Here is a 228,740-nt window from a genome sequence, read left to right as displayed (position 1 = left end):
TCAGCGCCGTGGTCGAGAACCGCTCGTACTCCCGGTACAGCGGCGTGACTGCATGGCTGAGCGAGACGTAGAGACCGGGCGCCTCCTCCTCGACGATGTCGCGGATGCGCCGTTCGTGGGCCGGGTTCAGGAACGACATCAGGCAGCACACCGCGATGGCGTCCACCCCGTCGTGCGCCAGCTGCCGGGCGGCCTCGCGCACTTCGTCCTCGGCGAGCGGCGTGGCCACCTCGCCGTCCGGTGCGGTGATGCGCTCGCTGACCGGCAGACGATGACGGCGGCGGACCAGCGGCGAGCTCTGCCGCGGCACCTCCTGGCCGTGGGAGAAGTTGTACGGCCGGTCCTTGCGACCGATGTGCAGCACGTCGCGGAAGCCGCGGGTGGTGATCATGCCCACCCGGGCGCCGTTCTTCTCCAGCAGGATGTTGGTGGCCACGGTGGTGCCATGGACCAGGAAATCGAGATCCTCGGGACGGCGGCCGGCGCGGCGCAGCAGTTCTGCCAGGCCCTCGAGGCCCGCGCGGGCGGGATCATCCGGCGTGGACGGCAGCTTGTGCACCACCACGTCGGCCGACTCGTCATCCCAGAAGACGAGGTCGGTGAATGTGCCGCCGATGTCGAGCCCCGCCCGCTGCATGGTGCTCTCCGGATCCCGCTACAGCGCAATTGGTATACCAAATTGGCGCTTCAGGCAAGAAAACCGTGTCGAGAGCCCTAAAATGACGGTCGTTGTATACCAGTCGGGCAGTCAGTCGCCGGCGAGATTGGACAGCATGACGGTGCGCCCGGACAGGATGTGGTAGCGCATGGCCGACTCCGCCCACTCCCCGTCCCGTTCCCGGATGGCATCGACCAGCGCGCGATGCTGGTCGAAACTCTGGCGCAGGTGCTCCGGCGTGTAGCGATTGAAGGCCTGCACCAGCACCGGCACGCCCACCACTTGCTGCAGCGCGGCCGACAGGCGCCGACTGTCGGCCATGGCGACGATGCGGCTGTGCAGTTCGCCATCGAGCTTCATGTACTCGGCCCGGCAGCTGTCGTCCCCGCGCTCGAGCACCGCGGCCATGGCGGCGATGACGTCGTCCAGCGCCGCGACTCCCTCGGCCGTGGCCTTCTGCGCGGCCATCTTCGCCGCGAAACTCTCGATCACGGCGCCCAGCGCGAAGATCTCCTCGGCCTCCTCCGCATCGATGTGGCTCACGATGCCGCCCCGCCGCGGCTCGATCTGCACGAGGCCCTCGGACTCGAGGCGCCGCAGGGCTTCGCGCACGGGCGTGCGGCTCACCTCCAGGTCCGCGCAGAGCTGGCGCTCCTTCAGTCGCGCGCCGGGCGCATAGTCGCCGCTGAAGATGCGGTCTCGCAGCATGCGGTAGGCTTTCTCGGACGCGACGCTCAAATCGGCTCCCTCCCTTGCGCCGGGCCTCCCGGCCGGTTCGACGAGGCCGGGTTCCGCGCGCTGATCTGACGGTCCGGGCGGCGACGTCCGTCTTGCATGCCCGGTAAATCTGGTATACCAAACCGGCCGTCAGGCGGCAATCGATCACGATTGCCAGTGGCGCCCGGCACAGCAAGCGGAGAACGAAACATGGGGACCGTCGTCGACTCGATCATCGATTTCCTGCAGGGCGAGGCGCTGCAGGAGCCCCCGGCGGCCGCGCTGGCGACCGCGGCGAACGGCTTCACCGACTGCGTGGCCGTCATGCTCGCCGGTGCGCGCGAACCCGTGACCGTGAACCTGCTGCGCCACATCCGGACCACCGGCGGCCGGCCGCAGAGCCGGCTGCTGCTGGGCGAGGAGCGCGCCACCGTCGCACAGGCCGCGCTGGTCGGCACGGGTGCCGCCCACGCGCTGGATTTCGACGATTACGCCTACTCCAATCACGTCTCGGCGCTCATGGTGCCGGCGATACTCGCCGAGGCCGAGCGCGCCGGCGCCGATGGCCCGGCCATGCTGCGCGCCTATCTCGCGGGCTTCGAGGCCTGGGGCGCCGTGATGAAACGCGAGCCGGATCACCTGCACTCGAAGGGCTGGCACCCGACCGGCGTATTTGGCCCCATCGGCGTGGCCGCGGCCCTCAGCCATCTGCGCGGCCTCGACGCCGGGCAGACACGCAACGCGCTCGGTCTCGCCGCGGCGGCCGGCGGCGGGGTGATGGACAACTTCGGCACCCAGGCCAAGCCGTTCCAGGGCGCCCGTGCCGCGGAGGCCGGCGTGGTGGCCGTCGAACTGGCGCTGGCCGGCCTGGACGCCGGGCCCCATGCCATCGACGGCGACGGGGGCCTGCTGGCGGCGCTCTCCCCGGCGGGCAACGTCGACCTGGAGACGCCGCCGGACTGGCTCGGACGGAAATGGCTGGCGGCGAAGGACGGCATCAATATCAAGCTGCACCCGACCGTGGGTGCCTCCCAGCGCGCCATCGACGCCGCCATCCAGGTGCATCGCGACCACGGGCCGGCGCCGGAGGCCATCGCCCGCGTGATCGCGCGGGTGAGCGAGAAACACGCGGCGGTGATGCGCTTCCACCGGCCGACCACTGCGCTGGAGGCCAAGTTCAGCCTGGAGTTCGGCGTGGCCGCCGGGCTGATCGCCGGCAAGGTGGGCCTGGCCGAAGTCAGCGACGACTTCGTCCGACGGGACGACGTCCGCACGCTGATGGAGCGGGTCACGATCGAGGTGGGGCCGGACGACGACCCGGACTATCCGGTGGGCGCGAAATCCGATTCCGTGGCGCTCGAGCTGACCGACGGCAGCCGCATCGAGAGCGAACCGGTGCACCGCTTCCGCGGCCACGGCCACAACCCGGTCACCCGCGAGGAGCTGAAGGCGAAGTTCGACGACTGTGTGGCGCCGGCCGCCGGCCGGCGGATGGCGGACCGCCTGTTCGACGCGCTGCAGGACCTCGCCTCGCTCGCCGGCGTCGACGCCCTGCCTGTCGTCAAGTTGCCGATGGGCCAATAGCCAATGGTCGAATAGCCAAGGGACGACTAACCAAGGGACGACTAGCCAACGGACGAATTGCAGATCGTCGCGTCTAAGCGCGACCGGATTCCGCCGCTCAACCCCGGGGCCGCCGGGCCAGCATCTCCTCCACCCGGGCGGCCGTCGCCAGCAGGCGGGCGTCGCGGAAACGCCCGGCCACCAGCTGGATGCCCACCGGCAGGCCGCGCGCGCCGCTGAACCCGGGCAGCGTGACCGCCGGTGCGTGCAGACCCGTCCACAGCCGATTGAAGACGGCGTCGCCGGTAGAGGCGAGGCCGGCGGGCGCTTCCCCAGGTACCGCCGGCACCAGCCAGGCGTCGTAATCGGCCATGGCCTCGTCGAAGCGCGGCCGCAGGCTGCCGAGGTAGTCCGCCGCCCAGGCCAGCGCGGCGCCGTCGATGCCGCGGCTGTTCTCCACCTCCGCCACGAACTCCGGGTGCAGCTCGCGGGGCCAGCGCAGATACTCCGACAGGAATGCCGTGCGGCCCTCCCCGTGCATGATGATGTCCTGGGCCTCGTTCAGGCGCTCGACGCCGGCGGGGCCGTCGACCTCGTGCACCTCGATGCCCGCGCCGCGCAGCGCGGCCGACGTCTCTTCGAGCGCGCGGCGGGTATCGGGTCCGGCAGCGTCCCAGTAAGGGGTGCGCCAGAAGCCGATGCGCCCGGCGGGCTGCGTATCCCGCCCTTCGCCGTCTCTGTGGATGCGGAACACGCGGGCGAGCAGCGCCAGATCTGCCACACTGCGGGCCATCCAGCCGATCGTATCGAGGCTTGGCGCGTACGGCTTCATGCCCTCCACCGGCACCGTGCCGAAGGTGGGCTTCATGCCGGCCACGCCGCAGAAAGCGGCCGGCCGGATGGTCGAGCCGCCGGTCTGCGTGCCCAGAGCGAGCGGCACCATGCCGGCGGCCACCGCGGCGCCGGAGCCGGAGGAAGAGCCGCCCGGCGTATGGCCGTGGTGGTGGGGATTCACGGTCTCCGCGGTGCGGCCCAGGGAGGCGAACTCCACGGTCTGGGCCTTGCCCAGGATCACGGCGCCTTCGGCGCGCAGTATCGCGACGCAGGCCGCATCCCGGGACGGCCGATGACCGGCATAGAGCGGCGAGCCGTATTCCGTCGGCAGGTCGGCCGTGTCGATGACGTCCTTGACGGCCACCGGGACGCCGCGCAGCAGCCCGCCGGCCGGGGCCGCGTCGATCTCCCGCGCACGCTCCCGCGCCGGCTCCGCCCCGACGTGGGCGAACGCATGGATCCGGTCCTCGCTGCCGTCGATAGCCGCCAGACAGGCCTCCACCGCTTCGGCCGCCGTGAGCTCACCGGCGGCGATGGCGCGGACGATGTCGGTGGCGGTCGGCAGATCGGTCATGGGCAGCGGCAGGTCGGACCTTCGGCAAGGCCGCGAGTATACGCCGGCCGGGCGGCGGACAAAAAAAGGCCGGCACCGGGGGTCTCCCGGCGCCGGCCGTGGTACCGCGGCTGACGGTACGCAGGGGAAGGGTTACTCCGGCACGACGTTCACCTGATAGAGCGCGAGCGTGCCGCTCACCTCGTTGCCGATGGCAAGCAGGTCGATCACCGAGATGGAGCCCTCCGGGTCCACCGAATAGTCGTCCAGAGGCTCGCCCTCGTTCGCCACCACGGCCACCGAGGCGTCCGCGCTGAGCGCGATGGAGTCCGGCAGGAAACCGACTTCGTAGGCAGCGAGGAAACTCTGGTCGGAGGCCTGGAAGAAGGGGGCCACGCCGCGCTCGTCGCCGGCATCGGCAGCGATGGCCGCGCCGATCACGCCGTTGGCGACCGCGACGCTGTTCACCGAGCCGAGCACCGTCGTGATCGAGGTATTGGCAGTGACGGCGGCGCCGACGTCGATGGCGTCGACCAGCTGCGGCGCGCTCGGGGCCGCGATGTCGATCACGTCCACCTGACCCGAGACCGCATTCACCTGGAAGATCCGGCTCGTGGCGGGATCGTAGGCGACGATCTCGGAGGCGCCCTCGTCGAACAGTCCGCTCTCGTAGCGGCCGAGGAACTGGAGGGTGATGGAAGTGATGCCGTCCTGGCCATCCGCGCCATCCTGGCCTTCCTGGCCGTCCGCGCCTGCGGGCCCGGCCGGACCGGCGGGGCCTTCGGGACCGGCAGGACCCGTGGCGCCGTCGTCTCCCTCACAGCCGGCCAGGGCAAAAACGGCCGCGAGCAGCGCCGTCACGAGCAGATTGCGATGTACCATGTCAGACCTCTTGTTGCTTGTTGTGAGCCGAAGGTCTGGCAACATAAGAGGCGGCCGCTACAGCCGGATTACGGCTGGGTTGCCGTAAGGTTAAGAATGAGAACGATTACGGCGCGGAGTCCCGCCGGGATCGAATGGGGGAACCGATGAAGAACTCACTGTCCGGGTGCCTCGCCGTGCCCGTCGCCATGATCCTGCTCGCCGCGGGCTGCAGCGCCGACCGGGAGATTCCTTACAGCGAGGATGCGGACGCGGCCGGCGCGACCGCGCCGACGGCGGCCACCGTCGAGTCGAACCGGCGCGTCCTCGATGCGCGCCCGTTCGATAACGAGCGGGACTTCGAGCGGGCCCGCCGCGGCCTGATCGCCAGCGTGCCCGAGCTGCGCGTCGGCCCGGCGGAACGCCCGGTCTGGGACATGACCGCGTATGAATTTCTGGAAGAGGCGGAATTCGATTCCATCAACCCCAGCCTCCGGCGCCAGGCACGGCTGAATAACATCCACGGCCTGTTCGAGGTCACCGATGGCGTCTACCAGCTGCGCGGCTTCGACCTGTCCAACATGACGCTCATCGAGGGCGAGACCGGCTGGATCGTCGTGGACCCGCTGACGGCCACCGAGACCGCCGCGGCCGCCATGGCGTTCGCCAATGCCGAACTCGGCGAGCGGCCCGTCCGCGCCATCATCTTCACCCACAGCCACGCGGATCACTTCGGCGGCGTGCTCGGCATCACCAGCGCGGAGGAAGTCAGGGACCAGGGCATCCGGGTCATCGCGCCGGAGGGCTTCCTGGAGGAAGCCACCAGCGAAAACGTGATCGCCGGCGTCGCCATGGGCCGGCGCGCCGGCTACATGTACGGCCGACGCCTGCCCCGCAGCCCGCGGGGGCACGTGGGCTCGGGGCTGGGCAAGAGCCCGGCCTTCGGCACCATCGCCATCCTGGAACCCACCGAGATAGTGGACAGAACGCCCCAGGAGATGACCATCGACGGCGTGCCGTTCGTGTTCCAGAACGCGCCCCACTCCGAGGCGCCGGCGGAGCTGACCTTCTATCTGCCGGAGCAGAAGGCCTGGTGCGGGGCGGAGATCGTCTCGCGCAACATGCACAACATCTACACGCTGCGCGGCGCGAAGGTACGCGACGCGCTGCTCTGGAGCGGCTACATCGACGAGGCGCTGCAGCTGTTCGGTGACGCCGAGGTGTACTTCGGCAGCCACCACTGGCCGGTGTGGGGCAACGGCGAGGTGGTGGAGTTCCTGAAACAGCAGCGCGACCTGTACAAGTACATCCACGACCAGACGCTGCGCATGGCCAATGAAGGCATGACGCCGAAGGAGATCGCCGAGGAGATCGCGCTGCCCGACTCGCTGCAGCAGTCGTTCGCGAACATGGGCTACTACGGCACGCTGAAGCACAACGCCAAGGCGGTCTACCAGGGCTATTTCGGCTGGTACGACGGCAACCCCGCCAACCTCGACCCGCTGCCGCCGGTGGACGCCGGCGAGCGTTACGTGGACTACATGGGGGGCGCCGAAGAGGTGCTGCGCAAGGCGAATGCCTCGTTCGACGAGGGCGACTACCGCTGGGTGGCGGAGGTGCTGAACCATCTGGTGATGGCCGAGCCGGAGAACGCCGACGCCCGCGCCCTGCTCGCCCGCACCTACGATCAGCTCGGCTATCAGGCGGAATCCGGCCCCTGGCGGGACGTGTATCTGTCGGCCGCCTACGAACTCCGGCACGGGCCGCCCGAGCAGGGCATCTCGCTGGCCAACGCCATCGACCTGCTGCGCCACACGCCTACGGAACGCTTCCTGGACGCCATGGCGGTGCGCCTGAACGGGCCGAAGGCGGCGGACGAGGAACTCACCGTCAACCTGGTGTTCACCGACCTCGGCGAGACCTACGTGCTGGTGGTCGAGAACGGCGTGCTGCACCACTACCGTCGGGATGCGGACCCGGAGGCGAATGCCACGCTGAGCCTGACCCGGGACGCCTACCTGGGCCTCGCGGCAGGCGCCATCGGCCTGACCGACCTGCTGACTTCCGACGACATCACGCTGGAAGGCAGCAAGCTCGACCTGGTGCGGTTCTTCAGCCTGCTGGAGCGACCGGAGGGGACGTTCGACATTGTGACGCCGTAGTCGGGGCAGCTAGTCGGGGTACCAGCTGCCGTCGGGCCGCGGCTTGATCCAGAGGTAGCTGTACCAGTAGTACACCCCGGCCTCGTCACGGGCCGGCACCGTGCAATTGAACTTGCTGCGTCCGGGCGAGAGCGGCGCGCTCGCGCGGATCGTCGCCTCGTCGTCGCGCCAGCTGATGCGAGCAGTCTCCTGCCCGGTGACGAAACAGTTCAGGCGCGCGCGGTCGTAGGGGCCCTCGGGTACCCGGACCCGCAGTTCGGGCGGGCCGGCATCCGCCGCCTGCACGCGGCTGTCCGGCGCCAGCACCCTCACCGGCAGCGGCCGGCTGTCGAGCTTGTCCACCAGCGACTCCAGGTCCGCATAGGCGGTGGCCACGGGAAAGCGGGGCAGGTGCCGCCGGTCCGACGCGGGGCCGACCGGTCCGGACTGCTGGCCGAAGGCGACGAGGCCGAGATCCGCCACGACGGCTTCCAGGTCCCGGTCGAATTCCCCGTACGGATAGGCGAAATAGGTGAGCGGCGCCTCCAGTTCGTCGGCGAGCCGCGACCCGGCGTGGCGGATGTCGGCGGCCACGCGTTCGCGCCACTCGCCTGCGGACTCGGCCGGCTGGCGGCGGATCATATGCCGGTGTGCACGGCTGTGGTTGCCCACCGAGCCGCCGCGCCGCTCGATCTCGCGCAGCTGATCCCAGCTCAGATAGCCGCCGTAGTCGTCGTCGATGTAGTCCGTGCTGGCGAACACCGTGAAGGGCCAGCCCCGCCGCTCCAGCCGCGGCAGCGCCTCCGTGTACACCGACTCGTAGGCGTCGTCGAAGGTGATGGCCACCGCATCCGGCGGCAGCGCCTCCCCGCTTTCGATCGCGCTGACAATCGCCTCCAGCGGGACCACGTTGTAGTCGGCCAGATACTTCAGATGCTCCTCGAAGGTGGCCGGCGTCACGCTGGTGGACGGAGGCGTATCCTCGCTCACGTGATGGTAGAGCAGGATCACCGCGTGATCCTGTGGCCCGGCGGCCGCCGATGACCGCGGCGGTTCGTCCGCCCGGCACGCGGCCGCCGCGACTGCCAGCGCGAGCACGGCGACGAATCGCAACGTACGATGCTCCGTCTCACGCACCGGACTGCTCCAGCTTGTTGTAACGGATGAGCCCCTTTATCTCCTCCACGTAGGCCTGACCGCGCTCGGAGTAGCGCTGCAGCTGTTCGGCCAGCACCAGACCGGACAGCGGGCGGTCCTGGGCGCGCAACCGGGCGCGCGCCTCGCGCAACTCCCGGTAGCTTCGGTTCGTGTTGATGTTGCGGATGTAATTGGCGACGGACTCGCGCGGGCTGTCGAAGGCCCGCACTTCGTGACTGCGGCCTGCCGCTCGCGCCTGCGGCACCAGGCCGCACCCCGCCTCGTAACACCATTCGCCGAAGAAGTTGTAACCCTTGCGAGCGAAACGCGATGTGCCCCAGCCGGACTCTTTCGCCGCCTGGGCGAGCGCCAGAGACATCGGCACGGCGTCCACCCTGCGCAACAGGGCGTCGATCAGCGACTCCTCGTCGAACTCCTCCGGGTCCAGCCGGTACTCCTCGGCCAGGCCGTGCAGCCAGCGGCGATCCAGCCAGCCTGGCTCGCCCTTGGCAGCCAGGTCCCGGAGACGGCGACGGTCTTCGAGCACCCGCGCGTTCTCTTCACGGATGAGCGGGCGCATGAATTCGAAGAAGTGCGCCTTGCGCTCGGCCCCGGCCTCGTATTCCCGGAAGTCCGGGACGCGATCTGCAGTCAGCCACAGTATCAGGGCCCCGATCAGGAGCAGCGCCACGACAGCCACGCCGGCCGTGACGGTAGTCTCGTGCCCCCGCAGAGCAGCACGCAGTTTGTTCAAGCGATCCGTTTTTGGCATGGCCCGCATACTAACATCCGGGTTTCCGGCCCTCTGCACGGCCGCCTGTCAACGTTTAAGGTGTGTTCGGAAACCGCAACTGGAGCGACCGATGGAACAACAGCGAAAACCGCCGGCGCGCTATGACGACCTGCACGCACTCTTCGTCAACTGCACGCTGAAGCGCTCACCCGAGCCCTCGCACACCGACCGGCTCATGGAGGCCTCCCGCCACATCATGCGCGAACAGGGTGTCGCCGTGGAGACCGTACGGGCCGTGGACCACCAGATCGCGCCCGGCGTGCAGCCGGACATGACCGAGCACGGCCACGAGCGCGACGACTGGCCGGCGCTCTACGAGAAAGTCCATGCCGCCCACATCCTGGTGATCGGCACGCCTATCTGGCTCGGCGAGAAATCCTCCGTGTGCTCGCGGGTGATCGAGCGGCTGTATTCGCAATCCGGCGAGACCAACGAGAAAGGCCAGTACGTCTACTACGGCCGCGTCGGCGGCTGCATCGTCACCGGCAACGAGGACGGCGTGAAGCACGTGGGCATGGGCGTGATGTACGCGCTGCAGCACCTGGGCTACGTCATCCCGCCCCAGTGCGATGCCGGCTGGATCGGCGAGGCGGGGCCCGGCCCGAGCTACGGCGATCGGCCGAGCGAGGGGTCCGACGAAGGGCCGGTCGGCTTCGACAACGAATTCACCCAGCGCAACGTCACCTTCATGAGCTGGAACCTCATGCACCTGGCTCGGATGCTGAAGGACGCCGGCGGCATCCCGGCTTACGGCAACCAGCGCAGCGCCTGGGAGGCCGGCGAGCGTTTCGGTTTCGAGAATCCCGAGTACCGCTAGTCGCGCCGGTGCGGGTCGGCGCGGCCGTCCAGCGCCGCGGCCGTTTCGCGGATGACCTTAACGGCCAGATCCACCTCGCGCCGGTGGCTGCGCACGTTCAGGATGGCCAGCCGCAGCACGTTATGCCCGCCGAGGCGTGTCGTGGAAAGATAGATGCGGCCGTCCGCCTGGATGCGTTCCGCCAGCCGGCGGTTGAACGCGTCGGCGTCGCCCTCCTCGGGCACGTAGCGGAATACGACGATGGACAGATCCGGCTCCGGTCCCACCTCGAAGCCGGGCAGCTCCGTCATGCGCGCGTGGAAGTAGCGGGCGAGCAGCAGCTTCTCCTCGAGCGCGGCGCGGAAGGCGTCCACGCCGGCGAGTTTCAGCGGCAGCCACAGACGCAGCGCGCGGAAGTGGCGGCTCAGCTCCGGCGAGGCGGCCGCGGGCGAGAGCTCCATGGCCTCGCCGAAACCGCCGGTATCCTGCATGTAGCTGGCGGTGAAAGTGTAGGCGTCGCGCAGCTTCCGGCCATCGCGCACCAGCACCAGGCCGGTGCCGAAGGGCAGGAACAGTCCCTTGTGGGGGTCCAGAACGAGGGAGTCGGCGCGCTCCATGCCGGCCAGCCGGGCTTTGCCATCGGCGGTCAGTGCGAACGCAGCGCCGTAGGCTCCGTCGACATGCAGCCAGAGACCCTCGCGCTCCGCCACGTCCGCAATGGCCGGCAGGGGATCCACCGCGCCGGTGTCGGTGGTGCCGGCGGAGGCGACGACCAGCCAGGGCCGCAGCCCGTCGGCGTGATCCTGCGCGATCTGCGCCTCCAGCGCCGCGACATCCATGCGGTAGCGCGCGTCCAGCGGTATGCGCCGCTGCACGCACTCGCCGACGCCTGCGATGGCCAGCGCCTTGTCGACGCAATGGTGGGTCTGCGCCGTCAGATAGACGACCGTGCGTTCCACGTCCCGGGCGCGTACGCCACAGGCCTCCCGCGCCGTCACGATCGCAGAGAGAATCGCGATACTGCCGCCGGAGGTGAGGTCTCCTGCGGCGGATTCCGGATAGCCGATGAAATCAGCGACCCAGCGCAGCAGGCGGCGCTCCAGCCTGACGGCGCCCGGGCTGGCATAGGTCACGCCGGCGTAGGGGTTCGTCACCGCGGCCAGGTAGTCGCCGAGCGCGGCCGCGTACAGCCCGCTGCCGGGGATGAAGCCGAAGAAGCGGCCCACGGTCTCGTTCACGCCGGGCCGCTCGACGCCGCGGGCATAGGCAGCGAGTACCCGGTCGATCGGCGCCGGCTCATCACCAAAAGGCTCATCGAGCACGCCGAGGTCAGCGGGATCGGGCGGCGTGTAGGCGGGCATGGTGTCCAGCCGTTCGAGAAATGCCTCGGCCCGTTCGTTGACGGATGCGAGGAGATCGCCGCGTTGTTCGGCGGAAGGATGCAGGGTACGCGAGGCGCTTTCCAGCTCCCGCAGTCTCTGTTCGTCTATCGTCATGGGCGAATGCTAACGCGGCTGGTCGCATCGTGCTGCACAGGCATTCGCCGCGCAGACCAACCCCTCTCGCACCGCCTTCACCAGTCCAGTCTTTCCGCGACTCCGGGACACAGGCTCTGCTCGAAGGCGGCGGGGTCGAAATCGGAGACCGGGATATCCAGCGCAGGCAGGCCGGCCTTTTGCCGATCTGCGAGGAAACCGCGCACGATCCGGTCGCGCACCGGCTGCGTTTTATCGGATTTCGCCATCAGTAGCTCGTAGGCGACGCCGCTAATACCGGTGGCGAGCGCCGGTGCGACATCGTAGACGACCTCGGAATAGACGTTACCCGGATACCAGTACAACCGCTCCTTGTACGGCATTTCTTCCCAGTCGGCAGCGGTCACCCATCCCAGGCGAACGGGAGAATCGACCATACCCTCCCGCCACGACAGCGCATCTCCGTATCGTTGCAAGGCATAGACGCGGCCGTGCAGCGCCGCACGATTGAACCAGTCGCCAGCCTCGCCGAGCAGCGTCCGATCGATCGCTTCAGTATCGATCGAGCTTCCTCGTTCTGTCACTGCCTGCCCGGTCAGTAAGTCCACCGCCAGGTCGGGATCGCGTCCAAGCGCCGTCAGGAAATGGCGCTGCCCCAGGACCATCATGGCAGCGGTATCTCCGGTGCCGGCCATGGACTGCAGGGCAGATTCATCGACGTGGCGATAAGCGTCCATATCATCCACCACCAGACCCACTTCGCGCAGGCGTTCGATTTCGCGCTGCAGTCCGGGGTCGCGTCTTGCTTCCGCGTAACTGAGACAGTCATCGTCATCGGCGGCGGCGGCCGGATCGTCCGCAGAAGCGATCGAGATGACGGGCGCCGTGCCATCGCCGTCCGGTCGCGGCGTAGCGGCGGGCGGCGCCCCCTCCTCCGCCGGCTGGCTCTTCTCGCGCTCCCTCACAGCCTCCTCCAGCGCCCGCTGCAGCCCGATCAGCGCCAGCAGCGCGAGCGCGGCGAGGACGACCACCGTCAACAGCAATCTGGAATTCATGCTTCGAGTTTACCGTTTGCGCGGACTGCCGACTGCCCTAGAATCGACGGACTGACCGTAAACCCGCGAGACGGAACGAGGAATACCATGAAGAATTACCTTCTGTTGCCCGCCGCCCTGCTGCTTGCCGCCTGCGGCCAGCCCGAAGAGGCCGCGGCGCCCGCCACCGAGCCGGCCGGCGCGCCGGAAGCGGCAGCGGAGACGGCGTCACCCGAGCCCGCCGCCGAGCCGGCGCCCGCGAGCCTGGAGGAGATTCTGGCCGCGCAGCCCGAGGACGTGCAGGCCCGCTACGAGCACCGCCATCCGCAGGAGACGCTGGAGTTTTTCGGCATCGAACCGGGCATGACGGTGGTCGAGGCGCTGCCTGGCGGCGGCTGGTACACTAAGATCCTGCTGCCCTATCTGGGCGCGGACGGCCGGGTGATCGGCGCCGACTACGCGCTGGAGATGTTCCCGCTGTTCGGCTTCTTCAGCGACGAGCAGATCAAGAAGAAGGAGACCTGGGTGGAGGACTGGACCGCCCAGGCGGAAGGCTGGGCCGGCGATGACGGCGCCGCGGTCTCGGCCTTCGTGCTCGGTTCGCTGCCCGAGGAGATGAAGGGAACGGCGGATGCGATGCTGTTTATCCGCGCCCTGCACAACCTCGCCCGCTTCGAGGACGAAGGCGGTTACCTGACGGCCGCGCTCGCCGATGCGTACGCCGTGCTGAAGCCGGGCGGCGTCGTGGGCGTCGTCCAGCACGAGGCAAGGCCGGACATGCCCGACGAGTGGGCGGACGGCAGCGCCGGCTATCTGAAGCAGGCGTTCGTCATCAACGCTTTCGAGGAGGCGGGCTTCGAACTCGCCGCCGAGAGCGACATCAACGCGAATCCGGCCGACCAGCCGACCGCCGAAGACGTGGTGTGGCGGCTGCCGCCGACGCTGGCCACGAGCCGGGAAGACCCGGAACTGCGCGAACAGCTGCAGGCCGTCGGCGAATCGAACCGCATGACGCTGCTGTTCCGCAAGCCGGCGGAATAGTCCACGTAGGAGGGACTGGTAGGAGGGGCTTCAGCCCCGATTCCCAATAACAATCGGGCCTGAAGGCCCTCCTACATTATAATTCGGGGATGAGGCGAACTCTCCGGCCGCAGATCTTCGTCGCCCTGGCAGCCACGCTGCTGCTGCGGGCCATGATCCCGGCCGGGTTCATGCCGGCGGCCATCGGTGCCGGCTTCCCGTTGCAGGTGTGCCCGAGCGGGCTGCCGGACGGGGCGCTGGCGCGCCTCGCCGGCGAGCACGCCGCACACCATCATCACGCCGGTCACGGCCACCACGGTCATCACGACGCCGGGGACAATGGCGACGGCGGCCATGCCTATTCCGCCGAGCAGTGCCCCATCGCACACCTGATCGCGGCGGCCGCCCTGCCCGTCTCCGCCGGACCGACCGTGCCGGCCTTGCCGGCGCCCGCGATTGTCGTTCCCGCGCCGCGGCAGCCGGCCACGGCGCGTGTCCATCAATACCGCTCCCGCGGCCCGCCGGTTCCCGCAGCGACCTGAATGCACCTTTCCTGAGCGAGCGCCGGTTACCGGCCGATGCTCGTCGCTGCACGACACGGAGCCAGACAATGAAACCGATTTCTTGCGGGCGGACGGCGCTGGCCGTCTGCCTGGCCGCGTCATGGGCCGCCACCATCGCCCATGCGGTCGAACCCTCGCCCGGATCAGAGACGGATGACGAACGCGGCATCGAGGAGATTCTCGTGACCGCGCATCGCATCGGGCTGGACGAGACCGTCGTCTCCGCCGGCCCGGTTATGGCCGTCGACACGGCGCAACTGCTGCGCGCCGCACCCGGCGCCGACGTCAACACCAACGGCAGGCTGAGCGGCATCGCCCAGTTCCGGGGCCTGTATGGAGACCGGGTGGCCGTGAGTCTCGACGGCATCTGCCCCATCGGCGGCGGACCCAACGCCATGGATGCCCCGCTCTCCTACGCCTCGCCGATGATCACGGAATCGCTGCACGTGGATCGCGGCATCCCGGGTGTCGCTGCCGTGGCCGAAGGCCCGGGCGGGCACATCGACGCGCGCATCGACCGTGGTGCGTTCGCGGAGTCGGCCGCGTTCGCCCCCGACGGCTGGATCGGCAGCCGCTACGAGGACAACGGCAATACCCGCACCTCGGCGGCCCGGCTGACCGTCGCGAACGCGCATCACCGGCTGTCCGCGGTCTCCGAGATCGACCGTGCCGACGATATCGACACGCCCGCCGGCACCATCCGCCCCTCCGCGCTGAACCGGGACCGCCACGATGTGAGCTACGCCTGGCGCGGCGAAGCTACCGAGGCCATGGCCTTCGCGGGAAGGCTGGACACGAGCGAGACCGGCACGCCGTCGCTGCCCATGGACATCCGCTACATCGACACGGATCTCTACGGCGTCTCCGCCAGCCATCGCATCGGCACGCTGACGCTGGAGGCCGAGGCGGGCTACAACGACGTGGACCACCTCATGGACAACTACAGCCTCCGCGCGGCACCGCCGCCGGCCGCGCAGCGGCGCAACCACACCAGCGGCCGCGGCACCAGCTTCGCTCTCGGGGCCCGCCTGCCGGTCGCCGGCACCGAACTGGCCTTCGGCATCGACGGCCGGTTCGCCACCCACAACGCCGTGATTACCAACCCGAACAACGCGGCTTTCCGTATCGACAACTTCGCGGACGTCGAGCGTGACCTCGTCGGCGCGTATGCCGAGTGGCAGGGAACCGCGGGGGCCGGCGAATGGGAACTGGGCGTCCGTTACAACACCGTCTCCGCGAATGCCGGCGATGTCTCCGCGAACGGCCTGATGGGCATGATGGCGCCGGCCGTCGGCGAACTCGCGGACCGCTTCAACGCGGCCGAGCGGAGCCTCGACTTCGGCAATGTCGACCTCGTCGCCGGCTACCGCCGCGATCTGACCGCCGGTCTCGCGGCGGTGGTGGAGGTCGGTTCCCGCACCCGGGCGCCGTCCTACCAGGAGCTGTATCTGTGGCTGCCGCTGCAGGCCACCGGCGGCCTCGCCGACGGACGCACCTACATCGGCAACCTGCGGCTGGATGCGGAGCGCTCCAACGAGATCAACGCCGGTCTGGACTGGAACGCCGGCCGCCTGAGCGTCTCGCCCCGCTTCTACTATCGCCGCGTGGACGACTACATCCAGGGCGTCCCGGCGACGGACATGACCGCCAACATGATCGCCACGATGATGTCCGACGCGCCGGCCCTGCAGTTCGGCAACGTGGACGCCGAACTGTACGGCTTCGACGTGGCCTGGCGCTACGGCATCACGGCGAACCTCGCCATCGACGGCGCCGCAAGCGTGGTCCGCGGCGAGCGCCGGGACCTGGAAGACGACCTCTACCGCCTGGCACCGGACAACGTCGCGGTGGCCCTCGACTACCGGCGGCAGCGCTATACGCTGCGCGGCGAACTGGTGGCCTACCGGCGCCAGGATCGGGTGGCGGCCTACAACGGCGAGACGGAGACGGCGGGCTATGCGCTGGTGAACCTGGCCTTCGGCTGGGCGCCCCTGCCGTCGCTGACGCTGGAGGCGGCCGTGGAGAACCTGCTGGACCGGGAATACCGCGACCATCTCACCGGCCTGAACCGGGCCGGCGGCTCCGACATCCCGGTGGGAGAGCGGCTGCCGGGCGCGGGCCGCAGTTTCGCGGCAGGGCTGACCTATCGCTTCTGACGTGCCCGGGCAGGAGGACGGGTAGGAGGGGCTTCAGCCCCGATCCAGGCAAGCCGGATCGGGGCTATCGGGGCTGAAGCCCCTCCTACATGCCCATTCGGGGTCGGGCCTGAAGGCCCTCCTACGTATTTGCGCGGCCGAGCCAGATCCCGCCTCGGCTGAACGCACGCCAGGCCCAGGGCAGCCAGCGGATGAGAGCGAACGCCAGCCACAGCGCCCACAGCAATATGGCGACCTTGTAGATCCACAGCGGCAGAGAAAAAATACCCGCTGCCGGCAGCGCGCCCTCGCTGCGGTCCTGAAACCAGTTCATCTGGTAGCCGAATGAACCGTTGCCCATGATGTGCATGTCGGGCGTGCCCAGCAGGCCCACCGGGATGCTCAGCACGAGCGCCGCGAGTGCGGCCACCGACAGGACGCCCACGGCCGCCTGCTTGGCCCGGAATTCGTTGTCGGCGAGATCCTCGGCCCAGCGCTCCCGCCAGCCCATGGCCAGCAGCCAGCCCGCGACCAGCGCATAGGTGGGCCAGGCAAACGTGCTGAATCCCAGACCGAGCAGGAACCAGTGATGGGTCCTCAGCGGCGTCAGGCGGGTGCGGCCCAGCGCGGCCGCGACGAGGACCAGCGCCGCCAGCGCCGGCCAGTAGAGCACGGCAGGTCCCACGATCGGACCGCTGGTGCCCAGCAGCCAGCGGTTGCGCGGCATCTCGGCGCTGACGGAGATATTCGAGACCGGCGCCGCGAGATCGACCGCGGGAATCTCCGCGCGACGGTCCATCGTAACGTCCTGCCGCCACGACATCTGCACGGCATGGCTGCCGGGGAGAGTCGGGATGCGCACGGCGTCGTCCGGCCCGGGTACCGGCAACTCGCTGCCATCCTGCTGCAGGCGCGTCACCTCCGCCCCGTCCGGCAGCGTGATGACGTGGGGGCCGCCCAGCGACGAGCGATAGTCGAACTCCAGCGTCGTCTCCGCGGAACGGGCTCCGTAGCGGGTGTGCATCGACACGCGGTCCACCGCCAGCAGTGCGCCGTCGACGGCGTCCGGCCGGCTGATCTCCACCGTCAGCGCCTCGCCGGGCAGCGGCAGGAACACGGGTTGCCAGACCTGATCGCCGATCTCGTAGACGGGCACGCCGTCCAGGGTCGCGTGCCACGGACTGCCCACCTGAAACTGCCAGCGTTCGCTCCAGGGCGCATCCGCGGGCGCGCGCAGGGTCAGTGATTCCGAACGGTCCAGCGAGGAACGCCAGACGAGACCGTCCTGACCGCTGCCGAGCGCCACCTGCACGCGCCCGCCTTCCACCGCGATCCCGTCCGTGACCACGGACTCGCCCGGCAGCAGCGGAATCTGCGCGTTGATGGCCCCTTCCGCGGGTGCCACTCGGGTGACGCGGGTGGTGACCGACCAGTCGAGACCCAGCGTGACGGTGCGCGCAACGCGCAGATAGTCGGGGAACCGCCCGCCTTCGAGGGCCGGCTCCGCGGCCTCCTCCGCCGGCCGGTCGCGGCGCAGCTCGAGGGCATCCGCCACCAGCCGTTCGCCGCGCAGTCCGGCTACCGTCCATCCGCTGGCCTGCACGCTGAGACGTTTCGGCACCAGCGGGAATGCGATCTCCACCCGCTCGGCATCCGGCAACCGGCCGCCGAGCGCGATACGATGCGCACCCGCTTCCACGGCCAGCCACAGCGTGCCGTCCGGATGCCGCAGCACCCGCCCGGGCGACTGCCCGTCGACGGTGACGCTCCCGGGCAGCCAGCCCTGCTCGGAGCCCGGCACCGGCACGGCGACGGCCTCCAGCGCGTTGATGACCAGCAGGATCTCGAGCCGATCTCCGGTCGCCACCACGCCGGCCGTGTCGATCACGGCACAGTCGGGCACGCACTCCGGCGCTGCCAGCAACCGCTGACGCAGCTCCTCCAGCAACACCGGTGATGGCGTTTCCGCGCGCAGGTCGCCCGGCATCGATGCGGCCAGCATCACGCTCAACATCGCCAGCGGCAAGGCCGCGCCCGCGTTTCCGCCGACCGGCAGACGCAGCTTTCGCAGGGCCTCGATCGTGTCGCGCCCGACCCACCACAGCACGGCCAGTCCGAGTCCCAGCATGAGCACGCGCCACAGCGCGACGGCCCAGCGGGGCAGGATCACCAGGCGCATCGTCTGTCCCGGCTCCACCGGCCCGCTCCAGCGCAGCGGGTAGGTATTCCAGCGCCAGTCCGGGATGCCCGGACCGGTCTGGACCCGCGCGCCCGGCGCGTAGCGCTGATCGACGGCCGGTCGCGTCGGCGCAGCGACCGGCGGCGTCCCGGCAGCGACCTGGTCGACGGACTGGCCGGTTACCTCGAGCCGCGCATCGGCGCCAACCCGCGACTCCGCCGCTTTTTTCATTTCCATGACCGCCCGGGCGGGCGCGGCCGTCGGCAGCCGCGCCGGCGCATAGGCCGCGGACGCCTCGAGCTGGGGATACAGGGTGTAGCGGATCTGGTTCACGGCGAACGGCACGAACAGGAGCGCCAGCGCCGCCATGCTGCCGTGGCGGTACCAGCGCGCGAGCTGGCGCAGCCGTCCCTCCGGCGCCGCACGGGCCAGGGCAACCGCGGCGAGCAGGTTCAGGAGCAACCAGGAGAAGACGGGCAGGTCCTGATGGATGAGCACGAGCGTGACCAGGGCCACGGCGCCGGCCGCACGGCCGTAGAGCTTGCTCGCGGCGGCGGCCGACAGCAGCACGACGAACAGGTCGAGGAGCCGCCAGCGGCTCAGCCAGGCGCCGGGCGCGCTGTCGGCGCCGACGGCGGCACCCAGCCGGTAGCCCGGCGGCAGGTGGACCGTCGCATTCAGACTGGCCAGCCTCTGCGACCAGCCAGTGACCGGAATGCCGGCCGCGTCCGGGAGTCGGCTGAGCGCCTGCAGGGAAACGTCACGCTCCCGCCACTCGACCCCGCGCGCATCGCCGTCCGGAGTGTGGGTGACCAGCAGGGCGTCACCGCGGCCGTCGCGGGCGCCGAGGAGCTCCCACGGGGGAGTCAGATTCAGACGCCAGTCCCGCTGCAACGTGCCGCGCACCTGATCCAGCGCGGTGAATCCCTCGCCGTCGAAGTCGAGCCACAGCTGGCGTTCGACACTGAGCGCGTTGTCGCCGGGCAGCCCGCCCCGGCGGCGCTGCTCCAGCATGAACGCATCGCCTACGGCGACAGCGAACGCCGGCAGCGCGCCCCAGGGGGCGGGCACACCGGCCTGTGCCGGATCCACGGTGGTCATACCGACCGGTACCGCGACGCGCAGGCGTTCGTCGGCCCGGTAACTCCAGATCTCGGTGCCGGGCCAGGCACTGCCGGCGGACGGCCGTGGAATCTCTTCCACCAGGGTGTCCGCCCGGCCGACCAGCTCCACCGTCCAGCGGCCGGGGCGGATCTGCAGCGTGAGCGTGCCTTCCGGATCCAGGCGTGCGGGCATCGGCGCGGCCAGCGACTGGGGCACGAAGCCGGCCGGCAGCATCGGCCCCAGGGTCACTTCCCGTACCCGGCCGGCAGCTTCCAGCTGCAGACGGGTGGTGAGCCGCGTCGGCACGGCATCCTCCACGAGCCGATACACCTGGATGCCGAGCGCATCCTCCCGCGGCGACGCACCCTCATCCCGTGCCAGGAACAGGGTGCCGTCGTCACGCCGCGGCTGCAGGACGGGCTCGCCGTCGACGGTCAGGGCCAGCAGGCCGGTCTCGGTCGGTATGGCGAGCGTGCGCGGCCGGCCCTGCCAGTCGAAGCGCCCGCCGACCCGGTAGCGGCCCGGGGCGAGCCGTAGCGCCGGGCGGGCACCGTGCTCGAATACGGTGGCAGATCGGCCGTCGACCTCGACGACGGCGGGCCAGTGCTCGGCGTCTCCCGGCAACGGCACCCACTGCTCGGCGGCGAAGACCTCCCAGGATTGCTCGAACCGGGCACCGCGGCCGTCCACCTCGAGACGCAGCGTGCCGGGCCAGGCACAGCGGAAGTCCGACTCGGACTGCGCGCGTGTGCCGAGCAGGAACGGACATTCGCGGTATTCGCTGCCCCGCGTCACCCAGGGCACCCAGTCCCTCAGGTCCTGCGGCACCCAGGCCGGGGCGGCAGTCGCCGCGGCCGCGGGAAGGACAGCGGCCGAGGCCGCCACAAACAGCAAACACACCCGCAGCCCGATCCTCATGCCCTTCCTCCCGTGCTCTGGCGTAGTGCCAACGGCGCGGCCGCCGCTCCGGGGTCACATTCTACGCCCAATCGTAGGAGGGCCTTCAGGCCCAATCCCGCTGTGGGAGGGCCTTCAGGCCCGATTCCCTTCTTTCGTGGCCGCCCTGCGGGGGTATCCATCTTGGTCCCGACAAAAGGTCGCGGCGATGGATACCCCCGCATGACGGCCGCCTCGCGGTGGCGTGACGGAGCTGCCCGTCAGGAGCGCCTGCTGATTGGTGCCAAGCCTGTCGCCTACGGGCCCGTCAGCGGGTGGGTGAGGGTTGCGGGGTCGTCCTGGATGCAGGACGGCTTCGATGGGCATGTAGGAGGGGCTTCAGCCCCGATTAGCGCGCGGCCAACTCAGACGAAAATCGGGGCTGAAGCCCCTCCCACATGAGCGTCCCCGCAACCCCGTGTCCACCCGATGGCGTGCCAAAGTCAGGAGAAGGTGGTGCGAGCCAAAAAGGGCGGATCGGGCCTGAAGGCCCTCCTACGCGGGGTCAGTAGCGGAGGGAGGCGCAGACCAGCCGCTCGCCGGGCAGGGCTTCCGCCGGCAGCACCCGCACGCGGCCGCCGTGCAGCCAGGTCTCCACCGCGGCGCGGTCGAGGAGATCCTCTCTCGGCAGTTCGTCCCGGTGGCGTACCTCGTGGGCGCCTTCGTCGACGTAGCCCCAGTCTTCCCGGTCGCCGGCGACCACGATCTCGCTGACGCGTCCTTCCAGCGTGGCGAGCAGGGCTTTGTCGATGCTGTCGGTCGCGCTGCCGCTGCCCACTGCATCGGCCAGGGCCGCCGCGGCGTTCCGATCGTCCCGCAACTGGTGGCGCTCCATCAGCTCGCGGGCGCGTTCGTGCAGCTCCGCCGCAGAGAGGTGTTCCACGTTGCCGTGCAAATCGTCTTCCAGTATTGCCGGCAGGTCGCTCACCTGCCGGTAGAGCGCGAGCAGCGACTCCACGCCGGCCAGCACCAGCGGTGCTTCACGGTGCGGCAGGAAATCCTGCACTGCGCTGTCGACCTCGCGCAGGAAACGCTTCAGCTCCGGCGTCACGTCGTCCTTGCCGCCGCCGTGGGTGTGATAGATGGCTTCCGAACTGCCGCGATGCCCCGCGTGGTGCTGCAGGTTGGGCTCGGTCAGATCGCGTCCCGCGGACTCCTCCAGCGAGCGGGGAGCCCGGCCGGCGAGGTCCAGCTGCCGCAGGCCGCGGCGATCGCTATGGTGATCAAGATGGCCATCGTAATCGCCCTCGAACAGCCGCACGTCGTTCTGGCTGATGGCGAGCAACGCGAACGGACCGGTGAGGCTCTTCGCCTGCAGTACCGGTTTCAGATGGAAACGCCAGCCGACCACGGTCAGCTCCCGCGGCCGCTGCGGCAGCGTGATGCGGGTCAGGCCGCTGCCCGTGGTGTAGGCCGCCAGGCCGCCGTCCAGCGGCTCCTCGGGCCAGAACGTGCCGCCGTCTCTCGCCTCGATGAGCGGGCCCAGCACGGCGCCGCGGCGCCGGTCGTCCAGGCCGAGCGTCTGTAGCTGGGCATCCGCCTCGGCGATGGCATTCTTCAGGCGTATCTCGTTCTCCTGCCGCTCGGAGGGCAGCGCCGTCGACGGGACGACGACGGTGACATGAGGCGTCTCGCCGCGGTCCGCGGCGATCTCGCGCAGTGTGCCGTCGTCCGTCCCGGTGATGCGTTTGTCAGTCACAGGATCCGTCCGGCTATTTGTCGTCCACGAGGAAGCTGACCTTCATGGCCACGCGGTACTCGGCGACCTTGTCGTTCGCCACGACGACCTTCTGCTCCTTGATCCAGGCCGACTGGATGTTGTGGACGGTCTTGCTCGCCCGGGCGATGCCGTCGTTGATGGCGTCTTCGAAGCTCTCCTTCGAATCGCACATGATCTCGGTCACTTTCACTACTGACATGCTTCCTTCTCCTTTCGGTGGTCGAATTTCGTCCTCACCGGGAAAGGAGCAAGTTCCATGCCGTTGTGCCCGCAGCGCGGCAGGCGCCCCGGGAGCGGGTCCGCGGCCGGGTGCCAGCGGTCCGGCCGGCTGCGGCATGCAGAATCTGCACCCCCGGCATGCAGAATCTGACTCCCGCCGATGCGGCTGTGGCTGGGTCCGGAAACTCTCTATACTGGTGTCGATGCGATGGGAAGGAACCCGACGAGACGTGATCCAGCGGAAGGGGGCGGGAAAGATGCGGCGAGCAGCCCGGACGGCGGACGCGGATGCGTAAGGCGACACTGTCTCTGTACGATTCCCTGGTCCTGGGCCGACCCGTAATCACGCTGCTGATCACGGTGCTTGCCGTGGGCCTGCTCGCCAGCCGTGCGCCCGACTTCGCGCTGGACACCTCCAGCGATTCGCTGCTGCTGGAGAGCGATACCGGCGTCCGCTATTACCGGGCCATCCGCGCGCGCTACGGCTCCGACGACTTTCTCATCCTCACGTTTACGCCGTCCGGCGATCTCTTCTCCGATGCCGTCCTCGACGACCTCGGCAAGCTGCGGGACGAACTCGCGGGCGCGCCGGGCGTGGTCTCCGTGGTCTCCATCCTCGACGTGCCGCTGCTGCAGAGCCCGCCGCTCGGCCCGCGGGAACTCGCCGACGGCGCGCCGACCCTGCTCTCCGCACAGGTCGACCGCGAACTCGCGCGCGAGGAGCTGACCACCAGCCCACTCTACCGCAACCGCCTGATGAGTCCGGACGGCGGCACCACCGCGCTGCAGGTGAACCTGCAGCAGGACGAGGCCTACACGAAGCTGCTGAACCGACGCGCCGATCTGCGCGAGATCCGCCTCGAGCGCGATCTCACCGCCGAGGAGTCAGCGGCGCTGGCCGAGGTGGAGCAGCGCATCCGCGAACGCCGCGAGTCCCAGCAGATCCAACTGCATCGCACCATCGCGACGGTGCGGGGCATCGTCGACAACTACCGGGACGGCACCGAGCTGCACCTGGGGGGGCTGCCGATGATCGCGGCCGACCTCGTGGACTTCATCCGCCGCGACCTGATCGTATTCGGCATCGGCCTCGCCGTGGCACTGATCGCCCTTCTCGCCGTCATCTTCCGCCGGCTGCGCTGGGTCGTGCTGCCGCTGACGACCTGCGCCGCAGCCGTGCTCGGCATGATCGGTTTCCTGGGCCTCGTGCAGTGGCCGGTCACGGTGGTGTCGTCCAACTTCGTCTCGCTGATGCTGATCCTGACACTGTCGCTGAACGTGCATCTGGTGGTGCGTCACCGGGAGCTGCACCGCGAGCGTCCGGACGCCGGCCAGCGGGAGCTGGTACGCGAGACGGTGCGGAACAAGTTCTATCCGGCGCTCTATACGGCGCTCACGACCATGGTGGCGTTCGGCTCCCTGGTGGTGAGCGACATCCGTCCGGTCATCGACTTCGGCTGGATGATGGTGATCGGCATGGCCATGGCCTTCGTGCTCACCTTCCTGATCCTGCCCGCCTCGCTGGTGCTGCTCTCGCCGGGCGAGCCGCCCGGGAGCGGCGACTTCACCAACCGCATCACCGGGCTCTTCTCGCGCCTGATCGGCTCGGCGCCCCGGGCGACGCTGGCCGGATACGCGCTGATCGCCGTCGCGAGTACGGCCGCCGTGCTCCAGCTCAGCGTGGACAACCGCTTCATCGATTACTTCAAACAGACCACCGCCATCTACCAGGGCATGAAGGTGATCGACGAGCGCCTCGGCGGCACCACGCCCCTGGACGTCATCCTGGACGCGGATCCCGCGTTCGTCTCCAGCCAAGAGGACGAGCAGGAGCAGGCGGACCAGCTGGAGCTGCCCGGCGAGCCCGGCATGGCAGCGCGCAGCTACTGGTACAACGCCGCGCGCAGCGACCTCCTGCGCCAGGCCCACGATCATCTCGAGGCCCGGCCGGACATCGGCAAGGTGCTCTCTCTCGCCACCACGCTGGAGGTCATCCGCCAGGTCGTGGGCGAAGAGGAGCTGGACAACTTCCAGCTCTCGATCATCTACAAGCGCCTGCCGGAGGATGTGAAAGAGGTGCTGTTCGAGCCCTACCTCGCCGTCGAAGGCCACCAGACGCGCATCTCCGCGCGCATCTACGAGACCAGCGATACACTGGAGCGCAACGAACTGCTCGAGTCGATCCGCCACCATTTCGCCGAGGACCTGGGCCTGGGCGAGGAGCGCGTGCATCTCACCGGGCTGATGGTGCTCTACAACAACGTGCTGCAGAGCCTGCTCGGCTCCCAGATCAAGTCGGCCGGCGCGGTGACGCTCGTCGTCGTGCTTATGTTCTGGCTGTCGTTCCGTTCGCTGGCCGTCGCGGTGGTGGCCCTCGTGCCCAACCTGATCGCCGCCAGCGCCGTCCTGGCAATCATGAGCGCGATGGGCGTGCCGCTGGACATCATGACCATCACCATCGCGGCCATCGCCATCGGCATCGGCGTGGACGACACCATCCACTACGTGTACCGCTTCCAGGAGGAGTTCGCGAAGGACGGCGACTACGACGCCACCATCGACCGCTGCCACCGCAGCATCGGCCACGCGATGTACTACACCTCCATCACCATCATGCTGGGTTTCTCCATCCTCGCCCTGTCGAATTTCGTGCCCACTATCTACTTCGGGCTGCTCACCGGCCTCGCGATGGCCGTCGCGCTCGTGGCCAACCTCTCGCTGCTGCCGCTCCTGTTCTCGCGCCTGCGCGTCCTCGGCAGGCCGGACTGAGGCGCATCCCCCAGGGCCGCCACTGACGGCCGGGCGGATACAGCGGGCAGGCCCGCCGGGCCTTTCCACAATGGAAAACCCGCCGCTTCCTGTCTAGCATGAGGGTGAACAGGGAGCGCCAACCGCCCCGGAGGAGTGCAGACCATGGCCAGCAAGACAGCAATCGTATTCCCCACCGATTTCTCCGAGACGTCAATCACCGCCCTGCACTGGGCGCGCAAGATGACGGAACAGCTCGGCGGCGAGCTGCATTGCGTCTCCGTGGTGGAGCCGCCCATCGTCTACACGGCCATGGAGGTACCGACGGCGGTGCCGACCGTGGAAGAACTGGTGGCCCAGGCCCAGGCGCAACTGGACGAATTCACCCGGGACAAGCTCACCGGCTTCTCCAATCCGCCGGTGGGTAAAGTGCTGGAAGGCCGTCCCGTGGACGAGATCACCGCCTACGCGAAGGAAACCGGCGCGGCGATGATCGTGATGTCCACCCACGGGCGCAGCGGCCTGAGGCACCTGCTCATCGGCAGCACGGCCGAGGGCGTGGTCCGTCACGCCGAATGCCCCGTGCTGACCGTGCGCGGCGCCGACCAGGGCTGAACCGCCGTGACCGACGAACGGACCGAGGCGCTCCGCGAGCGTCTCGCGAAGACCCTCGATCCCAATCGGCCCAGCATGGTCGAGAAGCGCCATGCGAAGGGCTACCGCACCGCGCGCGAGAATCTCGACGACCTTGTCGACGCCGGCTCGTTTACCGAATACGGCCAGCTCGCCGTCGCCGCCCAGCGCAGCCGTCGCGACATCGCCGACCTGGAGGAGAACACACCCGCGGATGCCGTCATCACCGGCACGGCGACCGTCAATGCGGAGCTATTCGGCCGCGACAACGCCCGGGCGGCGGTGGTGGTCTACGACTACAGCGTGCTGGCGGGCACCCAGGGCTATTTCCACCACCGCAAGCTCGACCGGATCTTCGAGCTGGCCGAGCAGTGGCAACTGCCCGTGGTGATGTACACCGAGGGCGGCGGCGGGCGGCCCGGCGATACCGACGTCACGACCCAGATCGCCGGACTGAATTTGTCGTCCTTCCGCACGTGGGGACGACTGTCCGGCCTGGTGCCGCGTATCGCCATCAATAACGGCTACTGCTTCGCCGGTAACGCGGCGCTGTTCGGCTCCGCCGACGTCACCATCGCCACGAAGAGTTCGTGGATCGGCATGGCCGGGCCCGCCATGATCGAGGGCGGCGGCCTGGGCAAGCACGCGCCCACCGAGATCGGGCCGATGGAGGTGCAGGAGGGCAACGGCGTCGTCGATATCGTCGCCGACGACGAGGCCCACGCCACGGACGTCGCGCGCCGTCTGCTGGCGCTCTACCAGGGCCGCACCGGCGACTGGGAATGTGCCGACCAGTCGGCGATGCGCGATCTCATCCCCGCCGACCGGCGCTGGGTGTACCCCGTGCGCGACGTCATCGAGACCCTCGCCGACACGGGCAGCTTCATCGAGCTGCGCCGGCGCTACGGCGCCCCGGTCATCACCGGCTTCCTGCGCATCGAGGGACGGCCGGTGGGCCTGATCGCAAACGACTGCCGCCAGCTCGGCGGCGCCATCACCGCGCCAGCCGCGGAGAAGGCAGCCCGTTTCCTTCAGCTCTGCGACGGCTGGGGCCTGCCGGTGCTCTCCCTCATCGACACGCCCGGTTTCATGGTAGGACCGGACAGCGAGCAGGAGGCGGCGGTGCGCCGCATGTCACGGCTGTTCGTGGTGGGCGCGAACGTCACGGTGCCGATCCTCGCCGTTGTTCTGCGCAAGGGCTACGGGCTGGGCGCCATGGCGATGGCCGGAGGCAGTCTCGCGGCCCCGGTCTGGACCGCGTCCTGGCCCACCGGAGAGTTCGGCGGCATGGGCCTCGAGGGCGCCGTCCGGCTGGGTTACCGGAAAGAACTCGAGGCCGTGGAAGACCGCGCCGAACGCGAGGCGCTGTTCGAGAAGCTGGTGAAAAAGATGTACGAGGCCGGCAAGGCCACCGAGGCGGCCGCACACCTGGAGATCGACGCGGTCATCGACCCGGCCGACACACGGCGGGAGCTGGCCGGGATGCTGGCGCGCCTGCCGCAGCGCGGGGAAAGCAGCGCAAGGCGCTTCGTCGACACCTGGTAGGCTGGTAGGTGCCGGACCGAACTTTTGCAACTTTTGAAAGTTATTCGCGAGACGAGGAGATGACCGCCTGGCACGGGTCGTAACCCGGCAATCGCTTCAACCGCTCGACCTCCTCGCGCAGATATTCGAGCGACGCCAGTTCACCGTGGGCGTCGAACTCGTCCAGATACTGGCGCAGGACGCGCTCGTCACCCATCAGCACGATCTGACCGTCCGTGGTGAGATGTTCATCCCGCCAGTTGAGGTATTCCCGTTCTCGCTCCCGCACGACCGACAACGCCGCTTCATTTCCCGATTCCTCGGCAATCATCGCCTGCAAGCCGATCCCGATTCCCCGATTCAGAACGGTCTGACTGCGTTCCTCGAGGTGCCGCGCGAAGTCCAGGCAAGCGTCGTGCCAGAGCGGGTCCGCCGCGACCCGATCGCGACACTCGGCGTAGGCGGTGAGCCAGGGCGACGTGGAAGCAGTCGCCCAGCCGATGCCCTCAATAACCCTATCGACATAGGACAGATCTCCGGCGGTGGCTGCCAGCCCCAGTTCGATGACCCGGACCACATCGGCGAAATACTCCCGATGAGAGCCGGCACTGGCGCCCCGGCGCAGCGCCTGAAGAGCGCCATCGGTGTCGCCGCGGCTGGCTCGGTACCCGGCGATGGCACCCCACATCTCACCGTTATCGCCGTCGGCTTCAGCGGCGCGCTCGACAATGCCCCGTTCTTCGCAGACACGCGACGCGGGCCGGTTGATGCAGGCATCGAGCAGACGCTCCAGGATGACGGGGTTGTCGGGATCTGACGCAAGCGCCGAGAGCAGACGCTGCAGATGCTCGGGGCTGCGTTTGTCGGTGATCAACGCGGCTGCGAGCCGTAGTTCCACGTCCTCCGATCCTTCCAACGCCCTGGCCCGGCGTTCGGATTCACGCTGGTGGCGCTCCAGACGAGCGGCCGTGTCTTCCGCCGATGGCAGGTCGTCCGGATACGGATCGCAGGCGAAATGACGGTCGGTGGCAGTGGCTACCTGGCGGCGTTGTGGTTCGTCATCGGCAGGCACTGACGGGGCTGCGCGCGGCTCGGACGGGATTGGACGCCCGGCGGCCGAACGAAGAACGCCGACCTCTCCGTCCCCGCTATCGCTGCCCCCATCGTCGATCCCCGACAGAGCGAAGATGGCCGCGAGCGCGACCACGCACAGAACGGCTGCCGACCAGATTCTTGTCCGCGAAGCTGCCACACACGAAGTGTAGCCTTCCGTCCCGTGCTTTCGATACGCCTAGACTTTTTCGCCGAACATGCCGCCCGTGCGCGTCTGCAGGTATGGCGTCACCGGGATGTCCTCCTGCTTCAGGAAACCCTGCTGAGGCAGTTTGCCGTCCCGGACCATCTCGATGACGGCGGTGACGGACGCCGACGTCGTCCAGGCGATCGCAGTGAAGCGTTCGTCGCGGACCTTCTGCGGATAGTAGGAGCGAACGAACTCGCGGCGGGACAGCTCGTCGCCCTTCCAGCCCTCTGCCGAGATGTGGACGTGGACCACGTCCTCGTCGACGGGCGGTTTGGCGTTGGTCAGGATTTCGCCGGCGAGGTCGCGGCGCTCGCGCATCAGCAGCTCGTGGAAGAAGAAGTTCATGAGATCCACGTGGCCCGGATAGCGCATGGTCTTGTAGTCGAGGTTTTCGACGTGGTCCTTGAAGGTCTCGCACATGGTGCCGAGGCCGCCCGAGGTGGTGAAGGCCTCGAGCTTGTGACCGTTGACATAGACGGTCTCGACCCACTCCATCGGGGAGACCCACTTGTGGACACCTTCCTCGATGACCTCGCAATCGTTCAGGTACTCGTTGACCACGCCCTCGGGTGACCAGTTGAAGTTGTAGCCGAGCAGGCCCGTCGGGTTCTGGGGCAGCGCGCCGACGCGCATCTTGATGGAGCGGACGCGGTCGAACTGGCGGGCGAGATGGGAGGCGACGATGCCGACGAAGCCGGGTGCGAGACCGCACTGGGGCGCCATGATGCCCTTCGAGGTCTCGCTGAGTTCACGGATGGCAGCGGTGGTGGGCACGTCTTCGGTGAGGTCGAAGTAGTGGATGCCGAGGCCGTGGGCGGCGCGGGCGACCTCCGTGTTGAGCGCGTACGGAAGGCAGGACAGCACGGCCTCGTAGGGCCTGAGGACCTCGGTGAGGCCCGCGGTATCGCCCATATCCGCCTGGACGATGGGGAACGAGGTGCCGAGGTCGAGCTTGCGGCTGTCGATACCAGTCACGTCGAAACCGGACTCCTCCAGCAGCAGCGCCGCCAGCTTGCCCACCTTGCCAATACCCAGTACCGCGACCTTCTTGAACGACATTTCGCCTCCTCGACTTTTTGAGGTGCCGGACCGAACTTTTTGGACTTTTGCAACTTATGCACGATCGAAGTGGTGCCGGCTTGCAGGCAAGCCCGCACGGCACATTAAGTTCGAAAAGTCACAAAAGTTCGGTCCGGCACCTGACTCATTAGTTACAGCCGGAACCTTTTGGACCACGACTGTATCAGGTCCCCAGTCCCTTTCCGACCCCCGCCAGACCGTACAGGCAGCAAAGTTCAACTCCGTGCGCCCGCCCAAAAGTTCAATAAGTCACAAAAGTTCGGTCCGGCACCTGCTCCCGTACCACCCGTACACCTTCCGCGATCTTCCGCTACGCTGGGAGCATGATCGACGTCAACGTCTGGACCGTTGCCGCCGCGGCAGCCATCACCGCCGCAGCCACCGGGTTGGGTGCCCTGCCGTTCCTGTTCGTGAGCGGCATCAGCCGGTGGTGGCTCGGCGTGTCCAGCGCCGCGGCCGCCGGCCTCATGCTGGCCGCCAGCCACAGCCTCATCGCCGAGGGCTTCGGCGCGTCGCCCGGCCGTACCATCGCCGGCATCCTGCTCGGCCTGCTGCTCGTGGTCGTCGCCGACCGCCTGCTGGCCGGTCGGGGCGGCGGCGTCGACGTCGCCGAACTGAAAGGCGCGGACGCGCGCAAGGCGCTGCTCATCCTCGGCATCATGACGACTCACTCCTTCGCGGAAGGGGTGGGCGTCGGCGTCTCGTTCGGCGGCAGCGAGGCACTCGGCGTGTTCATCGCATCGGCGATCGCCGTGCACAACATCCCCGAGGGACTCGCCATCAGTCTCGTGCTGATCCCGCGAGGGACGCCGGTATGGAAGGCCGGGGCCTGGAGCATCTTCACCAGTCTGCCCCAGCCGCTCATGGCGGTGCCCGCCTTTCTCTTCGTGCTCGCTTTCGAGCCCTGGCTGCCGGTCGGACTCGGCCTCGCCGCCGGCGCCATGATCTGGATGGTCTTCTCGGAGCTCATACCGGATGCCCTGGATCGCGTCTCCGGTTCTACGGCGGGCGTTGCGGTAGTGCTGTCCTTCGCCGCCCTGCTGGCCTTCCAGTACTACGTGCTGGGCTGACCCCGGCGCACCATCCTACCGGTCGGGTTCGAGCCCGGTCGGCGGCGCCATGAACTCGGGGCCCACGGCATGGTCGATGTGCTCGTTCAGGATGCCGTCCACCGACGAAAGCAGCGCCAGGTCCATGGACCAGCCGAACACCTCGCCGATGGGCTCCATCTGCGCGGGTTTGCGTCCGCCCCAGATCGCGATCGGCACACCCTGCTCCAGCACCCAGCGCAGACTGAACGCGAGGAGTGACTTGCCGGTCATCCGCCGGACGAGCTTTTCCAGATCCGCCGCCGCCAGGTAGCGCTCGAAACGGGGTTCCGCGAACTTGGGATCGGCCTTGCGCAGGTCGTCGCCCTCGAACTCCCGGTCGCGGGACATCTTGCCGGTCAGCAGGCCGCGGCAGAGCGCGCCGTAGGTCATCAACGGCAGGCCGCGGCGCTCGCAGTACGGCTTGACGTTCGCCTCGATGCCGCGCTCGAGGATGTTGTAGGGCGGCTGGCAGACGTGCACGGGGCACTCCTCCCGGAACGCGGCGATCTGGTCCGGCGTGAAGTTGCTGACGCCGACCGCCCGGATGAGCCCTTCGTCGAGCAGCTCGCGCATCGCCCCCGCGGTTTCGGCGACGGGCCGGGTGCAGTCCGGCCAGTGCACGAAGTAGATGTCGATGACGTCCCGATTCAGGCGCTTCAGGGATGCGTTGATCTCGTAGCGAACCCGGTCGCGGCTGCCGTTGCGGAAGATCCGCTCGTCGTCGGTCCAGTCCAGCCCCACCTTCGTGGAGACGTGAACCGGCCCGTCGCCGTCGTATTCCCGCAGCGCCTCGCCGACGATCTGCTCGGACGTGCCAAATCCGTAGACCGGCGCCGTGTCGACGAGATTGACGCCCCTGTCCAGCGCGGCGTGCACGGTCTCGATGGATCGGCGTTTCTCGGTGCCGCCCCACATGAAACAGCCGATGGCCCAGGTGCCGAGCGCGATGCGGGACACCTCCAGGTCGGTATCGGGGATGCGGTAGTACTCCATGCAGGCCTCTCTGCTGTCACCTCCGTAAGACGCCCGGGAAACCGGCAGGCACCCGAGCCTGGACCACGGTAAGCCACCCGCCGCATAAGTACATTGAACTTCCGCAATTCAGCGGCACCCGGTGGGGCTGGACAAACCAAGGCCAGGCAATCATAATTGAATTCAATTCAATATTGGTGGGGAGCAAACATGGCGGCACGGACGGCCCGTTCGGAACGCAGCCGCGAGATGATCGTCGCCGCGGCGGCAGACGCCCTGGTCGACGGTGACGGTGACTTCGAGTTACAGGAAGTCGCTCGTCGTGCGGGCGTGTCCGTGGGTCTGCCGTATCACCGTTTCGGCTCAAAATCGGGGCTAATCGCCGCCGTAGTCGACAACTTCTACGACGAACTGGACCAGGCGATAGACCTGTCCGACCTGCCGCCGGACGACTGGACGGTGCGCGAACGCGAACGCATCTCCAGCCTGATCGACTTCCTCTACGACCATCCGCTCGCCGCCATCATCATCTCGCGCCTGGCCCGCGACCCCGGCGTGGCCGCCGTCGAGGGCGAGCGCTGGCGCCGGGTCATCGCGCTGGCCGCCCGGAACATCGCCAAGGGCCAGCAGCGCGGACAGATCCCCACGCAGTACGACCCGGACATCCTCGCCGCCATGATCTGCGGCGGTGTGCGGCACGCGGCGGGACAGGCCCTCGCCGCCGACCCGCGTCCGACCCGGGAGGCACTCACCCGCGAGCTCTGGGACTTCATCCTCGGCGGGCTCCGCTTGCCGGCGCCCGCCTGACCCCTCGGCGCGATAATCAGACAGGAATCGACATGAACGAAAGAGAACACGTGGTCATCATCGGCGCCGGCGTCGGCGGCATGTGCGCAGGCGCCCTCCTCGCCCGGCAGGGTTACCGGGTGACCGTCTGCGAGAAGCTGAACACCGTCGGCGGCCGCACCCGTACGCAGGACATCGAAGGCTATCGACTGCCGCGGGGCGCGGTGTCGTACCAGCTCCGGGGCATCCTGCCGAGCATCTGCGAGGAGGTCGGCGCCGAGTTCGAGGTGCGGCCGGTCAGCGAGATGTGGTTCTGGATCCGCGGTGGCGACGAGTTCGTGCCACTGCCGGCGAAGAGCGGCACGGGCAAGATGCTCGAGATGTTCATGAAGGTCCACGGCGGCGGCTCGAAGAAGGCGATGGCGCGGGTGGGCCTGGAGCTGTCCATCACGAAGATCGGCAAGGCCTTCCGCGACCGCCAGGCAACGGACGTGGGAGAAGACGGCCCCACCTTCCGCGAATGGCTGGAGCAGTACACGGACAACGAGGATCTTCTGGCGCTGTTCCACGCCATCACCTCGGCCGTCTCCGCGGTCAACGACTTCGAGTACCCGGCCCGGCACTGGTTCGCGCACTTCGCGGCCACCGAGGCGAGGATGGACAAGTACGCGTTGCTGCCCGGCGGTTTCGTGTCGGTCAGCGAAGCACTGGCGCGGGTCATCGAGGCCAACGGCGGCCGGGTGCTGCTGGAGACGCCGACGCTCGCCATCGAGACCGCCGACGGCCGCGCCACCGGCGTGCGCATCGAGAACGGCGGACAGGAGGAAACGCTGCCGGCCGACATCGTCATCAGCAATACCGGCCCGTCCGTCACCGTCGAACTGGCGGGCGAGCAGGCGCTCGGCGGGGACTACACGCAACGGCTCGCGCAGCGGATCCGGCCGACCCCCATCGTCGCCACCTACGTGGTCTCCGACGAACCGCTGTTCGAACCGCGCTCCGCGTTCCTCGCGGCGGGCCTGGAACGCATCGTGACCGGCGTGCCGCTCACCAACATCTGTCCCGAGTGGTCCCACGACGGCCGCCACCTCACGTCCTTCTACGGCACGCCCAGGAGCTGCCTCGAGCCCATGGACCGTGAAGACGAGCGGCGCGCGAACATGGCCGACGTCAGGACGCTGTTCCCGGACTTCGATGCGAAGGGCGGGCGCTTCCTCGACGTGCAGCTGCGCGACATCGACGATCCGGACGTCGTGGCGCGATCATGGCCCGGCTACAACATACCGGTGGAGACGCCGCTGCCAAATCTTTTCAACGTGGGCGACGGCTGCGGCCCGCAGGGCTACGTGGCGACGCCGGCGGCGGCCAAGAGCGCGCGGATGGCCGTGGACCGGATACTTGAACAACGGATGCACAACCAGCAGAGGGGAGAAAGACATGGGTAAGGCCTACGATGCGGTGCAACGCTACATCGACTCGATGAAGGCGAAGGACCTGGACGCGGTCCTCGACTGTTTCCACGACGACGTCGTCTACCACTACCACGTCGGCACCCGGCCCTTCGAGGGCAAGGATTTCCTGAAGAAAGGCATCACGATGCTGTGGCCCCACCAGGCGGCCAGTCGCTGGCGCATCGTCAATTACCTGGAAGACGACGAGAAGATCATCTTCGAGGGCATCGACGAGTACGACCAGCCCGACGGCGTCACCGTCCGCATGCCATACATGGGGATCTACCAGATCAGGGACGGACGCATCTGGCGGGCGCGCGACTATTTCGACATGCCAGGCTACATGAACATGACCAAGGGCGACTCCAATCCCTGGTTGCTGAAGGTCGCGGATTCGATGGCCGGCTGACCCGGGAGAAAGATCGATGATCCTCGACGACGACGCCACGCTGGAACGCTATCGTGCCAGCGGCTGGTGGGGAGACGTCACGGTCGACGATCTGTTCCGCGATTGCGTCGCGGCCGCGCCGGAGCAACTCGCCCTCGTCGACGCGCCCGACCGGCCGGCGTTCTGCTACGGCGAGCCGCGGCGGCTGAGTTTCCGCCAGACGGACGCGGCCGTCGACGCACTCGCCGCCGCCCTGCTTCGCGCCGGCGTGCGCAAGGACTCGGTGGTCGTCGTACAGCTGCCGAACATCGTGGAGATCGTCGTCGCGTTCCTGGCCTGCGCACGGCTCGGCGCCATCGCCTCGCCGGTGATGCTGGCCTACGGAGCGCGGGACATGCGGCGCATCCTCCGGCACGTGCGGCCCGCCTGCGTACTGACCCTGTCCCGATTCAAGGATCAGCGGCCGGCGGAGACGGTGCGCGCCATCCTCGCCGAGCCCGGTGCGCCGAAGACGACGGTACTCGCGTTCGGCGACGGCGACGGAGACCTGGTCGACGTGAGGTCACTGCCGCATGACGACGAAGCGCTGGAGACCTACCTGAACGGGTTGAGCGTCGGCGCGGACGAGATCGTTACCATGCACTGGACGTCCGGCACCACCGGCGACCCGAAGTGCGTGCCGCGCAGCCACAACCAGTGGCACGCCACGGGGGGCTGCTGCCGGGACGCGGGCGGGCTGCATCACGGCGATCGGCTGCTCGCGCCCATGCAGATGGTGCATACCGCGGGCTACAACGGCCTGTTCATGCCGTGGCTGGAGGTCCAGGGCACGCTGGCCCTGCACAACCCGTTCGACATGGCCATATTCCTCGATCAGCTCGAGGAGCTCGGCATCAACCATACGGTGGCCGCGCCGGCCATGCTGAACGCGCTCCTGCGGGAGAACATCCTCGACGACCGCGATGTCTCCACCATCCGCAGCATCCTGTGCGGATCGGCGCCCCTGGATGCCTGGATGATCGAGGGTTTCCGGCAACGATACGGCATCGAGGTGGTGAACGCCTTCGGCTCCACGGAGGGCATCACGCTGCTGTCCGGCCCGGGGATGACCGACGATCCCCATCGGCGCGCCCGCTACTTCCCGCGCTTCCGCGGCTCTGCGCTGCGGGAGTCGGACGGCGCCGCCTGGGGCGTGCGCATCGCCCGGGGTGTCGAGACGAAGCTGGTCGACATCGAGACCGGCACGGAGATCACCGACGCCGGACGGCCGGGCGAGTTCGTCTTCCGCAGTCCCGCGTTGTTCCCCGGCTACTGGACGGCCGACGGCAACGTGGATCGCGGGGACTTCGACGGAGAGGGATACTTCCGCTCCGGCGAGCTCTTCGAGATCGCGGGCGACGGCGAGGACGCCGACTACTATCACTACATCGACCGCCTGAAGGACGTGATCAACCGTGGCGGCCTCAAGATACCGGCCGGGGAGCTGGAGGCGGCCGTCCAGGCGCTGCCGTCGGTGCAGGAGGCGGCCGCAATCGGCTTTCCCGACGAGCGGCTCGGCGAGCGCATCTGCGCCGTGGTCGTGCCGATGCCCGGTGCGACGCTGTCGCTCGAGGAGCTGATCGCTCAACTGTCGGAGGCGGGTGTTGCACGGTTCATGTGGCCTGAGCGGCTCGAGATCGTCGAGTCGCTGCCCCGCAATCCGACGGGGAAAATACTCAAGCGCGAGCTGGTCCGCAGGCTACTCGCAGGGAATTCCGAGGGTTCAAGGGTTGCAGAACGGCCGGAAGTCTGAAAAGTTGCGAAACTTGCAAAAGTTCGGTCCGGCACCTCATGGCGACTCGACGGCAGTTTTTGAAGTACGGCGGCGCTGCGGCGTTCGCTGCCACGGCACCGCTGCCGACGCTCGTGGCAGAGCACAAGCAGCTGCCGGTCCGGCCGATCCCGCGCACGGGCGATTCGCTGCCTGTTATCGGCATGGGCAACTCGAATGCCTTCCGCGCGGGCGACCGGGACGCCTCCTGGGACGTCATCAGGATGTTCCAGCGCTACGGCTCGCGCTACATCGACTGCTCCGGCGACAGCCGCTTCGTCGTGGCCGACGTCGTGGGCGAACGTGAGATCGGCGACCGGGTCTTCCTCGGCACCTACTTCGACGTCGACGACGAACCGGCGGCCCGCGCCGAGGCGGCGCGGCTGCTGGCGACCACCGGCAAGCCGACGCTGGACCTCATGCACGCCTACCCGGAGACGGCGGTGCCGAACTGGCGGACGTTCCGGCGCTGGAAGGAAGCGGGTCTGACCCGGCATATCGGCGTCGCCCGGCACCGCAGGGAGTACTACCCGGCCATGATGGACCTCATGGCCACCGGCACCCTGGACGTCCTGCAGGTGAACTACTCGCTCATGGAACCGGAAGCCGAGGAGCGGGTCCTGCCGATGGCGCTGGAGCGCGGCGTCGCCGTGATCGTCAATCGCCCGTTCATCAACGGCGAGTGGTTCCGCCTGGTGCGCGACCGGAAACTGCCGTCGTGGGCGGCCGAGTTCGACTGCGACAGCTGGGCACAGTTCTCGCTCAAGTTCATCCTCTCGCACCCGGCGGTGACCTGCGTGCTGACCGAAACGGCCAACCCGCGGCATGCGGTGGACAACATCGGCGCCGGATTCGGCGCCCTGCCGGACGGGAAGACGAGGCAACGCATGCGCGACCTCGTCCGCAACTTCGCCTAGTCGGGCACGGCTATCCGCCGCGCATCGGATTCGGGCCAGGGGTACTCCATGTAGCGCGCGGTCGCCCGCGCTGTCTCCTCTCCGTGGATTGCGGCGACGATTCGCAGAGACAGGTCTATACCGGCCGAGATGCCGGCCGCGGTCCAGACGCTGCCGTCCCGGACGAAATGCCGGTCGCGCACCACTTCCACCGCCGGCAGCAGCTCTGCCATCCAGTCCAGCGAGCGCCAATGGGTGGTCGCGCGGCGGCCCTCCAGCAGGCCGGCCGCGCCGAGCAACAGGGACCCGGTGCACACCGAGCAGAGACGCTCCACTTCGCGGCTGCGTTCGCGCAGCCAGTCGAGCAGCAACGGATTCTCGAGCTGGCGGCGGACGCCCCAGCCGCCCGGGACCAGCAGCAGATCGAGGGCCGGGCAATCGCCGAAGGCCCAGCGCGGCGTCACCGTCATGCCCCCCGTGGTCGTGACCGGGGCGGCTGTCTCCCCGACCAGGCCTGCGTCGAACGGGGACGGTTCCTCCCGCCGCGCCTCCTCGTCCAGCCGGACCACGGAGAACACCTCGAAGGGGCCGCAGAAGTCGAGCACCTCCACGTCGTCGAACACGACGATGCCGACCGTCGCGCGCCGCGCCATCGTCTTCATTCCGGCGGATACCTCTGCAGCCAGGCGAGGATGTGATCCACCTTCGCGATGAGCTGGCTCGGCCGGCGCGCGATGTTGTGGGCGGCGCCCGGCATCTCCACCAGCGCGGTGTCGATGCCGCGGATCTTCAGCGCGCCGTAGAGCTGTTTCGCCTCGGACGGCGGCGTGCGCAGGTCGGCGGTGCCCACCATCACCAGCGTCGGCGTTTCGATCTCGCCCAGCAGCGAGACGGGTGAGTACCGCATGTATTCCTCGATGCTCTCCCAGGGCTGGCCCGGATAGCGATAGTCCGCGTATTTGTAGTAGTTGTCGGCGGTCAGCGTCTTGCTGACCCAGTTCATCACCGGCTTGATGACCGCGGCGGCCCGGAAGCGGTCGGTGTTGCCGACGATCCAGGCCGTCATGGTCCCGCCCGCGCTGCCGCCGGTAACGTAGAGGCTGCCTTCGGCGGCGATGCCGGCTTCGACGAGGGCATCGACGCCGTCCATGATGTCCTGGTAATCGCCTCCGGGGTAGTCGTGGTACAGCAGGTTGCCGAACTCCTCCCCGTAACTCGTGCTGCCCCGCGGATTGGGGTAGAACACCACGTAGCCCGCCGCCGCGTAGATCTGGATCTCGGGGGAGAAGACCGGGCCGTAGTGGGAGATGGGTCCGCCGTGGATCTCGACCAGCAGCGGATAGTCCCGCTCGGGGTCGTAGCCCGGCGGCTTCACCAGCCAGCCCTGGATCTCCCGCTTGTCCAGCGTGGACGGGTAGCGGAATTCCTCCACCCGGCCCAGCGATCGGCCGCCCAGGGCATCGGCATTCAGGTCGGTGACGGCAGCGGGCGCGCCGCCCAGCCAGGAGACCGTGGCGACGTCGGCCGGGCGCTCGGCGCTGGCGCGCGTGTAGGCGATCCGGCCGTCGTCGGAGACCGAGAACGAGCCGCGCACGTAGGGGCGGCCGATGACCGTGCCGCCGACGTTCTCCGCCATCACCCGGAACTTGCCGCCGAGAGTGGTGAACCCGATGCGGGTCACGCCCTGATCGGCGTACTGGAAATACAGGCCGTCGCCCTCCCGGTTCCACGCCAGCCCCGAGACGCTGCGATCGAGGTCCGGCAACAGCTCGCGTCTGCCGCCGCCGTCGGCTTCCATGACGTACAGCCTGTCGACCTGATAGGTCTGTACCTTGTCGTCATAGCCCCGCCAGGCGATCAGGCTGCCGTCGGGCGAGATCACGGGCTCGGTATCCGGGCCGTCACGGTCCGTGAGCCGGGTGATCTCGCCGCTCCCCACATCCACCCGGTAGATGTCGGACTCCACAAAATCCAGCTCCCAGTCCGGATTGCGGTTGGTAGAGAACACCAGCGCCTCACCGTCGGGTGTCCACTGCGGCGTGCCCTGGTGATGGAAGGCGCCGGAGGTCACCTGCCGGGGCGTGCCGCCGTCGGCGGGCAGCACGAAGTAATGATGGAAACCCGGCTCCAGGTAACCGCTGCCGTCGCTCTCGTAGGTCACCCGGGTCGTCACCCGCGGCCTCTCCGCCCACTCGGCGCCTTCCGGCTTCGACGGCGGCTCCACCAGCGACGGCGGCTCGGCCGGCACCCGCATGGAGAAGGCGAGCCGTGCCCCGTCCGGCGACCAGCTCAGCCCGGAGGGACTCGTCTCCAGCTGCGTCAGGCTCGTGCGCTTGCCCGATTCCAGCCAGTAGACGAAGATCTCGGCACCGTCGTCACCGGCCTCGGCGACGTAGGCGATGCGCGTGCCGTCCGGCGACCAGACCGCGCCCGACTCGTTGCGGTCGTCGCCGGTCAGCGGCTCGTGCCGCCCGCCATCGGACGCCGCGAGCCAGAGCCGGCCGACGGGTTCGTCGGTCATGATGTCCATGCCATTGCGGACGTAGACGATATGCTCGCCGTCGGGTGAGATCTGCGGATCCGACGCCCACTCCAGCTCGAATACGTCCATGCGCCCGAACGGGCGCTCCGGCGCGGCCACGGCGACCGCCGCGAGCAGCAGGGTGGCAACAGTGAGGATGGCACTGGCGGGTCTCGTCATCGGCTCTCGTCTCCTCAGGTTCTCAGCGGCGAATTGGCGGAAACGGGGCACATGATAACCGCTGTATCGCCGGGCCGAAGCGCAGGGCGCTACACTGGCGCGGCAGACGTGCGTACGGAGATGCGCTGCAGACTCGCGAAAGACGATAAAGGGGACGGATCATGGCGGAACGCACACTGAGCAGAGTCATCCCGGGCGTAGAGACCTCCGACGGCGCCGGCGTCAGGCTGCGCCGCAGCCTGGGCGCCAGCGAGGCCGGCCGGCTGGACCCGTTCCTGATGCTGGACGAGTTCGGCACCGACAACCCGGACGACTACATCGCCGGATTCCCGCCCCATCCGCACCGCGGTTTCGAGACCGTCACGTACATGCTGAACGGCCACATGCGCCACGAGGACCATATGGGCAACGTGGGCGAGCTGACGGAGGGCGGCGTGCAGTGGATGACGGCCGGGCGCGGCGTGATCCACTCCGAGATGCCACAGCAGCGGGAGGGCCGCATGCGGGGCTTCCAGCTCTGGATCAACCTGCCCGCCGCCGAGAAGATGAAGCCGGCCGCCTACCGCGACATCCCCGCGGATGACATCCCGGCGGCCGATATCCCCGGCGGGCGGGTGAAGGTCATCGCCGGCGCAGTACCGGTGGGCGGGACAACGGTGACCGGCCCCATCCACGGCCTCAGCACGGAACCCCTGTTCATCGACGTGGAGCTGGCGGCGGACCACCTGTTCGAGTGCCCCGTGCCGGCCGGGCACAACGCTTTCCTCTACGTCTACGAGGGGAGCATCACCGTCGGCCGGGGCGCCGACAGCCGGGAACTGCCGCCGCGCTCGGCGGGCATACTCGGCGAGGGGGACAGCGCGACCGTGGAATCCGTCGGCGACACGGCCCGGTTCATCCTGCTGGCGGGCAAGCCCATCGGCGAGCCCGTCGCCCAGTACGGCCCGTTCGTCATGAACACCCGCGAGGAGATCGAGCGCGCCATCGCCGACTACCGCAGCGGCGCCCTCGTGGATGACTGAGGGGGCCGACTCAGTCCGGGACCGGCTTGTCCGTCCCGGCGATGTCCACTTCGCTGCGGATCTCGCCGGTGCGGCACGACCGGGCGCATAACCTCACCGTGCCTACGCCCTTCACCACCAGCGAGCGCCGGGCCCGTCCGCTGCTGCCCCGCCCGTACGGGTAGTACAGCGCCCCGGTGCCCTCGCCCGCGCCGCGCCCCCAGCCGTCCAGGTGGCCGAGCGTGCGGCGCGTACCGCCCTCGGCCAGCTCGCAGCCGTCGCACTCGACGTCGAGATACAGCTCCTCGTTCCAGCTGAGCTTCTTCGCCGAACTCAACACGTAGCTCGGCAGATAGCCGACGTTCTCCACCGTGACGTCCAGGCGAGTGAGTCCGCCACCTAGGGCGGTCGTCTCCACCGCCCCGAAGCGCAGCCGGGGCGCCATGGCCGCCACACGCAGGAAGGCGGCCGCATGCTGGTTGCAGATGCCGGGCAGAAGCTCGTAGGGCGGGTTCCACATGCCCACCCGCGGGTCGATGCCGCCGAGCTCCACCGCGCCGAGCTGCGGATGCTCGAAGCCGCGCCACGGGAGCACGGCCCGCCCGGCGTTCTGCTCCCGGTCCCAGCGCGCGATCGCCACCATGTCGTCGCGATCGAGATCGGTGTAGGCCTTCACGAACGGTTTCTTCCGCTCCAGGCCGACCTGCGCGAACAGGTCCCACAGTTCCACCACGTAGCCGATGCAGCCCCGCTGATGGTATGCGTAGTCGGTGAGGTCGCCGTGCAGCGGCTTGTCCGGCTCGTAGAGGAACTCCTCGTAACCGCTGACCATGGGATAACCGGTGTGGGTCTCCAGCCATTCGCCCACCTGGCGGAAGATGGCGAGATCCTTCTGGTCCATCTTCGCGTCCGGCTGGTGGCCCAGCGGACGGATGCCGACGCCGCCGAAGGTGTGCAAATTCAGCCAGGCGAAGATGTTCGGATGCGCCGTGGTGAACTCGATGACGGCGCGCGACTCCGCCTCGCTGCCGGGGTACTCGCCGGCCCCCGGTTGGTCGTGGTCGGGCGCCCAGGACCAGGGGAAATTCCGGTTCAGGTCGATGGGGCTGTCGGAGAGGAAGGACGGCGCAGGGATGCTGGCACCATCGAAGTTCTCGATGACGCCCTCGGGGTAGAGCTTGTAGAAGGGTCCCTCGTCGTCGACGGTGCGCAGCACCATCAGGTCCGGGACTTCCGCCGATGCCACGAACTCGCCGGTGGGGTCTTCCACGCGCATGGCGAGCGCGACGCCGTCGCCGTCCAGGTCCGTGGGCCGCCAGTACGAGCGGCTGCCGTCCGGACGCCGGTCCCGGGTATTGGAACGCACGTAGCGGCACTCGTGCAGCATCCGTTCGGCGCCGTCCGGCGAGATGCGTGGCATCACGTAGAACAGCACGTCGCGGAGCGCCTCGCACACCGCCGCGGAGAGGTTGTGCGGCACCGTGCCCTCGGCATGGAAACGCAGCATGTCCTCGGCGATACCCAGCGCCACGCTGGAGCCGCAGAGCTCGGCGGCGTGCATGTTGCCGTCCACCCAGACGGCGGGACGGATATCGTCGGGCCGCGGTCCGATGGTGAGCAGCCAGAGTTCGCGGCCCTCGTCCGTGCGGCCCAGGGATTCCAGCCGGACGAGGTCCGGCCAGGTCCCCGCCCAGTGCTCGAGCGTCGCGGTGAGTTCCTCGTAGGAGAGGTAGCGGTTGCGGAAGTCGGCGGTCATGCCGCGATGCTACGGTCAGCCCGGACGAACCACAACAAAATAATCGGGCCCCGCGACCGGTCTCTCCGATCGCGGGGCCCACCCCCTCGGACCGCCGTCGGAGCGTGGATCCCGACGGCGCGTCACCCCTCAGGCCGCTGCAACCAGGGAAGGTCGGAGGCTACTCGGCGGCAGCGACGCTCCGTTCCCAGGAGAACAGGGTTCGCGTCGACTGGTCCGCGTCGAGGCCGAGCCGGCTCAGACGGCCGTCGCACTCGGCCGCGCAGTCGTCGCTGATGGTGTAGCGCTCCACCTGCGCGCGCGTGCCGAGCAGCCCGCGGTCGAAGGAGGCCTCCAGCGTGATCGTGCCGACGTAGCTCGCGCGGTAGCCCGCGGGCACCGTGAACGTGAAACCGGTGGGCGGCTGGATCTTCTGGCCCTGATAACGGAAGCCGATGCTCGTCACCCGATAGGTACCCGGTTCCAGCGCCCAGGCGAACTCGCCGTCCCGGCCGATCCTGCCCACGATGGGCTGCGCACTGCCCGCCTCGGCGAGATTCAGGGTAGCCGAACTGGCGAAAATCCCGTCGCCGAAGGCCACCTCGTGACCGTTGCGCAGCAGTTCGAAGCGGCCGAACACCACGGTGGCGGCCGGTTCGCCGGCCTCGCGCGCGAGTTCGGCCGCCGAATCGATATTGCCGGCCGTCGTCGCGCAGCCGGATAGTCCCGCGAGCAGGCAACCGCCGGCGGCCACGGAGATAAGGCGTCGTATCTTGTCCATGAGAACTCCCCCGTTTTGCATACCAATGTATATACATTGTACATCAGCTAACACCTTTGTGTATATACCTGAGCTATCTCACGGGAAATAGTGGTTTTCCACCGGTCTGCTCCTTAGTCCGGCCAATCACTTGCCAAGCGAACGTATATACATTGAAATACTCTCCCGCGAAGGCGCTCCGGCGACACACGCGAGGAGCGCAACGATGACCGCAGCGACCAACGTGGCCAAGAAAGAGAAAGACAAGAAGAAGAAAAAGGACGCACAGCTCGTACTCCGCCTGGACAGCGAACTGCGCGACCGTTTCCTGGACGCCTGTCAGGACCTCGATACCTCGGCCGCCCGGGAAGTGCGGCGTTTCATCAAGCGCTTCCTGAAGCGCTACGACGCGGGCGAACTGGACGACTGACGGCGCCGTAATCGCCGCGGCCGGCGAAACCGCAAGGCCGGGTCGTGCGAATATCGTGGTTTGGGACCGAAGAGTCTGCATGCCATGAGCAATACGACGAGCGACGCCACGAGCAACGTCATCACACTGGACGAAACCATCGAAGCGGCGCGCCCGCTGCACGAGGCGTTCGCCTACGTGTCGGACTTCGCCCGCATCGAGGAATGGGATCCGGCGGTGGCGAGCGCCACGCGGCTCACCGAGGGCGGGCCCGGCGTCGGCGCCGAATACCGCATCGACATGAAGGCGGGATTCTCGCTGCACTACCGTGTGGTCGAGTTCGAGCCGGACCGCCGCATGCTGATGACGGTGCAATCGCGCCTGTTCACGGCCCGCGAGGAGATTCTGTTCGAGGCAGCCGGCGACGGGACCCGTGTGCGCTATATCGCCAGCTTCGACTTCCCCGCTCCGCTCGCCGCCCTGAACAGGCTGTTCCCGGCCGCCATGGACCGGGTCGGCAAGAGCGCGGTGGGCGGCCTGAAGAAGGCACTGGAGGACGACTACGAGCCGCCCCGTGCCTCCGTCCTGACCGCCGCGGCCGACCGCCTCGTGCTGCCGGGCCTGTGGCGCTTCACACGTCTCGGCTACTGTGCCGCGCGCCGCCACTGGAAACCCGTCTCCGCCTATCTGGGCGACCACCACATGCTGATCACCGGCGCCACCTCGGGCATCGGGCTCGCCGCCGCACGCGAGCTGACGACGCTCGGCGCGGGGCTGACCCTGGTGGCGCGCGATGCGGACAAGGCCCGGGCACTCGTCGCCGACTTGCGCGAGCAGACCGGCAACAACGACATCGGCTACGAGATCGCCGACCTCTCCGTCATGGCGGACGTGCATGCGCTGTGCGACCGGCTGCTCGCCGCAGGCCGCCCCGTCGACGCGCTGATCAACAACGCCGGCGCGCTGTTCAACCCGCGACAGGAGACGACGGAGGGGCTGGAGAAGAGCTTCGCGCTGCTCCTGCTCGGCCCGTATATCCTCACCGAGCGCCTGCAGCCGCTGCTGGCGAAGGCCGGATCGGCGCGGGTGGTGAACGTGCTCTCCGGCGGCATGTACACCCAGAAGATCCGCGTGGACGACCTGCAGAGCGAACGCGGCCTCTATTCCGGATCGGTGGCTTACGCGCGCGCCAAGCGCGGCCTCATGATCCTCACGGAGGAGTGGGCCGACCGCTGGGCGGACGACGGCATCGCGGTGAATGCCATGCATCCCGGCTGGGCGGACACTCCCGGCGTGGAGGAATCCCTGCCCGGCTTCTACCGCCTCACACGATACGTCCTGCGCACCCCCGAAGAAGGGGCGGACACCGCCGTCTGGCTGGCCGCCGCCACCGAGGCGGGGGAGGTCTCGGGCCGGTTCTGGCTGGACCGGGAACAGCACCCGAGCCACCTGTCTTCCCGCACCGTCGAGAGCGCGGCGGAGCGCGCGCGGCTGCTCGAGCAGCTCGGCGAGCTGATGGAGCGCACCCGGCCGGGCCTCGGTGGCGCCGCGGCCAGCGCGGGCCGCCGGGCGGCAGTATGATGGGCAGGACGCCTGCCGACCCGAAGACCGGAGCCCCGATGCAGCCAGTCAAGCCAGCGAAGCCAGTGAGAAGACGCCGCTTCGCTATTAGCGCACCCATCTTCGCACCCGTCATCGGCGCCGCGCTGCTCGGCGCCGGTTGCGCCGGTGCCCCCTCGCCCGGCAGCTCGCAGGTGCGGGCCGACGTCAGCGTGGTCATCCAGGACCCGCAGGGCAGCCCGGTCTCCTACGTCATCCGCTGCGACGACGGCGAGGCGAGCGTGCGCGGCGGCGCGCAGATCGACGCCGCGGACGCCTGCAGGGCCCTCGCCCGGCCGGCCGTGCAGAACCGGCTCGTGCGCGGTCCGTCGCCGGAGCAGGTGTGCACCCAGGTCTACGGCGGCCCGCAGACCGCGATGCTGAGCGGCACCCTCGACGGCCAGTCGGTGAGCACGGTGGTGACCCGCGACGACGGCTGCGGTATCGGCGACTGGGACAACCTGCTGAAGGACATACTGCTGCCCGTCTCACGCGGCCCCCGGTGAGGAGGAACCCGGCCCTCGGTCTCTGGACGCTGGTCGCACTCGTGATCGGCAACATGATCGGCGCCGGCGTCTTCACCACGTCCGGCTTCGCCCTCGCCGACCTCGGCTCGCCGTGGCTCGTGCTCGCGGCCTGGCTGATCGGCGGCCTGCTCGCGCTGTGCGGCGCGCTGAGCTACGCCGGCCTGGCGCGGCTGGTGCCGGGTTCCGCCGGCGAGTACCTGTATCTCTCCCGCATCGTGCACCCGGCCGTCGGCTTCATCGCGGGCTGGGTCTCCCTGCTGGCCGGCTTCACGGCCGCGATCGCCTACTCCGCGCTCACCTTCGCCGCCTACGCACTCGGCCCGGATGCCGGGGCCGCGAAGGCTGTCGCCACCGCGGTGATCGTCGTCGCCGTGCTGCTGCACGCGCTGCGCGTGCGCCAGGGTGCATGGGTGCAGAATGCGGCCGTGGCGCTGAAGCTCGTGCTGCTGGCCGCTTTCTGCGGCCTCGCCGTCTTCGGCGGCGGCCCCTGGAGCGGCCTCGCCGCGCCGGATCCGCCGCCATTCTCGCTGGCCGCCTTCGCACTCACCCTGCTGTGGATATCGTTCAGCTACTCGGGCTTCAACGCGGCGGTCTACGTCGCGGGCGAAGTGCCGTCGGCGGAAACCGTCGTGCCCCGGGCCTTGCTGCTCGGCACGCTGCTCACCCTGTTGCTCTATCTCGCGCTGAACGCCGTCTTCGTACTCGCGCCCCCGTTCGAGGCGGCCGCCGGCCAGGAGGACGTGGCAGCGATTGCCGCGCGCGCACTGGGCGGCGAACCGCTGGCAGCCGCCATCCGTCTCCTGATCGCGCTGGCGCTGTTCACCTCGGTCTCGGCGATGGTGATGGCGGGTCCCCGGGTCTACGCGAAGATGGCCGAGGACGGCCTGTTCCCCCGGGTCTTCCGTTCCCGCGACGGCGCGCCCACGGCGGCCGTGGCGCTGCAGGGCGCGCTGGCCGTCGGCGTCGTCTGGCTGACCGGCCTGCGGGAACTGCTGTCGTATCTCGGCTTCACGCTCGGCCTCAGCGCCGCCGGCACCGCCGCCGCGCTGTTTGTCGCCGTGCGGCGCCAGCCCGGGCGCCGACGCGAACTGCCAGGCTATCCCTGGGCGCATCCCTGGGCATATCCCTGGGCGTATCCCCTCGCACCGGCCGTGTTCGTCGTCTTCACGCTGGTCTTCGCGGGGCTCGCCGCCACCGTGAACCCCCGCGAGATGCTGGCGGCGGTCGCCACCATCGCTTCCGGCGGCCTGCTCTATCGCCTCACCCGTGGTCGCCGGCCGGTTTGACCGCCGGCACGTTGCGGGATTACCGTCGGACTGGAAGGAGACCGGGACCATGGACAGGGCGAAATACACGCATCGCCTGCTGCGATCACTATCGCGATCACTATCGCGATCACTATCGCGATCGCTATCGCGGTCACTATCGCGGTCACTACCGCTGCTACCGCTGGCCGCCGTGCTCGGCCTGGGCGTCCCGCTGGCCGCCTGCGGGGAGTCCTCCCGGGAGGCGCAGCGTCTGGCGCTCGCCCGGGCGGTGGAGCAGCAGGTGCGGGAAACCGCCGATTACACCGGCAAAGACCGTCTGGACCCGACGGTCCTGGACGCCATCCGCAACGTACCCCGCCACGAATTCGTCCCGCCGGCCTACCGGGATTTCGCCTACGACGACCGACCCCTGCCGATCGGCGAGGGCCAGACCATTTCCCAGCCCTATATCGTCGCGCTGATGACGGATCTGGCCGGGGCCGGTCCCGACTCCACGGTGCTCGAGGTGGGGACGGGCTCGGGCTATCAGGCCGCCGTCCTGGCCGAAATCGCGGAGCACGTCTACACGATAGAGATCGTCGCGCCGCTCGGCGAGCAGGCGGCCGAGACACTGGAGCGGCTCGGCTACGGGAACGTGAGTGTCAGGATCGGCGACGGCTACCGGGGCTGGCCAGAGGCGGCGCCGTTCGATGCAATCGTGGTGACGGCCGCCCCCGAGACGGTGCCGCCGCCGCTGATCGAACAGCTGAAGGTGGGCGGCCGCCTCGTCATCCCGGTGGGCCCCGAGGGCGGCGCCCAGTCCCTGGAGGTGTTCGAGAAGCGCCCCGACGGCTCGGTGACGTCCCGGCACGTGCTGCCGGTCCGTTTCGTCCCGTTCACCAGGGATGTCGAACATTAGCGGTATGGCAGCCGCGGCGGTCATTGGGTACATTGATCCGAGCCAATCCACGTACCGCGCATCCAGGGGAGTTGCATGATTCATTGGCGAACCGTCCATCCGCATCCGGTCCGTCGGCTATGGCCGCAGTTCACGGCTTCGGCCGCTGCGTTTCTGCTCGCTGCCTGCGCCCAGGCGGAGGGTGACAAGCCCTTCGCCGTCGAGCCGGTCACCTCGTTCGACGAACCCTGGGCCATGGCCTTCCTGCCGGACGGACGCCTGCTGGTCACCGAGAAGAAGGGCAACCTCCTCGTGGTGACCCGGGACGGCGAGAAGTCCCGCCCCGTGCGCGGCGTGCCGGACGTGGATTACGGCGGCCAGGGCGGACTGGGCGACGTCGCGCTCCACCCGGATTTCGCCGGGAACGGCGTCATCTACCTGAGCTATGTCGAGGCCGGCGTCGCCGACACCCGCGGCGCCGCCGTGCTGCGCGCGACGCTGGAGCTGACCGAGCGCGGCGGCAGGCTCTCGGACGCCGAAGTGATCTGGCGCCAGTACCCGAAGGTGGTCGGCTACGGCCATTACGGCCACCGCCTGGCCTTCGACGACGAAGGCTACCTGTGGATCACCTCCGGCGACCGCCAGAAGTTCACGCCGGCCCAGGACATGCAGAGCAACATGGGCAAGGTGCTGCGCCTGAACGAGGACGGCTCCGAGCCCGCCGACAACCCCTGGGTGAATTACATCGAGCAGAACCCGCTGGTCGACGATATCGGCGTGTACGGCGAGTTCTGGTCGCTGGGCCACCGCAACCCGCTCGGCATCGACTTCGGCCTCGACGGCCGGCTCTGGGTCATCGAGATGGGCCCCGCCCACGGCGACGAGCTGAACCACATCGTCCGCGCCGAGAACTACGGCTATCCGGCGGTCTCCGAGGGCGACCACTACGACGGCCGCGAGATCCCGGACCACGACACCCGGCCGGAGTTCAAGACGCCGGCCGTCGCCTGGGTGCCGGCCATCTCGCCGGGCGATCTCATGATCTACAAGGGCGAACTGTTCGGTGACTGGCGCGGCGACGCCTTCGCCGCCGGGCTATCGTCCCGGGCCATCGTGCGCATCGAACTGGACGGCACCAGTGCCCGCGAGGCCGAGCGCTACGACATGGGTGCGCGCATCCGGGCGCTTGCCGAAGGGCCGGACGGCGCCATCTGGGTGCTGGAAGACGAGCGCGGCGACAGCCGGGGACGGCTGCTGAAGCTGACGCCGCAGTAATCCCGATCGCACTCCGGCGCCCGCACTGCGCGAAACGGCCTGGAACCCGATTCCGCGCGTGTAGGCCCGGAAGCCGCGCCGCGGCCCGGCATCTAGCGTATTCCGTCGATCGGCTGATCGACCCGGGATCCATGCCTTGAGCCAGTACGACTCCATCGTCATCGGCGCCGGCCACAACGGACTCGTCTGTGCCGCCTATCTCGCGCGAAGCGGCCAGCGCGTGCTCGTGCTCGAGGCGGGCCCCGCGCCCGGCGGCCTTGCATCCAGCTACGAATTCCATCCGGGCTTCCACGCCTCGCCGGCCCACTCGCTGAGCCATTTCTCCGAGCCGGTCATCCAGGAACTGGGACTGCGCGGGCACGGCTTCGATCCCGGGTCCTCGCCGCTGCGGACCGTGGCGCTCGGCGATGATGGAAAACACGTCACGATCGGCGGCGGCAGGATCACGGGCGCCGGCGAGGCCGACGAGGAGGCCTACGCGGAGTATCTGCGCCGGCTGCGGCGTTATGCGAAGGCGCTGTCTCCGTTCTGGCACAAGACCATGCCCCGGATCGGGGCGGCCGGACTGGCCAACGCCATGACCTTCGCCCACATCGGCCTGAACATCCGCCGCATGGGCAGGCAGGACATGCAGGAGTTCCTCCGTATCGCCTCCCTGCCGACGCGCGACCTGATGGACGAACTCTTCGCCAGCGACCTCCTGAAAGCCGCCCTGAGCTGGGACGGGCTCATCGGCGGCAAGATGGCGCCCCGATCCCCCAACGGCGCGGTGCTCGCCATGCTCTATCGGATGGCCGGCGGCTCGGACGGCGAGCATGCGGTGCCGGCGAACGGGATACAGGGCCTGGTCGCCGCACTGGAGGCGGCAGCGCAGCAGGCGGGCGCCGAGATCCGCTACGGGGCACGGGTCGAGCGGATACGGATCGACGGCAACGAGGACGGCCTGCGTGCGAGCGGCGTCAGGCTGGCGGACGGCACCGAGGTCGGAGCCACGCACGTCGTCTCGGCCGCCGACCCGCAGCGGACATTCCTGGAGCTCGTGGGAGTCGACCACCTGGAGATCGACTTCACGAATCGGATCCGGCGGCTGCGCTGCGACGGCTACGTCGCCAAGCTGCACCTGGCGCTGAACGCACTGCCGCAGTTCCGCGGGCTGGACCGGCCGGACGGGCGGATGATCATCGCGCCCACCATGGACGCCATCGAATTCGCTTTCGACGATGCGAAATACGGCGACTGCCCCGCCCATCCCGTGATGGAGATCGTGATACCGAGCCTGCACGATCCCTCCGCCGCACCCGACGGCCGGCACGTGCTCTCCGCTCACGTCATGTACGTGCCCCGGCGCCTGCGCGGGGGATGGAGCGACGAGGCACGCGAACGCATGCGGGAACGCGCCATCGACACCATTGCGCGTTACGCGCCGGATATCCGTGAACACATTCTGCACGCGGAATTCCTGACGCCGGCGGACATCGAGGCCCGGTTCAACGTCACCGGCGGCCACTGGCACCATACCGAGTTCGCGATGGACCAGCTGCTGATGATGCGCCCGACCTACGGCGCCGCCCAGTACGCGACCCCGGTGCCGGGGCTCTTTCTCTGCGGCGCGGGCTCCCATCCGGGCGGCGACCTGACCGGCGCACCGGGCCGCAATGCCGCCCGGGAGATACTGGGATGACGGAGGCCCGGGGATGAAGCGCTACGACGCGATCGTCATCGGCGCCGGCCACAACGGGCTGGCGAACGCCGCCTACCTGGCCAAGGCGGGCCTCGACGTGGTGGTGCTGGAGAAGAACGACTACATCGGCGGCGCCGCCGTCTCGCGGGAACTGCACGAGGGCTGGACCTACTCCAATTGCTCCTACGTCTGCAGCATGATGCGCCAGGCGATCCACCGCGATCTCGACCTCGGACGCCACGGCCTGCTGCTCGTGCCCTACCTCGGCACCGTCAATTTCGGCGACGGCGACGAGCGGCTGTTCTCCTATCACGACGAGGAAGCCGCGCACCTGGAGCTGAAACGCCACTCACCCCACGACGCGGACGCGATGCACCGCTTCCAGACGGACCTGATGCGCTACTCGCAGCTGATCCGCAAGACGCTGATGCGCACGCCCCCGGACCCGGCCTCGTTCCGGCCGCGGGACATCATGGAGATCCTCTACCTCGCGAAGCAGTTCTGGTCGCTCGGCGAGAAGGAGTTCTATGAGTACGTGCGCTTCTTCACCATGAGCGCCGCCGATTTTCTCGAGGACTACTTCGAGAACGAACTGATCAAGGGCGCGATGGCGAGCCCGGGCATCATCGGCACGGCGCTCGGCGTCTATTCGCCCGGCTCCGCCTACATCCTGCTGCATCACGTGATGGGTGACGTGGACGGCAACATCGGCGCCTGGGGCCTCGCCCGCGGCGGCATGGGCGCCATCTCCCACGCCATCGCCTCGGCACTGCAGGAACACGGCGGCGAGATCCGCACCGAGGCCGGCGTGCAGCAGATCCTGGTGGAGAACGGCAGGGCGGTCGGCGTCGCGCTGGAGAACGGCGACGAGATACGGGCCCGCATCGTGGTCTCCAACCTGGACGCGAAGCGCACCTTCACGCAGATCATGGACCGCTCGGACCTGCCGGACGGTATTTACGAGAAGGCGAAGAACTTCAAGATCCGCGGCTCCTCCGGCAAGGTCAATATCGCACTGTCCGCCATGCCGAAATTCACCGGCGTCCCGGACAATCCGTATCTGAATCGCGGCGGTCAGGCCTTCACCGGCACTCTCGAGACCATGGAACGGGCCTACGACTGCTGGAAACGGGGCCGCTGGTCCGACGACCCGTTCATCGAGTCGGTCATACCCTCCGCCTGGGACCCGACGGTGGCGCCGCCCGGGCAGCACTGGATGTCGAACTTCATCCAGTACTGCCCGCCGACGCTGGCGGACGGCCCGTGGACGCCGCAGAAGCGCGACGAGTTCGGGCAGACCGTCATCGACAAGATCGAGCGCTACAGTCCCGGGTTCCGGGACCTGATCGTGCACATGGAGGTACGCACGCCCCACGAGATCGAAGCCGAGATCGGCCTCACGGAGGGCAACATCTTCCAGGGCGAGCTCACCATCGACCAGCTGTTCTTCAATCGCCCCTTCCCGGGCTACGGGCAGTACCGCATGCCGGTGAAGAACCTCTATATGAGCGGCTCCTCCACTCATCCGGGCGGCGGCGTATCGGCGGCCTGCGGAGCGAACTCCGCCCGCGAGATCCTGCGCGATCTCAGGCGCCCGAACACCGTGCCGGTAGACGACTTCAGCGACGAGTGACCATGAGTACCGAGAGCACCCGCATCAACGATCGATACGCCGGCGAGCGCCTGAAGCTCTCCCCCTTCTACCCGAGGCAGGAGGAGCTGAACATCCGTGAGGCCTGGTCGGCATGGAACGGATACAAATTCGCCGAGTACTACTACGACACCGAGTACGAGTACTTCTGCGTGCGCAATCTGTGCGGCACCTACGACATCTGCCCGATGCAGAAATACGAGATCCGCGGCGCCGACGCCGCCTCAATGCTGAACCGGATGGTCACCCGTGACATCGGCCGGATCCGCCTCGACCGCGTCGCCTATTCCGTCTGGTGCACGGACGAGGGCCGCATGATCGACGACGGCACCATCTTCCGGCTGGCCGAGGACCGCTTCATGCTGACCTGCGGCAGCCCGTGCACGGCCTGGCTGGCCCGGAGTGCATTCGGCTACGACGACGTCACGGTCACGGACATCACCGACGACCTCGCGGCGCTGTCGCTGCAGGGCCCCACCTCCTGCGCCGTGCTGAAGAAGATGGGGCTCGAGGGCATCGAGCAGGCGAAGCCCTTCGACATCCGGCACTTCCCCTACCGCGGCGATTCCCTGATGGTCTCGCGGACCGGCTTCACCGGCGATCTCGGCTACGAGCTCTGGATACCGCGGCACCTCGGGCTGCAACTGTGGGATGACCTGTATGCCGCCGGCGCCGACTACGGGATACAGCCCTACGGCGAGGCGGCAACCAACATGGCCCGTCTCGAGGCGGGCTTCATCATGCCGGCCATGGAGTTCAACGAGGCATTGCGTACCGTGCACTTCGAGCACGACCAGACCCCCTTCGAGCTCAACCTCGGCTGGCTGGTCGACTTCCGCAAGCCCCATTTCAACGGCCGCAGCGCATTGCTGGAGGAGAAACGTCGCGGGCCGAAGTACACGCTGACGAAACTCGACGTCGAGGGGAACCGGCCGGCGGACGGATCGTACATTTACGCGAACCGGCGTTGTACCCGGGAGGTCGGCTACGTCACGTCCGCGATGTGGTCGCCGGCGGTCAAGGCGAATATCGCGCTGGCGATGATCCGGACCGAGTACCTGGACGGCCCCCTGTGGGCGGAGATCTACTACGAGAAGGAACTGCGCCAGTACAGCCGCGTCGCGCGCTGTCTTCGCCGCGACAAGCCCTTCTGGACGCCGGCCCGCGCCCGCGCCACGCCGCCCCCGGACTACTGACCCGCAGGGCTGTGGTAGCTTCTGTACTCCGGCGGCAGGGGATGAAGATGCGTGCAACCGAGTTCGTGAGAAGTTATTTCGACGCCTGGAACCACCGCGACCCGGTCGCCGTGGCCGACCACCTGGCCCGCGACGGCCTGTACTGGGACGTCCCGGAGAACCGGCGCAGCTCCCACGACGAGCTGGTCGTGGCCCTGCGGGAGTTCTTCTCCGCCTATCGGCACCGCTACGAGCTGATCGGCGAGATCGTCGAGGGGCCGGATACCATCGCCTTCCAGTACCGCATGTGCCCGCTCGGCTGCGGCGAGGGCCGCGGCGGCACCGCCCGGCCGATACAGGGCGCGGAGTTCATCACCCTGCACGGCGATGCCGCCGTGACGATCCACGACTATTACCAGCTTCCGGCCGCGGCTCGCACGCCCGGCGCGGGGCGGCCGGCGTCGGCTGCGCCCGGCACGCCGAAATATGCGAAGTCGGGACTGACCGAGGCCCAGCTGTCCGCGTACCGGCAACGACTCGAGATGGTCATGGTCTCCCGCCAGGCCTGGCTCCGGTCCGATCTGACGCTGCCGGAACTCGCAAGCCTCGTGGATTGCTCCGTGAATCATCTGTCCCAGGTCATCAATGCCGGATTCGGGATGAGCTTCTTCGACTACGTGAACCGCTACCGGGTGGAGCATGCGAAGCGGATGCTCGCGGAGACGAGCGGCGACGATAGCGCCATCCTGAATGTCGCTTTCGCGGCCGGGTTCAACTCTAACTCCGCTTTCTACGCCGCATTCCGGAAGTTCGTCGGCCAGACGCCGGCCCGCTACCGCCGCTCGCGGACGGAACATTGACGCGCCGCCGCCCGACCGTATGAACACCCGCCCGGACCGCGGCCACATCAGCGCACGGAGAATGCCATGACCGGGCTGCAGGACCACACCGGCTCCTATTACGCGGCGACCGTCAACGACGTCACCGACTTCGCGCCGCTGCGAGGCGCGCAGCGCGCGGACGTGTGCGTCGTGGGCGCAGGGTTCACCGGTATCTCCACGGCACTGCACCTGGCAGAACGCGGCTACGACGTCCACGTGGTCGAGGCCAACCGGGTCGGCTGGGGCGCCTCCGGTCGCAACGGCGGCCAGATGATCGGCGGCATCTCCGGCGAGGACGTCGTCGCCCGGCACTGGGGCCGGGACACGGAGGAGCTGTTCGGCGAGCTGCGCTGGGCCGGCCACGAGATCATCCGCGACCGGGTCGAGCGCTACGGCATCCGCTGCGATCTGAAGTCGGGCTATGTCGACGTCGCCATCCGGGAACGGCACCTGCGCGCGCTCGAAGCCGACTACGAGCGGCTGGAGAAGGCGCGCTTTCCGCACGAATTCCGGCTGCTTTCCCGCGAGGAGACCGCGCAGACCATCGGCACCGAGGCCTATATCGGCGCGCTGCTGAACATGGCCAACGGCCACCTGCACCCGCTGAATCTGTGCATCGGCGAGGCCCGCGCCGCCGTTTCCCGCGGCGCGACGATCTACGAGAACTCACCCGTGCTGCGGATCGACCAGGGCGGCAGGCCGAGGGTGGTCACCGCCGATGGCGCGGTGACGGCCGATGCCATCGTGATCGCCGGCAACGCCTACCACGACACGGAACCGAAGCTCAGGGGCGCTCTCTTCCCCGTCCGCAGCTACATCATCGCCACCGAGCCGCTGCCCGCCCCGGTGGTCGCGCGGATCAATCCGCACGATCTCGCCGTGTGCGACCCCAACTACCTGGTCGAGTACTACCGCCTGAGCGCGGACAAGCGTCTGCTGTTCGGCGGGCGCAGCGGCTACTCCGGCGAAGACCCGGAGCGCATCAGGCGCAGCCACCGGGCGAAGATGGCGAGAATCTACCCGGAGCTCGCCGACGTGCGCATCGACTACGCGTGGGGCGGGACCATCGGCGTGCCGCTGAACCGCGTGCCCCAGCTGGGCCGTGTCTCGCCTAATGTCTACTACTGCCAGGGTTATTCCGGTCACGGCGTGAACGTGACCCACCTGGCCGGCCAGATCATGGCGGATGCCATCGCCGGCGTCATGGAGCGGTTCGACCTGTTCGCCGCGGTGAAGCCGCGGATCGTGCCCGGCGCATATCTCCTGCGCAAGCCGCTGGTCGCGCTGGGGGTACTCTACCATCAGGTGAAAGACCGCCTGTGAGGGAGTCGATCGCCGGAGCCGACCTCCACAGGATCCAACAGACCGTCAAGTGGATCGTCTACGCGCTGCTCATCGCGAACTTCGGCGTCTACATCTACGAGGACGTGGACCGGGCCCTGCATACCCTGACCGGGGCGTCCACGCTGCTGGACTGGACCGGCGAATTCGCGACCACCCTGGATACCACCGCCTGGCTGGTCCTGCTGGCCATGTTCGAGATCGAGACCTACACACTCGAGGACCGTCAATGGCGAGGGTGGATAGAGAAGACCGTCCACGGCGTCCGGATCCTGTGTTACCTGATGATCGCGCACACCGTGTTCGCCTACGCCGTTACGGCCCTCGACTACGCCGCGACCAGGCCGGTCGCCGACGCCGCCTCTCTCTGCGACCTCGCGGATGACGACCTGACCTTCGTCTACAACCTCGAATACACCGCCGTGACGGACGAGAACTGCGCGGCGCTGTCCGACGCGTCGGCGTTCTACTATCTCGGCGACAACCCGCTGGTCAGTACGGAAGCCGGCCTGGCGCTCGAACGGCGCCTGGCCTGGGGCGACGTGATCGAGGCGATCACCTGGCTGGTCATCATATTCGCCATCGAATTCGTCGTGCGCCAACAGGGCCGCGGGGTCACCGGCGGCGCACTCATGACGAGCGCAAAGGCCCTGAAGCTGTTCGGCTACGCCATCCTGTTCGTGCTCGCGGGCTGGTGGGCGTATCTCGGCCACTGGATCTATACCTGGGATACGTTCGTCTGGATAGCCGGTTTCGCCGCCATCGAGATGAATGTCCACGAGTGGCGCGACGAATTGCTCGATGAACGGGAGCAGGCAGCCTAGGCAGCCTAGGCTGCCTAGCGCATCGCGCCCCGCCGTCCGAGCCAGCGCCGGCTGATGCGGCTGCCGGCGATGACGCCGATCACCGTCGGCAGTATCCACGGGATTACCTGCCATTGCCCCGGCAGCACTTCGCCGAGGAAACTCCTGCCGCCGAAGGCGAAGAACGCCGTATAGGCACCGATGCCGCTGCCGATCATCCCGTTCAGATGCACGACCACCAGTTCGCGGTGGCTCATCCCGGGCTTCCGTGTCTCGCGGAACATGCCGATGGCGGCGAGCACGCCGACACCGCCGAAGATGATCAGCAACAGATGCCGGAACTGAAGGCCCAGCCCAAGGGAGATCAGGCCCAGCACGGCGAGCGCGACCAGCATCCCGCGGTGCTGCGGCCGCGCGAGCGTGCCGGGCCGGGTCCGCTCGCGCAGGGCGGCCATCCCGTGCCGGACGCTGGCGAATACGAGCACCGAGAGCATCAGCAGGAACAGGCTGCCGGCCCGGTTGCCGGCGGCAACGCGCGCGGCATCCGCACCGGCAGGAAGGCCGCCCGGATAGCGAATGCCCAGCGGGTCGGCGATCACCATCAGCGAGACGACGAACGCGCTGACCGTCACGATATACATGCAGACGGCATAGACACGTCCGGCACCGACGTGGAGCGGACTCCCCTTGCGGGCGAATGCGGGCACCCAGAACAGGAGCAGTGCGATGCTGCCGATGGCGACGTGGGCGTCGACGAACAGGCCGTGTAATGTGGTCATGGGACTCTCCTCCTTGCTGGTCTGCAACGGTAGCCACCGCAGCCTCGCGCGCTAAGTGCCATTGGTCAGGAATACACACCGTGACTTTCGGCCTATGGCGGATGCCGCCCGCTCGCGCCACAATCGGTGCATGAGCCACGACCGGGGAGATACGCTGCCGGCCATAGCCGCCTGGATCACCTGGGCGGCGGTCACGGGATTCGCGCTGTTCGTCATCGCGGGCAGGGCCGGCGAGCCGTCGCACCTGTTCTGGGGCGCTGGCATCCTGGCGCTCCTTATTCTCGGCGGCGTCCTGCTTGCGGGACACGATTCCGCACCGCGGTTGCTCCGGCTCGCCGCCCTGTGGACGCAGCCCGTCAGCGCACTCGCCATCGGCGCGCTCACGAGTATCAGCTTCGTACCGATCTACACGATCATCTGGATCGCAATGGCCGCGGACTTCTATTCTCCGCGCACGCTCTGGTGGCTGCTGGCCGGTCTCTTGCTCGCGTGGTTCGCGGTGTACGTCCCGGCGGACGGCTACGTGAATGCGGCCATCCAGACGACCTTGTTCGGCACCTTCCATCTCTTCGCGCTCCTCAGCGCGCGCAGCGCGGTGGAGGCCGATGCCGCCCGTCTCGAGGTGGAGTCGCTGAACCGGGAACTGCTGGCCACGCAGCGCCTGCTCGCGCAGGCTTCCCGCCAGGGAGAACGCACCCGCATTGCCCGCGAATTGCACGACCTGCTGGGGCATCACCTCACCGCGCTGTCGATCAACCTGCAGATCGCCGAGCGCACCTCGGACGGCGAGACCCGCGAGAAGATCGGCGAGTGCCGGGCCCTGGCACGGCTGCTGCTGAGTGACGTCCGGGAAGCTGTCAGCGCACTGCGAGACGACCAGGGCCTCGACCTCGAAGCCGCGATCCGGCTGATCGTGGGCAGCACACCGCGCCTCGACATGCGCGTCGACATCGAGGACGCCCTGGAGATCGACGACGTCGGCATCGCGCAGACCCTGCTGCGCTGCGTGCAGGAGGGCGTCACCAATACGCTGCGCCACGCCGACGCCAGCGAGTGCCGCATCCGCATCTGGCAGGAGGACCGCGCCATCCACCTGGAGGTGAGCGACGACGGCCGCGTACAGGGCGAGATCACCGAGGGCAACGGGCTGGCCGGCATGCGCGAGCGGCTGCAGGCCCTGCGGGGCACGTTGCAGCTGGACCGCGCCGGACAGGCGCTGCGGCTGCACGCCACCGTGCCGCTGCCCGGCTGACCACCGTGCCGATCCGCCTCCTCCTCATCGACGATCAGACCCTGGTACGCCAGGGCATCCGCGGGCTGCTCGAACTGTCCGACCGGGTCGCCGTGGTGGCCGAGGGCAGCGATGGCGACCAGGCGGTCGAACTCGCCCGCGCCCACGGACCGGACGTCGTCCTCATGGACATGCGCATGCCGCGCATGGACGGCGCGGAGGCGACGCGAGCGCTCGCCGATGCCGGCCTGGATATCCCCGTCATCATCCTCACGACCTTCGACGATCACAACCAGGTGCTGGCCGGCATCCAGGCCGGGGCCAAGGGCTACCTGCTGAAGGACGTCTCGCTCGAGAGTCTGATCGAGGCCATCGAGTCCGTCGCTGCCGGCAGGACCATGATCCAGCCCGGCGTCACCGAGTCGCTGCTGCGCGGGCTCACCGGCAGTGCCGGAACCGATGCACCGGCGCCGCCGGAGCGCCTGACGCCGCGGGAGACGGAAATACTCCGTCTGATGGCCGGCGGCTACAGCAACCGCGAGATCGCCACGGCGCTCAGCAGATCCGAGGGCACCATCAAGAATCAGGTATCCAGCATCCTCGGCAAGCTCGGCGTCCGCGATCGTACCCGCGCGGTCCTGAAGGCCATCGAGATGGGATTGCTTGCCGGCCCTGGCCGCGATCAGGGCCCGGGAGCGAGATGAAGATCCCGCGGTCTCCCCACCCGTGGAACCTCACGCCGAAGCAGGCGGTCACCGTGCAGCGGCGCCTGCGGGATCGCGTCCGACTGCGACCTGCGCCGCTGCCCCGTCGCATCGTCGGGCTGGACTGCGCATTCCTGGGCGACTCCGTCATCGCGGTCGGCGTCGTCTGGGACACCGCCGGAAAGACGATGGTCGAGACTCGCGCCGCGCGGGCGCCGCTGCGCTTCCCTTATGTACCCGGCCTGCTCTCGTTCCGCGAGGTACCGGTATTGCTACAGGTGCTGCGCCGGGTGCAGACCCCGGTGGGCGGCATCCTCTGTGACGGCCAGGGCATCGCGCACCCGCGGCGGATGGGGCTCGCCACGCATCTGGGGCTCATCGTCGGTCTGCCCACCGTCGGCTGTGCCAAATCCCGGCTGTGCGGCACCCATCGGGAGCCGGGGCAGCGGCGCGGATCGGTCGCCCCGTTGATGGACGAGGACGAGCGCATCGGCGCCGTGCTGCGTACCCGCGACGGCGTGAAGCCGCTCTACGTCAGCCCGGGACATCTCGTCGATCACGAATCCAGCATCGACTGGGTGCTGGCCTGCGGCGCAGGTTTTCGGCTGCCGGAGCCCACCCGGCTGGCCGACCGTCTGGTGGCGCGGTACAAGAAGGCGGGGCGCTACCGCGGCGGTCTCGGCACCCCCGGATAGCCGACCGCGGCGACTGCACGCACCGAACGAGGTAGCCACCATGCGCGTACTGTTGCTCGGAGCAACCGGATTCATCGGCAGCGCGATTCTGCGCGAGTTCCTGGCCGCCGGCCACGGCGTGGTGGCGCTGGCGCGCACGGCGAGCGCGGCCGAGCGGCCAGGCCGTGCCGGTGCGGAGGTGGTACGCGGCGATTTGCGTGAACCCGAACGCTGGGCGGCAATCGTCCGTGACGTCGATGCGGTCATCCATGCCGCGGCGACATTTACCGCAGACATGGGAGAGGTAGACCGGGCCGCCGTCCGCTCACTCATCGAGAACGCCATGGGCGCCGACCGCCGTATACGCTTCATCTATACGGGCGGAGTCTGGCTGTACGGCGAAACGGGCGACAGTATCGCCACGGAGGAAACGCCATTCGCTCCCATTGCCGCCTTCGACTGGATGGTGCGCAACTCCGCCGAGGTGCTGTCTGCACCCTGCTTCGAGGCGAACGTCGTGCATCCGGGCATATGCTATGTGCGCGACGGCGGCGCGTTTTCACGACTCCTGCCCGAGCGCGGGCGAATCGTGGTCTGGGGTTCGCTGCAGACGCGGTGGCCGCTGGTGCACAGGGACGACCTCGCGCGGGCCTACCGGCTGGTGCTCGAGCATGGCGCGGCGGGCGCATCCTATAACGTCTGCGCCGAGGAGGGCGTGCAGGTGGGCGACGTCGTCGCTGCGATCGCCAAGCGGCACGCAATCCGGACACCGCCATTGGAACGCCCGCTCGAGCAAGTCGTGAAGGAGCACGGTGCATGGGCCGTCGGCCCCACCCTGGATCAGCGGATGAGCAGCCGCAGAATCCGCGAGACACTGGGCTGGATGCCTGCGCACACCGATGCCGTAGCGGAGATGTCCTGAGGGGCAAGGCGCTGCCCCCGGAGAGCATTTCGGCGGCTCCCCAGGGTCCACCAAAGAAAACGGCGGCACATCATGCGCCGCCGTTCCCGTTGTGGGCGGTCGCCGGGCCGCACGCGGCGGCCCGGGACCTGTCATGGCACGAAGCTGCCGCTCAGCGGCTGGCCACCATGCCGGCAGACGGGACTTCCTCGATGTCGAAGCGGTCCAGCGTCATCACCTTGGCCCACGCATCGACGAAGTCACGCACGAACTTCTCGCGCGCATCGTCCGCCGCGTACGCCTCGGCAACGGCCCGCAGCTCCGAGTTGGAACCGAAGATCAGGTCCACCGGGGTGGCGGTCCACTTCACTTCGCCGGTCGCGCGGTCGCGACCCTCGTAGATGCCCTCGGTCGAGGCCTTCTGCCACTTCGTGGACATGTCGAGCAGATTGACGAAGAAGTCGTTGCTCAGCGTCCCCGGACGATCGGTGAACACGCCGTGGTCGGCGCCGCCGATGTTGGCGTCCAGGGCCCGCATGCCGCCCACCAGCACCGTCATCTCCGGCACCGTCAGCGTCAGCAGGTCGGCCTTCTCCACCATCATCTCCGCCGGCGAGCTGTAGTTGTTCTCGCCGTAGTAGTTGCGGAAGGCGTCGGCGGTCGGCTTCAGCACCGCGAAGGACTCCACGTCGGTCTGCTCCTGGCTCGCGTCCATGCGACCGGGCACGAAGGGCACCTGCACGTCGTAGCCGGCCTTCTTCGCGGCCTGCTCGATGGCGGCGGCGCCGCCGAGCACGATCACGTCGGCCAGCGAGACCTGCTTGTCACCCGACAGGGACTTGTTGAAGTCCTTCTGGATGCTCGTGAGCTTCTTCAGCACCCGGTCGAGTTCCTCCGGGTTGTTCACCGGCCAGTCGCGCTGCGGCGCCAGGCGAATACGCGCCCCGTTGGCCCCACCGCGCATGTCGGTGCCGCGGAAGGTGGAGGCAGACGCCCATGCCGTGCGCACGAGCTCGGAGGTGGTCAGACCGGAATCCAGAATCTCCGCCTTCAGCTCGGCGATGTCGCCGGCGTCGATCAGCTCGTGGTCGACGGCGGGGATGGGATCCTGCCAGAGCAGCGCTTCGGCGGGCACCTCGGCACCGACGTAGCGGGCCCGCGGGCCCATGTCACGGTGCGTCAGCTTGAACCAGGCCCGCGCAAAAGCGTCCTCGAACTCGGTCGGGTTCTCCAGAAAGCGCTTGGCAATCTTGCGATACGCCGGGTCTTCCCTCAGTGCCAGGTCCGTGGTCAGCATGATGACCGACTGGGTCTTGCCCTTCACGTGGGCATCCGGAGCCATGGCGGCGGCCGGATTACCCTTGGGCACCCACTGGATGGCGCCGGCCGGACTGCGGGTCTGCTCCCATTCGAAGTTGAACAGGTTCTGCAGGTACATCATCGACCACTGCGTGGGCGCTGCGGTCCAGGGGCCTTCCAGTCCGCTGGTGATGGTGTCCTCGGCGTTGCCCTTGCCGCACTTGTTCTGCCAGCCGAGACCCTGCTCCTCGATGTCCGCCGCGGCAGGCTCGGCTCCGACGCAACCGTCGGGCTTGGCAGCGCCGTGCACCTTGCCGAAGGTGTGGCCGCCGGCGATCAGCGCGACGGTCTCCTCGTCATTCATGGCCATGCGGCCGAAGCTGTGGCGGATCTGCTTCGCGGAAGCCAACGGATCCGGGTTACCGCCCGGGCCTTCCGGGTTCACGTAGATGAGGCCCATCTGGGTCGCGGCGAGCGGACCCTGGAGGTCGCCCTTCTCGTCGAACCGGTCGCGTCCCAGCATCTCCATCTCGGGACCCCAGTTCACGATCTCCGGCTCCCAGTCGTCCTCGCGACCGCCGGCGAAACCGAAGGTCTTGAAGCCCATCGACTCCAGCGAGACGTTGCCGGCCAGGATCATCAGATCGGCCCAGGAGAGGCTGCGGCCGTACTTCTGCTTGATCGGCCACAGCAGCCGGCGAGCCTTGTCCAGATTGGCGTTGTCCGGCCAGCTGTTCAGCGGGTCGAAACGCTGCTGACCGCCGCCGGCGCCGCCGCGGCCGTCGTGCACGCGGTAGGTGCCCGCGCTGTGCCAGGCCATGCGGATCATCAGCGGACCGTAATGACCCCAGTCGGCGGGCCACCAGTCCTGGGAATCGGTCAGCACGGTCTCGATATCCGCTTTGACCTGCTTCAGATCGAGGGCGGCGAACGCCTCGGCATAGTCGAAGTCCTCGCCGTACGGGTTGGACTCCTCGTCGTGCTGGCGCAGCGGCGTGAGGTCCAACTGCTCCGGCCACCAGAAGCTGTTCGGCTTGGCCTCGCTCTGGCCGAAAGCCTTCTCGGATGCCACCACAGGCGACATCTCGGAGCCGACCGCGGGCGATATCGTTACCGCCATGGCAGCCAGTAGTAGTATCGGTTGTTTACGCATTTCACTTTTCCCCTTTCAGTAACACACGAAGCGTCACGGTCATTAATTAAACCGGATAAAGGACCGTCGTGCGATTCAATTTTTGGGACACTGTACCCCGGGAAAACGATTGCAGACCGGCCATGCGTAACCGATTAATCGGGCGGGAAAAAGCGGCGGCGGGCGCGGCGCGGCCTACTGCCGCAGGCCCACGAGAAACAGCAGGACGGCGGCGGCGGCCGCGACGGTGCGCAACGTGTTCAGGCGGGTCCAGCGTTCGAGGTAGTGCTCCCATAGCGGCACCGCCCCCGGGTCCGCCGCGCAGGCCGCCGCGAGCCGGTCGTTGAGCGGCACGTTACCGAGTCCCGTCACCAGGAACGTGCCGCCAATGTAGGCCAGCGCCCCCGCCAGAAACCAGGGCGCCTCCGGATTCCCCCAGCGGGCGACGGCCAGACCGGCGACCACCAGCGACACGGCTGCGGTGCCGACGAAGGCGCCGAGAAACGAGCGGTTCAGGACGACCACATTGATCGACTGCATCGCTGCGATCCCCTCCGCCGCGGGCAGGCGCGCCAGGCCCCCCATGACAAAGCTGGAGAAGGCGAAGAAAACCCCGGCGACGATTGCCGAGCCGAGCAGCGCCGCCATTGCGGCAATTGCCATGACTTCCGTAACCGCGCTCATGCCGCCGCCTCCGCGGTGCCCGTATTCCAGGTGCCACTGGCCGCAACCCGGTGCACGAATTCGGTGAAATCCCCGGGTTCGCGGCCGAGTGCTCGCTGCACGCCGTCGCAGACGTCCGTATTACGGCCATCGAGCACGGTGCCGAAGAGGTAATCGAGCAACCAGGCCACATCGGCCGGAACGCCCGCATCCGCCAGCGCGGCGGTGAACGCCTCCTGCGGGATACGGACGAACGAGACCTCGCGACCGGCCGCCGCCGATATCTCCGCGGCCAGTTCCGCAAAGGTCAGCGCCCGCGGACCGGTGACCTCGTACACCTCCCCGGCGTGGCCGTCCTCACTGAGTGCCGCCGCGGCCACGTCCGCGATGTCGTTCACGTCGATGAAGGGCTCGGGAATGTCCCTCGCCGGCAGCGTGATGGCGCCGTCCATGACCATCGGCAGGAACTCGCCCTCCGAGAAGTTCTGCATGAACCAGCCGGCGCGAACGATCGTCCAGTCCACTCCGGACTCCTGCACGATCCGCTCGCAGGCCTGGGCCTCTTCCTCGCCCCGGCCGGACAGCAGCACCAGACGCCGGACGCCTGCAGTGACCGCCCGAGCCACGAAGGCGCGGATGGTGTCTGCCGCACCGGTCACCGCGAGGTCGGGGGCGTAGGCGATGTACGCCGCCGTCACACCGGCCAGTGCCGCGTCCCAAGTGCCGGCGTCCTCCCAGTCGAAGGCGGGCGTTCCGGAACGGGAGCCGATGCGGATCTCCATGCCCCGGGCCGCCATAGCGCGGGCCACCCGGCGGCCCACCTTGCCGTTGCCGCCGGTCAGCAGGGTCACCTCGGCCGCAGTCTCGATCCGATTGTCGTCTTTCATGGTTTATTCCTTCGGTGATTCAGTTTCGGTTGTTCAGGCTCAGGGCGCGCGGCGGAAGTGCAGCAGGGTCAGCAGGCAGATCACGCCGATGACGATCTCGATGCCGGCGGCGCTCACGATGCCGCTGTGAGGCATACCGTCCACGGCGATGCTCAGCACGCGGGACAGGCCGCACGACAGGTAGACCGCCGTGGCCGTGGCCAGCGAGACCACGGCGAGGCTCGTCCGGAGCACACCGGCGAACATCAGCAGGCCCGCGATCAGCAACGTGCCCGCCGGCGCCTTCAACTCGTTGACCAGGGTCGCGTTGCCGACGACTTCGATCCCGTAGCTGCCGTAAAAGGCCTGCGGAGCGGCGAGGATGGCGGCGGCGATCGCGACGGCCACCAGTCCGCTGAAAGCGAGGACCAGCCGCGCGCCCGTCATGCCGTCGAAAATGGCTTTTCTTCTTGAATTCATGACCGTTTCCTCCTTTGACTTGACACTGTGTCAATTGACATGGCGTCAACCTTAGGGAATGCTTTACACCATGTCAAGTGCAAATTCCGAAACGCGCACCCGAATCCTCGAAGCCACCATCGCGATGCTCGAACACAAGGGCGGCCACGGGGTGCGGATGGGGGACATCGCAAAGGCGGCGGGAATCTCTCGCCAGGCGGTGTACCTTCATTTCGCGTCCCGCACGGAGCTGCTGATTGCGGCGACGCTCTACCGTGGCGAACTGCTCGACGTAGAGGAGCGGCTGGGGCCCTCGCGGGCCGCGGAAACGGGCGTCGAACGTCTGCGCCTCTATATCGAGTTCTGGGGCAACTTCATCCCCGAGATCTATGGCGTCGGCAAGGCACTCATGGTGGCGCAGGACGCCGACGAGGCGGCGGCTGCCGCGTGGCGCGATCGCATGATCGCGATGAAGGACGGCTGCCGCGCAGCGATCGACGCGCTGCACGCCGATGGGACGCTGGCACAAGGCTGGACGGGGCCGAAGGCCACCGAGGCGCTGTGGACGATGCTCCTCGTACCGAACTGGGAGCATCTCACGCTCGAGTGCGGCTGGTCGACGAAGGAGTACATTCGCTGGATGCAGTTCCTCGCGCATCGGGCGTTCGTCGAGGAGTGATACCAGGCCGGGGCGCTCCCGCCGGCGCGCCGAGAACCGTGCTATCTTCCCTCCCGTCCGAACAAGAACAAGGAAACAACCATGACCCGGTTCCTCCAGTCTGCTGCGGCTGCAGCGCTCCTTTTCCTCGGCTTTGCGGCCCCACAGACGGTCGCGGCAGAGACCGAACAATGGGTGCTGGTGACGGGCGCGAGCACCGGCATCGGCCGCAACCTGGCAGAGACCCTCGCGGAGAGCGGCTATCACGTCTACGCCGGAGCGCGGTCGGACGAAGACCTCGAGGCGCTCGATGCCATCGACAACATCACCGCGGTCCGCCTCGACGTCACGAAGCAGGACCAGGTCGACGCCGTCGTCGACCTCATCACCAGGAGAGGCACGGGTCTCTACGGTCTGGTGAATAACGCGGGCGTGGGCGGCGGCGGCAAGGTGCTTGAGACGCCGGTCGCCGGGCAGACCTTCGTCTACCAGGTCAACGTCGAGGGCATCTACCGGACGACCAAGGCCTTCGCGCCACTGGTCGCCGAGCAGAACGGCCGCATCGTCACCACCGGTTCCATCGCCGGCACCATGTCCTGGGCGGGCGGCAACGCCTACAGCGGCAGCAAGCACTGGGTCGAGGCGTTCACCGATGCGCTCGCCGCCGAGATGGAGCCGCTGGGGGTCCACGTCAGCGTCGTGGAACCGGGTAACTTCCAGTCGCACATCCGCCGCAGCGCCGTCGCACGCGCCTTCGCGCAGGTCGAGGCCACCGGCGGCGAGATCACCGATGAGATGCGACAGTTCCAGAAGGGGACCGTCGAGCGGGAGCTCTCCTACAAGGAACCCGACGAGGTTTCCGAGGCATTCATGCACGCGCTGTTCGCTGAAGAGCCGCTGCGCCGCTACGTGGTGACTCCGAACGAAGAGGAGCACGTGGCAACGATCCGGACGAAACTGACCGAACTCGTGCAGCTGAATCAGTGGGGGCCGTACAGCCATAGCCGCGACGAACTCGTCGCAATGCTGGACGAGATCCTGTCGGGAGGCACGGCTGAGACTGTCGAGTAGAACGCGCCTCTTTCTCGTCGACGGGCACAACCTGCTCTTCGCGCTGCGCGCTCGCTTCGCGGAGCATCTGGCGGACGGTCATCCCGGCACCGCCGCCCGTGAGGCACTGGTCGAAGCAACGGTCGGCGTATTTACCGGTCCGATACAGGTTGTGCGCATCTACTTCGACGGCAGCACGCCACACCGGGAACAGCGTTCAACGCAGGTCGAGGTCGTCTATCCCGGGGGTAAAGCGGATCAGTGCGCAGACCGGGCGATTCTGCGGGAGCTCGCCGCACGGGATGATGACGCCAGGACGGGCCCGGTCGTCACGGTCGTGACCCGCGATATCAAGCTGGCCAAGCGAGCTCGAAAACGTGGCGCGGCGGTGGTGGATCCGGAGGCGTTCTTCGAGGCGTGGATGCAAGAAAGCGGCTAGCGCCCAGGCACTAGCCGTTAGCTCTGATTGCGGATGTGGCGCGCCCGGAGAGATTGATTCGCTGGCTTCGCCAGCTCACCCGCTCGAACTCCCGACCGCCTGGCTCGGAGTTAGAAAGCGAAGTTCAAAGTCGTCAATTTAGCAAGCAATCTGTGGGACGCTCCGTTGCCGAATCTGCAGTACTTTGCAGCACTAATCAGGACCGAGACACGCAAATTTCCCGCAACGGCAAACAACCTGGAGTTCACAAATATGTTCGAGCCCGAACCGGCTCAGGCTGCCGAGACCGTTAGCTTCACACCCAGGCTGTGGAGCACTTTCAGCACGGTGTCGTAGCGGGGTTTTGCTCCCGGCGTCATCGCCTTGTAGAGGCTCTCGCGACCCAGACCCGTGCTCTCCGCGATCGCCGTCATCCCGCGCACCTTCGCCACGTTCACCACCGCTGCGAGGAAGACGTCCGGATTCTCGTCCTCGAGGGCCGCCGTCAGGTACTCCGCGATCACCTCCTCCTCTAGTGTTAGAGTCTAGGTGTTGCAACCACCGATTGAACCCGCACAACGAGACCGGTCATTCTGTAGCGGTACCGGGAGAAAGTTGCCAGGTTCTGGACTCGAGCCGAACCGGACACTTGATGATGCTCTGAGCTAGACTGATCGCAACCCTAAGCGGACTTTATCAGCACGCGGACGACTGGCATGCAAAGGTCGTAGTGGACGGCCAGCCGATCACCAGTTGGAACCCGCTTCGTCGGAAGCAGCCGCCGATGCCCTACTGGAGAAACCCGCTTAATCTTCCTTTCGGCGCATGCCGCGCCGGCTGACACAGCGGCCACTGCCCGTCCGCTAGGCGCGCCGTGCGGCCATGAAGTCGCGGACGATCAGGGCGAATAGTGTCGCGCTCAAAGCCAGCATGCCGATGTTGACCGTCAGGGCAAGCGGGCTCATGGCGGCTGCGCGGATGGCGAGCGCCGCCGCCGGGGCCAGAGCGCCGAGCAGGGCGACGAGCCCGGCCACCGGAAGCAGGTATTTGCGAAGACCAGCGAGTACCATCGCCAGGACCCCGACGATCACCAATGCGCCGCCTACGTAGGCAGGCAGCAGGGCGGTACGGCTGGAAGACATCAGGAAAGCGCCGACGCCAAGCGCGATCAACAGCACGGCGAACACGACGATTGTCTTGGGCATCGGGGTCTCCGGAAGATTGCCAAACGAGCGACAGGGACATATTAGTCGAGGTAGTAAACCAACGCGAGAATGTGCCTGTCCTATTCACGGGATTCCACATCCCGCGTGGTGGCGGTTGCGCTCCCCTGCTCGACCGCTCCACGTTCCACAGCCGCTTGTCTTACGATCCGTTTTTCGGGAACCTTTGGACCTTGGAACTCACTAACCGACCGAGCACCGGCCGATGAGCAACGACATGAGCCAGACCGTGCCCCCGAACGCAGCGCCGAACGGCGAGAACCCCCGCCGCGGCGCGCTCGTCTTCGTCGTCGTCGCCTTCGCCTTGATCGCGATGCTGGCGGCCCTGCCGTTTCTCGCGAGCCGCCCGCGGCCGGCACCCGATTTCGCGATGACGACGCTCGCGGGCGAAGCGAAGACCCTCGAGACCCTGGCCGGTCGTCCGGTCCTGGTCAGTTTCTGGTCGCCCACCTGCGGTCCCTGCATGAGCGAGATGCCGTCGCTGATCGCCGTACATCGCCGGTATGCGCGCGAGGGCCTCGTCACGCTCGCGGTTGCGATGCCCTACGACCGGCGGGACGAGATAGTGCGGGTGGTACGCAGCCAGGGCATGCCCTTCGACATCGTCCACGATGCCGACGGCAGTCTCGCCCGGATGTTCGACGACACCCAGAACACGCCGACGAAATTCCTGATCGACCCGAGCAGTCAGATCATCAAGATCTACGTGGGCTCGACCCACTTTCCCGACCTGATCGAGCGGCTCGAGGGCATGCTCTCGACCTGATCGACGTGGCACCCGGCGCCGGCTGCCAGGCGTGCCCTCAAGTTCGTTCCTGCCCGTTGACGAAGGTCAATGCCGTACCCCCGGGCCGGCCCGAGACTGAGCGCTCGCCGGAGCGCCCTGGGGTGCTGAAAAGGAAAGCGACTAGCGCCTGAGCACTAACCGCTAGCTCTGATTGCGAATGTGGCGCGCCCGGAGACATTGATTCGCTGGCTTCGCCAGCTCACCCGTTGGGCAGCATCGCTGTGCTCCGCTGTCTGTCGCACGGCCGCGCCGTGCTCGGCTCGAACTCCCGACCGCCCGGTTCGTGGCTACCTAAACTATTGTAAGTACTTGACAAATCACGCCTGAAAGACGGCGCCCGTTGACCAGATTTCAGTACTTTGCACGACTCTGCACAGCTGATGTCGGAAACTTGTCGGAAACGCCCAGGTGGTCAGTCCAACAGCTCTTGTCTCCTTCAAAGCCAATCATCGATATCTTGCTGGTCCAGAATCCTCATGATCTCGACTGTACTGCCAACGATGCGGTAATAAATGCTGTCGACGCCGCAGACACTACGTCGGTAACCGCTGCGCATTTCATCAACGGCCTGGTACTGGTATGGCTATTGATTTGTACAGAAGCCTGACCCGCGATTTGCATTGAGTCTTCACCCGGATCATCTGTTCCAAGCGACTGAGGCAGAACGTCTAGTTGGCGAGCCATCCAGGTCCATCGACGATGCAATATTCGGTGAGTTCGGCTCAATATTCGGCGCAATTCAACCGGCTGATCAGTGACGAGGTATCACCACGGGCACTGGTCTATGCCAGGTCGAACAGATCGGCATAGATGGCCTGGATGCGCTGCGCTTCATCCTCGGTGAGCTTGGCAAACTCCTTGGTGCGCGCTCGCTTCGAGAGGGTGCCGTTGTTCTGGTGCAGGAAGTTGAAGAGAAGCTCGACGGTCCGGTCAGGCATGTCGACGATATCGAGGATCTGCCGCCGAAAGGCGTCATGGCATTGCAGAAATTGGGCTTCTTCGGGGATGTCCTGCTCGATGGTCTGTTGGACACACTGATAGAGGAAGTGTGCATGCGGGGTGGCATCAAAGAACCGGTAGAGATCCGCGGTGTCATTGAGCACTTCGACATTGTTCTTTCGTGTCGGTCGCCACTCAATGCATGGCAGCGCGCGGGTTGAGTAGCTTTCCAGGGTCTCCCGGTAGGTGGAGAGGTTATCCAGGATTGCGGAGGAAATGGGAAAAGGCATATCCGGCGGGTTGAAGCCGCGTTGGGCAAGGACATGGTGGATAAGGTAGCGATGAATTCGCCCGTTTCCGTCCTGGAAGGGGTGGATATAAACGAAGGCGAAAGCCAGAACAGCAGCGGCAATAACAGGATCCAGGTCAGGGGCAATGTGCTGATCGAAGTGCACGAGCCCTTCCATCAGTTCTTCCAGATCCTCCGGTTTGGCGCTGATGTGGTCAGGTATAGGGGCTTGCGTCGTGCGGTCATGTTCTCCGACAAAGCCGTCCTCTGTGCGAAGCCCGATATAGACGAACCGGGCATCGCCAATGACGATGTGTTGCAGCCGGATGAGCTCATCAACGGTGATGGGTTGGCGGCCGGCTTCGCCAATAATTTTTGCCCAACGCTGGATGCGTGTTTGGGGCGGCGCCTCCCCTTCTATGGCATAGCTTGATTTCGAGTCCTTCAGGAGGAGGAAGGCCGCAGTTCGAGTGATCAGGTCTTTCGGCAGCTCGGCGATACTTTGTCGGGCTTTGGCTTTTAAGTCAGAGGCAACAAACTCGTTGAGCGCTTCCGTGCGAAAGACCAAGGGACAAAACGCCGGTGTGCCTGGAAGGTTGTTCTTGACGCGGTGCCGCGGCGAGTTGTGGCCGGGTATAGCCCATTGAAGAGCTGGGTCAACGATGGGGGTATAGCGCCCCTGGGCGGCATCCGGCAGGTCAAGACGGGTCTCGAGGAGCCATTCATAGAGGAACCACAAGCGGCGAGCGTAGCTTCCGGAGGGCGTTTCGCGAACGATATCTTCGACGGGCTGCGCGCCGATTTCGAGGAACAGGGCTTTAAGGAGCCCGAGATCGAGTCCCTCGTATTTGAGGGCGAAGATCAGATGACCGGCTAAAGATTCGTCGGGCTCATGGCGTGGCGTGTAGAGCGTCCATTGCTCGTGTGTCAGGATTTTGTGCTTTTTTCCGATCGCCGCAAGTTTGAGCGGCGTTGGAACCTGAAGATCATAGGCATTGATAAGCGCGCTGTAGCCAGCCAGCACGACGCCTTCCGGCAAGTAGCTATCGCGAAAGGCGCGAACCGTTTGTGCCGGAATCTGGTGAGACGCTGACGCCATGAATTTTGTTCTTTTCCTGTGAAAAGCGGTTTCTATTGTTCTCCTATCGTGAAAAACGAGCCTATCACATGAAAATTGATTCCAATAGCGCTTTTTTTGTGAAAAATGTTCCTTAGCCGAGTATCTCAAACCTCAACGAGATCGTGCACGAAGCCATTCCACACCTTCTTGGATCCCCAAGATCATTGATTTGTACAGAAAACTGACCCGCGATTTGCATTGAGTCTTCGCCCGGATCATCTGCTCCAAGCGACTGAGGCAGAACGTCTAGTTGGCGAGCCATCCGGGTCAATCCACGATGCAAATATTCGGTGAGTTCGGCTCAGTATTCGGCGCAATTCAACACCCAATCGTCACCAAAGTCATACAGGTAGACCATTCTGTCGCCGGCACTCTGAAAATGCTCCACGACAGGCACCTGCCAGCTTGCGAACATCTCTCGACCGGTCGACAGATCATCGTCGATTGGTATTCCTATCTCCCAATCGCCGTTACCGCTCTCGCAGTCAGTCGAAAGAAACGCGTGCAGATGGTAATCGAGCCATCCCATGGCATCCTGAATGGCGACGTGCAGATCCCAGAAGGAGTAGTCGCCGGGCACTTCTATTTCACGCCAGATAGGAGGTGCGATGTCGCGCAGCTCGACTCGAAACCGAAAAACAGACCTTTCCACAGGGTTTTCAACCTCTCATCATGAGCCATTATTCATTGATAATCACAATATTATGCGATCAAGACCCGAATCGGCAGGGGGATTGACCTTTGGGGTTCATTGAACTACATTGTGATTCATTGGGTCATAGCTGATGCAGACCCTCGTCCCGATCGGCACTTTCGAGGAAAAGGCCCGGAAACTGCTTGGCAAAGCCGGCTTTGACGACCTGCTGGAATTCCTGGCCAGGCGCCCTAAAGCCGGGAGAATCATCCAGGGTACCGGAGGATTGCGAAAGCTACGCTTTGCGCGGCCCGGTAAAGGCAAGAGCGGTGGTGCCCGTGTGATCTACTACTATCACGATGACACCAAGCCGATTCTCTTGCTGCTGATTTATGCGAAAGCCGATCAGGATAACTTGACCAATGCGCAAAAAGCGCAACTCAAGAAACACGTCAACATCGTCATTGACGAGTTTTCTTAGGAGCCGAACGATGGACGACAAGCTTTTCAAAGAGCTCAACGCTAACCTGAAAGAGGCGGTAGAGATAGTCAGGGGCACGAAGGCGCCGAAGGTGGTCTATGTCGTTTTAAAGCCTGCTGAAATCAAGGCAATTCGGGCCAGCGTCGGCATGTCTCAGTCTGAATTTGCAAGCACCTTTCGCCTGAGCCTTGATACGCTCAAAGGTTGGGAGCAAGGCAAACGAAAACCCGACGCAGCGGCAGCCAATTTTTTACGCATGATCAAGGCGGATCCCCAGTTCGTCCAGCGGACGCTGGCCGCCTGATCGTGTCTGACGTTTGTTCGACTATGCCGCTTGCCGCAGGTACTCATGGTGCAAGCCGCCAAAATGCGGGCGCGAACGAATAGCCCCCTCACCTGGGAGCTGAACCAGCCGCCCCTGCGGTGAGTCCTTCTCCAGTGACAGGTGCGTACGCACCCCGTTGTAATAGGCGGCATACCGTTTGACGGTTCTTCGCAAATGCTGCTCGCCCAGAATGATCATATGGTCCAAGCACTCGCGCCGAATCGTGCCGATGACCCGCTCGGCGTACGCGTTCTGCCAGGGCGACGCTGGCGCTGTCAGAACTTCCGTCAAACCAGCGGATGCGACTTGCCGGCTGAATTTCTCGCCGAATTTGCCGTCCTGATCGCGGACCAGGTACTTGGCTGCCTCGTCGAGACCAATGGCTTCGATCACTTGGCGTGCGGTCCACTCGGCTGTCGGTGATTCCGTCACATTGGTATGCAGAATCTCTCGTCGATTGTGGCTGAGAACCACCAGTACAAACAGTACGCGAAACGTCGCAGTCGGCACCGTGAAGAAATCGGTGGCGATGATGTCGCTGAAATGATTTTCGAGGAACACTCGCCAGCTTTGCGACGGCGGCTTTCTGTTCCTGGTCATGTACTTGGCAACAGTTGTCTGGGATATCTCGATGCCGAGCTTCAACAGTTCACCGTGGATTCTCGGGGCACCCCACAGTGGATTGACCCGGCTAATTCGTCTGATCAGCGCCCTGATCGCGGGATCGAGTACCGGCCTGCCCTTGCGCCGGCATTTCCGGGCCCAGTAGCGCCGAAAGCCTTCCCGGTGCCAACGAATCACAGTTTCCGGTTTGACGATGTAGAGCGCACCTCGCCACCCGCGACACAACTTCGAGACCAGCATCCAGAACGACCGATCGGCCGCCGATAGCCGAGGCCGAGCGCTCTTCTCTTTCAAGACCGCCAGTTGCTGCCGCAACAGCAGGTTCTCTAATGCCAGGTCACGACGGGACCGAAACAATGAAACGAAGGAATTCAGGAATACGGAGAGCCATTTAGTCATCAGCGAAAGCTAAACAGCGGGCTGGAAAAAATCCAGCAAATTCAGTGCGGACGATTAAATGGTAGGCACAGGTTGGGCAGGGGTCACGCAAGGCTCCCGCACTGCTCGTTCTGAAAAAAAAAGCGGCTAGCGCCTGAGCACTAACCGCTTGATCTAATTGCGAAAAGTTGGCGCGCCCGGAGAGATTCGAACTCCCGACCGCCTGGTTCGTAGCTACCTAAGCTATTGTAAGTACTTGAAAAATCACGCCTGAAAGACGGCGCCCGTTGACCAGATTTCAGTACCTTGCACGACCCTGCACAGCTGATGTCGGAATTTTGTCGGAAACGCCCAGGTGGTCATTCCAACAGCTCTTGTCTCCTTCAAAGCCAGTCATCGATATCTTGCTGGCCCAGAATCCTCATGATCTCGACTGTACTGCCAACGATGCGGTAATAGATGCTGTCGACGCCGCAGACACTACGTCGGTAACCGCTGCGAATTTCGTCAACGGCCTGGTACTGGTATGGCTGCACCGCAAGCTCGTCGAAGCGCTCGAAAAACGCATCAAAATATCGATCAGCCTGCTCCTCGCCAAACTCAAGGACGCCGCGTCGGTAGATTCGCTGCAAATCTGCTTTCGCGTCTTCATTAATCCTATAGTTCGCCATTGCGCCGCAACTCTTCCCTTATTTCGGCGCGTATCTCGTCGCGGGTCATTTCCGTGAAGCCGCTTTGCTCAGCCTGGATCAGTCGGGCACGAATCCCTTCGATCTCCCGAGCTTTGCGGATGAGATCATTCACGGCTTCGCTGTTGCTCTTGTATTCCTGCTCGATGTTCACCTTTCTATCGAGCCACTCGGAGTTCGGGTTGGTAAATGAAATACTCTGTCTCGACATCGCTGTCCCTCAGTCCTTCCAATTTGGTGCAATATTACACCATAATTGCACCAACTAATAGATCAAAACCTCGCTGTTTAATGATTTGTACAGAAGCCTGACGCGCGATTTGCATTGAGTCTGCACCCGGATCATCTGTTCCAAGCGACTGAGGCAGAACGTCTAGTTGGCGAGCCATCCAGGTCCATCGACGATGCAAATATTCGGTGAATTCGGCTCAGTATTCTGTGCAATCCAACAGTTAGGGGTATCGAAGAAGGAACTGGGCCGGGCAATCTCCTGACCCGAAATCCGGGTTACCAGCACGTTACATCTCTTCCGTTCGTCGCACGATTTCGTTCGCTATCTGCCGGAGTTCATTCTCATCGAAAACGAACTCCGACAATATTCGATCGCGCGGCAGGTGATTGGCGCGCTCGACCAGAAATTCGGGGTAGTGCCGATAGTAGAACGCGTAGAAAGTCCAGTACTCCTCTGCCATCTCGGCGTTCTTCTCAACATCCAAAAGCCCGAACCAATGGGCCGCAAACAGAATAAAATTGGCGAGTCTGTCTCCCCTTTCGGCGGCGAACCGCAACCAGCGAAGGCCACACTCTTTGGAGGATGTGGTACCGAGCCCATTGAGATTCGCCAGCCCCAAGATCAACCCTGCCGTGCCATAGTCCTCCGCGACAGCCGCCTTGAGTAAAGTCAGTGCCTCGTCGAACCGGGCCGACTCTTGCTTCTCCAACAAGATCAGGGCCGCCAGACTTGTTTGCGCAGCTGGGAGGCCGGTAGACGCACTTTTTTCCAGCCAGCGCTCTGCAATGTCGACGTCCCTTGTACGGCCGGTTCCCTTCAGGTAGCACATCGCTAGCTCAAGTTGGGCCTGTGCGTCGCCTGCTTTCGCTCTCTCTTCCGCAGCATCACAGAGTTCCGCAAAGGTAGGCGCCGCCGCTACAGTGCTGCATACGCCAGCCAGGACGATAAACAAGATAAATGCTTTCATTTCTTGATGTTCACGGAATCTTCAGCGGCGGGCTCAATGTCCGTCAGCCACTGACTGCATCGGTTCGACCAAATCTTCGACAATACTTCGGCCGGCTTAGCCGTCCGGCGTCGCGAGTCGAAAGGTCCGGAATTAGGGTGGAAGCAGACCGACTCCGCTCGCGGATATCTACCCTCAAACAGTCGGGAATCGGCCACTACCGGAATCTATGGTTCGCTTGATCAGAGAAAAGCAGATACTGCGCTCGTTTGGGAGTCAGGCCGAAATCGCCTTTCTGGTAGCGTTCCCATCCGCGGTCAGTGAGCCCGACTTGCGGCCATAGCCACTCATGCTTGTTGAAAATCCGTTCAATGGCTTTACCGCCTTCTATATCATCGAATTTTCGTACCTCGTCCCCTTCCACTTCTTCGAAGATAAAAATGTCTTTACTGCCAAGCAGTTCTCGAAGGATGGCAAGCACGTCGACCTCGTCGAAATTCCAGACGGAAAGGCTTGAGACTATCTCACCGAACCCACTCTCTTCACGTGCGTAGGTCATGATGAGGTAGGTCAGGTCCCGTCGACTCAATCTCGGGTCTGTGTGGCCTCGGCGGCTTGGGAAGTCCATCGGAGAAGTCGGATCGAGCTACTCGTGCGAATCGCGATCGTCGCCTTCGGGTCGACTCCGGAAATCATACCTCAGATGCGCGAAATGGTCGCTTTCCTGCGGAAAGGAGACATTGCGCTCGATTTTTTTGACACGACTGGGCGATCGGATCTAGCGTTCCTGGTGGATCACCTTCAATGAGATAACGTGCCATGCGCCTGGCGTCCGTTTGCACAGCCCTTCTGTTCGCTTTCTCTCAAACGCCAACTCAGGCCAGTCCCGCGAAATGGGGCCCTACCCCGGAGGAAGAACTCCAAGTTGAGGGTATCGCGATCGACGATGGTTCTTTGGCGTCTTTGGCGATCACCGCATCGCTCGATGCAAATACGAGACGCCTGGTCATTCTCGCCCTGGCACGGAAAGGCGATCCCGCTCAGGTTGGGCTGCTCACCTCTCTTTTAACAGACTCTGACGCGTCTATCCGCGGGGCAGTGGCCCAGGGCCTCGGCCATCTCCGCGCGACGTCTGCCGTCCCTGATCTGCAAGCCACGGCGAAAGCTGATCCTGACGACGAGGTAAGACAGCTCGCTGTTGGCGCAATAGGGACGATCGGTGGCGCAAGTGCCGCTGATGCTTTACTGGCTATCGCGTCAGATGCCGCACTCGACCAGCAATTGCGAATCGACGCACTCGGATTCTTGGCAGGCGGCGCACCTCTCTTGAGCCTCCAGAACGACGAGCGATTAGTCGAGCTTATCCGAGATGGGAACCGGTCCATTAGGACGCTGGCGGCCGTGGCGTTGAGCAAGACCCAGGATCCTTCCGCTGTACCTGTGCTCGTTGAGTCTGCGCTCCATCCGGCTACGGAGGAATGGATGCGGGACCACGCAATTCGTAGCCTGGAGGACATGATCGAGAGCCTTGATACCGGCTACATCGGAGAATTCGGGCAAGCCGCCAGAGGCGAAGCCCGGTCGGAAGCGTTGGCCAATTTGGCGCACTGGTGGGAGAAGAACAGAGCGACCTACGTGACGGATGGGAATTGAGTGGGAGTTCGCCACTTACAACGGCAATGCGTCAATCAATGGGCCTTTCGGCAGGCGTAGCAGCCGTCCGTGTAGTAGCGCACCTCGTAGTCGGTGGTGCTGGCGTTCACAGAGAAGCGGTGCACCACCCGCTCGAGATCTTTTCGGCCGGTGGCAGCGCTTGAGTAGTAGTAGTGTTTTTGCAGGCTGCGGCCGTTGAGCCCTGGACCGCTGTCCTCGTAATCGAGGAGGCCCAGGCCCTTGTCGCCGGCGGGATTGTCGTAGTGCCAGGCGCCGACCACCGTCGAGCCGACCCGGCGCTCGATCCTCCGTCCCAGGGCGTCGTCGGCGAGGTAACGGGTACATTGCGGACAAAAGGAGTAGTCGCAAGGAGATTTCGGATATTGCGATTATTGCGAATATTTCGTATATTTCCCTCTCTCGAGGAGGGAACGCTATGACCATGTCATCGAGCTATGCCGAGCAAATCAGCGATCGCCTGCCGTCTGAGAGCGAAAGGGTCGCCGCGAACCAGCTTCGGCGAATTCTTGCGGCGGACAGGGAAGCTGGTGATGGCCAGCGGCTCAAGATCGTCGATGAATCCGGCAAATCCCACGAGATCATCCTCGCCCCGGCGCTCTCGAATCTGCTGATGTCGCTACTCGAGCACATCGAGTCGGGCGATGCGGTCACCCTTGTGCCGGTCGAGCAGCGGCTCACCACCCAGCAGGCCGCTGACCTCCTCAACGTCTCGCGTCCTTACCTGGTCGGGATGCTCGAGAAAGGCAAGATTCCGTTCGAGCGGGTTGGCCGGCATCGCCGGATCAGGGCCGAGGATCTGTTCGCCTACAAGAAATCCCGGGATGCCAAGAGGGAAGCGGCCCTGCAGGAGCTCACGGATCTCGACTCCGAGCTCATCTGATCGGTGTTCGCGAACCGCTTTACCGCGTTCGTGGACACCTGTGTTATTGATTTGTACAGAAAACTGACCCGCGATTTGCATTGAGTCTTCACCCGGATCATCTGTTCCAAGTGACTGAGGCAGAACGTCTAGTTGGCGAACCATCCCGGTCCATCGACGATGCAAATATTCGGTGAATTCGGCTCAGTATTCGGCGCAATTCAACACTCATGCCCCCAGCAAATCCTCGAGCTCCCTGACGATCTCCGACCGAGTATCGCGTCCGGCGCGCTCAAGGTTAATCTGTCGCCAGCGGACGGCCGGCAGATCCGCAACGCCCTCCTCGCCTATCAAAGCCCAGTCGGGCTCGCCGCGGAAGAAAGAGACAAGGAACTGCCGGTGGACGGGCGGCATACCTTCAAGCAGCTGGGTGACAAGCGCCTCATGCGCCGCAATAAGCCGGTCCAGCGGAGGATCTTCGGCGGTCATCCCCGTGAAGTTGTTGTTGTAGTCATGCTGAATATCACGGCACGGCAATCGGAGAAGCCGTTGCGGGGTCCTGTCGTGGCTGATCATGTAGACAATGACGGCCGTCCGGAGCGCATCCGTGATTCCCTCGTTATCGAGCAGCTGATGAACGTCAAACAGGTCTCGGGGATGCTGCCGGTCCAGAGCCGCCAGAATCTTGCCGGCAAAGAGATCCGGAAACGGGAGCACGCTCATCTCCGCGAAGCCGAAGGCGTCTTCCGTCTTTGGCGACACAGACATTAGCTTCGGCTCGTACAGAGATCCGCGTAGCACCGGAGAGACTTCAATCTTGATCTGCACACGATCCCGGGTGCGTATAACAAGCTTGTTGATTGTGTCCTGAGTAGCCGGCGCGGACTTCGTGATGGTCACGCGATCCTCAGCCGCCTCTATATGACGTGCGATGCGCTTTAAAGCCGCATCGATATCGGCGAGCGCCTCCTTGCGATCCGCAAGCGGCAAGTAGGTAAGGTCGATATCGACGGAAAGTCGCGGCAGGTCGCGATAAAAGAGGTTGATCGCCGTGCCGCCTTTGAGAGCGAAGCAATCCTCTTCGGCAACGTGCGGGAGTGTCCGCACAAGAAGCTCAACCTGGCGGCGATAAACATCACTGAAGGCCATGGAGGGCCTCCGGGACCGTGATGTTGTAGACAGGATCGAGCTTGCCACCCTTGACGAGCATACGTTTGCCTTTGCCGAGATCGATCGCACTCTTATCCAGATGGCTAAGCCAGCGGTGCCGATGGCGATCGGCGAAGAAAAAGAAGAGGCGCTTGACCTTGATGCTGCTTGCCTCCTCGAGCAGCTTCTGTAGCCGACGGGGGCTCAGCGAAGAAAGCCCTTCCATGAGCGCATCAGCGTGATCAAAGGTCTCGTTTTTGGGAAGCTCGTCCAGAAGCTCAAGGAAGGCGCGCTCGGGTGTGGACATCACGAGCGGCCACTTCCATGTGCCCCATGGCGTTAGTCGCAAGGCGCCAGGCAATGTCTTCTCGACCGCGTCAGATCGATCCGGTGAGAGACCGAGCTGGTCGGTATAGTCCGGTATCGGCGGCAAGAAACGCGTCCGGTTGTGAGATGTGAATTTCTGCTCGACCGGAAGCTTGCCGAGCCATCCGGGCAGTTTTTGATCGGCATAGAGATGGATTGTCTGTTGCCGGTGCGAGAGATAGTGGGCGTAGCCCTGCGTCTCCAGCGCCGTGCGACCGCCGACAGAGACTGGAAACTGCATCAGCGTCTGAAGCGATATGACGACCTGCTCCCAGCTCAGGGAACCGCGCCGCCGCCGGTAGACGCCGCGCGCCGGCTGCTCAAGCCAGCCGGCATTGAGGTACCGGCTACGGAGTGAGCCGTAATAGCCGTTTCGCTCCATCCAGGCAGCATCAACCAGCAGACCCTCCGGCAGGTCCTTCTCAAGCTGGTTTATCTTTTTGTACTTTTGCTCACTCATAGTGAACAAATTAGCAAATTCCCAAACCGACGGCTAGTTTAGAAATCCTCTCAAGAGTTCACTCACAGTGAAAAAATGCGAGGAAACGTAAACTCTGGCAATTTGAATTCTTGCCACAGACTCGCCACACAGTTGTAGATGCGATGCATCAGGAGGCTCGCATTGTTAACCTCGATGGTGGTCTTGAGCCCCTGGTAGGTGTAGCTCGTCGCCAGCACCGTCCCGTTCGCCTGGTCCTGCTCCTTCGCGGTCCGGCGTCCCGGTGCGTCGTAGCCAAGATAACGGGTACCCAGAAGCCCGGTCTCCCCCGCTCCCGGATCGGAGCCGCTGACGCCGCTCGCCAAGCCAGAGTTCCACTTCGGCTACGAGTTCACCTCAGGCGGCCATCAGCACTGGCGCACAATCCAGGACTGGGAAGTGCAGGCCGCGTATCTCCCCTACCAGCGCCGCTACCGCACGAAGCAGAAGGCGCTCGAGATGATGACCCGGGAGTACGGTCAGAAGATCCCGACCCGCAACCTCCATTTCATCATGGGCACCATGGCCAAGCGTCGCTGGCAGTTCATCCTCATCGGTCTGCTGCGATCAGGGCTCGATCCCGAGGAGCTCCGGAAGCAGGGGGATTTATTTTAAAGGTGTCGAGGGTCAACTACTTCTGATCGAGAGACTTCAAGAAATCTGGATCGATCCACGCGCTCTTTACTTGACCCGGCTTGAGCTCAACACTGCTCGGATCGAAAGGCGCAGGCAGCTCGATGAAGTGCGAGAAGCTGTCCGCTAATTTCGCATCCTTGTCTGGCTCTTCGTGGTCCCAGAAGAAGACGCCGCCTTTCTTTGAGATATCCAGGCAAACATAGTTGCCACCCTCAGCCCAAGCGATTGGTATGCGATCGTCGCTCAGGTTCTCGATGAAAGCGCATTCCTTCCGAACGCGGCGCAAAGGAATGAACTCGTTGACGCGAGATTCATTCGCATCAGCAATCGAGAAGATGTTCAAAGGCGGCCTCACGCCATCGTGATTTGCGACAAATTCTCGGTAGTCGTCAGGAAGGGAGACCCCGAGGTCCTGCTCAACCTCGCGGACCTCTTCCTGTGACAAACGACGTCCGCCCGAAATCTCTATCATTGACCGCCTCCATGCCGTATCACCGCAGCACCACCTGTATGGCGCGCAGCATTGTGAATATCCTGCGGGATTAGCTGCATCGTTCTGCCGTCTTCCACATGATGCCAAACGTATCCCGACGGAGTGCGATCCAACCCCACCGCTTTATTCGCCGCCAAAGTATCCTTCGCATAGTTCCCAGTCAAGCCATCAAGTTCGACCTGGGCTCTGGCATGCGGTGAAAAGCCCCGGAATCCCCTCTCGTTGAATTTTACTCCGGAGGGATGAGTCTGACCGGCGTACTGACTGTTGATCGGCTTCCCTCCGCCGACAGTTGCCACTCCACTGTTTGGGACGAAAACGGAATGGCTCTCTATCGGTGAAAACTGACACGTGGAAGTCGATTAAAAGCAGGGAGCGCGCGCCTAGCTCCATTGACCAACGATATTGGAGTATTCGACGTAGTTTCTCGCGCGCCCAGCCTCGGCACTGACCTGTCGCGATGAGAAGATGCCTTCGGTTGTCTCGCACAGCTCATCGAGCTTTGCTGCCTGCTTCTTCCAGCCCTCAGCCGTCTCGAAGAACTTGAACAAATGGCACTTGCCTAGCCGTTCGGACGATAGCGCGTTGGCCGACAGCTTGGTAATGTCTACACCGTGCTCTTGCAACAAAGACTCAGACGCCATCGTGTACCAGTAGAGACCCGGCAGATACTTCCTGATGTCGCGCCCCACCCAACTCTCGACATCGTTCTCACCGATCCTCTGGTACAAGCGATTTCGATGCTCATACTCGCTCTCGTCAGCCGCAAGAGCGAAGGGCACCTCCACAGATGCCATCAATTCGAAGAACCGCTTTAGGATTGCATCCGATGGCGGCACCGAGCAGTAGACCGTAAAACGAGCCGGCCGCTCTCCCGCAGTGAATATCTGATACGACCATTCGTCGGCGAACAGGAAAAATCCGCCTGGGTGGCTTCGAACAAACTCTGAAAACAGTTCCGCGTCGTCTACGCTGTTAGCCCGGCTACCAGGCTTCTCCTCGTCGCCGAAGTACTGAGGCTTAATCGGAGCAGGTAGGCTTGCGAGAGCATTCAACAACTCCGCGAGACGCTCCTTATCGAAAGACACCCTAACTTCCACCATGTCGACTCTTCTCGTCATTGCGGCCCAAGATCACTACGACGAATAATCGTGTCGAACGCATCCTCGGCTTGTCGGGTAACGTGAGTGTTCTGTCCTGTCACAAGAACCGACTGCCGTCCTGAAACCGCAGCTGCATCAGTCTGTATTCGCACCTGCCTTGTACACGATACGGTGATGCAATCCTTGATCTCAACCGACAGATCATTCGTCAACGCATCCGGAACCGAATTGCCCTCGGCCGTGCTTACTCGACGACTGTTCTTATTAAGACCAAGGTCGTCAAGAACACGGGCTTCAGAAGCTCGACCCCTCGCTGTTGCGTTTGGGACTACAGCGCAGCGTTAGAAAAACTCAAGATCGCCGACGATCACATCTCCCCGACACACGAGGAGCTTGGGTCGTTCTGATACCACATGCTCTTCGAATTGATCAGACATTATCCGCAATTCGACCTCTCGGTCCTCTCCGCGATGCCACGGCAGGTCACCAGTGATCTTGAGCTCAGCCATCCACGCTGACGATCCTTCTTCGCTAGTCCTTAATTCGACCCGCAGCTTCGGCTGCGTAAGCCCCGCCTTGGGTACAACCTCCGCATCTTCCCGAAGACGGACACGAGCTGATAATGCGTTACCTGTCATGAGCCACTTAACCTCTCAGCATCCGACAGTGCACAGAGATCTTATCGCGGAAAGATCACTTGAGGGTATCGTGATTGCTGACCCGTTCGGTATGTCGGAAAACGGAGTTCTGCTTGCATTGTCGATTACCGATCGCGGAGCACTACCCCTGATGATCGTCTGATTACCACCGAAAAACTCTGAGAATCGTTGTCGCAATAGCTTGGCATCGTCTAGGTTGTCTAGGAACTGTTTGCCTTCAAATTGCCCGGGTACGGTTCTAAACTGACCCGTCGTAGCGATGTCGGCAAGCTCCGCATCATCGACGACTCGAAATACGTAGACTGCATCATCTGGGACATCCCTATGCTTTCCTAAGAGTCGCTTCGCCCAGCTTACTGCTCCACTGGCTGCATCGCCAACCACTCGCTCCACAAACAGTCGACAAGCACGATAGACAGTACAAGCGAGCGATGCCGTGGCGACTGCGGCGCCTCCATACCGTCCTTCTTGTACCGCCGTTCTGAGGGCATCCGCGTCGCGAATCGGCGCAAGAATGAGTTCATCAACACTATTGTAAACGAGATCTTCGAAGAATCGCCTGAGATTCTCCCGCTGCATCTCGTCCGCGGTGGGCCAATAGACCTGCCCCTGAGTACTGTTGAGTATCCACGGCGGCTGATCTTCCCAACCCGACGCCACCAAGGAGTTGAATCCTGGCGTCCGCGGCACGCCCGCCTGCCCATAGCACCCTGTCGGCGCTACAAAACAGCCCTTCGGTGGGGGCTTTCTCTTACCACTACCGAATATGAAATTTCGAATGGTCCGTATTACCCCCACACAGACAATTCCGTCGGGGCCGAAACACGGAAAAAACCCACTCGGATCCGTAAAGCTCATTGGCCGGTTATAGACGTAGCTGTAGCGATTGAACGCCTGCGTGAGGCCGGGATCCGGGATGAAGGGATCGGCCGACAGGAACCGACCGGTCTTGGCATCGGCGATACGCCCATTCATGTGGATCAGGCTACCCTGCTCCAGATTCGTGTGACCGGTATAGCCGCGTTGGGTCACACCGGCGATCTTGTTCAGATCCAGAGATGAGGGCGGCCCGCTCCAGTCGTTGGGATCACGCCGCTCACCGAAGGCCGAGAAACTCTCTCCGACCAGCAGCGCACCGCTGGCCGTGGTCACCGCATCGATGCTGCCGAGATGATCGGTGAGAAAGTATTCGGTGGTGATGCTGCCGCTGGTCGGCCGGGTATAGAGCGCCACCGGGCGGCCTCCCACTTGGATGTGGTGGCGGTACTCGGTTACCGAGCCAAGTGTGCGTTTCTCCAGGAGCCCACCGATCAGAACCGTCGTCTCGGTGGTCCCTCCGTTCTTGTAGACCTGTTGGTAGCGCTGGCGGTCGGGGCCGTAGGAGAACTCGTGGTAGACGCCGGATGAGTGATTCACCCGTTTCGGGTAGTTGTAGCTGGTCCAGGTGACGCTCTGGCCGTTTCGGCTGGTCTGGTTGCCGTTGGCGTCGTAGCCGTACACATTGCCGGCGGCATTGGTGACGGCATGCTTCTTCGAGGCGTGATAGGACCACGTACCGCCTCCCATATCGCTCTTGTAGGTGATGTTGCCGAGGAGATCGTAGGAGAGATCGAGATTCTGGGTGCCGTTTCTGAGCGAACGGTCGAGACGGTGCAGATTGTCGTACTCGAAGTCCTCGGTCAGCGTCCGGTTCACATCCTTGCGCTGCGTGAGATTACCGACCCGATCCCACTGATACTCGAGATTCTGGCGCAGCGTGCCACCACCCGGCCCGGTCTCGATGTGGTCGAGCCAGCCGGTGACCGGATCATAGCCCCGGATCGTCCGCAGACCGTTGCCGAGGGTCTCGTCGACCACATTGCCACGGGCATCGGTCGCCGCGGCCTCCCAGAACACCGTGCTCGAGGCGTTGAAGTCGGAGATCTTCTTCAGATAGCCGTTCTGGTAGTCATACCGGAGCTTCAGCCGATAGCCGCCGGTGCTTGCTGGATAGGTCAGCGACTCGAGAAGGCCCGTAGTCGACGAGTACCCGTAGTCGGTGAGGTAATTGCTTCCGACGGTGGTCGTTCGCCGAGAGAGACGTCCCACCGAATCGTAGGTATAGGACTCCGAGTAGCCCGGTGATGAGACGGAGGCGAGCTGCCCGATGTTCTTCGCCGCCGCCGAGGTACCCCACGTCCATGTCGTCGCGCCCTCAGGCTCGGTGCGTGATACTGGCCTGGACAACTTGTCATAGGACATGCTGAAGGACTGCGACTTCGCATCACTGTACCCGACCATTTCGCCAAGGGCATTGGGCGTGTAGGACCAGGCACCCATATTCATATCGGTGGAGGTGCGCCGGAAGGCATCGAGGCCGTAGTCGTAGCTCAGCGAGAGGTGCTGATTGCCAAGACTGTCCTGCACTCTCGCAAGACTGCCAAACGCATCATAGTCGAATCGTTGATAATAGCCGGCGTGGTCGATCGAGCGCACCAGATTGCCGACCACATTTTCGACCCGGCGGGAGATCTTGCCCTCCGCGTCGATGATGCGCGTTGAAAGGCCTTCATAGAAGATCTGCGTCGTCTGCTGCGTCGAATTGCTGGCACTGATCGGTCGAGAGAGGTTGGTAACCCGACCGAGTACGTCATACTGCATTGTCCGCAAATAGCTACTACCGGTACTCGGCGTTGTCTGAATGGTGACTCGACCCTGGGCGTCGTAGAAGCTCCGGGTCATCGACGCGGCACCCGACATGAGCTCAACCTCTGTCTGGACCGGCCGATCAAAGCGGTCGAGGAAAACGTCGGTGAACTGAATGTCGGAGCCGCCAGTGGACTTCTTGACACGGCGGAGTTTCGTGACGACGCGGTTAAAACTGCTCCCGCAGTAGTTGTCGCCGCTACTGCACGACTCAATGATGCTCTCGGTGTAAGTCTGATCCGGGCGTGTTTCCCGGATGGGCCTCGCGAAATCATCGTAATCCCACGTTGTCGTGAGCCCATTGGGATCTGTCTCGGACGTCTGGACGCCCCTGGCATAGTCCCAGGCGAGTGTCGTGGTCTGCCCGAGGGCGTTGGTAATGCTGACCGGCAACGTCCCTTTGGCACCCCACCCCGTCGTGGTCGTGCGACTCGGCATACCAATACCGGTCACGGTCTCAGCAATGACATTGCCGTAACCGTCATAGCTGATTGCGCGGGTGACCTTGTAGCTCGCGCTGGAGGGCTCCACCACTTCCTGTGTCAGGCGACAGTAATTCGCCTGATCCCAGACATGAGAAATCGTCCGGGTGATCTGATTTCCGTAGCTTTGATTGTGCGAATTGATGAGCTGCGTCTGCGACGGCTTGCCGATACACCAGTTCGTGAAGTTATGGCTGATGCCTCTGAGAACGACGCGTTCGGTGTAGCTTGCGCCCGACTGGACGCCGTTGGCGGTCGAGGGCTCCGTCGTCGTGACGGTCGTGTCGTAGACGGTACCAAGCGAATCGACGAGGTGACTGGTGGTCGTCATTCGCTTCTGATCACCCTTGTAGGTGCCGGCGACCTCGTAATCACGGATCGTCGATTGATAGAGGTAGGGGAGCTTATAGGTCTGAAAACCACTCCCAGCGGATTTCAATGCCCACGTATAGTCCTCGCGTCGTATCAGGGTCGAGTCTGATAGCCGAACCTGGCGATCATACAAGCGCCCGTAGTAGGGGAAGTTGCGCTTATAAAGCTCCGTCGTCGTCACGCCGTAGCGGCTGTCGGTAACAGCGCGCTTGCGAAACCCGACGAGTTCACGGCCTTCTACGTTGAAGTGTGCGCCGTCGTAGCTATAAGTTTCGGTATAGGTTGAGCCAATGCCGTCGTTTCGGGTCACGGTATCGACGACATAGACGGGACCGATGTAGTCCTTATACGGCAGCGCCGCATCGGTACGTTTCGTATAGGCACCCTGGGTGATGGGCGTGTAATCGAAGGTCACCACATTCGCGTGACCGTCCGTGATGGTCTTCAGCAAATCCGCCTTGACGCCGGCCCTCGCACGGTGCGCAAAGACGTTGTTAGAGCGGACATAGCCGATATCCACCAGGCCGTCGCCGTTGACATCGATCGGGTAGGTAGACTGTGCGCCAGCCGTAGAGAGGCCGGTATTGACGGGGGTGGCGAATGACTCCCCTTGGGAACGAAAATAATACCATGTCCCCGTCGAGGTATTCGGCAATACCAGATCTTCGAAGCCGTCTCCGTCCCAATCCGTTACGATCGCGTTAGACAATTCCAGGGAGCCCAGCGATTGCACAGTTTGAATCGGCTGAAAGTTCTTGCCAGTGCTAATCGCGTAAGCGAGTGTTCCGCCCGATAAACCGGTCTCGAAGACCAGGTCAGAATATCCATCGCCATTTATATCGATGGACCGGGCGTTTTCGAAATAGGCTCCGATATTGATGTTGCCGGCACCGCCACCCGACAACACAAAGCTGAAATAGTAGTAGCCACCGTAGTAGGGAGAGCGGCCTAAGATGGGAACGTCAGCATTGCCGTCGCCATTAGCGTCGAATCGGTTAACTCGACTCCTCGTAACCGTGTCTTCAAAGAGTGTGGGCCCCGGTAATTGAATCGAACCGGAGCCAGAATAGAGCGTGGTTACAGAAGGGGAGAATCCGGTTGTGCTCAGCCTGTACCGTACCTGAATCTTGGGCCCCGAAGACGACGTGCCGATATTTTCGCCCCAGACAAGATCCTCTCGCCCATCTCCATCCATGTCGAGGGCGATCGCGTTACCTGCCGTACTGGAGACCGGTGCGCCGGTGTCGATGGGTGATTGCAATCCGCTTGCCGACCCACGGATCGCCCACCAGGTCCCGCCGCTATAAGGAACGAGAATGTCCTCGTTTCCATCCGTGTCGTAGTCGATCACGATGGCGCGGTCGTGACCGACGCTCGAGATGCCACTGTTGACCGCCCCGGCATAGCCGCTGCCGCCATTGGAAAGGCGATATCGCCAAGTCCCACCGCTCGCCGTGGAGGGATAGGCGAGATCCGTGAATCCGTCTCCGTCGAGATCCAGCAATAACGGCTTTGTGCCGCTCGGTATGACGGTCCCGGTGTACACCTCGGAGGCCAGGCCCAAGGTGCCGTTCTGGTAGGAGAAGTTGAGCGGGTCGAAGCAGACCAGAGGCGCTCCCGCGCACTCCGTGACCGAGGCGAGCCGGCTTCTCCCCGCATTCGATAAGCTGCCTTCGTAGGTCAGATCGTAGCGTCTGACCAGCTCATCAGGGGAGGCATCCAGGTAGAGCACATCGATACGATTCAGCCGTTTGACATCGACCACTTTTCCGCCGCTGACGTACCCTGTATCGACGTCACCGCTCGGCTGAGTTTCATAGACGAAATTGATCGAATAGCCGGCGGCGAGCCCCTGTCCGGGATTACTCCGGTAGCGGATAGTCGAGATTCTAAAGCCGCCGAGCGGCGCGCCGTCTTCCTGATAATCGAACAGGATCTCGTTACCCGCACGGTCGCGGATCTTGTTGATAGCCCAGGTATGTGCGGTCGTCGTGTAGCCGCTCGCCAGCGACTCAATACGGGAATTCGTGGAATTGCCGTATTCGTAGATCAGACCGTTCTTCTGCTCGACGGTGAAGGAAGCCGGCCCGTTGCCCGCAGTGCCGACTGCCTTGACCCGGGCGACGGTGTCGAGTTCGGTACGATAGGTGGATCCGGAGACGCCGTAGCTACCGGAAACGAGGCGCAATTGGTTGCCGTCCAGGCAGAAACGGTCCGAAAGCTTGAGTTCAACGCCATTCGACACGCCGTCCTGGGCCACCGTCTTGGCACAGCGCTGAATCGCAGAAAGGCCCGAGATCGACCAGCCGACACTCGCCAGACCCTCCGCCTGGCGATGGCCGTAGACGAGGGCGACTTCCGGCGTCAGATCATTGACCCCGGGTGGCGTGAATACGGGAATGGAATAGTTGGCCTCTCCCGTAATCGACACACTGGACTGGCCGAGAGTCCGCCCGATGGGCGCACCGGGCGTGCCGGAAGAGCTTCCTCCACCACCACCGCCCCCGCCGCCACCTCCGCCGGAAGCCTGGACGACCACAACCACCGGCTCGGTGTAGAGATAGTTGCAGCTGCCCATGAAGCACAGCTGAAAACGCACGCGGTAGCTATAGCTGCCATCCGGCTTGTTGCTGAAGGACTTCGAAGAGCCGGTTCCCGAATAGACGACCGCGTAGGCCCCAGAATTGAACTTCTCCTGCAAGTCATAGAGGAGCGCGTTCGGATTGTTCCAGGAGACGGTATAGCTGCCGGTGCTTGTCGCCGGAGCAGTCAGCCCGAGATCCATATGGGTCGTGCCGCCGTGATCGGCGAACGCGGTACTAGCGGCGAGGAGTAGACCCGATAACCGTACGAATCTGCTCAGATAACCCCAAAGACGACTATGACCGTACGGCATCGTGTCGACCTCCATGTCTAGGTGGGTGGGGGTCGCTGACGTGACCGCGACGGCGAGTATTTCGATGGGCTCCTCAGGAGCCGGAAAGTTGCCCCGAACGCAAGGCGAGGCGGGAAACGCAGGGAGACTAAGGGGCGCAGAACAGATCCGGACGAAAATGCGTAACGGAATGGCACCTCGATTAGCGGCGGACAGGAGTCCGCTACGGTGCAGCTCGTTGAGATCATGCTGGAATGTCGCGGCATGAGCTCCCCCCCAAAAAGCTTCTCATTCGCGCGAGGTCGTATTAGAGTTAATCGACCCTGGATTGTCAAATATGGTCGACCGATAGCAGATATGGGCCATTTTCGCCCTGAACTCGAACAATAGAACATGGAGGATTGGCATGAAAAAGACCGCGTTATTCGGTTTGGCGGCGACCGTTGCCGCCGTTGCGACCATCCCATTTCAGAACTTCGCGCATGCCAGTGAGGGGGAGCTGAACCGGGCGCTCGCCGCCTTGGAGGACTGCGTCAACATACAGGTGGCCGAGGAGATAAAGGCAGAGGAGGCGTCGGTGAACGCGGTGGTCGGCCGATGTTCGCAGGAAGCGAAAGCGGTTGAGGACTTGCTGCCGGGCAATTCAGCGCAAGAACTTCAACACCTGATGAAGCACGAAATTGAAGCGATGCTCCGTTCGGCCACCTCGTAGACCGCCTATCCAATTTCTTGCGACGGCCCAGCGTGCCGAGTGTAAGTTGCCGCTGTCCGTGTAGAACGCGTTGATTGACGGTCGGGCTGGCACTCTCCGAATCCACACTGCCGGCGTGCTGCTATCTCGATTCAGGGTGACGAGGGCGCAGGCATTCGCCTCCAAGATGACGCAATCACCGCACCGCAGCAACGCTGTCGCGGGACCACGATCGGACATCACTGAAGACAGCGATATTGGTCCTCTGGAACGTCCGAGCTCTGACAAGGGAAAACCCCTGCACGCCTTGTCGGGATTGCTTCTAGTCAGCCGGGGAAAAGCCGGGTACTCATAGGTTCACGTTTCCCGGAACCTGTGAGGACAGCCCATGCACGACGACGTTATTCCCCGGCAGGATGACACCCTTGCCATACAGCTCACCGAGCGCTTCGGCCCGCTCCTGACTCAGACCCAGCTCGCCGAGCTGCTGGACCGATCGGCCGGCGGGCTGCGCTACAGCCTCTGCTGCCCCAGCGACGCCCCCACGAGGGCGCTGAAGGCCTGTGGCCGGAAGATCGGCCGCCGGGTCTACTACCCGGCCTCCGAAGTCGCCCGCATCATCACGGGTGACCAGGCGCGGTGACACGCCGCATCTTCCGGGTCCGCGATCGCCAGGGATATCTGATTGTCGAACGGGCCGCGGTCGAGGACGAGCGCCTGTCCTGGGCAGCACGCGGTTTACTGGTCTATCTCCTCGCCAAGCCGGATACCTGGCAGGTCATCGTCAACGACCTGGTGAAGCGTGGCGATCTCGGCCGGGACGGGGTCTACGGGCTCCTGCAGGAACTCAAGAGCGCAGGCTACGTGCGCTATGAGAAACACCGCGATCCGGACGGGCGCCTTCGCGGCGGAGACTACCGGATCTTCGAACGCCCACCCGGAAGCGAGCCTCCACCGCTTCCGGAATCACCGGATACGGTCCAGCCGGAACCGGTCCCACCGGATCCGGTCAGGCCCGAAGCTTTAGGTAATAGCTACCTCTATAAAGAACCCATTTTCACAAAACTACCCACTCCTACCTTTATAAAGAGTGACCAGAAGACGGATCCTGCGACGGCATCCTACGTCTTCCCGCCGGCCGTCTCCCCCCAGGAGCGGGCGTCGGCGAGCTGCATCGTCGCATCACTCGATGCCGAGGCCCGCCAGCCGGCCCTCGACGAGTGGGGCGAGGCCATCGCCAGAGGCGCCATCCGCTCGAGCCCGCTCGGTTATCTGGACGCGATCGTGAAGCGCAAACTGGGCGAGAGAAATAATTCCGACAGGGCCTGCCAGGCGTCACCGAAAGAGGTCTTGATCGCCGGGCCGATCAGACCCTCTGCCCCGTATCTGGCGACCGCGAGTGGCTGGCGTGCCGCGTCACTACCAGTGCGAAGCGCTGTTGTGACGCGGCGCCGAACCCACCGTTTTGCGCAGACTGCAGCCGGAATCCGCGAATGACGGGCGAGTGACGCAGAAATTTTCGTCACGAAGAATGAGGCGAAAATAAAAGGCGATTTTCCGTCTCTCACGAGCTTCCGGGGATGCGAGTGGGAGGCTGCAACACCACTGGCGACTGCGCATTCCGATCCCTTTCCGAACCGATAAAGACCCGTCTCAACAAATTGCTCGGTCGAGTAGTAGTAGGAGTCAGCAGACAGGATGGGACGGCACCAGACAATAATGGTCGGAAACCCTGTCGGGGGTGGCAATTGAAGCCGAGACGCGTGCTTTACAACCCAAGAATTCGAGTCTAGTTTTCCAACCATGATCCGCAGCCGCTGCGGTAAAGCGGCACCTGGCAGGGGTTAGCCTGCCTGGGGTCAGGGAGTCCCTTCGGGACTGCTTGATCCAAGCCGGGATCAGATAGCCCGGCCTTTTCAAATTCGCGGAACGCCCCTGGTTCCGCATGTTCAAGAAAATCGCTGGCGTCCCCGCCAGCTTTTCCAAATCGTCAGGACCTCTGCGTCCGGCAATTTTTGTAGCCCTGTGCCCCTGGCACAGATCTGTTTCCTATCCATTAGCCAAAAGGAGGTGAATCACCGTTCGTATCGGCCCCTCGGGGCCACTGGTAGCCGCCGGCCGAGCACTCAACAGAGCGCCACCGGCGAACCTGATCGAGGCTTCAGGCCGTAGGGACTTTATGTCCCTCTGGGACTGGTGTCCCTGGACCGACTCCGAGCACATCTCGGACCTCGTATGCTCACCGGGCTACGAGCTGGTCAGAAAAACTAACCGAACGAGATTGAGCACCATGAAGGACCTGAACTACCAGCTGAAAGCCCTCTGCCGGAACAACCGGGACGGGAGCCATGCGACACGGGAGATTCGAGAACGCCTATTGAGCCAGATGGCCAATCAGCTGCTGGAGCTCGGCTATCGTCGTCTCCAGCCACGCTCGCTCAAACCGAAACACGTCGAGGCCCTGGTCTCTCTCTGGAAAGACCAGGGCCTCAGTATCGGAACACTCAAGAACCGGCTCGCAGTCCTCCGTTGGTGGGCCGCCAAGGTGAACAGAGCCAATGTCGTAGCCCGGGACAACGGGGCCTACGGCATCGGGGAGCGCCACTACGTGGCAGAAACCTCCAAGGCCCAGGATCTGGACCCGAAGAAGCTGGCCAAGATCAAAGATCCCTATCTCAGGCTGAGCCTCCGGCTCCAGGCCGAGTTCGGCCTCCGGCGCGAGGAAGCCATCAAGTTCACCCCCGGCTATGCCATCCGCCAGGACCAGATCCGGCTGAAGGCCAGCTGGACCAAGGGCGGGAGAGAGCGCTCAGTGCCGATCACTCGGGAGTCTCAAAGACAGCTGCTCGAGGAGATCCACCAGTTCGTGGGCGGCGGCGCCCTGATCCCGCCCCACCGGAACTATGTCCAGCAGCTCCGCTGTTATGAAAGCCAAACCAAGGCGGCAGAGCTGAAAAAACTCCACGGACTCCGCCATGCCTACGCCCAGCGCCGTTATCGGGAACTCACCGGCTGGCCGGCGCCGGTGGCGGGCGGGCCAACCCGGAAGGGGCTGAGCCCTGAGCAGCGTGAAATCGACGACGAGGCCAGGGCCACCGTGACCGCCGAGCTGGGCCACAGCCGCCTTGCCATCACCAACAGCTACCTGGGCCGATGACGAGGCCGGCCACGATATCCGCCCTCCTGCCCCGCCTGGTCCGGTTCCGGGACGCCCCGGCCTACCTCGGCATGGACCGAAACCGCTTCAACACCGAAGTCCGCCCCGGCCTCACCGAGATCCCCATCGGCCGCCAGGGCATCGCCTTCGACCGCCTTGAACTGGATGCCTGGGTGGACGACTATAAGTCCCGCAACGGGCGTCGTCCGAAGGCCTCGATACCGGAGGACGACACATGTCGAAACGCAACCGCATGCCGGGGCTCCGCCAGAAGGGCGGCACCTGGCACATCGAAAAGCGCTGCCGATACGCCCCTGGAGGGTGGCTCCGCGAAAGCACGGGCACTACTTCACGCGTTGAGGCAGAGCAGGTTCTGATCCGCCGACTGGCGGAACTGGAGGAGAAAGCCAACCGACACGAGGCCGCGGTCTACACCTTCGAGGAATGTGCACTGCACTATCTCGAGGAGATTGCCCACAAGCCTTCTGCCGATACCTTCGCCATGCACCTGGACCAGTTGTTCCCCTACATCGGCGATCTCCCGGTCGCTCAGGTCCACGACGGGACGCTCCGTCCCTTCGTCGACCGGCAGCGCGAGCGGGGTCTGTCGCCGAAGTCGATCAACAACGCCCTGGGGGTGGTCTCGACCGTGCTGAACCGTGCCGCCCGCGTGTGGCGCGGCCCGGACGGCGAGCCCTGGCTGCAGCAGGCGCCGGCGCTGATCAGCCGGCTGTCCGTGAAGGGTCAGCAGGCGAGACCGTATCCGCTGTCCTGGGCCGAACAGGATCGTCTGATGAAGATCCTGCCGAGGCATATCGCCGATGCGGCGCTGTTCGCCATCAACACGGGCTGCCGGGAGCAGGAGGTCTGCGGGCTGCGCTGGGACTGGGAGGTCGACTGGCCGGACACGGAGCGATCGGTCTTCGTGCTGCCGGGATCGGCGACCAAGACCAGCACGGAGCGGGTGGTCGTCCTGAACAGCATCGCGAAACGGGTGATCGACGGCCGGCGGGGACTGCACAAGGAATACGTGTTCACGTTCCGCGGCAAGCCCTTCGGCAAGATCAACAACACCGCCTGGAAGCGGTGCTGGCGCCAGGCGGGCCTCCCGACAGAGAAAGGCATCCTGAAAGGCGTACATAACCTGCGTCATACGTTCGGCCGGCGGCTGCGGAGCGCCGGGGTCCCGCTGGAGACCCGCAAGGCACTGCTGGGCCACGCGAACGGCGACATCACGACACACTACTCGGCAGCGGAGCTCGAAGAGCTGATCGATGCCGCCGAGTCCATCGTGCGTCGCGGCAGGCGCGAGACGCCCAATCTGATGCTGATCGGCCGAAGGACCGGCGAGGCTGTCGGAAAAGTGTCGGAAAAGAAAAAAGGGCTAACCGCAAAAGTCGGCTAACCCTTTGATTTTATTGGCGCGCCCGGAGAGATTCGAACTCCCGACCGCCTGGTTCGTAGCCAGGTACTCTATCCAGCTGAGCTACGGGCGCGTGTAATCGTGTTGTTCGTGCTGCAGGTCGCGCCTGAAGGCGCTCCTACATGAAGTAATCTGGCGGAGAGAGAGGGATTCGAACCCTCGAAGGGCTATTAACCCTTACTCCCTTAGCAGGGGAGCGCTTTCGACCACTCAGCCATCTCTCCGTTCCCTGCCACCGGCCACCGCCGGCGCGAAACCGCCATTATAGCGGTCCCTCGCGAGGGCCCGAAAGTGTACTGAGTCCGGTGGGTCGGGTAAAGGGTGCGGGCAGCTACTCGCTGCCGCCGCCGTTGGTATACGCGGCGCCGTTTACCGCGCCGGAGCCATTACCTTGCTCGAGCTGGATACGCTCGAAGATCTCTTCCCGATGCACGGCCACGTCACGCGGCGCATTGATGCCGATGCGGACCTGGTTGCCTTTGACCCCGAGAACCGTGACGGTGACGTCGTCCCCGATCATCACGGTCTCCCCGACGCGGCGAGTAAGTATCAGCATCCTGTCTATCCATCCCCTGTCAGGCAGTGCGGGCAAGGCGGGCAAAACCGCAATCGACTGGCTTGCAACCTTGGATCACTTGGCCTCAGCCCTTAACGCTGTCCAACTGATGTATACCACCCACAGTATCTATTAATTTTTTCCCACAAACGGCACGGCCCGCCGGACAGATTCGAGTCCCTTGGATAACCTTATGATATGACTCGAATTAGCAGCCTACCCGTTGAGCGATCCCAACGCGGTGTCTGGTTGCGGCCCATGCATCCTCCCTCAATACCAATGGTATACCATTAACCAGAGAGGGGCCAAGCGGGAATGGGTTGCAGAAGTAGACTTGGTCAGGATATGCGTTCTGCGACCCAGTCGCGAACGCCGGCCAGGGCCGCGTCGAGCGCCGCCGGGTCATTGCCGCCGGCCTGGGCGAAGTCCGGGCGTCCGCCGCCCTTGCCGCCCACCTGCTCGGCGATGGTGCGAACGAGATCGCCGGCCTTGACCCGATCGGTCGCATCCTTCGTGACGCCCGCCGCGAGGCGCACCTTGTCGCCGTCGGCCGAGCCCACCACCACGACACCGCGGCCGAGCTTGTCCTTGAGCTGATCGACGGTGTCGCGCAGCGTGGCCGGATCGGCGCCGTCGATGCGCACGGCCAGCACCTTGAGGTCGCCCACCGTCTCCGCGCCGGCCGTGAGGTCCGTGGAACCGCCGCCGGTCGCGAGCTTGCGTTTGAGGTCCGCCACCTCTTTCTCCAGCGCCCGGTTGCGCTGGATCACCTGACCGACCTTGCTGGCCGCATCGTCCCGGCTGCCGCGCACGAGTTCGGCGATCTGCGCCAGCGCCTCCTCCTCGGCCCTGACCCAGGCCAGCGCCTTCTCGCCGGTGACCGCCTCGATGCGGCGCACGCCGGCGGCGACGCCGCCCTCGCCCGTGATCTTGAACAGCCCGATGTCGCCGGTGCGGCTCACGTGGGTGCCGCCGCAGAGTTCCATGGAGAAATCGCCGAGCCGGAGCACGCGCACCTCGTCCTCGTACTTCTCCCCGAACAGCGCGACGGCGCCGGCCGCGATGGCATCGTCGTAGGCCATCTCGCGGGTCTCCGCGGCGACGTTGCGGCGGATCTCACGGTTCACCAGGTCCTCGATGCGCTGCAGCTCTTCCGGCGTGACGGGGTCGTAGTGGGAGAAGTCGAAGCGCAGGCGGTCCGGGGCGACCAGCGAGCCTTTCTGGGTGACGTGGTCGCCCAGCACCTCGCGCAACGCAGCATGCAGCAGATGGGTGGCGGAGTGGTTCAGCCGCGTGCGGTTGCGCCGCTCGGCGTCGACTTCCGCACTGACGCTGTCGCCGATCTTCAGCGTGCCGGCCTCCAGCTTGCCGTAATGGACGTGGGCGCCGCCGCTCTTGCGAGTGTCGGTCACGCGGAATGTGACGCCGCCGGCGCTCAGCACACCGGTGTCGCCCACCTGGCCGCCACTCTCCGCATAGAACGGCGTATCGGCCAGCACGACGCCGCCCTCGTCGCCCGCGGCGAGTTCCGTGACGCTCTCGCCGCCTTTCACCAGGGCGATCACCTCGGACTCGCCGCTGTCCCGCTCGTAGCCGGAGAAGCGGCTCTCGGCGTCGAGGGCCACACCCTCGCCCTCGGCCGCGCCGAACTTGCTGGCGGCCCGGGCGCGCTCGCGCTGCCCTTCCATCGCCGCCTCGAAGCCCGGCTGGTCGATGCTCAGCCCACGCTCACGGGCGATGTCCGCGGTGAGGTCCACGGGGAAGCCGTAGGTGTCGTAGAGCCGGAAGACCACGTCGCCGGGGATGACCTCGCCGTCGAGGCCGGCGATGCTCTCCTCCAGTATCGCCATGCCCTGCTCCAGGGTCTCGGCGAAGCGCTCCTCTTCCCGTTTCAGCACCTTCTCCACGTGGGCGTGGCGACGGACCAGCTCGGGGTAGGCCTCGCCCATCCCGGCGGCCAGCGGCTGTACGAGCTTGTGGAAGAAGGGCTCGGTCACGCCCAGCTTGTAGCCGTGGCGCAGCGCCCGGCGGATGATGCGCCGGAGCACGTAGCCGCGGCCCTCGTTGCTCGGGTCCACCCGGTCGGTGATCAGGAAGGCGCAGGAGCGGATGTGGTCCGCGATGACGTTCAGTGAGCTGGAGCCGTCGTTCGGCACGCCCATGATCTTCGCGATGGCCTCGATCAGGTTGGCGAACAGATCGATCTCGTAGACGCTGTGCACACCCTGCATCACCGCCGAGATGCGCTCCAGGCCCATGCCGGTATCGACGGAGGGCGCCGGCAGCTCGGTCATGGTGCCGTCGGCGGCGCGGTCGTACTGCATGAAGACCAGGTTCCAGACCTCCACGTAGCGGTCGCCGTCCTCGTCCGGCGAACCCGGCGGCCCGCCCGCCACCTCCGGCCCGTGATCGAAGAAGATCTCGCTGCAGGGTCCGCAGGGGCCGGTGTCGCCCATGGCCCAGAAATTGTCCTTCTCTCCCAGGCGCGAGAAACGCTCGGGGTCGACGCCGATCTCGTTCAGCCAGATGTCGGCGGCCTCGTCGTCGTCCTGGTAGACGGTGACCCAGAGTTTCTCCGGCGGTATGCCCAGCTTCCCGGTGACCAGCCGCCACGCGAAGTCGATGGCCTCGCGCTTGAAGTAGTCGCCGAAGCTGAAGTTGCCGAGCATCTCGAAGAAGGTGAGATGCCGGGCCGTGTAGCCCACGTTCTCCAGGTCGTTGTGCTTGCCGCCCGCGCGCACGCAGCGCTGGGAGCTGACCGCGCGCACGTAGTCGCGCTGCTCTCTGCCCAGGAAGACGTCCTTGAACTGCACCATCCCGGCATTGGTGAACAGGAGCGTGGGGTCGTTCGCGGGCACGAGCGGAGAGCTCGGCACCACCTCGTGGCCCTCGTCGGCGAAGAACTCCAGGAACGCGGTCCGGAGTTCGCTGCTGGTCATGGATTTCATGGCGTGAGAATCTACCAGATGTTCGGCGGCAGGGTAGCGGAGATCGGGCCGGAGAGGCCCCGATTCAAGCGGTGGCGCCGCCCCGGATGGCCGCCTGGATCTGGTCGGAGTCGAAGCCCCGGTACTCGAGGAAGCGCATCTGCTTCGCCCGGCTGGGGAAGTCCGGCGGCACGGTCTTGCCGAATTTCTTCGCCCGCACCTCGGCGGCCAGCTCGTACCAGTCGATGTCCGCCTCGTCGATGCCGTCCTCGATGAGGAGCTCGTTGACGCCGCGGCGCTCGAGTTCCTGGTAGATGCGGACGGGGCCCTGACCCTTGCGGGCCCGGGCGGCGACGAAGGACTCCACGAAGCGGCTGTCGCTGAGCAGGCCTTCGTCCTCCAGGGCGTCCAGCGTCTCGTCCGCGAGATCGCCGGTGGCGCCCGCCGCCGCCAGCTTGTGCCGGAGTTCCCAGCGGCTGTGCTCCCGCCGGGCCAGGAAGTCCATGGCACGACGCCGGCAGTCAGCCGGCGTCATATCACTTTCTTCGAGTTGGCTCACCGTCGATCAGGCTTCCTTTGCCTCGGGCTCCGGTTCGCCCGGCGCCTTCTTCGCGGGCAGCAGCAGCTCGCGGATCCTGCCTTCGATCTCCGCGGCCGTATCCGGGTGCTCCTTCAGGTATTCCCGCACGTTCTCCTTGCCCTGGCCGATGCGGTCCTCGCCGTAGCTGTACCAGGAGCCGGCCTTCTCGATGATGCCATTGGCGACGCCGAGTTCAATGATCTCGCCCTCGCGGGAGATGCCCTCGCCGTAGAGGATCTCGAATTCGGCCTGTTTGAACGGCGGCGAGACCTTGTTCTTCACCACTTTCACGCGGGTCTGGTTGCCGATGACCTCGTCGCCCTTCTTGATGGCGCCGATGCGGCGGATGTCCAGCCGCACGGAGGAGTAGAACTTCAAGGCGTTGCCGCCCGTGGTGGTCTCCGGGCTGCCAAACATCACGCCGATCTTCATGCGGATCTGGTTGATGAAGATCACCATGGCGTTGGAGCGCTTGATGTTGCCCGTGAGCTTCCTGAGCGCCTGGGACATGAGCCGCGCCTGCAGGCCCACGTGGGAGTCGCCCATCTCGCCCTCGATCTCGGCCTTGGGCGTGAGCGCCGCCACGGAGTCCACCACGATGACATCCACCGCGCCGGAGCGCACCAGCATGTCGGTGATCTCGAGCGCCTGCTCGCCGGTGTCCGGCTGGGAGACCAGCAGATCATCGACGTTAACGCCGAGCTTCTCGGCGTACTGCGGGTCGAGTGCGTGCTCGGCGTCCACGAACGCCGCGGTGCCGCCGGCCTTCTGCGCCTCGGCCACCACCTGCAGCGTCAGCGTGGTCTTGCCCGATGACTCCGGGCCGTAGATCTCGACGACGCGGCCGTAGGGCAGCCCGCCGATGCCGAGCGCGACGTCCAGGCCGATGGAGCCGGTGGACACCGAGTCGATATCCCGCGCCGGTCCGCCGTCGCCCAGCCGCATCACCGAGCCCTTGCCGAACTGCTTCTCGATCTGGCCCAGCGCGGCGGCCAGCGCCTTTTTCCTGTTGTCGTCCATGGTGTACCCGCAGCCTGTTGCGATTCAGTTATGAGAACCCGCGATTATTCCACAACGGCGACCATACATCAGCCATGGGAATCCGGGCCAGTGGGACAGTTTCTCCGGGCTGCGGCTCATCTCTCCCAGATGCGGAGCGGCCGGTAGACCGAGCCACCATGGCCATTACTACTGCCGTTCTCGGAGCGCACCAGTGCCACCTGCCGGCAGGGCCAGACGACCGGCTCCTCCAGCGTCTTGCGCACGCTGCGCTCGGCCTTCCGTCCCAGCGTGACGTGGGGCTCCCAGGGCCGGGTCTCCGGGGTCCACCCCAGCGCGGCCATGGCGGCGCGCATCTCCCGCTGGTAGACGGCCAGTGCCTCCGGGAAGTCCTCCGCCACCAGGCTCAGGACCTTCGGCCGGCGCCAGTACCTGATGCGGTCGAACACGAGTTCGACATCCGGGATGTCCAGCGCGTCCACCACCATCTCGATCTGCTCGCGGGCCTGCACCGGCCAGTTGCCGACGAAGACCAGGGTGACGTGCAGGTTGTCCGCGGGCACCGGCCGGGCGCGGGCCCGTTCCACGGCGGGCCCGGCCACCGCCTCGATGCGCTCGCGCAGCTCCGTATCCGGCCAGAAGGCGACGAACAGCCGCTCGGTCTCGGTATCCTCCGGCGGGCCGTCGTGTCGCTCCGCTGCGCTCATCGGTCTCTCACGCCGGGGCCTCTCACACCGGGATCCGCGCCAGCACACCGCCCAGGGCGTGGCAGACGGTGCGGCGCCGGACCGTTTCCCGGTCGCCGTCGAAATGGACGCACTCGGCATAGGTGACGGGCGTGGCTCCACCGACCGCCCAGGCGAACCACACCGTGCCCACCGGCTTGTCCGGCGTGCCGCCATCCGGCCCCGCGATACCGCTGACCGCCACCGCAATGTCGGCAATGTCGGCGCCGCTCGCCGCCAGCGCCCCGACCGCCATCTCGCGCACGGTCTCCTCGCTGACGGCGCCGTACCCGTCCAGCGTCTCGGCCCGCACGCCCAGCAGGGAGAGTTTGGCCTCGTTGCTGTAGGTGACCAGCCCCGCGCCGAACCAGGAGGAACTGCCGGCCACGTCGGTGAGCGCCTTGGCGATCCAGCCGCCGGTGCACGACTCCGCCGTGGTCACCCGGCGCCCGGCGGCCAGCAAGGCCTCGCCCGTGCGCCGGGCCAGTGCGGCGATGTCCTCGAATTCCGTCATGAATCTTCCGCGTTCGTGTCGGCGCCGCCGAGCACATCCCGGTACAGCGCCAGGTGGCGCGCGGCCATGCGTTCGGGGGTGAATTCGCTTCTCACCCGGGCACGGCCCGCCTCGCCCAGACTGCGTGCGAGCGCGGGATCGGTCAATACCCGCAGCATGGCCCGGCCGAGCGCCTCGGAATCCCCCGGCGGCACCAGCAGGCCAGTGCGCCCCGGCTCAACGGCCTGGCAGACGCCGCCGGCGGCGAAACCGACCACCGGCACGGCGGCAGCGGCCGCCTGCAGCAGCGCCACGCCGAGTCCCTCCGCCAGTGCGGGATGCACCACCAGGTCGAGCGCGGGGAGTATGCGCGCCATGTCATCGCGGAAACCGGCGATCAGCACCCGGTCGGCGAGACCGAGGCGCCGGATCTCCGCGGCCAGAGGCTTCTCCAGCGGCCCCCGGCCGAAGAAGATCACGCGGAGTCCGGGGCATTCCTCCAGCACGGCGGGCATGGCCTCGAGCAGGTATCGGTGGCCCTTGCGCTCGATCAGCTGGGCGACCACGCCGGCCACCGGGACGCCGGCCGGCAGCCCGAATTCGGCGCCCAGCCATTCCCGTTCCGGCGGACCGGCAAACGGCTCGGGATCCACGCAGTCCGGGATCACCGTGATACGCCGGCGGTCGATGCCGGCGTCCGTCAGCACCCGCTCGATGGCGTTGGAGATGGCGACGATGCGGATGTACGGCCGATAGCGCACGGCGGCCAGCCAGCGCGGTTCCGGGTTGTCCACCCGCCGGGAGACCACCGCGCGGATGCCGCTGCGCCGGGCCGCCAGGCCGCCGAGCAGGTCGGCACCGCGGCGGCTGTGGGCGTGCAGGATGTCGGGACGCTCCTCCTCCAGCACCCGGCGCATGCGCGGCAGGAAGCCGAGATCGTGGTCGCCGCGCATGGTCACCTCGCGCACCCGGTGCCCCGCGGCCCGGGCGGCCTCGCCCACCTCGCTGCCGATGGCGCTGACCAGCAGGTGTTCGGACTCGTCGTCGGCGAGCGCATCCAGCAGATAGAGCACTTGCTGGGCGCCGCCATACAGGTTGAGTCCCGTCTCCAGGTGCAGAATCTTCATGGATGGTCCGCGGATCCGCGGCTACGAGAACCGGCCAGTGGCATGGTCACGTAATGTACCCGCCGCCGCAACGCACAGGAACCCACGGTGTCACAGATGGCATCACGGATGGCCTGGCAAACCGCCGCATCCGCCGGCCTGGCCACCGCCCGGCCGCCGCCTCCGGCGGCCCATCGACTTGCCGCCCGCGACGGGCTAGCCTATCCGGCCCGCCCCCACACCGGAAAACAGCGAAGAATGAGCGCGTCCGCCCGTGCAGAACACACGCCGATGATGCAGCAGTATCTCGGCCTGAAAGCCGAGCATCCCGACACGTTGCTGTTCTATCGAATGGGCGACTTCTACGAGCTCTTCTACGACGACGCCCGCCGCGCCGCCGAGCTCATCGACATCACGCTCACCACCCGCGGCAAGTCCGCCGGCGAGCCCATCCCCATGGCGGGCGTGCCTTACCACGCCGTGGACAGCTACCTCGCCAAACTGGTGAAGCTCGGCGAGTCGGTGGCCATCTGCGAGCAGATCGGCGACCCGGCCGCGAGCAAGGGGCCGGTGGAGCGCAAGGTGGTGCGCATCGTCACGCCGGGCACGCTCACCGAGGCCAGCCTGCTGCCCGAGCGGCGCGACAACGCCGTGGCGGCCGTGGTGCTCGCCCGCCGCGAGATCGGCATCGCCTGGCTGGACCTCTCCGCCGGGCGCTTCCTGGTGAGCCAGGTGCCGGACGAGGCCGCGCTGGCGGCCGAGATCGAGCGGCTGCAGCCGGCCGAGATCCTCTACGACGAAGAGGGCGGCGTGCCGGGCTGGCTGAGGGAACGCGCCGGGGCCCGCGGCCGACCGCCCTGGCACTTCGACGGCGAGACGGCCACGAGACTCCTGTGCGAGCAGTTCGGCACCCGGGACCTGAGCGGCTTCGGCCTGGACGGTCTCGACATCGCCATCCGCGCTGCGGGCGGACTGCTCGAATACGTCCGCGACACCCAGCGCGGAGCCCTGCCCCACATCGACGGCATGGCCGCGGAGCAGCCGGACGACGCCATCCTCATGGACGCAGCGACGCGGCGTAACCTGGAGCTCGACCGCAGCCTCTCGGGCCAGGACCAGCACACCCTCGCCGGCGTCATGGACACCTGCCGCACGGCCATGGGCAGCCGGCTGCTGCGGCGCTGGATCAACCGGCCCGTCCGCAGCCACGCGGTGATCGGCGCCCGCTACGACGCCGTGGCCACGCTGCTGGAGCGCGGCCCCGAGGAACTGCGCGATCTGCTCGCCGACGTCGGCGACCTGGAGCGCATCCTCTCCCGCGTGGCGCTGCGATCGGCCCGTCCGCGGGACCTGCGCCAGCTCGGCGACAGCCTGGGACGGCTGCCGGAGCTCGCCCGGCTGCTCGCCGGCCTCGACGCGCCACGCCTCGCCAAACTGGCGGCCGATGCAGCCGAGCACCCGGACACCCACCGCCTGCTGGATGCCGCGCTGGTGGAGAACCCGCCCATGCTGATCCGCGACGGCGGCGTCATCGCGCCCGGCTACGACGCGGAACTCGACGAACTCCGCGACATCAGCGCCAACGCCGACCAGTATCTGGTGGATCTCGAGCAGCGCGAGCGCGAGCGCACCGGCCTGCCCACGCTGAAGGTGGGCTACAACCGGGTGCACGGCTACTACATCGAGATCAGCAAGGCCCAAGCGCAGAACGCCCCGGAGGAATACACCCGACGGCAGACGCTGAAGGCGGCCGAACGATTCATCACGCCGGAGCTCAAGCGCTTCGAGGACCAGGTGCTGAGCGCCCGGGAGCGCGCGCTGGCGCGGGAGAAGGCGCTGTACGAGGGCCTGATCGACGCGCTGCACGAGGTCCTGGGCCCGCTGCGCCGCACGGCAGCCGCGCTGGCCGAACTCGACGTCCTCGCCTGCTTCGCCGAGCGGGCCGCGCGCCTCGGCCTGTCCCGGCCGACCCTCGCCGACGAGCCGCGCATCGCCATCCGCGCCGGCCGCCACCCGGTGGTGGAGCGGGTGCTCGAGACGCCTTTCGTGCCGAACGATCTGGAACTCGACGACGAGCGGCGGCTGCTGATCATCACCGGCCCGAACATGGGCGGCAAATCCACCTACATGCGCCAGGCGGCGCTCATCGTCATCCTCGCGCACATCGGCAGCTTCGTGCCGGCGGACGCGCTGGAGATCGGTCCGGTGGACCGGATCTTCACCCGCATCGGCGCTTCGGACGACCTGGCGGGCGGACGTTCCACGTTCATGGTGGAGATGACCGAGACCGCCAACATCCTGCACAACGCCACGCCCGCAAGCCTGGTGCTGATGGACGAGATCGGCCGCGGCACCAGCACCTTCGACGGCCTGTCGCTGGCCTGGGCGGCGGCCCATCACATCGCCACCCGACTGCGCGCCTTCACACTGTTCGCCACCCACTACTTCGAACTCACGGCGCTGCCCGACGAGCTGCCCCACGCCGCCAACGTGCACCTGGACGCCACCTCCCACGGCGACCGGCTCATCTTCCTGCACGCGGTGAAGCCGGGGCCGGCCAACCAGAGCTACGGCCTGGAGGTGGCCGCGCTGGCCGGCGTGCCGAAGTCCGTGATCCGCCGCGCCCGCCGCCACCTGGAGCACCTGGAGTCTGCCCAGCACCACCGCGACCACGGCCCCCAGCAGGAACTGGCCCTGGCGCCGCGCACGCAGGACGACCCGCCGGAGGACGCCCTGCGCGAAGCGCTGGAGGACCTGGACCCGGACTCGCTCTCGCCTCGCCAGGCGCTGGACCTGATCTACAAGCTCAAGGACCTGGCCGACGACTCGTAGGAGGGCCTTCAGGCCCGACTTCTTCCTACCGGGCCCCCTTCTATTGTGGCCGCCCTGCGGGGGTATCCATCTTGCTCCCGACAAAAGGTCGCGGCGATGGATACCCCCGCAGGGCGGCCGTGCTCGCGGTGGCGTGAAGGGAGCACCAGTCAGCAGCGCTTACTGACTGGTGCCAATCCTCTCGGCCGCGGGCCCGCCCGATGGCGGGCCAACGCCAAAAGAGAGCGGGATCGGGCCTGAAGGCCCTCCTACGCGAATTTTCCGCGGCGGAGGAAGGTCTCCGCGGCGGCGGCGGCGGNCCCCCGCTGGGCGGCCGTGCTCGCGGTGGCGTGAAGGGAGCACCAGTCAGCAGCGCTTACTGACTGGTGCCAATCCTCTCGGCCGCGGGCCCGCCCGATGGCGGGCCAACGCCAAAAGAGAGCGGGATCGGGCCTGAAGGCCCTCCTACGCGAATTTTCCGCGGCGGAGGAAGGTCTCCGCGGCGGCGGCGGCGGCGCGGGAGAACAGGAGACCCGTGTGGGTCACATTGAGGACCAGGTGATCGGCGATGCCGGGCAGCTGCGTCTCCGCCACCCGCACCGTGCCGTCGTGGGGCGGCTCCAGGCGGCCGAGCAGGCGGCCGGCGCCCATGCCCCGGCTGCCAGCGATTACGCCGGTGCGCGCGGCGAGTTCCGGCGGACACCACTCGGCCGCGCTCGACTCGAGCACGCCGCTGGCGATGCTGCGGCCGGTGAGGCGCCTGCCGAGGCCGAATGAGGACAACCGCTCCGCGGAGCGGCTGCCGGCGAGCGGCGAGCCCAGGCAGACGACGCGGCCCGGCGGCGCTTCGTCCCAGCCCGCCAGCGTGCGCAATATCAGGACGCCGCCGAGGCTGTGGCCTACCCAGTCGATGCGCGCCGGCTCGAGATGAGCGGCAAAGGCCCGGAGATTCTGGGCATTGGCGTCGAGGCCGTGGCTGATGGTGGGCCAGGAAAATATATGGACGTCGCCGCGGCCTGCCTCGCGCAGGCGCCGTTCGAGACGCTTGAGCGCCCAGCCCCCCAGCCAGAGACCGTGCACCAGGACCAGCGCGCTGCGCTCGCCCTCGCGGCTCACCCCAGTTCCCTGGCCAGGTCTTCGAGCGCCTCCCGGTTGGTCCAGGACCAGACCCGTTCGATGGCCTCCTCGAGGGGCACCCAGGTGAACGCGGAGTGTTCGCTCGGGCTGAGCACCACGTCGCGGGGCTCGTCGAGCCGGAAGCGCCACTCGTATTCGACGTTCTCGAAGATGCCGGGCGGATAGCGGTCCCGCCAGCGCGGGTCGATGACGAAGACCCGGCTGACGCCGGTGTAGGCGAGCGTGCCGTTGTCCTCGAAGCCGGTCTCCTCGGCGAGTTCCCGGGCGGCCGCGCTGTCGTGGGTCTCTTCGGGCAGCAGGCTGCCGGTGATGGACTGCCAGAACTCGAACGGCCGCTGGCGATGCAGCAGCAGGACCTCGCCGCTGGCCGCGTAGACGACCACCAGCACCGACTCGGGACGCCGGTGGGGCCTGGCGGGAGTCGGTGCGGTCACGGCGCCGGCGCTCAGCTCTCGGTGTCGCCCCGCGGCTTGCGGAGCCGGATGCCCACCTCGCGCAGCTGCTGGGCGGAGACGTCGCCCGGCGCGTCCGTGAGCGGACAGGCCGCCGTCTGGGTCTTCGGGAAGGCGATGACGTCGCGGATGCTGTCGGCGCCGGCCATCAGCATCACCAGGCGGTCGAGGCCAAACGCAATACCGCCGTGGGGCGGGCAGCCGAATTCCAGGGCGCGCAGCAGGAAGCCGAACTTCTGCTCCGCCTCCTCGGGGCCGATCTGCAGCAGGTCGAATACCGCCGACTGCACCTCCTGGTCGTGGATACGGATGGAACCGCCGCCGATCTCCGAGCCGTTCAGCACCATGTCGTAGGCGCGGGAGAGCGCGTGGTCCGGGTCCTTGCGCAGAGCGTCCGCGTCGCTGATGGAGGGCGCCGTGAACGGATGGTGCAGCGGGTCCAGGCGCCCGCTGGCGGGATCGCGCTCGAACATCGGGAACTCCACCACCCACAGCGGCCGCCAGCCGGCTTCCACCAGGCCCCGGTCCTCGCCGAGTTTCACGCGCAGGGCGCCGAGGGCGTCGTTCACCACGTGTGCCTTGTCCGCGCCGAAGAACACGAGGTCGCCGTCCGCGGCGCCGGTGCGCTCCATGACGCCGGCAATGGCCTCGTCCGGCAGGAACTTCAGGATGGGCGACTGCAGGCCCTCGCGGCCGGCGGCGGCGTCGTTCACCTTGATGTAGGCGAGACCCCTGGCGCCGTAGCGGCCCACGTAGGCGGTGTAGTCGTCGATCTCCTTGCGGGTGAGCTCGCCGCCCTTCGGCAGGAGCAGCGCGGCCACCCGGCCCTTCGGGTCCGAAGCGGGACCGGCGAACACCTTGAATTCGACCCCTTCGAGGAGGTCGGAGACTTCCACCAGCTCCAGCGGGATGCGCAGGTCCGGCTTGTCGGAGCCGAAGCGCTGCATCGCCTCCGCCCAGGCCATGCGCGGGAACGGTGCAGGCAGATCGACGCCGAGCACGTCGGCGAACAGGGCGCGGATCAGCCGCTCCATGGTGCCCATCACCGTCTGCTCGTTGACGAAGCTCATCTCGATGTCGAGCTGGGTGAACTCAGGCTGGCGGTCGGCGCGCAGGTCCTCGTCGCGGAAGCAGCGCACGATCTGGTAGTAGCGGTCGATGCCCGACATCATCAGCAGCTGCTTGAAGATCTGCGGCGACTGGGGCAGCGCGAAGAACTTGCCCGGGTGGGTGCGACTCGGGACGATGTAGTCCCGCGCGCCCTCCGGCGTGGTCTTGGTCAGCATCGGCGTCTCGACGTCGATGAAGCCCTCGTCGTCCAGGAAGCGGCGCAGCGAGCGGGTGGCCGCGTGACGCAGGCGCAGGTTCGCCAGCATGTCCTCGCGGCGCAGGTCCAGGTAGCGGTAGCGGAGCCTGAGCTCCTCGTTGGCGGTCTCGTCGTGATGGAACGGCGGCGTCTTCGCGCCGTTCAGCACCGTCAGCTCCTCGGCCAGCACCTCGATCTGCCCGGTCCGCATGTTCGGGTTGACCGTGCCCTCGGGCCGCGGCCGTACCTTGCCGCGCACCGCCAGCACGTATTCGCTGCGCACCCGCTCCGCATCGGCGAAGATCTCCGGGCGGTCCGGGTCGAACACCACCTGCAGCAGTCCCTCGCGGTCGCGCAGGTCGATGAAAATCACGCCGCCGTGGTCACGCCGGCGGTGCACCCAGCCGGTGACTTCCACGACTTCGCCGGTCAGTGTCTCGTCGACCTGTCCACAGTAATGAGTGCGCATAGCGTTATCGATGATGAGTGAGGGGCCGGCGACGCCGGCAAAAGAGGCGAAATGTTACGGCCTGGCCTCGGGCGCTGCAAGCGGAAGCTCCTGTTCGCCCGGGCGCCAGCCCGGCACGACGACGCCCAGCGAGATGATCATCTTCAGCGCCTCGTCCACCTCCATCTCCAGTTCGATGATGTCCTTGCGGGGCACCATGATGATGAAGCCGGAGGTGGGGTTGGGCGTGGTCGGCACGAAGGTGCAGACCACGTCCTCGCCGGTCTTCGCCTGCACCTCGCCCAGCGCACTGGAGGTCTGGAACGCCAGACTGTAGACGCCCTTGCGCGGGTACTCGATCAGCAGCACCTTCTTGAAGGAGTCGCCGGAGTCGCCGAGCACCACTTCGGCGAAGTTCTTGGAGGCGCCGTAGACGGAGCGCACCACCGGGATGCGATGGACTATGGCCTCGCCGAGCGCGAGCAGCCGCCGACCCGCGAAGTTCGCGACCAGCATGCCGGTCACGAGCAGGATGATGATGGTGAGCAGGATGCCGAGGCCCGGGATCGTGAACGTGATCCCGAAGACCTCGTAGGGCGGGCGCACGCTCGGCGGCAACAGGTCGAGGGTCTTGTCGAGCTGGCGGACCAGCAGGTTGAGGATGAACAGGGTGAGGCCGAGCGGCACCCAGACGAGCAGCCCCGCCACCAGCCAGCCTCGCAGCCGCTTCATCACCGCTCCGGCTCCACCGGTCCCGCCCCGGCTCAGGCCGCCGCGCCGCCGCTCGAACCGGCCGCCTTGCCGTCGCCCGCCTTCTTGTCGGGTTTGCTTTCCGGCTTGCTCTCCGGCTTGCTCTCCGACTTCTTGTCGCCGTCGCCGGACTTCTTCTCACCACCGTCGGCCAGGTTGCGCTTCTTGTCCTTGTCGGTCTTGAAGTCGGTCTCGTACCAGCCGCTGCCCTTGAGGCGGAAACGGGGTGCCGAGATCTTGCGCTTCAGCGCCGCCTCGCCGCAGTCCGGGCACTCGGTGAGCGGATCGTCACTCATCTTCTGCAGGGCGTCGAGTTCGTGCCCGCAGCTCTTGCACACATACTCATAGATAGGCATGTCGTCTCTCTCCACGAAGAACGCCCCCGGGGAATCACCCGGGGGCGCTGATTATACGGGCTGCAACAGCCCCTGTTCGCACTGAAACCCGCGTGGTGCCCGCACTCAGCCGGCCATGGCCTCGGCGGCCTCCGAGCTACGGAACACGATCTCGTCCCCCGAGACGTCCGCCAGGATGGTGTCGCCCGGCGCGAACTCGCCGGCCAGGATGCGCTGGGCCAGCGGATTCTCGATGCGCTGCTGGATGGCGCGCTTCAACGGCCGCGCGCCGTACACCGGGTCGAAGCCGGCCTCGGCGAGCTGGTCCCGCGCGGCGTCGGTGAGTTCCAGCTCCATGTCGCGGTCGGCGAGACGCGCGTGCAGGTAGCCGAGCTGGATGTCGACGATGCGCCGGATGTGCTCGCGGCCGAGCGGATGGAACACCACCACGTCGTCCACCCGGTTGATGAACTCGGGCCGGAAGTGCTGGGAGACCACCTCCATGACCTCGCCCTTCATCTTCGCGTAGTTCTCCTCGCCGGCGAGCTCCTGGATGCGCTGAGAGCCCAGGTTCGAGGTCATGACGATGACGGTGTTGCGGAAGTCCACCGTGCGGCCGTGGCCGTCGGTGAGCCGCCCGTCGTCCAGCACCTGCAGCAGGATGTTGAAGACGTCCGGGTGGGCTTTCTCGACCTCGTCGAGCAGGATCACCGAATAGGGCCGGCGCCGCACGGCCTCGGTGAGGTAGCCGCCCTCTTCGTAGCCCACGTAGCCCGGCGGCGCGCCGATCATGCGCGCGACCGAATGCTTCTCCATGAACTCGGACATGTCGAGGCGCACCATAGCCTCGTCCGTGTCGAACAGGAACTCCGCCAGGGCCTTGGTGAGCTCGGTCTTGCCGACACCGGTCGGGCCCAGGAACAGGAACGAGCCGATGGGCCGGCGCGGGTCGGAGAGCCCGGCGCGGGAGCGGCGGATGGCGTTCGACACGCTTACCACGGCCTCGTCCTGGCCGACGACGCGGGTCCTGAGCGCCTCCTCCATCTGCAGCAGCTTCTCCTTCTCGCCCTCCAGCATCTTCGAGACCGGGATGCCGGTCCACTTGGACACGACCTCGGCCACCTCTTCCTCGGTGACCTTGTTGCGGACCAGCGTGGGCTTGGCCGTCTGCTCGGAATCGGCGGCACTCTCCAGCTGGCGCTCGAGTTCCGGGATCCTGCCGTACTGCAGCTCCGACATGCGGGTGAGATCGCCGGCTCGGCGCGCCGTCTCCAGCTCCAGGCGTGCCCGCTCCAGCTCCTCCTTGAGGTGGGTGGTGCCCTGCATGGCCGCCTTTTCGGACTTCCAGACCTCTTCCAGATCGGAATACTGCTTCTCGAGGTCGCCCAGCTGCTCCTCCAGGTCGTCCAGCCGGCGGCGCGAGGCCTCGTCGGATTCCTTCTTCAGCGCCTCGCGCTCGATCTTCAGCTGGATGATGCGGCGCTCGAGACGGTCCATCGCCTCCGGCTTGGAGTCGATCTCGATGCGGATGCGCGAGGCCGCCTCGTCCACCAGGTCGATGGCCTTGTCCGGCAGCTTGCGATCCGTGATGTAGCGGTGCGAGAGCGTCGCCGCGGCGACGATCGCAGGGTCGGTGATCTCGACGCCGTGGTGCACCTCGTAGCGCTCCTTCAGGCCGCGCAGGATGGCGATGGTGTCCTCCACCGTCGGCTCGGAGATCAGCACCTTCTGGAAGCGGCGCTCCAGCGCTGCATCCTTCTCCACGTACTGGCGGTACTCGTCCAGCGTGGTTGCGCCCACGCAGTGTAGCTCGCCGCGAGCGAGCGCGGGCTTCAGCATGTTGCCCGCGTCCATGGAGCCCTCGGCCTTGCCGGCGCCCACCATGGTGTGCAGCTCGTCGATGAACAGGATGATCTGCCCCTCCTGCTTGGAGAGGTCGTTCAGCACGGCCTTCAGGCGTTCCTCGAACTCGCCGCGGAACTTCGCGCCGGCGATCAGTGCGCCCATGTCCAGCGAAAGGATGCGCTTGCCCTTCAGGCCCTCCGGCACCTCGCCGTCGACGATGCGCTGGGCGAGGCCTTCCACAATGGCGGTCTTGCCGACGCCGGGCTCGCCGATCAGCACCGGATTGTTCTTGGTGCGGCGCTGCAGGATCTGGATGGTGCGGCGGATCTCGTCGTCGCGGCCGATAATCGGGTCGATCTTGCCCTGCTCGGCCCGCTCGGTGAGGTCGATGGTGTATTTCTCCAGCGCCTGGCGCGTGTCCTCGGCGTTGGGGTCGTTCACCTGGGCGCCGCCGCGCATCTCCTCGATGGCTTTGGTCAGCGCGCCCTTCACGACACCGGCCTCGGCGAGGATCTTGCCCAGCGCGCCCTTGTCGTCGACGGCCGCCAGCACGAACAGCTCGCTGGAGATGTACTGGTCGTTGCGCTCCTGGGCCAGCTTGTCGGTGACGTTCAGCAGCTTGCCGAGGTCGTTGGAGAGGTGCACCTCGCCGGCGGTGCCCTCCACGCTCGGCAGCCGGTCGATGGCCTCGCCCAGCTGGGAGCGCAGCATGTTGACGTTGGCGCCGGCGCGGGTCAGCAGGCTGCGCACGGTGCTGCCCTGCTGGTCCAGCAGTGCGACCATCAGATGCACGGGCTCGATGAACTGGTGGTCCTGTCCGACCGCCAGCGACTGGGCATCGGCCAGCGCCATCTGGAATTTGCTCGTCAGTTTGTCCATTCGCATGGGCTAGTCCCCCGGATCGGGATGTTCTCGACTGCTTCGGAAATGGTGCCGGAAGCCGCGGTTTCAAGCACCGGCGCGGCCTCGCCAGCCTCCGATATGACCCGGCGCCGGGCCTTCAGCCCCGGATCCAGATCAGGCTGGCCTGCCGGCCGCAGTCGCCGTCCCGCCGGTAGGAGAAGAAGCGTTCGGACTCGTCGTGGGTGCAGAAGCCGCCGCCGCTGACCGTCACGCCGGCGGCCTCCAGCTCCCGCCGGGCCAGCCCCGCCAGGTCCGCCTGCCAGCGGCCCCGGTCGTTGGGCGCGAAGAAGGCGGCATTGACCACGTCCCTCTCCACGAAACGCTCGCGCACCTCGCCGCCCACCTCGAAGGCGGGCTGGGCGATGGCGGGGCCGAGCCAGGCGAGGAGCTCGGCGGGCGGTGTCGTCACCGCGGCCAGTGCCGCCTCGACGACGCCGTCCGCGAGTCCGCGCCAGCCGGCATGCACGGCCGCCACCTCGTCGCCGCGTCGGCTGGCGAGCAGCACCGGCAGGCAGTCGGCCGTGAGCACGGCGCAGACCACGCCGGGTTCCCGGGTCACGGCGGCGTCCGCCTCCGCCGGCGTACCGCCGGGCCGTGCCGCCACCACCCGCGTGCCATGCACCTGGGCGAGCCAGGCCGGCTCATCGGGCAGATCCAGCGCCTCGGCCAGGCGGCGCCGGTTCTCCGTCACCGCCGCCGGGTCGTCGCCGACGTGGGCGCCGAGGTTGAGGGCGGCGTAGGCGCCCGTGCTCACGCCGCCGGCACGAGTGGTAGCCGCCGCGGCGACGGCCGCGGGCGCCTCCCATTCGGGTCGCAGGATATCCATCAGCCGGCCTCCACCCGCTCGCGGTGGGCCCGCAACGCGGCGATCAGCGCGGCGTGATCGTCGGGCAGCGGCGAGGAGAACGCCAGCTCCTCGCCGGTCAGCGGATGTTCGAGGGCCAGCGACTCGGCGTGCAGCGCCTGGCGGCGGAAGTTCCGGAGCGTGGCCGTGAGCGCCTCGTCGGCCCCCGGCGGCAGCTGCAGGCGCCCGCCGTAGACCGGGTCGCCGAGCAGCGGATGACGGATGTGGGCGAAGTGTACGCGGATCTGGTGGGTGCGGCCGGTCTCGAGCCGCACGCGGACGTCGGTGTGCGCCACGAAGCGCTCCACCACCCGGTAGTGGCTCACCGCCGGGCGGCCGCCCTCGCGCACGGCCATGCGGGTGCGCTGCACCGGATGGCGGTCGATGGGCGCGTCGATCGTGCCGCCCGCCGTCAGCACGCCCCGGCACACCGCCCGGTATTCGCGGCGGATGTTCCGCCGCCCCAGGGCACGGACCAGCGCGGTGTGGGACTCCACCGTGCGCGCCACCAGCATCAGCCCGCTGGTGTCCTTGTCCAGCCGGTGCACGATGCCGGCCCGGGGCACCGAGGCCAGCTCCGGATAGCGGTGCAAAAGGCCGTTCTGCAGGGTGCCTTCCCGGTTGCCGGCGCCCGGATGCACGACGAGACCCGCGGGCTTTTCCACCACGATCAGGCCCGCGTCCTCGTGCACCACCCGGAACACGACCGGCTCCGCCTCCACCCGGGTCTCCGGCTCGACCACGGCAGTCAACTCCACGGTCTCGCCGCCGGCCACCGCGTCGCGCGGGCGGCAGCCATGACCGTCCACGGTGATCAGGCCGGCCAGCAGCCACTCCTTCAGCCGGCTGCGGGAGTACTGGGGGAACATCTGCGCGAGCGCCTGGTCCATGCGCTTGCCGGCCAGCGACTCGGGGATCTGCTGCCTCTGTGTCTGTGCTGTCTCCGTCATCGGGGGGGCCTCGGGTAAGCCCGGCAGTTTACGTTATACTCCGCCGACTATGCCGAGCATTATGCGTCAAGCCATCCCGCCCGCTGTTTCCACCCCGGCCTCCGGCACGATTTCCGCGGCCGTCCCCGCACGCCCGGGCACCGTGACCCGGGTGCTGCTGGTCGCCTGCCTCGCCCTGGCGGCGGTCGCCTGCGGCACCGACGGGCGCGAGCGCCAGGAACAGGGGGCGGTGGAAGAAGTGTACGAGCGCGGCCAGCGCTCCATGGCGAACGGCAATTACCGCCAGGCCATCGCCATCTTCGAGCAGATCCAGGCCCGCTTCCCGTTCACCGAATTCGGCAAGCAGTCCCAGATCGACCTGATCTATGCCTATTACAAGAGCGGCCGTACCGAGCAGGCCATCGACGCCGCGGATCAGTTCATGCGCGAGAACCCCACCCACCCGCGGGTGGACTACGCGCTGTACCTGCAGGGGCTGACCTGGTTCGACGCCGAGCCCAGTCTCCTCGACAAGACTTTCGGCGTCGACCGCACGGACCGGCCGCCCACCGACACCCGCCGCTCCTTCGCGGCCTTCAAGCGGCTGGTGGAGCGCTATCCCACCAGCGATTACGCCGCGGATGCCACCCAGCGCATGATCTTCCTGAAGAACCGGCTGGCGGCCTACGAGAACCACGTCGCCGAGTACTATCTGCGCCGGGGCGCCTGGATCGCGGCGCTGAACCGGGCGAAGACGGCGCTGGAGGAATACAACGGCACGCCGGCGAACAAGAAGTCGCTGGAGATCATGGTGCGCGCCTACGAGAAGCTGGATCTGGACGAGCTGGCCGCGGACACCCGCCGGGTGCTCGCGGAGAACTTCCCGGACAGCTAATCGGTCCCCGGTGTCCGGAAGGGTCTAGCCGGGGAAGCGGTAGCCCGAGGTGATGGGGTAGCGCCAGTCGCGGCCGAACGCCCGGGTGGAGATGCGCACGCCCGGCGGCGCCTGGCGGCGCTTGTACTCGCTCCGCCGCACCATGTTCAGCACCCGCAGCACCGTCTCGCGCTCGTAGCCCCGCGCGGCGATCTCCTCCACCGACAGGTCCTCCTCGATGAACGCGGCCAGAATGGGGTCGAGTTCCTCGTAGGGCGGCAGCGAGTCGGTGTCCTGCTGGCCGGGCTTCAGCTCCGCCGACGGCGGGCGGGTGATCACCCGCTCGGGGATCACCGGAGAGCGGTCGTTACGGTAGCGCGCCAGCCGGTACACCAGCGTCTTGGCGCAGTCCTTCAGCGGCGCGAAGCCGCCTGCCATGTCGCCGTACAGGGTGGCATAGCCCACCGCCATCTCCGACTTGTTGCCGGTGGTGAGCACCATGCGGCCGGTCTTGTTCGAGATGGCCATCAGGAGGATGCCCCGGCAGCGGGACTGGATGTTCTCCTCCGTCGCGTCCTCCGCCAGCCCCTCGAACAGGGGCGCGAGCTGGGCGAGGGTGGCGTCCACCATCGGCTCGATGGAGATGACGTCGTAGCGCACCCCGAGAGCTTGCGCCTGGGCGGCGGCATCCGTGCGGCTGATGTCCGCCGTGTAGCGGTAGGGCATCATCACCGCCTGCACCCGCTCCGGACCCAGCGCATCCACCGCCACGGCCAGGGTCAGCGCGGAGTCGATGCCGCCCGAGAGTCCCAGCACCACGCCGGGGAAGCCGTGCTTGTCCACGTAGTCCCGGGTGCCGAGCACCAGCGCCGAATACACGCTCTCCTCCGCTCCGGGCGGCTCCGCGAGCGGCAGCGGCTCGGGCTCGATGGCACGGCGGCCGATGTGGAGCGCGAGCGGGAAGAGGCCCTCCTCGAACATCGGCGCCCGGAAGGTGAGATTGCCCTTGGCATCCGCCACGAAGGAGCCGCCGTCGAAGACCAGCTCGTCCTGGCCGCCCACCATGTTCAGATAGACCAGCGGCACGCCGTTCTCATCGGCGCGGGCGCAGCCCATGCGCTCGCGTTTCTCCTGGCTGCCGGTGTCGTAGGGCGAGCCGTTGATGGTCAGGATGACCTCGGCGCCGGCGCCCCGCGCGAGCCGCGCCGGGCCGGGCTGCCAGATGTCCTCGCAGATGGTGAGGCCCACCCGGGTGCCGCGGAAGCGAAACACGGCCGGCTTCTCGCCCGGCGTGAAATAGCGCTTCTCGTCGAACACCCGGTAGTTGGGCAGCAGATGCTTGCGGTAGCGGGCGAGTTCCCGGCCGTCCTCGATCACGATCGCTGCGTTGTACAGCCGCTCGCCGTCGTACTCCGGGAACCCCACCAGCACGGCGACGCCCTCGAGCTCGGTACGGATGCGCTCCAGCGCCGCGGCGATCTGGCGCCGCAGGCCGGAGTGGAACAGGAGATCCTCCGGCGGGTAGCCGCAGAGGAAGAGTTCCGGGAAGACCACCAGATCCGCGCCATGCTCGTCCCGGGCGCGGGCGGCGGTCGCGAGCAGCCGTTCCGTGTTGTCGGTGACGCCACCGACCACCGGATTGAGTTGTGCGAGGACGAGCTTCAGCGACTCGGGCATGTCGGCGGCGTGCCGGGCCTGTAAGCGCTATGCGGCAGCCCGACGGGGCTCAGCCGCCGAGCGCCGCGGCGATGGCGGAACCGAGATCCGCCGGCGAGCGCACGGTGGTGACGCCGGCCTGCTCCAGGGCCTCGAACTTGGCCTCCGCCGTGCCCTTGCCGCCCGCGACAATGGCGCCGGCGTGGCCCATGCGCTTGCCCGGCGGCGCCGTCACGCCGGCGATGTAGGCCACCACCGGCTTGGAGACGTGGTCCGCGATGTACGCCGCGGCGGCCTCCTCGTCGGTGCCGCCGATCTCGCCCACCATGATGATGCCGTCGGTCTCGGGGTCGGCCTCGAACAGCTTCAGGCAGTCGATGAAGTCCATGCCGCGCACCGGGTCGCCGCCGATGCCGATGCAGGTGGACTGGCCGAGCTCGGCCTGGGTGGTCTGATAGACCGCCTCGTAGGTCAGCGTGCCCGAGCGGGAGATGACGCCGATACGGCCGGCCTGATGAATCATGCCGGGCATGATGCCGATCTTCGCCTGCCCCGGCGTGATGATGCCCGGGCAGTTCGGCCCGATCAGCCGGCAGTCGTAGTCCGCCAGCGCGGCCCGCACCTTCACCATGTCCAGCACCGGGATGCCCTCGGTGATGCAGACCACCAGACCCACGCCGGAGTCCGCCGCCTCCAGGATGGCATCGGCCGCGAAGGGCGCCGGCACGTAGATCATGCTGACGTCGGCGCCGGTCTCGGCCACCGCCTCGTGCATGGTGTTGAACACGGGCACGCCGAGGTGCTCCTCGCCGCCGCGCCCCGGCGTGACGCCCGCCACCACGTTGGTGCCGTAGGCGATGCACTGCTCGGTGTGGAAGGAACCCTGGTTGCCGGTGATGCCCTGGCAGACGATGCGGGAATTCTTGTCGACTAGAACGCTCATGGATGCTCCTGTCAGCCGGCGGCCGCCACGGCCTTCTTGGCCGCGTCGGTGAGATCCGATGCCGCGATGATGTCCAGGCCGCTGCCGGCCAGCTTCTCGCGGCCCTGCTCGACGTTGGTGCCTTCCAGGCGCGCCACCACCGGCACCTCGACGCCCACCTCCTTCACCGCGGTAATGATGCCGTCGGCGATGAGGTCGCAGCGCACGATGCCGCCGAAGATGTTGACGAGTATCGCTTTCACGCTCTCGTTGGAGAGGATCAGCTTGAAGGCCTCGGCCACGCGCTCGGCGGTGGCGCCGCCACCCACGTCCAGGAAGTTGGCCGGCTCGCCGCCGTGCAGCTTGATGAGATCCATGGTGGCCATGGCGAGTCCCGCCCCGTTCACCATGCAGGCGATGTCGCCGCCGAGAGAGACGTAGTTGAGATCGTGCTCCCGGGCCTCGCGCTCGGTGTCGTCTTCCTGGGACGCGTCACGCATCTCCTCCAGCGAATGCTGGCGGTAGAGCGCGTTCTCCTCGATGTTGATCTTGGCGTCCAGCGCAACGATGTCGCCGTCGCCCGTGACGATCAGCGGGTTGATCTCGAGCAGGCTCGCGTCCTTGTCCTCGAACAGAGCGTAGAGCTTGTTCAGCAGACTGCCGAACTGCTTCAGCTGGCCCTTGTCGAGGCCGAGACCGAAACCGAGCCGGCGGATCTGGTAGGGCTGCAGGCCGGCGGCGGGCGAGACCGCGACCGAGAAGATCTGCTCCGGCGTCTTCTCCGCCACCTCCTCGATGTCCATGCCGCCGGCGGCGGAGGCGATAATGGCAACGCGCTTCGCCTCCCGGTCCACCAGCATGCTGAGGTAGAGCTCGCGCTCGATCGCCGAGCCGGACTCCACGTAGACCACGTTGACCGGCAGCCCCTCGGGGCCGGACTGGTGGGTGACCAGGCGGGTGCCGAGCATGCCCTCGGCGGCCTCGCGTACCTCGTCGGCGCTGCGGCAGAGCTTCACGCCCCCCGCCTTGCCGCGCCCGCCCGCATGGACCTGGGCCTTCACCACCCAGAGATCGCCACCGAGCTCCTCGGCGGCCGCCACGGCGGCGTCCGCCGTCTCCGCGGGCCGGCCCTCGGGCACGGGGATGCCGTAATCGGCGAACAGCCGTTTGGCCTGATATTCGTGCAGATTCATCGTTCGTCCGGACTGTCAGTTGGGAGACGCGGGCCGGTTTCTGCGTTCTGGTTCGCGGCCGCCCGCGGAAGAGGTGCGTATTGTGGGGCAAAGGTCGAGGATTGGCAAAGCCCCGCCCGCAGGCGGGTTCCACTACAATTCGGCCCCAGCAGGCATGTAGGAGGGCCTTCAGGCCCGACCCGATATGGCAGAAGACGCGGCAGACACCCACGGAAATCCGATACCGGATGCGGCCGCCCGCGCCACCTCGGAACTGGGCCGGCGCGTGCTGGGCACGCTCGCCGCCTTCCGCCTGTTCATCGCCGCCGCCTCGCTGCTGGCCTTCTTCGTCGACACCGATCCCCGGCTGGTGGGTGCCGAGCACCCGGCGCTGTTCGCCGGCACCGGCGCCGCCTACCTGATCGTCGCGGCATTCACGCTAATGGGGCTGCGCCGTCCGGTGGCCGGCCTGCAGATCTACGCCCAGATCTCCCTCGACGTCATAGCAATCCTGCTGCTGATGTACGCCAGCGGCGGCGTCTCCAGCGGCCTCGGCGGCCTGCTCATCATCTTCGTCGGCGGCGGCAGCCTGGTGATGCCGGGCCGACTGTCCCTGTTCTTCGCCGCCGTCGCCGCCATCGGCATCCTTTTCAGCCAGATGCTCACCGTGCTGCAGGGCGACGCCCTCGCCGACGGCTACCCCGCCGCGGGCATCCTGGGCGCCGTGATCTTCATCGTGGCGCTGGCGGCGCGGCCGCTGGCGCGGCGCATCCAGGAGAGCGAGGAACTCGCGCACCAGCGGGGCGTGGACCTCGCCAACATGGCCGAGCTCAACCAGTACATCGTGCAGCATCTCCGCGAGAGCATCGTGGTGATCGACGCCGACGACCGGGTGCGGCTCATCAACGAGTCCGCCGCCCACCTGCTGCGCGCCGACAACTTCTCGCCCGGCATGAAGCTCGCGATGCTCTCGCCGGAACTCGACCGCCACGTGCGCGCCTGGCGCATGGTGGACCGCGAGGGCCCGCCGCCCGAGTTCACCATGACCGACCCGGAAGGCGGCACCCCCATCCTCGTGCACCTCGCCCCCTTCGGCCGAACGGGCAGGGGCCGCGGCCCGGTGCTGGTGTTCCTGGAGGACGCGAGCCTGCTGGCCGAGCGGGTGCAGCAGTCCAAACTGGCCTCGCTGGGCCGGCTCTCGGCCAGTATTGCTCATGAGATCCGCAACCCGGTGGGTGCCATGAGCCACGCCGGCCAGCTGCTGCAGGAATCGCCGGCCATCGCGGACGAGGAGAAGCGGTTGATCGAGATCATCCTCTCCCACTCGGATCGGGTGAGCCACATCATCGACAACATCCTCCAGCTCTCCCGCCGGGACACCAGCCAGCCCGAACGCTTCCGACTGCGCCCCTGGCTCGAGGACTTCAACCGGGAGTTCGCCAAGACACTGCAGCTCAACGAGGGCGAGCTCACGGTCGAGCCCGGCGACGACGAACTGGAGGTGCGCATGGACCGCAGCCACCTCCGCCAGGTGCTCTGGAATCTCTGCGATAATGCCGTGAAATATGCGAGCGAGACCGGCGGCATCGAGGTGATACTGCGCACCGGCCGCGTGGAACCGGGCGACCGGCCCTATCTGGAAGTTCTTGACCGGGGTCACGGTGTGGAGACCGGCACCGTGGATAAGATCTTCGAGCCCTTCTTCACTGCGCGGCAGGGAGGGACGGGGCTCGGTCTGTACATTTCGCGGGAATTATGTGAACTGAACCGGGCCACCCTCTCCTACCGGCCGCGGGACGGAGGGGGCAGCGTATTCCGCATCGTATTCGCGGACCCGAACCGCTGGCAGAGCTGACATGACGACAGACGTACAGGCACTGGTGGTCGACGACGAGCCGGACATCTGCGAGTTGCTCGCGATGACCCTGAACCGCATGGACATCGCCACCGAGACCGCGGGCGACGTGGCCTCCGCCAAGAAGAAGCTGCGCGACGGCGACTTCCATCTGTGCCTCACCGACATGCGCCTGCCCGACGGCGACGGACTGGAGCTGGTGGAGTGGATGCAGAGCCACACGCCGGGCGTGCCGGTGGCCATGATCACGGCCCACGGCAGCGTGGAGACCGCCGTGCAGGCGCTGAAGCTCGGCGCCTTCGACTTCGTCTCCAAGCCCCTGGACGTCAAGGATCTCCGCAATATTGTCGGGGCCGCCATACGGCTGGGTGCCGCCGGCGGCGACACCGGCCGGGAGCTGCTCGGCCGCTCCGCCGCCATCGACCGGGTACGGGACATGATCGCCCGGGTCTCCCGCAGCCAGGCGCCCGTGCACATCTGCGGCGAGTCCGGCACCGGCAAGGAACTCGTCGCCCGCATGATCCACGAATCCGGTCCCCGCAAGGACAGCCCCTTCGTGCCGGTGAACTGCGGCGCCATCCCGGCCGAGCTCATGGAGAGCGAGTTCTTCGGTCACAAAAAGGGCAGCTTCACCGGCGCGGTAACGGACAAGAAAGGGCTCATCGAGACCGCGGACGGCGGCACCCTCTTCCTGGACGAGATCGCCGATCTCCCGCTGGCCATGCAGGTGAAACTGCTGCGCTTCATCCAGGAGAAGACCATCCGGCCCGTCGGCGCGCCGCGGGAGGTGGCGGTGGACGTGCGGATTCTCAGCGCCACCCACCGGGATCTGTCGGCCATGGTCGCCGGCGGCGAATTCCGCGAGGACCTCTTCTACCGCATCAACGTCATCGAGCTGCGCGTCCCGCCCCTGCGCGAGCGCACCGAGGACATCCCGCTGCTGGCCGAGGCCATCCTCGCCCGCTTCGCCCGCGAGTCCGGCGGCGAGCCGGCGGAGCTGACGCCCGGCGCCATGGAGGCGCTGTGCGGCTATGCCTTCCCGGGCAACGTTCGTGAGCTGGAGAACATCCTCGAGCGGGCGGTGACGCTGTCGCCGAACGGCATCATCGACAGCGGGGACCTGCAGCTGCGGCCGGCCGTGGCGTCGTCGAAAGAGGGGGCGGCGGCAGCGGCGGCAGCGCGCGCCGAAGCGCTGGGCGACCAGCTCGAGGACGTGGAGCGCCAGGCCATTGTGGAGGCGCTGGAGAAGACCCGCTACAACAAGACGGCGGCGGCGAAGCTGCTCGGGCTGACCTTCCGCCAGCTCAGGTATCGGATCAAGAAGCTGAATATCGAATGATGGGGGCACTTTCCGCAGCCGCTGGCTTCACACGGCACGGCTAGACTCGCACCTTCGGCGGGAAGCAGCGAAAGTGACAATCCGGGGTGACGAAAATTGTCACCTTCTGACATCCGTCGCAGGTCGGCGACAATCGGGGTCGCCTCGATTGAACATAATGGACCAGTCGCTCAAGCCTAATCCTTTGAGTATCAGCTACTTGTCTCGTGGGGCTCCCGATTGGCACGACACTTGCTTCCTGTCGCACAGGCGGAGACGCCATTTTCGGAAAAATTCTGGCAACCCCCTCAGGGAGACATTGGACATGAAGAAAGTGCAGCAGGGTTTCACCCTTATCGAACTGATGATCGTGGTCGCGATCATCGGCATTCTGGCAGCGATCGCTATCCCGGCCTATCAGGACTACACCATCCGCTCGCAGGTCTCCGAGGGCCTGAACCTGGCAGCGGCTGCGAAGGCGGCTGTTTCGGAGACATTCCTGAATACTGGCGCAGCGCCGGCTGACCGGGAAGAGGCCGGCATGTCGATCACACCGGCCGATACTCAGGGCAAGTACGTCGATGCCCTGACAATCACCGACGGTGCAATCATCGTCCAGTATGGCAATGATGCGAACGCCGCGATCGTCGGCAACGTCCTGACGATCACGCCCTACGTCAGCCCCGATGACAGCATTACTTGGGTGTGCGGCTTCGCTACGCCGCCGGCTGCTCCGTCCACGATCATGCCTGGTGGCACTGCCGCCGTGACTGACGTAGACAACAAGTATTTGCCGTCAGCCTGCCGTCCGTAATATCGCTCCTTCATAGGTGCAAGGAGGGCCCCTTCATGGGGCCCTTTTTGTTAAGCCGCAAGACTGAGACATAATTCGGTTCGCATATACAACGAGATTCCACTGGGCAGTATCGCGATGAACAAGAGGCAATCGGGCTTTACGCTGATCGAGTTGATGATCGTCGTCGCAATTATCGGCATCCTGGCCGCCATTGCCGTCTCGTCCTATCAAACCTATACGATTCGCGCTCAGGTCGCGGATGGACTCAATATGGCGACTAATGCCAAGGCGCCAATCGTCGATGCGTTCGTAAACGATGGCACCCCACCCGCCAACCGCGCCTCTGCCGGTATGACGCCGAACGCGACCGACACGGTCAGTAACTACGTCACTTCAGTGGATGTGCAGGACGGTTCGGTCGCAATCACATATGGCAACCGTGCGAACGCGGCCATCGCAGGTACAACCCTATACGTGATTCCCTATGAGACGGCGAACCTCGGCGTCGTCTGGATCTGCGGTAACGCTGCCCCCCCGGCTGGCACGGCGCCTATGGGTACCCGGAGCGGCGCCACGACGGCATTCCTGGGAGTGACGACAGTCCCATCCCGCTACCTTCCTGCAAGCTGCCGCTGAGGTGAGATTGCCTGCGCCGAATACCGCATTGATGTCGCAAGTTGCTGTTTTGACGAAGATCGCACTTGCTGCACGCGAATTTCACAGAACCTGTTCCTTATTTGTGACGACGCGCACAAAACCAAGTTGATCACCCCCGGCAGATGGGTGAGACTATGGTGCTCCGGGTCGAGCGTAATTATAGGGAGCATCTGCGCAGCCCATGGCCGTAACCGCCTCACAGACTACTCTGTCCGGCCTGCCGCGTAGGCTGGTGCAGGACGGTATTGTCTCCGAGGACGTGGTCAGCCAGGCCTCAGAAGACGCCCGTAACGCCAAGATCTCCCTCGTTGCCCATCTGGTCACATCCAATCTGGCTGATGCCCGTGCAATAGCCATCGCAGCGGCCCACGAGTTCGGGGTCCCTCTCCTGGATCTGGATGCCATCGACGTCGACCTGGATACGGTCCGCTCCGTCGACCAGAAACTCCTGAACAAGCACCGGGTGATCCCGCTGATCCTCCGGGGCAAGCGTCTGTTCCTCGGTGTCGCGGATCCGACCGATCTGCAGGCCATCGATGAGATCAAGTTCCAGACCGGACTACGGGTCGACCCCGTGGTCGTGGAGCAGGACAAGCTGGAGGAGCGGGTCGCCAAGGCGCTCGAAGCCGTCGACACCCGGATGACGGCGTTCGACGACGAGGACTTCGACGACCTGGACAATCTCGAAGTCTCCAGCGGCGTCGACGACGAGCAGGACGACATCAGCCGGGACGAGATCGAAGACGCCCCGGTCGTCCGCTTCGTCAACAAGGTGCTGCTGGACGCCATCAAGCGCGGCGCCTCGGACATTCACTTCGAACCCTATGAAAAGTACTTCCGGGTGCGCACCCGCCAGGACGGCGTCCTCAAGGAAATCGCCCAGCCGCCGGCGGGACTCGCCGGCAAGGTCTGCGCGCGGCTGAAGGTCATGTCACGGCTGGACATCGCCGAACGCCGCGTACCTCAGGACGGCCGCATGAAGATGCGGCTGTCGAAGAACCGGGCGATCGACTTCCGCGTGAATACATGCCCGACGCTGTTCGGCGAGAAGATCGTCCTGCGTATCCTCGATCCGTCCAGCGCCAAGCTGGGCATCGACGCACTTGGCTATGAGGAGCAGCAGAAAGAGCTCTACCTCAAGCACCTGAACAAGCCCTACGGGATGATTCTCGTGACGGGCCCCACGGGCAGCGGTAAGACGGTCTCGCTCTACACGGGCCTCAATATCCTCAACACCGAGGATCGGAACATCTCGACGGCGGAGGACCCGGCGGAAATCAACCTGCCCGGCATCAACCAGGTGAACGTGAACCCGAAGGTGGGGCTGACTTTCGCCTCGGCGCTGAAGGCCTTCCTGCGTCAGGATCCCGACGTCATCATGGTCGGCGAGATTCGTGACCTGGAGACCGCGGAGATTGCGATCAAGGCGGCCCAGACGGGCCACCTGGTGCTTTCTACCCTGCATACCAACGACGCGCCGAAGACGCTCACTCGTCTCGTGGACATGGGTGTGAAGCCCTACGCCATCGCCTCGTCCGTGAGCCTGATCATCGCCCAGCGTCTTGCCCGCAGGTTGTGCGACAACTGCAAGGAGCAGAAGGACATACCCGATGCCGCGCTGCTGAAGGAAGGCTTCACCGAGGAAGAGGTCGCAAAGGGCATCACGATCTTCGGTCCCGTCGGCTGCAATCAGTGCACGGATGGCTACAAGGGCCGACTCGGCATCTTCCAGGTCATGGAAGTCTCCGAGACCATCGGCCGGATCATCATGGACGAAGGCAACGCCATGATGATCGCCGAGCAAGCGGCTAAAGAAGGTGTCTGGGACCTGCGCCGTGCAGGCCTGCAGAAGGTCATCAATGGCCTGACGGGACTGGAAGAGATCAACCGGGTGACGGTCGAGTGACGAACTCGACTGCAAAGTAGGTACAGGAACAGTCTGGATGCGGAATCATGGCTGAAGCAGCAATCAAGACCACCCCGTTCAACTGGGAAGGCACGGACCGCCGCGGGAACAAGATCAAGGGCAAGACCCTTGCCGCCAGCGAGGCGGCGGTGCGGGCGGAACTGCGCCGCCAGGGCGTCGTGCCCAGCCGCATTCGCAAGCAGCAGAAACTCTTCAGCACCGGGTCGAAAATCCAGACGGCGGACATCGCAATCTTCAGCCGTCAGCTCGCCACCATGCTGGCGGCGGGCATCCCGCTGGTGCAGGCCTTCGAGATCGTGGGCAACGGCCACGAGAACGAATCCATGCAGAAGCTGATCCTCGCGATCAAGGCCGATGTCGAGGGCGGCGCGTCCCTGCACGAGGCGCTGGCCAAACACCCGCTCTACTTCGACGATCTCTTCGTCAACCTGGTGGAAGCCGGCGAGCAGGCCGGTGCGCTCGAGACGCTGCTGGACAAGATCGCCACGTACAAGGAGAAGACGGAGGCGATCAAGAAGAAAATCAAGAAAGCCCTCTTCTATCCGGGGGCCGTGGTCGCGGTGGCGATCATCGTGACCGTGATCCTGCTTATCTTTGTGATCCCGGCGTTCGAGGACCTGTTCAAGGGCTTCGGCGCAGACCTCCCTGGCTTCACTCGTATGGTCGTCGACCTGTCGAACTTCGTCAGGGACAAGGGCTGGTTGCTGTTGATAGGACTGATTGCAGCAGTCTCTGCGTTTCTTTATTTCAAGAGACGTTCGCGACCCATGCAGCACTTCCTCGACCGCCTGAGCCTGAAGCTCCCGGTCATCGGCCCGATCCTCGAGAAGTCCGCCATCGCCCGCTATGCCCGTACGCTGTCCACGATGTTCAGCGCCGGCGTCCCGCTGGTCGAGGCGCTGGAATCGGTCGCCGGCGCCTGCGGCAACATCGTCTACGAAGAGGGCGTGATGCGGATGCGCGACGAGGTCGCCACCGGGCAGCGCCTGCAGCAGTCCATGGAGAACACGGATCTGTTCCCCAACATGGTGATCCAGATGATCGCCGTCGGCGAGGAATCCGGTCAGCTCGACTCCATGTCGGCCAAGGTCGCGGACTTCTACGAGGAAGACGTGGATGCCGCGGTGGACAGCATGAGCAGTCTGCTGGAGCCGCTGATCATGGCCATCCTCGGCGTGCTCGTCGGCGGTCTCGTGGTCGCCATGTACCTGCCGATCTTCAAGATGGGCGCAGTGGTCTGATCGCGCCGAGTCGTCGCCCCGCTGCGTACTGAAGCACTGACCGGGCCCGCCGGAGCATCCCGATGAGCCTGGTTGAACTCCTGAGCAGCATGCCGGCGCTCTGGCTCACGGTCGTCGGCCTGCTGAGCCTGCTGATCGGCAGCTTCCTGAACGTGGTCATCCTGCGCCTGCCGGTGATGATGGAACGCGAGTGGCGGGCCCAGGCCGCCGCGCTAGAAGGCCGCGAGGAAGAACCCGCCGAGCCGTTCAACCTGGTGGTGCCCCGCTCCCGCTGTCCGAAATGCGGGGCCGCGGTCCGCGCCTGGCAGAACATCCCCATCCTGAGCTATGTGTTGCTGCGGGGCCGCTGCGCGGAGTGCTCTATCCCCATCGGCCTGCGCTATCCCGTCGTCGAAGCCTTCACCGCACTGGCCTCGGTGCTCGTGGCCTGGCGCTTCGGCGTCACGCCCGAGGCCGTCGCGGCACTGGTCTTCACGTGGACGCTGATCGCGCTGGCCGTGATCGACATCGACCACCAGCTGCTGCCCGACTCGATGACCCTGCCGCTTCTCTGGCTCGGCCTGGTCCTGTCGCTGTGGCACGAGACGGCCGGCGGGACGGTGCTGTTCCAGACGCCGCGCGAAGCGATCATCGGCGCGGCGGCCGGCTACCTCTCACTGTGGTCCGTGTATCACCTCTTCCGCCTCGTGACCGGCAAGGAGGGGATGGGCTACGGCGACTTCAAGCTGCTGGCCGCGCTCGGTGCCTGGCTGGGCTGGCAGATGCTGCCGCTGATCATCCTGCTCTCCGCCGCCGTCGGCGCTGTGGTGGGCATCGCGCTCATGGTCTTCACCCGCCGCGGCCGGGACGTGCCGATTCCCTTCGGTCCCTATCTGGCGGCGGCAGGCTGGATCGCGCTACTGTATGGGCGCGAGATCATCGACGCTTACCTCGGCATGTGGCAGGGCTGAACAGACCATGACCCGACATCCGTCCGCAGACGACATTCTGCGCATCGGCCTGACCGGCGGTATCGCCAGCGGCAAGACCGCCGTTTCCGACATGTTCGCGAAACTGGGCGCGCCGGTCATCGACACGGACCGCATCGCCCGCGAAGTGGTGCAGCCGGGCCGGCCCGCACTGGCCGAGATCGTCGAAGAGTTCGGCGAGGACGTGCTGAACGCCGACGGCAGCCTGGACCGCCGCGCGCTGCGCGAGCGCGTCTTCACGGAGGACGGTGCCCGCCAGCGCCTGGAGGCGATCACCCATCCCCGCATCCGGGACGAGACGCTGCGGCGCATGCACAACGCCGGCGGCCCGTATCAGGTCATCGTGGTGCCGTTGCTGGTGGAGTCGGGATTCGGTGCCCTGGTGGACCGGGTGCTGGTCGTGGACTGCCCGCCGGAGGTGCAGCGGCAGCGGCTGATGGAGCGGGACGGTGAGTCGGCCGGGACCGCCGAGGCGATGATGCGCTCCCAGACCGACCGGGAGACGCGGCTGGATGCGGCCGACGACGTGGTGGACAACGCCGGCTCGCTGGAAGACACCCGGCGCCAGGTGGAGCACCTGCACAACCGCTATCTGGCACTGGCGCGAGTGGCCCGCGAGGACGAAGACTGACCGTCGCGATTCTGCGACACCACGGGCGGCGCCATCGTCGCACAAGAGCCTGTCCTGACAGGACATTTGCCCTGGCCGCGTCCGCTGGCGCAGAATAGCGGGATGCCGCAAGCCGCCAGAGACGACACAGCACTCGAACCCGCCAAGGCGCGCGTAGAGTACGAGCAGCCGCTGAGCGAGCGCATGCGGACGTTCCTGCGGCTGGAGTTCCTCTACCAGCAGACCCTCTATCACTGCGAGACCGAGTCCGACTGGGGCACCCGCGCCGCCATCTCCAGTCTGCTGGAGATCAGCTCCATACTCACCCGCGGCGACGTGCGCAGCGAGGTGATGAAGGAGCTGGAGCGCCAGCTGGCGACGCTGGAGGGCTACCGCAGCCAGCCCGGGGTGGACATGGGGCGTCTGCGCACGCTGCTCGGCAACCTGGAGCAGGCCCGCGGCGAGGTCAGCCGCACCGGCCCGCATTTCCTGCAGCCGCTGAAGGAATGCGAATTCCTGAGTTCGATCAAGCACCGCAGCGCCATCCCCGGCGGCACCTGCGAGTTCGACCTGCCCGACTACAGCCACTGGCTGCGCCAGCCCTGGGAACAGCGCATGGAGAATCTCGAGACCTGGCTGAAGGTGATCCGCCCGGTCTGCGATGCCGTGCTGGAGCTGATGTGGCTGATCCGCGAGAGCGCCATCCCCCAGGAGCGCACGGCGGCCGGCGGCATGTATCAGGACACGATCGCGAAGGACAACACCTGCCGCCTGCTGCGCGTATCGCTGCCGCCGGGCAGCCCGCTGTTTCCGGAGATCAGCGGCAGCCCCCACCGCTTCACCGTCCGCTTCATGGAATGGTCGGACATCGACTCCCGGGCCGTGCAGACCGGCGGCGACGTAGCGTTCCGCCTGAGCATCTGCTGAGGTCTGGCCGAACCCGGCCGAAACTACCCGACCTTGTCCCGCTGCAGCGCCTCCAGTACCGGCGCATCGGCCTCCAGCATGTCGTAGTCGAATAACTCCGCAGGGTTAGCCCAGGCGAGTTCCTGCCGCTCGAGCGCCTGCACGCGGCCGCGCCAGCCGGTCACGAGATGGAAGTCGAGCGCCACGCTGCGTTCGGGGTAGTCGTGCTCCAGCGCCATGAAGGGGCTGGCCCCGAGCACCTCGATGCCGATCTCCTCCGCCAGTTCCCGCCGCAGGGCGGCCACCGGTTCCTCGCCGGGCGCGATCTTGCCGCCGGGGAATTCCCAGCGGCCGGCGCCATGCTTGCCGGGCTGACGCCGGCTGATCAGGATGCGGCCGTCGTTGTCGCGGAGGATCCCCGCCACCACCTGCAGGCGGGGACGGGGCGCCCGGGTCACGACAGCCGGCCGTGGCACTGCTTGTATTTCTTCCCGCTGCCGCAGGGGCAGGGCTCGTTGCGCCCGATCTTGCGGCCCTCGCGCACGAACGGCTGCACGGGCTCGGCCGACGCACCGCCACCGCCGCCGCCGGCCACTGCCTCGGCGGCCGCGGCGGATGCCGTCGCCGCCGTCGCGCCGGAGGCCAGTGCCGAGGCCTGGGCGTGCTGGAACTCCATGGCCTTCTTGGCCCGCTGCTCGGCCTCCATGCGCTCCACTTCTTCCTGGCTGCGCAACCGCACCCGCATCAGGATGCTGATGGTGTCGTGCTTCACCTGCTCGAGCATCTGCCCGAACATCTCGAACGCCTCGCGCTTGTATTCCTGCTTCGGGTTCTTCTGGGCGTAGCCCCGCAGGTGGATGCCCTGGCGGAGGTAATCCATCGCAGCCAGGTGTTCCTTCCAGTGCAGGTCCAGCTGGGAGAGCATGACCTGCTTCTCGAAGCCCCGCATGATGGAGTCGCCGATCTCGGCGACCTTCTGCTCGTAGTAGTCCTTCGCGGACTCGACGATGCGGTCGCAGAGCTGATCGGCGTTCAGGGTCTTCTCTTTCTCCAGCCACTGGGCGACGGGCAGATCGAGCCCGAAGTCGGCGCGCAGGGCCTGCTGCAGGCCCTCCGGGTCCCACTGCTCCTCCACGCTGCCTCGCGGGATGAACTCCTGCACCGCCGTCTCGACGACCTCGTCGCGGATGTTCTCCACGGACTCGGCGACGTCGTCGGCCTCCATGAGTTCGGAGCGCTGGTGGTAGACCACCTTGCGCTGGTCGTTGGCCACGTCGTCGTACTCGAGCAGCGACTTGCGGATGTCGAAATTGTGGGCCTCCACCTTGCGCTGGGCCTTCTCGATCTGGCGCGACAGCAGCCCGCTCTCGATGGCCTCGCCGTCGCGCATGCCCACGCGCTGCAGCAGGCTCTTCGTGCGGTTGGGATCGCCGAAGATGCGCATCAGGCTGTCTTCCATGGACAGGTAGAAGCGGCTGGAGCCCGGATCGCCCTGACGGCCGGAGCGGCCGCGCAGCTGGTTGTCGATGCGCCGGGACTCGTGACGCTCGGTGCCGACGATGTGCAGGCCGCCGGCCTCCAGCACCTGGTCGTGCCGCTTCTGCCACTCCGCGATCACGGCCTGGCGCTGATCTTCCGTGGCGTCCTCGCCCAGCTCGGCGAGTTCGGCGTCCTTGTTGCCGCCCAGCACGATGTCCGTGCCGCGGCCGGCCATGTTGGTGGCGATGGTAATGGTGCCGGGACGGCCGGCGTCCTCCACCACCTTGGCCTCGCGCTCGTGCTGCTTCGCGTTCAGCACCTGGTGCGGGATTTTCTTCTTCGTCAGCAGGTCGGACAGGAGCTCGGAGTTCTCGATGGAGGTGGTGCCCACCAGTACCGGCTGACCCCGCTCCCGGCAGTCGACGATGTCCTCGATGATGGCCTCGAACTTGTCGTTCTGATTCAGGAACACGAGGTCCGGATGATCGGCGCGGACCATCGGCCTGTGGGTGGGGATCACGACCACCTCGAGACCGTAGATGGACTGGAACTCGAAGGCCTCGGTGTCCGCGGTACCCGTCATGCCGGCGAGCTTCTGATACATGCGGAAGAAGTTCTGGAAGGTGATCGACGCGATGGTCTGATTCTCTTCCTTCACCCGCACGCCTTCCTTGGCCTCCACCGCCTGGTGCAGGCCGTCGGACCAGCGCCGGCCCGGCATGGTGCGGCCGGTGAATTCGTCCACGATGACGATCTCGCCGTCCTTGACGATGTAGTCCACGTCGCGCTGGTACATGGCGTGCGCGCGCAGCGCCGCCATCAGGTGATGCATGAGCTTGATGTTGCCGGCGTCGTAGAGGCTCTCGCCAGGCTGCAGCAGGCCCGCCTTCGTCATCAGCTCCTCGACGTGCTGATGGCCCTCCTCGGTGAGATAAACCTGCTTGGTCTTCTCGTCGGGCAGGTAGTCGCCCGGCCCTTCTTCCTCTTCCTGCTTCTGCAGCTTCGGCACCAGTTTGTTGATCTTCTCGTAGAGCTCGGTGCGCTCCTCGGAGGGGCCGGAGATGATCAGCGGCGTACGTGCCTCGTCGATCAGGATGGAGTCCACCTCGTCGACGATGCCGTAGGCGAGCCTGCGCTGGGCCCGGTCCTCGGTGGAGAACGCCAGGTTGTCGCGCAGGTAGTCGAAGCCGAGTTCGTTGTTGGTGGCGTAGGTGATGTCCGCGCCGTAGGCCTCGCGTTTCTCCGCCGGCGACTGACCGCTGCGGATCACGCCCACCTCGAGCCCGAGGAAGTTGTAGACGGGACCCATCCAGGACGCGTCACGGCTGGCCAGGTATTCGTTCACCGTGACGATGTGCACGCCTTCGCCGGTCAGCGCGTTGAGATACGCGGGCAGGGTCGCGACCAGGGTCTTGCCCTCGCCGGTCTTCATCTCCGCGATCTTGCCCTCGTGCAGCACCAGGCCGCCGATCAGCTGCACGTCGAAGTGGCGCATGCCCACCGTGCGCCCGGCCGCCTCTCGCACGGCCGCGAATGCCTCGGGGATGAGGCTGTCCAGCTTCTCGCCATTGGCGAGCCGTTCGCGGAACGCCGGCGTCATGGCCGCGAGTTCCTCGTCGCTCTTGCCACGGTACTCGTCTTCCAGCGCGTTGATGGCGTTGACGAGCTTCGAATACGACTTGACCAGACGCTCGTTGCGACTGCCGAATATCTTTGTGAGAAATGCCACTGGGTTATCCGTCCTGAAACGCGTTCTGATACGCGAAAGAGCACCGTCGACCGTCGCGGCGGCGGCGCTCGATTGGGGTTTGCCCGAAAAGGGCTATCCTTAAAACGGGTATTCTAAGGGCAGCGGGTGCGCTGCGTCTAAAAACGGCTGGCGTCGGGGACTCAGCTGCCGCTGGCGCGGATGTATTTGAGCGGATTGACCGACTTGCCCTCGTAGAGGACTTCGAAATGCAGGTTGGGCCCGGTCGCCCGGCCGGTGGCTCCCATGTGCGCAATAATCTGTCCCTTCCTGACTTCATCACCCACATTCACGAAATTCTCGGCGTTGTGCGCGTAACGGGTCACGTAGCCGTCGCCGTGATCGATCTCCACCATCTGACCGTAGCCGTAGCGCTTGCCCGAGTAGGTCACCACCCCGGCGCCGACGGCGATGATCTCCGCGCCGGCCTTGCCGGCGAAGTCCACGCCCTTGTGCCACGCCTGCTTGCCGGTGAACGGGTCCGTGCGCCGCCCGTAGTAGGACGACAGCCAGCCCGACTTCACGGGCCGCCCTTCCGGCCTGATCTGCTCGTTGAGATTGCGGGTGAGGAGGACACTTTCAAGTACGCCGAGCTGCTTTTCCCGATCGCTCAGCTGCTGGGAGAGCTCGTCCAGTGAGGTCAGGATTTCCGCAACGCCGCCGCCGCCCAGCTCTTCGGGCTCTTCCGGGCCGCCGATGGCGGGCGGGGACTCGAAGTCGAACTCGCCGTCCTGCAATTCGGCCATCTCGGTGAGACGGCGCCCGAGGGCGTCCAGCCGGATGACGTGGGCGTTCATCTGGCCGAGACGAATGGCCAGCGCATCGAGTGTTTCCTCCGTCTCGCGCCGGGCCGCCTCGATCTCGCGCCGCTGCTCGGCCAGCTGCTCGGACATGGCGCGGAGCTCGGCGGTATCCGCCTGGGTGCCGTGCTGGCGTGCGAAGAAGTAACCGCTGCCGAAGACCGCTGCCGCGAAGACACCGACGATGGCACCTGCGATGGCGAGGGTGAGGGGCGCGCCGAGGTCGATCTGGCGCACGCCCGTGCGGCGGCGGCTGAATATGACGACATTCATCGATTGCAGTCCCGATTACGAGTCGGATCCCGGTCCGAAAAGCCGATACAGTGCCACCACCGACCGGGAATTGTTGGTCGCTCTTGTTCCGACCTGTGACCGACGAAACCGCTCGCTCCGGAGTGACTGCCCGGCTTGTGCAGCAATGTCGGCTTCAGTCTAATGGTCATCCCGGCAACCCCGCTGTCCGGGGCTCGGGACCCGCGGACCGGAAGCTTTGCGTCCCCGGTTCACACCGGGTTTGCCCTTATCGAGACCGTCAATATGCATAATGCAGGCCGGCAGTTCAAGGAATTGCGTGCGCCGGAGGGGTCCTTCAGGGTCAATCTGTGAGGCGGTTAACATCCACGGAAGCCATGAACGAGAAGAAGCTCGGCAATCTGCTCTCCCGGCCCGACGGTCCGCTCGCCGGCATCGTCGAGCGCGCCCGGGCCATGGAGACCCTCACCGCGGCGGTGCGGGCCGCCCTGTCCGAGGACGCGCGCGCCCATCTGGTCTCCGCCGCCCGGCGGGACGACGGCACGCTGGTGCTGGTCACCGAGTCGTCCGCATGGGCGGCGCGCCTGCGGTTCGCCGCGGACGAGGCGCTGGCTGCGGCGCGGCGCTACGGCGTCACCGCCGAGTCGGTGAGCGTGCTGGTGCGCCCCGGGCGCGAAGACCCCGGGCCCGAAGACGAGTAGAGCCTCTCAGGCGAATACCGGGCTCGCGTAGGAGATCGGCGCCTTGCGGCGATCGTCGAACGTGACCGCCTGCCAGGCAGTCTCGTCTTCGAGCAGGCGGCGCAGCAGCAGGTTGTTCAGCTCGTGGCCGGAGCGGTAGCCGCTGAATTCGCCGATGAGGCTGTGGCCCAGCAGATACAGGTCGCCGATGGCGTCCAGGATCTTGTGCTTGACGAACTCGTCGTCGTAACGCAGGCCGTCCTCGTTGAGGATGCGATAGTCGTCGAGCACGATGGCGTTGTCCATGCTGCCGCCCAGCGTCAGGTTGTTCGCCCGCAGCGTCTCGATGTCGCGCATGAAGCCGAAGGTCCGCGCCCGGCTCACCTCACGCAGAAAAGACGTGGTGGAGAAATCGATGGAGGCCCGCTGGGCGTGCTTCTTGAACACCGGATGATCGAAGGCGATCTCCAGGTTCACCTTGAAGCCGTTGAACGGCCGGAATTCCACCCACTTGTCGTCCTGCTCGATGCGCACCGGCTTGCGGATGCGGATGAGTTTCTTGGGGGCATTCTGGTCTTCGATGCCCGCAGACTGCAGCAGGAAGACGAACGGGCCCGCGCTGCCGTCCATGATGGGCACTTCCGGAGCGCTCAGATCGACGTAGCAGTTGTCGATGCCGAGACCGGCCAGCGCCGACATCAGGTGCTCGACCGTCGCCACGCGCACGTCGCCGTCCACCAGCGTCGTACCGAGCATCGTCTCGCCCACCCGGTGCGCTTCGGCACGGATCTCGACCGGCGGCTCCAGGTCGGTCCGGCGGAAAATAATTCCGCTGTTCGGCGCAGCCGGGCGCAGCGTCATATAGACCTTGCGGCCCGAATGCAGGCCGACTCCGGTCGCGCGGATGGCCGTTTTCAGCGTTCTCTGTTGCAGCATGGCTACATTTCCCGACGCGGCCCTGCCCTCTCCCCGGCACGACCGTCAATAATGACAATCCCGCGGAAAGCGCCGCCGGATCGCGAATGTTCACTAGTTGCATTATACGCTGCCCGCGGCTCACCCACCGTGTGGCAACGCACCTGTTGCGAAAAAGCAACGTCACGTAACCGAAAATCGTGCCGGCAAAGACGCCGGATTTCAGGTAGTTGCGACCGTTGCTTCACGCACCAACCCATAACGGTATCACAGCGTTTTTTTGCAGTGCAAGAAAAAAGGCCGGGGCGACCCCTTCCGTGGGTCGCCCCGGCCGAGCGGAGGCGTCAGCGGTCAGTCGGCCTGGCGGCGCAGGAACGCCGGGATGTCCAGCAGGTCCTCCTGCAGCCCCAGATCGCTGATGCCGTCACCGACGGCACGCTTGCGCTGTACCGTCGGCTTCTCGAGTTCGCCGTAATTCGGTTCCGCACGTGCGGACCCGGACCGGCGCACCACCCGCATGGGCGTGCCGGCGGCCATGGCCGGCTGGCCGAGCCCGGTGGCCACGACGGTCACCCGTATCGTGTTGCTCATGTCGGGATCGATCACCGTGCCGACGACCACGGTGGCATCGTCGGAGGCGAATTCCTTGATGGTGTTGCCCACCTCCTGGAACTCGCCGATGGACAGGTCCATGCCCGCCGTGACGTTCACCAGGATGCCGTTCGCACCGGCCAGGTTGATGTCCTCCAGCAGCGGACTCGAGACGGCCGCTTCGGCCGCCTCCCGCGCACGGTCCTCGCCGGACGCCGCACCGGAGCCCATCATCGCCATGCCCATCTCGGCCATCACCGTGCGCACGTCGGCGAAGTCCACGTTGATGAGGCCGGGCCGGGTGATCAGCTCCGCGATGCCCTGCACGGCGCCCTGCAGCACCTGGTTGGCCGCGCGGAACGCGTCCAGCAGGGTGGTTTCGCCGCCGAGCACGGTCAGCAGCTTCTCGTTCGGGATCGTGATCAGCGAATCCACGTACTTGCCCAGCTCGGCGATGCCCTGGTCCGCGATCTTCATGCGCTTCGAGCCTTCCATGCCGAAGGGCTTCGTGACCACGGCCACCGTCAGGATGCCGAGCTCCCTGGCCACCTGGGCCACCACCGGGCCGGCGCCCGTGCCGGTGCCGCCGCCCATGCCGGCGGTGATGAAGAGCATGTCGGCGCCCTCGATCACCTCCTGGATCCGGTCCCGGTCCTCCATGGCCGCCTGGCGGCCCACGTCCGGGTTGGCGCCGGCGCCGAGCCCTTTCGTGATATTGCAGCCGATCTGCAGCGCGGTGCGCACCTCGGCATTCTTCAGCGCCTGGGCATCCGTGTTGGCGCAGATGAAATCCACCCCTTCGATGCCGGCCTCCACCATGTGCGCGACGGCGTTGCCGCCGCCGCCACCCACGCCGATCACCTTGATGACCGCGCTCTGGCTGTATGCATCCATCAATTCGAACATGTCGCTTCCTCCGCTCTCAACATTCCAATGTCGTTGCTCTCAGTACCTTCAGCCGGCAGCGCCGCCGCCGGCATCCGCTCTCTAGAAATGGCTCTGGAACCACGCACGCATGCGCGCCAGCACCTCTTTCAATCCGCCCCCCATCGGGACCTCGTTTTCCTGCCGGGTCAGGTTCTCGTAGCCGTACAGCAACAGCCCCACGCCGGTGGCGTGGATCGGGTTGCGCACCACGTCCGACAGGCCCTTCACGTACTGGGGGATGCCGAGCCGGACGGGCATGTGGAACACCTCCTCGGCCAGCTCCACGGCACCCTCCATCTTCGCGCTGCCGCCGGTCACGACGATGCCGGCGGCGATCAGCTCCTCGAAGCCGCTGCGCCTGAGCTCGTCGCGCACCAGCGTGAACAGCTCCTCGTAGCGCGGCTCCACCACCTCCGCCAGGGTCTGGCGGGCGAGTCGCCGCGGCGGCCGGTCGCCCACGCTCGGTACCTCGATGGTCTCGTCCGGGTTGGCGAGCTGGGACAGCGCGCAGGCGTACTTGATCTTGATGTCCTCGGCGTACTGGGTGGGCGTACGCATCGAGACCGCGATGTCGTTGGTGACCTGGTCGCCGGCGATGGGAATCACCGCCGTGTGCTGGATGGCGCCGCCGAAGAAGACCGCGATATCCGTCGTGCCACCGCCGATGTCGACGATGGCCGCGCCGAGCTCCTTCTCGTCCTCGGTCAGCACCGAATAGCTGGAGGCGAGCTGCTCCAGCACGATGTCGTCCACTTCCAGGCCGCAGCGCTGGACGCACTTGACGATGTTCTGGGCCGCGCTCTCCGCGCCCGTGACCATGTGCACCTTCGCCTCCAGGCGCACGCCGGACATGCCCACCGGCTCGCGGATGCCCTCCTGGCTGTCGATGATGAATTCCTGCGGCAGGATGTGGAGGATCTTCTGATCGGCCGGGATGGCCACCGCCCGCGCCGCGTCGATGACCCGCTCCACGTCGCTCGGGCTCACTTCCTTGTCCCGGATGGCGACGATGCCGTGGGAGTTCAGGCTGCGCACGTGGCTGCCGGCGATTCCGGTGTACACCGAGTGGATGTCGCAGCCGGCCATCAGCTCCGCCTCCTCGATGGCCCGCTGGATCGAATGCACCGTCGACTCGATGTTCACCACCACGCCCTTCTTCAGGCCGCGGGAGGGATGCGAGCCGATGCCGATCACCTCGATCTCGCCGGCCTCCGACAGCTCGCCCACGATCGCCACCACCTTCGAGGTGCCGATATCCAGTCCGACGATGAGGTTCTTGTCCGCCTTCCTGGACATCTAGCCTGCCCCCCTGGCCGCCACGGCGGGCGATTCGTCCACGTCCCGACTCGCCCAGGCCGCTTCCTTCCAGCCAATGGAGAAACCGTTCGAGTAGCGCATGTCGATATGTGAGATGTCTCCCTCCCTGGCCGCGACCATGTCGACGACCGTCTCCAGAAACAGTGCGAGGCGCTCGTCCACCGCCCGGCGGCCGAGCCGGACCTGGATGCCGTTGGTGAGCGTCAGCTCCCAGGCGCCGCGGGCGTCGAGCCGGACGGCAGCGAGGTCCAGGCCCGCCTCGATCAGCAGGCCGCGCACCGCGAGATAGCGGGAAGCCACCTCGGCCGCGCTGCCCTCGGGCCCGGACAGCCGGGGCAGCTCCGCCGGGATGTGGCGCGCATCGGTGAGGAACAGCTCGCCGCGCACGTTCAGCAGCCCGCTTTCGCCCCAGCGCGCCGCCGGCACCTGCTCGCTCACCGCCACCCTGAGTTCGTCCGGCCACTCTCGCCGCACGGTGGCCGCGTCCACCCAGGCCAGCGCCTCCAGGCGGCGGCGCATCGCGCCGAGGTCGGCGCTCAGGAAGCCGTCCCGCAGGCCTTCTGCGATGGCCTCCTCGATGCGGGCTTCGGTCACCCGCTGGAAAGGCGCATCGATGGTGACGGCGCGGATCGGCCGGTCGAGGGCCAGCGCGCTCAGCTGGTAGGTGGCACCGATCAGCGCCAGCGCGCACAGCGCCGTCAGGATCCCGGTCACGGGAATCTGCGGCAGCTTCAGCTGCACGGCCGGCTTCTGCCGCGGTGCCTTTCTGCGCTTCGCCTGCTTACGTGCCATTGACCGACCTCCGTGTCTCCACGGCCGGCAGCTCGGCCATACTCGTCTCGAGGATGCGCCAGCACAGCGTGGAGAAGTCGATGTCCGCCCCGGCGGCGGCCATGGGCACCAGGCTCTGGCCGGTCATGCCGGGCACGGTGTTGATCTCGAGCAGCTGGGGCACCCGGTCGGCGCCCACCATGAAGTCCACCCGGCCCCAGCCGCTGCAGCCCAGCGCCCGGAAGGCGGCCAGCGCCTGGCGATGCAGGTCCTGCTCGAGGGCGGACTCGTCGGTGCCGGGGCAGTGATAGCGGGTATCGCCGGATTCGTACTTGGCCGCGTAGTCGTAGAAGACCCTTGGCGTCTCGATGCGGATGGACGGCAACGCGGCCCCCTGCAGCACGGCCACCGTGAACTCCTCGCCGTCCACCCATTCCTCGACAATCACCTCGTCGTCGTAGTCCGCGGCGGCGGCCCACGCCGCCGCGAGTTCGGCCGGGCTCTCCACGCGGCGCATGCCGACGCTGGAGCCCTGGCCCGCAGGCTTGACAATCAGCGGCAGGTCGAGGGCAGCGAGCGCGGCCTCCAGCCCGGCCTCTCCGCTCACCGTGCGCCAGGCCGGCGTCGCCAGCCCGGCGGCCGAGAACAGCATCTTGCTGCGCACCTTGTCCATGGCCAGCGCGGAGGCCATCACGCCGCTGCCCGTGTAGGGAATCCCGGCCCACTCCAGCGCCCCCTGCAGCGTGCCGTCCTCGCCGCCCGGTCCGTGCAGGGCAATCCAGACCCGGTCGAATCCCGCCGTCAGGAAGTCGGCGTAGCGGCGTTCCGCCGGATCCCACGGGGCGGCGTCCACGCCCGCCTCGCGCAGCGCCGCCAGCACGGCGGCCCCGCTGCGCAGCGAGACCTCGCGCTCGCTCGACGAGCCGCCGTACATCACGGCCACCCGGCCGAAGGCGGCGGCATCGTGCACGGTCCTGACCACGTCCGCGGCGCTCATGCGGCCTCCCCCAGAATGCGCACTTCGTGGCGCAGCTTGACGCCGTGCTCGCGCTCGACGGTGGCCTGCACGAGGTCGATCAGCGCCTCGATGTCGGCGGCCGTGGCGCCGCCGTCGTTGATGATGAAGTTCGCGTGCTTCTCCGAGACCACGGCGCCGCCGATGCGCCGGCCCTTCAGCCCGGCGGCCTCGATCAGCCGGGCGGCGTGGTCGCCGGGCGGGTTGCGGAACACGGAGCCGCAGCTCGGCAGGCCGATCGGCTGGGTGGCCTTGCGCCGTTCCACCAGTTCGTTCAGGCGCTCGATGCTCGCCTCGCTTTCCGGCTCGAAGTGGAAGTGCGCCGCGATGAACCATTCGTCAGCGGGGCCGCGCACGCTGCGGTAGCCGATCTCGTAGTCGTCGGGCGTGCGCTCGCGCAGCTCGCCGCCCCGGGACAGGGTCTCGACGTGCACCACCCGGTCCCAGGTCTCCCCGCCGAAGGCGCCGGCGTTCATGGTGAGTGCGCCGCCGACGGTGCCCGGTATGCCAGAGAACCAGGCGCTGGGGCCGAGACCCCAGCGGGCGCAGCGCCGTGCGAGCCGGGTGCAGGGCACGCCGGCTTCCGCGCGCACGCCGGTCTCGCCCTCTCGCTCGAGCGCGGAGAGCAAGCCGGTGGTGGCGATGACCGCCCCGCGGATGCCGCCGTCGCGCACCAGCAGGTTGCTGCCGAGACCCACCCAGTGCACCGGCGTCGCCGGATCGAGCTCGCGCAGGAAGGCAGCCAGGTCGGCCACGCTGGCCGGCCGGAAGAACAGGTCCGCCGGCCCGCCGACCCGCCAGGAGGTGTGACGGGACATGGGCTCGTCACGGCGCAGATCGCCGGCCGGCTGCTGTCTCATCGTCCCGGCGTTCATGGCTTCACGCTCCTCAGTCGCCCTTCGGCCAGCTTCTCCGGCAGGGCTGCGGCCTCGGCGCCGATGTCGCCGGCGCCCATGGTGAGCACGACGTCGCCGTCGCGGAGCATGCCCGGCAGCACCTCGGCCAGCCGACCGAGATCCTCCAGGAACACGGGCTCGACGGCGCCGCGGCTGCGCACCGCCCGCGCGATGGCGCGGCCGTCGGCGCCCGCGATGGGGGTCTCGCCGGCGGCATAGACCTCGAGCAGCAGCAACGCGTCGGCCCGCGACAGCACGTCGGCGAAGTCGTCCAGCAGATCCCGGGTGCGGGTGTAGCGATGCGGCTGGAAGACGAGCACGAGCCGCCGCGACGGCCAGCGCTGGCGCGCCGCCTCCAGCGTGGCCGCCACCTCGGTGGGGTGATGGCCGTAGTCGTCCACCAGCGTGATGCGGCCCGCGCGGGTCGCGACGCCGTCGTGCACCTGGAAGCGGCGGTCGATGCCCTCGAAACCTGCCAGCGCCGCCAGCACGGCGTCGTCGGCCACTTCCAGGTCCTGCGCCACCGCAATCGCGGCCAGGGCGTTCAGCACGTTGTGTGTGCCCGGCAGGGACAGGCGCACGTCCAGGTCCGGCGCATCGCCGGGCCGGCTGACCCGGAAGCGGCTGCCGGATTCGTCGAAGCGGATGTCGGTGGCGCGCACGTCCGCGTCCTCCACCGTTCCGTAGGTGACGGCAGCGCGGCCGATGTCGGGCAGGATGCCGCGCACGCCCTCGTCGTCCAGGCAGACGAAGGCGACGCCGTAGAACGGCAGGTTGTGCAGGAAGGCGACGAAACTCTGATGCAGCCGCCGCAGGTCGCCCTCGTAGGTCTCCATGTGGTCGGCATCGATGTTCGTGACCACCGCCATCATCGGCTGCAGGTGCAGGAACGAGGCGTCGCTCTCGTCGGCCTCGGCCACCAGGTAGTCGCCGGCGCCGAGCCGCGCGTTGGCATCCGCGCTCTTCAGGCGGCCGCCGATGACGAAGGTGGGATCGAGACCGCCCTCGGCGAGAACGCTCGCGATCAGGCTGGTGGTGGTGGTCTTGCCGTGAGTGCCGGCCACGGCGATCGAACGGCGGCTGAAACGCATCAGCTCGCCCAGCATCTCGGCGCGCTGCACCACGGGGCAGCGGCGCTCCTGAGCGGCCAGCACCTCCGGGTTGTCCGGCGTCACCGCGCTGGAGATCACCACCACGTCCACCCCTGCCACGTGGGCCGGGTCGTGGCCGATGCGCACATCCGCGCCCAGGCGCTCGAGACGGCGGGTGACGGCGTTGGCGCGCAGGTCCGAGCCGCGCACCTGATAGCCCTGGTTCAGCAGCACCTCGGCGATGCCGCTCATGCCCGTGCCGCCGATGCCCACGAAGTGGATGAGATGCACCCTGCGCATGCGATCGATCATCGGGCACCTCCCGCCGCCGCGAGGCAGAGTTCGGTGATCGTCGCGAGCGCCCGGGGCGCCGCCGTTGCGCGGGCCCGCTCCGCCCGCACCAGCAGCGCCTCCCGGTCGCCGCCCAACTCTTCGATGGCGGCGGCCAGGCGCTCCGGCGTGAGGTCGCGCTCCTGCACGACCAGCGCCGCTCCCGCCTCCACCAGTACGGCGGCGTTGGCGGTCTGGTGGTCGTCCACCGCCGCCGGGAACGGGACGAACACGGCAGGCAGTCCCGCCATCGCCACTTCGGAGACGGTGAGCGCGCCGGCCCGACAGACCACCAGATCGGCCCAGGCGTAGGCCGCGGCCATGTCCTCGATGAACGGGGCGATCTCGGCATCCACCCCCGCGACCCCGTACGCCTCCCGGGCGGCGTCCAGCGTCCGCTCCCCGGCCTGGTGGCGTACCTCGGGCCGGATCCCGGAGGGCAGCGCGGCGACGGCGAAGGGCAGCAGGCGGTTCAGCGCCAGGGCGCCCTGGCTGCCGCCAAGCACCAGCAACCGCAGGGGGCCGGCGCGCCCGCGCAGGCGCTCGGCGGGCGGCGGCAGCGCGGCGATGTCGCGGCGCACCGGATTACCTACCGTCTGCGCCGGAATGCGGCTGGAAAAGCTGCCCGGGAAGGCTTGCAGCACAACCCGGGCTAAGCCAGCCAGAAGTCGGTTCGTCAGTCCTGGGACCGCGTTCTGTTCGTGGATGATCAGCGGACGGCGCGTCAGCCACGCGGCGACGCCGCCGGGGCCGCTGACGAAGCCGCCCATGCCGAGCACCGCGGCCGGGCGCCGCCGTATCATGACGAGGAGCGACTGCACCAGTGCGACGGCCAGGCGGAACGGTGCCAGCAGCCGGGTCACGAGGCCCTTGCCGCGCAGGCCGGAGATACCGATCCACTCGATCTCGATGCCGGCGGCGGGCACCACCCGCGCCTCGAGCCCCCGGCGGGTGCCCAGCCACACCACCTCGCGGGCGCTTTCCCGCAGAGCGTCCGCGACCGCCAGCGCCGGGTAAACGTGGCCGCCGGTGCCGCCTGCCATGATCAGGATGGGCCGCGCACTCATGACGAAGCCCTCTTGCGCCGCCGGCCGCGGCCGGTGCTGACCGGCGCGGCCGCGAGTTCGTGGCAGGCCCTGAGCACGAAGCCGATGCCGGCGAGCGTGACGATGAGACTGCTGCGGCCGTAGCTCACCAGCGGCAGCGGCAGACCCTTGGTCGGCAGCAGGCCCATGTTCACGCCGATGTTGATGAACGCCTGCAGCCCCAGCCAGATGCCGAAGCCGAATACCGCATAGGCCTGGAACCACTGCCCGGCCTCGGCCAGCTTCCTGGCGAGGCCGAGGATGCGCCACACCAGGGCGAGGAACAGCCCGATGAGCACCAGCGCTCCCAGCAGGCCGAACTCCTCGGCGAACACGGCGAAGACGAAATCGGTGTGCGCCTCCGGCAGGTAGAACATCTTCTGCACGCTCGCCCCGAGGCCCACGCCGAACCACTCGCCGCGGCCGATGGCGATCAGCGACTGGGTGAGCTGGAAGCCGCTGTCGTAGGGATCCTCCCAGGGGTTCAGGAACGCGGTGAGGCGACGCATGCGGTACGGCGAGGTGACGGCCAGCGTGGCCAGGGCGGCCACGGCCGCGGCGAAGAACACCAGGAAGTCCCGAATGCGCGCGCCGCCGATGAACAGCATGGCGAGCGCCGTGGCGACCAGCACCGTGGCCGCGCCGAAGTCGGGCTCCGCGAGCAGCAGCACCGCGGCGAAGCTGATCACCACCATCGGCTTCAGGAAGCCGACGAAGTGGCTGCTGAGATCCTGGCCGCGGCGGACGATGTAGCCGGCCAGATACAGGATGACCGCCAGCCGCGCCGGCTCGGACACCTGGATGGTGATGCTGCCCACACGCAGCCAGCGGGTGGAGCCGTTCACCGCGTGGCCGACGCCCGGGATCAGCACCACCGCCAGCAGGGCCAGCGCCAGCAGCACCAGCAGGAAGCCGCTGCGCTGCCAGAACGTCGTCGGCACGCACAGCATGAACACCGCCGCGCCGAGACCCACGCCGATGGCCAGCAGCTGACGCCAGACGAAAGCGAAACTGCCGACTTCGCCGCCGTCCGCCACCGCGATGGACGCCGAGGCGAGCACGACCAGGCCGCCGAGCAGCAGCGTGGACGTCAGCGCCACCAGCACCGGATCCAGCGACAGCTGCGGCATCAGACGCACCGGGAACGGCAGGGCTGCGGAACTGGCGGCGCTCACGGGTCGAGCCCCTCCACCGCGGCGCGGAACGCATCGCCCCGCGCGCGGTAATCCGCGTACATGTCCAGGCTGGCGCAGGCGGGCGCCAGGACGACCGTATCCCCGCGCTCGGCGAGCGCCGCCGCCCGGGCCACGGCGCTCTGCATGTCGGCGGCCGTCTCCACCGGCCCTACCGGGCCCAGCGCCTCGGCGAGGCGCGGCGCGTCCCGGCCGATCAGCACGGCGGCGCGCAGCCGTCCGCGCAGCGCTTCCGCCAGGGCGTCGAAGCGGGCCCCCTTGGCGTCGCCGCCGGCGATCAGCACGACGGGCGTCTCGATGCCCTGCACCGCCGCCACGGCCGCGCCCACATTGGTGCCCTTGGAATCGTTGATCCAGGTGACCCCGTCCCGCTCGGCGATGAACTCGCTGCGGTGGGGCAGACCGCGGAACTCGATGGCCGCGTCCACCATGGCGTCCATGTCGAGCCCCAGGCCCTCGCCGAGCGCCAGCGCGGCGAGGGTATTCAGCCAGTTGTGCCGGCCGCACAGATGCAGCGCGCCGGCCGGCAGCAGCTCTTCCTCGCCCCGCGCCAGCCACCACTCGCCGGCGGCCTCGCGCAGGCCGTACTGGCCCGCGGCCGGCGCGTCGTCGCCGAAGCTGATGCGCCGCTCCGGCAGGTCGACGCCTGCGGGCGGTGCCTCCGCCCGGTTCGTCACGGCCATGTCGGCGTCGCGGTAGATGCGGTATTTGGCCCGGGCGTAGGCGTCCATGGTGCCGTGCCAGTCCAGATGGTCGGCGCTCAGGTTCAGCACGGTCGCCACCCGCGCCGGCAGCCGGGCGGTGCGCTGCAGCTGGAAGCTGGAGAGCTCCAGCACATAGTAGTCGGGCCGGGGCTCGTCCAGCAGGTCCAGCGCCGGCGTGCCCAGGTTGCCGCCGGCCAGCGCCTTCACGCCGGCACCCTCGCACAGGGCGGCCAGCAGGGAGACCACCGTGCTCTTGCCGTTGGAACCGGTCACCGCGGCGATGGGCGCCTCGGCCTCCTGCACGAACAGGTCGATATCGGAGAGCACCGGCAGGCCGCGCTCGCGGGCGGCCTCGAGCAGCGGCTCGGAGTCCCGGATGCCCGGCGAGACGACCAGCCGGTCCACGCCCTGCAGCAGCGCTGTGTCGAACGAACCGGTGTGGATCTCGGCCCGGGGCAGCACCGAGCGCAGCACCTCGGCCCCGGCCGGCGCCGGGCGGCTGTCGGCGAAGCGCGCGGTGAGGCCGCGCCGGGCCAGCCAGCGTGCCACCGACTGGCCGGTGGCGCCCGCGCCGAGCACCAGCGTCGCCACGGCGCTGCCGCTGCCGCTGGCCTCGTCCCGCGCGTAGAGCGGTTTGCTGTCGGCGTAGCCCATCATCGGATCTTCAGACTCGACAGGCCGATCAGGACCAGCACCACGGTGATGATCCAGAACCGGACGATGACTTTCGGCTCCGCCCACCCCTTCAGTTCGAAGTGATGGTGCAGCGGCGCCATGCGGAAGATGCGCCGGCCGGTGAGCTTGTAGGAGACCACCTGCATCATGACCGAGACCGTCTCGACGACGAACACGCCGCCCATCACGGCCAGGATCAGCTCCTGGCGGGTGACCACCGCGACGGTGCCGAGCGCGGCACCCAGAGCCAGCGCGCCGATGTCGCCCATGAACACCTGCGCCGGGTAGGTGTTGAACCAGAGGAAGCCGAGGCCCGCGCCGGCCAGCGCCGCGCAGAACACCAGGATTTCGCCGGTGCCGGCGACGTAGGGGATGCCGAGGTACTCGGAGAAATTCACGTTGCCGGTCACGTAGGCGAACACGCCCAGCGCGCCGCCGACCAGCACGGAAGGCATGATGGCGAGGCCGTCGAGGCCATCGGTCAGGTTGACCGCGTTGCTGAAACCGACGATGTAGAAATACGTGACCACCATCTGCGCCGCCCCGAGCGGGATCGCCACGTCCTTCAGGAACGGAATCAGCAGCGAGGTCTCCACCGGATCCACGGCAGTCACGTACAGGAACACCGCGGCGCCGACGGCGAACACGGACTGCCACAGCAGCTTGAAGCGCGGCGCGAGGCCGGTGGGATCCTTCAGGATCAGCTTCTTGTAGTCGTCCACGAAGCCGATGCCGCCGAACGCGAGGGTGACCAGCAGCACCACCCACACGAACCGATTCGAGAGATCCGCCCAGAGCAGCGTGCTGATGGCGATGGCGATCAGGATCAGCGCGCCGCCCATGGTGGGCGTGCCCGCCTTCAGCAGATGGGTGGCCGGACCGTCGTCGCGCACCGTCTGGCCGATCTGGCGCAGCGACAGGCGGGCGATCATGTAGGGGCCCACCACGAAGCAGATCACCAGCGCCGTGAGCGCGCCCAGGATCGCGCGCATCGTCAGATAGCTGAAGACGTTGAAGCCCGTCTCGAAGCGGGTCAGGTATTCGGTGAGCCAGAGCAGCACGTCAGCCCTCCCCGCCTGCAGCCGCGCCCGGCTCCGCGTTTACGAGCGCGTCGGCGATGCGCTCCATGCGCATCCCCCGGGAGCCCTTCACCAGCACGCCGACTTCTGCCGTGAGATCGGCGCGCAGCGCCGCGATCAGTTCGTCGGCGCTGCCGAACCAGCGCGCGCCGCTGCCGAAGCCTTCGGCGAGGTGGCGCGCCAGCTCGCCGAGGCAGTACACCCGCTCGATGCCGGCGCTGCGCAGATCGGCGCCGGCCGCCTCGTGGATGGCGGCCGTCTGCTCGCCCAGTTCCAGCATGTCGCCGACGACCGCCCAGGCCCGTCCGCCGCCGGCGACCACCGCACGCGCGCCGGCCGCCAGCGACGTGGGGTTGGCGTTGTAGGTATCGTCCCAGATCACCGCGCCGCCGGGCGCCGCCCGGCGGGTCATGCGCCCGCTCACGTGGCGGGCCGCGGCCAGGCGCTCGGCGGCCCGGCGCAGCGGCACGCCGGCCGCCATGGCCGCCGCCGCCGCGCAGCAGGCGTTCATGACGTTGTGCTCGCCCGGCAGCGGCAGCTCGACCTCCACCGACTCGTCGCCGGCGGCCAGCAGGAACCGGCTGCCGTCCGCCGTCGGCCGGACGTCCCTGGCACTGACGTCGGCGTCGTTGCGGATGCCGAAGGTCACCACCTGCGCCGGGCCGGCCATGGCCTCCCACAGCCCGCACCAGGGATCGTCGGCGTTGATCACGGCGGTGGCTTCAGGCCCCAGCGCCTGGAACAGCTCGCCCTTCGTGCGGGCCACGCCCTCGATGCTGCCGAGTCCCTCCAGGTGGGCGGACCCGGCATTGGTGACCACGCCGATGTCCGGGCGGGCGAGCCCGGCCAGCCACGCGATGTCGCCCGGGCGGCTGCAGCCCATCTCGAACACGCCGTATTCGTGGTCCGGCTCGAGTTCCAGCAGCATCAGCGGCAGCCCGATCTCGTTGTTCAGATTGCCCCGGGTCGCCAGCGCCGTCTCGCCCAGGCAGGCCGCGACGAGCTCCTTCACCGTGGTCTTGCCGTTGCTGCCGGTGATGCCGATGACGGTGGCCCCGTGGCGGCTGCGCCACTCGGCGCCCAGGCGGCCGAGCGCCGCGCGGGTGTCCGCCACGCGCACCTGGGGCAGCGCCGCGTCGGCGAGCCGGGAGACCACGGCGCCGGCCGCGCCACCCTCGGCCGCTGTCGGCACGTAGTCGTTGCCATCGAAGTTCGGGCCGGTGAGCGCGAAGAACAGCTCGCCCTCGCCCAGGCGGCGGGTGTCGGTGCTCACGCCCGCCCAGGGACGGTTCTCGCCGACGAGCTCTCCGCCCACGATCTCCGCCGTCTCGCGCAGGGTGCCGGCGCTCATACCGACCTCCCGGCCAGCGCCGCGTGCGCCTCGGCCGCGTCGCTCAGCGGGCGGGGGCCGGAGGCGGTGATCTGGAAACGTTCGTGACCGCGCCCGGCGACCAGGACGCAGTCCGCCGGCGCCGCCTCGCGCACCGCCATGGCGATGGCATCCCGGCGATCGGCGACGACGCGGAACCTGCCCTCTGTCGCACCACCCGCCGGCGCCCCGGCCATGATTTCCGCGATGATCGCATCGGGGTCTTCGCCGCGCGGGTTGTCGCTGGTCACGACCACCCGTTCGGCAGCCGCGGCCGCTCGGGCCATCAGCGGGCGCTTGCCCGGATCCCGCTCGCCGCCGCAGCCGAACACGCACCACAACTCGCCGGCGCAGTGCGGCCGCAGCGCGGCGATGGCCGCGGCGAGGGCGTCCGGCGTATGGGCATAGTCGACGACCACGAGGGGGCGACCCTCGCCCACCACCTGCAGCCGTCCCGGCGGCGGTTCGACCGCGGCCAGCGCCCTCGTGGCCTCGTCCAGCGGGATGCCCGTCTCCAGCAGGAGCCCGAGCACGACGGCCAGATTCTCCACGTTGAAATCGCCCCGCAGACGCGAGCGCACGCTCCCGCCACCGAAGGGCGAGGTGAACGAGAAGGCGATGCCGTCGGCGCCGAGCCGGACATCGCCGAGGGCGAGGCGGCGCCGCGCAACCGTCGCGTCCCGGCGGGTCACGGCGAGCGCGGAGTCCGCATGGCGGCGGCAGAGTTCGGCGCCGAAAGCGTCGTCGGCGTTGATCACCCGGCGCTCGAGGCCCGGCACTTCCAGCAGCTTCGCCTTGGCCTCGCCGTAGGCCGCCATGCTGCCGTGGTAGTCCAGGTGGTCGCGGCTCAGGTTGGTGAAGGCGGCCGCGGCGAGGCGCACACCGTCGATGCGGCCCTGATCCAGCGCGTGGGAGGAGACCTCGATGCTCGCATGGCCTGCGCCCGCCGCCGCGAAGGCGGCGAGACGGCGATGCACCTCGATCACGTCCGGCGTGGTCAGCGCCGCCGTCTCCAGGGCGTCGGGCATGCCGGCACCGAGGGTGCCCAGGTACGCGCAGGGGCGCTCCAGCCGGTTGAGCGCGTCGGCAAGCAGCCAGGTCACGGTGGTCTTGCCGTTGGTGCCGGTCGCGCCGGAAACGGCGATCCGCGTCGAGGGCGCGCCGAACCAGCGGTCGGCAATCGCACCCAGACGGCGGCGCAGGCCCGGCACCGGGATGGCGGGGACGGCGAGCCCCTCCGGCGCCGCGACACCGGGCGCAGGCTCGTAGACCACTGCGGCGGCGCCGGCCGCGAGCGCCTGCGGCAGGTAGCCGAGGCCGTGGCCCGCCGTGCCCTGCAGGGCGAAGAACACGCCGCCCGGGAGCACGCGGCGGCTGTCCAGGGTGATGTCGGAGACAGTCACCGCCGTCCCCGCGGGCATGGCCGTCGCCGGCGCGATGCCGGCCAGCAGCGCCTGCAGCGTCGTCGGCCTGGTCGGCGTCTCCGGCGGACTCATGACTCCTGCCACCGCACTCATCGTCCCGCCGCCTGCATCGCCTGCACGACCTCGCCGGGCTGGCGCACCGGCAGGTCGTCCGGCGGCACGGCTAGCAGGCGCAGCGCTTCCGAGGTCACCCGGGCGAATACCGGCGCGGACACCTGGCCGCCGTAGTAGGCGTCGCCCGTCGGCTCGTCGATCACGACCACCACGGCGAGCCGCGGATCGCTGGCCGGCGCGAGGCCGGCGAAGATGGCGAGATAGCGATCCTCGGAGTAGCCTCCCGCCGCGAACTTCCGCGCCGTGCCGGTCTTGCCGGCGATGCGGTATCCGGGCACGTCCGCCCGCGTACCCGTGCCGCCGGGCAGCACCACCTGTTCCATCATCGCGAGCACCTGCCGCGCGGCGGATTCGGAGATGACCCGATCCGCCGGGGGCGGCTCGTCCAGCCGCAGCAGCGACACCGGCCGCATCAGGCCGCCGCTGCCGATCACCGCGTACGCCCGCGCGAGCTGCAGCGGCGTCACCGACAGGCCGTAGCCATAGGCCAGCGTCGCCTGGCTGATCGGCTGCCAGTGGTTGTAGTGGCTCAGCAGTCCCGCCGACTCGCCGGGGAAGCCGCAGGAGGTGAGACTGCCGATACCGAACCCCGACAGGGTCTGCCAGAGCTGCTCCGGCTCCAGCGACATGGCGACCTTCGTCATGCCGACGTTGCTGGAGCGCGCCAGCACCGTCGTGAGGTCGATCGGACCCAGGTCCTCGGTATCCTCGATGCGCTTCGCGCCCACCTCGACCCAGCCCGGCCCGGTATCGACGATGCTGCCCGGCCGGAACCGACCGCTCTCGAGCGCCGCTGCCATGACCAGCGGCTTCACGCTGGAACCGGGCTCCAGGATGTCGGTGACCGCCCGGTTGCGGTAGCGCTCCACGGTCAGCTGGGAGCGGTCGTTCGGGTTGTAGGCGGGCTGGTTCACCATGGCCAGCACCTCGCCGGTGTCCACGTCCAGCACCACGATGGAGCCCGCGGCGGCGCCGTGGCGTCGAACCGCGGCCTTCAGCTCGCGGTAGGCCAGATACTGGATGGTGAGGTCGATGCTGGCGGCGAGCGTGCGCCCGTGCCGGGGCGGGCTGATGCTCTCGACGTCCTCGATGGAGCGCCCCCGGTTGTCCTTCAGCACGCGCTTGGCGCCGGGCTCGCCGGCGAGCCAGTGATCGAACGCGAACTCGAGGCCCTCCTGGCCCGAATCGTCGATGTCGGTGAAGCCGAGAAGATGGCCGGTGACCTCGCCGGCGGGATAGAAGCGCCGGTATTCGCGCAGCACGTTCACGCCGGGCAGGTCTTGCGCCTGTACCCGGTCCGCGCGGTCCGGCGCGAGGTGACGGCGCAGGTAGACGAACTCCCGGTCCATGTTGCGGGTGAGCCGGCGCATGAGCTGCTCGGGGTCCAGGTCGAGCAGGCTGGCCAGCTTCGGCACTTCTTCGGCGGCGGGCGCGAGCTGGCCCGGGTTCGCCCAGATGCTGTCCACCGGGGTCGAGACCGCCAGCGGCTCGCCGTTGCGGTCGGTGATGGCGCCGCGATGTGCGGAGATCTTCGCGGTGCGCAGGTGGCGCGCGTCCGCCTCCCGCGCCAGGAAGTCGTTGTTCAGCACCTGCAGGTCGACGGCGCGCGCCACCAGCGCCGTGGCCGTCAGGGCGAAGAAGCCGAGCACCAGCGCGCTGCGGTTGCGGAACCGCCGCACCGCCTGCTCTTTCTTGCGCGCTCCCTTCTTCATTCCGGTTTCACGATGTAGATGTCACTGGTCTGCGGCCGCTCGAGTTCCAGGTCGCGGCGCGCGATGCGCTCCACCCGCGCATGGGTGGCATACGCGCTCTGTTCGATCTGCAGCCGGCCCCATTCGATGTTCAGCGCGTCCCGCTCGCCGCTGAGCTCCTGCAGCTGCACGAACAGCTCCCGCGACTCCTGGCGCGTGTGAATGATCGCCATCGCCGAGGCCACGCACGCCAGCGCGAGCACCAGCGTGAGGCCCAGGGGCACCGTAGCCGGCAGCGTCTTCATCGGCTGCCGGCTCATGCCACCTTCTCCGCCACACGCAGCCGCGCGCTGCGGGCCCGGGGGTTCGCATCCGCTTCCTCCGCCGAAGGCGTCAGCGGCTTGCCCACCAGCCGGAGCCAGGCGCGTGCCGCGGGCGGCACCTCGGGCAGGCCCCGGTAGCGTTCGTCGTCCAGCGAAGCCTCGCGCATGAAGCGCTTCACGATGCGGTCCTCCAGCGAGTGGAAGCTGATCACGGCGAGCCGCCCGCCGGGTGCGAGGACCTCGCGCACCCGGGACAGCGCCTCGGTGATCGACTCGAGCTCCCGGTTGAGATAGATGCGGATCGCCTGGAACGTCTTCGTGGCCGGATGCCGCTCGCCGGGCTTGCGCCTCCCGAGCACCGACTCGACGATCCCGGCGAGCTGACCCGTGGTGGCGAGCGGGGCTTCTTCCCGCACGCGAACCACGGCCCGGGCGATGCGCGTCGCCTGCCGTTCCTCGCCGTAGGTTTTCAACACCTCTCGCAACTCGCGCTCCGATACCCGGTTCAGCCAGTCGCCTGCGCTCGGGCCTTCCTGCCTGTCCATCCGCATGTCCAGCGGGCCGTCCTGTCTGAAGCTGAAGCCGCGCTCCGCGTCGTCCAGCTGTGGCGAGGAAACCCCCAGATCGAAGAGAATCCCGTCGGTCCTGCCGCCGAAGCCGTGCCTGACCGCGATAGTCCCGAGATCCGAGAAATTCCCCCGTTCGATACGAAACCGCTTGTCTTCCGAAAACCGTTCCCGTCCGGCGGCGACCGCCTCTTCGTCCCGGTCTATCGCCAGCAGCCTGCCGACGGGACCCAGTCTTTCCAGAATTGCCGCGCTGTGACCGCCCCGGCCGAAGGTCGCATCGATGTAGAGACCGTCGGGCCGTATCGCCAGACCCTCCAGCACCTCGGCCAGAAGGACCGGGATATGCTCAGTCACTCGGCGCCAACCACCTTGTTCTTATAAGGAGAGCGACTCGAGTTCCGCCGACAGCGGCAGCTCGTCGCCTTCCTCGTCTGCCAACCACGAGTCGCGCTTCTCGTTCCAGCGCTCCTCGTCCCATAACTCGAACTTGTTGCCCTGCCCGATCAGCACCGTGTGCTTCTCGAGCCCGGCAAACTCCCGCAGCTCCTTCGAGAGTAGAATGCGGCCATGGCCATCGAGTTCGACCTCTGTCGCATGACCCACCATGAGGCGCTGCAGCCGCCGCGCCTTCCGGTCGAGAGCCGGCAGCCGCACGAGCTTGCGCTCGATCTCCTCCCAGTCGGGCAACGGATAGATAAGGAGGCAGTAATCCCGGTCTACGGTGACAACGAGGTGCCCGTCGCAACGCGCCGCGAGCCGCTCGCGGTAGCGCGTCGGTATCGCCAGGCGCCCTTTGGCGTCCAGCGTGACTTTGGTAGGACCTCGAAACATGCGTGGCGGGACCCCCTGTAATCCCAACTATTCCCACTTTTCACCACTTTTCGACACTATAGGGACCGCCCTCGGAGGCGTCAATATCGGTGCGCGGATTATCACTTGCGGGACAGGGACTTAGCGGGGAAAAGGCCCGACCCGGCGGGATCGGGTCAACGCATATAAAGACGAAAATCAGTAGCTTAAATGCCCATTTTCAGGCCGGGCTAAGCAGGCTGTCGCCGATCGGCGACAGGGGGCGGACGGGGGCCGCGGCCGCGGCGGGTTGCGCAAACCGGGGTGGAAAGGGCTCTCGCCCTCCCCACCGGGGTCCGTAATCAAGAAAGGAGCCGGCCGGTAAGCCGGGTTCTGTCGAGGGCAATCATTCATCTGGGGCAGCCGTCACCGGCTGCCTCTAGCGACCTACCCGGGAGTCCGTTCGGGACCGACGGTGCGGCTCGCGCCGCGCACTCCCCTATTTGGTCTTGCTCCGGACGGGGTTTACCTTGCCGCGGCGTGTTACCACCCGCGCGGTGCGCTCTTACCGCACCATTTCACCCTTACCAGCGCCTCGCGGCACTTCGGCGGTATGCTTTCTGTTGCACTTTCCGTGGGCTCGCGCCCCCCAGGCGTTACCTGGCGTCCTGTCCGAGGGAGCCCGGACTTTCCTCCCCGCACGAGGCGGGGCGATTGCCTGGCCGGCTCCGTGATCCAAATTAGGGCAAGCCGGCAGCGGAATCAAGCATCCCGTGGGCGGCGTCTCAGTCGTCCCCTTTCAGCGCCAGGGCGCGGCGGTACAGGCGGTTCCTGGGCGCGCCGGTCAGCCGGGCCGCCAGCTTCGCGGCGGTCTTCACCGGCAGTTCCTCCAGCAATAGGCCGAGCACCCGGTCGGCTTCCGCGGCGTCCTCGTCTCCCCCGGCCGGCGGCGCGCCGCCCACGCACACGACGAACTCCCCTCTGGCCGTGACGGCGCCGTCCCGCCAGGCCGCGGCCAGGCCGCCCGCGCTGCCCCGGTGGAAGGTCTCGTGGGTCTTGGTGAGTTCACGCCCGATCACGACGGGACGGTCGGACCCGAGTACGGCTGCCAGATCCTCCAGCAATTCGCCGCAGCGATGCACGGATTCGTAGAGGACCAGCGTGCGCGGGTCTGCGCGCAGCGCCTCCAGCCATGACCGGCGGGCCTCGCGCCGCGCCGGCGGGAAACCGAGGAACACGAAACGGTCCGTCGGCAACCCCGCCGCGCTGAGGGCGGCGACCGCGGCACAGGGACCCGGGACGGGCGAGACCGTCAGGCCCGCGGCCGCCGCCGCCCGCACCAGGCGGTAACCGGGGTCGCTCACCAGCGGCGTGCCCGCATCGCTCACCAGCGCCACGGATTCGCCGGCGCCGAGACGCTCGACGAGGCCCGGTATCGCCTGCTCCTCGTTGTGCTCGTGCAGCGCGAAAAGGGGCTTTTTGATGCCGAAATGCGTTAGCAATCGCCGGGTGTGCCGGGTATCCTCCGCTGCGATCAGGTCGACCGCCCCGAGCGTGTCCCGCGCCCGCACGGACAGATCGTCCAGATTGCCGATGGGCGTGGCGACGACGTACAGTACTCCGGCGGTATCCGGCGCCGGTGTGCTCTCTCCAGCGGCTCTGGCCATCTCGGGATCTTTCATGAGGAATCGTCGCATCGTGCATGGCAACTACACGCGAGGGCAAGCCGCCCTGCGCATCCTGGCGCTACTGCTCGCCGCGGTTTTCGCCGCCGGCTGCCAGACCACGCCCGGCGGCACCGGCTATCCCCAGGCCGAGGCCCGCGCCGGCTCGCTGGCGGCAGCCGGCCGCCACCAGGACGCAGCGCGCATCTACATCGCGCTGGCCGGCGACGCGGCCGGCGACCAGCGCACCCGCCTGACCCTGCTGGCAGTGGAGGAATGGATGCGCGCCGGCGATATCGCCCGGGCACGGACCGCCTTCGCCAGCACCGAGAAGCCGGCGGACTCCGATCTCGCCACCGACTGGGCGCTGACTGCCGCACGTCTGGATCTCGCAGTCGGCGAAGCGGCCGCTGCGCTCGAGCGTCTGCAGGCCCTGGACGACCTGAGCCTGCGGGTGGAGCAACGCCTGCGCCGGGATGCGCTGCGGGGCGCGGCGCTGTTCGACACGGGCAACACCCGGGAGGCCCTGGAACTGCTGGTGCGGCGGGAACTGTGGCTGGACGACGCCCGGGCCGTGCGCACGAATCACGAGATCATCTGGGCGGGCCTCATCGGCACGCCGCCGGCGCAACTGGAGGCGGCGCTGGCAGAGGCGTCCGACCCGACCATACGGGGCTGGCTCGAACTCGGGCTGACCGGCACCGCCGCCGCCGCGGATACCCTGGCCTTCCGTCGCGGCGTCATGGACTGGCGCCGGTCGTATCCGCGGCACCCGGCACTGGCCGACCTGGTGCCCTCCCTGCTGAACGTCGACATGGCGGCAGGCGCCTATCCCCGCCAGATCGGCGTGCTGCTGCCTCTCTCCGGCCGCAGCGGCCGGGCCGGGGCGGCCATCCGCGACGGCATTCTCGGCGCCTGGTTCAACGACTTCCGCGAGGGCATGAAGCCGCTCATCCGCTTCTACGACGTCGCCACCGAAGGCAACGTCTACGCCTACCAGCAGGCGGTGGAGGACGGCGCCGAATTCGTCATCGGCCCGCTGTTGAAGCCCTCGGTGATGGACATCGCCACGGGAGTGGAGATCGCGGTACCGACGCTGGCGCTGAACACGCTGCCGGAGGAGGTCCGCCCCCCCGCCGGCCTGTACCAGTACGCCCTGGCGCCGGAGGACGAGGCGGCCCAGGTCGGCCGGCGGGTCGTGATCGACGAGCACCCGCGGGGCGTGGCGCTGGTCCCCGCATCCGACTGGGGCGAGCGTGTGCTGGGCGCCTTCGCCGCCTCGCTGAACCAGTCGGGCGGAAGGCTGCTGGACTACCGCCGCTACCAGCCCGGCGCCGCCGACTTCTCCGACACCATCGAGGATCTCCTGCTGCTCGACGAGAGCATCCAGCGCTACCGCCGGCTGCGCGGCGTGGTGGGCGGATCGCTGCAGTTCGAACCCCGGCGGCGCGGCGACATCGACTTCATCTTTCTCGCCGCCGACGGCACCACCGCACGCCTCCTGCGCCCGCAGCTCAGATTCCATTACGCCGGCGGTCTGCCCGTCTACGCCACCTCGACCATCAACGAGCGCGACGACCGCAGCAACTCCGACCTGAACGGCGTGCTCTTCCCGGAGGTCCCCTGGATCGTCTCGGAGCGCGCGGAGATCGAACGCCTGCGCGCCACCTACGCCGAGCTGTGGCCGGGGTCGGCCCCCCTGTCCCGGCTGCACGCCATGGGCTACGACGCGTACCGCCTGGTCGGCGCGCTGCAGGACGGCGCCGGCAGCGGCCTCGAAGAACCGCTGCAGGGCATGACCGGGGAACTCAGCATGGACCTGCGGGGCGTGATCCACCGTCGCCTGCCCTTCGCCACCTTCGAGCAGGGAGAGATCGTCGCAGTAGCGGAACCGGTACCGGAGACCGAGGACGAGGTCGAACTGCCGCCGGGCATCGACATCCTGCTCCGTGACTCGCCCCCGGAGCGGCCGCCGGCAACGTGGGACGCACCGGCCGACAGCGACTAGGAGACGGCGCCGAGGAGCTGGCCCGCCGCCACCTCGAGAACGCCGGGCTCCAGTGCGTCGCGGCGAACTACCACTGCCGCCTGGGCGAGCTGGACCTGCTCATGCGCGCCGGCAATACGCTGATCGTGGTGGAGGTCCGCTACCGCGGTGCCGGCGCACGCTACAGCGCTCGTGACTCCGTCTCGCCGGCCAAGCAGCGCCGGATCGTCCGCGCCACGGAGCAGTTTCTCTGCCGCCATCCCCGCTATGCGGAGATGGAATTCCGCTTTGACGTCGTCTGCATCGACGTGAGCGCGGACGGACGTCCACGGTTACAATGGCTGCAGGACGCCTTCCGACCCTGGTGAGGACCAAAGACGAGAGCACCGCCGAAAGCAGAGAGCCGCCATGGAACCCGAGAGCATCGTCAGAGACCACTTCGCCGAGAGCATCGCCGTCAAGCAGGCCGCAACGGAGAGCCTGGCGCTGCCCGTCGCCGCCGGCGGCGCGATGCTCACCCGCTGCCTGCTGGAAGACGGCAAGATCCTGTCCTGCGGCAACGGCGGCTCGGCGGGCGACGCGCAGCACTTCTCCTCGGAGCTGCTGAACCGCTTCGAGCGCGAGCGCCCCGGGCTGCCGGGGCTGGCGCTCACCACGGATTCCTCGACGCTGACGTCCATCTCGAACGACTACGCCTACGACGAGATCTTCTCCAAGCAGGTCCGCGCACTCGGCCGGCCGGGCGACGTGCTGCTGGCCATATCCACCTCGGGCAACTCGGAGAATGTCTGCCGGGCCATCACGGCCGCCCACGAGCGCAGTATGCCCGTGCTGGCCCTGACCGGGCGCGACGGCGGCCGCATGGCCAGCATGCTGGGTGCCGACGACGTGGAGATACGGGTGCCGGCGGAGCGCACCGCGCGGATCCAGGAAGTGCACCTCGTGGTGATCCACTGCCTGTGCGATCTCATCGACCGTTCGCTGCTGGGCGGCGGCTAGCGCCGGCAGCGCTTGCCCGCTACTTCACCACCTTGAGGTGTGACGGCCGGCCGCCGCGCCCGCCGTCGCCGTCCTTGTCGTCATCGTTGCCGCCGTCGCCGCCGGGGCCGTCCGGGGGCTCGGGACCGTCGTCGTTCTGGGAGAAGATCATGCCCTGGCCCGTCTCCCGCGCGTAAATGCCCAGGATGGCCGTCACGGGCACCCACACGTCGTAGGGCGTGCCGCCGAAACGGGCGCGGAAGCTGACCGCCTCGTTGTCCAGCCTGAGGTCATGAGCGGCGGAATAGCTGATGTTGAGGATGATGCGGCCGTCCTTCGCGTGCTGCTCGGGCACGTTGACTCCGGCCATGGTGGCGTCCACGACGATGTGCGGCGTGTGCCCGCTGTCGCTCATCCACTCGTGCATCGCGCGCACGAGATAGGGCCGCTTCGATACCGCTGCCGGTGCGTCCGAACTCATCCGGCGGGTGCCGACCGCAGGCTCACAGCCGCATCTCCTGTTCGCGTTCGGTGAGACTCTGCTGGAACGAAGAGCGCGCAAAGATGCGGTCCATGTAACCCTCGATGGCGCCGCTCTTGGTCGAGATGTCGATGTTGTAGACGGGCAGGCGCCACAGGATGGGCGCGATGCTCGCATCCACCAGCGAGAACTCGTCACTCAGGAAGAACTCCCGCGCGGCGAAAACGTCCGCGCTCTGCAGGATGGACTCCTTCAGCATCTTGCGCGAGCGGGTCGCCTGCTTCTTCTCGCTGGCCTCCTCGATTTCATCCGCCAGGCGGTACCAGTCCGTCTCGATTCGGAACAGGGCCAGGCGGAAGTGGGCCCGGGTCACCGGGTCCACGGGCATCAGCGGCGGGTGCGGGAAGCGCTCGTCCAGGTATTCGATGATCACCCGGGAGTCGTACAGCACCAGGTCCCGGTCCACGAGCGTGGGCACGCTGTGGTAGGGGTTCAGGTCGAGCAGGTCTTCGGGCAGCTCCGGCCCCTCGACGTTGACGATCTCGATGTTGATGCTCTTCTCGGCGAGCACCAGCCGCACCCGATGACTGTGGATGTCGGTGGGCCGGGAAAATAGCGTCATCACTGAGCGCCGGTTGGCTATTACCGCCATGATGGTCTACCTCTGACGTCCTGTTGCGGCGGGGCGCATGGCCCGGCGGCAGGCTGGTAACTCAGTGTACGTCCTTCCAGATCTCTTTCTTCAGCAAGTAGGCGAAGAGGAAGAATACCACCAGGAACAGCAGCACCCAGACGCCGAGCACGCGACGCTCCAGCTGAACGGGTTCGCTGATGTAGTCGAGGAAGTTGACCGTGTCGCGCACGAACTGGTCGTACTCCTCGGGCGAGAGCGTACCCTCGGTGACCTGCTCGAACTCCACGAACTGCTGCACCGTGTGGCCCTTCTCGTCCGTCACCTCTTCGTATACCGGCCGCTGCAGGCCCTGCAGCTTCCAGAGCACGTGGGGCATGCTGGCGCCGGCCAGCACCATGTTGTTGGTGCCCGCGGGCCGGCTGTCGTCCACGTAGAAGGTGCGCAGGAAGTTGTAGAGATAATCCGTGCCCCGGCTGCGGGCGATCAGCGAGAGATCCGGCGGCGTCTTGCCGAACCAACGCGCCGACTGATCGGCCGGCATGGAGGCCTGGATGGTCTCGTGGGTCTTCTCGGCATTGAACATCAGGTTCTCGATGAGCTGTTCCTCGTTCAGCTCGAGACCGTCGGCCAGCGTGTTGTAGCGCACGTACTTGGCCGAGTGGCAGCCCGCGCAGTAGTTCATGTAGTTGCGCGCGCCCCGCTGCAGCGAGGCTTCGTTGCCCACGTCGTTGTTGGCCGGCTCGTTGAACTGCGAGCCGCCGCCCGCTGCCGAGGCCTGGACCGGGAAAGAAGCCGCCGCGACCGCGACGAGCGTGACGACGATTCTTGCCTTAGCCATGGTAGACGACCCTCTCCGGCACCGGTTTGGTTTTCTCGATCTTCGTGTAGAACGGCATCAGCAGGAAGAATGCGAAGTACACCGCCGTGAAGATCCGCGCCAGCAGCGTGTAAAGGCCGGTCGCCGGCTGCACCCCGAGATAACCCAGCACGATGAAGCTGACGACGAAGGCCGCCAGCGCGCCCTTGTAGATCGCACCCCGGTAACGGATGGACTTGACCTTGCAGCGGTCCAGCCAGGGCAGGAACAGCGGCAGCAGCACGGCCGCACCCATCAGGATGACGCCGAGCAGCTTGTCCGGCACCGCCCGCAGGATCGCGTAGAAGGGCGTGAAGTACCACACCGGCGCGATGTGCGCCGGCGTTACCAGCGGATCCGCCGGATCGAAGTTGGCGTGCTCCAGGAAGTAACCGCCCATCTCCGGCGCGAAGAAGACGACCGCCGAGAACGCCATCAGGAAGACGATGATCGCCACCAGATCCTTGGAGGTGTGATACGGATGGAACGCCACGCCGTCCACCGGCACGCCGTTCGCGTCCTTGTGCTCCTTGATCTCGATGCCGTCCGGGTTGTTCGAGCCCACCTCGTGCAGCGCCAGGATGTGCACCACCACCAGCATGACCAGCACCAGCGGCAGCGCGATGACGTGCAGGGCGAAGAAACGGTTCAGCGTGATATCGGAGATGGAGTAGTCGCCGCGGATCCACTCCACCAGTGTGTCGCCGATGGCCGGTATGGCGCCGAACAGGGAGACGATGACCTGGGCACCCCAGTACGACATCTGGCCCCAGGGCAGCAGATAGCCGAAGAACGCCTCCGCCATCAGAACGAGGAAGATCAGCATGCCGATGATCCAGATGAGCTCGCGCGGCTTCTTGTAAGAGCCGTACAGCATCGCCCGGAACATGTGCAGATACACCACCACGAAGAAGGCCGACGCGCCGGTGGAATGCATGTAGCGGATCAGCCAGCCCCAGTCCACGTCGCGCATGATGTACTCGACCGAGGCGAACGCCTCGTCCGCCGACGGCTTGTAGTTCATGGTGAGGAAGATGCCCGTCACCAGCTGGATGACCAGCACCACCATCGACAGCACGCCGAACACGTACCAGACATTGAAATTCTTGGCGGCGTAGTATTCGGTGACATGCTCCTTCAGCATGCTCTCCAGCGGGAAGCGGTCGTTGATCCACTTCACCAGGCCGCCGCTGCGGGTCGACTCGGTCACTTCAGCTTCCGTTCTAGCCATGGTCTTACGCTGCTCCCGTCTCGTCACCGACCAGTATCACGTCGTCATTGATGAAGCGGTACGGCGGCACCGGAAGATTCAACGGCGCCGGCACGCCCGAGTACACCCGGCCGGACAGGTCGAACTTGGAGCCGTGGCACGGGCAGTAGAAACCGCCGTACCAGTCGTCGCCCAGGTCCGCGGGCTGCACCTCGAACCGCTTGATGGGCGCGCAACCGAGGTGGGTGCACTGGCCGACCACCACGAAGTACTCGGGTTTACGCGCCCTCGCCTGGTTTTGCGCATATTCGGGCTGGTCGGATTCGGAGGAGTCCGGGTCGCGCAGGTATTGTTCAGCTTTCTCCAGACGCTCCAGCATGTCCTGGCTGCGACGGAGCACCCAGACCGGCTTGCCGCGCCACTCCACGCGGACCATCTCGCCGACCTCCAGAGGGCCGACGTCGATCTCCACCGGCGCGCCGAGGGCCTCGGCGCGGGCGCTGGGCCGCAGGGAAATAACGAAAGGCGCCGCGGCGAGCACCGCGCCCACACCGCCGGTTACGGCGGTCGCTACAGCAAGGAAATGACGTCTGCTGCGATCAACGTCGTCCGTCATCAGGCACTCCCATACAACCGGCTATGACAAGCTCGTTCTAGGTTTGGCTCGAAACTGGTAAATTGGCTGAGATTCCCGGCGGGAGCCAGACAGGCCCGGAGAGATCCTGAGCCGGAGGCCGCGCGTGGGTCAAAACCGGGATTATACACACCGCCAGACGGAGTTGCCTACCAGCGGGCCGCCGGATGACCCGGGTCCAGGCGGTGTCCACGAGCGTCACGAGAGCGTTATGGCAGGCATCCAGCGGGCAGTCTATTTCCTCGTCCAGTCGGTCGTGATCGGGCTGGCCGCAGCCTTCCTGATCGTGCTGGTGAAGCCGGAGCTGATGCCCGTCTCAGGCGGGCCGCAAGCCGAAGGCGCCACCGCACCGGGGGGTTACGCCGACGCGGTGGCCCGCAGCGCCCCCGCCGTGGTGAACGTGTACACCACGCGGCTGGTACGCGACGGCGCGCGGCCCGAGGAGCGCCGGCCGGAGCGCTTCCGGCTGGACTCCAGCCTCGGCTCGGCCGTCATCATCGACGGCGAGGGCTACCTGGTCACCAATTACCACGTGGTCGCCGGCGCGGTGCAGATCCGGGTGCAGCTGGCCGACGGGCGGGTGGCCGACCCGGTGCCCGTGGGCCAGGACCTGGAGACGGACCTCGCCCTGCTGAAGATCGATCTGCCGGACCTGCCGGCGGTACCGCTGGGCCGCTCGGACCGGCTGCGCATCGGCGACGTGGTCCTGGCCATCGGCAACCCCTACGGACTGAGCCAGACGGTAACCCAGGGCATCGTCAGCGCGACCGGCCGCGGCCTGCTGGGCCTGACCACGTTCGAGAACTTCATCCAGACCGATGCCGCGATCAACACCGGCAACTCCGGCGGCGCGCTGGTGAACACGCGCGGCGAGCTGGTGGGCATCAACACCGCCGTGCTCGCGCAGGACATCGCCACCGAGGGCATCAGCTTCGCCATCCCGGTGAACCTGGTGCGCGGCGTGGTGCGCGAGCTGAAGGAGCACGGCCGGGTCATCCGCGGCTGGCTGGGCATGGAGCCCGACGATCTCACGCCCGCGGAACTGGCGGCACTGGGGCTCGAGAGCACGGGCGGCATCCTGCTGGAACGGGTCCACGAGGACAGCCCGGCGAGCCGCGCCGGACTGCGGCGGGGCGACGTGCTGGTGGCGATCGACGGTGCGCCCATCGGCAACACGCAGCAGGCACTGCTGAGGGTGGCCGGGGTGAAGCCGGGCACGCGCCTTGCCATTACCGGCATCCGCGGCGGGGAGCGCTTCGAGGCCGAGGCGGTGGTCGGCGAGCGACCCCAGTTCCGGCCGGCGCCCTCTTCCCCGTCCGGGTCGCCGGCCGAGTCGTCCCCTTAGCCGGTCGCCCGTCCCGCGGCGCCCTCGCCGGCGGCGGTCTCGCTGCCCGGCACCCGCCGGATGACCGCGCCGAGCTGGCGCAGCTTCTCCTCGATGCACTCGTAGCCGCGGTCGACGTGGTAGATGCGGTCCACCAGGGTCTCGCCCTTCGCGACCAGCCCCGCGAGCACCAGACCGGCGGATGCCCTGAGGTCCGTGGCCATGACCGGCGCGCCCTGCAGCGCCTCCACCCCCTCCGAGATCGCCGTGTTCCCTTCCAGGCGGATGCGCGCGCCCATGCGCTGCATCTCGAGCACGTGCATGAAGCGGTTCTCGAAGATGGTCTCGGTGATGGTGCCCACGCCTTCGGCCACGGCGTTCAGCGCGCAGAACTGCGCCTGCATGTCCGTCGGGAACGCGGGATAGGGCGCCGTGCGTATGTCCACGGCGCGGGGCCGCCGCCCGCCCATGTCCAGCTCGATCCAGTCCTCGCCCGTGCGGATCTCCGCACCCGCCTCGGTGAGCTTGGCCAGCACCGCCTCCAGGATGTCCGGCCGGGTCTGCTTCACGCGCACGCGGCCCCGGGTCATGGCGCCGGCCACCAGGTAGGTGCCGGTCTCGATGCGGTCGGGCAGCACCGTATGGCGCGTGCCCGAGAGAGTCTCGACGCCCTGGATGCGGATGGTGCCGCTGCCGGCGCCCTCGATCCGCGCCCCCATGCTGTTCAGGAAGGCGGCCAGATCCGCCACCTCCGGCTCGCGCGCGGCGTTCTCCAGCACCGTCTCGCCCCGGGCCAGCGTGGCCGCCATCATCAGGTTCTCCGTGCCGGTGACGGTGACCGTCTCGAACACGAAGTGGGTGCCCTGCAGCCGACCGGCGCGGGCGCGGATATAGCCGTCCTCGATCTCGACGTCGGCGCCCATCGCCCGCAGCCCCGCCACGTGCAGGTCCACCGGCCGGGCGCCGATGGCGCAGCCGCCGGGCAGCGAGACGTCGGCGGCGCCATGACGGGCCACCAGCGGCCCCAGCACCAGGATGGAGGCCCGCATAGTCTTCACCAGATCGTACGGCGCCCGCAGCTCGCGGATGGCCGAGGCGTCCACCTCGACGCTGAGCCGGTCGTCCACGGTGACCTCCACGCCCATGCGCTGGAGCAGCGAGATGGTGGTGGTCACGTCCCTGAGATGGGGGACGTTGGCGACGGTGACCCGGTCCGAGGCCAGCAGCGTGGCCGCCAGGATCGGCAGCGTGGCGTTCTTGGCGCCGGAGATGCGTATCTCGCCGTCCAGCGCGGTGCCGCCGGTGATCTTCAGTTTGTCCATGGTCGAGACCGGGCCGCCGGGCGCCTCAGCCCTGGCGGCTCCATTCTTCCGGCGTGAAGGCGCGGATCGAGAGCGCATGGATTTCGCGGCCCATGCGCTCGCCGAGGCAGCCGTAGACCATCTGGTGGCGCCTGAGCGGCCGCTGGCCCTCGAACTGCGGACTCACGACGACGGCCTCGAAATGGGTGTTGTCGTCGCTGGCCACCCGCGCCCGGGTGTCGGGCATGCCCTGCTCGATAAGCTGCGATATTTCCTGAGGTGTAATCATCCCCAAACTGATGAAGCACTCTGTATGATTCCGCGCGCAGTGTAGCCCAAAGGCAGTCCCGACCCAACGGCTGCGCCCGACGTCGCGGCGGCCGGGCCCCATTGTGTATGATTCTGCCCCTCTTCGCCGTGGGGGGCGGCTGTCGCGGGCGCTGCGTCGCCCCTGTCGAGGTTGGAACCTGACCATGTTGCTCGATCTCATCTCCGTCGCGATCGGCCTGGCGCTGCTCATCTGGGGCGCGGACCGCTTCGTCGTGGGCGCAGCAGGGACGGCCCGCAACCTGGGCGTCCCCACGCTGCTGATCGGGCTCACCATCGTCGGCTTCGCCACCTCCGCACCGGAGATCCTCGTCTCCGTGGTCGCCGCCCTCGCAGGGCGCCCGAGCCTCGCGCTCGGCAACGCGATCGGCTCGAATATCGCCAATATCGCGCTGGTGCTCGGGGCGGTCGCGGCGGTGCGGCCCATCCTGGTCACCTCGACCATCCTGCGCCGGGAGATGCCCCTGCTGCTGGCGGTGACGCTGCTCACGCTGGCCCTGTTCCTGGATCTGCGCCTCACCCGCATCGACGGCTTCGTGCTGCTGGGGGCCCTGGTCGTGGTGCTGTACTGGATCGTGCGGCTCGGGACGGGGGCGCGCGCCGCCGATCCCATCGAGGCGGAATACGAGGCCGAGATCCCCCGCGACCTGCCGATGCGCACGGCCATCCTCTGGCTGGCGGTGGGCCTCGCCGTGCTGCTCGTGGGCTCGGAACTGCTGGTGGACGGCGCCCTCCAGCTGGCCCGGCAACTCGGTGTCAGTGAACTCGTGATCGGCGTCACCCTGGTGGCCATCGGCACCAGCCTGCCGGAACTGGCGGTGTCGCTGGTGAGCGCGCTGAAGGGCGAGCAGGGCCTGGCCATCGGCAACATCCTCGGCTCCAACATGTTCAACCTGCTAGCCGTCATCGGCCTGGCCGTCGTCATCCATCCGGCGACGGTGGAACCGACGGTGCTGACGCTGCACTTCTTCGTCATGGTGGCCGTCACGCTGGTCCTGTTCGCTATGACGTACAATTACGCCGACGCCGGCCGTATCGGCCGACTGGAAGGCGTGGCGCTGCTCGTCGCGTTCCTCGCTTACCACGCCTACGTGGTTTCGCAGAACCTGGGGCAGACGCTCACCTGAGCCGCGGCGGCGACGCCGCCAGGAGCGAAAGCTGGACGCAAGAGCCACCCGAGAACTGGCCCGCAACGTGCTCGGCATCGAGGCGCGGGCGGTGCAGGACCTGGCCGAACGCATCGGCGAGGACTTCGACCGCGCCTGCAGCCTGTGTCTGGCCTGCACGGGCCGCATCGTCGTGACGGGCATGGGCAAATCCGGTCACATCGGCGGCAAGATCGCCGCCACCCTGGCCAGCACCGGCAGCCCGGCCTTCTTCGTCCACCCGGGCGAGGCGAGCCACGGCGACCTGGGCATGATCACCGCCACCGACCTGGTCATGGCCGTCTCCTATTCCGGCGAGACCCAGGAGATCGTCACGATCCTGCCGCTGGTCAAGCGGCTGGGCGTGCCGCTGATCACGCTGACCGGCAAGCACGACTCGACGCTGGCGAGAGCCTCGGACGTGGTCCTCGACGTCAGCGTCAGGGAAGAGGCCTGCCCGCTCAACCTGGCGCCCACCGCGAGCACCACGGCGACGCTGGCGATGGGCGATGCGCTGGCGGTGGCGCTGCTCGAGTCGCGGGGCTTCACGGCGGAGGATTTCGCCCGCTCGCACCCCGGCGGCAGCCTGGGCCGGCGTCTGCTGCTGACGGTGGGCGACATCATGCATACCGGGGAGGACGTGCCCCGGGTGAGCCCCGGGGTCACGCTCAGCGAGGGCCTGCTGGAGATGACCCGCAAGGGCCTCGGCATGACCGCGGTGGTGGACGCCTCCGGCCGGGTGGTCAGCATCTTCACCGACGGCGACCTGCGCCGCACCCTCGACACCGGTGTGGACATACGCGCGACGACCATGGCGGAGGTGACCCATCCCGGCTGCCTGACGGTGACGCCGGACACTCTCGCCGCGGAGGCGGTGCACATCATCGAGCAGAACAAGATCACGGCACTGCTCGTCGTGGACGAACGCGAGCATCTGATCGGGGCGCTGAATATCCACGACCTGTTCCGCGCCGGCGTCATGTAGCGATGGCGGAGCTCAGCGACAGGCTGGCCCGGCTGCGTCTGATCGTCTTCGACGTGGACGGCGTGTTCACCGACGGGCGCTTCCTCATGGACGAGGACGGCAGGGAATACAAGGCCTTCCACACCCAGGACGGCTACGGCGTGCGCCGCCTGCTGGAGGCGGGGGTGCAGGTGGCCATCATCAGCGGACGGCGCTCCGGCGCCGTGGACCGGCGCATGGCGGAGCTGGGCGTGACCCGGGTCGTGCAGGGCTGCCGGCACAAGATCCCGGAGCTGCACGCGCTGGCGGAGGAACTCGGCGTCGACCTGGCCGAGGCGGCCTACGTGGGCGACGATATCCCCGACCTGGAGGCGATGCGGACCTGCGGCCTCGCCATCGCGGTGGCCAACGCCGTCGACGACATCGTCGCCGAGGCGGATTACGTCACGGCCCGCAGCGGCGGCCACGGCGCCGTCCGGGAAGTGGCCGACCTGGTGCTGGCCGCCCGGCTCGCCGTCCGCAACGCAGACGCGTCCGGGTGAACCTGCGCGGCGTCCTCGCCCTGCTGCTGCTGGCGGCGGCCGCCGTCGGCACCTGGCTGCTGAGCCTGCGCGGGACCGAGGAGATGCCCCAGGCGGCCGACCCGAGCACGATCGTCAGCGGCTACTACATGCGCGATGCCACCGTCACCGGCACGGCCGAGGACGGGGACGTCCTGTACCGGCTGCACGCGGCGGAGGCGACCCAGGCCGAGGACGGCGGGCCGGTGCAGCTCAGCGAGGTGACCGTGCGCTACAGCCCGGCCGCCACCGTGCCCTGGTCGCTGACCGCCGCCAGCGGGGTGCTGGAGCCGGCGTCGCGGAAGATCGTGCTGAGCGGCAACGTGCGCGCGGTGAGCGAGCCGGACGACAACGGCGAGGTCACCGAACTCACCACCGCGCGGCTGGAATTCGACCCCCGCGCGAAGACGGCGAGCACCGAGGAGCGCGTCACAATCCGCATCGGCGAGCAGAGTCTGTCGGCGACCGGCATGCTAGCATTCCTGCAGGAAGACCGAGTGGAGCTGAAGTCCAATGTCAGCGGCAAATTCATGCCCTGACGCCGGGCGCATCGTGCGCCGGCGAGGGTTCGAGAAACGGCTCGCAGGCGCACCCCTGCTGGTGGCGGCCGCCGTCCTGCTGACGGCTCCCCTCGTCACCTCGGGCCAGAGCCTGCGCGAGGGCATCGACAGCCGGCTGCCGATCTCCCTCGATGCCGATTCCAGCGAATTCGACCGCCGCAACAACCTGATGATCTTCCGCGGCCTGCGCATCACCCAGGGCACGATCGGCATCGAAGCCGACCGGGGCCAGACGCTGTTCGGCGGCGACAGCAGCCCGGACTTCCGCGACAGCGTGTGGCGCTTCGAAGGCGATGTGAAGATCGACGTGGACAACACCAACATCCTCTGCGACAGCGCCGAGCTCACCTTCAGGGATCACCGCCTGGCCAGCGCCGTGGCCACCGGCGACCCCGCGCGGTTCCGGGACGAACGGCCCGAGGAAGGCACGGTGACCACCGGCCGGGCCGGCCGTTTCGAATACGACGTCACCGTCGGCCGGGTCACATTCACCGACGATGCGCGCATCAGCGAGGGCTCCAATACCATCGCCGGCGACCTGCTGGTCTACGACCTCAACCAGCAGGTGGTGACCGCCCGCGGCCGGGAGGGTGAGGACGGCAAGGTAAGCCTCACGATCGTGCCGGAGGAGGTGGAGAAGAGACTGGACGACGACGAGGCGCCATGAGCATCCTGAGCGTCCAGGACGTCCACAAGAGCTACAAGTTCCGGGAAGTCGTTAAGGGTATCTCGCTGGAGATATCCAGCGGCGAGGTCGTCGGCCTGCTGGGCCCGAACGGCGCCGGCAAGACCACGGCCTTCTACATGATCGTGGGCCTGATCCCCTGCGACAGGGGGCGCATCCTGCTGGACGGCCAGGACCTCACCCACCTGCCCATGCACCGCCGCGCCCGGCTCGGCCTCGGCTACCTGCCTCAGGAGGCGTCCATCTTCCGCAAGCTCACGGTGGAGCAGAACGTGCTCGGCATCCTGGAGACCCGGGACGAGCTGGAGCGCAGCGACCGCGAGCGCATCCTGGACGAGCTGCTGGACGAGCTGCACGTCGGGCACGTGCGCACGAGCCTCGGCATGAGCCTGTCCGGCGGCGAGCGCCGGCGCGTGGAGATCGCCCGGGCGCTGGCGGCAGACCCGCGCTTCGTGCTGCTGGACGAGCCGTTCGCCGGCGTCGACCCGATCTCGGTCATCGACATCCAGCGCATCATCCGCCACCTGAGCGACCGCGGCATCGGGGTACTGATCACTGACCATAATGTGAGGGAGACCCTCGGAATCTGCAGCCGAGCCTATATACTCAATGAGGGGTCATTGATCGCAGAAGGCACGCCGGAGGAGATTCTGGCGAACCGCCACGTGCGGCAGGTCTATCTGGGCGAGGGGTTCCGGCTCTGACCATCGGCAGACGCACACGGACTCACCGGCAGCGCGATGGCGGCTGCCCGGCAGCAAGATGTTGAAACCGTCACTCCAGCTAAAACTCAGTCAGCAGCTGACGATGACGCCGCAGCTGCAACAGGCCATCCGCCTGCTGCAGCTGCCCGTCATGGATCTGACGGCGCAGATCCAGGAAGCGCTGGAAGAGAACGTCATGCTGGAGGCGGAGGAGCTGCCGGAGCCGCCGCGCGTGAACGGCGAGTCCGCCACCGAGGAGACGCCCGGCGACGTGCGGGCGGTCACCGCGGAGGACAGCTGGCGCGACCTGCCCGCCAGGAGCCAGGACTCCGGCTGGAGCGGCGACCGCGGCATGTCCGAGTTCGCGGACGAGAGCCAGGAATCGCTGCACGAGCACCTGCACTGGCAGCTCGAGCTGGAGAAGTTCACGCCCCGGGAGATGCTGATCGGCGAGGCGATCATCGACGCCATCAACGACGACGGCTATCTCACCGTCTCGCTGGACGAGATCCGCGACATCGCCGGCCCGGAGCTGGACGTCAGCGAGGAGGAGGTCGAGCGCACGCTCAGGAAGATCCAGCGCTTCGACCCGGCCGGCATCGCGGCGCGCTCGCTGTCCGAGTGCATCGACCTGCAGCTGCGCCAGCTCGCCGGCGACACGCCCGGCCTCGGTCTGGCCCGGGAGCTCGCGGCCGAGCACCTGGAGCGGGTCGCCGAGAACGACCCGGCGCACCTGCAGCGCGAACTGCAGGTGTCGGGCGACGAACTCACCGACGCGCTGGCACTCATCCGCGGCTGTCATCCGCGGCCGGGCCAGGCCATCGCACCCGCCCGCACCGAGTACGTCATCCCGGACGTCTTCGTGCGCAAGATCGACGGCGAGTGGCTGGTCGAGATCGCCTCCTCCGGCATACCCCGGCTGACCGTCAACCAGCGCTATGCCGAGATGCTGCGCGGCGATGGCGGGCATACGGCGCTGAAGGCGCAGCTGCAGGAGGCCCGCTGGCTCGTCCGCAGCCTGGAGATACGCAACGAGACGCTGATGAAGGTGGCCACCTGCATCGTCGAGCGCCAGACCGACTTCTTCGAGCACGGCGAGGAAGCCATGAAGCCGATGGTGCTGCGGGACGTGGCGGAGGCCGTGGAGATGCACGAGTCGACGATCTCCCGGGTCACCAACAACAAGTACATGCACACGCCGCGCGGCGTGCTGGAGTTCCGTTATTTCTTCTCCAGCCATGTCGGCAGCGTCGACGGCGAGGACCAGTCCTCCGTGGCGGTGCGCGCGAAGATACGCAAGCTGATCGGCGCCGAGGACCGCCGCAAACCGCTCAGCGACAGCAAGATCGCGGCGATGCTGAAGGAGGACGGCGTGGTTGTGGCGCGGCGGACCGTTGCGAAGTATCGTGAGGCCATGGACATCCCGTCTTCCAGCCAGCGCCGGCAGCGCAGCTCCGCATGAGGGCTGCGGCGGTCCGGCGCGGCCTCGTCCCGAACGATTCCGGCCGCGGGGCGCGGCAGACCGACGCCCGCCTCCCCGGCCCCACCCAGCAGAGGAGAAGGCCATGCAGCTAGATGTCACCGGTCACCACGTGGAAGTGACGCCCGCGCTGAAGGACTACGTACAGACGAAGCTAGGGCGCATCGAGAGACACTTCGACCACGTGACCGACGTGCACTGTATCCTCACCGTCGAGAAACTGCGGCACAAGGCCGAAGCCACCGTGCAGGTCAGCGGCGGCCGGCTGTATGCCGACGCGACGGAAGAAGACATGTACGCCGCCATCGACGGACTCATCGACAAGCTGGACCGGCAGGTCAAGAAGCACAAGGAGAAGCTCTGCGACCACCATGCCCGCGAGGCAGACAAGCGCGCATACAGTTGACAGTCATCCGGCGGCCCGCCGCAGCGCGCGGCGGGCCGCCCCTTTCACGGTCTTACCCATGACACTGCACGAACTCGTCAGACCCGATTCCGTACTCTGCAACGTCGAGGCGCGGAGCAAGAAGCACGCCCTGGAGATCCTGAGCGAGCTGCTCGCCCATGGCTCGGACGATCTGCGCCAGCCGGATATCTTCGCGGCGGTGGCGGAGCGCGAACGGCTGGGCTGTACGGCGCTCGGCCGCGCGGTGGCGGCACCCCACGCCCGCATCGCGGACGCCCCCTTCCCCATCGGCGCGCTGCTGAAGCTGTCCACGCCGGTGGACTTCGACACCCCGGACGACGAGCCGGTGGACCTGATCTTCGGCCTGATCGTCCCCGAAGACGTGGACGACCAGGCCATCGAGGACTTCCGCGGCCTGACGGAGATGCTCTCCCAACGGGGCACCCAGGCGCGGCTCAGGAAGGCCCGCAGCAGCCGCGAACTCTACGAGGCGCTCATGGCCGAAGACCGGCCCCGCGCCGAGGGCGGCCTGGCGGCGGGCGGCGGGGCCTGAGGAGAGCGCGTGGCGCCCGGCACGCAAGAGCGCCGCTCCACGCGCCTGATCATCGTCAGCGGCCTGTCGGGCTCGGGCAAGAGCGTCGCGCTGAACGTCCTCGAGGACCTCGGCTTCTACTGCATCGACAACCTGCCGGCGGGACTGCTGCCCGCGCTGCTGCCCGAGATCACCCGGGAAGGCGGTGCCGTCGCCACCCAGCGCATTGCCGTCGGCATCGACGCACGCAACCCCGCCACCGACCTGGAGGCCCTGCCCGGCCTCGTCCAGCGCATGAAGCAAGACGGCATCGAATGCGACGTCATCTTCCTGCAGGCCGAGGACGACATCCTGCTGAAGCGCTACAGCGAGACCCGGCGGCGCCATCCGCTGGGTGACAGCGGCCTTGCACTGCGCGACGCCATCGACCGGGAGCGCGAGCTGCTGGGCCCGGTGATCAACACCGCCGACCTGGTGATCGATACCACCCGCACCAGCGTCTACGAACTGCGGGATGCGCTGCGCGAGCGCGTGGCGGCGCGCCTGCCCCGTTCGCTGTCCATCCTGATCGAGTCCTTCGGCTACAAGCACGGTATCCCCACGGACGCCGATTTCGTGTTCGACCTGCGCTGTCTGCCGAACCCGTACTGGGAGGCGAACCTGCGGCCGCTGACCGGGACGGACGCCGCCGTCATCCGCTTCCTGGACGAACAGCCCCTGGTGCAGTCCATGTACGGGGACATCATCGGCTTCCTGCGCCGCTGGATTCCGGAATACCTGAGCTTCCACCGCAGTTATCTCACGGTGGCGGTGGGCTGCACCGGCGGCCAGCACCGCTCCGTGTACATGGCCGAGAAGCTCGCCCGGGCGCTGGCGGAAGAGCACACGCCCATCCACACCCGCCACAACGAACTGCCCGGCAAGAAGGCGCCCGACGCCGGCTGAGGCCCCGCCACCCTTAGCTTTGTCACGGGCCGCGGGCTAAACTGCCCGCTGATTCGGGCGGCCGCGGGGGCCGCCGGACACCCTGCGCCCGACGGGCGTATGCGCCGGCAGCATGGATAACCAGGAACAGAAGCAGACACCGCTGGAGACGCTGCGCGAAGCCCTGGAGGGCGGCGCAATGCGTCCCGTGCGGCGCATGATCGGCAGCCTGCATCCGTCCGAGGTGGCACGGCTGCTGGAGTCCCTGCCGCCGGCCGAGCGCGCGGTCGTCTGGGAACTCGTGGATCCGGACGACGAGGGCGACATCCTGGTCGAGGTGGCCGACGAGGTCCGCAGCGGCCTTATCGAGCGCATGGACGCCCAGGAGCTCATCGCCGCCACCGAGGGCATGGAGCTCGACGACCTGGCCGACCTGGTGGCCGGTCTGCCGGAGACGGTCACCCGCCAGGTACTGCGCTCGCTGGACAAGCAGGACCGCGACCGGCTGCGCGAGGTGCTGTCCTATCCGGAGGACAGCGCCGGCGGGCTCATGAACAAGGACACCGTCACCGTGCGTCCGGACGTGACGCTGGAGGTGGTGGTGCGCTACCTGCGGGTGCACGGCGGCATGCCGGACCAGACAGAGTCCATATTCGTGGTCAACCGGGACGACATCTTCCTGGGCACCCTGACCCTCTCCCGCCTGCTCACCAACGACCCGGACCTGACCGTGGCCGAGGTGATGGACACGGAGACGAAGCCCATACCCGCCGAGACCAGCGACCAGGAGGTGGTGCGCTTCTTCGAGAACCGGGACCTGCTGTCGGCGGCCGTGGTGGACATGGACAACCGCCTGCTCGGGCGCATCACGGTGGACGACGTGCTCGACGTGATCCGCGAGGAGGCCGAGCACTCGCTCATGAGCCGCGCCGGCCTGGACGAGGAGGACGACATGTTCGCGCCGGTGGTGACCAGCGCGCGGCGGCGGGCCGTGTGGCTGGGCATCAACCTCGCCACCGCCTTCCTGGCCGCCTCGGTGGTGGATCTGTTCCAGGGCACGGTGGACGCCATCGTCCTGCTGGCCGTGCTGATGCCGGTGGTGCCCAGCATGGGCGGCGTCGCCGGCACCCAGTCGCTGACCATCATCACCCGTGCCATGGCGCTGGGCCAGATCGACAAATCCAACGCGCGTCAGATCCTGGTCAAGGAGGTCTCCGTCGGCATCCTGAACGGCATCGGCTGGGCGCTGGTGGTAGCCGTGGTCACGGTGGCCTGGTTCGGCACCTGGATGGTGGCCGCGGTGATCGCGGCCGCCCTCACCCTGAACATGATCGTGGCGGCGGCGGCCGGCTTCGTCGTCCCGCTGACGCTGAAGCGTCTCGGCGTGGATCCGGCCATCGCCGGAGGCGTGGTGCTGACCACGGTGACCGACGTGGTCGGCCTCATGGTGTTCCTCGGCCTGGGGACGCTGCTGCTGCTCTGAGGCCCTGCCGGGCGCGCTCAGACGGCCAGGTCCCGGCGCATCCAGGAGGGCGCGAAGAGCCGCGGCACGTCCGCGCCGCGCACGAAGGCCTCGAGTTCGTCGCGGATCTTCATCGCATCCCGGTAACCCAGGTCGATCAGCGCGCGGGTGAACTCCGACTCGAACAGCAGGTAGCTCAAGAGCCGCCGCTCGCCCTTGTCGGGACCGCCGAGCCCGCGCATCAGCGCCCGTAGCGGCACCGGCGCCGCCTTGCGGCAACTGGCCGCGATCTCCCGGATCTCCTCGCTGGGGATCACGATCATCGTGTCGATGGGGCGCATCTTCGCCGCGGGGCCGGTGCGCTCGTCCTCCGGAATGGAATCGATCAGGTCGTTGATGCGGGACAGCCGCTCCAGGTCCGAGTACAGGCCGTCCAGGAACAGCGTGTCGAGCATGTAGCCGGCGATGTGGCCGAAGCTCGGGTAGATCGGTGGCGTGTGCGGGTCGCCGGCCGGCTCCGGCGTCTCGTCCCGGATGCCGATCACCAGGATGCGGTCGGCGCCGAGATGGACCGCCGGCGACAGCGGCGTGGAATGGCGCATCGCGCCGTCGCCGTAGTACTCGCCGCGGATGCAGGCCGGCGGGAAGACCAGCGGCACGGCGATGCTGGCCATCAGGTGGTCCAGATTGATGGTACAGCGCACGCCGATGCGTCGGGTGCGCTGCCAGGCACGGGTCCCCGGCGAAGCCTGGAAGAAGGTCACCGAGCGGGCCGACTGGTAGCCGGCTGCGGTGATGGCCAGCGCCTGGACGTGCCCGCGGTCGATCGCGGTCTGGATGCGCGGGAAGCGGATATTGCGCGAGAGCAGCGAGCGCAGCGGATCGTTGTCCAGCAGCGAGCGTGGATTGTGCTCGCCGAGGCCGCCGAGCACGATCGCCGCCAGCCAGTGCAGGCTGGACTTCAGCATGGTCAGCGCATCGGTGCGGAAGACCTGCTCCGAGCGGAAACCGGCCCAGACCGCCTCCATCGCGTCCACCGCCGAGCGGAAGCGCCGGGCTCGGCTCGCGAGCACAGCCGAATTGATGGCGCCGGCGGAGGTGCCGCTCAGTATGGGGAACGGATTGGGGACGTCACCGGGCAGGATCTCGGCGATGGCCTTCAGCACGCCCACCTGGAACGCGCCGCGGGCACCGCCGCCGGGGAGTACCAGACCGATTTTGCTGCCGCTCACCCTTCACCTCGCCCGGCCTGCAGCCGGTGTCGTTCAGTGCGTCCGGTGCGCTCAGTGCAGACGCTTGATGCCCTGGTCGAGCCCGGCGACGGTCAACGGATACATGCGGTCGTCCATCAGCTCGCGGGTCAGCTTCACCGACGGCGTGTAGTCCCACCGGGGCCGGGGCTCCGGGTTCAGCCAGATCGCCTTCGGGAAGGCCTTCAGCAGCCGCTCGATCCACACCGCGCCCGGCTCCTCGTTCCAGTGCTCGACGCTGCCGCCGGCGTAGACGATCTCGTACGGGCTCATGGTGGCATCGCCGACGAACACCAGCTTGTAGTCGTGGCCGTACTTGTGAATGATCTCCATCGTCGGGATACGCTCCGCGTGCCGGCGCCGGTTGTCCTTCCACAGGCTCTCGTAGACGAAGTTGTGGAAGTAGAAGTACTCCAGGTGCTTGAACTCGCTGCGGGCGGCCGAGAACATCTCCTCGCAGACACGCACGTGGTCGTCCATGGAGCCGCCCACGTCGAGGCACAGCAGCACCTTCACCGCGTTGTGGCGCTCCGGCACCATGCGGATATCCAGCAGCCCCGCGTTGCGGGCGGTCTTGTCGATGGTGTCGTCGAGGTCCAGCTGGTCGGCCGCGCCCTCGCGGGCGAACTTGCGGAGTTTCCTCAGAGCCAGCTTGATGTTGCGCGTGCCGAGCTCCACGGAGTCGTCCAGGTTCTGGTACTCGCGGCGGTCCCAGACCTTCGTCGCCTTGCGGTTGCCGCCGCCCTTCTGGCCGATGCGCACGCCTTCCGGGTTGTAGCCGTAGGCGCCGAAGGGCGAGGTGCCCGCGGTGCCGATCCACTTGTTGCCGCCCTCGTGGCGCTCGGTCTGTTCCCGCAGACGCTCCTCCAGCGCGCGCATCAGCTCCTCGAAACCGCCCATCGACTCGATCTTCGCCTTGTCCTCCTCCGAGAGCTGGAGCTCCGCCATGCGCTCCAGCCAGTCGTCGGGCACGTCGGCGATCAGGTCGGAGAAGGCGTCCTCGATGCCCTTGAAGTGGGCGCCGAAGATGCGGTCGAAGCGATCGAACTGGGTCTCGTCCTTCACGAGACAGGCGCGGGAGAGGTAGTAGAAGTTATCGACGCTGCGCTCGGCCAGCCCGTTCTTCAGCGCCTCGAGCAGGGTCAGCAGCTCGGTGATGGAGGTCTTCAGCCCCCCTTCGCGCAGCATGAAGAAAAACTGGATCAGCACGGCTCAGCGCGCCCTCCTCGACATGAACACCAGCTGCTCGAACAGGTGCACGTCCTGCTCGTTCTTCAGCAGCGCGCCGTGCAGCGGCGGTATCGCCTTGCGGTTGTCGTCGCTCCTGAGCGCCTCGGGCGGGATGTCTTCGGCCAGCAGCAGCTTGATCCAGTCGAGCAGCTCGGAGGTGGAGGGCTTCTTCTTCAGCCCCGGCACGTCGCGCACCTGGTAGAAGCTCTCCAGCGCCTCGCGCAGCAGCTCCTTCTTCAGCCCCGGGAAATGGACGTCGACGATCTCGGTCATCGTCTCCTTGTCCGGGAACTTGATGTAGTGGAAGAAGCAGCGGCGCAGGAACGCATCCGGCAGTTCCTTCTCGTTGTTCGAGGTGATGATCATGATGGGGCGGTGCCTCGCCTGCACGAGTTCCTTGGTCTCGTAGACGAAGAACTCCATGCGGTCGAGCTCCTGCAGCAGATCGTTCGGGAACTCGATGTCGGCCTTGTCGATCTCGTCGATCAGCAGCACCGGCTGCTCGTCGCAGGTGAAGGCCTCCCACAGCTTGCCGCGCACGATGTAGTTGGCGATGTCGTGCACCTTCGGGTCGCCCAGCTGGGAGTCGCGCAGCCGCGCCACCGCGTCGTACTCGTAGAGCCCCTGCTGGGCCTTCGTCGTCGACTTGATGTGCCATTCGAGCAGCGGCTTGCCCAGCGCCCGGGCCACCTCCTGCGCCAGCATCGTCTTGCCCGTGCCCGGCTCGCCCTTCACGAGGATGGGCCGCTGCAGGGTCACCCCCGCGTTCACCGCCATCATCAGGTCTTCGGTCGCGACGTAGCGGTCGGTACCCGTAAATCTGCTTTCCGTCATGTCCAGTCCTGTACCCGTGCGTTGCGCACTGAGCCATTCAGTATCCGGGTACAGCCCCGCGCTGACAACCCGGCTCAGCCGCCCGCCGGCGGCACCAGTTCGAGGCGATGCGCGGGCGCGCCCGGCAGGAACGGGCTCGGGCGGCCGTCGGCCCAGTCCCCGTGCCCGGCGTCGTACCAGGGCGAGAGCGGATGGCCGCTCTGGCCCGTCGGCATGTGGAAATAGCCCTGCTCCTCCGCCCCCGGGGAGACGGCGAAACGCTCGGAGGCGCCGAAACGCGCCGACTGGGCCCGGGGCAGGTTGGCGTCGCCCGGCAGCGGCTCGTACGGCATGTCCAGCCAGCGCGCCAGCGCCGGCACGGCGCGGGACAGGGGGTGCTGGATGCGCACCGTGTTGCGCTCGCCCCAGGTGCGCTCCGCCAGTGGCGAGTCGTAGTTTTCCCCGTACCAGTCGAGCGAGGCGTCCACGGCGTCCAGCAGCAGCTCGCGCCAGTTGCCGTAGTCCGGGTTCAGGAGATGTGGCGGGCGCTCGGTGACCAGGCGCCAGGCGGTGCCCTCGAATTGCCGGCTGAGCGCCAGGCGGCGGTCCTCCGGCAGCGCCGGGGTCAGCTCCGCGGTGAGGCCGGCCATGACCCGCTCCAGCACACGGCTGCGGAAGCTGCGCACCAGCCGATAGCCCACGGAGTCCACGCTGGCCCGGGGGATCCAGTCCTCCGCCAGCGCCCGGTATCGGCCGCGGGCAGGATTCGCCTCGACGGCGTGGCTGTCGAGGAGATCGAGCAACAGCCGGCGCCAGCGGGCGAGGAAGACGGCCCGGTCGTCCAGCTGGATGGCCAGCATGTCCTCGGGCCGCGCTTCGTCGATCAGGGCGAGCGCGTCGCGGATCTGCCCCGCCCGGGCGCCCAGGTCGTAATCGCCGGGGCCGATCATGCGGAAGGCCTCGCCGTCGATGACGCGGGCGTTGGCCGTCCAGATGCGACCGGAGGACGGATCGACGAGGCGCGGGTACTCCTCCGGCCCCAGCCAGCCGTCCCAGCCCGTGCCCGGCCGGCTCCAGTCCGCCGGCCGGCGCGAATCGAAAGCGCCGCTGCGCCGCGGGATGCGGCCCGCGATGGTCCAGGCGATGCGCCCGTCGGCGTCGGCCACCGTGAAGTTCTGCGGCGGTATGCCCGCGGCCGCCGCCAGCGGCAGCGCCTCGGTCACGCTGCGCGCTCCCTCCAGCCGCATGAGGCCGAGGTTCACCGCCCCGGGGCGGTGAGCGGTCCAGGCGACGGCGAATTCACCGTCCTCCGGCGTGATGCCGGGCACCACCGGGCCCCAGACGGTCTCGCGCACGACGAGCTCCACGGGCTCGCCGCCGGCGACCTCGATGGTCTCGGTGACGTGCCGGTACTCGCGCTCGCCGTCCGGCGTCCGGTAGGTGCCGGGTCGGGACCCGGGACGCAGCGCCACCAGGTCCGTCCAGTCGCCGTAGCTGTTGGTGAAGCCCCAGGCGATGCGGCCGTTGGAGCCCGCGACGAGGGCCGGTGTGCCGGGCAGGGTTACGCCGCACAGTCGCACGCCGTCCGCCTCGTGCACGAGACAGGCACGGTAGAACGTATTGGGCACGGCCAGGCCCAGGTGCATGTCGTTGGCCACGAGGCCGCGGCCGTCCGCGGTCAGCGGGCCGGCGATGGCCCAGTTGTTGCTGCCCGGGATCACGGGCGGCTCCGGCTCGGCTGCGGGGGCCGGCGCCACCCGGCCGGTGACGGTGCGCAGGTCGTAGCGGCTCTCGGCGGGCAGCGGCGGCACCGGCGCGGGCCCGCCGGCCAGCGGCGCGTCCCACTCCGTGCCGAGCGGATAGAGCAGATCGTACAGCGCGCGCGGCACACGGCGATGGACGAAGCCGCGCTCCATATCGCGCCGGCCGGTCTCGTCGTTCAGCTGCAGGAACATGGCGTAGAGGACGAGCACCGTGTCCTCGGGCCGCCAGGGCACGGGCTCCTGGCCGAGCAGGAGATACTCGAACGGCCGCGCGCCGAGGCTCCCGAGCCCCGCGTTCACACCCGCCGTGTAGGCGCGGATGATCGCCTGCTCCGCGGCGCTCGACGCGGCCACCACGGCCTCGGCCCGGCTGCGGAAGCGGTGCAGGCGCAGGCCGCGGTCCATCTCCAGCGCGGCCTCGCCGAACAGAGCGGCCAGCTCGCCGGCGGCGCCCCGCCGCGCGAGATCCATCTGGAAGTAGCGGTCCTGGCCGTGCACGAAGCCGGTCGCGAACGCGAGATCGGTGCGGTTGCCGGCACCGAGCGTCGGCACGCCCCGGGCATCCCGCTCGATGGCGACGGGCGCCGCCAGGCCGGCCTGCTCCAGGCGGCCGTCGACGGGGGGCAGGCTCGCCCGCAGGAGCAGCCAGGCCGCGGCGAGCGCGCCGAGCGCGGTCAGCCCCAGCGCCACCGCGCCGCGCACGAGCCAGCGCCGTCCCCGCCCCGCCGTCATGGTCTCTGCCGTTCAGTCACCGCGCACGACGCGCAGGATTTTCATCGCGTTGGTGCCGCCCTGCACGCCGGTCATGTCGCCCTTGGTGAAGATCACGAGGTCGCCCTCCTCCACCAGGCCGCGGCCGAGCATCAGGTCGAAAACCTCGCGATAGACGCTCTGCGCATCCGTGTGGGTGATATCGAAAGACACCGGATAAACGCCCCGGTAGAGCACCACCCGCCGCCGCGTCCGCTCGTGGCGCGTGAAGGCGTAGATGGGGATGTCCGAGCGCACCCGCGACATCCAGCGGGCCGTCGATCCGGACTCGGTCAGCGCGATGATCGCCTTCACCGCGAGATGGTTGGCGGTGTACATCACGGCCATGGCGATGGCCTCGTCGACGTAGCGGAAGGTATCGTCGATACGCTCCCGGCGCCGGGAGCCGGCGGTGCCGTACTTCTCCGCGCCCACGCAGACCTCGGCCATGGCGCGGACGGCCTCCACCGGATACTGGCCCACCGCGCTCTCGGCGGAGAGCATGACCGCGTCGGTGCCGTCGATCACGGCGTTCGCCACGTCCGACACCTCGGCCCGGGTGGGCATGGCGCTGGAGATCATCGACTCCATCATCTGCGTGGCGGTGATGGCGATCCGGTTGTACTGGCGGGTCCTCGTGATGATGCGCTTCTGCAGGCCGGTGAGTTCGGCGAATCCCATCTCCACGCCGAGATCCCCGCGGGCCACCATGACGACGTCGGACGCCGCGATGATCGAATCGATCTCCTCGACCGCCTCGGCACGCTCGATCTTGGCCACCATCAGGCCCTCGCCCCCGGCCTCGCGGAACAGCCGGCGGGCTTCCTCGATATCGGCGGCGGTGCGAACGAAGGAGACGGCCAGGTAATCGAAGTCCAGCTCCGCCGCCAGCCGGATGTCCTCCCGGTCCTTGTCCGTCAGCGCCGGGGCGGAGAGCCCGCCGCCGCGCAGGTTGATGCCCTTGTGGTCGGACAGGACGCCGCCGATGACCACCCGGGTGTGCACCCGGTTGCCCTCGATGCCGGTGACCTCCAGCTCGATCTGGCCGTCGCTCAGCAGCAGCATGTCGCCGGGTTCGACGTCGGCGGCCAGGCCCTCGTAGGCGATGCCCACGCCGGCATCGGTGCCCGCGTCGGCGTCCAGATCCGGATCGAGGAAGAAGCTCGCCCCGCGCGCCAGCTGCTCGCTGCCGTTCTGGAAGCGGCGAATACGGATCTTCGGCCCCTGCAGGTCGCCGAGCAGGGCGACATAGCGCCCCTCCTCCGCAGCCACCCGCCGCAGGCTGTCCGCGCGTTCGCGCATCTCGTCCCCGCTGCCATGGGAGAAATTCAGGCGGGCCACGTCCAGGCCGGCGCGGATGATCTCCGCCATGACTTCCGGCTTTTCGGTGGCCGGCCCGAGGGTCGCAACGATTTTCGTTCTTCTCAAGTGCCTGCCCTCCTGTCGGCAGCGCGGGATTATCGCACAGCCTCGCGCAGCACCTCCGGCGCATCGCGGGCACGCTGCCGGACGGCCGGATGCACGGGAGCGCGAGCGCTCACGGTCCCGGCTCCGGGGCGCCGTCAGGCTTGCGCGGCGCGCTCCTCGAGCATGGCCACGGCGGGCAGCGTCTTGCCTTCGAGGAACTCCAGGAAGGCGCCGCCGCCGGTCGAGATGTAGGAGATGCCGTGGGCGACACCGTACTTCTCGATCGCCGCCAGCGTATCGCCGCCGCCGGCGACGGAGAACGCATCGCTGTCCGCGATGGCCTGGGCGAGTATGCGGGTGCCCTCGCCGAACTGGTCGAACTCGAACACGCCCACCGGCCCGTTCCAGACCACCGTGCCCGCCTCCGCGATGATCGCGGCGAAGCGCTCCGCGGTATCCGGGCCGATGTCCATGATCATCTCGTCCTCGGTCACGGCCTCCACCGGCTTCACGTCCGCCTCGGCCGCGGCGTCGAACTCCCGGGCAACGACCACGTCGCTCGGCACCGGTATGTCCGCCCGGTCGGTCTCGTCGGCGGCCAGGCGCTTCGCCACGGCGAGCATGTCGGCCTCGTGCAGGGACTTGCCCACGTCGTGGCCGGCGGCCGCGATAAAGGTATTCGCTATGCCGCCGCCGACGATGAGGTGGTCCACCTTGTGCACCAGCGACTCCAGCACCGACAGCTTCGTCGACACCTTGGAACCGCCGACGATGGCCACCACCGGCGTCTGCGGATGCTCCATCGCCTGGGTCAGCGCCTCCAGCTCGCGTGCCAGCAGCGGACCGGCGCAGGCCACCGGCGCGAACTTCGCCACGCCGTAGGTGCTGGCCTGGGCGCGGTGGGCGGTGCCGAAGGCATCCATCACGAACACGTCGCACAGCGCCGCCATGCGCCGCGACAGGGATTCCTCACAGCCCTTCTCGCCCTGCTCGAAGCGCACGTTCTCCGCCAGCACCACCTCGCCCGGCGCGACGTCCACACCGTTCAGCCAGTCGGTGACCAGCTTCACCTCGCCGCCCAGCAGCTCGCCGAGCCGCCGGGCCACCGGCGCCAGCGAGAACTCGGGCTGCACGGCGCCTTCCTTCGGCCGGCCGAGATGGGACATCACGATGACCGCGGCACCCGCGTCCCGTGCCAGCCGGATGCCTTCCAGCGCGGCCCGGATGCGGGTATCGGAGGTGATGCGGCCGTCGTCGAGCGGCACATTGAGATCTTCGCGGATCAGAACCCGCTTTCCCTGCAGATCCAGATCCGTCATCTTGAGGATAGTCATTACCTGCTCCCCGGAGGTGGGCCGGCACGGCCCGGCGGCGGCCACCGGCCACCATCCGGCGCCGCGCCGGAGTTGGAAGGGTCAGCCGGCTTTCGCCAGCGCCAGGGCCGTGTCCAGCATGCGGTTGGAGAAGCCCCACTCGTTGTCGTACCAGGCGCAGACCTTCACCAGCGTGCCCTGCATGACCTTGGTCAGCGTCGAGTCGTAGGTGGAGGATGCCGGGTCGTGGTTGAAGTCGACGGACACCAGCGGGCCGTCGCTGTAGGCCAGGACACCCTTCAGCGGACCCTCGCTGGCCTCCTTCAGGATCTTGTCGATCTCCTCCTTGCTCGTCTCCCGGGAGGCGACGAAGGTCAGGTCGACCATGGACACGTTGATGGTGGGCACGCGCACGGCGAATCCGTCCAGCTTGCCCTGCAGCTCGGGCAGCACCAGACCCACGGCGGCAGCCGCCCCGGTCTTGGTCGGGATCATCGACATGGTCGCCGAGCGTGCCCGGCGCAGATCCTTGTGGAAGACGTCGGTGAGCACCTGGTCGTTCGTGTAGGCATGGATCGTGGTCATGATGCCGTGCTCCACGCCGATGGCGTCGTGCAGCGGTTTCACCAGCGGCGCCAGGCAGTTGGTGGTGCAGGAGGCATTCGAGACCACGGTGTCCGAAGCGGACAGTGTGTCGTGGTTCACGCCGTAGACGATCGTCGCATCGGCATCACCACCTGACGGCGCCGAGATCAGCACCTTGCTCGCCCCCGCCTTTATGTGGGCAGACGCCTTCTCCTTGGTGCGGAACAGGCCGGTGCACTCCAGCACGATGTCCGCGCCGAGTTCGCCCCAGGGCAGCTTCGCCGGATCCCGCTCGGCCATCACCCGGATGCGGTCGCCGTTGACCACGATCGCATCGTCCTCCACCTCGACCGTGCCCGGGAACTTGCCGTGGGCCGTGTCGTAGCGGGTCAGATAGGCGTTGGTCTCGGCGTCGCCGAGATCGTTGATGCCCACGATCTCGAGTTCCGCGCGCCGGTTACTCTCGTAGAGCGAGCGCAGGACCATGCGTCCGATCCGTCCGTAGCCGTTGATGCCAAGCTTGATAGTCATCGATTCCTCCTGGTGCGGCGCGCGAAGGCGCGCCTGCTCTGCATGACCGTTCCGTCAGACGGCCCTCAGGCGCCGAGCCTGCGGGCCACCGTTACTACATTGTCTACCGAGAAGCCGAACTTCTCGAATAATTCTCCCGCCGGGGCGGATTCGCCGAACCGGTCGAGGCCGATCACGGCGCCGTCGGGTCCGACGTAGCGCCACCAGCCGGCGGTGGCTCCCGCCTCGATGGCCAGCCGGCGGGTGACGGACGGCGGCAGCACCGCCTCGCGGTACGCGCGATCCTGACGGTCGAAGACTTCGCAGCACGGCATGGAGACCACCCGGACGGCGAGACCGTCGCCGGCCAGGTGTTCGGCCGCGGCCGTGGCGAGATGCACCTCGGAGCCCGTCGCGATCAGGATGAGCTCCGGGTCCCCTTCCGCCTCGCGCAGCACGTAGCCGCCCCGCGCGATGGCCTCGATGCCTTCGTCGTCACGCTGCTGATGCGGCAGCCCCTGGCGAGTAAGCACCAGGGCCGTGGGCCCGTCGCGGCGCTCCAGGGCCGAGCGCCACGCCACCGCCGTCTCGACGGTATCGCAGGGCCGCCAGACCCGCAGGTTCGGCATCAGCCGCAGGCTCGCGGTGTGCTCGATCGGCTGGTGGGTGGGGCCGTCCTCGCCGAGACCGATGGAGTCGTGGGTATAGACGAGGATATTCGGCACCTCCATCAGCGCCGCCATGCGCACCGCGTTGCGGGCGTAGTCGGAGAACACCAGGAAGGTGCCGCAGTAGGGCCGCAGACCGCCGTGCAGGGCGATGCCGTTGCAGATGGCGGTCATCGCGAACTCGCGGACCCCGAAATAGACGTAGTTGCCCGAGGCATCCCCGGCATTCACGGCCTTCGAGCCGTCGTGCCAGGTGTTGTTCGAGCCGGTGAGATCGGCCGAGCCGCCCACCAGCTCCGGCAACCGCGGCGCGAATGCGTTCAGCGCGATCTGCGAGGCCTTGCGGGTCGCCACGTCGGCGCCGGCGGCGGCGATCTCCCGGATCGCGCCCTCGGCGGCCTCTGCCCACCCCGCCGGCAGCTCACCCGCCATGGCCCGGCGGTATTCCTCGGCCAGCCCGGGATGGGCCTCGTCGTACGCCTCGAGCAGGCGGTCCCACTCCGCTTCGGCCGCGGCGCCCCGCTCGCGGGCATCCCAGGCCGCGCGGACCGGCTCGGGCACCTCGAACGGCGGGTAATGCCAGCCCAGCTCCTCGCGGGCGGCGGCGATCTCGTCCTCGCCCAGCGGCGCGCCGTGGGTGTCTGCGCTGCCCTGCTTGTTGGGCGCGCCGTAACCGATGACGGTGCGGCAGCAGATCAGCGTGGGGCGAGCCGTCTCCGCCCTGGCGGCCTCCAGCGCGGCGGCCACGGCGTCGGGGGCGTGGCCGTCCACGTCGGGGACGACGTGCCAGCCGTAGGCGGCGAAACGGCCCGGCGTGTCGTCGGTGAACCAGGAGTCCACCTCGCCATCGATGGAGATGCCGTTCTCGTCGTACAGGCACACCAGTTTGCCGAGGCCCAGCGTGCCCGCGAGCGAGCAGGCCTCGTGGGAGATGCCCTCCATCAGGCAGCCGTCGCCCAGGAAGACGTAGGTATGGTGATCCACGATCGGGAAATCGGGCCGGTTGTAGCGGGCCGCGAGCATCTTCTCGGCCAGCGCCATGCCCACGGCATTGGCGAGGCCCTGTCCCAGCGGCCCGGTAGTGGTCTCGATGCCGAGATCCGGCTCGCGCTCGGGGTGGCCGGCCGTGCGGTAGCCCAGCTGGCGGAAATTCCTGAGCTCGTCCAGGCCCAGCTCGTACCCGGTGAGGTGCAGTAACGAGTACAGCAGCATCGAGCCGTGCCCGTTCGAGAGCACGAAGCGATCCCGGTTGTCCCAGCGCGGGTTCGAGGGATTATGTCGCAGGAAATCGTTCCACAGCACCTCGGCGATGTCCGCCATGCCCATCGGCATGCCGGGGTGGCCGGACTTCGCCGCCTGCACGGCGTCCATGGACAGCGCACGCAGCGCGTTGGCCCGTTCCCGCCGCGGCGGACGACCGGCGCGCGTGTCTTCTGCGGTGCTCGACATCGGAATTCCCCAAACGATGAGGCGCGCATTTTCGCTTTTTGGTAGGGTGCCGGCAAGCGCGGTCCGGGCCGGTCCGCGCGGGCCCTGTCTCGCTTCTGCGCAGCAATATGTCCAAAGAACGGGGCAAGCCCGAAATAAATTCTTGTATCATTGACGGTTACGTTGACAGTTACGTCTCAATTGCGGAAAGAAGCTCATGAGCAATGCCTTCCTGTTCACCTCCGAGTCGGTCTCCGAGGGCCACCCGGACAAGGTCGCCGACCAGATCTCCGACGCGGTACTGGACGCCATCCTGGCCGACGACAAGAACGCCCGCGTGGCCTGCGAGACGCTGGTGAAGACCGGCATGGTCATGGTCGCCGGCGAGATCACCACCACGGCCTGGGTGGACATCGAGGCCCTGGTGCGCGAAGTGGTCACCGGCATCGGCTACACCAGCTCGGACATGGGCTTCGACGGCGACTCCTGCGCCGTGCTTAACGCCATCGGCAAGCAGTCGCCCGACATCGCCCAGGGCGTGGACCGGGAGGACCGGCGCAGTCAGGGCGCCGGCGACCAGGGGCTGATGTTCGGCTACGCCACCAACGAGACGGACGTGCTCATGCCGGCGCCCATCACCTTCTCCCACCGCCTGGTGAAGCGTCAGGCCGAGGTGCGCAAGTGCGGCGACCTGACCTGGCTGCGCCCGGACGCCAAGAGCCAGGTGACCTTCCGCTACGAGGATCACAAGCCGGTCGCCATCGACGCGGTGGTGCTCTCCACCCAGCACGCCCCGGACATCTCCCAGGCCGAGCTGCGCGAAGCGGTCATGGAGGAGATCATCAAGCCGGTGCTGCCGGCCGAATGGCTCGATAAGGACACCGTCTATCACATCAACCCCACCGGCAGCTTCGTGATCGGCGGCCCCATGGGCGACTGCGGCCTGACCGGGCGCAAGATCATCGTCGACACCTACGGCGGCAGCGCCCGTCACGGCGGCGGCGCCTTCTCCGGCAAGGACCCCTCCAAGGTGGACCGCTCGGCGGCCTACGCGTGCCGCTACGTGGCCAAGAACATCGTCGCGGCCGGCCTCGCGGAGCGCTGCGAGATCCAGGTCTCCTACGCCATCGGCGTGGCCGAGCCCACCTCCATCTCCGTGCGCACCTTCGGCACGGGCAAGGTGCCCGAGGACCGGCTCACCGCGCTGGTGCGCGAGCACTTCGACCTCACGCCCTACGGCATCCTGGAAATGCTGGACCTGATCCGGCCGATCTATCGCAAGACCGCGGCCTACGGCCACTTCGGCCGTCTGGACGCCGACTTCACCTGGGAGCGTACGGACGTGGCAGAGACCCTGCGGGGCGCCGTCGCCGCCTGATGGGTCGGCACTGCATTGCCAATGAATCCGCGCCGCATCGCGGGGCGAAAGAACTGAACACCTGGAACATCTGACGGAGAAGACCCAATGAGCAGCAACGCCGCCGAAATGCCGGCACAGGACTACCGCGTAGCCGACATCGGCCTGGCCGAGTGGGGCCGCAAGGAGATCGCGATCGCCGAGACGGAGATGCCCGGCCTGATCGCCGTCCGCGAGGAGTTCGCCGAGCAGCAGCCGCTGGCCGGTGCGCGCATCGCCGGCTGCCTGCACATGACCATCCAGACGGCAGTGCTGATCGAGACGCTGACCGCGCTGGGCGCCGAGGTGCGCTGGTCCTCCTGCAATATCTTCTCCACCCAGGACCACGCGGCGGCGGCCATCGCCGCCACCGGCGTGCCGGTGTTCGCCTGGAAGGGCGAGACCGAGGAGGAATACTGGTGGTGCGTCGACCAGACCATCACCGGCCCCGACGGCTGGAAGCCGAACATGCTGCTGGACGACGGCGGCGACCTGACCCAGGTGGTGCACGAGAAGCACCCGGAACTGATGAAGGAGATCCGCGGGCTCTCCGAGGAGACCACCACCGGCGTCAAGCGGCTCTACGAGATGCAGCGCGACGGCACGCTGGGCTGCCCCGCCATCAACGTCAACGACTCGGTCACCAAGTCCAAGTTCGACAATCTCTACGGCTGCCGGGAGTCCCTGGTGGACTCCATCAAGCGGGCCACCGACGTCATGGTCGCCGGCAAGATCGCCGTGGTCTGCGGCTACGGCGACGTGGGCAAGGGCAGCGCGCAGAGCCTGCGCGCCCTGGGCTGCACCGTCTGGATCACCGAGATCGACCCCATCTGCGCGCTGCAGGCGGCCATGGAAGGCTACCGGGTCGTCACGCTGGAAGAGGCGGTGGACAAGGCGGACATCTTCGTGACCGCCACCGGCAACTACCACATCATCAGCGGCGAACACATGGAGCGGATGAAGAACCAGGCCATCGTCTGCAACATCGGCCACTTCGACAACGAGATCGACGTGGCCTACCTGCGCAAGCTCGAGTGGGAGAACATCAAGCCACAGGTGGATCACGTCATCTTCCCGGACGGCAAGCGCATCATCCTGCTGGCCGAGGGCCGGCTGGTGAATCTCGGCTGCGGCACCGGCCATCCGAGCTTCGTGATGTCCAACTCGTTCACCAACCAGGTGCTCGCCCAGATCGACCTCTGGCAGCATCCGGAGAACTACGAGAAGCGGGTCTACGTGCTGCCGAAACACCTCGACGAGAAGGTCGCCCGGCTGCACCTGAAGAAGATCGGCGCGAACATCACCACCCTGAGCGAGGAGCAGGCACGCTACATCGGCGTGCCCGTCGAGGGTCCCTACAAGCCGGATCATTACCGCTACTGATTGCGCCGGGCGCCGCGGCGGCAGCCGTGGCCGATGCGCGATATGATCGGGGCGGAGCCCGGCCGGGCTCCGCCCTTTTTCGTGCCCGGCCGTCCGAGGGAAGGAGCCTCCGGTGACTGACGAGTCGACGACGATGCGGATACTGCACATCACGGACCCCCATCTCTACGCCGACGCGGACGCCGAGCTGCGCGGCGTGCGCACGGCGGAATCGCTGGCGGCCGTGCTGCGCGATGCCCGTGCCGAGCAGACACCGGACGCGGTGCTGGTGACCGGCGATATCGCGCAGGACGAATCCCGCGGCGCCTACGAGCGCTTCCGCGACCTGCTGGCCGGCTGCGGGGCCCCGGTGTGGTGTCTGGCCGGCAATCACGACGACCCCGCCCTCATGGAGGAGATCCTCTCCGCGACGCCATTCACCTTCGGCGGGGTCGCAGCCGCGGGCGCCTGGCGAGTGCATCTCCTGTCCACCTGGGCGGAGGGCGAGATAGGCGGACGCCTGAGCGCCGAGGCGCTGGCGGCCGTCGAGTCGGACCTCACCGCCCACGGGGACGCTCCCGCGCTGGTCTGCCTGCACCACCATCCGGTGCCGGTGGGCAGCCGCTGGCTGGACGGTATCGGGCTGGCGGAGGCCGAGGGCTTGCTGCAGCTGGCCGACCGCCACACCCAGGTGCGCGGCATCGTCTGGGGCCACGTGCACCAGGAGCTCGACCGCCGCCGCAACCATTACCGCCTGCTGGCGACGCCCTCCACCTGCCGCCAGTTCATGCCGCGCCGGGACGAATTCGCCGTGGACGACCGGCCGCCGGCATGGCGCTGGCTGGAGCTGGGCGCCGACGGCAGCCTCGACACCCGGCTGCGCTGGCTCGAGCGGGGAGCCCGGCCGTGAACCGGTGCCGGCCTGCACGGTCAGCTCGCACGGCGGGCCTCGCCCGGCTCGTCCTGCTGCTGGCCGCTTTCGCCGTCCCCGCCGCGCCGGCGGGAGCCGACGGTCTGCCTCTCTGGCAGATCCGCGACGCCGATACCCGGGTATGGCTGCTCGGTTCCATCCACCTGCTGCGCGAGAGCGACTACCCGTTGCCCGAACCGATCCGGCAGGCCTACCGGCAAGCCGATGCGCTGGTGATGGAGCTGGACATGGACGACCTCGACTCGGCCATGGTGTCCGCCGTCATGTTCGCCCGCGGGACGCCGCCGGAAGGCGAGACGCTGGCCACGCTCATGGGCAGCGAGAAATACGCCCGCGCCCGCGAGGCGGCCGCCGCGGCCGGGATCGACCTGGACCGGCTGCAGGGCGCCGAGCCCTGGTACGCCGCGCTCACACTCACCCAGATGCTGCTCATGCGCCACGGCTACGACCCCCGCCAGGGTCTCGATGTGCACATGGCCACCCTCGCCCGCCGTGACGGCAAGCCGGTGGAGGGGCTGGAGACCTTCGAGGAGCAGATCATCTTGTTCGACACTCTGCCCAGGGGGCTGCAGAGCGACATGCTGCTCGAATCGCTGGCCGAGATCGAGGATCTCGAGGCGGGCATGGGGCGCACGGTCGATGCCTGGCGGCGGGGCGACACCGCCTACCTGGCCGACGAACTGCTGGAGGAACTGCGCCACTATCCGGACCTTTACGAGCGGCTGGTCACCGAGCGGAATCGCCGGTGGGTGCCGCGCCTGGCGGCGCTGCTGGAGCGCGAAGGGGACTACCTGGTCGTGGTGGGGGCGCTGCATCTCGTGGGGCCGGACAGCGTGCTGGCCATGCTCGCCGCCGAAGGCATCCGGTCGGAGCAGCTCGGCGCGGCGCCCGCGGACGGCCCCTGAAGGTTCAGCGAGGCTCGGCGGCGGGCGGTCACACCTCGACCATCTCGAAGTCTTCCTTGCCGGCGCCGCAGTCGGGGCAGCGCCAGGACAGCGGCACGTCCTCCCATCGGGTGTTCGGCGGGATGCCGGATTCCGGATCGCCCTCGGCCTCGTCGTAGAGGTAGCCGCAGATGAGGCACATATAGCTCTTCATGGGAGACGGCTCTTCATGGGAGATTGCTTTTCATGAAAGATTCCGGCGCATTGCAGTTACGGATATCGACGGCAATGATACGGGCCGGCCGGCGGGTTTTGAAGGCGGTTCGGCCTCGGTTAGGATGCGCCCAGCACAGGAGGTAAGCATGAGTCTGTTTTCCGAAGCCAGCAAGTACATCCCCGGCGGCGTGAACTCCCCCGTGCGGGCATTCGCGGCGGTGGGCGGCGAGCCGCTGTTCTTCAAGCGCGCCAGGGGCCCGCGGGTGTGGACCGAGGACGGGCGGGAGCTGATCGACTACGTCGGCTCCTGGGGCCCCATGATCCTGGGCCACGCCCATCCGAAGGTCATCGAGGCCGTGCAGCGCACGGCGGAAGACGGGCTGTCGTTCGGCGCGCCCTGCGTGCTGGAGACCGAGATCGCCCGCAAGATCACCGAACTCGTGCCCTCCATGGAGCTGGTGCGCATGGTGAGCTCCGGCACCGAGGCCACCATGAGCGCCATCCGTCTCGCCCGGGGCTACACCGGGCGAGACCTGATCGTGAAGTTCGAAGGCTGCTATCACGGCCATTCGGACTCGCTGCTGATCAGCGCCGGCTCCGGCGCGCTGACCTTCGGCGTGCCGAGTTCTCCCGGCGTGCCGGCGGGACTGGCCGAGCTCACGCTCACGCTGGAGTTCAACAACAGCGAACAGGTGCGCGAAGCCTTCGCCGAGTACGGCGAGCGCATCGCCTGCGTCATCGTCGAACCGGTGGCCGGCAACATGAACTTCGTGCCGCCGGTGCCGGGCTTCCTGGAGACGCTGCGCGAGACCTGCTCGGACGCCGGCGCCGTGCTCATCTTCGACGAGGTGATGACCGGTTTCCGGGTGGCGAAGGGCGGCGCCCAGTCGGTGTTCGGGATCAAGCCGGATCTCACCACCTTCGGCAAGGTCATCGGCGGCGGCATGCCGGCCGCGGCCTTCGGCGGCAAGCGCGAGATCATGGAGCACATCGCACCGCTCGGCCCCGTGTATCAGGCCGGCACGCTGTCCGGCAATCCGGTGGCCATGGCCGCCGGTCTCGCCACGCTGGAGGGCATCGACCAGGAAGGCTTCTACGAGGACCTCGCGGCGCGGACGCAGCAGCTGGCGGACGGCATGGCCGGCGCGGCGGCCGAAGCCGGAGTCCCGCTGGCCACCGGATCACTGGGCGGCATGTTCGGCTTCGTGTTCACGGCCGACGGGCCGGTGCGCACCTACCGCCAGGTGGCGGACGCCGACGTGGACCGCTTCCGCCGCTTCTTCCACGCCATGCTGGAGCGCGGCGTCTATCTCGCGCCGTCGGCCTTCGAGGCAGGCTTCGTCTCGGCCGCCCACGGCGAGACGGAGATCGCAGCCACGCTGGAGAAGGCGGCCGAGGCCTTCGCGGAGATCGCCGACTGACGCTCAGCCGTCGTCTTCGTCCGCGTCCTGCGCCGAACGCAGTATCACGCGGATGATTTCGAGCCGCTGCAGCGCGTCCTCCGTCTCGAGGCAGAACTGTTTCTGCTCGGGCGTGATCGGCAGGATCTCCGCGTAGCGGTAACCCACCCAGGTGGCGTCGTCGTAGCGGCGCTCCAGCAGCTCGTACAGCCGGCCGAGGTCGTCCAGCACGCCGCGCAGGATATCCACCATGGGCCGGAAGGCGGCCGGCAGGTCGACGCGGGGCTCGGGCGCCAGCCAGGAGACCCGCGCGAGATTCAGCCCGTCCGGGGCCTGGCGCACCGACTCCACGCGGAATCGCTCGCTGCCCTGGGCGGTGATGCCCAGCAGCCCGTCGCTGCCCTGGTACCAGTCGACGATCTTCGCCAGCGTGCCGGTGCCGTAGGTGCTGGCCGTGCCCGTCTCCGTCCCTGCGCGGATGAGGACGACGCCGAAGCCCGCGTCCTCGCGCAGACAGCGGCTGATCATATCCAGATAGCGGGTCTCGAAGATGCGCAGGGGCAGCGGGCCCTCGGGGTAGAGGACCGTACGCAGGGGGAACAGCGGGATTTCGGTTTCGCTCATGCTCACCTGCCATTCGCTGTCAGGCGGCCGGCAGATGCGCCGGTCGCGCCGGCCGGACTTCAGCCCCGCGCGCTCAGTGCGGCAACCACCCGCTCACGCAATCCGCCGAAGCCGCCGTTGCTCATCAGCACGAGGATATCGCCGGCGGCCACCTCGCGCAGCACTCCCTCGGCCATCTCGCCGTAATCCCCGGCGAGCGTGGCACGGTCGCCCAGGGATGCGAGCGCCGCGGCCAGATCCCACTCGAGACCGTCGGGCGCGAAGACGAACACCCGGTCGGCGCCGGCGAGCGAGCCGGCCAGCGTCTCGCGGTGCACGCCCAGGCGCATCGTGTTCGAACGCGGTTCCAGGGCCACCACGATGCGGGCCTCGGGCTCGCGCCGGCGCAGGCCCGCCAGCGTCCTGGCGATGGCGGTGGGGTGATGGGCGAAGTCGTCGTACACCCGGATACCACCGCCCTCGGCCGCCAGTTCCAGGCGCCGGCGCACGCCGCGGAAGCGGGCCACCGCGGCCAGCGCCGCCGCCGGCTCCACCCCCACCGCCGCGGCGGCGGCGACCGCCGCAGCCGTATTCTCCAGGTTGTGTTCGCCGGCCAGCGGCCAGTCGTCCTGCAAGCGTTCCCCGCCCGGCCCGGCCAGACTGATGCCCTCGCCGTCGGGCCCGAAATCCACCCGCCAGTCCGCCTCGCCGGCGGCCGCAAAGGTCTCCACCGGCGTCCAGCAGCCCATCGCCAGGGTCTCGGCGAGTTCCGCATCGCCCGCCCGTACCACCAGCCGCCCGCCGCCCGGCACGGTGCGGATCAGCTGATGGAACTGCCAGCGGATGGCCGCCATGTCCGCGTAGATATCGGCGTGGTCGTATTCCAGGTTGTTCAGCACCGCCACCCGTGGCCGGTAGTGCACGAACTTGGCGCGCTTGTCGAAGAAGGCGGTGTCGTACTCGTCGGCCTCCACCACGAACAGGTCGGAGCCGCCGAGGCGCGCGGAGGCGCCGAAGTCGAGCGGGACGCCGCCGATCAGGAAGCCGGGCTCGAGTCCGCTGGCCTCCAGTATCCACGCCAGCAGGCTGGAGGTGGTGGTCTTGCCGTGAGTGCCGGCCACCGCCAGCACGCGCCGCCCGGCCAGCACGTGCTCGGCCAGCCAGTCCGGTCCCGACGTGTAGGGCAGCCCCTGCTCCAGCACCGCCTCCACCAGCGGGTTGCCCCGGCTCATCACGTTGCCGATCACCACCATGTCCGGCGCCGGCTCGAGCTGGCCGGGATCCCAGCCTTCGGTCACCTCGATGCCGAGCCGCGCGAGCTCCTCGCTCATCGGCGGATAGACCTCCCGGTCGCAGCCCGTGACCCGGTGGCCGGCCGCCTTCGCCAGACCGGCGATACCGCCCATGAAGGTGCCGCAGATGCCGATGATGTGGATGTGCATGGTCGGACGGAGCGCCGGGTGCAGGCTCAGGCCGCCGGGAATTGCTGGTACAGCACGAGCTGGCCCGAGAACACCGCCAGTGCCAGCAGCGTGCCGCCGATCAGCGGCACCTCCAGCGCCCGCGCCATGATGTGGCCGTCCACCAGGATCGACCAGGCGATCAGGGCCAGCAGCACCATCACGCCGCCCTGCCCCTCCGCGTCGAGCGCACCGGTGGCGAGCAGCGGCAGCTCGGCGACGCTGATCAGCGCCGAGGCGCCGAACAGCGCGGCGAAGGTCTGGGGGATGCGGCCCTCATGGCCGCGCAGGCGCAGGGCGATGGTGTAGGTGCCGAGCGACAGGCCGAGGCTCAGCGCGAAGAAGACGGGAGACCAGGGCTGCCAGCCGCCGGACAGTGCCAGGCCGGTGAAACTCGCGAACAGCATGGCGGCGAACAGCAGGACGGCCAGGAAGAGCGAGCGCGGCAGTGCGTCCGGCCCCAGCCGCAACAGCACGATACCCGTCAGTGTACGGAGCAGTATCAGCACGCTGCGGCAGTGTATCCTCCCATGCAGCGCATAGTCTCACGATAACACCGGAGGGCAAAGACCCGCCCATGAGCGACATCCTCTTCATCGATACGCAGGCTTCCCTGCTCAGATTCCTGGAAACCTGCGAGACCGACGAGAGGCTCGCGGCGGATACGGAGTTCCTCCGGGAGCGTACCTATCACGCCCGGCTGTGTCTGGTGCAGCTCGCGGGTGGCGGCCATATCGCCTGCATCGATCCGCTGGCCGGGCTGGACCTCGAACCGTTATGGCAGTGCTTCGACCGCACCGAGCTGACCCTGCACGCCGCGCGCCAGGACCTGGAGGTGCTGCTCGGCACGGCCGGCCGTCTGCCGGGCCGTATCTTCGACACCCAGGTGGCAGCCGCCCTGTGCGGCTACCCGGCGCAGATCGGCTATGCCGCCCTGGTCCGTGAACTGCTCGGCATCGACCTCGGCAAGCATCACACGAGGACGGACTGGTCCCGCCGGCCGCTGAGCGCCGAGCAGCTCGAATACGCCGCCGACGACGTGCGCTACCTGGAGGAGATGCGCGCCATCCTCAGCACCCGCCTGGAAGAACTCGGCCGGCTCGACTGGGCTGCCGCCGACAGCAACGAGCTGCTGGACCCGGCGCTCTACGAGCCTGCGCCGGAGTCGGCGTGGCAGCGGCTGAAGGGCCTCGCCCGCATGGACGAGCGCAGCGCGGCGGCGGCCGCCGCCCTCGCCGTGTGGCGGGAGGAAGAGGCCCTGCGGGCCGACCGGCCCCGGCAGTGGATATTGAAGGACGCGCCTCTCATCGCCCTCGCCCAGGGACGGCCGTCCAGCCGCGAGGCGCTGGCGCAGACCGAGGGCGTCCCGGCCGGGCTCGCCCGGCGGGCCGGAGACCAGCTGCTGCGGGTCATCGGCCGCGCCGGTCCGTCGCCGGTGGTGCGGCGGGGTGCGCCGTCGCCGGCGGAGAAGGCGCTGGTGGCGAAGATGGCCGCCGTCGTGAAGGGCAAGGCGGAGGAGCTCGGCATCGAGCCCGAGCTGATCGCCTCACAGAAGGACCTGCGCCGGGCGGCCGCCGGCGGCGACGGGCTCCGGGCGCTGTCCGGCTGGCGCAGGGAATTGGTCGGCGAGGCCCTGGAGACGCTGCTCGAGCGGCGGGCTCAGTCCTCGACCGCCGAGACCAGCCGCTCGTAGACGGCCTCCACGGTGCCGTCGGCGTCCACGGTCTTCAGCAGGCCCCGGTCCCGATAGTAGTCCACCAGCGGCGCCGTCTGCTCCCGATAGACCTGCAGCCGGTTGGCGATGGTCTCTTCGTTATCGTCGTCGCGCTGCAGGAGTTCGCCGCCCGCCTCCAGGCAGGCGTCGAGCTCTTCCCGGGACGAGAAATGGATATTGAGGACCTTGCCGGTGGCCGAGCAGGTGCGCCGTCCGGTCAGCCGTTTCATGAGGATGTCGAAATCCACGTCCATGAGCACCGCGGCATCCAGGGGCTGGCCCAGCTCGGCCAGCAGGTCGTCGAGGGACTCGGCCTGGGACTCGTTGCGGGGGAAGCCGTCCAGGATGAAGCCGTCGGCCACGTCGTCCTCGTTCAGCCGTTCCCGGATCATGCCGAGCACGAGGTCGTCGGAGACGAGCTCGCCGGCGTCCATGGCCGCCTTCGCCTTGCGGCCCAGCTCGCTGCCCGAGGCGACGGCCGCGCGCAGCAGGTCGCCGGTGGATATCTGCGGGATGCCCTTTTCGGCCATCAGCCGCTGGGCCTGGGTCCCCTTCCCCGAGCCGGGGGCGCCGAGCAAAACGATGCGCATGATTGAACTCCCTGCAGCAGACCGGCGGCCTGCGGACAACTTGCGGACAACTTGCGAACAACAGGCCGACGATCACGCCGACTCTGCGTCGACAACTCGCCTGTGAGGCGCGCAACCGTAGCCGCTCCCCGTGACGAGGTCAATTCGGCCCGCCGCATGAAGGCGGGCGGGAAATTGGCTATGCTCCCGGGCCAGTCGTCCATTGAGCCGAGCGAGGGATCCCATGTCAGCAAAGAAGGCAGCCAAGAACGCATTCTATGCCCAGTCCGGCGGCGTGACCGCCGTCATCAACGCGAGCGCCTGCGGCGTCATCGAGACCGCCCGCCAGCACAAGGACCGCATCGGCAAGGTCTATGCCGGGCGCAACGGGATCATCGGCGCGCTGACCGAGGACCTGATCGACACCAACCGGGAGTCGGCCAAGGCGATCGCCCAGCTCAAGCACACCCCCGGCGGGGCGTTCGGCACCGCCCGCTACAAGCTGAAGGGGCTGGACGAGAACAGGCGCGAGTACGAGCGGCTGATCGAGGTCTTCGAGGCCCACGACATCGGCTACTTCTTCTATAACGGCGGCAACGACTCCATGGACACCGCCCACAAGGTATCCCAGATCGGCCACAAGCTCGGCTTCCCCATCACCTGTATCGGCGTGCCGAAGACGGTGGACAACGACCTGCCGGTTACGGACAACTGCCCGGGCTTCGGCTCCGTGGCGAAGTACGTGGCGGTCTCCACCCGGGAGGCGGCCCTGGACGTCGCCTCCATGGCCGAGACCTCCACCAAGGTATTCATCCTGGAGGTCATGGGCCGGCATGCCGGCTGGATCGCCGCGGCCGCCGGGCTGGCGGGCGAGGGCCCCGACGAGCCGCCCCACATCATCCTGTTCCCGGAAGTCCCGTTCGAGAAGAAGAAGTTCCTGGCCCGGGTGAAGCGCTGCGTGAAGGACTACGGCTACTGCGTGATCGTCGTCTCCGAGGGCGCCCGCTACAAGGACGGCCGCTTCCTGGCCGACGCCGGCACGAAGGACGCCTTCGGCCACGTGCAGCTCGGCGGCGTGGCCTCGGAGGTCGCGACGATGGTGCGCGACGGCACCGGCTTCAAGTTCCACTACGCCATCGCCGACTACCTGCAGCGCTCCGCCCGCCACATCGCCTCGGCCACCGATGTGGAGCAGGCCTATGCGGTGGGCCGCGCGGCCGTCGAGATGGCGCTCGCGGGCGAGGATGCGGTGCTGCCGGTGATCAAGCGCACCTCGGACAGCCCCTACCGCTGGAAGATCGAGAAGGCGCCTCTCAGCCGGGTGGCGAACCGGGAGAAGAAGCTGCCGAAGCGCTACATCACGAAGGACGGCTACGGCATCACCGGCGCGGCCCGGCGCTACCTGGCACCGCTGATCAACGGGGAAGACTACCCGCCGTATTCCCGCGGCCTGCCCGTCTACGCCAAACTGCGCAACGTGCCGGTGAAGAAGAAGCTCAAGAAACGATTTGTGGTATGATGCGCGCGCTGTCGCCGCCGGGGACGTGTGGCGGCGACCTCTTGAGCGCCAAGAAACTCCGATAAACCAGCGAGTTACGGAACGAGCACCGGATCAGAAAACCAGCCGTAGCGGTGCGCGAGTCGCCACCGTCTGCGCAGCGGATCCGGGGCCCCGACCGGCCTGGTGCCCGTCGCCTGGGCACGGGCGGGGGCGCTCCAGCTGAAAAATCACGAACAACCGACGGTCCGCCGGGCCGATCGGTGGACATGACCGGGAGGAACATCTCATGTCGTATGAACTCGCGCTGTGGCTATGCATCGGCGCCGGCGTACTCGCCATCCTGTACGGACTGTTCTCGGTCCAGTGGGTCCTGAAGCAGTCCGCCGGCAACGAGCGGATGCAGGAGATCGGGGCGGCCATCCAGGAAGGCGCCGCGGCCTACATGAACCGCCAGTACACGACCATCGGCATCGTCGGCGTGGTACTCGCCATCGTCGTCGGCTTCGCCCTCGACTGGTGGACGGCGCTCGGCTTCGTCATCGGCGCCGTGTTCTCCGCCATGGCCGGCTACATCGGCATGTTCGTCTCCGTGCGCGCCAACGTGCGCACCGCCGAGGCCGCCCGCAAGGGGCTGAACCCGGCGCTGGACGTGGCCTTCCGCGGCGGCGCCATCACCGGTCTGCTGGTGGTCGGCCTGGGCCTGCTCGGCGTCGCCGGCTACTACGGCCTGCTGGGCGCCTTCGGCATCGAGGGCGAGAAGGCCATCAAGGCGCTGGTCGGCCTGGCCTTCGGCGGCTCGCTGATCTCCATCTTCGCCCGACTCGGCGGTGGCATCTTCACCAAGGGCGCCGACGTCGGCGCCGACCTGGTGGGCAAGGTCGAGGCCGGCATTCCCGAGGACGATCCCCGCAACCCGGGCGTGATCGCGGACAACGTCGGCGACAACGTGGGCGACTGCGCCGGCATGGCCGCGGACCTGTTCGAGACCTACGCGGTGACCATCATCGCCACCATGCTCCTCGGCGTGCTGTTCCATGCCGACTGGGGCTGGGCGGCCTGGGTGTATCCGCTGGTCCTCGGCGCGGCCTCCATCGTCGCCTCGATCATCGGCACCTTCTTCGTCAAGGCAGGCGCCAGCGGCTCGATCATGGGTGCGCTGTACAAGGGCATGATCGCGGCCGGCGTACTGGCCGCCGCGGCCTTCTATCCGATCACCACGGTGATGATGGGCGACACCGGCGAGGCAGGCGTGCTGTTCGGCGCTGCGCTCATCGGCCTGGCCCTCACCGCCTTCATGGTCTGGATCACCGAGTACTACACCGGCACCGATCACAAGCCGGTGCAGCTGGTGGCCGAGTCGTCGCTGACCGGTCATGCCACGAACATCATCGCGGGACTGGGCGTCTCCATGAAGGCGACGGCCTGGCCGGTGCTCGCGGTGTGCGCCAGCATCTGGGGTGCCCACGAGCTGGCCGGCCTGTACGGCATCGGCATCGCGGCGACGACCATGCTGTCGATGACCGGCATCGTGGTGGCGCTCGACGCCTTCGGCCCGATCACTGACAACGCGGGCGGCATCGCCGAGATGGCGGAGCTCGAGTCCGAGGTGCGCAACATCACCGACCAGCTCGACGCCGTAGGCAACACGACGAAGGCCGTCACCAAGGGCTACGCCATCGGCTCCGCCGGTCTGGCCGCCCTGGTGCTGTTCGCCGACTACACCCACGCGCTGGAGGCCAACTTCGACCAGCTGTTCGAGTTCGACCTGTCCGATCCCATGGTGATCATCGGCCTGCTGATCGGCGGTCTCGTGCCGTATCTGTTCGCCGCCCTGGCGATGGAGGCCGTGGGCCGCGCCGCCAGCTCTGTGGTGAATGAGGTGCGCCGGCAGTTCAAGGAGATGCCGGGCATCATGGAGGGCACCCAGAAGCCGGATTACTCCCGCGCGGTGGACATGCTGACCAAGGCCGCCATCAAGGAGATGGTGGTGCCCTCGCTGCTGCCGGTACTGGTGCCGATCGTGGTGGGCCTGATCCTCGGCCCGATCGCCCTCGGCGGCATGCTGCTGGGCACGATCATCACCGGTCTGTTCGTGGCCATCTCCATGACCGCGGGCGGCGGTGCCTGGGACAACGCCAAGAAGTACATCGAAGACGGCAACTTCGGCGGCAAGGGTTCCGAGGCGCACAAGGCCGCAGTGACCGGCGACACGGTCGGCGACCCCTACAAGGACACCGCCGGCCCGGCCATCAACCCGCTGATCAAGATCATCAACATCGTAGCGCTGCTGATCGTACCGCTGCTCTGATCGGGATCGGCCTAACGGCCCAGAACCGCCGGGCTCCTCAGGGACCCGGCGGTTTTTTTTATGGTGCCGGACACCGAAACTTCAGAAAGTCACGAAAGTTGCGAAAGTTGGATTAGTTCGGTCCGGCACCCAGGAGGCGGGGGCGGTCGATCAGGTAGCCCTGGGCGAAGTCCACGCCCATCTCGCGCAGCATGTCGAAGTCGCCCTGCTCTTCCACCTGCTCGGCCACGGTGCGGAAGTTCATCTTCCGCGCGAGCTTGATCATCGCGCTCACCATCTCCTGATTGACCGGGTCGCGGCCGAGGTGGCGGGTGAAGCTGCCGTCGATCTTCAGATAATCGATGGGCAGATGCTTCAGGTTGGAGAAGGCGCCGAGGCCGCTGCCGAAATCGTCCAGCGCAAACTTGCAGCCCATGCCGTGCAAGACCTCGATGAAGCGCTGGGCCTCGCGCGGCTCCATGATCAGCGCCGCCTCCGTCATCTCGAAGCAGATCCGGGCCGGGGCGACGCTCGTGCGGTCCAGCGACTCGACGACGAACTCCAGAAAATCCGCGTCGCCCAGCGTCTGGCCTGAAAGGTTGATGATGCAGCTGCGTCCGGCCGGAACCCGGATGTCGCCGGCGGCGATGGCGGTCAGCGTCGCGCTGACCACCCAGCGGTCGATCCGCGGCATCAGGTGATACTGCTCTGCCGCCGGCAGGAAGTCCTTCGGCGACTCCGTCCTGCCCTGGGCGTCCTGGAAACGCAGCAGCACCTCCATCGCCGGCCCGGATTCGCGCTCCGCGTCGAGCGCGATGATGGGCTGGGTCGCCAGCACGAAACCACCGTTGGACAGCGCGTCCTGCAGGCGTCGCAGCCACTGGATCTCGCCGCGCTCGCGCGCCGCCGCCTCATCCGCCGAGGAGTACACGTGCACCTGGCCGCGCCCCTGCTGCTTCGCCATGTAGCAGGCGGAATCCGCGGCGGCCAGCATGTCCTGCACCGAGCCGCTGTCGGGTCCCAGCTCGACGATGCCGACGCTGACGCCGATGGTGAAGATGCGGTCCTGCCACACGAAGCGGTGATCGGCCACTGCCTGCACCACGTCGCCGGCGATCTGACGGGCCTTCTCCAGCGGGCAGCCCATCAGCAGCATGCCGAACTCGTCGCCGCCGATGCGGGCGACGGAATCCGAGTCGCGCACCTGATCCTTGATCAGCGACGCCACCTCGCGCAGCAGCGCGTCCCCCGCCATGTGCCCGCAGGTATCGTTCACCGCCTTGAAGCGATCCAGGTCCATGTAGCAGAGGACGTGGTTCGCCTTCTCGCGGCGCGCATTGTCGATGGCCTCCTCCAGCCGCCGCTCGAGCTCGCGCCGGTTGATGAGGCCGGTCAGCGCATCGTGCGCCGCCTGATAGCTCATCTGCCGTGTGAGCCCCCGCATCTCGCTCACGTCGTGGAATACCACCACCACGCCCCGGATCTCCCCGTCCCCGGCGCGGATGGGCGAGGCGGTCAGCTCGACGGAATGCTCGTGTTCGTCGTCGCGACCCACCATCAGCGCCCGCCGTCCCATGTTGACCCGCTGGCGCATGGACAGACACCGCTCCACCGGGTCGCCGAGGGATCGTTTGTCGAGTTCGTCGATCAGCTGCATGATCTCGCCGAACGGCCGACCCTCGGACTCGTCCCGGGTGTAGCCGGTGAGCAGCTCGGCCTCGCCGTTCATGTAATCGATGCGGCCCCGGGTATCGGTGGTGATCACGCCGTCGCCGATGGACTCGATGACGGCCAGGGCCTGTCGGCTGTCGCCGTGCAGCCCCGCATCGCTCTCCCGGCGATGACTGATGTCGCGGCCCACCGTGAGCACGAGCTGGCGGTCGCCCCACTCCACCACCGCCATGCCGGCTTCCACCCACATGCCCTGCTCCCCGCCGTTGATGAGCTGCATCTCCAGCGTCTGGGGCCCGATCTCGCCGGCGAGCAGCCGGCTGACGGTGCGCCGGAACAGCGCCCGGAAAGCCGGACGCACCAGGTCGCTGACCGGCCGCCCCTGCAGTTGCTCGGCCTCCAGTCCCACGAGCCGCGCCGCGGACTCGTTGGCGAGCTGCACGCGGTCGTCGTGCAGCAGCACCACTTCGGGCATCGTGCGCACCAGCCGCCGCAGCCCGCGGTCGCGTTCGAACACGGCCTCGTCCTTCTCGGCGAGTGCATCGAACAGGCGGTTCAGCGAGCGCCCGAGGGGACCCAGCACAGGGTCGTCCGCGGGACGCAGCCGGCGCCCCACCGCGGCATCCGCAGACACCTCGACGATCTCCTGGTTGAGCCGCCGCAGCCGTTCGTGAAAACGCCGCCGCAGCACGATGAGCAGTATGGCCAGCACCACTACCGCCGGCACCAGGATGGTGACGGCGACGATCAGTGCGGTTTGCGGCATGGTTCGCTCATCGGTCCCCGGCTCCAGGACAGTGCAGGGTTAAAATTCTTGTTCTTTCAAGAGCCTAGACTCTCGGCACGACAAGCATAGCCTAATCCGTATCGGCACGGCCGACCAATTCACCATAACGCCCGCCGGATCGTCCCGCAGCATGCTTGTCAGCCTTCTGTAAACTCCGTAACCTCATCCGCCGTCCTGCCGCTTGCGGCCCATCGAGCAGTTGCCACAGATATCAAACACGGATATCGAAAATGGATATCGAGATCGCACGGGAACAGATGATCGACCAGCAGATCCGCGCCTGGGACGTGCTGCAGCCCCGGGTCCTCCGGATCCTGGGCGAGATCCCCCGCGAGCGCTTCGTGCCCGAGGCCTGGTCGAGCCTGGCGTTCGCCGACACCGAGATCCCCCTCGCCCACGGTGAGAACATGATGGCGCCGAAGGTGGAGGGCCGGCTGCTGCAGGCACTGGAGATAGAGCCCGGCGACCGGGTACTGGAGATCGGCACGGGCACCGGCTTCCTCACCGCCTGCCTGGCGCGTCTGGGCGAACACGTGGTCAGCGTCGACTGTTATTCGGATTTCGTCGCCACCGCAGGCGACCGGCTGCGGGAGTCCGACATTGTCAATGCCGAACTCCTGACCATGGACGCCATGCAGGAGCTGCCGGCCGGCGAGTTCGACGCCATCGCGGTGACCGGCTCGGTGCCCCGCTTCGAGCAGCGCTTCGCCGACGCGCTGGCCATGGACGGGCGCCTGTTCCTGGTGGTGGGCCAGGCACCGGTGATGGAGGCCCTCCTGATCACGCGCACCGGCGAGAACGAATGGAGCCGCGAGAGCCTGTTCGAGACCGTCCTGAAACCGCTGCGAAATGCGACGCCGCCGTCCGGGTTTCGCTTCTGACCCGCGGCGCGTCGGCCGCCGCTGACGAGGAAGTTCCTGCCATGGTGGAAGAGCTGAGGCCGGCCGAACTGGTCGCACGCATTCGCGCCGGCGAGGACTGGCAGGTGCTGGACGTGCGCGAGCCGTGGGAACTCGGCATAGTGTCGCTTGCCGACGCCGTCGCCATCCCGATGAACCAGGTACCGAACCGCCACCGCGAACTGGATCAGGAGCGGCCGCTGGCCGTACTCTGCCACGGCGGCATGCGCAGCTACCGCGTGGCCGCGTGGCTGCAGGAACACGGCTTCCGACGGGTGGTGAACGTGGCCGGAGGCATCGATGCCTGGGCGACGGAGGTGGACCTGTCGATGCCCCGCTACTGAGCGGAGGTCGATGTCCTGCTACTGAGCGGGCTCACTGCCCCGCTATTGAGAGACGCCGGAAACCGGTGCTATAGTGATATAGCTGACTAAAACACCTGTCCCGCACGACGAGGATACGAAGAGAACGATGGATATCCGCAGATTCAGGCTGCTCCTGCCGCTGGCCGCCCTTTTCGCCGCCTTGCCCGCCGGGGCGGAGTCCCTGCTGGAGGTCTACCAGCGCGCGCTGCAGAGCGACCCGCTCATCCGCGAGGCGGAGGCCAATCGCAGGGCGACGGAAGAGGCCGTACCCCAGGCCCGCGGACTGCTGCTGCCCCAGCTTTCGGCCTCGGCCAGCGAGAGCCGGGGCACGGCCGAGGGCGCGTCCGCGTTCCAGCAGGTGTCGCCGACGGGCGAGACCATCACCGTTACCAGTGACTTCCAGGACGAGAGCATCGAGACCACCCAGTGGCAGATCGAGCTGCGCCAGACCGTGTTCCGGTGGGACCAGTTCGTCGGCCTGAAGCAGGCGGGCAAGCAGGTGGCCCGCGCCGAGGCGGACTTCGAGGCGGCCCAGCAGGACCTGATCGTCCGGGTGGCGAACCGCTATTTCGAAGTGCTCGCCGCGGAAGACGCGCTGGAGGCCGCACAGGCCAGCAAGCGTGCCATCGACCGGCAGCTGGAGCAGGCGCAGCAGCGCTTCGAGGTGGGTCTGATCGCCATCACCGACGTGCAGGAAGCCCAGGCCGCCTACGACCAGGCCATCGCCGACGAAATCGCCGCCAAGCGCCAGCTCGCCTCGTCGCGTGAGTTCCTGCGCGAAATCACCGGCGAGTATCTGAAAGACCTGGAGACCCCGGGCCAGCAGCTCACCCTGGAGACGCCGGACCCGGCGGAAGAGGACGACTGGGTGAACACCGCTTTCGAGCAGAATCTGGCCCTGATCGCGGCGCGGCTGAACGCCGAGATCGCGAGCCAGGAGATCGACTCCCGCCGTTCCGGTCATTATCCCACCCTGGACCTCGTCGCCACGCGCAGCGACTTCGACCGGGAGTTCGAGCGCTCCAACGAGGGCGGGCCGTTCAACGATGTCTTCAACAACCAGACCTCCGACAGCATCGCTCTGGAGTTCCGCATCCCGCTGTTCTCCGGCGGCAGGACCTCGGCGCAGGTGCGCGAGGCGGTCCACCTGCATCGCGCAGCGAGGGAACAGCTGCAGCGCGTGGCACGGGAGACGGAACGCCAGGCCAGGGACGCCTACCTGGGCGTGCTGGCGGAGATTTCGAGAGTGAAGGCCCTGCGCCAGGCCCTCTCGTCAGCGAAGACGGCGCTGGAGGCGACGGAGGCCGGCTTCGAGGTGGGAACCCGCACCACCGTGGACGTGCTCGACGCCCAGCAGCAGGTCTTCTCGGCCCGCACCAACTACCGCCGTGCGCGCTACGACTACCTCCTGAACGTGCTCAGGCTGAAGCAGGCGGCCGGCATCCTGCGCATCCAGGATCTGGAAGACATCGACGCCATCCTCGTGCCCCGGAGCGAGATGGGCGACTGACGCCGGTCCGGTTCAGCCGTTACTGAACCGCCGGGTGAGGGGCTCCAGCAGCTCGAGCAGGCTCCTGAGCGAGCCCCTGTTGTCCAGCAGCAGCCGTCGGGCGCGTTCCCCCATCTGCCGACGCGCCGCCTCGTCGGCGAACAGCTGCTCCAGCGCGGCGGCGAGTTCCGCCTCGTCCGTGACCACCCGGGAGGCGCCCCGCTCCGCAAACATGGCGGCGATGTCCTCGGCATTGAACAGGTGCGGGCCGGTCAGGATGGGCAGCCCGAGCGAAGCCGGCTCCAGCAGGTTATGCCCGCCGATGGGCACCAGACTGCCGGCGACGAAGGCGATGTCCGACGCGGCATAGAACAGGGGCAGTTCGCCCATCGTGTCGCCCAGGAAGACCCGTGTCTCGGCGCTGCAGCGCTCGCCGCCCGTGCGGCTGACGAAATCGAGGTCCTGCTCCCGGACCATGTCGGCGACGGCGGGAAAGCGTTCGGGATGCCGCGGAACGAGCATCAGCAAGGCGTCCGGTACGGCTGCAAGCAGCCGCCGGTGGGCGGCCAGGACGATCTCCTCCTCGCCCGCGTGGGTGCTCGCCGCGATCCAGACGCTGCGGCCGGGGAAATGCTCCGCCGCAAACTCCCGTCCCCGGGCCGCCAGGCTCTCGTCGATCTCCACGTCGAACTTGATATTGCCGGTCACGAAGGTGCGCGCCGGGGCCGCCCCCAGGTCGCGGAAGCGTTGCGCGTCCTGCTCGCTCTGGGCGGCGATGATGATGCCGTGGGACAGCGCCTCCCGGAACAGCGGCGTCAGGTGGCGGTAGCGGGCCACCGAGCGAGGGGAGATCCGCGCGCTGGCCAGCACCAGCGGGACCCGGCGACGGCCGCACTCGGCGTACAGGTTCGGCCAGAGTTCGGTCTCGATGATCACGGCCAGCTCCGGACGGACGCGGTCGAAGAAGCGGCGCACCGCGCCCGGCGTCTCGAACGGCGCGAAGCAGTGCACCACCTCGTCGCCGAACAGGCGGTGCACCCGCTCGGCGCCGGTGGGAGTCACGGTGGTGACCACCACGGCCCGGGACGGGAACCGGTCCTTCAGCGCCTTGATCAGCGGCGCGGCGGCCTGCACCTCGCCCACGGAGACGGCATGGATCCAGACCGACCCCGAACGGATGTCCGGGAAGCCGATGCCGAAGCGCTGGCCGAGCCGGTCGTGATAGCCCTTGCGGGTGAAGCCGCGCCAGAGCCAGAAGAGGAAGACGAACGGCGTGGCCAGGTAGACCAGCAGCTGGTAGGCGAATCTCACCGTCGCGCTTCCGGCCTCAGGGCAGGCCGCGGATGGAGTCGATGATGCGGGAGCTGGACCGACCCTCACGGAACGCGAGCACACGCACCTCGCCGCCGGCCGCGAGCACGGCCGGTCCGCCCGCGATCTCCTCCGGCCGATAATCGCCGCCCTTCACCAGCACCTCGGGCAGCACGGCCTCGATCAGGCGGGCGGGCGTCTCCTCGGCGAAGGGCACCACCCAGTCGACGGCCGCCAGCCCGGCGAGTACCGCCATCCGGTCTTCCACCGGATTCACGGGCCGGCCCTCTCCCTTCAGCCGGCGCACGGAGTCATCCGTGTTGACGGCCACCACCAGCCGGTCGCCCAGCGACTTGGCTTCCTCCAGATAGGTGACGTGGCCGGCATGCAGGATGTCGAAGCAGCCGTTGGTCATCACGATCCGCTCGCCCCGGCTGCGCGCCTCGGTTACGAACTCGAGCAGCGCCGCCTCGTCCACCATGCCGCGGCCGCCCTTGCCGCGCCGGTGCAGCGCCACCCTGAGCTCGGACGGGGTGACGCCGGCCACGCCGATCTTGCGCACCACCAGCCCGGCCGCGAGATTGGCCAGCGCCGCCGCCTCGCCCAGCGTGGAGCCGGCCGCCATCGCGGCACCGAGCGTGGCGATGACCGTGTCGCCCGCGCCGGTCACGTCGAAGACCTCCCGGGCCTCGGTCGACAGGAACAGAGCTTCCCCGCTGCGCTCCACCACCAGCATGCCGCGCTCGCTGCGGGTGATCACCAGCGCCTCCAGATCGAGTTCGTCGAGCATGAGCCGGGCGCGGCGCAGCAGATCTTCGTCGTCCCGGGCCGCGCCGGCCACCGCCTCGAACTCCGCCTGATTCGGCGTGAGCAAAGTGGCGCCCCGGTAACGCACGAAGTCGGTCCCCTTCGGATCGACCAGCACCGGCACGCCGGCGTCGCGGGCGGCAGCGATCAGCTGGCCCACCTCGTGCAGTGCTCCCTTGGCGTAATCCGAGAGGATCACCAGACCGGCACCCTGCAGCGCCGCGGCGAACGGTTCCCGCACCGAGACGGCCACCCCGGTCGCGGTCTCCTCACGGTCCAGACGGATCAGCTGCTGACCGCGCGAGAGTACCCGCAGCTTGGTGGTGGTCGGCGCCGCCGGCGAGACGGCGAAACGGCAATCGACGCCCCGCTCCGTCAGCAACGCCTCGAGGCGTCCGGCGGCCTCGTCGGCGCCAACGATCCCCACCAGCGCCGCGGGCGCGCCCAGCTCGGCCAGGTTCACCGCAACGTTGGCGGCGCCGCCCGGCCGCTCCTCGCCGTCGCGCACGTGCACCACCGGCACCGGCGCCTCCGGCGAGATGCGACCGGTGGCGCCGAACCAGTACTGGTCGAGCATGAGGTCCCCGGCCACGAGAAGACGGGCGCCGGAGAAGTCTGGTATCTGCAGGGTCACGAGCTTGCCGCCGGGGAAACCTCGGAAGCCCGGCATGTTAGCAAAGAGAGCGTCCCTTTACGCGGCGCTCAGCCGCACTTGGACTCGCCGCAGCTCAGACAGGTCATGCAGCCGTCCATCATGATGACGGCGGCCACGTTGCACTTGGCGCAGAGCTGCGCGCCCTCCGGGAACTCGCTCTCGGAGAAGGCGTCGGTCTGCGCCGCGCGCGCCTCGAACTCCGCCCGCTTCTCGGCGATCAGCTTCTGCTGGTGCTCGTCCGGGCCGGCCGGCTTCAGCAGGCCGATGGTGTTCAGGTGCTTCTCCACGATGTGGCCCAGCTCGGCGATGATGGAGGGCATGAACTTGCCGCCCGGCTGCCAGTAGCCGCCGCGGGGGTCGAACACGGCCTTAAGCTCGTCCACCAGGAAGGTCACGTCGCCGCCCTTGCGGAACACCGCGGAGATGATGCGGGTCAGCGCCACGATCCACTGGTAGTGGTCGAGGTTCTTCGAGTTGATGAAGATCTCGAACGGCCGGCGCTGCTCGTGGGGCGTGTCCTCGTTCAGCACGATGTCGTTGATGGTGACGTACATCGCGTGATCCGAGACCGGCGTCTTCACCTTGTAGGTGGAGCCGATCAGCACCTCCGGGCGCTCGAGCCGCTCGTGCATGCGGATGACGGTGGCGCCGTCGCCCTCCTGCTCCACCTCGTAGGCGCGCTTCTTCTCCGCCTTGTCCTCCGGCTTCTTCACGGTGTAGCCGACGATCTTCCTGTCTATCTTCTTTGCAGCCATTCTTCGCTTCCTCGTCAGGCCCCGCCGCGGCGGGACCGCATCAATCCTTGCCAGCTCCGCGCTCAGAACTTGCCGTAGTAGCCTTCCTTCAGCGCGTCGAACAGGTTCGCGGCGGTATGCATCTCGCCGTCGTACTCGATCTCCTCGTCGCCCTTCAGCTCCACCGTGCTGCCGTCATCCAGCTCGAAGACGTAGGTGGTGTTCTTCAGGTCCTGCTCCTTCACGAGCACGCCCTGGAAGGCCTCCGGATTGAAGCGGAAGGTGGTGCAGCCCTTCAGTCCCTGCTCGTAGGCGTAGAGGTAGATGTCCTTGAAATCCTCGTAGGGATACTCGGTGGGCACGTTCGCCGTCTTCGAGATGGACGAGTCCACCCACTTCTGCGCCGCCGCCTGGATGTCCACGTGCTGCTTCGGCGTCACGTCGTCCGAGGTAATGAAGTACTCGGGCAGCTTCTCCTCCGGCGCATCGGAATGCGGCATGGCCCGCGGGTTGATCAGCTCCCGGTAGGCGAGCAGCTCGAACGAGAACACGTCCACCTTCTCCTTGGACTTGCGACCCTCGCGGATGACGTTGCGGAAGTAATGGTGGGCGAAGCTCGGCTCGATGCCGTTGCTCGCATTGTTGGCCAGCGACAGCGAGATGGTGCCCGTCGGCGCAATCGAGCTGTGATGGGTGAAGCGGGCGCCCACCCGCTCCAGCTCCTGCACCAGCTCGGGGGCCTCGGCGGCGACCTTCTGCATGTAACGGCTGTAGCGCGCGTGCAGGACGCGGCCGGGCAGGCGATCGCCCGGGCGGATGCCGTCGGCGGCCATCTCGGGCCGCTTGCGCAGCATCTCCGGCGTCACCTCGAACTCCTCCTCCATAATCGGCGCCGGTCCCTTCTCGCGGGCGAGTTCCAGGCCGGTCTCCCAGCCCGAGATCGCGAGCTGCTTCGCCACCTTCTCGGTGAACTCCACGGAGCCCGGCTCGCCGTATTTCATGCCCATCATCGTGATGGTGGAGCCGAGCCCGAGGAAACCCATGCCGTGACGCCGCTTGCGCGTGATCTCGTTGCGCTGCTCGCCCAGCGGCAGGCCGTTGATCTCGACGACATTGTCCAGCATGCGGGTGAACACCTTCACCACCTCGCTGAACTCCTCCCAGTCGAAGCGCGCCTCGTCGGTGAACGGCGAGACCACGAACTTGGTCAGGTTGACCGAGCCGAGCAGGCACGAGCCGTAGGGCGGCAGTGGCTGCTCGCCGCAGGGGTTGGTGGCGCGGATGTTCTCCGTCCACCAGTTGTTGTTCATCTCGTTCACCCGGTCGACCAGCACGAAACCCGGTTCGGCGAAATCGTAGGTGGAGGCCATGATCATGTCCCACAGCCGCCGCGCGGGTACCGTCTTGTAGATGCGGCAGGCCACCAGCCCGCTCTCGTCCTGCACGTAGTCGCCGCCGCCGGGCCACTCCCGCCAGATGAACTGCTCCCGATCGGCGAGCTCGAGCTGGTCGTGCTCCGCCTCGTCCACCGACACGGGGAACGCGAGCTTCCAGTCCTGGTCGTCCTTCACCGCCTGCATGAATTCATCGGTGATCAGCAGCGACAGGTTGAACTGGCGCAGGCGGCCGTTCTCCCGCTTGGCGCGCACGAAATCCATCACGTCGGGGTGGCCCACGTCGAAGGTGCCCATCTGGGCGCCGCGGCGGCCGCCCGCCGACGACACCGTGAAGCACATCTTGTCGTAGATATCCATGAAGGACAGCGGACCGGAGGTGTAGGCACCGGCGCCCGTCACGTACGCGCCCTTCGGCCGCAGGGTGGAGAACTCGTAGCCGATGCCGCAGCCCGCCTTCAGCGTCAGGCCGGCTTCGTGCACCTTGTTCAGGATGTCGTCCATCGAATCCATGATGGTGCCAGACACCGTGCAGTTGATGGTGGAAGTGGCCGGCTTGTGGGCCTGGGCGCCCGCATTGGAGGTGATGCGACCGGCCGGGATGGCGCCGCTCCTGAGCGCCCACAGGAAGCGCTCGTACCAGTGTTCGCGACGGCCGGCCGGCTCAACGTCGGCCAGTGCGCGGGCCACCCGCTGGTAGGTGGCATCGACGGTGGCATCGATCTCCGTGCCGTCCTTGGCTTTCAGCCTGTATTTGGAATCCCAGATGTCGATAGACGCATCCTGGAAAGCGATTTCCGAGACTGCGGTCGGTGCCATCATCTCTGCCGGTTTCATCGTACGAGAACCCCCAAAAAGCCGAGCCGTCGGCCAAGTGCCTGAACGGCGGTATATTCTGTCAAATGCGGTGGCCAGAACACCGCATAAGAACCCCTCGGTATCCGACACGAGCGAGCCGGACACCTGCCCTGAAGCAAGGTTTATGCTTGTTTTGCGAGACACAAGATGTTGTGCCTGCGAGCCGTTAGATTAGGACCGTGAGGGGCCGCTGTCAAGGGAAAAACGGAAACTTTTTCCCCACTAAAAGCCTCTAAATATCAATAATTTAAAGAATTTACCGCAAAAAGCGCATTAAAATCCGGGTATTTTCTGCGCGCCGGGGTGTCATATTAGTGACACAATATCTTGTGCAACGCTCCAGGGCATCCCCAGGCGCTTCAACGGCGGCTTTCCGGCCGTCCGAACCACTTGAAAAGCCGCAGACCGGTCCGCATTTCGGCCTCATCGAACAGGAGCGGGCAGAGCGCCCGACAACCAACCAGGAGGTCGATTATGAGCCTTGTAACCTACGAACCCTGGAGCCTGGTGAACCGGCTCCACCGTGATCTGGACAAACTGATGGCGGGCCGCGTGCCGGCGGACCCGGAGAGTTCGTCCGCCGTCGCCGACTGGATCCCCGCCGTCGACATCAGCGAGGAGACCGACCGCTTCGTCCTCACCGCCGATGTCCCGGGCGTCGATCCCAAGGACATCGAGGTGAGCATGGAGAACGGGGTGCTCACGCTGAGCGGCAAGCGGGAGTTCAGCGACCGGGACGAGCGCAACGGCTACCGCCGCGTCGAGCGGGTCAGCGGCAGCTTCTTCCGCCGCTTCACGCTGCCGGAGACCGCGGATGCCGAGAGTATTACCGCGAAGAGCTCCCACGGCGTACTCGAGATCAGCATCCCGAAGCAGCCCAAGGTGATGCCGCGGCGCATCGACGTCACCGTCGAATGACGCCGGCGTCGGGCACGGCGATGCCCGGCCCGACGAGCGTATCTCGGACGGCGGAGGCCGGAACCAACCGGCCTCCGCCGTTGTCTTTGCTGGACGGGTCCCATCACGAGCGTTCATGATGGATTCAGCAGGTCGGGCCCAGAATCAACTGCAGTGGCCCGGACCGCATCGGCTGTGCCGTTCAGCGACATCCATTTCGCACAGAGGAACTCATCGCATGACAAGACGTAGCGTCCTGGCAACCCTCACCCTGGCGATCGGCCTGGCAGGCCCCGGCTGGGCCGCCCTGCCCCAGCTCGTGGATGACGAGAAGGTGCCGAGCCTCGCACCCCTCGTCCAGCGCGTCTCTCCCGCCGTCGTGAATATCCGCGTCAGCGCCACCGTCGAGATGCGCACGCCCTTCCACGACAACGACCCGTTCCGCCGCTTCTTCGGCGTGCCCGAGCAGCAGCCGCGCGAGCGTCGGATGCAGAGCGCGGGTTCCGGCGTGATCGTGGATGCGGACAACGGGTACATCATCACGAACCACCACGTGGTGAACGGCGCGGACGAGATCGAGATCACACTGTTCAACGACCGCACGCTGGACGCCGAGATCATCGGCTCCGACCCGGGCACGGACATCGCGATCCTGAAAGTCGAGGAAGACGGGCTCGTGGAGCTGCCCATCGGCGACTCCGACGTCCTCGAGGTCGGCGACTTCGTCATCGCCATCGGCAATCCGTTCGGGCTGCAGCACACGGTGACGTCGGGCATCGTCAGCGCGCTCGGACGCTTCGGGCTGAATCCGGACGGTTACGAGGATTTCATCCAGACGGATGCCTCGATCAACCCGGGTAACTCCGGCGGCGCGCTGGTGAACCTGCGCGGCGAGCTGGTCGGCATCAATTCGGCGATCATCTCTCGCACCGGCGGCAACGTCGGCATCGGCTTCGCCGTGCCCTCCAACATGGCCAACGCGATCATGCGCCAGATCCTGGAGTATGGCGAGGTACGACGCGGCCTGCTGGGCGTGCAGATCAGCACCGTCGATGAGGATACCGCCGACGCGCTGGGCCTCGACGACGTGCGCGGCGCGCTGGTCCAGTCCGTGAACCCGGGCTCCGCCGCCGAACAGGCGGGCATCCAGGTGGACGACATCATCGTCGAGGCGAACGGCGAGCCGATCGCGAGCGGCACGGAGCTGCGCAACACCATCGGCCTGCTACGCGCCGGCGACGAAGTGGAGATCCGCCTGCTGCGCGAGGGCCGTGAGCGGACCGTGACCGCCATCCTGGACGACCGCAACGCCATGATGAGCAGCGCCGGCGTGGACCTGCATCCCGGCCTCGAGGGCGCCGAGTTCGCGCCAGCGACAGGCCCCGACGCCAACGGCGTGGAGGTGGTCTCCGTCGAGGCCGGCAGCCCGGCGGCCCAGCGCGGCCTGCGGCCGGGCGACGTCATCGTCGAAGTCAATCGCAGCCCCGTCACCAACATGACGGAACTGCGCGAAGCGGTCGGTGACAGCCGGATCCTGTTCCTGAAAGTCATCCGCGGCGACCGCGTGCTGCTGCTGCAGATACGCTAGCGGCGTCCATCGCGACCGGGCCGGCCTGCAGCCGCTGCAGGCCGGCCTTTTTTTCGCCTTGCCACCGCCCGGGCCGCTGCGTATGTTCTCAGCATGCACGGCTCGCGCGCCCTTCCGCTCTTTCTTCTCGCCCTGGCAGCCATGGCCGTCCCGGCCGCCGTGGCCCTCACGGCTGCGACCGCGGCGGACCGGGCTTCCGCGGCCGACGATATCGAAGCCCGCCGGCAGCTGTTCGCCACCGCCTACGCGGAGGCCCGCGAAGGTGAATGGGCGCCGGCGGAAGCGGCCGCCGCCGAGCTCCGCGACTATCCGCTCTGGCCCGATCTGCGCGTGGCCTGGCTGCAGGCGACGATCCGGCGCGCGGATACTGCGGACGTCGAGGCCTTCCTGCGGGAACATGCGCACCTGCCGCCCGCCCGACGGCTGGCCAACCGCTGGATCCACGAGCTGGCACGGCGGGGCGACTGGCCGCGTTTCCTGGCGCTGTATGACGAGCGCTATGCGGACGCGGGCATCACCGCACTCGACTGCACCGCGGCACGGGCGCGGACGCTGGCCGCAGCCGGCCATCGCTACACGGAGAACGACGTCGAGCGGCTCTGGCTCGCGGGCCGGAGCCAGCCGCGGGAATGCGATCCCGTCTTCGACGCCATGCGCGCTCAGGGACTGCTGGACGCCGAACGCTACCGGCAACGGTTCGCGCTCGCCATCGACGCCCGGGAGTTCCGGCTGGCCCGCTATCTGGCACGGGAACTGGACGACGAGGCGCAGCGGGAAGCCGCGGCGTGGATCGCCATGCAGAACGACCCCGCCGCGGAACTCGTCCGGCTGGACCCCGCCGGCGTCGGGGCGACCGTCCGGGCGCGCGCCCTCTGGGGCGTGGAGGCGCTCGCGCGCCGCGATCCCGCCTATGCGGCCGAACTCTGGCGGCGGCTGGCGCCGCAGCTGGGCGTCTCCGGCCGGGAGCGCTGGGACGTGGCGGGCTACATCGGCATCCGCGCCGCCCTGCGGGGCGAGCCCGCGGCGCCGGGTCTTCTGAAGGCGATCCCCGCGCACCTGGCCTCCGCCGACGTGCTCGCCTGGCGCACCCGGGACGCACTGCGCCGCGAAGACTGGCCGGACGTGCTGGCCGCCATCGAGGCAATGCCATCCGACCTGGCCGGTGAGGACGTCTGGCGCTACTGGCGCGCACGGGCGCTGGCCGCCACCGGCGAGCAGGCCGCTGCCGAGACCCTGTGGCGCGCACTCGCCGCGGAACGCAGCTATCACGGCTTCCTGGCCGCGGATGCGCTGGAGCTGCCCTATGCCTTCGGCCATGCGCCGCTGCCGGCCGACGAGGAGACCCTCGCGGCGCTGGCGCGCGACCCGGCCATCCGCCGGGCCGGCGAGCTGTTCCACGTGGGCCTGGAGAGCCTGGGACGCAGCGAGTGGAACGAAGCCGTTGCCGGACTCGACGACCACCGGCTGGCCCAGGCCGCGCTGCTCGCGCACCGCTGGGGCTGGCACTCCCGGGCGATCGCCACCGCGGCGAAGGCCGGTCACTACGACGACCTCGGGCTGCGCTATCCGTTGCCCTGGAAGACGGACTTCGAGACTCACGCCGCGGCCGCCGACATCCGCGAGGCCTGGGCCTACGGCATCGCCCGCAGCGAGAGCCTGTTCATGGCGGACATCCGTTCGTCCGCCGGCGCCATCGGCGTGATGCAGCTCATGCCGGCCACGGGGCGCGGCACGGCGCAGCGCGCGCGGTTGCGCTGGCGCGGCTACGCGACGCTGATCGACCCGCCGGCCAACATCCAGCTCGGCACCCGGTACCTGGCCGAAGTCTACGAACGCTTCGACGCGAACCCGGTGCTGGCCACCGCGGCGTACAACGCAGGCCCGCACCGGGTGGAGCGCTGGCTGCCGGAGGCAGGGTCGCTGCCGGCCGACATCTGGATCGAGACCATCCCGTTCGCCGAGACCCGCAGCTACGTCAAGCGCGTCCTGACGGCGGACAGCATCTTCAGCTGGCGACTGACCGGCCGCGAGCTTCGGCTCTCGGCACTGCATCGCCCCGTCGCGCCGTCGGGCGAGCGGCTGGCGCTGGCGCGGGCCGGGGAAAGCGGACCATGACGCACAGGATCTGCGTACTGGGCGGCACCGGCTTCGTGGGCACCGAGATCGTCGAGCGTCTCGCCGCGGATCAGCACCGGGTACTGGTACCCACGCGCAACGTGGAGAACGGCCGCCACCTGAAGGTGCTGCCCACCGTCACGCTGGTGGCTGCCGACGTGCACGACCCGGCCGCCCTCGAGCGGCTGTTCCAGGGGCAGGACACCGTGATCAACCTGGTGGGCATCCTGAACGAGTCCGGCCACAGCGGCCGCGGCTTCGACGCCGCGCACCGGGAGCTCACCCGCAAGGTGGTGGCGGCCTGCCGCTCGGCGGGGGTCGGGCGCCTGTTGCAGATGAGCGCGCTGAAAGCCAGTCCGGCGGGCCCGAGCCATTACCTGCGCACGAAGGGCGAGGCCGAGGAGATCATCGAGCGGGACAGCGGCGACGCGCTGGCCTGGACCCTCTTCCAGCCGTCGGTGATCTTCGGTCCCGACGACGGCTTCGTGAACCGCTTCGCCGGTCTGCTGAAGTTCCTCCCCGTGCTGCCGCTGGCCATGCCGGACTCGCGCTTCGCGCCGGTTTCGGTCGACGACGTGGCCGAGGCATTCGCCCTCTCCCTGGACGACGCGGAGACCGAGTCGCGCCGCTTCGAACTCTGCGGTCCCAGGGCCTACACGCTGCGCGAACTCGTGGAGCTCATCTGCGCGACGCTGGAGATACGCCGCCTGATCGTCGGCCTGCCGGAATGGGCGTCGCGGCTGCAGGCGCGCATCTTCGAATACGTGCCGGGCAAGCCGCTGTCCTGGGACAACTACCTGTCCCTGACCGTGCCCAGCGTCTGCGACAGCGACGGCTTCGAGCACTTCGGCATCCGCCCCCGTTCTCTCGAGACCGCGATGCCCCTGTACATCGGCAAGGCGGGGCGCAACGCCCGTTATTCCCGTTACCGCCGCGAAGCGGGACGCATTACTCAGCGATAAGAAGCCAGGCGCTCGCGCCGCGTCGCCGGCTCCAGCTCCGCCATCGCGGCGGCCCGGTCGTAGAAGCAGTCGAGTTCGCCGTCGCAGGCCTCCAGCATCCCGGTGAAGCCGGGCACCAGGCCGTGGTAGGCCATCGCCGGCACCAGCGCCGCATTGTCGTTCGGCACCTGTCGGGGAGCGATGGGCGAGCGCGCGAGCTCGTCGAACAGACGCGCCTTCTCCGCACGCATCTCCGCCGGCGGCCTTCCGCTGGCGTACAGTGCCGCGAGACGGCTGCGCAGCGCCTCCACCTCCGCCATCCAGTCGCGCAGCCACGCCACCCGCCGCTCCAGCGCCGCGAGGCCCTCCGCGTCGCCGCGCCGCTGCAGCCAGCGGCGCACACCCACGCGGCCTGCCACGGTGGCGAACGACTCGTTGAACTCGGTGTCGTCCTGCACGTACAGGCGCTGGTGGGCGAGTTCGTGGAACAGGGTCTCCACCAGCCGCAGGTCGGACCAGCCCATCATCGTGTTCAGGACGGGATCCTCGAAGCGGCCCAGCGTGGAATAGGCCGCCACGCCGGCGACATGGGTGTCGTAGCCGTCCGCGGCCAGCCGCGCCGCCTCGGCCTCGGCCGCCTCGCGGTGGAAGTAACCCCGGTAGGCGACGCAGCCGGCCACGGGGAAGCACCATCGCTTCGGCTCCAGCGAGAATTCCGGTGCCGCGAAGACGTTCCAGACGACGAAGTCACGCCCCAGGTCGGCGTAGCTGCGGTAGCTGCCGTTGTCGGGCAGGCCGAGCTCGGCCACGCCGAATTCCCGCGCCGAGCGCACCAGCTCCAGGCGCCGGCGCAGCGCGGGGGACGTCGCCGGATCCTCCATCACCTCGGCGATGGGCGTGCGCTTGCGCACGATCTCCAGCTGCCCGCGGGCGGCCTGCAGGTAGTAGCAGCCGCCGAGGCCGGTCGCGAGGACGACGACGAGCGCCGCCGTGGCCGTACGGATGAGGGATTTGCGGACCATTCGTGTCTTCACGTTAGAATGCGCCGATGGAAGTCTACCTTGTCGGCGGGGCAGTCCGTGACCGCCTGCTCGGCCTGCCGGTCAGGGAGCGGGACTGGGTCGTCGTCGGCGCCACACCGGCCGAAATGATCGATCAGGGCTACCGCCAGGTCGGCAAGGACTTCCCGGTATTCCTGCACCCGGAGACGGGGGAGGAATACGCGCTGGCCCGCAGCGAGCGCAAGTCCGGCCACGGCTACCACGGCTTCGAGTTCGACACCTCGCCGGAGGTCACGCTGGAAGACGATCTGCGGCGCCGCGATCTCACCGTCAACGCCATGGCCGAGGCCCCCGACGGCACCATCATCGACCCTTACGGCGGCCGCCGCGACCTGGAGGAGCGCCTCCTCCGCCACGTCTCCCCGGCCTTCGCCGAAGACCCGCTGCGGGTACTGCGCGCCGCGCGCTTCACCGCCCGCTTCTCCGACCTCGGCTTCACCCTCGCCGGCGAGACCCTCGGCCTGATGGCGGAACTCGCCCAGTCCGGGGAACTGGAGCATCTCACCCCCGAGCGGGTCTGGCAGGAGACGGCCAACGCGCTCGAGGGGCCGCGACCCGCCGTCTACTTCCACGTCCTCTACGTCTGCGGCGCCCTGGGCGTCCTGTTCCCCGAGGTGGATGCGCTGTTCGGCGTGCCCCAGCCGGAGGAATGGCACCCCGAGGTCGACACCGGCCTGCACACCCTGCTGGTGCTGGAGCAGGCCGCCCGGCTGTCGCCGTCGCTGGGGGTGCGCTTCGCCGCCCTCACCCACGACCTGGGCAAGGGCGAGACCCCCGAATCGGAATGGCCGCGGCACCGGGGACACGAACGGCGCAGCGTGCGTCTGCTCGGCCGCCTGTGCGAACGCCTGCCCGTGCCGAAGGCCTGCCGCGACCTCGCACTGCTGGTTGCCGAGTATCACGGGCTCTGCCACCGCGCGACCGAACTCAGGCCGTCGACGGTGATGAAGCTGCTGGAGGCAGCGGACGCCTTCCGGCGGCCGGAACGCTTCGAGGAATTCCTGCTCGCCTGCGAGGCCGACGCCCGCGGCCGCACCGGCCTCGAAGATCGCCCCTACCCGCAGGCCGACCGGCTGCGCCGCGCCCGGCAGGTGGCCGCCGCGGTCTCGGTCGACGACGTGGCCGACGAGACTCTGGAGGGACCGGCCATCGGCCGGGCCATCCGGGAGGCCCGTATCGACGCGCTGCGCGGGGCGCTGCCTCGCGACGCCGGCTAGCACCCGCCGACAACGCGACGACGGCGCGCCGAAACTAGACCACCAGCCAGAGGATCACCGCGGCCAGCACCAGCCGGTACGCGGCGAACGGCCACATGCCGATGCGCTCGATGAAGCCGAGGAACAGCCGTATGGCGAGATAGGCGGTCACGGCGGAGATGGCGGTGGCGCCGGCGAGGATGTCCCAGCGGACCGGGTCGGTGGATTCGATCAGGTTCCAGGTCTCCAGACCGGTCGCCGCCAGGATGGCGGGCACCGACAGCAAGAAGGAGAACCGCGCCGCCGCGCTGCGGGTCAGCCCCAGCGCCATCGCGGCGGTCATCGTGATGCCCGAGCGCGACGTCCCGGGTATGAGCGCGAGCACCTGCGCCAGCCCGACCAGCAGGGCATCGCCGAGCCGCAGCGAGTCTTCCGAGCGGCGCTGGGCGCCGAACGCATCGGCAAGCCACAGTGCGACGCCGAAACCGCCCGTGGCCGCCGCGATGACGAGTGCCGAGCGCAGGTTCGCCTCGATCCAGTCGTGCCCGACGAAGCCCACCAGGCCCAGCGGCAGCGTACCCACGATCACCGCCCACGCCAGCCGGGACTCCGGCGACGGGCCGCCCCCGCCGACCTGACGCAACCAGCCGCCGACCATCGCCAGCAGGTCGCGGCGGAAGTAGATCAGCACGGCAGCCAGGGTGCCAAAGTGCACGGCCACGTCGAAGGCGAGGCCCTGGTCCTGCCAGCCGGCGATCACCGGCACCAGCACCAGATGGCCCGAACTGGAGATGGGGAGGAACTCGGTCAGCCCCTGCAGCAGGGCGAGGACGACCGACTGCCACCAGGTCACGGCAGAGGACTCGGCAACGGACTCGGCAACGAACTCAAAGGGTGCGCCTGAGATCGCCGAGGGCGAAGCCGTTCGGTTGCACGGATTGCAACGGACGCCGGTCCGCCGCCCGGCTGAAGCCCATGAATCTGAATGCCTCGCCCATCTCGCCGGGCAGCGTAAGGGTTTTGACCTCGGCCGACAACGACAGGCGCTGCCGCTGGTCGAGGGTCTCCAGCCCGGCCAGTTCGGCCTCCAGTCCAGCCGCGATCAGGAAGTGAGCCTGGGTCGTGTAACCAATCAGCTCCAGCCCGGCGGCCAGGCCCGCCTCCGCCAGGGCCGTGAAATCGACCCACGCGGTCAGGTCCTGCAGGCCGGGCCAGAGCAGGGCGTCCTCGTGGGCGCGGTGCCGGTAGTGGCAGCGGAACGTGCCGCCGCTGCGCTCCGGCGCGTAATACTCCGACTCGCTGAAGCCGTAATCGGCGAGCAACAGGAACCCCTCGTCGAGCGCTGCGGCCACGTCGCCCATCCAGCCGCCGAGACCGAGGGAGAGTTCGGAGACGTAACCGGGCGCGAGGCGCCTGCCGAGCCGCGCCTCCAGGGCGGCCACCGCCCCGGCCAGCGCCGGCGGTGCCGGGGCCCAGTCCGGCGCGAGGCCCGCCGGTGTCTCCGTGACCACCGCCCGGCTCACGCCCTCCCCTTCGCGGCGGAAACGCTCCACCGGCAATGCGTCGACGACCTCGTTGCCCACGATCACCCCGCGCAGGGGCTCGGCGGGCAGCCCCTCCAGCCAGCGCACCCGCCCGAGCTCCCCCGGCATCCGCGCGGCGATCGTCTCCCGCTGCCGGGCCCGCAGATCCGCGCTCACCTCGAGGATTCGATAACGTTCCGGCAGGGCGTCCGACGCGGCGAGTGCGGCCAGGATCTCCGCCGCCATGACGCCGCTGCCGGCGCCGAGCTCCAGGATGTCGCCGCCACCCACGGCCGCGAGCATCCCGGCGAGTTGCCGCGCGAGAACCCGGGAGAAGAGCGGACTCACTTCCGGCGCCGTGACAAAGTCCCCGGCCGGGCCGAACTTCCGCGCACCGGCCGAGTAATAGCCCAGGCCCGGCGCGTAGAGGACCAGGTTCATGTAGTCGGCAAAGCCGAGCGCGCCACCGGCCGCGCGGATGCGCTCGCGCACCAGCGCCTCCAGCCGCGCCGAGTGGGCCAGGGCATCCGGCTGCGGCGTCGGCAGCGCCTCGGTTCTCCCGCCGCGGACTTGCATCATTCCCGGCGAATCCGTATCACTGCCGGAGCCGAAACACAGGCTCGGCGACTGACCGACGGATAGGCCGACGGATGGGCGGTCGGGTGGGCGAACGGACGGGCGGACGGAAGGCGGCCGGCATGGGCGAAAACGACAGTCACAAGAATCTCGATTCCCGCTGGGTCCTGATCACCGGCGGCGCGAAGCGCATCGGCGCGCAGATCGCGCGCACGCTGCACGGGGCCGGAGCGAATATCGCCGTGCATTATCGCAGCTCCGCCGGGCCCGCCGAAGCGCTGGTGGCCGAACTCGAAGCCGCCCGGCCCGGTTCGGCGGCCGCCTTCGCCGCCGACCTGCTCGACGACGATGCCCGCGACTCGCTGGTGCAGCGGGTCGTGGAGCACGCCGGACGGCTGGACGTGCTGGTGAACAACGCCTCCACGTTCTACCCGACGCCGGTCGGCACCATCACGCGGGAGCACTGGGACGACCTGCTGGGCACCAACCTGAAGGCGCCGCTGTTCCTGTCCCAGGCGGCGGCCCCGCACCTGCGGGAGACCGGCGGCGTGATCGTCAACCTGGTGGACATCCACGCCCGCCGCCCGCTGCGCGACCATCCGGTCTACGGGCCCGCCAAGGCGGGGCTCGCCATGCTGACCCGCTCGCTGGCCAAGGACCTCGGCCCGGAGATCCGGGTCAACGGCGTCTCGCCGGGCGCCATCCTGTGGCCGGAGGACGAGGACATGTCGGAGTCGGTGAAAGAGAACATCATCGGCCAGACGGCGCTGAAGCGCACCGGCTCGCCTGCCGACATCGCCGGCTGCGTCCTCTACCTGGTGCGCGACGCCACCTACGTCACCGGCCAGATCATCGCCGTCGACGGCGGCCGCAGCCTGGGCTGGTAGGCGCCGGGGCGAGCCCGGCCACCCGCGCTCAGTGCACCCCGTTCAGGTTCCGCCATGGCGGGCTGCGATCCTCGGGCAGCACCTGCCGCGCAGGGTCCGCGGTCTTCTGCAGCGTGGCCGGCGCCGGGCAGGCACCGTTCTCGAGATACGCGAGCGAGGTGGTCAGCGACGGGTCGTCGTCACCGCCCACGGGGAAGTCCAGGTCGTCGGGTGCCGGGCAGTCGACCGGCAGCCCGCCGAAGTAGTCGCCCTCGCCCAGCCCGTTCACGGTCTGGAAGGCCACCGGGCGCAGGATGAAGTCGCAGTCGTCCAGCACCTCGGCGGTCTGCCCGACGGGCTTGCCGAAGGTGCGATCGCCGACGATGACGACCTCCGCCTCGGGGAACAGACCGTTGATCACGAGTTCGCTCGCCGACGCGGTGCTGCGCGAGGCGATGACGATCAGGCGCGACAGGTTCAGCGAGGACGCCAGCCGCTCGAACCGCTCGATGTCGTTGCGGGCTGCGTTCTGCGCGTTGAACAGCGTCTCGGAGAACACGTCGCCCTCGGCGATGAAGCCACCCAGGTAGTCGCCGAGCAGCTCCGCCGTGCGCACCAGGCCGCCGCCGTTGTAGCGTAGGTCCAGCACCAGGTCGGCCACGTCCCGGCCGGCGAACTCGGTGAAGGCCTCGGCCAGCGGCCCGGTGGCTCCCTCGGCCGTGCTGATGAACTGGGCGAATTCCAGATAGCCCACCGGGCCGCCCGGCGTGTCGATCACCCGCCACTGGGGCACCGGGTCGATGGTGACCACGCCCTTGCTCACGACCACGTCGAAGGTGGTCCCGTCCAGCCGTTCGATGCCGAACTGGATGGTGTCCGGGGTGAATATGTCGGCGAGCTCGCCGGCAGCCTGGATCTCCGCGATGCTGCGGCCGTCGACCGTGCGCAGGTACTGACCGCGGGCCAGACCTGCATCCGCCGCCGGGCTGTCGCTGAACACGCGCACGAAACGGACCTCGTCCGACTGGCTGTCTCCGTCCGTGTCGATGAAACGGGTGCTGAAGCCGAAGCCCTCGTACTGGCCCTCGCCGAAGAAGGCGGAATCCGCGGAGGCGGTATCGATGTAGCTGAAGCGGTCGAGCGGCTGGCCCGCCACCAGGAAGTCCAGCAGCTCCTCCGGGGTGGCGTACTGGTCGATGTCCACGGTCTGGGGCAGGTCGTCCAGCCAGAAATAGATATCGCGCATCCGCGCCAGCACGAACTCCTTCTGCGCCGTCGCGCTGCAGTCCGCCGTGCCGGTCGGCGGCGAGGCGGTGCCGCCGCCTCCGCCACCGCCGCCGCAGGCCGCCGTGGCCAGCGCGGCAAAAATCATGATCCCGACGGATTTGAATCTGTTCATCCCTGTCGCCTCACTCGTCCGTATGCGGTATCGGACCCTCGACCTGACCAATCTATCCCCGCCGGCGCCGTTTTTCGAGGCCTCAGACCCGGGCCTCGACGTCCACGTCCTCCACGGTGAGCCGGCGGTCGCCGTCCTCGAAGGCCTCCCAGAGTTCGGCGAGGCTGCGCCCGTCCACCGGGTGGACGAGATTCGGGGCGAGCTCGGCCAGCGGCCCCAGCACGAAATCGTATTTTAGGACATCGTCCCGGGGCAGCGTGAGCGGCGGCCCCTCCCTGACGAGGTCGTCGTAGAGCAGCAGGTCCAGGTCCAGCGTCCGCGGCCCGAAGCGCTCCCCGCCCCGCTCTCTGCCGGCCAGCTCGTGGATCTCCTCCAGCTCGGCGACCACGGCCTCGGGATCGGTCCCGGTATCGAAGGCCGCCACCAGGTTGAGGAAGTCCTGCCCGTCGAAGCCCACCGGCGGATTGCGGTACACGGAGGAGAGCTCCAGGCCGCCGAAGCGCCGCTCGAGTTCGCCGCAGGCGAGGCGGAGATTCTCCTCCGGCCGCACGTTGCTGCCGACGCTGACGAACACCCGCGCCATCTCAGTCCGGCCTCACGCCGCGCTCGATGCGCACGCCCACGTCCCGGGAGCCGCGGATGGCGCCCGGCTTGTTCACAGTGACCCGCACCCAGGGCACCTCGAACTCACCCAGCACGATTTCCGCGATGCGCTCGGCCATGGTCTCGACCAGCTGGAACTCCGAGGCCTCGACGTAGGCGATGAGCCGCTTCGCCACGCGCTTGTAGTTGAGCGTGTCGTCGATGCTGTCCGTCGCGGCCGCCCGGGCGATGTCGGCGGCCATCTCCAGATCGATGCTCACGGTCTGGCGGATGCGCCGCTCCCAGTCCCAGATGCCCACCACGGTGTCGATGCGCAGATCGCGCAGAAAGATGATATCCATGAGTTCTCCGCTCAGGCCGCCACTGCCGGCAGGTCCTCCAGCGACCAGCGTGCCCGCGCCAGGATGCGGGGTTCGTCGCCGGACGGTGCCAGCCGGAGCGCGCCGGCCAGCGCGATCATCGCGCCGTTGTCCGTACAGAACACCGGACGCGGAAAGTACACGCGGCCGCCGCGGGCGGAGACGTCCGCCACCAGCGCTTCGCGCAGCCGCCGATTCGCGCCCACGCCGCCCGCCACCACCAGGCGGCTGCGCCCGGCCGTCTCCAGCGCCCGGCGGCACTTGATCACCAGGGTCTCCACGACCGCCGCCTCGAACGACGCGGCCATGTCGGCGCGGGCACCCTCGTCCCAGGAGCCGGCCTCGCGCAGGCGCCGGGCCTCGACCAGCACGGCCGTCTTCAGGCCCGAGAAGCTGAAGTCCAGTCCCGGCCGCCGCGTGAGCGGACGGGGGAAGGTGAAGGCGCGCGGATCTCCCCGCTCGGCCAGAGCCGCCAGCGCGGGGCCGCCCGGGTAGCCGAGCTCCAGCAGTTTCGCGGTCTTGTCGAAGGCTTCGCCTGCCGCATCGTCGAGCGTGGTGCCGAGCACCGTGTAGCGGCCGATGCCGGCCACGTCCACCAGCAGGGTATGGCCGCCGGACACCAGCAGCGCGACGAACGGGAACTCCGGCGGCTCCGGCTCCAGCAGCGGCGCCAGCAGATGGGCCTCCATGTGGTGCACGGGAATCGCGGGCAGGCCGGCGGCGGTGGCATAGCTGGCCGCGAAGGTGGCCCCCACCATCAGCGCGCCAATCAGGCCGGGACCGGCGGTGTAGGCGATCCCGTCCAGGTCGCCGGTCTCCATGCCCGCGTCGGCCATGACCTCTTCCACCAGCGGCACGAGACGCCTGGAGTGGTCACGGGACGCCAGTTCGGGCACCACGCCACCGTAGCGGGCATGCAGGTCCACCTGGCTGTGCAGACGGTGCTCCAGGAGCCCGGCCTCGGTGTCGTACAGGGCCACCCCGGTCTCGTCGCAGCTCGTTTCGATGCCCAGTACCAGCATAGCGGGCGGATAATACCCCAGGAAAAGCACAAAAGGCTTTTGCATTCGCCGGGGACCGGCCGTAAAATTGGCGGTCTTTGTCCGCTGCGGCGGATTTGTCCAACCAATTGCAAGGTCCGAGTGCCCCGCCGGCCCGATGCCGTGCGGCAGCCTCGACTCGAGAGCAGATAGACCGGAAAACCTATGCCGAGCGTTAAAGTCAGAGAGAACGAATATTTCGACGCCGCCCTGCGGCGTTTCAAGCGTGCCTGCGAGAAGGCGGGCGTGCTGACCGAACTGCGTCGCCGCGAGTTCTACGAAAAGCCCACCCAGGAGCGCAAGCGCAAGAAGGCGGCCGCCGTGAAGCGCCACATGAAGCGGATCTCCCGCGAGCAGAACCGCCGCAAGCGGCTCTACTGAGCGCCGCCGCTCTCTGCCATCCCGGTACGCGTCCTTACGAGGCCGTGGGTTACCGAGGTTAACCGAGGGCAACCGAGCCATGAACCTGAAAGAGCGGATCACGGCCGATATGAAATCGGCCATGAAGGCGGGCGAGAAGGACCGCCTTGGCGTGATCCGCATGACGCTCGCCGCCGTGCAGCAGCGTGAGGTGGACGAGCGCAAGGAGCTCACGGACGCCGACGTGCTGGCCGTCATCGAGAAGATGGTCAAGCAGCGCAGGGAGTCGGTGAGCCAGTACGAGGCCGGCGGCCGCGCCGACCTCGCAGACAAGGAAAACTACGAGATCGGCGTGCTGTCGGCATATCTCCCGGCGCCGCTCTCCGACGCCGAACTCGCGGCACTCATCGACGCCGCCATCGCCGAGACCGGCGCCGAGTCGCTGCGCGACATGGGCAAGGTCATGGCCCGGATCAAGACCGAAGCCCAGGGGCGGGCCGACATGGGCGCCGTGAGCGCGAAGGTCAAGGCGAGGCTCGCCGGCTGACGCCATCCGCACCGCGCATTCGCGTCCGCGCCGCACGCCGGCTATCCTGTGCCGGGCACGCCGGAAAAGTCGGGTGAGGGCAATATGAGCGGCCGCATCCCCCAGGAATTCATCGACGATCTGATCGCCCGCGCGGACATCGCCGAAGTGCTGGGCACCCGCATCCAGCTGAAGAAGGCGGGCCGGGAATACAAGGCGCTGTGCCCCTTCCACGGCGAGAAGACGCCGTCTTTCACCGTCAGCCCGGACAAGGGCTTCTACCACTGCTTCGGCTGCGGCGCCCACGGCACCGCCATCGGCTTCCTGATGGAGCACGACCACCTCGGTTTCCCGGAAGCCATCGAGGAGCTGGCCGGGCTGATGGGGCTGGAGGTGCCGCGGGAGGCCGATTCCCGGCCCACGCGCAAACTCGACCGGCTGCTGGAGCTGACCGCCGCCGTCGAGCAGTACTACGTCGATTGCCTGCGCGACAGCGACGAGGGCGTGGCCTATCTGAAGCAGCGCGGCATCGACGGCACCACCGCCCGGGCCTACCGCATCGGATTCGCGCCCGCCGGCTGGGACCACGTGCTGAAGCGCTTCGGCACCGACGACGAAGCCGTCGAGCGGCTGCATGCCGCCGGGCTGGTGATCCGGCGCGACAACGGCGGCTACTACGACCGCTTCCGCCATCGTGTCATGTTTCCCATCCGCGATTCGCGGGGACGCACCATCGGCTTCGGCGGGCGGGTGCTCGGCGACGAGGAGCCCAAGTACCTGAACTCGCCCGAGACGGTGCTGTTCCACAAGGGCCGGGAACTCTACGGCCTGTACGAGGCGAAGAAACGCCTGCGCGACATCAGCCGCCTGGTGGTGGTGGAGGGCTATATGGACGTCATCGCCCTCGCCCGCCACGGCATCGGCTATGCGGTCGCCACCCTCGGCACGGCCACCACCGCCGATCACCTCTCGCGGCTGTTCCGCCTGACCGACGCCGTGTGCTTCTGTTTCGACGGGGACCGGGCCGGCCGCGCGGCCGCCTGGCGCGCTCTCGAGAACGCCCTGCCCCAGGTCCGCGAGGGCCGCCAGATCTATTTCGCCTTCCTGCCCGAGGGCGAGGACCCGGACTCCCTGGTCAGCGGCAGCGGCGCCGCCGCCTTCGAGGCCGTGCTGGACGACGGGATGCCGTTGTCGGATTTCCTGGTCGGCGAGCTGGCCGGACAGGTCGACCTCGGCTCCGTGGACGGCCGCGCGCGGCTGGCCGAACTGGCACGGCCGCTGGTGGCGAAGATCCCTGCGGGCATCTACCGGGAACTGCTGCTCGAGCGCCTCGGCGAGACGGTGGGCCTGTCCGGCGAGCGCCTTGCCGGCATGATGGAGGCCCCCGAGGAGAAGAAGGCGGAGCCGCGGCGGCCCGCCCGGCCCCGGATACAGACCGGCCGGCCCACCCTGGTCCGGCGGGCCATCACGTTGCTGCTGCATCACCCGGCGACGGCCTCCTCGGTGGACGTGGAGCGCCTGGCCGGCCTCGACCGCCCGGGTGCCGACCTACTGGTGGAACTCCTTGAAACGCTGCAGGCCGAACCTCATATGAATACCGCAGGCATCCTGGAACGCTGGCGGCACCGTCCCCACGGCCGGCACCTGGCGGCACTTGCCGCCGCCGAGACCCCCGGTCACGAGGATTTCGACGCGGCAGCCGAGCTGGAAGGCTGTGTCCGGCAGCTGGTCCAGGCCGCCCGGCACGACCGGGTGGAATTCCTGCGAGAAAAAGGCCGCAGCGGCGAGCTGTCGGCCGAAGAGCGGGAGGAGCTGCGCCAGCTGCTCTCCCGACCCGCGCATCCGGCGTCCGGTGATGGAAATATCACGGAAAATTCAGTATAGTTAGCCGTTTGCCCAACCCACGCACAGAGGTTCTGTTTGTGAGCGAAAAACGCAACAGCGCGTCCGCGATCCCGAACGATAAGCAGTCTCAGCTCAAACTGCTGATCGCGCGGGGCAAGGAGCAGGGTTATCTGACCTACGCGGAGGTGAACGATCACCTCCCGAACGACATCGTCGATCCGGAACAGATCGAGGATATCGTCAATATGATCAACGACATGGGTATCACGGTGCACGAGAAGGCGCCGGATGCCGAGTCTTTGCTGCTGTCGGACGCCGCGGTCTCGAACGACGACGACGACACCGAGGAGGCGGCCGACGCGCTGGCCTCGGTCGACAGCGAGTTCGGCCGCACCACCGACCCCGTGCGCATGTACATGCGTGAGATGGGCACGGTGGAGCTCCTCACCCGGGAAGGCGAGATCCAGATCGCCAAGCGCATCGAGGAAGGCCTGGACCAGGTCAAGGCCTCGCTGTCGCACTTCCCGCCGAGCGTGCAGTTCATCCTTGACGTCTTCGCGGCCGTGCAGGACGGCAACGCCCGCATGCAGGATCTGGTGGTGGGTTTCATCGACCCGAACGAGCCGGACGAGATCCCGACGCCGGGTCAGCGCAGCGACGACGAGGAAGACCCCAACGCCCCGCCCGACCCGCAGGACGTGGCCAAGCGCCTGAAGAAGCTCCAGAAGCTGCACAT

204 protein-coding genes, 2 tRNA genes, 1 other RNA gene, 1 pseudogene and 1 riboswitch (2 of these 209 running past the window's edge) are annotated in these 228,740 nt (G+C 67.5%); of the genes and pseudogenes, 94 read left to right on the top strand and 114 right to left on the bottom strand.

The genetic code is table 11. The annotated features are described in order from the left end of the window. A protein-coding gene (locus ACJMK0_RS07790) for a hydantoinase/oxoprolinase family protein (RefSeq protein WP_405237104.1) crosses the window boundary here: on the bottom strand, positions 1-637 show its 5' portion. Its footprint begins 1,457 nt before the window's first position; 637 of the gene's 2,094 nt are visible here — the first part of the coding sequence; its start codon is at positions 635-637; its stop codon lies beyond the left edge, outside the window. A gap of 111 nt (positions 638-748) precedes the next feature. After that, positions 749-1,396 carry a GntR family transcriptional regulator gene (locus ACJMK0_RS07785; RefSeq protein WP_405237102.1) on the bottom strand — a complete coding sequence of 216 codons (648 nt, stop codon included), beginning with the start codon at positions 1,394-1,396 and terminating at the stop codon, positions 749-751. 189 nt (positions 1,397-1,585) lie between these two features. Between ACJMK0_RS07785 and ACJMK0_RS07780 the strand changes: the two genes are divergently transcribed. Then, on the top strand, positions 1,586-2,959 hold the full coding sequence (locus tag ACJMK0_RS07780; RefSeq protein WP_405237100.1) for an MmgE/PrpD family protein: 1,374 nt from the start codon (positions 1,586-1,588) through the stop codon (positions 2,957-2,959). A gap of 97 nt (positions 2,960-3,056) precedes the next feature. On the opposite strand, the gene ACJMK0_RS07775 is transcribed toward ACJMK0_RS07780, so the two are convergent. After that, entirely contained in the window at positions 3,057-4,346 is a 1,290-nt protein-coding gene (locus ACJMK0_RS07775) for an amidase (RefSeq protein ID WP_405237098.1), read from the bottom strand. A 132-nt stretch (positions 4,347-4,478) separates the two neighbouring features. Beyond that, positions 4,479-5,207, bottom strand: coding sequence for a choice-of-anchor I domain-containing protein (locus ACJMK0_RS07770; protein ID WP_405237096.1), 729 nt, complete (start codon positions 5,205-5,207; stop codon positions 4,479-4,481). Positions 5,208-5,353: 146 nt separating this feature from the next. Here ACJMK0_RS07770 and ACJMK0_RS07765 point away from each other — a divergent pair, with 146 nt between their 5' ends. Beyond that, on the top strand, positions 5,354-7,348 hold the full coding sequence (locus ACJMK0_RS07765) for an alkyl/aryl-sulfatase (protein WP_405237094.1): 1,995 nt from the start codon (positions 5,354-5,356) through the stop codon (positions 7,346-7,348). A gap of 9 nt (positions 7,349-7,357) precedes the next feature. On the opposite strand, the gene ACJMK0_RS07760 is transcribed toward ACJMK0_RS07765, so the two are convergent. Both ACJMK0_RS07760 and ACJMK0_RS07755 read right to left on the bottom strand, forming a co-directional pair. Then, positions 7,358-8,464: a polysaccharide deacetylase family protein gene (locus ACJMK0_RS07760; RefSeq protein ID WP_405237092.1), complete on the bottom strand. Its 1,107-nt coding sequence runs from the start codon at positions 8,462-8,464 to the stop codon at positions 7,358-7,360. Then, on the bottom strand, positions 8,457-9,218 hold the full coding sequence (locus tag ACJMK0_RS07755) for a glucosaminidase domain-containing protein (RefSeq protein ID WP_405237090.1): 762 nt from the start codon (positions 9,216-9,218) through the stop codon (positions 8,457-8,459). Before ACJMK0_RS07755 ends, ACJMK0_RS07760 begins: the two co-directional genes overlap by 8 nt. A gap of 109 nt (positions 9,219-9,327) precedes the next feature. Here ACJMK0_RS07755 and ACJMK0_RS07750 point away from each other — a divergent pair, with 109 nt between their 5' ends. Then, positions 9,328-10,074: a flavodoxin family protein gene (locus ACJMK0_RS07750; RefSeq protein WP_405237088.1), complete on the top strand. Its 747-nt coding sequence runs from the start codon at positions 9,328-9,330 to the stop codon at positions 10,072-10,074. Here the strand turns inward: ACJMK0_RS07750 and ACJMK0_RS07745 are convergent. Together ACJMK0_RS07745 and ACJMK0_RS07740 are read right to left on the bottom strand one after the other, a co-directional pair. Then, positions 10,071-11,549 carry a pyridoxal phosphate-dependent decarboxylase family protein gene (locus ACJMK0_RS07745; RefSeq protein ID WP_405237086.1) on the bottom strand — a complete coding sequence of 493 codons (1,479 nt, stop codon included), beginning with the start codon at positions 11,547-11,549 and terminating at the stop codon, positions 10,071-10,073. The genes ACJMK0_RS07750 and ACJMK0_RS07745 overlap by 4 nt on opposite strands. A gap of 77 nt (positions 11,550-11,626) precedes the next feature. Beyond that, entirely contained in the window at positions 11,627-12,583 is a 957-nt protein-coding gene (locus tag ACJMK0_RS07740) for a hypothetical protein (protein ID WP_405237084.1), read from the bottom strand. An 87-nt stretch (positions 12,584-12,670) separates the two neighbouring features. Between ACJMK0_RS07740 and ACJMK0_RS07735 the strand changes: the two genes are divergently transcribed. The 3 genes from ACJMK0_RS07735 (at position 12,671) to ACJMK0_RS07725 (ending at position 16,301) form a co-directional block, all read left to right on the top strand. Beyond that, the gene (locus ACJMK0_RS07735; RefSeq protein ID WP_405237082.1) at positions 12,671-13,603 is read left to right on the top strand and encodes a class I SAM-dependent methyltransferase; all 933 of its coding nucleotides are present in this window, start codon (positions 12,671-12,673) and stop codon (positions 13,601-13,603) included. An 89-nt stretch (positions 13,604-13,692) separates the two neighbouring features. Further along, on the top strand, positions 13,693-14,124 hold the full coding sequence (locus ACJMK0_RS07730; RefSeq protein WP_405237080.1) for a hypothetical protein: 432 nt from the start codon (positions 13,693-13,695) through the stop codon (positions 14,122-14,124). Between the two features lie 68 nt (positions 14,125-14,192). Beyond that, positions 14,193-16,301, top strand: a complete 2,109-nt coding sequence (locus tag ACJMK0_RS07725; protein ID WP_405237078.1) for a TonB-dependent receptor — start codon at positions 14,193-14,195, stop codon at positions 16,299-16,301. Positions 16,302-16,422: 121 nt separating this feature from the next. On the opposite strand, the gene ACJMK0_RS07720 is transcribed toward ACJMK0_RS07725, so the two are convergent. The 3 genes from ACJMK0_RS07720 to ACJMK0_RS07710 form a co-directional block, all read right to left on the bottom strand. Further along, positions 16,423-20,481 carry a hypothetical protein gene (locus tag ACJMK0_RS07720; protein ID WP_405237076.1) on the bottom strand — a complete coding sequence of 1,353 codons (4,059 nt, stop codon included), beginning with the start codon at positions 20,479-20,481 and terminating at the stop codon, positions 16,423-16,425. A 523-nt stretch (positions 20,482-21,004) separates the two neighbouring features. Next, entirely contained in the window at positions 21,005-22,198 is a 1,194-nt protein-coding gene (locus ACJMK0_RS07715) for a baeRF7 domain-containing protein (protein WP_405237074.1), read from the bottom strand. A 13-nt stretch (positions 22,199-22,211) separates the two neighbouring features. Further along, positions 22,212-22,418 (bottom strand): dodecin family protein, encoded by a 207-nt coding sequence (locus tag ACJMK0_RS07710; RefSeq protein WP_405237072.1) that lies wholly within the window; start codon positions 22,416-22,418, stop codon positions 22,212-22,214. A gap of 308 nt (positions 22,419-22,726) precedes the next feature. Here ACJMK0_RS07710 and ACJMK0_RS07705 point away from each other — a divergent pair, with 308 nt between their 5' ends. The 3 genes from ACJMK0_RS07705 (at position 22,727) to ACJMK0_RS07695 (ending at position 27,364) form a co-directional block, all read left to right on the top strand. After that, positions 22,727-25,207 (top strand): efflux RND transporter permease subunit, encoded by a 2,481-nt coding sequence (locus ACJMK0_RS07705; protein WP_405237070.1) that lies wholly within the window; start codon positions 22,727-22,729, stop codon positions 25,205-25,207. Positions 25,208-25,351: 144 nt separating this feature from the next. Further along, positions 25,352-25,801, top strand: coding sequence for a universal stress protein (locus ACJMK0_RS07700; RefSeq protein ID WP_405237068.1), 450 nt, complete (start codon positions 25,352-25,354; stop codon positions 25,799-25,801). Positions 25,802-25,807: 6 nt separating this feature from the next. Continuing rightward, positions 25,808-27,364, top strand: coding sequence for an acyl-CoA carboxylase subunit beta (locus tag ACJMK0_RS07695; protein ID WP_405237066.1), 1,557 nt, complete (start codon positions 25,808-25,810; stop codon positions 27,362-27,364). Positions 27,365-27,404: 40 nt separating this feature from the next. On the opposite strand, the gene ACJMK0_RS07690 is transcribed toward ACJMK0_RS07695, so the two are convergent. Both ACJMK0_RS07690 and ACJMK0_RS07685 read right to left on the bottom strand, forming a co-directional pair. Continuing rightward, the gene (locus ACJMK0_RS07690) at positions 27,405-28,550 is read right to left on the bottom strand and encodes a hypothetical protein (protein ID WP_405237064.1); all 1,146 of its coding nucleotides are present in this window, start codon (positions 28,548-28,550) and stop codon (positions 27,405-27,407) included. Positions 28,551-28,634: 84 nt separating this feature from the next. Then, positions 28,635-29,705, bottom strand: coding sequence for a saccharopine dehydrogenase family protein (locus ACJMK0_RS07685; RefSeq protein WP_405237062.1), 1,071 nt, complete (start codon positions 29,703-29,705; stop codon positions 28,635-28,637). 344 nt (positions 29,706-30,049) lie between these two features. On the opposite strand from ACJMK0_RS07685, the gene ACJMK0_RS07680 reads away from it, so the two are divergent. Next, on the top strand, positions 30,050-30,796 hold the full coding sequence (locus ACJMK0_RS07680) for a ZIP family metal transporter (protein ID WP_405237061.1): 747 nt from the start codon (positions 30,050-30,052) through the stop codon (positions 30,794-30,796). 15 nt (positions 30,797-30,811) lie between these two features. Here the strand turns inward: ACJMK0_RS07680 and ACJMK0_RS07675 are convergent, their stop codons facing one another. Beyond that, positions 30,812-31,810 (bottom strand): aldo/keto reductase, encoded by a 999-nt coding sequence (locus ACJMK0_RS07675; RefSeq protein ID WP_405237059.1) that lies wholly within the window; start codon positions 31,808-31,810, stop codon positions 30,812-30,814. 189 nt (positions 31,811-31,999) lie between these two features. On the opposite strand from ACJMK0_RS07675, the gene ACJMK0_RS07670 reads away from it, so the two are divergent. Genes ACJMK0_RS07670 through ACJMK0_RS07650 form a run of 5 tightly spaced genes read left to right on the top strand, consistent with a single transcriptional unit; the run spans position 32,000 to position 37,141 of the window. Beyond that, positions 32,000-32,596: a TetR/AcrR family transcriptional regulator gene (locus ACJMK0_RS07670; RefSeq protein ID WP_405237057.1), complete on the top strand. Its 597-nt coding sequence runs from the start codon at positions 32,000-32,002 to the stop codon at positions 32,594-32,596. A 32-nt stretch (positions 32,597-32,628) separates the two neighbouring features. Beyond that, entirely contained in the window at positions 32,629-34,020 is a 1,392-nt protein-coding gene (locus tag ACJMK0_RS07665) for a phytoene desaturase family protein (RefSeq protein ID WP_405237055.1), read from the top strand. Beyond that, entirely contained in the window at positions 34,013-34,435 is a 423-nt protein-coding gene (locus tag ACJMK0_RS07660) for a nuclear transport factor 2 family protein (protein ID WP_405237053.1), read from the top strand. The genes ACJMK0_RS07665 and ACJMK0_RS07660 overlap by 8 nt, the downstream gene beginning before the upstream one ends. 16 nt (positions 34,436-34,451) lie before the next feature. After that, positions 34,452-36,206, top strand: a complete 1,755-nt coding sequence (locus ACJMK0_RS07655) for a class I adenylate-forming enzyme family protein (RefSeq protein ID WP_405237051.1) — start codon at positions 34,452-34,454, stop codon at positions 36,204-36,206. 38 nt (positions 36,207-36,244) lie between these two features. Continuing rightward, positions 36,245-37,141 carry an aldo/keto reductase gene (locus ACJMK0_RS07650; RefSeq protein ID WP_405237049.1) on the top strand — a complete coding sequence of 299 codons (897 nt, stop codon included), beginning with the start codon at positions 36,245-36,247 and terminating at the stop codon, positions 37,139-37,141. Here the strand turns inward: ACJMK0_RS07650 and ACJMK0_RS07645 are convergent. Then, positions 37,138-37,773, bottom strand: a complete 636-nt coding sequence (locus tag ACJMK0_RS07645) for a DJ-1/PfpI family protein (RefSeq protein WP_405237922.1) — start codon at positions 37,771-37,773, stop codon at positions 37,138-37,140. The two genes, ACJMK0_RS07650 and ACJMK0_RS07645, sit on opposite strands and share 4 nt — an antisense overlap. Before the next feature lie 5 nt (positions 37,774-37,778). After that, entirely contained in the window at positions 37,779-39,821 is a 2,043-nt protein-coding gene (locus tag ACJMK0_RS07640; RefSeq protein WP_405237047.1) for a prolyl oligopeptidase family serine peptidase, read from the bottom strand. Positions 39,822-39,982: 161 nt separating this feature from the next. On the opposite strand from ACJMK0_RS07640, the gene ACJMK0_RS07635 reads away from it, so the two are divergent. Then, on the top strand, positions 39,983-40,843 hold the full coding sequence (locus ACJMK0_RS07635) for a pirin family protein (protein WP_405237045.1): 861 nt from the start codon (positions 39,983-39,985) through the stop codon (positions 40,841-40,843). A gap of 10 nt (positions 40,844-40,853) precedes the next feature. Here ACJMK0_RS07635 and ACJMK0_RS07630 read toward each other — a convergent pair whose 3' ends face one another. Further along, positions 40,854-42,578 (bottom strand): M14 family metallopeptidase, encoded by a 1,725-nt coding sequence (locus tag ACJMK0_RS07630; protein WP_405237043.1) that lies wholly within the window; start codon positions 42,576-42,578, stop codon positions 40,854-40,856. A 160-nt stretch (positions 42,579-42,738) separates the two neighbouring features. After that, a complete protein-coding gene (locus ACJMK0_RS07625; protein WP_405237041.1) occupies positions 42,739-43,338 on the bottom strand; it encodes a hypothetical protein in 600 nt (199 codons plus the stop codon). Positions 43,339-43,543: 205 nt separating this feature from the next. Here ACJMK0_RS07625 and ACJMK0_RS07620 point away from each other — a divergent pair, with 205 nt between their 5' ends. From ACJMK0_RS07620 to ACJMK0_RS07565, 12 genes are all read left to right on the top strand, one after another. Beyond that, positions 43,544-43,747 (top strand): hypothetical protein, encoded by a 204-nt coding sequence (locus tag ACJMK0_RS07620; RefSeq protein WP_405237040.1) that lies wholly within the window; start codon positions 43,544-43,546, stop codon positions 43,745-43,747. 84 nt (positions 43,748-43,831) lie between these two features. Then, the gene (locus tag ACJMK0_RS07615; protein WP_405237038.1) at positions 43,832-45,307 is read left to right on the top strand and encodes an SDR family NAD(P)-dependent oxidoreductase; all 1,476 of its coding nucleotides are present in this window, start codon (positions 43,832-43,834) and stop codon (positions 45,305-45,307) included. A 65-nt stretch (positions 45,308-45,372) separates the two neighbouring features. Then, positions 45,373-45,831 carry a hypothetical protein gene (locus tag ACJMK0_RS07610; RefSeq protein ID WP_405237036.1) on the top strand — a complete coding sequence of 153 codons (459 nt, stop codon included), beginning with the start codon at positions 45,373-45,375 and terminating at the stop codon, positions 45,829-45,831. Continuing rightward, a complete protein-coding gene (locus ACJMK0_RS07605) occupies positions 45,828-47,138 on the top strand; it encodes an APC family permease (RefSeq protein WP_405237034.1) in 1,311 nt (436 codons plus the stop codon). Before ACJMK0_RS07610 ends, ACJMK0_RS07605 begins: the two co-directional genes overlap by 4 nt. A gap of 172 nt (positions 47,139-47,310) precedes the next feature. Next, the gene (locus ACJMK0_RS07600; RefSeq protein ID WP_405237032.1) at positions 47,311-48,018 is read left to right on the top strand and encodes a protein-L-isoaspartate(D-aspartate) O-methyltransferase; all 708 of its coding nucleotides are present in this window, start codon (positions 47,311-47,313) and stop codon (positions 48,016-48,018) included. 75 nt (positions 48,019-48,093) lie between these two features. Next, positions 48,094-49,272 carry a PQQ-dependent sugar dehydrogenase gene (locus ACJMK0_RS07595; RefSeq protein ID WP_405237030.1) on the top strand — a complete coding sequence of 393 codons (1,179 nt, stop codon included), beginning with the start codon at positions 48,094-48,096 and terminating at the stop codon, positions 49,270-49,272. 136 nt (positions 49,273-49,408) lie between these two features. Further along, positions 49,409-50,953 carry a phytoene desaturase family protein gene (locus tag ACJMK0_RS07590; protein ID WP_405237028.1) on the top strand — a complete coding sequence of 515 codons (1,545 nt, stop codon included), beginning with the start codon at positions 49,409-49,411 and terminating at the stop codon, positions 50,951-50,953. A 13-nt stretch (positions 50,954-50,966) separates the two neighbouring features. Continuing rightward, complete coding sequence (locus tag ACJMK0_RS07585; RefSeq protein WP_405237026.1) at positions 50,967-52,586, top strand: phytoene desaturase family protein; 1,620 nt, start codon at positions 50,967-50,969, stop codon at positions 52,584-52,586. A gap of 2 nt (positions 52,587-52,588) precedes the next feature. Then, positions 52,589-53,800: an aminomethyltransferase family protein gene (locus ACJMK0_RS07580; protein WP_405237024.1), complete on the top strand. Its 1,212-nt coding sequence runs from the start codon at positions 52,589-52,591 to the stop codon at positions 53,798-53,800. A 41-nt stretch (positions 53,801-53,841) separates the two neighbouring features. Then, on the top strand, positions 53,842-54,639 hold the full coding sequence (locus ACJMK0_RS07575) for a helix-turn-helix domain-containing protein (protein WP_405237022.1): 798 nt from the start codon (positions 53,842-53,844) through the stop codon (positions 54,637-54,639). A 66-nt stretch (positions 54,640-54,705) separates the two neighbouring features. Continuing rightward, a complete protein-coding gene (locus ACJMK0_RS07570; RefSeq protein ID WP_405237020.1) occupies positions 54,706-55,983 on the top strand; it encodes an NAD(P)/FAD-dependent oxidoreductase in 1,278 nt (425 codons plus the stop codon). Further along, positions 55,980-56,825 carry a hypothetical protein gene (locus tag ACJMK0_RS07565; protein WP_405237018.1) on the top strand — a complete coding sequence of 282 codons (846 nt, stop codon included), beginning with the start codon at positions 55,980-55,982 and terminating at the stop codon, positions 56,823-56,825. Before ACJMK0_RS07570 ends, ACJMK0_RS07565 begins: the two co-directional genes overlap by 4 nt. Before the next feature lie 14 nt (positions 56,826-56,839). On the opposite strand, the gene ACJMK0_RS07560 is transcribed toward ACJMK0_RS07565, so the two are convergent. Then, complete coding sequence (locus tag ACJMK0_RS07560) at positions 56,840-57,583, bottom strand: DUF2306 domain-containing protein (RefSeq protein WP_405237017.1); 744 nt, start codon at positions 57,581-57,583, stop codon at positions 56,840-56,842. Positions 57,584-57,713: 130 nt separating this feature from the next. Here ACJMK0_RS07560 and ACJMK0_RS07555 point away from each other — a divergent pair, with 130 nt between their 5' ends. From ACJMK0_RS07555 to ACJMK0_RS07540, 4 genes are read left to right on the top strand one after another with little or no spacing between them, the layout of a single operon-like run. After that, complete coding sequence (locus ACJMK0_RS07555) at positions 57,714-58,835, top strand: sensor histidine kinase (protein ID WP_405237015.1); 1,122 nt, start codon at positions 57,714-57,716, stop codon at positions 58,833-58,835. Between the two features lie 5 nt (positions 58,836-58,840). Then, entirely contained in the window at positions 58,841-59,518 is a 678-nt protein-coding gene (locus ACJMK0_RS07550) for a response regulator (RefSeq protein WP_405237013.1), read from the top strand. After that, positions 59,515-60,213, top strand: a complete 699-nt coding sequence (locus ACJMK0_RS07545) for an endonuclease V (protein ID WP_405237011.1) — start codon at positions 59,515-59,517, stop codon at positions 60,211-60,213. Before ACJMK0_RS07550 ends, ACJMK0_RS07545 begins: the two co-directional genes overlap by 4 nt. A 40-nt stretch (positions 60,214-60,253) precedes the next feature. Next, a complete protein-coding gene (locus tag ACJMK0_RS07540) occupies positions 60,254-61,114 on the top strand; it encodes an NAD-dependent epimerase/dehydratase family protein (protein WP_405237009.1) in 861 nt (286 codons plus the stop codon). Between the two features lie 151 nt (positions 61,115-61,265). On the opposite strand, the gene katG is transcribed toward ACJMK0_RS07540, so the two are convergent. The 4 genes from katG to ACJMK0_RS07520 all read right to left on the bottom strand — a co-directional run bounded on the left by katG (position 61,266) and on the right by ACJMK0_RS07520 (position 65,533). Continuing rightward, complete coding sequence (katG, locus tag ACJMK0_RS07535) at positions 61,266-63,545, bottom strand: catalase/peroxidase HPI (RefSeq protein ID WP_405237007.1); 2,280 nt, start codon at positions 63,543-63,545, stop codon at positions 61,266-61,268. A gap of 174 nt (positions 63,546-63,719) precedes the next feature. Beyond that, positions 63,720-64,208: an anthrone oxygenase family protein gene (locus ACJMK0_RS07530; protein WP_405237005.1), complete on the bottom strand. Its 489-nt coding sequence runs from the start codon at positions 64,206-64,208 to the stop codon at positions 63,720-63,722. Continuing rightward, positions 64,205-65,074 carry an NmrA family NAD(P)-binding protein gene (locus ACJMK0_RS07525; RefSeq protein WP_405237003.1) on the bottom strand — a complete coding sequence of 290 codons (870 nt, stop codon included), beginning with the start codon at positions 65,072-65,074 and terminating at the stop codon, positions 64,205-64,207. The genes ACJMK0_RS07530 and ACJMK0_RS07525 overlap by 4 nt, the downstream gene beginning before the upstream one ends. A gap of 39 nt (positions 65,075-65,113) precedes the next feature. Beyond that, complete coding sequence (locus tag ACJMK0_RS07520; RefSeq protein ID WP_405237001.1) at positions 65,114-65,533, bottom strand: DUF4345 domain-containing protein; 420 nt, start codon at positions 65,531-65,533, stop codon at positions 65,114-65,116. A 70-nt stretch (positions 65,534-65,603) separates the two neighbouring features. On the opposite strand from ACJMK0_RS07520, the gene ACJMK0_RS07515 reads away from it, so the two are divergent. The 3 genes from ACJMK0_RS07515 to ACJMK0_RS07505 all read left to right on the top strand — a co-directional run bounded on the left by ACJMK0_RS07515 (position 65,604) and on the right by ACJMK0_RS07505 (position 67,659). After that, positions 65,604-66,191, top strand: a complete 588-nt coding sequence (locus tag ACJMK0_RS07515; protein WP_405236999.1) for a TetR/AcrR family transcriptional regulator — start codon at positions 65,604-65,606, stop codon at positions 66,189-66,191. An 81-nt stretch (positions 66,192-66,272) separates the two neighbouring features. Continuing rightward, a complete protein-coding gene (locus ACJMK0_RS07510; RefSeq protein ID WP_405236997.1) occupies positions 66,273-67,241 on the top strand; it encodes an SDR family NAD(P)-dependent oxidoreductase in 969 nt (322 codons plus the stop codon). Further along, positions 67,150-67,659, top strand: coding sequence for an NYN domain-containing protein (locus ACJMK0_RS07505; RefSeq protein ID WP_405237920.1), 510 nt, complete (start codon positions 67,150-67,152; stop codon positions 67,657-67,659). The genes ACJMK0_RS07510 and ACJMK0_RS07505 overlap by 92 nt, the downstream gene beginning before the upstream one ends. 272 nt (positions 67,660-67,931) lie before the next feature. Here the strand turns inward: ACJMK0_RS07505 and ACJMK0_RS07500 are convergent, their stop codons facing one another. Both ACJMK0_RS07500 and ACJMK0_RS07495 read right to left on the bottom strand, forming a co-directional pair. Further along, entirely contained in the window at positions 67,932-68,162 is a 231-nt protein-coding gene (locus ACJMK0_RS07500; protein WP_405236995.1) for an addiction module antidote protein, read from the bottom strand. A gap of 339 nt (positions 68,163-68,501) precedes the next feature. Next, positions 68,502-68,843, bottom strand: a complete 342-nt coding sequence (locus ACJMK0_RS07495; RefSeq protein ID WP_405236993.1) for a hypothetical protein — start codon at positions 68,841-68,843, stop codon at positions 68,502-68,504. 223 nt (positions 68,844-69,066) lie between these two features. On the opposite strand from ACJMK0_RS07495, the gene ACJMK0_RS07490 reads away from it, so the two are divergent. Further along, complete coding sequence (locus ACJMK0_RS07490; protein ID WP_405236991.1) at positions 69,067-69,627, top strand: peroxiredoxin family protein; 561 nt, start codon at positions 69,067-69,069, stop codon at positions 69,625-69,627. 803 nt (positions 69,628-70,430) lie between these two features. Here ACJMK0_RS07490 and ACJMK0_RS07485 read toward each other — a convergent pair. Further along, positions 70,431-71,975 carry a Fic family protein gene (locus ACJMK0_RS07485; RefSeq protein WP_405236989.1) on the bottom strand — a complete coding sequence of 515 codons (1,545 nt, stop codon included), beginning with the start codon at positions 71,973-71,975 and terminating at the stop codon, positions 70,431-70,433. 322 nt (positions 71,976-72,297) lie between these two features. Then, positions 72,298-72,648: a plasmid pRiA4b ORF-3 family protein gene (locus ACJMK0_RS07480; RefSeq protein WP_405236987.1), complete on the bottom strand. Its 351-nt coding sequence runs from the start codon at positions 72,646-72,648 to the stop codon at positions 72,298-72,300. A 133-nt stretch (positions 72,649-72,781) separates the two neighbouring features. Here ACJMK0_RS07480 and ACJMK0_RS07475 point away from each other — a divergent pair, with 133 nt between their 5' ends. Further along, positions 72,782-73,111: a type II toxin-antitoxin system RelE/ParE family toxin gene (locus tag ACJMK0_RS07475; RefSeq protein ID WP_405236985.1), complete on the top strand. Its 330-nt coding sequence runs from the start codon at positions 72,782-72,784 to the stop codon at positions 73,109-73,111. Positions 73,112-73,121: 10 nt separating this feature from the next. Further along, entirely contained in the window at positions 73,122-73,415 is a 294-nt protein-coding gene (gene nadS, locus ACJMK0_RS07470; protein ID WP_405236983.1) for a NadS family protein, read from the top strand. Positions 73,416-73,436: 21 nt separating this feature from the next. Here nadS and ACJMK0_RS07465 read toward each other — a convergent pair whose 3' ends face one another. From ACJMK0_RS07465 to ACJMK0_RS07445, 5 genes are all read right to left on the bottom strand, one after another. Further along, on the bottom strand, positions 73,437-74,459 hold the full coding sequence (locus tag ACJMK0_RS07465; protein ID WP_405236981.1) for an integrase core domain-containing protein: 1,023 nt from the start codon (positions 74,457-74,459) through the stop codon (positions 73,437-73,439). A 362-nt stretch (positions 74,460-74,821) separates the two neighbouring features. After that, a complete protein-coding gene (locus ACJMK0_RS07460) occupies positions 74,822-75,109 on the bottom strand; it encodes a type II toxin-antitoxin system RelE/ParE family toxin (protein ID WP_405236979.1) in 288 nt (95 codons plus the stop codon). Further along, positions 75,096-75,281 carry a hypothetical protein gene (locus tag ACJMK0_RS07455; protein ID WP_405236977.1) on the bottom strand — a complete coding sequence of 62 codons (186 nt, stop codon included), beginning with the start codon at positions 75,279-75,281 and terminating at the stop codon, positions 75,096-75,098. The genes ACJMK0_RS07460 and ACJMK0_RS07455 overlap by 14 nt, the downstream gene beginning before the upstream one ends. A gap of 364 nt (positions 75,282-75,645) precedes the next feature. Then, positions 75,646-76,326: a tetratricopeptide repeat protein gene (locus tag ACJMK0_RS07450; RefSeq protein ID WP_405236975.1), complete on the bottom strand. Its 681-nt coding sequence runs from the start codon at positions 76,324-76,326 to the stop codon at positions 75,646-75,648. A gap of 196 nt (positions 76,327-76,522) precedes the next feature. Next, entirely contained in the window at positions 76,523-76,864 is a 342-nt protein-coding gene (locus ACJMK0_RS07445; protein WP_405236973.1) for a hypothetical protein, read from the bottom strand. Between the two features lie 260 nt (positions 76,865-77,124). On the opposite strand from ACJMK0_RS07445, the gene ACJMK0_RS07440 reads away from it, so the two are divergent. After that, a complete protein-coding gene (locus ACJMK0_RS07440) occupies positions 77,125-77,958 on the top strand; it encodes a HEAT repeat domain-containing protein (RefSeq protein ID WP_405236971.1) in 834 nt (277 codons plus the stop codon). Positions 77,959-77,993: 35 nt separating this feature from the next. Here the strand turns inward: ACJMK0_RS07440 and ACJMK0_RS07435 are convergent, their stop codons facing one another. Next, entirely contained in the window at positions 77,994-78,239 is a 246-nt protein-coding gene (locus tag ACJMK0_RS07435; RefSeq protein ID WP_405236969.1) for a hypothetical protein, read from the bottom strand. Positions 78,240-78,394: 155 nt separating this feature from the next. Between ACJMK0_RS07435 and ACJMK0_RS07430 the strand changes: the two genes are divergently transcribed. Next, positions 78,395-78,859: a helix-turn-helix domain-containing protein gene (locus ACJMK0_RS07430; RefSeq protein ID WP_405236967.1), complete on the top strand. Its 465-nt coding sequence runs from the start codon at positions 78,395-78,397 to the stop codon at positions 78,857-78,859. A 207-nt stretch (positions 78,860-79,066) separates the two neighbouring features. Here ACJMK0_RS07430 and ACJMK0_RS07425 read toward each other — a convergent pair whose 3' ends face one another. From ACJMK0_RS07425 to ACJMK0_RS07415, 3 genes are all read right to left on the bottom strand, one after another. Next, entirely contained in the window at positions 79,067-79,987 is a 921-nt protein-coding gene (locus tag ACJMK0_RS07425; protein ID WP_405236965.1) for a nucleotidyl transferase AbiEii/AbiGii toxin family protein, read from the bottom strand. Further along, the gene (locus tag ACJMK0_RS07420) at positions 79,974-80,813 is read right to left on the bottom strand and encodes a type IV toxin-antitoxin system AbiEi family antitoxin domain-containing protein (RefSeq protein WP_405236963.1); all 840 of its coding nucleotides are present in this window, start codon (positions 80,811-80,813) and stop codon (positions 79,974-79,976) included. The genes ACJMK0_RS07425 and ACJMK0_RS07420 overlap by 14 nt, the downstream gene beginning before the upstream one ends. A gap of 62 nt (positions 80,814-80,875) precedes the next feature. Continuing rightward, positions 80,876-81,157 carry a hypothetical protein gene (locus tag ACJMK0_RS07415; protein WP_405236961.1) on the bottom strand — a complete coding sequence of 94 codons (282 nt, stop codon included), beginning with the start codon at positions 81,155-81,157 and terminating at the stop codon, positions 80,876-80,878. 73 nt (positions 81,158-81,230) lie between these two features. Here ACJMK0_RS07415 and ACJMK0_RS07410 point away from each other — a divergent pair, with 73 nt between their 5' ends. Further along, positions 81,231-81,446, top strand: a complete 216-nt coding sequence (locus ACJMK0_RS07410) for a hypothetical protein (RefSeq protein ID WP_405236959.1) — start codon at positions 81,231-81,233, stop codon at positions 81,444-81,446. A gap of 16 nt (positions 81,447-81,462) precedes the next feature. On the opposite strand, the gene ACJMK0_RS07405 is transcribed toward ACJMK0_RS07410, so the two are convergent. The 4 genes from ACJMK0_RS07405 to ACJMK0_RS07390 all read right to left on the bottom strand — a co-directional run bounded on the left by ACJMK0_RS07405 (position 81,463) and on the right by ACJMK0_RS07390 (position 90,046). Further along, on the bottom strand, positions 81,463-81,939 hold the full coding sequence (locus ACJMK0_RS07405) for an SMI1/KNR4 family protein (RefSeq protein ID WP_405236957.1): 477 nt from the start codon (positions 81,937-81,939) through the stop codon (positions 81,463-81,465). Beyond that, the gene (locus tag ACJMK0_RS07400; RefSeq protein WP_405237918.1) at positions 81,936-82,079 is read right to left on the bottom strand and encodes an HNH endonuclease; all 144 of its coding nucleotides are present in this window, start codon (positions 82,077-82,079) and stop codon (positions 81,936-81,938) included. Before ACJMK0_RS07400 ends, ACJMK0_RS07405 begins: the two co-directional genes overlap by 4 nt. A 264-nt stretch (positions 82,080-82,343) precedes the next feature. Beyond that, positions 82,344-83,048: a hypothetical protein gene (locus ACJMK0_RS07395; RefSeq protein WP_405236955.1), complete on the bottom strand. Its 705-nt coding sequence runs from the start codon at positions 83,046-83,048 to the stop codon at positions 82,344-82,346. 668 nt (positions 83,049-83,716) lie between these two features. After that, positions 83,717-90,046, bottom strand: coding sequence for an FG-GAP-like repeat-containing protein (locus ACJMK0_RS07390; protein ID WP_405236953.1), 6,330 nt, complete (start codon positions 90,044-90,046; stop codon positions 83,717-83,719). Between the two features lie 496 nt (positions 90,047-90,542). Here ACJMK0_RS07390 and ACJMK0_RS07385 point away from each other — a divergent pair, with 496 nt between their 5' ends. The 5 genes from ACJMK0_RS07385 (at position 90,543) to ACJMK0_RS07365 (ending at position 95,389) form a co-directional block, all read left to right on the top strand. Next, complete coding sequence (locus ACJMK0_RS07385; protein ID WP_405236951.1) at positions 90,543-90,848, top strand: hypothetical protein; 306 nt, start codon at positions 90,543-90,545, stop codon at positions 90,846-90,848. A 367-nt stretch (positions 90,849-91,215) separates the two neighbouring features. Then, positions 91,216-91,470, top strand: a complete 255-nt coding sequence (locus tag ACJMK0_RS07380) for a hypothetical protein (protein WP_405236949.1) — start codon at positions 91,216-91,218, stop codon at positions 91,468-91,470. Next, complete coding sequence (locus tag ACJMK0_RS07375; RefSeq protein WP_405236947.1) at positions 91,467-92,324, top strand: hypothetical protein; 858 nt, start codon at positions 91,467-91,469, stop codon at positions 92,322-92,324. The genes ACJMK0_RS07380 and ACJMK0_RS07375 overlap by 4 nt, the downstream gene beginning before the upstream one ends. A 793-nt stretch (positions 92,325-93,117) precedes the next feature. Then, entirely contained in the window at positions 93,118-93,984 is an 867-nt protein-coding gene (locus ACJMK0_RS07370) for a phage integrase N-terminal domain-containing protein (protein WP_405236946.1), read from the top strand. Between the two features lie 235 nt (positions 93,985-94,219). Continuing rightward, positions 94,220-95,389 (top strand): tyrosine-type recombinase/integrase, encoded by a 1,170-nt coding sequence (locus tag ACJMK0_RS07365; RefSeq protein ID WP_405236944.1) that lies wholly within the window; start codon positions 94,220-94,222, stop codon positions 95,387-95,389. A gap of 14 nt (positions 95,390-95,403) precedes the next feature. Here the strand turns inward: ACJMK0_RS07365 and ACJMK0_RS07360 are convergent. From ACJMK0_RS07360 to ACJMK0_RS07320, 9 genes are all read right to left on the bottom strand, one after another. Continuing rightward, positions 95,404-95,480: transfer RNA gene (locus tag ACJMK0_RS07360), tRNA-Arg, on the bottom strand. A 60-nt stretch (positions 95,481-95,540) separates the two neighbouring features. Continuing rightward, positions 95,541-95,631: transfer RNA gene (locus tag ACJMK0_RS07355), tRNA-Ser, on the bottom strand. A 107-nt stretch (positions 95,632-95,738) separates the two neighbouring features. Continuing rightward, a complete protein-coding gene (csrA, locus tag ACJMK0_RS07350; protein WP_405227790.1) occupies positions 95,739-95,963 on the bottom strand; it encodes a carbon storage regulator CsrA in 225 nt (74 codons plus the stop codon). A gap of 338 nt (positions 95,964-96,301) precedes the next feature. Further along, positions 96,302-98,911 (bottom strand): alanine--tRNA ligase, encoded by a 2,610-nt coding sequence (alaS, locus tag ACJMK0_RS07345; protein WP_405236942.1) that lies wholly within the window; start codon positions 98,909-98,911, stop codon positions 96,302-96,304. 64 nt (positions 98,912-98,975) lie between these two features. Then, positions 98,976-99,425 (bottom strand): regulatory protein RecX, encoded by a 450-nt coding sequence (locus ACJMK0_RS07340; protein WP_405236940.1) that lies wholly within the window; start codon positions 99,423-99,425, stop codon positions 98,976-98,978. A gap of 30 nt (positions 99,426-99,455) precedes the next feature. Continuing rightward, positions 99,456-100,490 carry a recombinase RecA gene (gene recA, locus ACJMK0_RS07335; protein WP_405236938.1) on the bottom strand — a complete coding sequence of 345 codons (1,035 nt, stop codon included), beginning with the start codon at positions 100,488-100,490 and terminating at the stop codon, positions 99,456-99,458. A gap of 116 nt (positions 100,491-100,606) precedes the next feature. Continuing rightward, on the bottom strand, positions 100,607-101,176 hold the full coding sequence (thpR, locus tag ACJMK0_RS07330; protein ID WP_405236936.1) for an RNA 2',3'-cyclic phosphodiesterase: 570 nt from the start codon (positions 101,174-101,176) through the stop codon (positions 100,607-100,609). Positions 101,177-101,198: 22 nt separating this feature from the next. Continuing rightward, the gene (locus ACJMK0_RS07325; RefSeq protein WP_405236934.1) at positions 101,199-101,708 is read right to left on the bottom strand and encodes a CinA family protein; all 510 of its coding nucleotides are present in this window, start codon (positions 101,706-101,708) and stop codon (positions 101,199-101,201) included. Further along, a complete protein-coding gene (locus ACJMK0_RS07320; RefSeq protein ID WP_405236932.1) occupies positions 101,705-102,814 on the bottom strand; it encodes a glycosyltransferase in 1,110 nt (369 codons plus the stop codon). Before ACJMK0_RS07320 ends, ACJMK0_RS07325 begins: the two co-directional genes overlap by 4 nt. 237 nt (positions 102,815-103,051) lie before the next feature. Here ACJMK0_RS07320 and mutS point away from each other — a divergent pair, with 237 nt between their 5' ends. Then, a complete protein-coding gene (gene mutS, locus ACJMK0_RS07315) occupies positions 103,052-105,625 on the top strand; it encodes a DNA mismatch repair protein MutS (protein WP_405236930.1) in 2,574 nt (857 codons plus the stop codon). A 444-nt stretch (positions 105,626-106,069) separates the two neighbouring features. Here mutS and ACJMK0_RS07310 read toward each other — a convergent pair whose 3' ends face one another. The 8 genes from ACJMK0_RS07310 to rluD all read right to left on the bottom strand — a co-directional run bounded on the left by ACJMK0_RS07310 (position 106,070) and on the right by rluD (position 114,574). Continuing rightward, entirely contained in the window at positions 106,070-106,720 is a 651-nt protein-coding gene (locus ACJMK0_RS07310; RefSeq protein WP_405236928.1) for an esterase/lipase family protein, read from the bottom strand. After that, positions 106,717-107,175: a dihydroneopterin triphosphate diphosphatase gene (gene nudB / locus ACJMK0_RS07305; protein ID WP_405236926.1), complete on the bottom strand. Its 459-nt coding sequence runs from the start codon at positions 107,173-107,175 to the stop codon at positions 106,717-106,719. Before nudB ends, ACJMK0_RS07310 begins: the two co-directional genes overlap by 4 nt. A gap of 11 nt (positions 107,176-107,186) precedes the next feature. Then, complete coding sequence (gene aspS, locus ACJMK0_RS07300; RefSeq protein ID WP_405236924.1) at positions 107,187-108,968, bottom strand: aspartate--tRNA ligase; 1,782 nt, start codon at positions 108,966-108,968, stop codon at positions 107,187-107,189. Positions 108,969-109,022: 54 nt separating this feature from the next. Then, positions 109,023-109,682 (bottom strand): DUF502 domain-containing protein, encoded by a 660-nt coding sequence (locus ACJMK0_RS07295; protein ID WP_405236922.1) that lies wholly within the window; start codon positions 109,680-109,682, stop codon positions 109,023-109,025. 29 nt (positions 109,683-109,711) lie between these two features. Beyond that, positions 109,712-110,053, bottom strand: coding sequence for an FmdB family zinc ribbon protein (locus ACJMK0_RS07290; RefSeq protein WP_405236920.1), 342 nt, complete (start codon positions 110,051-110,053; stop codon positions 109,712-109,714). A 105-nt stretch (positions 110,054-110,158) separates the two neighbouring features. Next, positions 110,159-112,762 (bottom strand): ATP-dependent chaperone ClpB, encoded by a 2,604-nt coding sequence (gene clpB, locus ACJMK0_RS07285; protein ID WP_405236919.1) that lies wholly within the window; start codon positions 112,760-112,762, stop codon positions 110,159-110,161. Positions 112,763-112,877: 115 nt separating this feature from the next. Then, entirely contained in the window at positions 112,878-113,606 is a 729-nt protein-coding gene (gene pgeF, locus ACJMK0_RS07280; RefSeq protein ID WP_405236917.1) for a peptidoglycan editing factor PgeF, read from the bottom strand. After that, on the bottom strand, positions 113,606-114,574 hold the full coding sequence (gene rluD, locus ACJMK0_RS07275) for a 23S rRNA pseudouridine(1911/1915/1917) synthase RluD (protein WP_405236915.1): 969 nt from the start codon (positions 114,572-114,574) through the stop codon (positions 113,606-113,608). Before rluD ends, pgeF begins: the two co-directional genes overlap by 1 nt. A gap of 61 nt (positions 114,575-114,635) precedes the next feature. On the opposite strand from rluD, the gene ACJMK0_RS07270 reads away from it, so the two are divergent. Beyond that, positions 114,636-115,448 carry an outer membrane protein assembly factor BamD gene (locus ACJMK0_RS07270; RefSeq protein ID WP_405236913.1) on the top strand — a complete coding sequence of 271 codons (813 nt, stop codon included), beginning with the start codon at positions 114,636-114,638 and terminating at the stop codon, positions 115,446-115,448. A gap of 24 nt (positions 115,449-115,472) precedes the next feature. Here ACJMK0_RS07270 and ACJMK0_RS07265 read toward each other — a convergent pair whose 3' ends face one another. Genes ACJMK0_RS07265 through sucC form a run of 3 tightly spaced genes read right to left on the bottom strand, consistent with a single transcriptional unit; the run spans position 115,473 to position 119,198 of the window. After that, positions 115,473-117,104, bottom strand: a complete 1,632-nt coding sequence (locus tag ACJMK0_RS07265; RefSeq protein WP_405236911.1) for an NAD+ synthase — start codon at positions 117,102-117,104, stop codon at positions 115,473-115,475. A gap of 49 nt (positions 117,105-117,153) precedes the next feature. Next, complete coding sequence (gene sucD, locus ACJMK0_RS07260; RefSeq protein ID WP_405236909.1) at positions 117,154-118,026, bottom strand: succinate--CoA ligase subunit alpha; 873 nt, start codon at positions 118,024-118,026, stop codon at positions 117,154-117,156. 11 nt (positions 118,027-118,037) lie between these two features. After that, the gene (gene sucC, locus ACJMK0_RS07255) at positions 118,038-119,198 is read right to left on the bottom strand and encodes an ADP-forming succinate--CoA ligase subunit beta (protein WP_405236907.1); all 1,161 of its coding nucleotides are present in this window, start codon (positions 119,196-119,198) and stop codon (positions 118,038-118,040) included. Between the two features lie 184 nt (positions 119,199-119,382). Between sucC and ACJMK0_RS07250 the strand changes: the two genes are divergently transcribed. The 9 genes from ACJMK0_RS07250 to zapD all read left to right on the top strand — a co-directional run bounded on the left by ACJMK0_RS07250 (position 119,383) and on the right by zapD (position 129,476). Beyond that, positions 119,383-121,032, top strand: a complete 1,650-nt coding sequence (locus ACJMK0_RS07250; RefSeq protein WP_405236905.1) for a sensor histidine kinase — start codon at positions 119,383-119,385, stop codon at positions 121,030-121,032. Position 121,033: 1 nt separating this feature from the next. Continuing rightward, positions 121,034-122,371: a sigma-54-dependent transcriptional regulator gene (locus ACJMK0_RS07245; RefSeq protein WP_405236903.1), complete on the top strand. Its 1,338-nt coding sequence runs from the start codon at positions 121,034-121,036 to the stop codon at positions 122,369-122,371. Between the two features lie 304 nt (positions 122,372-122,675). Then, positions 122,676-123,164: a pilin gene (locus ACJMK0_RS07240; protein ID WP_405236901.1), complete on the top strand. Its 489-nt coding sequence runs from the start codon at positions 122,676-122,678 to the stop codon at positions 123,162-123,164. A gap of 117 nt (positions 123,165-123,281) precedes the next feature. After that, the gene (locus ACJMK0_RS07235; RefSeq protein ID WP_405236899.1) at positions 123,282-123,782 is read left to right on the top strand and encodes a pilin; all 501 of its coding nucleotides are present in this window, start codon (positions 123,282-123,284) and stop codon (positions 123,780-123,782) included. A gap of 202 nt (positions 123,783-123,984) precedes the next feature. Continuing rightward, on the top strand, positions 123,985-125,709 hold the full coding sequence (gene pilB, locus ACJMK0_RS07230) for a type IV-A pilus assembly ATPase PilB (RefSeq protein WP_405236897.1): 1,725 nt from the start codon (positions 123,985-123,987) through the stop codon (positions 125,707-125,709). Between the two features lie 47 nt (positions 125,710-125,756). Then, positions 125,757-126,971, top strand: coding sequence for a type II secretion system F family protein (locus ACJMK0_RS07225; RefSeq protein ID WP_405236895.1), 1,215 nt, complete (start codon positions 125,757-125,759; stop codon positions 126,969-126,971). A 62-nt stretch (positions 126,972-127,033) separates the two neighbouring features. Then, positions 127,034-127,921 (top strand): prepilin peptidase, encoded by an 888-nt coding sequence (locus ACJMK0_RS07220; protein WP_405236894.1) that lies wholly within the window; start codon positions 127,034-127,036, stop codon positions 127,919-127,921. 7 nt (positions 127,922-127,928) lie between these two features. Beyond that, positions 127,929-128,570, top strand: a complete 642-nt coding sequence (gene coaE, locus ACJMK0_RS07215; protein ID WP_405236892.1) for a dephospho-CoA kinase — start codon at positions 127,929-127,931, stop codon at positions 128,568-128,570. A 102-nt stretch (positions 128,571-128,672) separates the two neighbouring features. Further along, the gene (gene zapD / locus ACJMK0_RS07210; protein ID WP_405236890.1) at positions 128,673-129,476 is read left to right on the top strand and encodes a cell division protein ZapD; all 804 of its coding nucleotides are present in this window, start codon (positions 128,673-128,675) and stop codon (positions 129,474-129,476) included. Positions 129,477-129,499: 23 nt separating this feature from the next. Here zapD and mutT read toward each other — a convergent pair whose 3' ends face one another. The 3 genes from mutT to ACJMK0_RS07195 all read right to left on the bottom strand — a co-directional run bounded on the left by mutT (position 129,500) and on the right by ACJMK0_RS07195 (position 133,754). Then, positions 129,500-129,931: an 8-oxo-dGTP diphosphatase MutT gene (mutT, locus tag ACJMK0_RS07205; RefSeq protein ID WP_405236888.1), complete on the bottom strand. Its 432-nt coding sequence runs from the start codon at positions 129,929-129,931 to the stop codon at positions 129,500-129,502. Then, the gene (gene secA, locus ACJMK0_RS07200) at positions 129,910-132,663 is read right to left on the bottom strand and encodes a preprotein translocase subunit SecA (protein ID WP_405236886.1); all 2,754 of its coding nucleotides are present in this window, start codon (positions 132,661-132,663) and stop codon (positions 129,910-129,912) included. Before secA ends, mutT begins: the two co-directional genes overlap by 22 nt. Positions 132,664-132,824: 161 nt before the next feature. Next, entirely contained in the window at positions 132,825-133,754 is a 930-nt protein-coding gene (locus ACJMK0_RS07195) for a M23 family metallopeptidase (protein WP_405236884.1), read from the bottom strand. A 170-nt stretch (positions 133,755-133,924) separates the two neighbouring features. Further along, positions 133,925-134,010: riboswitch (cyclic di-GMP riboswitch) on the bottom strand. A gap of 100 nt (positions 134,011-134,110) precedes the next feature. On the opposite strand from ACJMK0_RS07195, the gene ACJMK0_RS07190 reads away from it, so the two are divergent. Continuing rightward, a complete protein-coding gene (locus tag ACJMK0_RS07190; protein WP_405236882.1) occupies positions 134,111-134,434 on the top strand; it encodes a DciA family protein in 324 nt (107 codons plus the stop codon). A 6-nt stretch (positions 134,435-134,440) separates the two neighbouring features. On the opposite strand, the gene lpxC is transcribed toward ACJMK0_RS07190, so the two are convergent. The 19 genes from lpxC to rsmI all read right to left on the bottom strand — a co-directional run bounded on the left by lpxC (position 134,441) and on the right by rsmI (position 154,948). Next, positions 134,441-135,349: a UDP-3-O-acyl-N-acetylglucosamine deacetylase gene (gene lpxC / locus ACJMK0_RS07185; protein ID WP_405236880.1), complete on the bottom strand. Its 909-nt coding sequence runs from the start codon at positions 135,347-135,349 to the stop codon at positions 134,441-134,443. Positions 135,350-135,679: 330 nt separating this feature from the next. Then, on the bottom strand, positions 135,680-136,825 hold the full coding sequence (gene ftsZ / locus ACJMK0_RS07180) for a cell division protein FtsZ (protein ID WP_405232103.1): 1,146 nt from the start codon (positions 136,823-136,825) through the stop codon (positions 135,680-135,682). An 81-nt stretch (positions 136,826-136,906) separates the two neighbouring features. After that, a complete protein-coding gene (gene ftsA / locus ACJMK0_RS07175; protein ID WP_405236878.1) occupies positions 136,907-138,142 on the bottom strand; it encodes a cell division protein FtsA in 1,236 nt (411 codons plus the stop codon). Beyond that, positions 138,143-138,955 carry a cell division protein FtsQ/DivIB gene (locus ACJMK0_RS07170; protein WP_405236876.1) on the bottom strand — a complete coding sequence of 271 codons (813 nt, stop codon included), beginning with the start codon at positions 138,953-138,955 and terminating at the stop codon, positions 138,143-138,145. Beyond that, entirely contained in the window at positions 138,945-139,931 is a 987-nt protein-coding gene (locus tag ACJMK0_RS07165; protein WP_405236874.1) for a D-alanine--D-alanine ligase, read from the bottom strand. The genes ACJMK0_RS07170 and ACJMK0_RS07165 overlap by 11 nt, the downstream gene beginning before the upstream one ends. Continuing rightward, positions 139,928-140,824 carry a UDP-N-acetylmuramate dehydrogenase gene (gene murB / locus ACJMK0_RS07160; protein WP_405236873.1) on the bottom strand — a complete coding sequence of 299 codons (897 nt, stop codon included), beginning with the start codon at positions 140,822-140,824 and terminating at the stop codon, positions 139,928-139,930. Before murB ends, ACJMK0_RS07165 begins: the two co-directional genes overlap by 4 nt. After that, positions 140,821-142,248 (bottom strand): UDP-N-acetylmuramate--L-alanine ligase, encoded by a 1,428-nt coding sequence (gene murC, locus ACJMK0_RS07155; protein WP_405236871.1) that lies wholly within the window; start codon positions 142,246-142,248, stop codon positions 140,821-140,823. The genes murB and murC overlap by 4 nt, the downstream gene beginning before the upstream one ends. Continuing rightward, on the bottom strand, positions 142,245-143,333 hold the full coding sequence (murG, locus tag ACJMK0_RS07150; protein ID WP_405236869.1) for an undecaprenyldiphospho-muramoylpentapeptide beta-N-acetylglucosaminyltransferase: 1,089 nt from the start codon (positions 143,331-143,333) through the stop codon (positions 142,245-142,247). Before murG ends, murC begins: the two co-directional genes overlap by 4 nt. Next, a complete protein-coding gene (ftsW, locus tag ACJMK0_RS07145) occupies positions 143,330-144,481 on the bottom strand; it encodes a putative lipid II flippase FtsW (RefSeq protein ID WP_405237916.1) in 1,152 nt (383 codons plus the stop codon). The genes murG and ftsW overlap by 4 nt, the downstream gene beginning before the upstream one ends. 41 nt (positions 144,482-144,522) lie before the next feature. Continuing rightward, complete coding sequence (gene murD, locus ACJMK0_RS07140) at positions 144,523-145,905, bottom strand: UDP-N-acetylmuramoyl-L-alanine--D-glutamate ligase (protein WP_405236867.1); 1,383 nt, start codon at positions 145,903-145,905, stop codon at positions 144,523-144,525. Continuing rightward, positions 145,902-146,984 carry a phospho-N-acetylmuramoyl-pentapeptide-transferase gene (gene mraY, locus ACJMK0_RS07135; RefSeq protein ID WP_405236866.1) on the bottom strand — a complete coding sequence of 361 codons (1,083 nt, stop codon included), beginning with the start codon at positions 146,982-146,984 and terminating at the stop codon, positions 145,902-145,904. The genes murD and mraY overlap by 4 nt, the downstream gene beginning before the upstream one ends. 1 nt (position 146,985) lies before the next feature. Next, on the bottom strand, positions 146,986-148,353 hold the full coding sequence (locus tag ACJMK0_RS07130) for a UDP-N-acetylmuramoyl-tripeptide--D-alanyl-D-alanine ligase (RefSeq protein WP_405236864.1): 1,368 nt from the start codon (positions 148,351-148,353) through the stop codon (positions 146,986-146,988). Next, positions 148,350-149,888, bottom strand: a complete 1,539-nt coding sequence (locus ACJMK0_RS07125; protein WP_405236862.1) for a UDP-N-acetylmuramoyl-L-alanyl-D-glutamate--2,6-diaminopimelate ligase — start codon at positions 149,886-149,888, stop codon at positions 148,350-148,352. Before ACJMK0_RS07125 ends, ACJMK0_RS07130 begins: the two co-directional genes overlap by 4 nt. Beyond that, complete coding sequence (locus ACJMK0_RS07120) at positions 149,885-151,621, bottom strand: peptidoglycan D,D-transpeptidase FtsI family protein (protein WP_405236860.1); 1,737 nt, start codon at positions 151,619-151,621, stop codon at positions 149,885-149,887. Before ACJMK0_RS07120 ends, ACJMK0_RS07125 begins: the two co-directional genes overlap by 4 nt. Then, complete coding sequence (ftsL, locus tag ACJMK0_RS07115; RefSeq protein ID WP_405236858.1) at positions 151,618-151,920, bottom strand: cell division protein FtsL; 303 nt, start codon at positions 151,918-151,920, stop codon at positions 151,618-151,620. Before ftsL ends, ACJMK0_RS07120 begins: the two co-directional genes overlap by 4 nt. After that, the gene (rsmH, locus tag ACJMK0_RS07110) at positions 151,917-152,846 is read right to left on the bottom strand and encodes a 16S rRNA (cytosine(1402)-N(4))-methyltransferase RsmH (protein ID WP_405236856.1); all 930 of its coding nucleotides are present in this window, start codon (positions 152,844-152,846) and stop codon (positions 151,917-151,919) included. Before rsmH ends, ftsL begins: the two co-directional genes overlap by 4 nt. 21 nt (positions 152,847-152,867) lie before the next feature. Next, positions 152,868-153,323, bottom strand: coding sequence for a division/cell wall cluster transcriptional repressor MraZ (mraZ, locus tag ACJMK0_RS07105; protein ID WP_405236854.1), 456 nt, complete (start codon positions 153,321-153,323; stop codon positions 152,868-152,870). A gap of 324 nt (positions 153,324-153,647) precedes the next feature. Next, an RNA gene (gene rnpB / locus ACJMK0_RS07100) (RNase P RNA component class A) lies at positions 153,648-154,011 on the bottom strand. Between the two features lie 55 nt (positions 154,012-154,066). After that, positions 154,067-154,948: a 16S rRNA (cytidine(1402)-2'-O)-methyltransferase gene (gene rsmI, locus ACJMK0_RS07095; protein WP_405236852.1), complete on the bottom strand. Its 882-nt coding sequence runs from the start codon at positions 154,946-154,948 to the stop codon at positions 154,067-154,069. A gap of 13 nt (positions 154,949-154,961) precedes the next feature. Between rsmI and ACJMK0_RS07090 the strand changes: the two genes are divergently transcribed. From ACJMK0_RS07090 to ACJMK0_RS07080, 3 genes and pseudogenes are all read left to right on the top strand, one after another. Further along, positions 154,962-156,953 carry a penicillin-binding protein activator gene (locus tag ACJMK0_RS07090; RefSeq protein ID WP_405236850.1) on the top strand — a complete coding sequence of 664 codons (1,992 nt, stop codon included), beginning with the start codon at positions 154,962-154,964 and terminating at the stop codon, positions 156,951-156,953. Beyond that, the gene (locus ACJMK0_RS07085) at positions 156,926-157,300 is read left to right on the top strand and encodes a YraN family protein (protein WP_405236848.1); all 375 of its coding nucleotides are present in this window, start codon (positions 156,926-156,928) and stop codon (positions 157,298-157,300) included. The genes ACJMK0_RS07090 and ACJMK0_RS07085 overlap by 28 nt, the downstream gene beginning before the upstream one ends. 28 nt (positions 157,301-157,328) lie before the next feature. Continuing rightward, positions 157,329-157,931, top strand: a pseudogene (locus tag ACJMK0_RS07080) (phosphoheptose isomerase); the annotation flags it as partial. Positions 157,932-157,950: 19 nt separating this feature from the next. On the opposite strand, the gene ACJMK0_RS07075 reads toward ACJMK0_RS07080, so the two are convergent. From ACJMK0_RS07075 to petA, 5 genes are all read right to left on the bottom strand, one after another. Then, entirely contained in the window at positions 157,951-158,391 is a 441-nt protein-coding gene (locus ACJMK0_RS07075) for a ClpXP protease specificity-enhancing factor (RefSeq protein ID WP_405236846.1), read from the bottom strand. Between the two features lie 22 nt (positions 158,392-158,413). After that, positions 158,414-159,043, bottom strand: a complete 630-nt coding sequence (locus tag ACJMK0_RS07070) for a glutathione S-transferase N-terminal domain-containing protein (RefSeq protein ID WP_405236844.1) — start codon at positions 159,041-159,043, stop codon at positions 158,414-158,416. Positions 159,044-159,104: 61 nt separating this feature from the next. Further along, complete coding sequence (locus ACJMK0_RS07065) at positions 159,105-159,863, bottom strand: cytochrome c1 (RefSeq protein ID WP_405236842.1); 759 nt, start codon at positions 159,861-159,863, stop codon at positions 159,105-159,107. Then, positions 159,856-161,112 carry a cytochrome b gene (locus tag ACJMK0_RS07060; RefSeq protein ID WP_405236840.1) on the bottom strand — a complete coding sequence of 419 codons (1,257 nt, stop codon included), beginning with the start codon at positions 161,110-161,112 and terminating at the stop codon, positions 159,856-159,858. Before ACJMK0_RS07060 ends, ACJMK0_RS07065 begins: the two co-directional genes overlap by 8 nt. A 4-nt stretch (positions 161,113-161,116) precedes the next feature. Then, positions 161,117-161,707, bottom strand: coding sequence for a ubiquinol-cytochrome c reductase iron-sulfur subunit (gene petA / locus ACJMK0_RS07055; protein ID WP_405236838.1), 591 nt, complete (start codon positions 161,705-161,707; stop codon positions 161,117-161,119). A 238-nt stretch (positions 161,708-161,945) separates the two neighbouring features. Between petA and ACJMK0_RS07050 the strand changes: the two genes are divergently transcribed. After that, a complete protein-coding gene (locus ACJMK0_RS07050) occupies positions 161,946-163,070 on the top strand; it encodes a S1C family serine protease (protein ID WP_405237914.1) in 1,125 nt (374 codons plus the stop codon). Here the strand turns inward: ACJMK0_RS07050 and murA are convergent. Next, positions 163,067-164,371: a UDP-N-acetylglucosamine 1-carboxyvinyltransferase gene (gene murA / locus ACJMK0_RS07045; RefSeq protein ID WP_405236837.1), complete on the bottom strand. Its 1,305-nt coding sequence runs from the start codon at positions 164,369-164,371 to the stop codon at positions 163,067-163,069. The two genes, ACJMK0_RS07050 and murA, sit on opposite strands and share 4 nt — an antisense overlap. A gap of 25 nt (positions 164,372-164,396) precedes the next feature. Beyond that, positions 164,397-164,597, bottom strand: coding sequence for a BolA family protein (locus ACJMK0_RS07040; RefSeq protein ID WP_405236835.1), 201 nt, complete (start codon positions 164,595-164,597; stop codon positions 164,397-164,399). A 226-nt stretch (positions 164,598-164,823) separates the two neighbouring features. Between ACJMK0_RS07040 and ACJMK0_RS07035 the strand changes: the two genes are divergently transcribed. The 11 genes from ACJMK0_RS07035 (at position 164,824) to mgtE (ending at position 174,120) form a co-directional block, all read left to right on the top strand. Continuing rightward, positions 164,824-165,804 (top strand): calcium/sodium antiporter, encoded by a 981-nt coding sequence (locus tag ACJMK0_RS07035; RefSeq protein ID WP_405236833.1) that lies wholly within the window; start codon positions 164,824-164,826, stop codon positions 165,802-165,804. Between the two features lie 31 nt (positions 165,805-165,835). Beyond that, positions 165,836-166,807: a KpsF/GutQ family sugar-phosphate isomerase gene (locus ACJMK0_RS07030; RefSeq protein WP_405237912.1), complete on the top strand. Its 972-nt coding sequence runs from the start codon at positions 165,836-165,838 to the stop codon at positions 166,805-166,807. 2 nt (positions 166,808-166,809) lie between these two features. After that, positions 166,810-167,328 (top strand): KdsC family phosphatase, encoded by a 519-nt coding sequence (locus tag ACJMK0_RS07025; protein ID WP_405236831.1) that lies wholly within the window; start codon positions 166,810-166,812, stop codon positions 167,326-167,328. Beyond that, complete coding sequence (gene lptC, locus ACJMK0_RS07020; protein WP_405236829.1) at positions 167,325-167,885, top strand: LPS export ABC transporter periplasmic protein LptC; 561 nt, start codon at positions 167,325-167,327, stop codon at positions 167,883-167,885. The genes ACJMK0_RS07025 and lptC overlap by 4 nt, the downstream gene beginning before the upstream one ends. Beyond that, complete coding sequence (gene lptA / locus ACJMK0_RS07015; protein ID WP_405236827.1) at positions 167,860-168,573, top strand: lipopolysaccharide transport periplasmic protein LptA; 714 nt, start codon at positions 167,860-167,862, stop codon at positions 168,571-168,573. The genes lptC and lptA overlap by 26 nt, the downstream gene beginning before the upstream one ends. Next, positions 168,570-169,295 carry an LPS export ABC transporter ATP-binding protein gene (lptB, locus tag ACJMK0_RS07010; protein WP_405236825.1) on the top strand — a complete coding sequence of 242 codons (726 nt, stop codon included), beginning with the start codon at positions 168,570-168,572 and terminating at the stop codon, positions 169,293-169,295. Before lptA ends, lptB begins: the two co-directional genes overlap by 4 nt. Positions 169,296-169,356: 61 nt before the next feature. Beyond that, positions 169,357-170,757: an RNA polymerase factor sigma-54 gene (locus ACJMK0_RS07005; protein ID WP_405237910.1), complete on the top strand. Its 1,401-nt coding sequence runs from the start codon at positions 169,357-169,359 to the stop codon at positions 170,755-170,757. 103 nt (positions 170,758-170,860) lie between these two features. Further along, a complete protein-coding gene (gene hpf, locus ACJMK0_RS07000) occupies positions 170,861-171,181 on the top strand; it encodes a ribosome hibernation-promoting factor, HPF/YfiA family (protein ID WP_405236823.1) in 321 nt (106 codons plus the stop codon). Between the two features lie 58 nt (positions 171,182-171,239). Continuing rightward, positions 171,240-171,734, top strand: a complete 495-nt coding sequence (locus ACJMK0_RS06995; RefSeq protein ID WP_405236821.1) for a PTS sugar transporter subunit IIA — start codon at positions 171,240-171,242, stop codon at positions 171,732-171,734. A 9-nt stretch (positions 171,735-171,743) separates the two neighbouring features. Continuing rightward, positions 171,744-172,658 (top strand): RNase adapter RapZ, encoded by a 915-nt coding sequence (rapZ, locus tag ACJMK0_RS06990; RefSeq protein WP_405236819.1) that lies wholly within the window; start codon positions 171,744-171,746, stop codon positions 172,656-172,658. 112 nt (positions 172,659-172,770) lie between these two features. Further along, positions 172,771-174,120, top strand: a complete 1,350-nt coding sequence (mgtE, locus tag ACJMK0_RS06985; RefSeq protein WP_405236817.1) for a magnesium transporter — start codon at positions 172,771-172,773, stop codon at positions 174,118-174,120. A 17-nt stretch (positions 174,121-174,137) separates the two neighbouring features. Here the strand turns inward: mgtE and ACJMK0_RS06980 are convergent, their stop codons facing one another. The 8 genes from ACJMK0_RS06980 to tkt all read right to left on the bottom strand — a co-directional run bounded on the left by ACJMK0_RS06980 (position 174,138) and on the right by tkt (position 185,837). Continuing rightward, positions 174,138-175,331, bottom strand: a complete 1,194-nt coding sequence (locus ACJMK0_RS06980; RefSeq protein ID WP_405236815.1) for a patatin-like phospholipase family protein — start codon at positions 175,329-175,331, stop codon at positions 174,138-174,140. 51 nt (positions 175,332-175,382) lie between these two features. Further along, positions 175,383-176,558, bottom strand: coding sequence for a vWA domain-containing protein (locus tag ACJMK0_RS06975; protein ID WP_405236814.1), 1,176 nt, complete (start codon positions 176,556-176,558; stop codon positions 175,383-175,385). Between the two features lie 3 nt (positions 176,559-176,561). Continuing rightward, a complete protein-coding gene (locus tag ACJMK0_RS06970) occupies positions 176,562-177,413 on the bottom strand; it encodes an AAA family ATPase (protein WP_405232141.1) in 852 nt (283 codons plus the stop codon). A gap of 74 nt (positions 177,414-177,487) precedes the next feature. After that, positions 177,488-179,887: a penicillin acylase family protein gene (locus tag ACJMK0_RS06965; RefSeq protein ID WP_405236812.1), complete on the bottom strand. Its 2,400-nt coding sequence runs from the start codon at positions 179,885-179,887 to the stop codon at positions 177,488-177,490. Between the two features lie 12 nt (positions 179,888-179,899). Then, the gene (gene pyk / locus ACJMK0_RS06960) at positions 179,900-181,333 is read right to left on the bottom strand and encodes a pyruvate kinase (RefSeq protein WP_405236810.1); all 1,434 of its coding nucleotides are present in this window, start codon (positions 181,331-181,333) and stop codon (positions 179,900-179,902) included. A gap of 134 nt (positions 181,334-181,467) precedes the next feature. Next, positions 181,468-182,646, bottom strand: coding sequence for a phosphoglycerate kinase (locus ACJMK0_RS06955; protein ID WP_405236808.1), 1,179 nt, complete (start codon positions 182,644-182,646; stop codon positions 181,468-181,470). An 81-nt stretch (positions 182,647-182,727) separates the two neighbouring features. Further along, positions 182,728-183,741: a type I glyceraldehyde-3-phosphate dehydrogenase gene (gene gap, locus ACJMK0_RS06950; protein WP_405236806.1), complete on the bottom strand. Its 1,014-nt coding sequence runs from the start codon at positions 183,739-183,741 to the stop codon at positions 182,728-182,730. Positions 183,742-183,806: 65 nt separating this feature from the next. Next, positions 183,807-185,837: a transketolase gene (gene tkt / locus ACJMK0_RS06945; RefSeq protein ID WP_405236804.1), complete on the bottom strand. Its 2,031-nt coding sequence runs from the start codon at positions 185,835-185,837 to the stop codon at positions 183,807-183,809. Positions 185,838-186,033: 196 nt separating this feature from the next. Here tkt and metK point away from each other — a divergent pair, with 196 nt between their 5' ends. The 4 genes from metK (at position 186,034) to ACJMK0_RS06925 (ending at position 190,410) form a co-directional block, all read left to right on the top strand. Then, a complete protein-coding gene (metK, locus tag ACJMK0_RS06940; protein ID WP_405236802.1) occupies positions 186,034-187,194 on the top strand; it encodes a methionine adenosyltransferase in 1,161 nt (386 codons plus the stop codon). Positions 187,195-187,281: 87 nt separating this feature from the next. Then, positions 187,282-188,595 carry an adenosylhomocysteinase gene (gene ahcY, locus ACJMK0_RS06935; RefSeq protein ID WP_405236800.1) on the top strand — a complete coding sequence of 438 codons (1,314 nt, stop codon included), beginning with the start codon at positions 187,282-187,284 and terminating at the stop codon, positions 188,593-188,595. 112 nt (positions 188,596-188,707) lie between these two features. Further along, a complete protein-coding gene (locus ACJMK0_RS06930) occupies positions 188,708-189,484 on the top strand; it encodes a metallophosphoesterase (RefSeq protein WP_405236798.1) in 777 nt (258 codons plus the stop codon). Further along, the gene (locus ACJMK0_RS06925; RefSeq protein ID WP_405236796.1) at positions 189,481-190,410 is read left to right on the top strand and encodes a TraB/GumN family protein; all 930 of its coding nucleotides are present in this window, start codon (positions 189,481-189,483) and stop codon (positions 190,408-190,410) included. Before ACJMK0_RS06930 ends, ACJMK0_RS06925 begins: the two co-directional genes overlap by 4 nt. Positions 190,411-190,438: 28 nt before the next feature. On the opposite strand, the gene ACJMK0_RS06920 is transcribed toward ACJMK0_RS06925, so the two are convergent. Then, complete coding sequence (locus ACJMK0_RS06920) at positions 190,439-190,603, bottom strand: rubredoxin (protein WP_405236794.1); 165 nt, start codon at positions 190,601-190,603, stop codon at positions 190,439-190,441. A 148-nt stretch (positions 190,604-190,751) separates the two neighbouring features. On the opposite strand from ACJMK0_RS06920, the gene hemL reads away from it, so the two are divergent. Further along, positions 190,752-192,026, top strand: a complete 1,275-nt coding sequence (gene hemL, locus ACJMK0_RS06915; RefSeq protein WP_405236792.1) for a glutamate-1-semialdehyde 2,1-aminomutase — start codon at positions 190,752-190,754, stop codon at positions 192,024-192,026. 3 nt (positions 192,027-192,029) lie between these two features. Here the strand turns inward: hemL and ACJMK0_RS06910 are convergent, their stop codons facing one another. The 3 genes from ACJMK0_RS06910 to ACJMK0_RS06900 are packed head-to-tail and all read right to left on the bottom strand — an operon-like array spanning position 192,030 to position 194,577. Further along, complete coding sequence (locus ACJMK0_RS06910) at positions 192,030-192,629, bottom strand: LON peptidase substrate-binding domain-containing protein (protein ID WP_405236790.1); 600 nt, start codon at positions 192,627-192,629, stop codon at positions 192,030-192,032. A gap of 59 nt (positions 192,630-192,688) precedes the next feature. Beyond that, positions 192,689-194,050 (bottom strand): UDP-N-acetylmuramate:L-alanyl-gamma-D-glutamyl-meso-diaminopimelate ligase, encoded by a 1,362-nt coding sequence (gene mpl, locus ACJMK0_RS06905; RefSeq protein WP_405236789.1) that lies wholly within the window; start codon positions 194,048-194,050, stop codon positions 192,689-192,691. A gap of 26 nt (positions 194,051-194,076) precedes the next feature. Further along, positions 194,077-194,577: a hypothetical protein gene (locus ACJMK0_RS06900; protein ID WP_405236787.1), complete on the bottom strand. Its 501-nt coding sequence runs from the start codon at positions 194,575-194,577 to the stop codon at positions 194,077-194,079. Positions 194,578-194,645: 68 nt separating this feature from the next. On the opposite strand from ACJMK0_RS06900, the gene rnd reads away from it, so the two are divergent. Beyond that, on the top strand, positions 194,646-195,761 hold the full coding sequence (rnd, locus tag ACJMK0_RS06895) for a ribonuclease D (RefSeq protein WP_405236785.1): 1,116 nt from the start codon (positions 194,646-194,648) through the stop codon (positions 195,759-195,761). Here the strand turns inward: rnd and ACJMK0_RS06890 are convergent. Beyond that, entirely contained in the window at positions 195,728-196,372 is a 645-nt protein-coding gene (locus ACJMK0_RS06890) for an adenylate kinase (protein ID WP_405236783.1), read from the bottom strand. The two genes, rnd and ACJMK0_RS06890, sit on opposite strands and share 34 nt — an antisense overlap. Before the next feature lie 223 nt (positions 196,373-196,595). On the opposite strand from ACJMK0_RS06890, the gene ACJMK0_RS06885 reads away from it, so the two are divergent. Both ACJMK0_RS06885 and ACJMK0_RS06880 read left to right on the top strand, forming a co-directional pair. Beyond that, positions 196,596-197,870 (top strand): 6-phosphofructokinase, encoded by a 1,275-nt coding sequence (locus ACJMK0_RS06885; RefSeq protein WP_405236781.1) that lies wholly within the window; start codon positions 196,596-196,598, stop codon positions 197,868-197,870. Positions 197,871-198,138: 268 nt separating this feature from the next. Next, positions 198,139-200,160 (top strand): sodium-translocating pyrophosphatase, encoded by a 2,022-nt coding sequence (locus tag ACJMK0_RS06880; RefSeq protein ID WP_405236779.1) that lies wholly within the window; start codon positions 198,139-198,141, stop codon positions 200,158-200,160. Between the two features lie 112 nt (positions 200,161-200,272). Here the strand turns inward: ACJMK0_RS06880 and ACJMK0_RS06875 are convergent, their stop codons facing one another. Next, entirely contained in the window at positions 200,273-202,576 is a 2,304-nt protein-coding gene (locus tag ACJMK0_RS06875; RefSeq protein ID WP_405236777.1) for an EAL domain-containing protein, read from the bottom strand. 251 nt (positions 202,577-202,827) lie between these two features. Between ACJMK0_RS06875 and ACJMK0_RS06870 the strand changes: the two genes are divergently transcribed. The 3 genes from ACJMK0_RS06870 (at position 202,828) to ACJMK0_RS06860 (ending at position 205,371) form a co-directional block, all read left to right on the top strand. Further along, positions 202,828-203,478: a protein-L-isoaspartate O-methyltransferase family protein gene (locus tag ACJMK0_RS06870; RefSeq protein ID WP_405236775.1), complete on the top strand. Its 651-nt coding sequence runs from the start codon at positions 202,828-202,830 to the stop codon at positions 203,476-203,478. A 41-nt stretch (positions 203,479-203,519) separates the two neighbouring features. Beyond that, positions 203,520-203,840: a rhodanese-like domain-containing protein gene (locus ACJMK0_RS06865; RefSeq protein WP_405236773.1), complete on the top strand. Its 321-nt coding sequence runs from the start codon at positions 203,520-203,522 to the stop codon at positions 203,838-203,840. Positions 203,841-203,967: 127 nt separating this feature from the next. Beyond that, the gene (locus tag ACJMK0_RS06860) at positions 203,968-205,371 is read left to right on the top strand and encodes a TolC family outer membrane protein (protein WP_405236771.1); all 1,404 of its coding nucleotides are present in this window, start codon (positions 203,968-203,970) and stop codon (positions 205,369-205,371) included. A 12-nt stretch (positions 205,372-205,383) separates the two neighbouring features. Here the strand turns inward: ACJMK0_RS06860 and waaA are convergent, their stop codons facing one another. From waaA to ACJMK0_RS06840, 4 genes are all read right to left on the bottom strand, one after another. After that, the gene (gene waaA / locus ACJMK0_RS06855) at positions 205,384-206,661 is read right to left on the bottom strand and encodes a lipid IV(A) 3-deoxy-D-manno-octulosonic acid transferase (RefSeq protein WP_405236770.1); all 1,278 of its coding nucleotides are present in this window, start codon (positions 206,659-206,661) and stop codon (positions 205,384-205,386) included. A gap of 16 nt (positions 206,662-206,677) precedes the next feature. Beyond that, on the bottom strand, positions 206,678-208,138 hold the full coding sequence (gene hldE / locus ACJMK0_RS06850; protein WP_405236769.1) for a bifunctional D-glycero-beta-D-manno-heptose-7-phosphate kinase/D-glycero-beta-D-manno-heptose 1-phosphate adenylyltransferase HldE: 1,461 nt from the start codon (positions 208,136-208,138) through the stop codon (positions 206,678-206,680). Positions 208,139-208,170: 32 nt separating this feature from the next. After that, complete coding sequence (locus tag ACJMK0_RS06845) at positions 208,171-208,878, bottom strand: TSCPD domain-containing protein (protein WP_405236767.1); 708 nt, start codon at positions 208,876-208,878, stop codon at positions 208,171-208,173. A 62-nt stretch (positions 208,879-208,940) separates the two neighbouring features. Continuing rightward, positions 208,941-211,070, bottom strand: coding sequence for an adenosylcobalamin-dependent ribonucleoside-diphosphate reductase (locus tag ACJMK0_RS06840; protein WP_405236765.1), 2,130 nt, complete (start codon positions 211,068-211,070; stop codon positions 208,941-208,943). 513 nt (positions 211,071-211,583) lie between these two features. On the opposite strand from ACJMK0_RS06840, the gene ACJMK0_RS06835 reads away from it, so the two are divergent. The 4 genes from ACJMK0_RS06835 to ACJMK0_RS06820 all read left to right on the top strand — a co-directional run bounded on the left by ACJMK0_RS06835 (position 211,584) and on the right by ACJMK0_RS06820 (position 216,671). Continuing rightward, positions 211,584-212,027, top strand: coding sequence for an Hsp20/alpha crystallin family protein (locus tag ACJMK0_RS06835; protein ID WP_405236763.1), 444 nt, complete (start codon positions 211,584-211,586; stop codon positions 212,025-212,027). A gap of 217 nt (positions 212,028-212,244) precedes the next feature. After that, positions 212,245-213,594: a DegQ family serine endoprotease gene (locus tag ACJMK0_RS06830; protein WP_405236761.1), complete on the top strand. Its 1,350-nt coding sequence runs from the start codon at positions 212,245-212,247 to the stop codon at positions 213,592-213,594. Between the two features lie 93 nt (positions 213,595-213,687). Further along, on the top strand, positions 213,688-215,709 hold the full coding sequence (locus ACJMK0_RS06825) for a transglycosylase SLT domain-containing protein (RefSeq protein WP_405236759.1): 2,022 nt from the start codon (positions 213,688-213,690) through the stop codon (positions 215,707-215,709). Further along, the gene (locus ACJMK0_RS06820; RefSeq protein WP_405236757.1) at positions 215,706-216,671 is read left to right on the top strand and encodes a complex I NDUFA9 subunit family protein; all 966 of its coding nucleotides are present in this window, start codon (positions 215,706-215,708) and stop codon (positions 216,669-216,671) included. Before ACJMK0_RS06825 ends, ACJMK0_RS06820 begins: the two co-directional genes overlap by 4 nt. On the opposite strand, the gene ACJMK0_RS06815 is transcribed toward ACJMK0_RS06820, so the two are convergent. Further along, on the bottom strand, positions 216,662-217,672 hold the full coding sequence (locus ACJMK0_RS06815) for an aminopeptidase (protein WP_405236755.1): 1,011 nt from the start codon (positions 217,670-217,672) through the stop codon (positions 216,662-216,664). The two genes, ACJMK0_RS06820 and ACJMK0_RS06815, sit on opposite strands and share 10 nt — an antisense overlap. 26 nt (positions 217,673-217,698) lie before the next feature. Between ACJMK0_RS06815 and ACJMK0_RS06810 the strand changes: the two genes are divergently transcribed. Beyond that, a complete protein-coding gene (locus ACJMK0_RS06810; protein WP_405236753.1) occupies positions 217,699-218,928 on the top strand; it encodes a multifunctional CCA addition/repair protein in 1,230 nt (409 codons plus the stop codon). 34 nt (positions 218,929-218,962) lie between these two features. Here ACJMK0_RS06810 and ACJMK0_RS06805 read toward each other — a convergent pair whose 3' ends face one another. Together ACJMK0_RS06805 and ACJMK0_RS06800 are read right to left on the bottom strand one after the other, a co-directional pair. Beyond that, positions 218,963-219,760 (bottom strand): undecaprenyl-diphosphate phosphatase, encoded by a 798-nt coding sequence (locus ACJMK0_RS06805; RefSeq protein ID WP_405236751.1) that lies wholly within the window; start codon positions 219,758-219,760, stop codon positions 218,963-218,965. Between the two features lie 34 nt (positions 219,761-219,794). Beyond that, positions 219,795-221,009, bottom strand: coding sequence for a class I SAM-dependent methyltransferase (locus tag ACJMK0_RS06800; RefSeq protein WP_405236749.1), 1,215 nt, complete (start codon positions 221,007-221,009; stop codon positions 219,795-219,797). A gap of 119 nt (positions 221,010-221,128) precedes the next feature. On the opposite strand from ACJMK0_RS06800, the gene ACJMK0_RS06795 reads away from it, so the two are divergent. Beyond that, entirely contained in the window at positions 221,129-221,893 is a 765-nt protein-coding gene (locus tag ACJMK0_RS06795) for a pteridine reductase (RefSeq protein ID WP_405236747.1), read from the top strand. A gap of 28 nt (positions 221,894-221,921) precedes the next feature. Here ACJMK0_RS06795 and ACJMK0_RS06790 read toward each other — a convergent pair whose 3' ends face one another. The 4 genes from ACJMK0_RS06790 to tsaD form a co-directional block, all read right to left on the bottom strand. After that, positions 221,922-223,271, bottom strand: a complete 1,350-nt coding sequence (locus ACJMK0_RS06790) for a S41 family peptidase (protein ID WP_405236745.1) — start codon at positions 223,269-223,271, stop codon at positions 221,922-221,924. 82 nt (positions 223,272-223,353) lie between these two features. Continuing rightward, a complete protein-coding gene (folK, locus tag ACJMK0_RS06785) occupies positions 223,354-223,854 on the bottom strand; it encodes a 2-amino-4-hydroxy-6-hydroxymethyldihydropteridine diphosphokinase (protein ID WP_405236743.1) in 501 nt (166 codons plus the stop codon). 1 nt (position 223,855) lies between these two features. Then, positions 223,856-224,215, bottom strand: a complete 360-nt coding sequence (gene folB / locus ACJMK0_RS06780; protein ID WP_405232178.1) for a dihydroneopterin aldolase — start codon at positions 224,213-224,215, stop codon at positions 223,856-223,858. 11 nt (positions 224,216-224,226) lie between these two features. Continuing rightward, entirely contained in the window at positions 224,227-225,255 is a 1,029-nt protein-coding gene (gene tsaD, locus ACJMK0_RS06775; RefSeq protein WP_405236741.1) for a tRNA (adenosine(37)-N6)-threonylcarbamoyltransferase complex transferase subunit TsaD, read from the bottom strand. A 183-nt stretch (positions 225,256-225,438) separates the two neighbouring features. Between tsaD and rpsU the strand changes: the two genes are divergently transcribed. From rpsU to rpoD, 4 genes are all read left to right on the top strand, one after another. Next, positions 225,439-225,654: a 30S ribosomal protein S21 gene (gene rpsU / locus ACJMK0_RS06770; protein ID WP_405227569.1), complete on the top strand. Its 216-nt coding sequence runs from the start codon at positions 225,439-225,441 to the stop codon at positions 225,652-225,654. A gap of 79 nt (positions 225,655-225,733) precedes the next feature. Beyond that, positions 225,734-226,180, top strand: a complete 447-nt coding sequence (locus ACJMK0_RS06765; protein ID WP_405236739.1) for a GatB/YqeY domain-containing protein — start codon at positions 225,734-225,736, stop codon at positions 226,178-226,180. 84 nt (positions 226,181-226,264) lie between these two features. Beyond that, positions 226,265-228,043: a DNA primase gene (dnaG, locus tag ACJMK0_RS06760; RefSeq protein ID WP_405236737.1), complete on the top strand. Its 1,779-nt coding sequence runs from the start codon at positions 226,265-226,267 to the stop codon at positions 228,041-228,043. A gap of 38 nt (positions 228,044-228,081) precedes the next feature. Further along, positions 228,082-228,740, top strand: partial view of an RNA polymerase sigma factor RpoD gene (rpoD, locus tag ACJMK0_RS06755; protein ID WP_405236736.1) — the 5' portion only. The gene runs 1,159 nt beyond the window's last position; only the first 659 of its 1,818 coding nucleotides appear in the window; its start codon is at positions 228,082-228,084; the stop codon falls past the right edge of the window.

This window comes from Lentisalinibacter orientalis (genome assembly GCF_040706535.1).
In the GTDB taxonomy this organism is placed as follows: domain Bacteria; phylum Pseudomonadota; class Gammaproteobacteria; order Steroidobacterales; family Woeseiaceae; genus Lentisalinibacter; species Lentisalinibacter orientalis.
Note: the sequence above shows the minus strand (reverse complement) of the source record. Positions and strands in the feature narration are given on the sequence as shown.

Bases quoted from the DNA above. Each gene is read 5' to 3' on its own strand.
- ACJMK0_RS07780 (WP_405237100.1), top strand. From the start codon at position 1,586: ATGGGGACCGTCGTCGACTCGATCATCGATTTCCTGCAGGGCGAGGCG.
- ACJMK0_RS07775 (WP_405237098.1), bottom strand. From the start codon at position 4,346: ATGACCGATCTGCCGACCGCCACCGACATCGTCCGCGCCATCGCCGCC.
- ACJMK0_RS07770 (WP_405237096.1), bottom strand. From the start codon at position 5,207: ATGGTACATCGCAATCTGCTCGTGACGGCGCTGCTCGCGGCCGTTTTT.
- ACJMK0_RS07765 (WP_405237094.1), top strand. From the start codon at position 5,354: ATGAAGAACTCACTGTCCGGGTGCCTCGCCGTGCCCGTCGCCATGATC.
- ACJMK0_RS07750 (WP_405237088.1), top strand. From the start codon at position 9,328: ATGGAACAACAGCGAAAACCGCCGGCGCGCTATGACGACCTGCACGCA.
- ACJMK0_RS07745 (WP_405237086.1), bottom strand. From the start codon at position 11,549: ATGACGATAGACGAACAGAGACTGCGGGAGCTGGAAAGCGCCTCGCGT.
- ACJMK0_RS07740 (WP_405237084.1), bottom strand. From the start codon at position 12,583: ATGAATTCCAGATTGCTGTTGACGGTGGTCGTCCTCGCCGCGCTCGCG.
- ACJMK0_RS07735 (WP_405237082.1), top strand. From the start codon at position 12,671: ATGAAGAATTACCTTCTGTTGCCCGCCGCCCTGCTGCTTGCCGCCTGC.
- ACJMK0_RS07730 (WP_405237080.1), top strand. From the start codon at position 13,693: ATGAGGCGAACTCTCCGGCCGCAGATCTTCGTCGCCCTGGCAGCCACG.
- ACJMK0_RS07725 (WP_405237078.1), top strand. From the start codon at position 14,193: ATGAAACCGATTTCTTGCGGGCGGACGGCGCTGGCCGTCTGCCTGGCC.
- ACJMK0_RS07720 (WP_405237076.1), bottom strand. From the start codon at position 20,481: ATGAGGATCGGGCTGCGGGTGTGTTTGCTGTTTGTGGCGGCCTCGGCC.
- ACJMK0_RS07710 (WP_405237072.1), bottom strand. From the start codon at position 22,418: ATGTCAGTAGTGAAAGTGACCGAGATCATGTGCGATTCGAAGGAGAGC.
- ACJMK0_RS07705 (WP_405237070.1), top strand. From the start codon at position 22,727: ATGCGTAAGGCGACACTGTCTCTGTACGATTCCCTGGTCCTGGGCCGA.
- ACJMK0_RS07700 (WP_405237068.1), top strand. From the start codon at position 25,352: ATGGCCAGCAAGACAGCAATCGTATTCCCCACCGATTTCTCCGAGACG.
- ACJMK0_RS07685 (WP_405237062.1), bottom strand. From the start codon at position 29,705: ATGTCGTTCAAGAAGGTCGCGGTACTGGGTATTGGCAAGGTGGGCAAG.
- ACJMK0_RS07680 (WP_405237061.1), top strand. From the start codon at position 30,050: ATGATCGACGTCAACGTCTGGACCGTTGCCGCCGCGGCAGCCATCACC.
- ACJMK0_RS07675 (WP_405237059.1), bottom strand. From the start codon at position 31,810: ATGGAGTACTACCGCATCCCCGATACCGACCTGGAGGTGTCCCGCATC.
- ACJMK0_RS07670 (WP_405237057.1), top strand. From the start codon at position 32,000: ATGGCGGCACGGACGGCCCGTTCGGAACGCAGCCGCGAGATGATCGTC.
- ACJMK0_RS07665 (WP_405237055.1), top strand. From the start codon at position 32,629: ATGAACGAAAGAGAACACGTGGTCATCATCGGCGCCGGCGTCGGCGGC.
- ACJMK0_RS07660 (WP_405237053.1), top strand. From the start codon at position 34,013: ATGGGTAAGGCCTACGATGCGGTGCAACGCTACATCGACTCGATGAAG.
- ACJMK0_RS07655 (WP_405237051.1), top strand. From the start codon at position 34,452: ATGATCCTCGACGACGACGCCACGCTGGAACGCTATCGTGCCAGCGGC.
- ACJMK0_RS07650 (WP_405237049.1), top strand. From the start codon at position 36,245: ATGGCGACTCGACGGCAGTTTTTGAAGTACGGCGGCGCTGCGGCGTTC.
- ACJMK0_RS07645 (WP_405237922.1), bottom strand. From the start codon at position 37,773: ATGGCGCGGCGCGCGACGGTCGGCATCGTCGTGTTCGACGACGTGGAG.
- ACJMK0_RS07640 (WP_405237047.1), bottom strand. From the start codon at position 39,821: ATGACGAGACCCGCCAGTGCCATCCTCACTGTTGCCACCCTGCTGCTC.
- ACJMK0_RS07635 (WP_405237045.1), top strand. From the start codon at position 39,983: ATGGCGGAACGCACACTGAGCAGAGTCATCCCGGGCGTAGAGACCTCC.
- ACJMK0_RS07630 (WP_405237043.1), bottom strand. From the start codon at position 42,578: ATGACCGCCGACTTCCGCAACCGCTACCTCTCCTACGAGGAACTCACC.
- ACJMK0_RS07625 (WP_405237041.1), bottom strand. From the start codon at position 43,338: ATGGACAAGATACGACGCCTTATCTCCGTGGCCGCCGGCGGTTGCCTG.
- ACJMK0_RS07620 (WP_405237040.1), top strand. From the start codon at position 43,544: ATGACCGCAGCGACCAACGTGGCCAAGAAAGAGAAAGACAAGAAGAAG.
- ACJMK0_RS07615 (WP_405237038.1), top strand. From the start codon at position 43,832: ATGAGCAATACGACGAGCGACGCCACGAGCAACGTCATCACACTGGAC.
- ACJMK0_RS07595 (WP_405237030.1), top strand. From the start codon at position 48,094: ATGATTCATTGGCGAACCGTCCATCCGCATCCGGTCCGTCGGCTATGG.
- ACJMK0_RS07585 (WP_405237026.1), top strand. From the start codon at position 50,967: ATGAAGCGCTACGACGCGATCGTCATCGGCGCCGGCCACAACGGGCTG.
- ACJMK0_RS07580 (WP_405237024.1), top strand. From the start codon at position 52,589: ATGAGTACCGAGAGCACCCGCATCAACGATCGATACGCCGGCGAGCGC.
- ACJMK0_RS07575 (WP_405237022.1), top strand. From the start codon at position 53,842: ATGAAGATGCGTGCAACCGAGTTCGTGAGAAGTTATTTCGACGCCTGG.
- ACJMK0_RS07570 (WP_405237020.1), top strand. From the start codon at position 54,706: ATGACCGGGCTGCAGGACCACACCGGCTCCTATTACGCGGCGACCGTC.
- ACJMK0_RS07560 (WP_405237017.1), bottom strand. From the start codon at position 57,583: ATGACCACATTACACGGCCTGTTCGTCGACGCCCACGTCGCCATCGGC.
- ACJMK0_RS07555 (WP_405237015.1), top strand. From the start codon at position 57,714: ATGAGCCACGACCGGGGAGATACGCTGCCGGCCATAGCCGCCTGGATC.
- ACJMK0_RS07545 (WP_405237011.1), top strand. From the start codon at position 59,515: ATGAAGATCCCGCGGTCTCCCCACCCGTGGAACCTCACGCCGAAGCAG.
- ACJMK0_RS07540 (WP_405237009.1), top strand. From the start codon at position 60,254: ATGCGCGTACTGTTGCTCGGAGCAACCGGATTCATCGGCAGCGCGATT.
- katG (WP_405237007.1), bottom strand. From the start codon at position 63,545: ATGCGTAAACAACCGATACTACTACTGGCTGCCATGGCGGTAACGATA.
- ACJMK0_RS07530 (WP_405237005.1), bottom strand. From the start codon at position 64,208: ATGAGCGCGGTTACGGAAGTCATGGCAATTGCCGCAATGGCGGCGCTG.
- ACJMK0_RS07525 (WP_405237003.1), bottom strand. From the start codon at position 65,074: ATGAAAGACGACAATCGGATCGAGACTGCGGCCGAGGTGACCCTGCTG.
- ACJMK0_RS07520 (WP_405237001.1), bottom strand. From the start codon at position 65,533: ATGAATTCAAGAAGAAAAGCCATTTTCGACGGCATGACGGGCGCGCGG.
- ACJMK0_RS07515 (WP_405236999.1), top strand. From the start codon at position 65,604: ATGTCAAGTGCAAATTCCGAAACGCGCACCCGAATCCTCGAAGCCACC.
- ACJMK0_RS07510 (WP_405236997.1), top strand. From the start codon at position 66,273: ATGACCCGGTTCCTCCAGTCTGCTGCGGCTGCAGCGCTCCTTTTCCTC.
- ACJMK0_RS07495 (WP_405236993.1), bottom strand. From the start codon at position 68,843: ATGCCCAAGACAATCGTCGTGTTCGCCGTGCTGTTGATCGCGCTTGGC.
- ACJMK0_RS07490 (WP_405236991.1), top strand. From the start codon at position 69,067: ATGAGCAACGACATGAGCCAGACCGTGCCCCCGAACGCAGCGCCGAAC.
- ACJMK0_RS07485 (WP_405236989.1), bottom strand. From the start codon at position 71,975: ATGGCGTCAGCGTCTCACCAGATTCCGGCACAAACGGTTCGCGCCTTT.
- ACJMK0_RS07475 (WP_405236985.1), top strand. From the start codon at position 72,782: ATGCAGACCCTCGTCCCGATCGGCACTTTCGAGGAAAAGGCCCGGAAA.
- nadS (WP_405236983.1), top strand. From the start codon at position 73,122: ATGGACGACAAGCTTTTCAAAGAGCTCAACGCTAACCTGAAAGAGGCG.
- ACJMK0_RS07465 (WP_405236981.1), bottom strand. From the start codon at position 74,459: ATGACTAAATGGCTCTCCGTATTCCTGAATTCCTTCGTTTCATTGTTT.
- ACJMK0_RS07460 (WP_405236979.1), bottom strand. From the start codon at position 75,109: ATGGCGAACTATAGGATTAATGAAGACGCGAAAGCAGATTTGCAGCGA.
- ACJMK0_RS07450 (WP_405236975.1), bottom strand. From the start codon at position 76,326: ATGAAAGCATTTATCTTGTTTATCGTCCTGGCTGGCGTATGCAGCACT.
- ACJMK0_RS07445 (WP_405236973.1), bottom strand. From the start codon at position 76,864: ATGACCTACGCACGTGAAGAGAGTGGGTTCGGTGAGATAGTCTCAAGC.
- ACJMK0_RS07440 (WP_405236971.1), top strand. From the start codon at position 77,125: ATGCGCCTGGCGTCCGTTTGCACAGCCCTTCTGTTCGCTTTCTCTCAA.
- ACJMK0_RS07430 (WP_405236967.1), top strand. From the start codon at position 78,395: ATGACCATGTCATCGAGCTATGCCGAGCAAATCAGCGATCGCCTGCCG.
- ACJMK0_RS07425 (WP_405236965.1), bottom strand. From the start codon at position 79,987: ATGGCCTTCAGTGATGTTTATCGCCGCCAGGTTGAGCTTCTTGTGCGG.
- ACJMK0_RS07420 (WP_405236963.1), bottom strand. From the start codon at position 80,813: ATGAGTGAGCAAAAGTACAAAAAGATAAACCAGCTTGAGAAGGACCTG.
- ACJMK0_RS07405 (WP_405236957.1), bottom strand. From the start codon at position 81,939: ATGATAGAGATTTCGGGCGGACGTCGTTTGTCACAGGAAGAGGTCCGC.
- ACJMK0_RS07390 (WP_405236953.1), bottom strand. From the start codon at position 90,046: ATGGATCTCGGGCTGACTGCTCCGGCGACAAGCACCGGCAGCTATACC.
- ACJMK0_RS07385 (WP_405236951.1), top strand. From the start codon at position 90,543: ATGAAAAAGACCGCGTTATTCGGTTTGGCGGCGACCGTTGCCGCCGTT.
- ACJMK0_RS07380 (WP_405236949.1), top strand. From the start codon at position 91,216: ATGCACGACGACGTTATTCCCCGGCAGGATGACACCCTTGCCATACAG.
- ACJMK0_RS07370 (WP_405236946.1), top strand. From the start codon at position 93,118: ATGAAGGACCTGAACTACCAGCTGAAAGCCCTCTGCCGGAACAACCGG.
- ACJMK0_RS07365 (WP_405236944.1), top strand. From the start codon at position 94,220: ATGTCGAAACGCAACCGCATGCCGGGGCTCCGCCAGAAGGGCGGCACC.
- csrA (WP_405227790.1), bottom strand. From the start codon at position 95,963: ATGCTGATACTTACTCGCCGCGTCGGGGAGACCGTGATGATCGGGGAC.
- alaS (WP_405236942.1), bottom strand. From the start codon at position 98,911: ATGAAATCCATGACCAGCAGCGAACTCCGGACCGCGTTCCTGGAGTTC.
- ACJMK0_RS07340 (WP_405236940.1), bottom strand. From the start codon at position 99,425: ATGACGCCGGCTGACTGCCGGCGTCGTGCCATGGACTTCCTGGCCCGG.
- recA (WP_405236938.1), bottom strand. From the start codon at position 100,490: ATGGACGACAACAGGAAAAAGGCGCTGGCCGCCGCGCTGGGCCAGATC.
- thpR (WP_405236936.1), bottom strand. From the start codon at position 101,176: ATGAGCGCAGCGGAGCGACACGACGGCCCGCCGGAGGATACCGAGACC.
- ACJMK0_RS07325 (WP_405236934.1), bottom strand. From the start codon at position 101,708: ATGACGGAATTCGAGGACATCGCCGCACTGGCCCGGCGCACGGGCGAG.
- ACJMK0_RS07320 (WP_405236932.1), bottom strand. From the start codon at position 102,814: ATGAAGATTCTGCACCTGGAGACGGGACTCAACCTGTATGGCGGCGCC.
- mutS (WP_405236930.1), top strand. From the start codon at position 103,052: ATGAGCGCGTCCGCCCGTGCAGAACACACGCCGATGATGCAGCAGTAT.
- aspS (WP_405236924.1), bottom strand. From the start codon at position 108,968: ATGCGCACTCATTACTGTGGACAGGTCGACGAGACACTGACCGGCGAA.
- ACJMK0_RS07290 (WP_405236920.1), bottom strand. From the start codon at position 110,053: ATGCCTATCTATGAGTATGTGTGCAAGAGCTGCGGGCACGAACTCGAC.
- clpB (WP_405236919.1), bottom strand. From the start codon at position 112,762: ATGCGAATGGACAAACTGACGAGCAAATTCCAGATGGCGCTGGCCGAT.
- pgeF (WP_405236917.1), bottom strand. From the start codon at position 113,606: ATGGATATCCTGCGACCCGAATGGGAGGCGCCCGCGGCCGTCGCCGCG.
- rluD (WP_405236915.1), bottom strand. From the start codon at position 114,574: ATGACGGAGACAGCACAGACACAGAGGCAGCAGATCCCCGAGTCGCTG.
- ACJMK0_RS07270 (WP_405236913.1), top strand. From the start codon at position 114,636: ATGCGTCAAGCCATCCCGCCCGCTGTTTCCACCCCGGCCTCCGGCACG.
- ACJMK0_RS07265 (WP_405236911.1), bottom strand. From the start codon at position 117,104: ATGCCCGAGTCGCTGAAGCTCGTCCTCGCACAACTCAATCCGGTGGTC.
- sucD (WP_405236909.1), bottom strand. From the start codon at position 118,026: ATGAGCGTTCTAGTCGACAAGAATTCCCGCATCGTCTGCCAGGGCATC.
- sucC (WP_405236907.1), bottom strand. From the start codon at position 119,198: ATGAATCTGCACGAATATCAGGCCAAACGGCTGTTCGCCGATTACGGC.
- ACJMK0_RS07250 (WP_405236905.1), top strand. From the start codon at position 119,383: ATGGCAGAAGACGCGGCAGACACCCACGGAAATCCGATACCGGATGCG.
- ACJMK0_RS07245 (WP_405236903.1), top strand. From the start codon at position 121,034: ATGACGACAGACGTACAGGCACTGGTGGTCGACGACGAGCCGGACATC.
- ACJMK0_RS07240 (WP_405236901.1), top strand. From the start codon at position 122,676: ATGAAGAAAGTGCAGCAGGGTTTCACCCTTATCGAACTGATGATCGTG.
- ACJMK0_RS07235 (WP_405236899.1), top strand. From the start codon at position 123,282: ATGAACAAGAGGCAATCGGGCTTTACGCTGATCGAGTTGATGATCGTC.
- pilB (WP_405236897.1), top strand. From the start codon at position 123,985: ATGGCCGTAACCGCCTCACAGACTACTCTGTCCGGCCTGCCGCGTAGG.
- ACJMK0_RS07225 (WP_405236895.1), top strand. From the start codon at position 125,757: ATGGCTGAAGCAGCAATCAAGACCACCCCGTTCAACTGGGAAGGCACG.
- ACJMK0_RS07220 (WP_405236894.1), top strand. From the start codon at position 127,034: ATGAGCCTGGTTGAACTCCTGAGCAGCATGCCGGCGCTCTGGCTCACG.
- coaE (WP_405236892.1), top strand. From the start codon at position 127,929: ATGACCCGACATCCGTCCGCAGACGACATTCTGCGCATCGGCCTGACC.
- zapD (WP_405236890.1), top strand. From the start codon at position 128,673: ATGCCGCAAGCCGCCAGAGACGACACAGCACTCGAACCCGCCAAGGCG.
- ACJMK0_RS07195 (WP_405236884.1), bottom strand. From the start codon at position 133,754: ATGAATGTCGTCATATTCAGCCGCCGCCGCACGGGCGTGCGCCAGATC.
- ACJMK0_RS07190 (WP_405236882.1), top strand. From the start codon at position 134,111: ATGAACGAGAAGAAGCTCGGCAATCTGCTCTCCCGGCCCGACGGTCCG.
- lpxC (WP_405236880.1), bottom strand. From the start codon at position 135,349: ATGCTGCAACAGAGAACGCTGAAAACGGCCATCCGCGCGACCGGAGTC.
- ftsZ (WP_405232103.1), bottom strand. From the start codon at position 136,825: ATGTTCGAATTGATGGATGCATACAGCCAGAGCGCGGTCATCAAGGTG.
- ftsA (WP_405236878.1), bottom strand. From the start codon at position 138,142: ATGTCCAGGAAGGCGGACAAGAACCTCATCGTCGGACTGGATATCGGC.
- ACJMK0_RS07170 (WP_405236876.1), bottom strand. From the start codon at position 138,955: ATGGCACGTAAGCAGGCGAAGCGCAGAAAGGCACCGCGGCAGAAGCCG.
- ACJMK0_RS07165 (WP_405236874.1), bottom strand. From the start codon at position 139,931: ATGAGCGCCGCGGACGTGGTCAGGACCGTGCACGATGCCGCCGCCTTC.
- murB (WP_405236873.1), bottom strand. From the start codon at position 140,824: ATGAACGCCGGGACGATGAGACAGCAGCCGGCCGGCGATCTGCGCCGT.
- murC (WP_405236871.1), bottom strand. From the start codon at position 142,248: ATGATCGATCGCATGCGCAGGGTGCATCTCATCCACTTCGTGGGCATC.
- murG (WP_405236869.1), bottom strand. From the start codon at position 143,333: ATGAGTGCGCGGCCCATCCTGATCATGGCAGGCGGCACCGGCGGCCAC.
- ftsW (WP_405237916.1), bottom strand. From the start codon at position 144,481: ATGCCGCAGCTGTCGCTGGATCCGGTGCTGGTGGCGCTGACGTCCACG.
- murD (WP_405236867.1), bottom strand. From the start codon at position 145,905: ATGATGGGCTACGCCGACAGCAAACCGCTCTACGCGCGGGACGAGGCC.
- ACJMK0_RS07130 (WP_405236864.1), bottom strand. From the start codon at position 148,353: ATGAGCGCCGGCACCCTGCGCGAGACGGCGGAGATCGTGGGCGGAGAG.
- ACJMK0_RS07125 (WP_405236862.1), bottom strand. From the start codon at position 149,888: ATGAGTGCGGTGGCAGGAGTCATGAGTCCGCCGGAGACGCCGACCAGG.
- ACJMK0_RS07120 (WP_405236860.1), bottom strand. From the start codon at position 151,621: ATGAAGAAGGGAGCGCGCAAGAAAGAGCAGGCGGTGCGGCGGTTCCGC.
- ftsL (WP_405236858.1), bottom strand. From the start codon at position 151,920: ATGAGCCGGCAGCCGATGAAGACGCTGCCGGCTACGGTGCCCCTGGGC.
- mraZ (WP_405236854.1), bottom strand. From the start codon at position 153,323: ATGTTTCGAGGTCCTACCAAAGTCACGCTGGACGCCAAAGGGCGCCTG.
- rsmI (WP_405236852.1), bottom strand. From the start codon at position 154,948: ATGGCCAGAGCCGCTGGAGAGAGCACACCGGCGCCGGATACCGCCGGA.
- ACJMK0_RS07090 (WP_405236850.1), top strand. From the start codon at position 154,962: ATGAGGAATCGTCGCATCGTGCATGGCAACTACACGCGAGGGCAAGCC.
- ACJMK0_RS07075 (WP_405236846.1), bottom strand. From the start codon at position 158,391: ATGAGTTCGGACGCACCGGCAGCGGTATCGAAGCGGCCCTATCTCGTG.
- ACJMK0_RS07070 (WP_405236844.1), bottom strand. From the start codon at position 159,043: ATGGCGGTAATAGCCAACCGGCGCTCAGTGATGACGCTATTTTCCCGG.
- ACJMK0_RS07065 (WP_405236842.1), bottom strand. From the start codon at position 159,863: ATGGCTAAGGCAAGAATCGTCGTCACGCTCGTCGCGGTCGCGGCGGCT.
- ACJMK0_RS07060 (WP_405236840.1), bottom strand. From the start codon at position 161,112: ATGGCTAGAACGGAAGCTGAAGTGACCGAGTCGACCCGCAGCGGCGGC.
- petA (WP_405236838.1), bottom strand. From the start codon at position 161,707: ATGACGGACGACGTTGATCGCAGCAGACGTCATTTCCTTGCTGTAGCG.
- murA (WP_405236837.1), bottom strand. From the start codon at position 164,371: ATGGACAAACTGAAGATCACCGGCGGCACCGCGCTGGACGGCGAGATA.
- ACJMK0_RS07040 (WP_405236835.1), bottom strand. From the start codon at position 164,597: ATGCCCGACACCCGGGCGCGGGTGGCCAGCGACGACAACACCCATTTC.
- ACJMK0_RS07035 (WP_405236833.1), top strand. From the start codon at position 164,824: ATGTTGCTCGATCTCATCTCCGTCGCGATCGGCCTGGCGCTGCTCATC.
- ACJMK0_RS07025 (WP_405236831.1), top strand. From the start codon at position 166,810: ATGGCGGAGCTCAGCGACAGGCTGGCCCGGCTGCGTCTGATCGTCTTC.
- lptA (WP_405236827.1), top strand. From the start codon at position 167,860: ATGTCAGCGGCAAATTCATGCCCTGACGCCGGGCGCATCGTGCGCCGG.
- lptB (WP_405236825.1), top strand. From the start codon at position 168,570: ATGAGCATCCTGAGCGTCCAGGACGTCCACAAGAGCTACAAGTTCCGG.
- hpf (WP_405236823.1), top strand. From the start codon at position 170,861: ATGCAGCTAGATGTCACCGGTCACCACGTGGAAGTGACGCCCGCGCTG.
- ACJMK0_RS06995 (WP_405236821.1), top strand. From the start codon at position 171,240: ATGACACTGCACGAACTCGTCAGACCCGATTCCGTACTCTGCAACGTC.
- mgtE (WP_405236817.1), top strand. From the start codon at position 172,771: ATGGATAACCAGGAACAGAAGCAGACACCGCTGGAGACGCTGCGCGAA.
- ACJMK0_RS06970 (WP_405232141.1), bottom strand. From the start codon at position 177,413: ATGACGGAAAGCAGATTTACGGGTACCGACCGCTACGTCGCGACCGAA.
- ACJMK0_RS06965 (WP_405236812.1), bottom strand. From the start codon at position 179,887: ATGACGGCGGGGCGGGGACGGCGCTGGCTCGTGCGCGGCGCGGTGGCG.
- ACJMK0_RS06955 (WP_405236808.1), bottom strand. From the start codon at position 182,646: ATGACTATCCTCAAGATGACGGATCTGGATCTGCAGGGAAAGCGGGTT.
- gap (WP_405236806.1), bottom strand. From the start codon at position 183,741: ATGACTATCAAGCTTGGCATCAACGGCTACGGACGGATCGGACGCATG.
- tkt (WP_405236804.1), bottom strand. From the start codon at position 185,837: ATGTCGAGCACCGCAGAAGACACGCGCGCCGGTCGTCCGCCGCGGCGG.
- metK (WP_405236802.1), top strand. From the start codon at position 186,034: ATGAGCAATGCCTTCCTGTTCACCTCCGAGTCGGTCTCCGAGGGCCAC.
- ahcY (WP_405236800.1), top strand. From the start codon at position 187,282: ATGAGCAGCAACGCCGCCGAAATGCCGGCACAGGACTACCGCGTAGCC.
- ACJMK0_RS06920 (WP_405236794.1), bottom strand. From the start codon at position 190,603: ATGAAGAGCTATATGTGCCTCATCTGCGGCTACCTCTACGACGAGGCC.
- hemL (WP_405236792.1), top strand. From the start codon at position 190,752: ATGAGTCTGTTTTCCGAAGCCAGCAAGTACATCCCCGGCGGCGTGAAC.
- ACJMK0_RS06910 (WP_405236790.1), bottom strand. From the start codon at position 192,629: ATGAGCGAAACCGAAATCCCGCTGTTCCCCCTGCGTACGGTCCTCTAC.
- mpl (WP_405236789.1), bottom strand. From the start codon at position 194,050: ATGCACATCCACATCATCGGCATCTGCGGCACCTTCATGGGCGGTATC.
- rnd (WP_405236785.1), top strand. From the start codon at position 194,646: ATGAGCGACATCCTCTTCATCGATACGCAGGCTTCCCTGCTCAGATTC.
- ACJMK0_RS06890 (WP_405236783.1), bottom strand. From the start codon at position 196,372: ATGCGCATCGTTTTGCTCGGCGCCCCCGGCTCGGGGAAGGGGACCCAG.
- ACJMK0_RS06885 (WP_405236781.1), top strand. From the start codon at position 196,596: ATGTCAGCAAAGAAGGCAGCCAAGAACGCATTCTATGCCCAGTCCGGC.
- ACJMK0_RS06880 (WP_405236779.1), top strand. From the start codon at position 198,139: ATGTCGTATGAACTCGCGCTGTGGCTATGCATCGGCGCCGGCGTACTC.
- ACJMK0_RS06875 (WP_405236777.1), bottom strand. From the start codon at position 202,576: ATGCCGCAAACCGCACTGATCGTCGCCGTCACCATCCTGGTGCCGGCG.
- ACJMK0_RS06870 (WP_405236775.1), top strand. From the start codon at position 202,828: ATGGATATCGAGATCGCACGGGAACAGATGATCGACCAGCAGATCCGC.
- ACJMK0_RS06865 (WP_405236773.1), top strand. From the start codon at position 203,520: ATGGTGGAAGAGCTGAGGCCGGCCGAACTGGTCGCACGCATTCGCGCC.
- ACJMK0_RS06860 (WP_405236771.1), top strand. From the start codon at position 203,968: ATGGATATCCGCAGATTCAGGCTGCTCCTGCCGCTGGCCGCCCTTTTC.
- hldE (WP_405236769.1), bottom strand. From the start codon at position 208,138: ATGCCGGGCTTCCGAGGTTTCCCCGGCGGCAAGCTCGTGACCCTGCAG.
- ACJMK0_RS06845 (WP_405236767.1), bottom strand. From the start codon at position 208,878: ATGGCTGCAAAGAAGATAGACAGGAAGATCGTCGGCTACACCGTGAAG.
- ACJMK0_RS06840 (WP_405236765.1), bottom strand. From the start codon at position 211,070: ATGGCACCGACCGCAGTCTCGGAAATCGCTTTCCAGGATGCGTCTATC.
- ACJMK0_RS06835 (WP_405236763.1), top strand. From the start codon at position 211,584: ATGAGCCTTGTAACCTACGAACCCTGGAGCCTGGTGAACCGGCTCCAC.
- ACJMK0_RS06830 (WP_405236761.1), top strand. From the start codon at position 212,245: ATGACAAGACGTAGCGTCCTGGCAACCCTCACCCTGGCGATCGGCCTG.
- ACJMK0_RS06825 (WP_405236759.1), top strand. From the start codon at position 213,688: ATGCACGGCTCGCGCGCCCTTCCGCTCTTTCTTCTCGCCCTGGCAGCC.
- ACJMK0_RS06820 (WP_405236757.1), top strand. From the start codon at position 215,706: ATGACGCACAGGATCTGCGTACTGGGCGGCACCGGCTTCGTGGGCACC.
- ACJMK0_RS06815 (WP_405236755.1), bottom strand. From the start codon at position 217,672: ATGGTCCGCAAATCCCTCATCCGTACGGCCACGGCGGCGCTCGTCGTC.
- ACJMK0_RS06810 (WP_405236753.1), top strand. From the start codon at position 217,699: ATGGAAGTCTACCTTGTCGGCGGGGCAGTCCGTGACCGCCTGCTCGGC.
- ACJMK0_RS06800 (WP_405236749.1), bottom strand. From the start codon at position 221,009: ATGATGCAAGTCCGCGGCGGGAGAACCGAGGCGCTGCCGACGCCGCAG.
- ACJMK0_RS06795 (WP_405236747.1), top strand. From the start codon at position 221,129: ATGGGCGAAAACGACAGTCACAAGAATCTCGATTCCCGCTGGGTCCTG.
- ACJMK0_RS06790 (WP_405236745.1), bottom strand. From the start codon at position 223,271: ATGAACAGATTCAAATCCGTCGGGATCATGATTTTTGCCGCGCTGGCC.
- folK (WP_405236743.1), bottom strand. From the start codon at position 223,854: ATGGCGCGGGTGTTCGTCAGCGTCGGCAGCAACGTGCGGCCGGAGGAG.
- folB (WP_405232178.1), bottom strand. From the start codon at position 224,215: ATGGATATCATCTTTCTGCGCGATCTGCGCATCGACACCGTGGTGGGC.
- tsaD (WP_405236741.1), bottom strand. From the start codon at position 225,255: ATGCTGGTACTGGGCATCGAAACGAGCTGCGACGAGACCGGGGTGGCC.
- rpsU (WP_405227569.1), top strand. From the start codon at position 225,439: ATGCCGAGCGTTAAAGTCAGAGAGAACGAATATTTCGACGCCGCCCTG.
- ACJMK0_RS06765 (WP_405236739.1), top strand. From the start codon at position 225,734: ATGAACCTGAAAGAGCGGATCACGGCCGATATGAAATCGGCCATGAAG.
- dnaG (WP_405236737.1), top strand. From the start codon at position 226,265: ATGAGCGGCCGCATCCCCCAGGAATTCATCGACGATCTGATCGCCCGC.